The 230686-nt window shown below is 49.8% G+C and carries 213 protein-coding genes, 3 tRNA genes, 3 other RNA genes, 6 pseudogenes and 1 other annotated feature (2 of these 226 only partly in view); of the genes and pseudogenes, 120 read left to right on the top strand and 105 right to left on the bottom strand.

Annotation, left to right across the window (positions count from 1 at the left end; genetic code table 11):
- Both HA49_RS05790 and HA49_RS05785 read right to left on the bottom strand, forming a co-directional pair.
- Positions 1-480 carry the 5' portion of a sugar kinase gene (locus tag HA49_RS05790; protein WP_038021102.1) on the bottom strand. It extends 474 nt beyond the left edge of the window, so only the first 480 of its 954 coding nucleotides appear in the window; it begins with the start codon at positions 478-480; the stop codon falls past the left edge of the window.
- A 21-nt stretch (positions 481-501) separates the two neighbouring features.
- Positions 502-1329: a DeoR/GlpR family DNA-binding transcription regulator gene (locus tag HA49_RS05785; RefSeq protein WP_038021100.1), complete on the bottom strand. Its 828-nt coding sequence runs from the start codon at positions 1327-1329 to the stop codon at positions 502-504.
- 515 nt (positions 1330-1844) lie between these two features.
- Here HA49_RS05785 and pfkB point away from each other — a divergent pair.
- The 9 genes and pseudogenes from pfkB (at position 1845) to katG (ending at position 17012) form a co-directional block, all read left to right on the top strand.
- Complete coding sequence (gene pfkB, locus HA49_RS05780; protein WP_038021098.1) at positions 1845-2759, top strand: 1-phosphofructokinase; 915 nt, start codon at positions 1845-1847, stop codon at positions 2757-2759.
- A gap of 12 nt (positions 2760-2771) precedes the next feature.
- Positions 2772-4151: pseudogene (locus HA49_RS21760) on the top strand (PTS fructose transporter subunit IIC); the annotation flags it as partial.
- Positions 4128-4985 (top strand): HPr family phosphocarrier protein, encoded by an 858-nt coding sequence (locus tag HA49_RS21755; RefSeq protein ID WP_425427723.1) that lies wholly within the window; start codon positions 4128-4130, stop codon positions 4983-4985. The pseudogene HA49_RS21760 and the gene HA49_RS21755, both read left to right, overlap by 24 nt.
- A 245-nt stretch (positions 4986-5230) precedes the next feature.
- Positions 5231-6217, top strand: a complete 987-nt coding sequence (lacD, locus tag HA49_RS05770) for a tagatose-bisphosphate aldolase (protein ID WP_038021096.1) — start codon at positions 5231-5233, stop codon at positions 6215-6217.
- Between the two features lie 444 nt (positions 6218-6661).
- The gene (locus HA49_RS05765) at positions 6662-7762 is read left to right on the top strand and encodes an NADH:flavin oxidoreductase/NADH oxidase (RefSeq protein ID WP_038022534.1); all 1101 of its coding nucleotides are present in this window, start codon (positions 6662-6664) and stop codon (positions 7760-7762) included.
- A gap of 685 nt (positions 7763-8447) precedes the next feature.
- A complete protein-coding gene (gene cphA / locus HA49_RS05760; protein WP_038021094.1) occupies positions 8448-11150 on the top strand; it encodes a cyanophycin synthetase in 2703 nt (900 codons plus the stop codon).
- A 19-nt stretch (positions 11151-11169) separates the two neighbouring features.
- Positions 11170-13353, top strand: a complete 2184-nt coding sequence (locus HA49_RS05755) for a cyanophycinase (protein ID WP_211259045.1) — start codon at positions 11170-11172, stop codon at positions 13351-13353.
- A 108-nt stretch (positions 13354-13461) separates the two neighbouring features.
- On the top strand, positions 13462-14634 hold the full coding sequence (locus HA49_RS05750) for a M14 family metallopeptidase (protein WP_072055915.1): 1173 nt from the start codon (positions 13462-13464) through the stop codon (positions 14632-14634).
- A 176-nt stretch (positions 14635-14810) separates the two neighbouring features.
- A complete protein-coding gene (katG, locus tag HA49_RS05745) occupies positions 14811-17012 on the top strand; it encodes a catalase/peroxidase HPI (RefSeq protein WP_038021090.1) in 2202 nt (733 codons plus the stop codon).
- A 230-nt stretch (positions 17013-17242) separates the two neighbouring features.
- Here katG and HA49_RS05740 read toward each other — a convergent pair whose 3' ends face one another.
- Entirely contained in the window at positions 17243-18028 is a 786-nt protein-coding gene (locus HA49_RS05740; protein ID WP_046791689.1) for a GntR family transcriptional regulator, read from the bottom strand.
- Positions 18029-18158: 130 nt separating this feature from the next.
- Between HA49_RS05740 and HA49_RS05735 the strand changes: the two genes are divergently transcribed.
- Together HA49_RS05735 and HA49_RS05730 are read left to right on the top strand one after the other, a co-directional pair.
- Positions 18159-19547, top strand: coding sequence for an MFS transporter (locus HA49_RS05735; RefSeq protein ID WP_169748765.1), 1389 nt, complete (start codon positions 18159-18161; stop codon positions 19545-19547).
- A gap of 52 nt (positions 19548-19599) precedes the next feature.
- Positions 19600-20556, top strand: coding sequence for a nucleoside hydrolase (locus HA49_RS05730; RefSeq protein WP_038021088.1), 957 nt, complete (start codon positions 19600-19602; stop codon positions 20554-20556).
- Between the two features lie 57 nt (positions 20557-20613).
- On the opposite strand, the gene HA49_RS05725 is transcribed toward HA49_RS05730, so the two are convergent.
- Positions 20614-22428: a toxin-antitoxin system YwqK family antitoxin gene (locus tag HA49_RS05725; RefSeq protein ID WP_038021086.1), complete on the bottom strand. Its 1815-nt coding sequence runs from the start codon at positions 22426-22428 to the stop codon at positions 20614-20616.
- A gap of 446 nt (positions 22429-22874) precedes the next feature.
- Between HA49_RS05725 and HA49_RS05720 the strand changes: the two genes are divergently transcribed.
- From HA49_RS05720 to HA49_RS05700, 5 genes are all read left to right on the top strand, one after another.
- Positions 22875-23798, top strand: a complete 924-nt coding sequence (locus HA49_RS05720; protein ID WP_038021084.1) for a LysR family transcriptional regulator — start codon at positions 22875-22877, stop codon at positions 23796-23798.
- A gap of 111 nt (positions 23799-23909) precedes the next feature.
- A complete protein-coding gene (locus HA49_RS05715) occupies positions 23910-25058 on the top strand; it encodes an MFS transporter (protein WP_038021082.1) in 1149 nt (382 codons plus the stop codon).
- A gap of 93 nt (positions 25059-25151) precedes the next feature.
- The gene (locus HA49_RS05710) at positions 25152-25475 is read left to right on the top strand and encodes an antibiotic biosynthesis monooxygenase family protein (RefSeq protein WP_038021080.1); all 324 of its coding nucleotides are present in this window, start codon (positions 25152-25154) and stop codon (positions 25473-25475) included.
- Positions 25468-25851 carry an amino acid-binding protein gene (locus HA49_RS05705; protein ID WP_038021078.1) on the top strand — a complete coding sequence of 128 codons (384 nt, stop codon included), beginning with the start codon at positions 25468-25470 and terminating at the stop codon, positions 25849-25851. Before HA49_RS05710 ends, HA49_RS05705 begins: the two co-directional genes overlap by 8 nt.
- Positions 25851-26564 (top strand): ArsR/SmtB family transcription factor, encoded by a 714-nt coding sequence (locus HA49_RS05700; RefSeq protein WP_046791687.1) that lies wholly within the window; start codon positions 25851-25853, stop codon positions 26562-26564. Before HA49_RS05705 ends, HA49_RS05700 begins: the two co-directional genes overlap by 1 nt.
- Before the next feature lie 86 nt (positions 26565-26650).
- Here the strand turns inward: HA49_RS05700 and HA49_RS05695 are convergent, their stop codons facing one another.
- The 5 genes from HA49_RS05695 to HA49_RS05675 all read right to left on the bottom strand — a co-directional run bounded on the left by HA49_RS05695 (position 26651) and on the right by HA49_RS05675 (position 32130).
- Positions 26651-27559: a LysR family transcriptional regulator gene (locus HA49_RS05695; protein ID WP_046791686.1), complete on the bottom strand. Its 909-nt coding sequence runs from the start codon at positions 27557-27559 to the stop codon at positions 26651-26653.
- Positions 27560-27858: 299 nt separating this feature from the next.
- Positions 27859-29295 carry a CoA transferase gene (locus HA49_RS05690; protein ID WP_038021076.1) on the bottom strand — a complete coding sequence of 479 codons (1437 nt, stop codon included), beginning with the start codon at positions 29293-29295 and terminating at the stop codon, positions 27859-27861.
- A gap of 45 nt (positions 29296-29340) precedes the next feature.
- Positions 29341-30912, bottom strand: a complete 1572-nt coding sequence (locus tag HA49_RS05685) for a sodium:solute symporter family transporter (protein WP_046791685.1) — start codon at positions 30910-30912, stop codon at positions 29341-29343.
- 1 nt (position 30913) lies between these two features.
- On the bottom strand, positions 30914-31165 hold the full coding sequence (locus HA49_RS05680; protein ID WP_038021074.1) for a DUF485 domain-containing protein: 252 nt from the start codon (positions 31163-31165) through the stop codon (positions 30914-30916).
- 590 nt (positions 31166-31755) lie between these two features.
- Positions 31756-32130, bottom strand: coding sequence for a hypothetical protein (locus tag HA49_RS05675; RefSeq protein ID WP_038021072.1), 375 nt, complete (start codon positions 32128-32130; stop codon positions 31756-31758).
- A 115-nt stretch (positions 32131-32245) separates the two neighbouring features.
- Here HA49_RS05675 and HA49_RS05670 point away from each other — a divergent pair, with 115 nt between their 5' ends.
- The 4 genes from HA49_RS05670 to HA49_RS05655 all read left to right on the top strand — a co-directional run bounded on the left by HA49_RS05670 (position 32246) and on the right by HA49_RS05655 (position 35073).
- Complete coding sequence (locus HA49_RS05670; RefSeq protein ID WP_038021070.1) at positions 32246-32650, top strand: Rrf2 family transcriptional regulator; 405 nt, start codon at positions 32246-32248, stop codon at positions 32648-32650.
- A 179-nt stretch (positions 32651-32829) separates the two neighbouring features.
- Entirely contained in the window at positions 32830-33984 is a 1155-nt protein-coding gene (locus HA49_RS05665) for an MFS transporter (RefSeq protein ID WP_038021068.1), read from the top strand.
- 498 nt (positions 33985-34482) lie between these two features.
- A complete protein-coding gene (locus HA49_RS05660; RefSeq protein ID WP_038022512.1) occupies positions 34483-34740 on the top strand; it encodes an AbrB/MazE/SpoVT family DNA-binding domain-containing protein in 258 nt (85 codons plus the stop codon).
- Positions 34741-35073 (top strand): type II toxin-antitoxin system PemK/MazF family toxin, encoded by a 333-nt coding sequence (locus HA49_RS05655; RefSeq protein WP_038021066.1) that lies wholly within the window; start codon positions 34741-34743, stop codon positions 35071-35073.
- A 144-nt stretch (positions 35074-35217) separates the two neighbouring features.
- Here the strand turns inward: HA49_RS05655 and HA49_RS05650 are convergent, their stop codons facing one another.
- The gene (locus HA49_RS05650) at positions 35218-35880 is read right to left on the bottom strand and encodes a glutathione S-transferase (RefSeq protein ID WP_038021064.1); all 663 of its coding nucleotides are present in this window, start codon (positions 35878-35880) and stop codon (positions 35218-35220) included.
- A 195-nt stretch (positions 35881-36075) separates the two neighbouring features.
- Here HA49_RS05650 and HA49_RS05645 point away from each other — a divergent pair, with 195 nt between their 5' ends.
- On the top strand, positions 36076-36654 hold the full coding sequence (locus HA49_RS05645; protein ID WP_038021062.1) for a TetR/AcrR family transcriptional regulator: 579 nt from the start codon (positions 36076-36078) through the stop codon (positions 36652-36654).
- 265 nt (positions 36655-36919) lie between these two features.
- Here the strand turns inward: HA49_RS05645 and HA49_RS05640 are convergent, their stop codons facing one another.
- Complete coding sequence (locus HA49_RS05640; RefSeq protein ID WP_038021061.1) at positions 36920-37849, bottom strand: aromatic alcohol reductase; 930 nt, start codon at positions 37847-37849, stop codon at positions 36920-36922.
- A gap of 141 nt (positions 37850-37990) precedes the next feature.
- Here HA49_RS05640 and HA49_RS05635 point away from each other — a divergent pair, with 141 nt between their 5' ends.
- Positions 37991-38896, top strand: a complete 906-nt coding sequence (locus HA49_RS05635) for a LysR family transcriptional regulator (protein WP_020078422.1) — start codon at positions 37991-37993, stop codon at positions 38894-38896.
- 166 nt (positions 38897-39062) lie between these two features.
- Here HA49_RS05635 and HA49_RS05630 read toward each other — a convergent pair whose 3' ends face one another.
- A complete protein-coding gene (locus HA49_RS05630; RefSeq protein WP_020078423.1) occupies positions 39063-39620 on the bottom strand; it encodes a flavin reductase family protein in 558 nt (185 codons plus the stop codon).
- A 106-nt stretch (positions 39621-39726) separates the two neighbouring features.
- Positions 39727-40542 (bottom strand): SDR family oxidoreductase, encoded by an 816-nt coding sequence (locus HA49_RS05625; RefSeq protein WP_245610157.1) that lies wholly within the window; start codon positions 40540-40542, stop codon positions 39727-39729.
- 354 nt (positions 40543-40896) lie between these two features.
- On the opposite strand from HA49_RS05625, the gene HA49_RS05620 reads away from it, so the two are divergent.
- Positions 40897-41778 carry an AraC family transcriptional regulator gene (locus HA49_RS05620; RefSeq protein WP_038022510.1) on the top strand — a complete coding sequence of 294 codons (882 nt, stop codon included), beginning with the start codon at positions 40897-40899 and terminating at the stop codon, positions 41776-41778.
- Positions 41779-42179: 401 nt separating this feature from the next.
- Here the strand turns inward: HA49_RS05620 and HA49_RS05610 are convergent.
- The 8 genes from HA49_RS05610 to shiA all read right to left on the bottom strand — a co-directional run bounded on the left by HA49_RS05610 (position 42180) and on the right by shiA (position 49097).
- A tRNA-Asn gene (locus HA49_RS05610) sits at positions 42180-42255 on the bottom strand.
- A gap of 327 nt (positions 42256-42582) precedes the next feature.
- A complete protein-coding gene (locus tag HA49_RS05605; RefSeq protein WP_038022507.1) occupies positions 42583-43683 on the bottom strand; it encodes a porin in 1101 nt (366 codons plus the stop codon).
- Positions 43684-43936: 253 nt separating this feature from the next.
- Positions 43937-44731: a metal ABC transporter permease gene (locus tag HA49_RS05600; RefSeq protein WP_038021056.1), complete on the bottom strand. Its 795-nt coding sequence runs from the start codon at positions 44729-44731 to the stop codon at positions 43937-43939.
- The gene (locus HA49_RS05595) at positions 44724-45623 is read right to left on the bottom strand and encodes a metal ABC transporter permease (RefSeq protein WP_038021055.1); all 900 of its coding nucleotides are present in this window, start codon (positions 45621-45623) and stop codon (positions 44724-44726) included. Before HA49_RS05595 ends, HA49_RS05600 begins: the two co-directional genes overlap by 8 nt.
- A 10-nt stretch (positions 45624-45633) precedes the next feature.
- Positions 45634-46464, bottom strand: coding sequence for a metal ABC transporter ATP-binding protein (locus tag HA49_RS05590; protein ID WP_038021054.1), 831 nt, complete (start codon positions 46462-46464; stop codon positions 45634-45636).
- 6 nt (positions 46465-46470) lie between these two features.
- Entirely contained in the window at positions 46471-46839 is a 369-nt protein-coding gene (locus HA49_RS21650) for a metal ABC transporter solute-binding protein, Zn/Mn family (protein ID WP_211259044.1), read from the bottom strand.
- 7 nt (positions 46840-46846) lie between these two features.
- Positions 46847-47458, bottom strand: a complete 612-nt coding sequence (locus HA49_RS21645; protein ID WP_211259043.1) for a metal ABC transporter substrate-binding protein — start codon at positions 47456-47458, stop codon at positions 46847-46849.
- A gap of 328 nt (positions 47459-47786) precedes the next feature.
- Positions 47787-49097: a shikimate transporter gene (gene shiA, locus HA49_RS05580; protein ID WP_038021053.1), complete on the bottom strand. Its 1311-nt coding sequence runs from the start codon at positions 49095-49097 to the stop codon at positions 47787-47789.
- Between the two features lie 393 nt (positions 49098-49490).
- On the opposite strand from shiA, the gene HA49_RS05575 reads away from it, so the two are divergent.
- The 5 genes from HA49_RS05575 (at position 49491) to dsrB (ending at position 52270) form a co-directional block, all read left to right on the top strand.
- On the top strand, positions 49491-50198 hold the full coding sequence (locus tag HA49_RS05575) for a phosphohydrolase (RefSeq protein ID WP_038021051.1): 708 nt from the start codon (positions 49491-49493) through the stop codon (positions 50196-50198).
- A 344-nt stretch (positions 50199-50542) separates the two neighbouring features.
- The gene (locus tag HA49_RS05570) at positions 50543-50821 is read left to right on the top strand and encodes a hypothetical protein (RefSeq protein ID WP_038021050.1); all 279 of its coding nucleotides are present in this window, start codon (positions 50543-50545) and stop codon (positions 50819-50821) included.
- Between the two features lie 59 nt (positions 50822-50880).
- Entirely contained in the window at positions 50881-51795 is a 915-nt protein-coding gene (locus HA49_RS05565) for a DUF808 family protein (RefSeq protein WP_038021048.1), read from the top strand.
- Positions 51796-51827: 32 nt separating this feature from the next.
- Positions 51828-51959, top strand: coding sequence for a hypothetical protein (locus HA49_RS21930; RefSeq protein ID WP_281177686.1), 132 nt, complete (start codon positions 51828-51830; stop codon positions 51957-51959).
- A gap of 98 nt (positions 51960-52057) precedes the next feature.
- Positions 52058-52270, top strand: a complete 213-nt coding sequence (gene dsrB / locus HA49_RS05560; RefSeq protein ID WP_038021047.1) for a protein DsrB — start codon at positions 52058-52060, stop codon at positions 52268-52270.
- 23 nt (positions 52271-52293) lie between these two features.
- Here the strand turns inward: dsrB and rcsA are convergent, their stop codons facing one another.
- The 14 genes from rcsA to fliF all read right to left on the bottom strand — a co-directional run bounded on the left by rcsA (position 52294) and on the right by fliF (position 63912).
- Positions 52294-52926, bottom strand: a complete 633-nt coding sequence (rcsA, locus tag HA49_RS05555) for a transcriptional regulator RcsA (RefSeq protein WP_038021046.1) — start codon at positions 52924-52926, stop codon at positions 52294-52296.
- Positions 52927-53205: 279 nt separating this feature from the next.
- Positions 53206-53979: a flagellar biosynthetic protein FliR gene (fliR, locus tag HA49_RS05550; RefSeq protein WP_038021045.1), complete on the bottom strand. Its 774-nt coding sequence runs from the start codon at positions 53977-53979 to the stop codon at positions 53206-53208.
- Between the two features lie 6 nt (positions 53980-53985).
- Positions 53986-54255: a flagellar biosynthesis protein FliQ gene (gene fliQ / locus HA49_RS05545; RefSeq protein ID WP_038021043.1), complete on the bottom strand. Its 270-nt coding sequence runs from the start codon at positions 54253-54255 to the stop codon at positions 53986-53988.
- Between the two features lie 36 nt (positions 54256-54291).
- Positions 54292-55020, bottom strand: coding sequence for a flagellar type III secretion system pore protein FliP (fliP, locus tag HA49_RS05540; protein ID WP_038021042.1), 729 nt, complete (start codon positions 55018-55020; stop codon positions 54292-54294).
- A 2-nt stretch (positions 55021-55022) separates the two neighbouring features.
- Complete coding sequence (gene fliO / locus HA49_RS05535) at positions 55023-55406, bottom strand: flagellar biosynthetic protein FliO (protein WP_052752440.1); 384 nt, start codon at positions 55404-55406, stop codon at positions 55023-55025.
- 2 nt (positions 55407-55408) lie between these two features.
- Positions 55409-55810, bottom strand: coding sequence for a flagellar motor switch protein FliN (fliN, locus tag HA49_RS05530; RefSeq protein WP_038021041.1), 402 nt, complete (start codon positions 55808-55810; stop codon positions 55409-55411).
- Positions 55803-56810, bottom strand: coding sequence for a flagellar motor switch protein FliM (gene fliM / locus HA49_RS05525; RefSeq protein ID WP_038021039.1), 1008 nt, complete (start codon positions 56808-56810; stop codon positions 55803-55805). The genes fliN and fliM overlap by 8 nt, the downstream gene beginning before the upstream one ends.
- Before the next feature lie 4 nt (positions 56811-56814).
- Positions 56815-57309, bottom strand: coding sequence for a flagellar basal body-associated protein FliL (gene fliL, locus HA49_RS05520; RefSeq protein ID WP_038021038.1), 495 nt, complete (start codon positions 57307-57309; stop codon positions 56815-56817).
- Positions 57310-57501: 192 nt separating this feature from the next.
- Positions 57502-58689, bottom strand: a complete 1188-nt coding sequence (locus HA49_RS20565; RefSeq protein ID WP_052752439.1) for a flagellar hook-length control protein FliK — start codon at positions 58687-58689, stop codon at positions 57502-57504.
- Positions 58677-59129 carry a flagellar export protein FliJ gene (fliJ, locus tag HA49_RS05510; RefSeq protein WP_038021037.1) on the bottom strand — a complete coding sequence of 151 codons (453 nt, stop codon included), beginning with the start codon at positions 59127-59129 and terminating at the stop codon, positions 58677-58679. Before fliJ ends, HA49_RS20565 begins: the two co-directional genes overlap by 13 nt.
- The gene (gene fliI / locus HA49_RS05505) at positions 59126-60496 is read right to left on the bottom strand and encodes a flagellar protein export ATPase FliI (RefSeq protein ID WP_038021036.1); all 1371 of its coding nucleotides are present in this window, start codon (positions 60494-60496) and stop codon (positions 59126-59128) included. The genes fliJ and fliI overlap by 4 nt, the downstream gene beginning before the upstream one ends.
- Positions 60496-61230, bottom strand: coding sequence for a flagellar assembly protein FliH (locus HA49_RS05500; RefSeq protein WP_046791681.1), 735 nt, complete (start codon positions 61228-61230; stop codon positions 60496-60498). The genes fliI and HA49_RS05500 overlap by 1 nt, the downstream gene beginning before the upstream one ends.
- Positions 61214-62206, bottom strand: coding sequence for a flagellar motor switch protein FliG (gene fliG / locus HA49_RS05495; RefSeq protein ID WP_038021035.1), 993 nt, complete (start codon positions 62204-62206; stop codon positions 61214-61216). The genes HA49_RS05500 and fliG overlap by 17 nt, the downstream gene beginning before the upstream one ends.
- Entirely contained in the window at positions 62203-63912 is a 1710-nt protein-coding gene (gene fliF / locus HA49_RS05490) for a flagellar basal-body MS-ring/collar protein FliF (RefSeq protein ID WP_072055914.1), read from the bottom strand. Before fliF ends, fliG begins: the two co-directional genes overlap by 4 nt.
- A 218-nt stretch (positions 63913-64130) precedes the next feature.
- On the opposite strand from fliF, the gene fliE reads away from it, so the two are divergent.
- The gene (gene fliE, locus HA49_RS05485; RefSeq protein WP_038021034.1) at positions 64131-64439 is read left to right on the top strand and encodes a flagellar hook-basal body complex protein FliE; all 309 of its coding nucleotides are present in this window, start codon (positions 64131-64133) and stop codon (positions 64437-64439) included.
- 441 nt (positions 64440-64880) lie between these two features.
- The gene (locus HA49_RS05480) at positions 64881-65393 is read left to right on the top strand and encodes a hypothetical protein (RefSeq protein WP_038021032.1); all 513 of its coding nucleotides are present in this window, start codon (positions 64881-64883) and stop codon (positions 65391-65393) included.
- A 177-nt stretch (positions 65394-65570) separates the two neighbouring features.
- Here the strand turns inward: HA49_RS05480 and proX are convergent, their stop codons facing one another.
- The gene (gene proX / locus HA49_RS05475; RefSeq protein WP_038021031.1) at positions 65571-66566 is read right to left on the bottom strand and encodes a glycine betaine/L-proline ABC transporter substrate-binding protein ProX; all 996 of its coding nucleotides are present in this window, start codon (positions 66564-66566) and stop codon (positions 65571-65573) included.
- 585 nt (positions 66567-67151) lie between these two features.
- On the opposite strand from proX, the gene HA49_RS05470 reads away from it, so the two are divergent.
- Positions 67152-67532 (top strand): helix-turn-helix domain-containing protein, encoded by a 381-nt coding sequence (locus HA49_RS05470; protein WP_046791680.1) that lies wholly within the window; start codon positions 67152-67154, stop codon positions 67530-67532.
- On the opposite strand, the gene yniD is transcribed toward HA49_RS05470, so the two are convergent.
- Positions 67529-67633, bottom strand: coding sequence for a small membrane protein YniD (gene yniD, locus HA49_RS21750; protein ID WP_232461527.1), 105 nt, complete (start codon positions 67631-67633; stop codon positions 67529-67531). The two genes, HA49_RS05470 and yniD, sit on opposite strands and share 4 nt — an antisense overlap.
- A gap of 117 nt (positions 67634-67750) precedes the next feature.
- Positions 67751-68074 (bottom strand): DUF6388 family protein, encoded by a 324-nt coding sequence (locus HA49_RS05465; RefSeq protein WP_038021029.1) that lies wholly within the window; start codon positions 68072-68074, stop codon positions 67751-67753.
- A 197-nt stretch (positions 68075-68271) separates the two neighbouring features.
- Here HA49_RS05465 and yedD point away from each other — a divergent pair, with 197 nt between their 5' ends.
- Positions 68272-68751, top strand: a complete 480-nt coding sequence (gene yedD / locus HA49_RS05460; protein ID WP_038021028.1) for a lipoprotein YedD — start codon at positions 68272-68274, stop codon at positions 68749-68751.
- A 16-nt stretch (positions 68752-68767) separates the two neighbouring features.
- On the opposite strand, the gene fliT is transcribed toward yedD, so the two are convergent.
- From fliT to fliD, 3 genes are read right to left on the bottom strand one after another with little or no spacing between them, the layout of a single operon-like run.
- Positions 68768-69070: a flagellar protein FliT gene (gene fliT, locus HA49_RS05455; protein ID WP_038021027.1), complete on the bottom strand. Its 303-nt coding sequence runs from the start codon at positions 69068-69070 to the stop codon at positions 68768-68770.
- Positions 69067-69465 carry a flagellar export chaperone FliS gene (gene fliS, locus HA49_RS05450; RefSeq protein ID WP_156994602.1) on the bottom strand — a complete coding sequence of 133 codons (399 nt, stop codon included), beginning with the start codon at positions 69463-69465 and terminating at the stop codon, positions 69067-69069. The genes fliT and fliS overlap by 4 nt, the downstream gene beginning before the upstream one ends.
- A 20-nt stretch (positions 69466-69485) precedes the next feature.
- Positions 69486-70916 carry a flagellar filament capping protein FliD gene (gene fliD / locus HA49_RS05445; RefSeq protein ID WP_038021025.1) on the bottom strand — a complete coding sequence of 477 codons (1431 nt, stop codon included), beginning with the start codon at positions 70914-70916 and terminating at the stop codon, positions 69486-69488.
- A gap of 235 nt (positions 70917-71151) precedes the next feature.
- Between fliD and HA49_RS05440 the strand changes: the two genes are divergently transcribed.
- The 5 genes from HA49_RS05440 to HA49_RS05420 all read left to right on the top strand — a co-directional run bounded on the left by HA49_RS05440 (position 71152) and on the right by HA49_RS05420 (position 77998).
- A complete protein-coding gene (locus HA49_RS05440) occupies positions 71152-71970 on the top strand; it encodes a flagellin N-terminal helical domain-containing protein (RefSeq protein ID WP_038021024.1) in 819 nt (272 codons plus the stop codon).
- Positions 71971-72040: 70 nt separating this feature from the next.
- On the top strand, positions 72041-75739 hold the full coding sequence (locus tag HA49_RS05435; protein ID WP_038021023.1) for a glycosyltransferase family 2 protein: 3699 nt from the start codon (positions 72041-72043) through the stop codon (positions 75737-75739).
- A gap of 31 nt (positions 75740-75770) precedes the next feature.
- On the top strand, positions 75771-76577 hold the full coding sequence (locus tag HA49_RS05430) for a glycosyltransferase family 2 protein (protein WP_038021022.1): 807 nt from the start codon (positions 75771-75773) through the stop codon (positions 76575-76577).
- A 143-nt stretch (positions 76578-76720) separates the two neighbouring features.
- The gene (locus HA49_RS05425) at positions 76721-77440 is read left to right on the top strand and encodes an RNA polymerase sigma factor FliA (RefSeq protein WP_038021020.1); all 720 of its coding nucleotides are present in this window, start codon (positions 76721-76723) and stop codon (positions 77438-77440) included.
- A 36-nt stretch (positions 77441-77476) separates the two neighbouring features.
- Positions 77477-77998 carry a flagella biosynthesis regulatory protein FliZ gene (locus HA49_RS05420; protein WP_046791679.1) on the top strand — a complete coding sequence of 174 codons (522 nt, stop codon included), beginning with the start codon at positions 77477-77479 and terminating at the stop codon, positions 77996-77998.
- On the opposite strand, the gene HA49_RS05415 is transcribed toward HA49_RS05420, so the two are convergent.
- Complete coding sequence (locus HA49_RS05415) at positions 77978-78886, bottom strand: LysR family transcriptional regulator (RefSeq protein ID WP_038021019.1); 909 nt, start codon at positions 78884-78886, stop codon at positions 77978-77980. The genes HA49_RS05420 and HA49_RS05415 overlap by 21 nt on opposite strands.
- Before the next feature lie 102 nt (positions 78887-78988).
- On the opposite strand from HA49_RS05415, the gene HA49_RS05410 reads away from it, so the two are divergent.
- The gene (locus tag HA49_RS05410) at positions 78989-79402 is read left to right on the top strand and encodes a carboxymuconolactone decarboxylase family protein (protein ID WP_038021018.1); all 414 of its coding nucleotides are present in this window, start codon (positions 78989-78991) and stop codon (positions 79400-79402) included.
- Positions 79403-79570: 168 nt separating this feature from the next.
- Entirely contained in the window at positions 79571-80560 is a 990-nt protein-coding gene (locus tag HA49_RS05405) for a helix-turn-helix transcriptional regulator (protein WP_046791678.1), read from the top strand.
- Between the two features lie 61 nt (positions 80561-80621).
- On the opposite strand, the gene HA49_RS21425 is transcribed toward HA49_RS05405, so the two are convergent.
- Together HA49_RS21425 and putA are read right to left on the bottom strand one after the other, a co-directional pair.
- Complete coding sequence (locus HA49_RS21425) at positions 80622-80744, bottom strand: small membrane protein (RefSeq protein ID WP_156994561.1); 123 nt, start codon at positions 80742-80744, stop codon at positions 80622-80624.
- A gap of 278 nt (positions 80745-81022) precedes the next feature.
- Complete coding sequence (gene putA / locus HA49_RS05400) at positions 81023-84976, bottom strand: trifunctional transcriptional regulator/proline dehydrogenase/L-glutamate gamma-semialdehyde dehydrogenase (protein WP_038021016.1); 3954 nt, start codon at positions 84974-84976, stop codon at positions 81023-81025.
- 412 nt (positions 84977-85388) lie between these two features.
- On the opposite strand from putA, the gene putP reads away from it, so the two are divergent.
- On the top strand, positions 85389-86873 hold the full coding sequence (gene putP, locus HA49_RS05395) for a sodium/proline symporter PutP (protein WP_038021014.1): 1485 nt from the start codon (positions 85389-85391) through the stop codon (positions 86871-86873).
- A 784-nt stretch (positions 86874-87657) separates the two neighbouring features.
- A complete protein-coding gene (gene phoH / locus HA49_RS05385; RefSeq protein ID WP_038021011.1) occupies positions 87658-88446 on the top strand; it encodes a phosphate starvation-inducible protein PhoH in 789 nt (262 codons plus the stop codon).
- Positions 88447-88583: 137 nt separating this feature from the next.
- On the opposite strand, the gene HA49_RS05380 is transcribed toward phoH, so the two are convergent.
- Positions 88584-89141, bottom strand: a complete 558-nt coding sequence (locus HA49_RS05380) for a TetR/AcrR family transcriptional regulator (RefSeq protein WP_038021009.1) — start codon at positions 89139-89141, stop codon at positions 88584-88586.
- Positions 89142-89250: 109 nt separating this feature from the next.
- Between HA49_RS05380 and HA49_RS05375 the strand changes: the two genes are divergently transcribed.
- Positions 89251-89718 carry a nuclear transport factor 2 family protein gene (locus tag HA49_RS05375; RefSeq protein ID WP_038021008.1) on the top strand — a complete coding sequence of 156 codons (468 nt, stop codon included), beginning with the start codon at positions 89251-89253 and terminating at the stop codon, positions 89716-89718.
- A gap of 203 nt (positions 89719-89921) precedes the next feature.
- On the opposite strand, the gene HA49_RS22055 is transcribed toward HA49_RS05375, so the two are convergent.
- Entirely contained in the window at positions 89922-90041 is a 120-nt protein-coding gene (locus tag HA49_RS22055) for a small membrane protein (protein WP_425427722.1), read from the bottom strand.
- Positions 90042-90471: 430 nt separating this feature from the next.
- Here HA49_RS22055 and HA49_RS05370 point away from each other — a divergent pair, with 430 nt between their 5' ends.
- Together HA49_RS05370 and HA49_RS05365 are read left to right on the top strand one after the other, a co-directional pair.
- On the top strand, positions 90472-91395 hold the full coding sequence (locus HA49_RS05370; protein WP_038021007.1) for an alpha/beta hydrolase: 924 nt from the start codon (positions 90472-90474) through the stop codon (positions 91393-91395).
- Positions 91396-91607: 212 nt separating this feature from the next.
- Entirely contained in the window at positions 91608-92975 is a 1368-nt protein-coding gene (locus tag HA49_RS05365) for a class-II fumarase/aspartase family protein (RefSeq protein ID WP_038022488.1), read from the top strand.
- A 3-nt stretch (positions 92976-92978) separates the two neighbouring features.
- On the opposite strand, the gene HA49_RS05360 is transcribed toward HA49_RS05365, so the two are convergent.
- Entirely contained in the window at positions 92979-93863 is an 885-nt protein-coding gene (locus HA49_RS05360; RefSeq protein WP_038021006.1) for a MurR/RpiR family transcriptional regulator, read from the bottom strand.
- Positions 93864-94078: 215 nt separating this feature from the next.
- Between HA49_RS05360 and dcuC the strand changes: the two genes are divergently transcribed.
- Together dcuC and HA49_RS05350 are read left to right on the top strand one after the other, a co-directional pair.
- Positions 94079-95455, top strand: coding sequence for a C4-dicarboxylate transporter DcuC (gene dcuC / locus HA49_RS05355; protein ID WP_038022485.1), 1377 nt, complete (start codon positions 94079-94081; stop codon positions 95453-95455).
- Between the two features lie 436 nt (positions 95456-95891).
- Complete coding sequence (locus HA49_RS05350) at positions 95892-96689, top strand: (S)-acetoin forming diacetyl reductase (RefSeq protein ID WP_038021004.1); 798 nt, start codon at positions 95892-95894, stop codon at positions 96687-96689.
- Between the two features lie 92 nt (positions 96690-96781).
- On the opposite strand, the gene HA49_RS05345 is transcribed toward HA49_RS05350, so the two are convergent.
- The 4 genes from HA49_RS05345 to msrA form a co-directional block, all read right to left on the bottom strand.
- On the bottom strand, positions 96782-98023 hold the full coding sequence (locus tag HA49_RS05345; RefSeq protein WP_038021003.1) for an NAD(P)/FAD-dependent oxidoreductase: 1242 nt from the start codon (positions 98021-98023) through the stop codon (positions 96782-96784).
- A gap of 235 nt (positions 98024-98258) precedes the next feature.
- A non-coding RNA gene (locus HA49_RS20800) (RtT sRNA) lies at positions 98259-98380 on the bottom strand.
- A gap of 51 nt (positions 98381-98431) precedes the next feature.
- A tRNA-Ser gene (locus HA49_RS05340) sits at positions 98432-98519 on the bottom strand.
- 170 nt (positions 98520-98689) lie between these two features.
- Entirely contained in the window at positions 98690-99223 is a 534-nt protein-coding gene (gene msrA, locus HA49_RS05335; RefSeq protein ID WP_038021002.1) for a peptide-methionine (S)-S-oxide reductase MsrA, read from the bottom strand.
- A 529-nt stretch (positions 99224-99752) separates the two neighbouring features.
- Between msrA and otsB the strand changes: the two genes are divergently transcribed.
- From otsB to HA49_RS20560, 16 genes and pseudogenes are all read left to right on the top strand, one after another.
- Positions 99753-100553, top strand: coding sequence for a trehalose-phosphatase (gene otsB, locus HA49_RS05330; RefSeq protein ID WP_046791677.1), 801 nt, complete (start codon positions 99753-99755; stop codon positions 100551-100553).
- Positions 100541-101929, top strand: a complete 1389-nt coding sequence (gene otsA / locus HA49_RS05325) for an alpha,alpha-trehalose-phosphate synthase (RefSeq protein WP_038021001.1) — start codon at positions 100541-100543, stop codon at positions 101927-101929. Before otsB ends, otsA begins: the two co-directional genes overlap by 13 nt.
- A gap of 822 nt (positions 101930-102751) precedes the next feature.
- Positions 102752-103069, top strand: coding sequence for a flagellar transcriptional regulator FlhD (gene flhD, locus HA49_RS05320; RefSeq protein ID WP_038021000.1), 318 nt, complete (start codon positions 102752-102754; stop codon positions 103067-103069).
- 31 nt (positions 103070-103100) lie between these two features.
- Positions 103101-103673 (top strand): flagellar transcriptional regulator FlhC, encoded by a 573-nt coding sequence (flhC, locus tag HA49_RS05315; RefSeq protein WP_038020999.1) that lies wholly within the window; start codon positions 103101-103103, stop codon positions 103671-103673.
- A gap of 117 nt (positions 103674-103790) precedes the next feature.
- Positions 103791-104679: pseudogene (gene motA, locus HA49_RS05310) on the top strand (flagellar motor stator protein MotA).
- Entirely contained in the window at positions 104676-105761 is a 1086-nt protein-coding gene (gene motB, locus HA49_RS05305) for a flagellar motor protein MotB (RefSeq protein WP_072055913.1), read from the top strand. The pseudogene motA and the gene motB overlap by 4 nt, the downstream one beginning before the upstream one ends.
- A gap of 17 nt (positions 105762-105778) precedes the next feature.
- Complete coding sequence (gene cheA / locus HA49_RS05300) at positions 105779-107761, top strand: chemotaxis protein CheA (protein WP_046791676.1); 1983 nt, start codon at positions 105779-105781, stop codon at positions 107759-107761.
- 19 nt (positions 107762-107780) lie between these two features.
- Positions 107781-108254, top strand: a complete 474-nt coding sequence (gene cheW, locus HA49_RS05295) for a chemotaxis protein CheW (protein WP_245610156.1) — start codon at positions 107781-107783, stop codon at positions 108252-108254.
- A gap of 132 nt (positions 108255-108386) precedes the next feature.
- Positions 108387-110054 carry a methyl-accepting chemotaxis protein gene (locus HA49_RS05290; RefSeq protein ID WP_038022478.1) on the top strand — a complete coding sequence of 556 codons (1668 nt, stop codon included), beginning with the start codon at positions 108387-108389 and terminating at the stop codon, positions 110052-110054.
- A gap of 124 nt (positions 110055-110178) precedes the next feature.
- A complete protein-coding gene (gene cheR / locus HA49_RS05285; RefSeq protein WP_038020996.1) occupies positions 110179-111051 on the top strand; it encodes a protein-glutamate O-methyltransferase CheR in 873 nt (290 codons plus the stop codon).
- Positions 111048-112097, top strand: a complete 1050-nt coding sequence (locus HA49_RS05280) for a protein-glutamate methylesterase/protein-glutamine glutaminase (RefSeq protein WP_038020994.1) — start codon at positions 111048-111050, stop codon at positions 112095-112097. The genes cheR and HA49_RS05280 overlap by 4 nt, the downstream gene beginning before the upstream one ends.
- Before the next feature lie 29 nt (positions 112098-112126).
- Positions 112127-112516 (top strand): chemotaxis response regulator CheY, encoded by a 390-nt coding sequence (gene cheY, locus HA49_RS05275; protein WP_038020993.1) that lies wholly within the window; start codon positions 112127-112129, stop codon positions 112514-112516.
- A 9-nt stretch (positions 112517-112525) separates the two neighbouring features.
- Positions 112526-113167, top strand: a complete 642-nt coding sequence (cheZ, locus tag HA49_RS05270; RefSeq protein ID WP_038020992.1) for a protein phosphatase CheZ — start codon at positions 112526-112528, stop codon at positions 113165-113167.
- Between the two features lie 136 nt (positions 113168-113303).
- Positions 113304-114452, top strand: a complete 1149-nt coding sequence (gene flhB, locus HA49_RS05265) for a flagellar biosynthesis protein FlhB (RefSeq protein ID WP_038020991.1) — start codon at positions 113304-113306, stop codon at positions 114450-114452.
- Positions 114445-116529 carry a flagellar biosynthesis protein FlhA gene (gene flhA / locus HA49_RS05260; RefSeq protein WP_038020989.1) on the top strand — a complete coding sequence of 695 codons (2085 nt, stop codon included), beginning with the start codon at positions 114445-114447 and terminating at the stop codon, positions 116527-116529. Before flhB ends, flhA begins: the two co-directional genes overlap by 8 nt.
- Positions 116526-117008: a flagellar protein FlhE gene (locus HA49_RS20560; protein WP_156994557.1), complete on the top strand. Its 483-nt coding sequence runs from the start codon at positions 116526-116528 to the stop codon at positions 117006-117008. The genes flhA and HA49_RS20560 overlap by 4 nt, the downstream gene beginning before the upstream one ends.
- Here the strand turns inward: HA49_RS20560 and argS are convergent.
- Positions 116986-118716 (bottom strand): arginine--tRNA ligase, encoded by a 1731-nt coding sequence (gene argS / locus HA49_RS05250; RefSeq protein WP_038020987.1) that lies wholly within the window; start codon positions 118714-118716, stop codon positions 116986-116988. The genes HA49_RS20560 and argS overlap by 23 nt on opposite strands.
- Before the next feature lie 238 nt (positions 118717-118954).
- On the opposite strand from argS, the gene HA49_RS05245 reads away from it, so the two are divergent.
- The gene (locus HA49_RS05245) at positions 118955-119524 is read left to right on the top strand and encodes a VOC family protein (protein ID WP_156994555.1); all 570 of its coding nucleotides are present in this window, start codon (positions 118955-118957) and stop codon (positions 119522-119524) included.
- Between the two features lie 290 nt (positions 119525-119814).
- Positions 119815-120546, top strand: coding sequence for a copper homeostasis protein CutC (gene cutC / locus HA49_RS05240; protein ID WP_038020986.1), 732 nt, complete (start codon positions 119815-119817; stop codon positions 120544-120546).
- A 24-nt stretch (positions 120547-120570) separates the two neighbouring features.
- Here the strand turns inward: cutC and cmoB are convergent, their stop codons facing one another.
- The 3 genes from cmoB to HA49_RS05225 form a co-directional block, all read right to left on the bottom strand.
- The gene (gene cmoB / locus HA49_RS05235; protein ID WP_038020985.1) at positions 120571-121539 is read right to left on the bottom strand and encodes a tRNA 5-methoxyuridine(34)/uridine 5-oxyacetic acid(34) synthase CmoB; all 969 of its coding nucleotides are present in this window, start codon (positions 121537-121539) and stop codon (positions 120571-120573) included.
- Positions 121536-122264, bottom strand: coding sequence for a carboxy-S-adenosyl-L-methionine synthase CmoA (gene cmoA / locus HA49_RS05230; protein WP_038020984.1), 729 nt, complete (start codon positions 122262-122264; stop codon positions 121536-121538). Before cmoA ends, cmoB begins: the two co-directional genes overlap by 4 nt.
- A 129-nt stretch (positions 122265-122393) precedes the next feature.
- Positions 122394-123215 carry a DUF72 domain-containing protein gene (locus HA49_RS05225; RefSeq protein WP_038020983.1) on the bottom strand — a complete coding sequence of 274 codons (822 nt, stop codon included), beginning with the start codon at positions 123213-123215 and terminating at the stop codon, positions 122394-122396.
- 237 nt (positions 123216-123452) lie between these two features.
- Here HA49_RS05225 and aspS point away from each other — a divergent pair, with 237 nt between their 5' ends.
- From aspS to ruvB, 6 genes and pseudogenes are all read left to right on the top strand, one after another.
- Complete coding sequence (aspS, locus tag HA49_RS05220; RefSeq protein WP_038020982.1) at positions 123453-125237, top strand: aspartate--tRNA ligase; 1785 nt, start codon at positions 123453-123455, stop codon at positions 125235-125237.
- Positions 125237-125674, top strand: a complete 438-nt coding sequence (gene nudB / locus HA49_RS05215) for a dihydroneopterin triphosphate diphosphatase (protein WP_038020981.1) — start codon at positions 125237-125239, stop codon at positions 125672-125674. Before aspS ends, nudB begins: the two co-directional genes overlap by 1 nt.
- Before the next feature lie 94 nt (positions 125675-125768).
- Entirely contained in the window at positions 125769-126512 is a 744-nt protein-coding gene (locus HA49_RS05210; protein WP_038020980.1) for a YebC/PmpR family DNA-binding transcriptional regulator, read from the top strand.
- A gap of 38 nt (positions 126513-126550) precedes the next feature.
- Positions 126551-127072 carry a crossover junction endodeoxyribonuclease RuvC gene (gene ruvC, locus HA49_RS05205; protein WP_038020979.1) on the top strand — a complete coding sequence of 174 codons (522 nt, stop codon included), beginning with the start codon at positions 126551-126553 and terminating at the stop codon, positions 127070-127072.
- Positions 127073-127163: 91 nt separating this feature from the next.
- The gene (ruvA, locus tag HA49_RS05200) at positions 127164-127781 is read left to right on the top strand and encodes a Holliday junction branch migration protein RuvA (protein WP_038020977.1); all 618 of its coding nucleotides are present in this window, start codon (positions 127164-127166) and stop codon (positions 127779-127781) included.
- 8 nt (positions 127782-127789) lie between these two features.
- Positions 127790-128793 (top strand): annotated as a pseudogene (gene ruvB, locus HA49_RS05195) (Holliday junction branch migration DNA helicase RuvB).
- A gap of 45 nt (positions 128794-128838) precedes the next feature.
- Here the strand turns inward: ruvB and znuB are convergent.
- Both znuB and znuC read right to left on the bottom strand, forming a co-directional pair.
- Positions 128839-129624 carry a zinc ABC transporter permease subunit ZnuB gene (gene znuB / locus HA49_RS05190; RefSeq protein WP_038020975.1) on the bottom strand — a complete coding sequence of 262 codons (786 nt, stop codon included), beginning with the start codon at positions 129622-129624 and terminating at the stop codon, positions 128839-128841.
- The gene (znuC, locus tag HA49_RS05185; RefSeq protein ID WP_038020974.1) at positions 129621-130376 is read right to left on the bottom strand and encodes a zinc ABC transporter ATP-binding protein ZnuC; all 756 of its coding nucleotides are present in this window, start codon (positions 130374-130376) and stop codon (positions 129621-129623) included. Before znuC ends, znuB begins: the two co-directional genes overlap by 4 nt.
- A gap of 77 nt (positions 130377-130453) precedes the next feature.
- Here znuC and znuA point away from each other — a divergent pair, with 77 nt between their 5' ends.
- The 3 genes from znuA to lpxM all read left to right on the top strand — a co-directional run bounded on the left by znuA (position 130454) and on the right by lpxM (position 133843).
- On the top strand, positions 130454-131413 hold the full coding sequence (znuA, locus tag HA49_RS05180; protein ID WP_038020973.1) for a zinc ABC transporter substrate-binding protein ZnuA: 960 nt from the start codon (positions 130454-130456) through the stop codon (positions 131411-131413).
- Between the two features lie 15 nt (positions 131414-131428).
- Positions 131429-132754 (top strand): murein DD-endopeptidase MepM, encoded by a 1326-nt coding sequence (mepM, locus tag HA49_RS05175; RefSeq protein ID WP_038020971.1) that lies wholly within the window; start codon positions 131429-131431, stop codon positions 132752-132754.
- A gap of 126 nt (positions 132755-132880) precedes the next feature.
- Complete coding sequence (lpxM, locus tag HA49_RS05170) at positions 132881-133843, top strand: lauroyl-Kdo(2)-lipid IV(A) myristoyltransferase (protein ID WP_038020970.1); 963 nt, start codon at positions 132881-132883, stop codon at positions 133841-133843.
- 52 nt (positions 133844-133895) lie between these two features.
- Here lpxM and pyk read toward each other — a convergent pair whose 3' ends face one another.
- Positions 133896-135338 carry a pyruvate kinase gene (gene pyk, locus HA49_RS05165; protein ID WP_038020968.1) on the bottom strand — a complete coding sequence of 481 codons (1443 nt, stop codon included), beginning with the start codon at positions 135336-135338 and terminating at the stop codon, positions 133896-133898.
- Between the two features lie 562 nt (positions 135339-135900).
- On the opposite strand from pyk, the gene zwf reads away from it, so the two are divergent.
- Both zwf and HA49_RS20555 read left to right on the top strand, forming a co-directional pair.
- On the top strand, positions 135901-137376 hold the full coding sequence (gene zwf, locus HA49_RS05160) for a glucose-6-phosphate dehydrogenase (RefSeq protein ID WP_038020967.1): 1476 nt from the start codon (positions 135901-135903) through the stop codon (positions 137374-137376).
- A gap of 335 nt (positions 137377-137711) precedes the next feature.
- Complete coding sequence (locus HA49_RS20555; RefSeq protein WP_052752437.1) at positions 137712-138287, top strand: Ail/Lom family outer membrane beta-barrel protein; 576 nt, start codon at positions 137712-137714, stop codon at positions 138285-138287.
- A gap of 395 nt (positions 138288-138682) precedes the next feature.
- Here HA49_RS20555 and HA49_RS05150 read toward each other — a convergent pair whose 3' ends face one another.
- A complete protein-coding gene (locus tag HA49_RS05150; RefSeq protein WP_038020966.1) occupies positions 138683-139597 on the bottom strand; it encodes a LysR family transcriptional regulator in 915 nt (304 codons plus the stop codon).
- A gap of 102 nt (positions 139598-139699) precedes the next feature.
- Between HA49_RS05150 and HA49_RS05145 the strand changes: the two genes are divergently transcribed.
- Positions 139700-141043: a nucleobase:cation symporter-2 family protein gene (locus tag HA49_RS05145; protein ID WP_038020964.1), complete on the top strand. Its 1344-nt coding sequence runs from the start codon at positions 139700-139702 to the stop codon at positions 141041-141043.
- A complete protein-coding gene (locus HA49_RS05140) occupies positions 141040-141522 on the top strand; it encodes a nucleoside deaminase (protein ID WP_038020963.1) in 483 nt (160 codons plus the stop codon). Before HA49_RS05145 ends, HA49_RS05140 begins: the two co-directional genes overlap by 4 nt.
- Positions 141523-141594: 72 nt before the next feature.
- Here the strand turns inward: HA49_RS05140 and purT are convergent, their stop codons facing one another.
- Entirely contained in the window at positions 141595-142776 is a 1182-nt protein-coding gene (purT, locus tag HA49_RS05135; RefSeq protein WP_038020961.1) for a formate-dependent phosphoribosylglycinamide formyltransferase, read from the bottom strand.
- A gap of 203 nt (positions 142777-142979) precedes the next feature.
- Between purT and HA49_RS05130 the strand changes: the two genes are divergently transcribed.
- Positions 142980-145052 (top strand): S9 family peptidase, encoded by a 2073-nt coding sequence (locus HA49_RS05130; RefSeq protein ID WP_038020960.1) that lies wholly within the window; start codon positions 142980-142982, stop codon positions 145050-145052.
- Here the strand turns inward: HA49_RS05130 and exoX are convergent.
- Entirely contained in the window at positions 145043-145711 is a 669-nt protein-coding gene (gene exoX, locus HA49_RS05125) for an exodeoxyribonuclease X (protein WP_038020958.1), read from the bottom strand. The two genes, HA49_RS05130 and exoX, sit on opposite strands and share 10 nt — an antisense overlap.
- A complete protein-coding gene (locus HA49_RS05120; RefSeq protein ID WP_038020956.1) occupies positions 145711-145944 on the bottom strand; it encodes a DNA polymerase III subunit theta in 234 nt (77 codons plus the stop codon). Before HA49_RS05120 ends, exoX begins: the two co-directional genes overlap by 1 nt.
- Before the next feature lie 222 nt (positions 145945-146166).
- On the opposite strand from HA49_RS05120, the gene copD reads away from it, so the two are divergent.
- Complete coding sequence (gene copD / locus HA49_RS05115; RefSeq protein WP_245610155.1) at positions 146167-147039, top strand: copper homeostasis membrane protein CopD; 873 nt, start codon at positions 146167-146169, stop codon at positions 147037-147039.
- A 40-nt stretch (positions 147040-147079) separates the two neighbouring features.
- Positions 147080-147424, top strand: coding sequence for a DUF2511 domain-containing protein (locus HA49_RS05110; protein ID WP_038020954.1), 345 nt, complete (start codon positions 147080-147082; stop codon positions 147422-147424).
- Positions 147425-147598: 174 nt separating this feature from the next.
- Here HA49_RS05110 and rsmF read toward each other — a convergent pair whose 3' ends face one another.
- The 3 genes from rsmF to yebS all read right to left on the bottom strand — a co-directional run bounded on the left by rsmF (position 147599) and on the right by yebS (position 152944).
- On the bottom strand, positions 147599-149023 hold the full coding sequence (gene rsmF, locus HA49_RS05105) for a 16S rRNA (cytosine(1407)-C(5))-methyltransferase RsmF (protein WP_038020953.1): 1425 nt from the start codon (positions 149021-149023) through the stop codon (positions 147599-147601).
- Between the two features lie 80 nt (positions 149024-149103).
- Positions 149104-151731, bottom strand: coding sequence for a PqiB family protein (locus tag HA49_RS05100; protein ID WP_038022444.1), 2628 nt, complete (start codon positions 151729-151731; stop codon positions 149104-149106).
- Complete coding sequence (gene yebS / locus HA49_RS05095) at positions 151700-152944, bottom strand: membrane integrity lipid transport subunit YebS (protein WP_038020952.1); 1245 nt, start codon at positions 152942-152944, stop codon at positions 151700-151702. The genes HA49_RS05100 and yebS overlap by 32 nt, the downstream gene beginning before the upstream one ends.
- 219 nt (positions 152945-153163) lie before the next feature.
- Here yebS and HA49_RS05090 point away from each other — a divergent pair, with 219 nt between their 5' ends.
- The 4 genes from HA49_RS05090 to htpX all read left to right on the top strand — a co-directional run bounded on the left by HA49_RS05090 (position 153164) and on the right by htpX (position 157617).
- The gene (locus HA49_RS05090) at positions 153164-153664 is read left to right on the top strand and encodes a GAF domain-containing protein (RefSeq protein WP_038020950.1); all 501 of its coding nucleotides are present in this window, start codon (positions 153164-153166) and stop codon (positions 153662-153664) included.
- 95 nt (positions 153665-153759) lie between these two features.
- Positions 153760-154437 (top strand): RNA chaperone ProQ, encoded by a 678-nt coding sequence (gene proQ / locus HA49_RS05085; RefSeq protein ID WP_038020949.1) that lies wholly within the window; start codon positions 153760-153762, stop codon positions 154435-154437.
- A 19-nt stretch (positions 154438-154456) separates the two neighbouring features.
- The gene (gene prc, locus HA49_RS05080) at positions 154457-156496 is read left to right on the top strand and encodes a carboxy terminal-processing peptidase (protein ID WP_038020947.1); all 2040 of its coding nucleotides are present in this window, start codon (positions 154457-154459) and stop codon (positions 156494-156496) included.
- Between the two features lie 239 nt (positions 156497-156735).
- Positions 156736-157617 carry a protease HtpX gene (htpX, locus tag HA49_RS05075; RefSeq protein ID WP_038020860.1) on the top strand — a complete coding sequence of 294 codons (882 nt, stop codon included), beginning with the start codon at positions 156736-156738 and terminating at the stop codon, positions 157615-157617.
- A gap of 34 nt (positions 157618-157651) precedes the next feature.
- Here htpX and HA49_RS05070 read toward each other — a convergent pair whose 3' ends face one another.
- Positions 157652-157906 (bottom strand): YobH family protein, encoded by a 255-nt coding sequence (locus HA49_RS05070; protein ID WP_038020859.1) that lies wholly within the window; start codon positions 157904-157906, stop codon positions 157652-157654.
- 208 nt (positions 157907-158114) lie between these two features.
- Here HA49_RS05070 and HA49_RS05065 point away from each other — a divergent pair, with 208 nt between their 5' ends.
- The 6 genes from HA49_RS05065 to HA49_RS05045 all read left to right on the top strand — a co-directional run bounded on the left by HA49_RS05065 (position 158115) and on the right by HA49_RS05045 (position 163026).
- Positions 158115-158405, top strand: coding sequence for a YebO family protein (locus HA49_RS05065; protein ID WP_038020857.1), 291 nt, complete (start codon positions 158115-158117; stop codon positions 158403-158405).
- Positions 158406-158427: 22 nt separating this feature from the next.
- Positions 158428-159420 carry an MBL fold metallo-hydrolase gene (locus HA49_RS05060; protein ID WP_038020856.1) on the top strand — a complete coding sequence of 331 codons (993 nt, stop codon included), beginning with the start codon at positions 158428-158430 and terminating at the stop codon, positions 159418-159420.
- Between the two features lie 448 nt (positions 159421-159868).
- Positions 159869-160012, top strand: coding sequence for a DUF2627 domain-containing protein (locus HA49_RS21415; protein WP_169748764.1), 144 nt, complete (start codon positions 159869-159871; stop codon positions 160010-160012).
- 13 nt (positions 160013-160025) lie between these two features.
- The gene (gene cspE, locus HA49_RS05055; protein WP_001062678.1) at positions 160026-160235 is read left to right on the top strand and encodes a transcription antiterminator/RNA stability regulator CspE; all 210 of its coding nucleotides are present in this window, start codon (positions 160026-160028) and stop codon (positions 160233-160235) included.
- A gap of 137 nt (positions 160236-160372) precedes the next feature.
- Positions 160373-161197: a 23S rRNA (guanine(745)-N(1))-methyltransferase gene (gene rlmA, locus HA49_RS05050; RefSeq protein WP_038020855.1), complete on the top strand. Its 825-nt coding sequence runs from the start codon at positions 160373-160375 to the stop codon at positions 161195-161197.
- 266 nt (positions 161198-161463) lie between these two features.
- Positions 161464-163026: a TerC family protein gene (locus HA49_RS05045; protein ID WP_038020854.1), complete on the top strand. Its 1563-nt coding sequence runs from the start codon at positions 161464-161466 to the stop codon at positions 163024-163026.
- Positions 163027-163245: 219 nt separating this feature from the next.
- On the opposite strand, the gene HA49_RS05040 is transcribed toward HA49_RS05045, so the two are convergent.
- Together HA49_RS05040 and pabB are read right to left on the bottom strand one after the other, a co-directional pair.
- Positions 163246-163809 carry a CoA pyrophosphatase gene (locus HA49_RS05040; protein ID WP_038020853.1) on the bottom strand — a complete coding sequence of 188 codons (564 nt, stop codon included), beginning with the start codon at positions 163807-163809 and terminating at the stop codon, positions 163246-163248.
- Positions 163799-165178 (bottom strand): aminodeoxychorismate synthase component 1, encoded by a 1380-nt coding sequence (pabB, locus tag HA49_RS05035; RefSeq protein ID WP_038020852.1) that lies wholly within the window; start codon positions 165176-165178, stop codon positions 163799-163801. Before pabB ends, HA49_RS05040 begins: the two co-directional genes overlap by 11 nt.
- A gap of 112 nt (positions 165179-165290) precedes the next feature.
- Here pabB and HA49_RS05030 point away from each other — a divergent pair, with 112 nt between their 5' ends.
- Positions 165291-165509, top strand: a complete 219-nt coding sequence (locus tag HA49_RS05030; protein WP_038020850.1) for a YoaH family protein — start codon at positions 165291-165293, stop codon at positions 165507-165509.
- A gap of 14 nt (positions 165510-165523) precedes the next feature.
- On the opposite strand, the gene HA49_RS05025 is transcribed toward HA49_RS05030, so the two are convergent.
- The gene (locus HA49_RS05025; RefSeq protein ID WP_038020849.1) at positions 165524-165868 is read right to left on the bottom strand and encodes a RidA family protein; all 345 of its coding nucleotides are present in this window, start codon (positions 165866-165868) and stop codon (positions 165524-165526) included.
- A gap of 123 nt (positions 165869-165991) precedes the next feature.
- Between HA49_RS05025 and yoaA the strand changes: the two genes are divergently transcribed.
- From yoaA to rnd, 5 genes are all read left to right on the top strand, one after another.
- Positions 165992-167923 carry a DNA repair helicase YoaA gene (gene yoaA / locus HA49_RS05020; protein ID WP_038020848.1) on the top strand — a complete coding sequence of 644 codons (1932 nt, stop codon included), beginning with the start codon at positions 165992-165994 and terminating at the stop codon, positions 167921-167923.
- A gap of 167 nt (positions 167924-168090) precedes the next feature.
- The gene (tsaB, locus tag HA49_RS05015) at positions 168091-168801 is read left to right on the top strand and encodes a tRNA (adenosine(37)-N6)-threonylcarbamoyltransferase complex dimerization subunit type 1 TsaB (protein WP_038020846.1); all 711 of its coding nucleotides are present in this window, start codon (positions 168091-168093) and stop codon (positions 168799-168801) included.
- 61 nt (positions 168802-168862) lie between these two features.
- Entirely contained in the window at positions 168863-169459 is a 597-nt protein-coding gene (locus HA49_RS05010) for a Slp family lipoprotein (RefSeq protein ID WP_038020845.1), read from the top strand.
- 214 nt (positions 169460-169673) lie between these two features.
- Positions 169674-171386 carry a long-chain-fatty-acid--CoA ligase FadD gene (fadD, locus tag HA49_RS05005; RefSeq protein WP_038020844.1) on the top strand — a complete coding sequence of 571 codons (1713 nt, stop codon included), beginning with the start codon at positions 169674-169676 and terminating at the stop codon, positions 171384-171386.
- A gap of 96 nt (positions 171387-171482) precedes the next feature.
- Positions 171483-172604: a ribonuclease D gene (gene rnd / locus HA49_RS05000; protein WP_038020940.1), complete on the top strand. Its 1122-nt coding sequence runs from the start codon at positions 171483-171485 to the stop codon at positions 172602-172604.
- 51 nt (positions 172605-172655) lie between these two features.
- Here rnd and minE read toward each other — a convergent pair whose 3' ends face one another.
- Genes minE through minC form a run of 3 tightly spaced genes read right to left on the bottom strand, consistent with a single transcriptional unit; the run spans position 172656 to position 174497 of the window.
- Positions 172656-172925, bottom strand: a complete 270-nt coding sequence (minE, locus tag HA49_RS04995) for a cell division topological specificity factor MinE (RefSeq protein WP_038020843.1) — start codon at positions 172923-172925, stop codon at positions 172656-172658.
- A gap of 3 nt (positions 172926-172928) precedes the next feature.
- A complete protein-coding gene (gene minD, locus HA49_RS04990; protein WP_038020842.1) occupies positions 172929-173741 on the bottom strand; it encodes a septum site-determining protein MinD in 813 nt (270 codons plus the stop codon).
- A gap of 33 nt (positions 173742-173774) precedes the next feature.
- A complete protein-coding gene (minC, locus tag HA49_RS04985) occupies positions 173775-174497 on the bottom strand; it encodes a septum site-determining protein MinC (RefSeq protein WP_038020939.1) in 723 nt (240 codons plus the stop codon).
- 157 nt (positions 174498-174654) lie between these two features.
- On the opposite strand from minC, the gene HA49_RS04980 reads away from it, so the two are divergent.
- The 3 genes from HA49_RS04980 (at position 174655) to HA49_RS04970 (ending at position 176381) form a co-directional block, all read left to right on the top strand.
- The gene (locus tag HA49_RS04980) at positions 174655-174927 is read left to right on the top strand and encodes a YcgL domain-containing protein (protein ID WP_038020840.1); all 273 of its coding nucleotides are present in this window, start codon (positions 174655-174657) and stop codon (positions 174925-174927) included.
- A gap of 278 nt (positions 174928-175205) precedes the next feature.
- Complete coding sequence (locus tag HA49_RS04975; RefSeq protein WP_038020839.1) at positions 175206-175865, top strand: fumarylacetoacetate hydrolase family protein; 660 nt, start codon at positions 175206-175208, stop codon at positions 175863-175865.
- Between the two features lie 66 nt (positions 175866-175931).
- On the top strand, positions 175932-176381 hold the full coding sequence (locus tag HA49_RS04970) for a YcgN family cysteine cluster protein (RefSeq protein WP_038020938.1): 450 nt from the start codon (positions 175932-175934) through the stop codon (positions 176379-176381).
- A gap of 32 nt (positions 176382-176413) precedes the next feature.
- Here the strand turns inward: HA49_RS04970 and dsbB are convergent, their stop codons facing one another.
- Positions 176414-176932: a disulfide bond formation protein DsbB gene (gene dsbB, locus HA49_RS04965; RefSeq protein ID WP_038020838.1), complete on the bottom strand. Its 519-nt coding sequence runs from the start codon at positions 176930-176932 to the stop codon at positions 176414-176416.
- 262 nt (positions 176933-177194) lie between these two features.
- On the opposite strand from dsbB, the gene fadR reads away from it, so the two are divergent.
- The gene (gene fadR / locus HA49_RS04960) at positions 177195-177893 is read left to right on the top strand and encodes a fatty acid metabolism transcriptional regulator FadR (protein ID WP_038020837.1); all 699 of its coding nucleotides are present in this window, start codon (positions 177195-177197) and stop codon (positions 177891-177893) included.
- Between the two features lie 36 nt (positions 177894-177929).
- On the opposite strand, the gene HA49_RS04955 is transcribed toward fadR, so the two are convergent.
- A complete protein-coding gene (locus tag HA49_RS04955; RefSeq protein WP_038020835.1) occupies positions 177930-179462 on the bottom strand; it encodes a SpoVR family protein in 1533 nt (510 codons plus the stop codon).
- Positions 179463-179945: 483 nt separating this feature from the next.
- Between HA49_RS04955 and HA49_RS04950 the strand changes: the two genes are divergently transcribed.
- Entirely contained in the window at positions 179946-181244 is a 1299-nt protein-coding gene (locus tag HA49_RS04950; RefSeq protein WP_038020833.1) for a D-amino acid dehydrogenase, read from the top strand.
- Positions 181245-181262: 18 nt separating this feature from the next.
- Complete coding sequence (dadX, locus tag HA49_RS04945) at positions 181263-182342, top strand: catabolic alanine racemase DadX (protein ID WP_038020832.1); 1080 nt, start codon at positions 181263-181265, stop codon at positions 182340-182342.
- Between the two features lie 48 nt (positions 182343-182390).
- Here the strand turns inward: dadX and HA49_RS04940 are convergent, their stop codons facing one another.
- The 5 genes from HA49_RS04940 to HA49_RS04925 form a co-directional block, all read right to left on the bottom strand.
- Positions 182391-183581 (bottom strand): multidrug effflux MFS transporter, encoded by a 1191-nt coding sequence (locus HA49_RS04940; RefSeq protein ID WP_038020831.1) that lies wholly within the window; start codon positions 183579-183581, stop codon positions 182391-182393.
- A 114-nt stretch (positions 183582-183695) separates the two neighbouring features.
- The gene (locus HA49_RS04935; RefSeq protein WP_038020830.1) at positions 183696-185411 is read right to left on the bottom strand and encodes a potassium/proton antiporter; all 1716 of its coding nucleotides are present in this window, start codon (positions 185409-185411) and stop codon (positions 183696-183698) included.
- Positions 185412-185640: 229 nt separating this feature from the next.
- Positions 185641-185739, bottom strand: a complete 99-nt coding sequence (locus HA49_RS21410) for a YoaK family small membrane protein (protein ID WP_156994551.1) — start codon at positions 185737-185739, stop codon at positions 185641-185643.
- Positions 185740-186189: 450 nt separating this feature from the next.
- Positions 186190-187464 carry a YeaH/YhbH family protein gene (locus HA49_RS04930; RefSeq protein WP_038020829.1) on the bottom strand — a complete coding sequence of 425 codons (1275 nt, stop codon included), beginning with the start codon at positions 187462-187464 and terminating at the stop codon, positions 186190-186192.
- A gap of 88 nt (positions 187465-187552) precedes the next feature.
- The gene (locus tag HA49_RS04925; RefSeq protein ID WP_038020827.1) at positions 187553-189487 is read right to left on the bottom strand and encodes a PrkA family serine protein kinase; all 1935 of its coding nucleotides are present in this window, start codon (positions 189485-189487) and stop codon (positions 187553-187555) included.
- Positions 189488-189890: 403 nt separating this feature from the next.
- Here HA49_RS04925 and HA49_RS04920 point away from each other — a divergent pair, with 403 nt between their 5' ends.
- Positions 189891-190640 (top strand): MipA/OmpV family protein, encoded by a 750-nt coding sequence (locus tag HA49_RS04920; protein ID WP_052752436.1) that lies wholly within the window; start codon positions 189891-189893, stop codon positions 190638-190640.
- 78 nt (positions 190641-190718) lie between these two features.
- Here HA49_RS04920 and HA49_RS04915 read toward each other — a convergent pair whose 3' ends face one another.
- A complete protein-coding gene (locus HA49_RS04915) occupies positions 190719-191594 on the bottom strand; it encodes a D-hexose-6-phosphate mutarotase (RefSeq protein ID WP_038020826.1) in 876 nt (291 codons plus the stop codon).
- An 87-nt stretch (positions 191595-191681) separates the two neighbouring features.
- On the bottom strand, positions 191682-192680 hold the full coding sequence (gene gapA / locus HA49_RS04910; RefSeq protein WP_038020825.1) for a glyceraldehyde-3-phosphate dehydrogenase: 999 nt from the start codon (positions 192678-192680) through the stop codon (positions 191682-191684).
- A gap of 319 nt (positions 192681-192999) precedes the next feature.
- Between gapA and msrB the strand changes: the two genes are divergently transcribed.
- Together msrB and HA49_RS04900 are read left to right on the top strand one after the other, a co-directional pair.
- Positions 193000-193413 carry a peptide-methionine (R)-S-oxide reductase MsrB gene (gene msrB, locus HA49_RS04905; protein WP_038020824.1) on the top strand — a complete coding sequence of 138 codons (414 nt, stop codon included), beginning with the start codon at positions 193000-193002 and terminating at the stop codon, positions 193411-193413.
- 3 nt (positions 193414-193416) lie between these two features.
- Positions 193417-193698, top strand: a complete 282-nt coding sequence (locus HA49_RS04900) for a YeaC family protein (RefSeq protein ID WP_038020823.1) — start codon at positions 193417-193419, stop codon at positions 193696-193698.
- Positions 193699-193747: 49 nt separating this feature from the next.
- Here HA49_RS04900 and ansA read toward each other — a convergent pair whose 3' ends face one another.
- Both ansA and sppA read right to left on the bottom strand, forming a co-directional pair.
- Entirely contained in the window at positions 193748-194761 is a 1014-nt protein-coding gene (ansA, locus tag HA49_RS04895; protein ID WP_038020822.1) for an asparaginase, read from the bottom strand.
- Positions 194762-194861: 100 nt separating this feature from the next.
- Positions 194862-196727, bottom strand: a complete 1866-nt coding sequence (sppA, locus tag HA49_RS04890; protein ID WP_038020821.1) for a signal peptide peptidase SppA — start codon at positions 196725-196727, stop codon at positions 194862-194864.
- Positions 196728-196898: 171 nt separating this feature from the next.
- Between sppA and HA49_RS04885 the strand changes: the two genes are divergently transcribed.
- The 3 genes from HA49_RS04885 (at position 196899) to HA49_RS04875 (ending at position 199801) form a co-directional block, all read left to right on the top strand.
- Entirely contained in the window at positions 196899-197447 is a 549-nt protein-coding gene (locus tag HA49_RS04885; RefSeq protein WP_038020820.1) for an NAD(P)H nitroreductase, read from the top strand.
- A gap of 147 nt (positions 197448-197594) precedes the next feature.
- Positions 197595-199508: a DNA topoisomerase III gene (locus HA49_RS04880; RefSeq protein ID WP_038020819.1), complete on the top strand. Its 1914-nt coding sequence runs from the start codon at positions 197595-197597 to the stop codon at positions 199506-199508.
- Between the two features lie 2 nt (positions 199509-199510).
- Positions 199511-199801, top strand: coding sequence for a DUF1496 domain-containing protein (locus HA49_RS04875; RefSeq protein ID WP_038020817.1), 291 nt, complete (start codon positions 199511-199513; stop codon positions 199799-199801).
- Positions 199802-199827: 26 nt separating this feature from the next.
- On the opposite strand, the gene xthA is transcribed toward HA49_RS04875, so the two are convergent.
- From xthA to HA49_RS04855, 6 genes are all read right to left on the bottom strand, one after another.
- Positions 199828-200634 carry an exodeoxyribonuclease III gene (xthA, locus tag HA49_RS04870; RefSeq protein ID WP_038020936.1) on the bottom strand — a complete coding sequence of 269 codons (807 nt, stop codon included), beginning with the start codon at positions 200632-200634 and terminating at the stop codon, positions 199828-199830.
- Between the two features lie 202 nt (positions 200635-200836).
- A non-coding RNA gene (locus tag HA49_RS20795) (RtT sRNA) lies at positions 200837-200962 on the bottom strand.
- Positions 200963-201002: 40 nt separating this feature from the next.
- A non-coding RNA gene (locus tag HA49_RS20790) (RtT sRNA) lies at positions 201003-201128 on the bottom strand.
- A gap of 40 nt (positions 201129-201168) precedes the next feature.
- Positions 201169-201253: transfer RNA gene (locus HA49_RS04865), tRNA-Tyr, on the bottom strand.
- Between the two features lie 144 nt (positions 201254-201397).
- Positions 201398-202246: a formyltetrahydrofolate deformylase gene (purU, locus tag HA49_RS04860; protein WP_038020815.1), complete on the bottom strand. Its 849-nt coding sequence runs from the start codon at positions 202244-202246 to the stop codon at positions 201398-201400.
- A gap of 54 nt (positions 202247-202300) precedes the next feature.
- Positions 202301-202762, bottom strand: coding sequence for a YchJ family metal-binding protein (locus tag HA49_RS04855; protein ID WP_038020814.1), 462 nt, complete (start codon positions 202760-202762; stop codon positions 202301-202303).
- 224 nt (positions 202763-202986) lie between these two features.
- On the opposite strand from HA49_RS04855, the gene rssB reads away from it, so the two are divergent.
- The 3 genes from rssB (at position 202987) to HA49_RS04840 (ending at position 206327) form a co-directional block, all read left to right on the top strand.
- The gene (gene rssB / locus HA49_RS04850) at positions 202987-204000 is read left to right on the top strand and encodes a two-component system response regulator RssB (RefSeq protein WP_038020813.1); all 1014 of its coding nucleotides are present in this window, start codon (positions 202987-202989) and stop codon (positions 203998-204000) included.
- Between the two features lie 185 nt (positions 204001-204185).
- Positions 204186-205085 (top strand): UTP--glucose-1-phosphate uridylyltransferase GalU, encoded by a 900-nt coding sequence (gene galU, locus HA49_RS04845; RefSeq protein WP_038020812.1) that lies wholly within the window; start codon positions 204186-204188, stop codon positions 205083-205085.
- A gap of 234 nt (positions 205086-205319) precedes the next feature.
- Positions 205320-206327: an NAD-dependent epimerase gene (locus tag HA49_RS04840; protein WP_038020809.1), complete on the top strand. Its 1008-nt coding sequence runs from the start codon at positions 205320-205322 to the stop codon at positions 206325-206327.
- 89 nt (positions 206328-206416) lie between these two features.
- On the opposite strand, the gene hns is transcribed toward HA49_RS04840, so the two are convergent.
- Positions 206417-206824 carry a histone-like nucleoid-structuring protein H-NS gene (gene hns / locus HA49_RS04835; RefSeq protein ID WP_038020808.1) on the bottom strand — a complete coding sequence of 136 codons (408 nt, stop codon included), beginning with the start codon at positions 206822-206824 and terminating at the stop codon, positions 206417-206419.
- A 275-nt stretch (positions 206825-207099) separates the two neighbouring features.
- Here hns and HA49_RS04830 point away from each other — a divergent pair, with 275 nt between their 5' ends.
- A complete protein-coding gene (locus HA49_RS04830; RefSeq protein WP_038020807.1) occupies positions 207100-207732 on the top strand; it encodes a thymidine kinase in 633 nt (210 codons plus the stop codon).
- Between the two features lie 36 nt (positions 207733-207768).
- Here the strand turns inward: HA49_RS04830 and adhE are convergent, their stop codons facing one another.
- The 3 genes and pseudogenes from adhE to cls form a co-directional block, all read right to left on the bottom strand.
- Positions 207769-210444, bottom strand: a complete 2676-nt coding sequence (gene adhE / locus HA49_RS04825; protein ID WP_038020806.1) for a bifunctional acetaldehyde-CoA/alcohol dehydrogenase — start codon at positions 210442-210444, stop codon at positions 207769-207771.
- A gap of 466 nt (positions 210445-210910) precedes the next feature.
- Complete coding sequence (locus tag HA49_RS04820; RefSeq protein WP_038020805.1) at positions 210911-211234, bottom strand: HI1450 family dsDNA-mimic protein; 324 nt, start codon at positions 211232-211234, stop codon at positions 210911-210913.
- A 39-nt stretch (positions 211235-211273) separates the two neighbouring features.
- Positions 211274-212735, bottom strand: a pseudogene (cls, locus tag HA49_RS04815) (cardiolipin synthase).
- Between the two features lie 137 nt (positions 212736-212872).
- On the opposite strand from cls, the gene HA49_RS20785 reads away from it, so the two are divergent.
- Positions 212873-213070, top strand: coding sequence for a YciY family protein (locus HA49_RS20785; protein WP_072055912.1), 198 nt, complete (start codon positions 212873-212875; stop codon positions 213068-213070).
- 713 nt (positions 213071-213783) lie between these two features.
- On the opposite strand, the gene HA49_RS04805 is transcribed toward HA49_RS20785, so the two are convergent.
- Complete coding sequence (locus HA49_RS04805) at positions 213784-214080, bottom strand: YciI family protein (RefSeq protein WP_038020801.1); 297 nt, start codon at positions 214078-214080, stop codon at positions 213784-213786.
- Positions 214081-214235: 155 nt separating this feature from the next.
- Between HA49_RS04805 and HA49_RS04800 the strand changes: the two genes are divergently transcribed.
- Positions 214236-215030, top strand: coding sequence for an energy transducer TonB (locus tag HA49_RS04800; protein ID WP_038020800.1), 795 nt, complete (start codon positions 214236-214238; stop codon positions 215028-215030).
- Between the two features lie 60 nt (positions 215031-215090).
- On the opposite strand, the gene yciA is transcribed toward HA49_RS04800, so the two are convergent.
- The 3 genes from yciA to HA49_RS04785 are packed head-to-tail and all read right to left on the bottom strand — an operon-like array spanning position 215091 to position 216885.
- A complete protein-coding gene (yciA, locus tag HA49_RS04795) occupies positions 215091-215510 on the bottom strand; it encodes an acyl-CoA thioester hydrolase YciA (protein WP_038020799.1) in 420 nt (139 codons plus the stop codon).
- Positions 215511-215560: 50 nt separating this feature from the next.
- A complete protein-coding gene (locus HA49_RS04790) occupies positions 215561-216097 on the bottom strand; it encodes a septation protein A (RefSeq protein ID WP_038020798.1) in 537 nt (178 codons plus the stop codon).
- 53 nt (positions 216098-216150) lie between these two features.
- Entirely contained in the window at positions 216151-216885 is a 735-nt protein-coding gene (locus tag HA49_RS04785) for a YciC family protein (protein WP_038020796.1), read from the bottom strand.
- A gap of 380 nt (positions 216886-217265) precedes the next feature.
- Here HA49_RS04785 and ompW point away from each other — a divergent pair, with 380 nt between their 5' ends.
- Positions 217266-217898 (top strand): outer membrane protein OmpW, encoded by a 633-nt coding sequence (gene ompW / locus HA49_RS04780; RefSeq protein WP_038020795.1) that lies wholly within the window; start codon positions 217266-217268, stop codon positions 217896-217898.
- Between the two features lie 61 nt (positions 217899-217959).
- On the opposite strand, the gene HA49_RS04775 is transcribed toward ompW, so the two are convergent.
- From HA49_RS04775 to HA49_RS04745, 6 genes and pseudogenes are all read right to left on the bottom strand, one after another.
- Positions 217960-218274 (bottom strand): BON domain-containing protein, encoded by a 315-nt coding sequence (locus tag HA49_RS04775; RefSeq protein ID WP_038020793.1) that lies wholly within the window; start codon positions 218272-218274, stop codon positions 217960-217962.
- 131 nt (positions 218275-218405) lie between these two features.
- Positions 218406-219209: a tryptophan synthase subunit alpha gene (gene trpA / locus HA49_RS04770; protein ID WP_038020792.1), complete on the bottom strand. Its 804-nt coding sequence runs from the start codon at positions 219207-219209 to the stop codon at positions 218406-218408.
- Entirely contained in the window at positions 219209-220399 is a 1191-nt protein-coding gene (trpB, locus tag HA49_RS04765; RefSeq protein ID WP_038020791.1) for a tryptophan synthase subunit beta, read from the bottom strand. The genes trpA and trpB overlap by 1 nt, the downstream gene beginning before the upstream one ends.
- A gap of 38 nt (positions 220400-220437) precedes the next feature.
- Positions 220438-221799, bottom strand: a complete 1362-nt coding sequence (trpCF, locus tag HA49_RS04760; protein WP_038020790.1) for a bifunctional indole-3-glycerol-phosphate synthase TrpC/phosphoribosylanthranilate isomerase TrpF — start codon at positions 221797-221799, stop codon at positions 220438-220440.
- 2 nt (positions 221800-221801) lie between these two features.
- A pseudogene (trpD, locus tag HA49_RS21745) lies at positions 221802-223392 on the bottom strand (bifunctional anthranilate synthase glutamate amidotransferase component TrpG/anthranilate phosphoribosyltransferase TrpD).
- Positions 223392-224954 carry an anthranilate synthase component 1 gene (locus HA49_RS04745; RefSeq protein WP_038020784.1) on the bottom strand — a complete coding sequence of 521 codons (1563 nt, stop codon included), beginning with the start codon at positions 224952-224954 and terminating at the stop codon, positions 223392-223394. Before HA49_RS04745 ends, trpD begins: the two are co-directional and overlap by 1 nt.
- A gap of 23 nt (positions 224955-224977) precedes the next feature.
- Positions 224978-225082 (bottom strand) — a sequence feature (Trp leader region).
- A gap of 146 nt (positions 225083-225228) precedes the next feature.
- Here HA49_RS04745 and rnm point away from each other — a divergent pair.
- The 3 genes from rnm to rluB all read left to right on the top strand — a co-directional run bounded on the left by rnm (position 225229) and on the right by rluB (position 227834).
- The gene (gene rnm, locus HA49_RS04740; protein WP_425427710.1) at positions 225229-226128 is read left to right on the top strand and encodes an RNase RNM; all 900 of its coding nucleotides are present in this window, start codon (positions 225229-225231) and stop codon (positions 226126-226128) included.
- Positions 226125-226745, top strand: a complete 621-nt coding sequence (locus tag HA49_RS04735) for an L-threonylcarbamoyladenylate synthase (RefSeq protein WP_038020780.1) — start codon at positions 226125-226127, stop codon at positions 226743-226745. Before rnm ends, HA49_RS04735 begins: the two co-directional genes overlap by 4 nt.
- Positions 226746-226910: 165 nt before the next feature.
- The gene (rluB, locus tag HA49_RS04730) at positions 226911-227834 is read left to right on the top strand and encodes a 23S rRNA pseudouridine(2605) synthase RluB (protein WP_038020779.1); all 924 of its coding nucleotides are present in this window, start codon (positions 226911-226913) and stop codon (positions 227832-227834) included.
- 55 nt (positions 227835-227889) lie between these two features.
- On the opposite strand, the gene HA49_RS04725 is transcribed toward rluB, so the two are convergent.
- Positions 227890-228651 (bottom strand): YciK family oxidoreductase, encoded by a 762-nt coding sequence (locus HA49_RS04725; protein WP_038020778.1) that lies wholly within the window; start codon positions 228649-228651, stop codon positions 227890-227892.
- A 171-nt stretch (positions 228652-228822) separates the two neighbouring features.
- Here HA49_RS04725 and sohB point away from each other — a divergent pair.
- Positions 228823-229870 (top strand): annotated as a pseudogene (gene sohB / locus HA49_RS04720) (protease SohB).
- Positions 229871-229921: 51 nt separating this feature from the next.
- On the opposite strand, the gene HA49_RS04715 reads toward sohB, so the two are convergent.
- A complete protein-coding gene (locus HA49_RS04715) occupies positions 229922-230173 on the bottom strand; it encodes a DUF2498 family protein (RefSeq protein WP_038020776.1) in 252 nt (83 codons plus the stop codon).
- A gap of 359 nt (positions 230174-230532) precedes the next feature.
- On the opposite strand from HA49_RS04715, the gene topA reads away from it, so the two are divergent.
- Positions 230533-230686 carry the 5' portion of a type I DNA topoisomerase gene (gene topA / locus HA49_RS04705; protein ID WP_038020773.1) on the top strand. It continues 2444 nt past the right edge of the window, so the window shows 154 of its 2598 coding nt (coding positions 1-154); the start codon lies at positions 230533-230535; its stop codon lies off the right edge, out of view.

Below are 230686 nucleotides of genomic sequence, written 5' to 3'. Positions count from 1 at the left end.
GTTGTTTTGCTTAACGATTTCGATGACCTTGTGCATCGCCTCAATCATGCGAAATGAAAACAGCGACGAGCCCATGATATGAAAATGGTTGCACTGGCTGAGCAGTGTGACATCAATCAGCCGTGCATTAAAACACCCACAGGCACTGTCAGGAATATTGAAAATAAAGTCGCGTTCAGTTTGCGTCCGGTAACTGACGAAGGCTGTGCCGGTCGGTGCCTGTCTGGCCACAGAAATGCCCGCGGTATTCACCCCTTCACGTTGCAGCCTTGCAATATTCATCCGGCCAAAATCATCATTACCCACACAGCCAAACAACGTCGAACCGAACCCGAGCCTGGCGACCTGCGCCGCGAAAATGGCTGGTGCGCCGCTGGGATAAGGGCCCAGAAATTCTCCTGCTTCGCTGAACCCCTGATTAGGGTTTTTCGACAGGAACTCAACCAGCAGTTCACCCATGGTGCAAATATTCACTGACATTATGGCTCCTTGTTATCCCGCTTAAGGGGTGGCTGACCAGCTAAAGCATTCGTTATTACTGTACTGGATGCTGAATCCGGCCTCTGATAACTGCGGCTGATAGTGCTGCTGTATAAATCGACTGGTCACCAGACGGCTGGCCTGGGCTAAATAACCTGCCGTGGAGGGGGTGTCTGACCGTGCCGGTTGACCGGTAATAATCACTGTACTTTGCTGTGCAGAATTAAGACCTGCCTGGTAAAACCCGGATAATAAAGGCTGACTCACCATTAGCCCTCCGTCAGATTCGCGAATACCGGCCTCAAAAATAAAGTGATCCACGGAGTATCTGCTCAGACACTCCTCCAGTGAGTTGCCCGCCAGTAACGACAGCGGTGCCATTAACTCATCGCCGGCCACAATGATTTCACCCTCAATATATTGTTCGGCCAGCAATGCGTGGTGCAGATCATTCACTATCAGTCTCAGCCCGTTGAATTCACTCAGAAAGGGAATCACCCGCCGGATAACATTCCCTTCTCCCAGGAAAACGGTCTGAAACGGGCTGATCGTCCTGGCGCAATGACGGGCAATTTCCAGCTGCTGCGCGAGTGTCAGCGTTTTCCCGGTCACCGGCAAAGGACTCTCATCGGGGTCGGACAGGGAGTGGTAAGCCGGAGTCGCGATCGCTCCGCCAAATGATCGCTTCAGATAACCTTGTTGCTCCAGATAGCTGAGGTCACCCCGGATAGTGACTCCGGATACGCCAAGCAGAGCAGAGAGATCTTCCACTTTAATCTCACCTTGTTCGCCAACCAGTTCGGCAATTTTTAGCCTGCGTTTCAACAGATTCGATGATTTCCTGGGCACAGCTCCCCCGTTCCTATGCTTATCGAGAGAGTCACTATAACGTTGACTTTTTCCAAATGAAAGAAAGTCGAAAAGATATCCGTAAACCTGAAAGTTATCCGTCACAGTTGTTGTCAGTTTTACAAAATATGTATGCCAGAACCTCTGAACGCTATCGACTATATCACTATGATTGTTAGATTTATTTGCGAATTATCACGTTATCAGAGGGTGATGACTATTCTGCAAGCCGCCCTGTGAAAATGAAAGTATCCACTATTTAACTTTCAGTTTGAAAGTTAATGCGCAAAATCGTGTCACCGGTCACGTTTTAGTCGGGTAACTGCTGATACATTTCTTACAAAATGAAGATTAAATGATTTTTGCTTTCATTTTTAAATTTATAACCGGGAAAGTCAGGAGGTGACTCTCCGGCTGGCGAAGGCAATGGGAACGTGGGTGGTCAGGAGAACCGGGCAGCAGCCTGCTCAGTTTATCCGGCCTCTACGAGACAGGAGACAACAAGGCAGGACATCGTGATTTATACACTGACGTTAAATACTGCAATCGATATGAATATTACCTGTGCTGAGATTCACCCGGGAGTAGTCAACCGCACTCACCGCACTGATTACTGCCCGAATGGCAAAGGGGTGAATGTTGCACTGGTACTTCATCACTTCAATAAACCGGTCCATATCCTGGGGATATTTGGCGGATTTACCGGGCAATATATTGTGGAAGAACTTACTGCCCGCCAGCTCAGTGTCTCCCCGGTCTGGGTGAATAACCCCACGCGTATCAATGTGTTTATCAATGATGGTTGCCAGGAATACAAACTGGTTAATCCGGGTAATAAAGTCGACCAGCAATGTTGCCAACAGGTGCTTCACCGGCTGGAAGCGCTGACTGCCGGAGACGCTCTGGTGGTCAGTGGCAGTCTTCCGCCCGGCATTGACAGTGATTTTTACCGGCAAATTATTGAACTCTGTCACGCAAAGCAGTGCGAGGTGATTCTGGATATCAGCCATCGGTCACTTAAGCAGTTGCTCAGCCAGCGTCCGTTACTGATTAAACCCAATGACGAGGAACTGGAGGAAATCTTTGGCTTACCGGCCGGTAATGAAGCGCAGATTCGTCGGGCGATGTCCGTACTGCATGATGCCGGCGCGCGTAATGTGTTACTCACCCTCGGGAGTCGGGGAATGTATTTTTCAAACGGCGGGGCGCTGTGGTTCTGTACGGCACCTTCTGTTGAGCTTATCAGTTCTGCCTGTGCAGGAGACGCAGCGCTCGGGGCATTCCTGAGTGTCTGGACGGAAGGCAGGGAAGTCACAGAAGCTCTGCGGTTGGCCAGCGCGACCGGAGCCGATGTTGCCGGTTCTGCAGGATTAGGAACGTTATCGGGCATTCACCAGTTACTCGGGCAGACAGAGACCCGCAGATTATAACAGAGGCCAAAAATGAAAAAAGTCATTGCGGTGACGGGCTGCCCAACAGGGGTTGCCCATACCTTCATGGCGGAAGAAGCGCTGAGAATGGCAGCCGAAAAGGCAGGTGTACCGATTAAGATAGAAACCAACGGTGCATCCGGAGTAGAGAATGCAATCACGGTGGAGGATTTAAGCGACATTTACGGGGTAATTATTGCCGCAGACAAAGATGTGAATCCTGGCCGGTTTGATGGCCTGCCGGTGATTGAAGTACCAGTGAAACAGGGGATACACCAGGCGGCTGAGTTAATTCAACGGGTGATCAAGGGTGAAGGGATTATCCGCCAACCGGCGGCTGGCAGAGGAGAACAGCCTGCTGCTGGCAAAGATACTCAGGAGTCCGTGGGCCGACAGATCTATAAACACCTGATGAGTGGTGTCTCTAATATGCTGCCTTTTGTGGTATCCGGCGGCATATTGATAGCTCTGTCATTTTTGTGGGGGATATATTCCGCCGACCCGACAGCGGCTGATTATAACCCGATAGCCGCCACACTGATGAAGGTTGGACAGCAGGCATTTGCCATTATGGTGCCGGTATTTACCGCCTTTATTGCTTTTTCGGTGGCCGGACGCCCTGGAATGGTGGCGGGTTTTGTCGGTGGGTTACTGGCCAATGCCACCGGGGCAGGCTTCCTTGGCGGGATTATCGCGGGTTTCTTTGCCGGGTATTTTATGTTGTGGATGAAACACTTGTTGCGGAGGCTGCCACGGCAATATGAAGGCCTGAAATCGATTTTTCTGCTGCCGTTGTCCGGGGTACTGGTGACAGGCGTACTGATGGTCTTGCTGGGGCAACCGGTGGCGGCCATCAATAACGGCATGATGCTGTGGCTAAGTTCTCTGCAGCAGGCCAGTCCGGTGCTGTTAGGCATTGTCGTGGGGGCGATGTGTTCATTTGACTTTGGCGGGCCGGTGAATAAAGCGGCTTATGTCACCGGAACGTTATTGCTGGCCCAGGGGAATGATTACTTTATGGCGGGTGTTTCCGCAGCCTGTATTACACCGCCACTGGTCATTGCCTTTTCCACCACGCTGTTTCCTAAAGGATTCACCGCGGAAGAGCGGGCGGCGGGACTGGTGAATTATATTTTAGGCTGTACTCATATTACCGAAGGCGCGATTCCTTTTGCGGCAAAAGATCCGGTAAGAGTGATTCCGCTGATGATGATTGCCTCATCGATATCTGCCGTGCTCAGTTACAGCATGCATATCCAGGTGCCGGCACCGCATGGGGGCTTTCTTATTCTGCCACTGGTCAGTAAACCCCTGGTCTGGGTGGCCTGTATTCTGGCCGGGTCGTTAGTCGGCGCGGTGATGCTGGGAATGCTTAAAATCTGGCAGTCACGCCGCAGTCTGCCCGAAACCTCCGGGATGCCAACCGACTCATCATCACACTCCGGATCGGCTATCACACTGACCCGCGAGATGATTCGCCTTGACCGCCGGGCCCTGAGTAAAGATCAGGTACTGACCGAACTGGCCGCTACCCTGCAACAGAGTGGGCTGACCGGCAACGGCTATCTGCAGGGTATTCGGGCGCGTGAAGCGATAACCAGTACCTACCTGGGGAACGGTATTGCGGTACCCCATGGGACACCGGAAAGCCGGGATCAGGTGATAAATACTGGGATGCGTATTCTGGCCTGCCCACAAGGCGTGGACTGGGGCGAAGGCAATACTGCCCGTCTGATTATTGCCATTGCTGCAAAAAATAACGAACACCTGGAAATATTGCGCAATCTTGCCCGTTTACTGGGGGACGACAGTGTCGGCCAGGCCTTAACGACAGTCAGCGACGAGCAGCAGGTGTTGAATATTCTGCAGAGGCAATCGTCTGCTGAACCTGCTCCGGTATTTATGGAGACCCGGGGAGAAGAAAGCGCCATTTTTGTTCTGGCAAACAGTCACGGACTGCATGCTCGCCCGGCGGCAGAACTGGTCAGGCTGATCCGCCAGTGGCCCGAAGATATTCTGATTGAAAATCTTGACCGGCCGACAGCCCCGGTGAGCGGTCGCAGTATGATGAAGGTGATTGCCCTCGGCGCAAAACAGGGGCACCGGCTGAAATTTACTACCAGTGGCCCGAAAGCCGGTGAAGCGTTAGCCGCCATCAGTACTGCATTTGAGCAGCAGTTCGGAGAGCAGGATTCGGTTGCACAAAATCAGCTCCCTACGGTATGAAGAAAATCTGCCTCCACCAGGGGTGGAAATAAAGAAAAACTGAAAATTTAATTATCTGACTGACAGTTCGCGACTTTTATATTTATTTTATCTCTTTGGATGTTTTTTATATCCGGTGGGTTTGTGAGTGCCATAAATCTGCGGGTTAAAATAAATAAAAATTAATTAATAAAGGGTTTCGTCCGGTTACGGATGGGTAATCTGCCGCGCGCTGTCATTTATTATTATTTCTTAATAGGTGAAATATGATTAAGCTGACTGAAAATAAAAAACAGGCGATATTAAGACTGTCAGATAATGACGGGATTATAGCAGCTCTGGCCATTGATCAACGAGGTGCATTAAAGAAAATGATTAAATCCTATAAACCTCAGGGGGCGGACGCACAGGATATTATTACCTTTAAAACACTGGTGTCGAAAAATCTGACGCCTTTCGCGACCTCTATCCTGCTTGACCCTGAGTATGGTTTGCCGGCCGCTCAGGCCCGCGCGCAGAATGCCGGGTTGCTGCTGGCCTATGAGAAAACAGGATACGATGCCAGCCAGCCTGGGCGGTTACCCGATTTACTGAATGTCTGGTCAGCAAAAAGACTCAAAGAAGCGGGAGCCGATGCGGTTAAATTCCTGCTTTACTATGATATTGATGAGTCGGCTGAAATTAACGATCAAAAGCATGCTTTTATTGAGCGTCTGGGCGCTGAATGTGTGGCGGAAGATTTACCTTTTTTCCTGGAGCTGGTTTCTTATGAGGCCAATATATCCGACTCCGGAAGTGTGGAATATGCACGAATAAAACCACACAAGGTTAATGATATGATGCGCGAATTTTCCAACCCCCGTTATGCCGTGGATGTCCTTAAAGTCGAAGTGCCGGTAAATATGCAATATGTTGAGGGGTTTAATGGCGCGGGTGAGGCAGTTTATAGCCGTGAACAGGCGGCTGAATATTTCAGACAGCAATCCGAAGCCACAGACTTACCCTTTATTTTTCTGAGTGCCGGAGTCAGTGCCGATCTGTTTCGCCAGACGCTGCATTTTGCGCGGGCAGCGGGATCCACCTTTAACGGAGTGCTATGTGGCCGCGCCACCTGGGCTAAAGGGGTCGAGCCGTTTATTTCCCGGGGGGAGGAGGCAGCGACTGAATGGTTACTTGAGCATGGTAAAGTGAATATCCGGGAGTTGAATGAAACCCTGAAACAAACTGCCAGCTCCTGGCTTGATAAACTCTGAAAAGGGTTCATGTTTCTCTTTGACGGCCTGCGGGCCGTTTTTTTGTTTTTGAAAGACATCATTAAGCGGGTAAACAGCATGTACAGAGAGGCTGTTATCCGGTGTCTGACTTACAATGGTCGCGGGTAACAGGGTGCCGCAGCCCCCACGGGGGCAAAACCCGGCCATCTGAACCGTAACTTAGCAGCATAATATCCGGTATTTGTAGCCACTCAGCCCCGTTGAAAGATCAGTTTGAGGATGGGTGAGTGAATAAGTGCTTATCATCCAGCACGTAAAAACCTTTACACAGAGAGGAAAGATTCTCTGTGCGGGCGTAAGATTAAATGCGGCTACTGAAGCCAGCGCTTCATCGTGGTTGACGGAAGGCCGCCAGTAACCGTTTGTTGTATCAGACATTGTCTGTTCAGGACGATGTTTAACAGTAAACCGATTGAGGTAATTATGAGTCAACTATTCAGTCCTGTGAAACTGGGGCAACTGGCCCTCGATAACCGTATTGTGATTGCGCCAATGTGTCAGTACTCCGCAAAGGAAGGATGCGCCGGCCACTGGCACACTATTCATCTCGGACATCTTGCTTTATCTGGTGCCGGATTGCTGATTATTGAAGCGACAGCGGTTGAGGATATTGGCCGGATTTCACCTCAGGACTTAGGATTATGGGATGATAAAACGCAGTCTGCACTGGAGGTGGTAATCCGTCAGATTCGTGAAGTTTCGCCAATTCGTATCGGTATTCAACTGGGACATGCCGGCAGAAAAGCCAGTGTCAGTGCGCCCTGGCAGGGCGGTCATCCGCTGTCTGTACAGCAAGGTGGCTGGGAAACCGTTGCACCCTCAGCCGTGGGCTTTCATGATGACGGATTACCTCCGGTGTCACTGAGTGCTGCTGAGTTACAGGCAGTGAAACAGAAATTTGCTGACAGCGCACGTCGGGCTGTCGCTTTAGGCTTAGATCTGATTGAAGTGCATGCGGCGCATGGCTATTTGTTGCATCAGTTTCTGTCGCCGTTGAGTAATCAGCGTAGTGACGAGTATGGTGGAACGCTTGAAAATCGCATGCGTTTTCCGCTGGAAGTCTTTAGTGCAATTAAACAAGCCGTCGCAGATTCTGTGCCTGTCGGGGTCCGAATTTCTGCCACCGACTGGGTGGATGGTGGCTGGGATGTTGAACAGTCGCAAGTCTTCAGTCAGGCTCTGGAAGCTTTGGGATGTGATTTTGTACATGTCTCCAGTGGTGGATTGTCCGCACAGCAAAAGATTACCGTCGGTCCGGGTTATCAGGTGCCATTTGCCCGGGCAATCCGCAGCAAAGTGAAAATTCCTGTGATTGCCGTAGGACTGATTACCGAACCGCAACAGGCAGAAGATATTCTGCAACAAGGCGATGCTGACCTGGTGGCTCTGGCCCGTGGCATACTTTATGACCCACGCTGGCCATGGCATGCGGCAGCAGCACTTCATGAACAGGTCACCGTACCCAATCAGTATCTGAGATCGGAACCGCACGATGCCCGGGGTTCCCTGAAAGGGCGTTCATAGTTCCGCTACGTATCAGCCACTGCCGCTTCCGGTGAGGGATCGACAGTGGCTTTTAACTCTCAGCCGTCTGGCTGGCTGATTGCTCTGTTGCCGCATCTTGTCGGGCTTATTTCTTCCCCTGCCATTGCAGTGCAATAACCTACGAAATCTATCCTATAGCGTCGCCGGTTTGTTTTCATCGGGGGCACTGGCAGAGTCATTATTCTGCACTATTCTGTTCCTGATACTTTGCCTGTTCCTGAGACGTAATCTGTCCCTGACACCTTGTCCCACCAGTGCTATTCGCGATTTTGGGTGTTTTCTGACCGCTCAGTCAGCGCGGCATGGTCATTTGCGCTAAACGGTCAGAATATTGGCCCGATCTGTGCATAGGTTTATAGCGTAATGACGAGGTAACTCCTTTATCAGGAGTCAATGACGGAGATGTGGGACGGTATTCACTTTTGCAAAGGGTAGCGAGAGACCAGCCGTCAACCTCCGTTGTGGGCTTTAGCCGTGTCAGTCAGTGGTGTGCTGCGTCCGTTAGCGACGAGCCACGGTTCGTCCCGGTATGTTAAGGCAGTCAGATAAATTCTGATGATTTGCATGTATGCAGCGCCTATCAATGTTCATCTCACACAGTGACGTGAACCAGATACGCAGCAGTGTTATTTCTGGTTTTTAGAGCATGAAGAAGGCGATTACTATGAATATTATTTCTACGTCAGTATTTGTTGGACCCAATACTTTTGCGAGGACTCCTTTAATTCGCCTGACGGTGGATATCGACCCGCACTATGCCGAAAAACTGAATACCCTTGGCTCTGAGGTTTATCAGGCGCTGGATCAGGTAGTTCCCGGGATGAGCAGCGATCCGGTTGAGCAGGCACCTGGCATGTTAATTGCGCGGCTGGCGCTTAAATTACAACATCTGGCGGGGATGGAAGGTGGCATTGCCTTCACCTCAACATCGCAGGCGGACGATGAAGCCGAAGTTCTGTACAGTTATGAAACCGAAGACATCGGGCTGGAAGCCGGTGAAGTGGCCTGCGATATGCTGGTGGCACTGGCCCGGGCAGAAGCAGATGTCCGGGCGGTGGATTTGAGTCACCACATCGCTCGCTATCTGCGATACGCGGACAAACGGACACTCGGTCCGTCAGCCATGGAGTTAGTCAAAGCGGCTCAGGAGCGGGATATTCCCTGGTACCGGATGAATGATGCCAGCCTGATACAGGTCGGTCAGGGGAAATATCAGAAACGCATTGAAGCTGCGCTGACCAGTAAAACCTCGCATATCGCTGTCGAAATTGCCGCAGACAAAAATATGTGCAACCAGTTGCTGGGGGATTTGGGGCTTCCGGTGCCAAAGCAGCGGGTGGTCTACGATGAAGATGAAGCGGTTTCGGCCGCTAACCGAATCGGTTATCCGGTGGTAGTGAAACCGCTGGATGGCAATCACGGCCGCGGCGTCTCGGTGAGTCTGACGGATGAACAGGCAGTTAAAAAAGCCTACGGGCTGGCTGAACCGGAAGGCAGTGCGGTGATTGTCGAGAGTATGATCCGTGGTGATGATCACCGTCTGCTGGTCGTTAACGGTGAACTGGTGGCGGCAGCCCGGCGAGTTCCCGGCCATGTGGCAGGTGACGGGATTCATACAATTCGTGAACTGATTGCTCTGGTTAACCAGGACCCGCGACGCGGTGTCGGGCATGAGAATGTCCTGACCCGACTGGAACTGGATGAACAGGCCATCAGACTGCTGCAAAGCTACGGCTATACCGCCGACAGCATTCCCCCTTCAGGTGAGGAAGTCTACCTGCGGAAAACCGCCAATATCTCCACCGGCGGAACGGCGGTCGATGTCACGGACGTGATTCACCCGGACAATAAACTGATGGCTGAACGGGCGATTCTCGCGGTGGGACTGGACGTAGGTGCCGTCGATTTTCTGACCACCGATATCACCAAAAGCTACCGTGAGACCCTGGGGGCGATTTGTGAGATCAATGCCGGACCGGGGCTGCGGATGCATATCTCCCCCTCCGAAGGTAAGCCCCGTGATGTGGGTGGCAAGATTATGGATATGCTGTTTCCGGCCGGCAGCCAGTGCCGGGTGCCCATTGCAGCATTAACCGGGACCAACGGTAAGACGACCTGTGCGCGCATGCTGAGCCATATCCTGAAAATGGCCGGTCATGTGGTCGGTCAGACGTCGACAGATGCGGTGCTGATTGACGGAAATGTCACGGTCAAAGGAGACATGACCGGCCCGGTATCGGCCAAAATGGTGTTGCGTGACCCGTCGGTCGATATTGCCGTGCTGGAAACCGCCCGTGGCGGGATTGTCCGTTCCGGTCTGGGATATATGTTCTGTGATGTAGGAGCAGTATTGAATGTGACCTCTGACCATCTGGGGCTGGGAGGTGTGGATACGCTGGATGAGCTGGCCAAAGTGAAACGGGTTATCGCCGAAGTCACCCGTGATACCGTGGTGCTTAACGCGGATAATGAATATACCCTGAAGATGGCCGCTCATTCTCCGGCAAAACACATTATGTACGTGACGCGCAATCCTGAGCATACGCTGGTTCGTGAGCACATCCGGCTGGGTAAACGGGCGGTGGTACTGGAGCAGGGGCTAAACGGCGAGCAGATCGTTATTTATGATAACGGAATGCAGATACCCTTAACCTGGACTCATCTGATCCCTGCCACTCTGGAAGGAAAAGCATTGCATAACGTTGAAAACGCGATGTTTGCCGCCGGAATGGCTTATGCGCTGGGGAAAACCCTCGATCAGATTCGCAGTGGCTTACGGACCTTCGATAATACCTTTTTCCAGTCTCCTGGTCGGATGAATGTGTTTGACGGCCACGGCTTCCGGGTGATCCTCGATTATGGTCATAATGAAGCGGCTATCGGCGCGATGGTGGAACTGGTGGGACGTCTGAATCCGCAGGGGCGGCGGCTGGTGGCGGTGACCTGCCCGGGGGATCGTCGGGATGAAGATGTTGCGGCCATTGCCGCGAAAGTGGCAGGGCACTTCGACAGCTATATTTGCCACAGAGATGATGACCTGCGGGACCGCGGGCCGGACGAAATGCCACGCCTGATGAAACAAGCACTGATGGACAGGGGAGTGAAAGAAGAGGCGATTCAGATTGTTGAACAGGAAGTAGATGCGCTGAGCACCCTACTGAAAATGGCTAACCGTAATGATCTGGTATTGTTCTTCTGCGAAAATATCACCCGTTGCTGGAAACAGATTATCAATTTTAAACCAGCCTTTGGTGAGGCACTTCCTGCTGCCGCTCCGGAGGTTTTACCGGTTCAGACCACCGATATCCCGGCGGGTTATCAGATAACTCAGGGTGAACGTGGCGTACTAATAATACCGAATGACTGACCGGTCTGATGAGATATTTATGACTAATTGCGTGACTTCAGAAAATAATCAGAAACCAAAACTGGCGGTCATCGGCGGCCGGCTGGAAGATGATAACACTGCCGTTTATCAGCAGATGCATCGCTTTTGTGGTGGACGGATTGTGGTTTTTCCCACGGCCTCTTCCGAGCCTGAAGCGGTCGGCGAAGAAACGCTGGCTGTTTTCAGAGCTCATGGCTTTGATGTGGTACTGGCACCGGTGTATGGGGAACATGCGGCAGAGGCGGCACATTCACCGGAGATTGTGGCGTTGATCCGTGAATATGGCAGCGTATTTTTCACCGGGGGTAACCAGGTCTTTATTACCGAAGCCCTGGCACCGGACGGTAACGAGAGTCCGGTACTGGCGGCTATCCGTGAAGTTTTTGCCGCAGGAGGGCTGGTGGCAGGTTCCAGTGCCGGAGCGGCGATGATGTCTGACACCATGATTGTCGGCGGCACCTCACTGGAAGCGGTGACCTACGGGATTATTCCGCACGAAGACCAGCCGGGTATGTTACTGGGCAAAGGGCTGGGTTTTTTCAGTCAGGGTATTATTGATCAGCATTTTATTAAACGCGGGCGCTTTGGCCGGCTGGTGATTGCGCTGATGAACAGCGGTGTAACCACCGGCTTTGGCGTTGACGAAAATACCGCATTGTTTATTCAGGGCAATGAAGCCAGTGTGGTGGGGGAGTACGGCGTTTTTGTGATTGATATGCAGCACGCCAGTTATGACACCACAGCCGGTACAGCAGAGAATATCCGCTTCAGCTATCTGGATAACGGTGACCGGTTGCTGCTCGACACACTGCAGGCACTGCCTCATCCTTCCAAATTCGCGGTTTCGCACGCGGATGTAGCTTACCGTGCGCCGGCCCGCTCACTGCGCAATGTGTTTGGTGCCTATATCCTGTACGACCTGCTGGCACGTCTGGTGCTGGGTGATCCGACAAGTTACCAGAGTGACAGTGCCAGCGCTGTCGATCCCAACCGTGGGGAAGCCACCAGTGTCGGGTTTGAGCGTGTCGGGGACAGTTCTCAGTCGCTGATCTCGATAAAAAATAATGAGTTACGGATGACAGCCATCGGTTACCGTGCCAGCCTGAATCATTTCCGGTTAGATGCCTCACAACTCACTGCCAGCCATTATCGTGCACTGGCGCGTGATTATGGGATTGAACCGCAGGTCGATTCCCGGCTGATACTGCTCGGATCTACGCCGTTGGCCTATGAATCACCTTTGCTCGATGAAGTACTAAATGCCTGTGCTGGTGCAGGCCCGGTAGGTATTATTGCGGCGGCGTCGTCTGAGCCACGCAGCGAGGCGTCACGCTATGTCAGACGGCTGGAAGAACAGGGTATCGACAGCCTGGATTTGCGGGTCACTATCGACAATATCGAGCGGATCGGTCTTGACCCTGAACTGGTTGAGCAGATTGCTTCGCTGAAGACCATTCTGCTGACAGGCGGAAATCAGATCCGTCTGGCAGAAGCCTTATTACACCGTGGTGAAGTGACGCCTGTTCTGCAGGCGCTGGTGGAGGCTTATGCGGCCGGAGCTACTATTATTGCGGTCAGTGGTGCGGCGGCAGCCTTGTCAGGATTTATGATTGCCGGCGGCAGTTCCTATGAAGCGATGCGCTTTGGTATAGCCTCAGATATGGGACGCCGTGGTCTTGTCATTCAGGAGGGACTTGGCTTATTCGGCGTGGGAGTGGTTGACCAGAATCTGATTTCTGCCGGGCGTCTGGGTCGTCTGGTGGTGGCCTGTGCTGAAGAAGGGGTACATTACGGGCTGGGTATCTGTGATGACAGTGGTTTTATCACCAGCCATGATAATTCGTTACTGACGGTGATTGGGGCCAAAGGCGTGGTGCTGGTAGAAACTAACCGCTCGCAGATTACCCTGCAGGCGGATGAGTTTATTGCCAGTGGCAATAAACTGACCTTTGCGCTGCCGGGAGATGTTATTAATCTGAATACCGGAACCGTGTTGCGTCAGCAGCCGGTTGAGAAAGCTGATGAGATGCTCAGTCGGCTAACCGCAGACCTTATCGAGGATTGTGGGGACGATGGCAGAAGCAGTTATACAAAACGAGGTCCGATACAACTCAGTTATCAACCTACTGGCAGTGGTCAGGGAATACTCGATATCGAAAGTCTGCGCGAGAAACATGGCTAATCGCTGGCAGTTTATCGCCAGAGATGGCTGCAGATTTGCAGATTTTTACTCAGTTTTCGTTGCATGACAGCGAAATCAGGCCGCAGTACGACAATGCAGGAAATAATGATGACCAATGACTTTCAAACCGGCGAAGTGGTAGCCACCGATGAAATTTCAGCTACCGCCAGCCAGTATCCGCTGATTGCTCTTGAATCGGGTACTAACCATAGTGTCACTGCCTATCACTTTGGTGAACCGGGGGCCAGACCGAAAGCCTACCTGCAGGCTGGATTACATGCCGATGAGTTTCCGGGCATGCTGGTGTTACATTATCTGCGTCCGATGCTGGAGCAGGCTCAGCAACGGGGTAAACTGACAGGGGAAATAGTCCTGTTACCGCAGGCGAATCCGCTGGGGCTGACTCAGCACCATCAGGGATTTCTGAATGGCCGCTATGAAGCCGAAACCGGAAGTAACTTCAACCGGGATTTCCCGGAACTTGCGGCGACAGTGGGTAAAAAAGTGGCGAAAAAACTGGGGCAGGATGCACAGGAAAATATCGCGTTGATTCGGGCTGAGATGGCCACCGTGCTGGCGGCAAAACGCCCGAAGAGTGCTATCGACAGCCTGCGGAATACGCTGCTGACACTGGCCCATGATGCTGACCTGGTATTTGATTTACACGCCGACAATGAGGCGCTGGTGCATATGTATACCGGGCCTGCGCTCTGGCCCGATGCCAGCGATATTGCTGCCGAGCTGGATGCGAGAGCGATACTGCTGGCTGATCTTTCCGGTGGAAATCCGTTTGATGAGGCCTGTAGCGCACCTTGGTGGCAACTGGCGGAGCGCTTCCCGGATAACCCCATCCCGCCGGCCTGTCTGGCGACCACCCTGGAACTTGGCAGCAATGATGATGTGGATATCCGTCAGGCTCAGGATCAGGCTGCGGCACTCTACCGGTTGCTGGAAAGACGTGGAGTGATCAGTGGTCCCGAGGCATCGGCGCTTCCGGCATTGCGTTGTGAAGCGACCCCTCTGGCGGCGATGTCACAGGTAAAAGCGCCTCAGGCAGGGCTGGTAGCTTATCATCTGCGGCTGGGAGACACGGTGAAGAAAGGGGATCTGATTGCCACGATTATCGACCCGCTGAAGGGGAGTGCAGAAGTCCTGGCGGAGACCGATGGTATTTTGTTTGCCCGCCACAGTCAGACCTATGCCTGGCCCGGGAAAATTATCGGCAAAGTCGCCGGCAGTGAACCTCTGGACGGGCGTGAAGGATTACTGTTAAGCGATTAATCCGACCATGCGTGTCTCCGGACGATCGGGGGCACGTACTTTTAATCTCCCGGCACCTCTGATTTATCTCAGGCTGCGCGGAAGGTTATAGCTATCAAAAGGATAGAAGCAGGCAGGTAGGCGTTCGGCCAACTCCGCGTTAAGGTAACTCCGCTAAATACTATAAGGGGTTGCGCATGAGTCGTTCCGATGAACAGAATAACAATACTTTTTCTACAGCAGAGCCTGAGTCCGGGGCTGCTAAATGTCCTTTTCCACACAGCAAAACCAATAAAGTCGCCGGTGGTGGTACCCGCAACAGTGACTGGTGGCCCACACAACTGCGGGTAGATTTACTGAATCAACACTCCTCACGTTCCAACCCGCTGGGTGACGACTTTGATTACCGTCGTGAATTTGCCAGCCTGGATTATTACGCTCTGAAAGCCGATCTCCGTAAGCTGTTGACAGATTCACAGTCATGGTGGCCGGCTGACTGGGGCAGTTATATCGGGCTGTTTATCCGTATGGCATGGCACAGTGCCGGAACTTATCGTTCTGTCGATGGCCGCGGTGGCTCAGGGCGGGGACAACAACGTTTTGCGCCGCTGAATTCCTGGCCGGATAACGTCAGTCTGGATAAAGCCCGCCGTCTGCTTTGGCCGGTAAAACAACAGTACGGGCAGAAAATCTCCTGGGCCGATTTGTATATTCTGGCGGGTAACGTCGCCCTGGAAAACTCCGGCTTTCGTACCTTTGGTTTTGCCGCAGGTCGTGAGGATGTCTGGGAAGCCGATCTCGATGTGAACTGGGGTGAGGAGAAAACCTGGCTGCAGCACCGCCATCCGGAAACCCTGGCCGGTTCGCCGTTAGGGGCGACCGAAATGGGCCTTATCTATGTCAACCCGGAAGGACCGGAGCATAGTGGTGACCCTGCGTCGGCGGCTCCGGCCATCCGTGCCACCTTTGGTAATATGGGGATGAATGATGAAGAGATAGTCGCGTTGATTGCCGGGGGGCATACCCTGGGTAAAACCCACGGCGCAGCGCCTGCCAGCCATGTGGGTGCGGACCCGCAGGCAGCGCCGATTGAAGCGCAGGGATTGGGATGGGCTTCGGATTACCAGAGCGGTGTCGGGACTGATGCCATCACTTCAGGTCTGGAGGTGGTCTGGACCCAAACCCCGACTCAGTGGAGTCACTATTTCTTTGAAAACCTGTTTAACTATCAATGGGTACAGACGCGCAGTCCGGCAGGCGCTATCCAGTTTGAAGCAGCGGATGCCCCGGCATCGATTCCGGATCCTTTCCATCCGGAGATAAAGCGTAAGCCGACGATGCTGGTGACCGATTTAACACTGCGTTTTGACCCGGAATTTGAAAAAATTTCACGGCGTTTCCTGAATGATCCGCAATTATTCAATGAAGCCTTTGCCAGAGCCTGGTTTAAACTGACTCACCGCGATATGGGGCCAAAATCCCGATATATCGGCCCTGAGGTCCCGTCAGAAGATCTGATCTGGCAGGATCCGCTGCCGGTGGCGACGTATCATCCCTCACTGGAGGATATCCGTGACCTGAAGCAGCAGATTAAATCGTCCGGACTCTCGGTGGCTGAGCTGGTGAATGTGGCCTGGGCTTCAGCTTCTACCTTCCGTGGCGGTGATAAACGCGGCGGAGCCAATGGGGCAAGACTGGCGTTGTTACCGCAACGCCAGTGGCCGGTCAATGCACTGGCAGCCAGTGTTCTGCCTGTACTGGAAAAAATTCAGCGCGAATCCTCGGTAGCTTCACTGGCGGATATTATTGTGCTGGCCGGTGTGGTGGGTCTGGAAACAGCGATTGCCGGCAGTGGATTCGACGTTGAAGTGCCGTTTACCGCAGGACGGGTGGATGCCAGTCAGCAGCAGACAGATATTGAATCTTTCGGGTTTCTGCGTCCTGAAGCGGATGGTTTCCGCAATTACCGTGATAGTCATGCCACCTCACGCACCGAAGATTTGCTGATTGATAAAGCGCAGCAACTGACCCTGACAGTTCCGGAGCTTACGGTATTGATCGGTGGAATGCGCGCTCTGGGAGCTAATTTCGACGGTAGTTTAGTCGGAGTGTTTAGTCATGTTCCGGGTCAACTAGATAACAGCTTCTTTGTGACATTGCTGGATATGCGGACCGAATGGCAGGCAACCGATGCAAACGCTGAACTGTTTAATGGTCGTGACAGGGTCAGCGGTGAGGTTAAATACCAGGCCAGTCGTGCCGACCTGATCTTTGGTTCTCATCCGGTCTTACGGGCCAACGCGGAGGTTTATGCCAGCGCAGATGCCAGCGAAAAATTCGTCCGTGATTTCGTGGCAGCCTGGACCAAAGTGATGAATCTGGATCGGTTCGATCTCTGAGAGTCGCACAATTGATTTTTAAATAATGTCCTCCCCGTCTGTCACTGAGTATGACGGGCGGGGAAGGCCATAGGTGAGTTTCATCCCCGATGTCTGCTATCCGGCGCGGATAGCACCATTATCTGACACCTTCGGGTGAATCCGCTGATTCATAGTGACACAGATTCTTCATCACAGAGATCCCTTTCCACTTCCCGGTCTTAAAGACTACACCACCAGTTTGTTGGCGATTACAGGCCTGGCGCTGGCTGATTGATGCGCAGCGGGTTGCCCGGAGTAATAATGATTTTTGCCAGATAAAAAGGGTTACCCTGTAACATAAAGGACTGGGTTTGCACCATCACAGGCGCGTTGGGGTCTATCCCCAGTTTATGTCCCCGGTCATCCCCGGGAATGGCTGCCTGAACGGTACATAAACCAGGGCCTAATGTTGTACCTGGCAATGCCATCAACAAGGCATGGACCGACAAATGCTGTTGTTGCGGGTCGAGCAGGGCCTGTGCAATCCCTGGGGCTGCCGAGTTAAGAACCTCTCCGGTAGGCAGGTGTTCCTGAACCAGTGCTATCACGCATTCGTCGCGGAAGACCAGACTTTCACAAAACCAGCTGTCGTCATTTTTGCCGATGCGAAGTAATTCGTGAGTCAGGTCTGAAGGCTTTTGTAGCCGGTTATCAATGCGTTTCAGGCTGATCTGGCTGTGACTGTTGCTAAGTAGTTTCTCCGGAGGTAGCAGATTTTCAAGGCCCGGAGTGGGTAGTACACTGCTGACAAACCGGCCGATGCCACGTCGGGTCAGCAGTAGTCCATCTTCTTCCAGTAACATCAGGGCTTCACGTACCACGGTACGGCTGACCCCCAGCATCGTACCCAACTCACTTTCTTTAGGCAGCATGGATCCAGGTGGCAGTAAACCACCGCGAATCGCTTCCGATAGCCTTGAATAAATAGTCACCCGCAAGGGCTGACCGGCGCTGACAGGCAACGGGGAACTGAGAAAATCTGTGATATCAGACATATTGCGTAGTTTTCCGGGCAAGACAATAGGCGAAATAGTAGGACATCACACGGATAAGTAAAACCCATTTGTCAGATATTATACCAGCAGGTATAACATGTGATTTATTACAACTATGACGGGAATTTTTATGAACTCTGTGGCGGTATCACCAGGCTCGGGTGGTCTGGAAGGGAGAAGTGCTGCAATGCTGGTGGCGGCACTGATGCTGGCAATACTGGCTTTTCAACTTAACTGCTCGATGATTTCTCCGGCATTGCCAGAGATGGCGATGCAACTTCATGTCAGCCTGACAGATATTTCTCAGGTGTCGTCGCTGTTTTTTCTCTCCGGGTCAATTTGCGGTGTGGTACTGAGTCGGTTCAGTGATTTCTTCGGACGTCGCAGGATGCTGATAGTGGTGATGCTGCTGTGTAGCGCAGGGACGCTGCTCAGTGCTGTCACTCATGACTACTACACCATGCTGCTGGGAAGGGTGTTACAGGGGGCCAGCAGTGCGACCTTCCAGCTCTCATATCTGTTGCTGCATCAGAAAATCAGCCGCCGGTTATTTGGTACGGCGATTGGTGTGATTACGGCCGTTAACGGGGGAGTCGGCGGTGTCGATGGCTATATCGGTGGGCTGCTAAGTGACAACTATGGTTATCAGTCGATTTTTCTTATCACTCTGGCGGTGTGTGGGCTGGCCTTACTGGCCGTATCTACGCTGCTGCCGAAGGATACCCCGGGAGTGGCACAAGGCAGTATGGACTGGTGGGGGGCGGCAGTGCTTTCAGTCAGCATTGTTTTTATCAATGTTTACCTGAATAAAGGCTCGTCCGTTGGCTGGTTCAGTGCTCAGGCTCTGTTGTATCTGGTATTGTTTGTGCTGGCAATACTGGCTTTCGGTGCTATCGAAAAGCGCAGGAAAACGCCGCTGGTTCCTGTCGACCACTTCTTCACCCGTCATTTCTGGCCGGTGATTACCACCACAATACTGATACTCGCCGGAGTCTTTTCGGTCATAGGTTTTGCCATCATTATCATCTCTCAGGATACCCATGCAGGGCTGGGAATGAGCGCCGCTCTGTCATCGTTACTGTTCCTTACGCCGCCGGCTCTGATGGGATTTGTGTCTGCACCGCCTGCCGGATGGCTGGCCGGTAAAATCGGCTGGATTAAAACCTTACGTACCGGGCTTATGTTATGCCTGCTCCTGATGGTGATTATCACCCTGAATCCGGTGAATAAGCCGGTGCTGCTTATTGGTTTAGCCCTGCTGGGCATCACCTATTATGGTGTGGTGCTAAGTTGTATCAGTGGGTTGAGTGTACTCCTGTCGCCAAAAGAAGCACCGTCTTCTCTGACTGCGGTGAATGGTGCCTCATTTGGCTTAGGAGCAGGACTGGGAATAGGCCTGATTGCCGCCCACATAGGCAGTGGTACTCTGCAGGGGTTCACGCATGGGTTGATGATTAGTACGGGTCTGACCGCTCTGGCGGTAATCAGCGGCTTTATGTTGAAGATGCGTGATGCCTGAGCAGGATTAACAGGCACGGTCATGGTGAACTTCTGAAATTAAAAGGTAAAAAATGCAACCGATAAAGCTCTATTTTGACTGCGATACCGGCATTGACGATGCCATGGCGCTGGGTTATCTGTTGGCCGAAAAACAGCGGGTGGATATCGTGGGGATTGGTACGGTCTGCGGTAATACCGATGTGGTCTCCGGCGCGCGTAATACTCTGAATCTGCTGAATCTGGCGGGCGCTACTGATATTCCGGTGGCGATGGGACAGCCTGATCCGTTATACGGCACCTTTGTCAGCTGTTGTCAGCATATTCACGGCAACAATGGTATTGGAGATGTTGAGCTGGCTACTTCGAACCGTTCACCCGAAAAACAAAGTGCGGCGGAATTACTGGTATCACTGGCACGGCAATATCCTGGTCAACTGCACATTCTGGCCACCGGTCCACTGACTAATCTGGCCCTGGGGTTACAGCTGGAACCAAAGCTACCCGGGCTTCTGGCCCGGGTAACGATTATGGGCGGTGCGGCGAATGCGCCAGGTAACCGCTCGCCGGTGGCGGAGGCGAATATTGCGGAGGATCCGGAAGCTGCGGCACTGGTCTTTCAGGCCTTTGACAATCTTGTGATGGTCCCGCTGGATCTCACGATGCGCCAGGTGCTGGAACAATCACATCATCAGCAACTTTTAAATTCCGACCGGCCGTTCGCCAGGGTGATTGGCGAAATGCTGACCCTGTATATTGGGTTTTATGAAGATAAACTGGGACGTAAAGCCTGTGCGATACATGACCCTGCGGCTGCTTATTTTGCTGTGCAAGGGCTGACAGGTTGCCTCGCGCCGAAAGTCCGGGTGGTGATAGATGATACTCACGGCCCCGCACGCGGCCAGACAATCTGCGATTTACGGGGCAAATACAACGGATTCCCCCCACAAACTGAGGCTAACTGTACGGTAGTGCTGGACTTTGATCAGCAACTGGGACCGTTGCTGACGGAAAAATTGCTGTCGGTGTAACGCAGAGAGACACGCGGTGAACTCAACAGGTTAACCGCGTGTCGCAGGGCAGGGTGCTTACTCGATGACCGGATGATGAATCATCGCAAACTCGGCGGTATTGTTCATCATCAACGGAAAACCCTGGATAAATGCGCTGGCGGGTAGTTGATGGGCGTATTTACTGCCGGTGGCGGGTTCTCCCGGGGCTGCCTGTTTTCCAAACCAGGTCAGTTCAGAGATGAGTGCATTCGGGTTTTGTAATATCGACTGATCGTCATTGGCCCAGACATCCGACATTCCATTAATAGCCACCGCCTTCATCACCGCACGACCCACGGACGGGGCATACCACAGAGTCTCGAAGGTAAAGCCGGACACACTACACTGCTTACTTTGACAATGGATCTCTTGTGCCTGAGGCCCGGAAAACTGCGGGTCAGTTTTACTCCAGCGAATATGCCGAGTGATGATGACAGTATCAAAGCTACCGGCGGCCACGGTTATTTTAGCGACACCGGTAATCCTGGAGTCAGCACTGGCGTGATAAATGTATTGCCATGACTGGCCGTCACCACGGTCGACGTGGACCGGAAACTGATATTGGGTATGCCAGGTTTTCCCTAAGGTGAGTGGAAAATTCAGCAACTGCCTGTCGGTTGCGGGTTGTTCGGGTAATATCTGGCTGTAACTGTTCAGGTGCTCTTTAAACCCGCTGTCGCCGACCCGCCAGGTCGCCGTCTGTTTATCACTGCTAATCAGTGTCAGCACGCTGCTCTGCTTTCCGTTGGAGCTGTATTCCCACACGCTTCCCGCTGGCGGCAGTTCACGTTTATCTGCATGAAACGGCAGAGTGACTTTCGGCATTCCCTGACTGTCGAAGCTGAGGTAGTCCAGCCCGACACTATAGATTTTATCGCTGATTTCTCCGGCCTGATAACTGACGAATACCGCCTGGTGTTTATCATCATCGATACTGAACCCGGGGCCATTCTCTTTGCCATCGCGATAGATTTGGTAGCGGATCACTTTGCCGTCACGCACCACTTTCTCCTCTCCCTGCTGCCGGCCATTGTTCCAGGAAGAGTAAGTGGTCTGGCCATCGTAAGTCTGAATTTGCCGGCCGTCTTTAGCATAGTCCCCCCCGGTGCGATACTGTTGCAGGTCGGTGAGTTGGCCATGGGGGTCAAATGACTCTTTGATGTTGCGGTGGGCAGCAATTTCAAGGGTGTCTCGTTCCTGTAACTGGCCGTCAGGGCCGTAAGTCAGGGTAAGTTGTGGATCTTCGCCATAAGATTCTACGCGTGCAGTGAGTTTACCTTGTTGATCATAACTGTCTTCGAATTGCGTGACCCCCTGACTCAGGCTTTTCTCATACACTCTGCGCTTCAGTTGACCGTCGGGATAATAGTATTTTGACTGCTGATATTTATTTCCGTCAAAATCGAGACCTTCATAGCTGAGCTGACCATTCTGATACCAGGTTTTTTCGAGCACCGACGCGCCGGGTTCAGGATAACGCCTGACCTCTTCGGGCTTGCCGCTTTCGCGCCAGCGGATTTCCATTCCGACAGAATCCCCCTCCTGATTCCATTCCCCCTGTTTTTTAAGCTTGCCGTCAGGGTAAAATATCTGATAATTCCCCGTCATATTATCGCTGGCCAGCAGGTCCGTAGCATGGGGGTTTTTAAAGGTTGCCTGAATATAGGGCTGATTATTGAGGTAGCGCAGGGTGAATTTACCGTTGGCGGGAACCGGCCAGTCCAGTAACCAGGCGGTTGCTTGGCCGTTTATAGCCGGTTGAAATTCACTGTTAATCTTTCGGGTTTCCGCCATGACTGCCGGCGACAGCAGGGCGGCAGACAACAGGTATATTGCAGGCTTGAAGATCATAGGGTTCCGTAATTATTTTGAAATTCTGTTTAGCGTTTTACATTTGGTTTCATCCTGTCTTATCAGGAAAAATATATCAACCTGATGAATTACCGATAAATTCTGATTTTAATCCCGTCACTCACCTGGCATAACTATTGGATATGCAGGTCATGTATTAACTTCCATCGCAAATAAACCTGACCGCTACTGAATTCTCCTGTCGAATATGAAGAAAACCGCGAAAATATAGCAGTCGTCCCGATGCCTTTATTGAAAAATATTTTCTGTGACTCTCATTGTGAGGAGATGTCACTGCCAGTGAATGATTCAGTCTGACGGCATCATATTGATTGTGCCTGTGGCATGAGGGTATTGTACTTCAGCGATGACACTGCCAGTGAAGAACCTGGGGTTTTCAGGTGGAACCCACAATTTTTAACTGACTTATTGCCGGAGACGAAGCAATGAGAAACCTGGATGATATTGAAGCATTTGTACGGGTGGTGGAATGCGGAGACTTTACCGGCGCGGCACGGATCATGAATGTTACGGCCGGGGCTGTCAGTAAACAGATAAAAAGGCTGGAACAGTCGCTGGGTATTACCTTATTTGAACGTAGTACCCGAAAAATTCGGATGACAGGGGCTGGCCTGGAGATTTACGAACATTTCAAAACTGGATTAGAAAGTTTTTATCAGGCGAAGCTGATAGCGGAGCATGGACTGAACAGCCTGTCGGGCTCGATTGCTATCAGCAGCCCGTCAACCTTTAACCATTATTTCCTGATACCGGCCATCGATGCGTTTCGAAAACTGCATCCTGACGTCAGTTTTTCTCTGGAGAGCAGCGACAGAATTGTGGATCTGTATGCCTCAGGGATTGATATCGCAGTCCGTTCCGCAGAACTAGCCGATTCACGTTTAATTGCCAGAAAGCTTTTCGATCAACGCAGGGTGGTGGTATGCGCGCCTGAATTATTGTCAGGCGTTGACGTTCCGATGAATATAGCTGATTTAGCCCGGCTGCCGGCAGTGGTATTTGGTTACCCCGGCTATACTCCTGACTCCTGGATACTGGAACACGATGAAGGCAATAAAGTTCAGTCAGTCAGGCCGAAAAAAATGTTGATGACTGACGACGGTATGGCATTACTAACCTGGACTCTGCAGGGACAGGGTATAGCGTTGCGAGAAAGCTGGAGCATTAATGACTACCAGCAGCACGGTGAACTGATTCGTCTGATGCCTGAATGGCAGGAATCCGTAAGTAGCCTGTGGCTTATCCGAACCAGCCATCGAGGTTCGCCAGTACGGCTCAATGTTTTTTCCGAATTTCTCATCAATTTTTGTCGTCAGAAACTGCCACTCATGCACGGCGGGAGTCTTTAAATGACAGGACATTGTGACATTCTGTCACAAGTCATATTCCTGAACATCGTTCGCTAAGTTACTGACGCACACGCATTATTGGTCCTTCCCTTAAATTTACAGGATCTGATAATGCCTCTTTCGTTGTTCGTACTCGCTGTCAGTGCTTTTGCTATTGGTAGCGCAGAATTTGTCACTACCGGATTATTACAAACTATTGCGGCGGATTTGCAGATTTCGATTACCCATGCCGGAATGATGACATCGGGTTATGCGCTGGGCGTGGTGGTTAGTGCTCCACTACTCACTTGGTTGTCAGCCCGGGCTAACAGGAAACATACTTTATTGCTGCTGTTAGTGCTGTTTATTGCGGGCAATATTATTTCATCTCTGGCAGACAACCTGGAAATACTGATGGTTGGCAGAATACTGGCAGCATGCTGTCATGGCGCATTTTTTGGTATCGGTGCTGTGGTGGCAACCCGTATGGTGGAAGCAGATAAACAAGCCAGTGCCATTGCACTGATGTTTACCGGGCTGACTTTGGCCAATGTGCTGGGGGTGCCGGCGGGCACCTGGCTCGGTCAGCACTATGGCTGGCGCTCTGCTTTTCAGTTGATTGCCCTGTTGGGCGGCGTGGGGTTGGTAGGACTATGCTGGTTATTACCTAATCAGCAAACGGAGCAGCAAAGGCAGACAGGTGAACTGGCCGTCTTCAGGCGCCCTGAGGTTTGGTTGGCATTGCTGATTACTGCTAGCGGATTTGGCGGGTTACTGGCTTCTTTCGCCTACATTTCGCCGATGATGACTGAAATTAGCGGGTTTAGCATCACAGATTTGAGTCTGATTCTGGTGGTATATGGTCTTGGATTAGTGTCCGGAAATCTTGTTGCTGCAAGGTTCGCCAATCATCGTCCGGAGCCAGTCATACTGGTACTGCTAACATTACTGGTAGCGTTACTGCTGCTGTTTTATTTTACCCTGCACATCCGCTGGCTGGCGGTGATTAACGTCTTTATGCTGGGTGCCGTTGGTTTTGGCACTGTTCCTCCTTTGCAGATGTATGTTTTGCAGAAAGCCTATGGCGCACCAGCACTGGCTTCAGCGGCCAATATTTCTGCATTTAATCTTGGTGCAGCGGGTGGGGTTATGCTTGGCGGGCAAGCCATTGATGCGGGATTTGGGCTGGCTTCACCTAATCTGGCAGGGGCACTACTTTCAGGGACAGGGCTGATCATTGCCCTCTGCGTGATGGTCAGCCCGGTCAGAAGGCGGCGGTAATCCAGCCAGGGTTTAAATCCATATTTCGTTGCAAAACGAAGCATCAGAAGTCAGTGCGTGCAGAATAGTGGCTTCAGAAAACAGGAGACAACTATGATTGCTGTATTATTCGAAGCCGATGCACGACCGGAACATCAGCAACGTTATTTCCAGCTGGCGGCCGGGCTCAGATCGGAGCTGGATAATGTTCAGGGCTTTATTGCGATCGAGCGCTTTCAGAGCCTGACGAATCCCGGCAAAATTCTTTCCCTGTCATGGTGGGAGAATGAACAGGCGGTTCGGGAATGGAAGTGCAATTTGCGGCATCAGGCTGCACAGAGCGAAGGAAGAGAAACTATATTCTCCCGTTACCACATTAAAGTGGCTACTGTGATTCGTGAGTATTCCTCTGACGCGAGTGAGATTGACCATGTATGACATCTGGGTGGTACTGGCGAATCAGCCCGCTGAACTGGCACAACTGGGGCAACTGTTGGGCCAGGAGAATATCGGTCTCGAAGGTGGCGGGGTGTTTACGGTGGGTGAGGAATGTCACGCTCATTTTCTGGTGGAAGAGGGTGAGCGGGCCGCACAGGTGCTCCGCAATGCAGGTTTACAGGTGAAACAGGTAAAGGCTCCACTTATCAGAAAGCTTAGCCAGACAAGGTGTGGAGAATTAGGTGAAATCGCTGCGGTTCTGGCGGGTTATCATATTAATATCGTGACTCAGTACAGTGATCACAGCAATCACCTGATTCTGATAACGGACAATGATAAACTCGCGGCGCAAGTGACTACCCGTTGGAGTCTGTAATGAGCACAAAAAATTCACAGGCCTCTGCGTTGGCAGAGGATGAAAATCCGCTGCTGCGGCCTGTGTCGGAAATTGCTGCCGCCATGGCTGACCCTTCACGGATCAGCATGTTATGTGCACTGATGGATGGCAGGGCGTGGACCGCCACCGAACTCAGTGTGGTGGCCGGTATTGCCCCTTCAACTGCCAGTGCGCACCTGGCCAGACTGCAGCAAAACAGACTGATCAGTTGTCTGTCTCAGGGCCGTCATCGTTACTACCGCTTATCGGGGGAAGATGTAGCGGCTGTGCTGGAGTCCCTGATGGGGCTGTCTGTGGACCCGCAAAAAACAGCATCTGTCCGGACTCCGGCACACTTACGCCATGCACGTACCTGTTACGATCATCTGGCCGGCGAAGTGGCTGTTGCCATTTACGATGTTATGCTGTCTGAACAATGGATCATCCCTGAAAGTGAATGTTTATCTCCGCCAGGTAAAGAGAAATTTCTGCTAATGGGGATAAGCGACATCCCAAAGCTCAGACGTAAAGCAGCTTGTGCTTGTCTGGACTGGAGTGAACGACGCTTTCACCTGGGGGGAAATGCCGGAGCTCAGTTGCTGACGATTATGTTGCAAAATCAGTGGATAACCCGGCAGCCTGGTTACCGGGAAGTCACTTTTACTCAACAGGGAAAAAGGGCAGTGAAACGTTTTTTTGGTGTGACAATGTAGTGGTCCGGGGTATCTGTACCTGTGCATAGTCAGACCACACGGCAGACGGTCTCTGGTTCTTCTGAAGAACCATCGGCTGAATGATATCAGGTGGCAACCGTAATGCTTTTCCCGGGCTGTCCGGCCAGGCTGTGGTCTTTAACACATCGAACAAATCGTTTGAGTGCGGTGGTTGGTTGCACATCATTCCGGGTTATAAACAGGGTGGGAACCCGGGAGATGGCGGGGATCACTTCATGAACCTGTAATCTTTCCGCCAGTCCGGATTTCTCAACCACCGATCGGGGCAACAGAGTGATGCCCACTCCGGCACTGATGCACCCCAGCATGCCATCCAGCGAGCCGAACTCCATGCGCTGGAATGACGGGCGGCCCAGCCAGGTCAGATACTGTTCCAGCCGTTGTCGGTAGGCGCAGCCTTGTTTAAACATCAGTGCGGTAATACCCCGCGGGTTATCTTTCAGTTGTTGCGGATCACGTATTCCGCGGGTAGTTACCAGTACCAGTTCCTCGCTGAACACCGGTGTCGCTGCCAGTAACGGATGATCCACCGGTCCGGCCACAAACGCTCCGTCAGCCTCACAGTTGAGAACTTTATCGATCAGAAAAGCGGTGGCATCAATGGTCATTGCTAGTTGAACATCTTGATAACAATCATGAAAGCTGGCCAGAATATCCGGCAGACGGACTGCCAGCGTGGTTTCCATCGAGCCAATAGTGATAGTCCCGCTCGCTTCCCCTTCATCTCTGGTCACCCGCGAGGCTTCTTCCAGCATAGCCAGCGTGCGTTGTGCATAGGGTAACAGACGGTTGCCGGCACGGGTCAGTGTTACCCCCCGACTATGGCGTTCCAGCAAAGGTAGACCGATAAATTCTTCCAGTGACCGGATTCTGCTGGTGACATTGGACTGAACCGTATTAAGTTCTTTGGCGGCGGCAGTAATGCTGGCGCAGCGGGCAACGGTAGAGAACGTCAGTAAATCACAGGTTTTCATCAGAAACTCCCATCTCGTTTCTACCTCGTTAAGGTGCGTTGTCATTGTCATTTAAGATGTCAGAAAACTAAGCAAAATTCAGGCCAGTCGAACAGTTGAAGGTAATGTACTCAATATTAAGAGAATTAAATCCGACTCATCGCCAGGGCTGTCCCAGGGGCTTGTGCTGTGAGCGCTATTGCACCATCAGGAGAGTACTGCCGCTATCTGAGGAATACGGGTTAACCTCGGGGCGGCTGGGAATACTGACCCCGGCAGGCCGAACAACAGTGGCTTGCCGGCCGGGTTATTCATCCGGTTTACCAGACCGGTGGATGGCTGCCTAATGCCGGCGTGGTTCCCCGCCACTGGCAAGGTGTTTCAGACATTTGTAGCACGGGCCCCAGTGTTTTAAGGTCGCCATAACAGGTGCCTTCATCACACACTGCCCATTGTTCAAATTCCGCGGCAGACAGACGTCCCGGGGAATGCCGGAAATTTTCCAGTAACCCCTGACGTTGCAACAACATGGCAGACTGGCAGAGAGAGACCTGCACCCGATAACTGCCCCCCTCGCGGGCACGACGTGCCAGCGCCACCAGACCGCCAAAGGTCGCCAGGAAGCCGGTCAGAAAATCACAGGTAAATACCGGCATCAGTCGGGGTGAACCGTTACCGTGATGGAGTCCCTCGGTATGGCAAATTCCCGTGACCGCCTGGGCTATCTGATCCCAGCCGGCCCGGGATGCAAACGGTCCCCCTGAGCCAAAGCAGTTAATCGCGATATGAATCAATCCGGGGCGTAATTTCATCAGTTCATCTACGCCAAAACCATGCGCTTCGAGTCGTCCGGGACGGTAGCCATCAATAAAAATATCTGCATCTCTGACCAGTTGTTTTAGTTGCCCTGCTTGCTGTGGATTATCCATATCCAGGAAACAGCTGCGTTTGCCATGGCTGGTATCACGGACAAAGGCGGGGACCTGCGGCAGATGAGGGGCAGTAACCATTAATACGTCCGCACCATGTTCAGCAAACCCGATACCTGCGGTCGGTCCGGCCAAAATCCGCGTCAGATCTAACACTTTAACCCCGGAGGCCGGTAGTTCTCCGGCAGGAAGCGGCTGTGGTTCACCTTCCGCTATTTTGGTGATTTCCACCACCGGACGAGCTGCGAGATACTGGCCATGCGGGTGCTTCAGCCACTCTTCGGGACTGCGAACTTTGCCGCCGCAGGCCATGGCATCGGCAATCGTCTGTTCAAGCTGATCTGACTGCCAGCGGCGGACCCCCTGACTGACGGAGGACGGCGTGCTACTGCATTGCAAAATATCGAGAATTCTTTTTTCGAGATGGGGGAGATTGGTGTGTGGCAACAGCCAGCGATCATCGGCGGTTTTCCAGGGCTGGGTAAGCGATACCATGTGTTTCATTGCCTCAGAAACGGCAATCGGCCTGAATATGCCGTCATCGCCACGTCGCTGTGTCATGTCTCCGCCCGCCAGTGAGGTCGCCGCCGCCGCACGCATATCGATACTAATTTTTTGCCGTCTGCCGGTTTTCAGTTGCCACAGATCATTGGCTGCCACACCCCGGGCTGCGAGTAATGCTGCTGCAGTTTCGCCGACCTTAAACGGAGTGTTAAATAAGTTATCCTGACCGGTGACCTGAACTTCGCCTTTTGTAAGCGAGGTTCCCTCCCTGATGGCCATTAGTTCGGCAAAAGCCCCGGACTGTTCAGTAAAATTTTCCAGCATGGTGAGTGACTCCATAATAGCATGATAAATAAGCCGGTGAATAAATCAGGCAGTGTTGTCGGCAGTGAAACTGGCAAGGCTTTTCCTGCCTGCCAGTGAAACGGCGATACATACCATAAACGCCAGCGGGACGGTAACAATGGCAGGAGGGTCGATAGCAAACAGTGGCGTGCTGTGGCCAAGAACCTTTACCCAGACGGAGGGGCCGGCAATGGTCAATACCAGTGATGACACTAATCCGCATCCACCTCCCCACAACGCACCACGGGCAGTGAGTGAACGCCAATAAATAGCCAGAAGGAGTACCGGGAAGGTGGAGGAACAGGAGAGTGAAAAGGCCAGACTTATCATGTAGGCGATATTTTGCCCCTTAAACAGGATGGCAAGCAGTACAGCCAGTACCCCCAGGACGATGACCGATCCCCGCATGATTTTTACTTCGCTGGCATCACTGACGCTGCCTGTCTGGCTGAGAGTGCCGTAAATATCATGGCTAACCGCCGATGCCCCTGACAGTGTTAACCCCGCGACCACCGCCAGAATGGTGGCAAAAGCGACCGCAGCCAGAAAACCAAACAGGGGTTGTCCGCCAAGCAATGCTGCAAGTTGTAATACCGCGGTATTCCCCCCTACGCTGGCAGAAGGCAGACTATGAGCACGAAGCAGATACAGCGCACCAAAACCGATGATAAATATCATCAGATAAAATCCGTTCATAAACAGGGTGGCCCATAACACTGAGCTCCGTGCAGATTTGGCGTCTGGCACCGTGAAGAATCGCATCAGTACATGAGGCAGGCCAGCAGTGCCGAGCATTAATGCAATACCCAGTGAAAATGCTGACCACGGGTCTTTCGCGGGAGAAACAGGGATAAGGACCTGCTGGCCAGCCGGGTGAACACTGACCGCACCTTTCAGTAGTTCACTAAAACTGTATCCGGTCATTCTTAGTACCAGAAAGCAGAGCAGCAGGCAGCTGAAAATCATTAATACGGCTTTGATCATCTGAACCCAGGTGGTCGCCATCATGCCGCCAAACATAACGTACAGCACCATTAATACCCCCACCAGGGCGACGGCCCGGGTATAGTGGATGCCGAACATGACTTCAATGAGTTGTCCTGCACCTACCATCTGGGCAATCAGGTACAACAGCACAATGGTCAGAGAGGCAAAGGCTGAGAAAATACGGATGCCTTTTCCCGGTAACCGGGCACAGACCACATCGGTAAAGGTATATTGACCCAGCTTGCGCATTTTGGCGGCCATCAGAAAGACCACGATCGGCAGTCCGGTGGTGTAACCAATGGCATAAAACAGGCCATCAAAGCCACGGGAGAATACCAGAGCCGTCAGCCCCAGTAAGGCCCCGGCGGACATTGCATCTCCGGCAATGGCTAAACCGTTCTGAAAACCGGTAATTTTTCCGCCGGCACTGTAAAAATCACTCGCGGTTTTGGTTCGGCGGGCTGCCCGCCAGGTGATAAACAGTGTCATCAGAATGACGGCGATAAAGAAGAAAATGGCTAACCCGCCGGAGGCTGGTGAGGTTCCGGTCGATGCCAGTACCGGTGTACAAACAGCACTTAGCAGAGCGATGAGTAACAGCCTGATCATCTTAGTATTCCTCATGCTGGTTGGCTATCACCACATACAGCGTGGTGAGGATGATCCCACTGAGAATAACCACCGCTCCCAGCACAAAAGACACGGGAATCTGCGTCTGCATAAAGTTCTTCTGCAATGCCTCTGTGTTAAAAACGCACAGCTTAATAAAGGTAAAAAAAATAATAATTTGTACAGCGCTGAACAGGATGCCTGGCGTTGTATCATTCCGGGGTTTATGACTGACTTTCACTGAACGGCTCATACCATCTGTATCCTCATTAGCAGAGTAAAAGCGGGTCTTTCCTGAGGGTGACGGCAACTCACGGGGAGTCACCAGAGGGAAATCATTGCTTATGAGGGAACTGTAAAAGTCTCCCGGTATCACGGGTAGCGATTTGTTCTGATGCCAGTCATCTGAATTTATGATAGCTGGCGGGTATTGCACCGCGGACAGTGCATGACGCACCTGTATGGGATCACTGAAGATTCATTCTGGTGCATTTTGTGATTCAGAACGGAATAAATGATGAGACAATGCCCCTAGGCCATTTTAAGTAACTCAATGATTTAAAGTGTATTTAATGAGAGAAGGTGGGGTTGTCCGCCTCGCCGGACCGGGCCCACAGAGGGTTCTCCCGATATCCCAATATCTAAATGATTCTGGCTTTTATATGTCAATTTAGAATAAAAACTAATAAGGATGTAGAACCCCGGCCTCCGGAGAAACTCACCGACAATGTCTGATCAAGAGCGTTGACGGATGACTATTCAGTGAAAGCATTGTTCACCCTAAGCCCCCGGGCCAGAGGCCTGTAACATATCTCCTGCCGGTGTGTCCGGCAGGCATAGAGGTTAATTCGCAGATTTATTTTTCAGGTCTATTTCTTCACTGGCTTTAGCTATCGCAATGCGTACTACCTGAAGGATGATACCGCTACACACAACAGCAAGCACAACGGTAAAGAAGGCCGTGACCACTAAATCCACCAGAGTATTACCGGAGATCACCACCACCGGCCGATAGATAGCGATACCCGCGAATACCACCCAGTGACTAAAACAATAAAAACAACTGAACAGATGTCCTGCCATAGGATGTTTTGTCGCGGCCCACTGACGCAACGGACGAAACATTTCCTGTTGGGTGACCGAAACAGCCATACAGGCGGATACCATGGCAATGACCAGACATAACCAGAGATTTTGTAGCAGATTTTCAGACAGCATAACCGATACCTTCGTTGAGTATTTCATGTAATAATATAAGGTACATGAAAGTAACTAACTCATGCAACTAATAAAGTTACAATATTAACCCGCATTAACTGATCCGGAGTGAAGAATGCGTAAAGATCACCGGCTTTCCAGAGCCTTACATATCCTGATTCATATGGAAAAAATCACTGAAGCCGTGACATCAGAGCAAATTGCACTGATGATAAAAACCAATCCGGTCGTAGTGAGAAGGCTGTTTCAGGGATTACGCGAGGCCGGACTGATTCGATCTGAAAAAGGCCACGGCGGCGGATGGACTCTGGAAAAACCCTTACAGGAAATCACCCTGTTACAGGTGTTTTTAGCGATTGGCAGTAACGAGATGTTTACGGTGGGATGGGCTAACGAACATCAGGATTGCCGGATAGAACAGGCGGTTAATCAGCAACTTGAGCAAACTCTGGAGGCGGCACAGATGCTGATTGTTGAGCGTTTTGCCGAACTCACTCTTGACCGGTTGGTTCCGCAATAATAGCAAGCGTTGCACAGGGGAGGAGCCCTTCATCCCGCCCGGTCAAACTTCAGCGGAAAAGTCTCTTTGATTACCGGCAGGAAAGTTAAGGTTATCATACTGAATAACCAGGCTATTATTTTAGTTTCTGGCTGGAAATTTATACTTATTCAGCCGTTAAGGCAGTTAGCGGAGGGTTAATGCAGGACGCAGGTCTATCTCAGGAAGTGAATACTGTTGCACGTAGAGTATCGACACGGGCAGTGTTTTTTATTGCAGGCTTTGCAATGGGGGTCTGGGCGCCGTTAGTCCCTTATGCTCAACAGCGGTTACAACTTGATGCTGGTTCACTGGGGTTACTGTTACTTTGCCTGGGCACTGGTTCACTGATCACAATGTTGTTTTCGGGTAAGCTCACCAGCCGCTTTGGCTGTCGGGCTATGGTTATCGCGGGCGCTCTGATGGCCTGTCTGGCTTTGCCGCTGCTGGCTACCACAGAGTCTCTGTCCTTAATGGTTGCCAGCTTGTTACTGTTCGGCGCCGGAGTGGGACTGACCGATGTGACAGTGAATATTCAGGGGACTCTGGTTGAGCAACAGAGCGAAGTTCCTCTGATGTCTGGATTCCATGGTTTATTTAGTGTGGGTGGAATAGCCGGAGCTGCGGGAGGAAGTCTGGTACTGGGGGCGGGCATGTCGCCTCTGTTGATGGTATTCTCCGCGGTGACGTTAATGCTACTGACCATGATACTGAGCCTCCCACATTTATTACCTTTTGCCTCTCACCAGCAACAACAGCATTCTGTTTTTCGCCTGAATCTTCGGCTTATCCTGATGGCTGGAATGTGTATGCTATGTTTTCTGGCAGAGGGTGCCATGCTGGACTGGAGTGGGATTTGGCTCACCGAACAACGCGGGCTGGCGATTGTACACGCAGGCTGGGGCTATGCGGTGTTTGGTGGCGCCATGGCGTTGATGCGACTCACAGGGGATCGGCTGGTCAGCCGGCTGGGGCGAAAAAAAATTCTGATTCTCAGTGGTGTTTTTGCGGCGGCAGGTTATGCACTGGCGGTATTGTTGCCAGGCATTGCATCCTCGCTGGGGGGATTTATTCTGGTGGGGATAGGGGCGGCTAATGTCGCTCCGGTGATTACTACCCTGGCGGGAAAAGAGCAGGTGATGCCATCAAATTTGTCGGTGGCTTTTGTCGCCACGGTCGGTTATCTCGGTATTCTGATGGGCCCGGCGGTGTTGGGTTTTATCGCGCACGGTTATGGGCTGGCGATGGCGTTTACCTGTATGTCATTATCGTTGCTGCTGGTGGCAGCAGGGGCACTAAAACTCGATTACCGGTAATGATGGGCAGGGCTGGCTGCCAGAACGGACTATCGCCGGGAGCCAGGTCTGTCTGCCGGAAGTTTTTTTCGCCGGACAGCAGGCTTATCTTGTCAGTCACTGCCGTCCAAAGCATGACCCTCCAGGCGTTTAGTGCCTGCCATATCACTTATTTTCTATCAGTGAATCACAAATTCCAGCTTCTCTCTTAAGCCACGCCGCAATTCACATTTCTTGGTTAAATTAGTGCTGTTCATCCGCAGAGGATTGTATTGCAATATCGTTGTTTTCCCATGACGCCAGTCCTGGCGGACATAAATAATTGATAGTCAGGCCGACGGGAAGATGGAGCATTAACCAGGCGCAGTAGCCTTTATGCTGACTGCTATCCGGAGAATTACGCCGGAATTTACCATTAATCAATTTCGTAATATTACGGAGGATCTTATGCAGTTGGTTAAGAATTGCACTTCGGGTGGCCCGGATGTTATATTAAAATATAATATCCGGAGATCTTTTATGCACACCACACGTCTCAAAAAAGTCGGCGGTTCAGTCATGCTGTCAGTTCCGCCAGCTTTGCTGAAAGCCCTGGGGCTGTCAGCAGACAGCAACGTCGGGATTACCATTGAAAATGGTTGCCTGGTTATTGCACCACAGAAAAAGCCACATTATACCCTCGAAGAGTTGTTGGCACAGTGTGACCCTCACGCTGAAGGCGTTATGCCCGACAGCCAATGGATTGACGGGGCTCCTGCTGGCAAGGAGATTTTGTAGATGGGGAGAGGTGAAATATGGCTGGTATGCCTTGACCCCACAGAGGGGCATGAGCAGCGCGGCCAGCGGCCGGTATTGGTTGTTTCCTCCACGGCATTTAACCACTTTACACGTCTTCCGGTTGTTCTGCCCGTGACCCGGGGTGGGAACTATGCCAGGGGGGCCGGTTTTACTGTGTCTCTTGAGGGTGCTGGTACGCTTACGACCGGGGTGATTCGTTGTGACCAACCCCGAACTATTGATATCAATGCCCGTCACGGTAAGCTGCTGGAAAAAGCCCCTGAGTCCATCGTCAACGAAGTACTGGCCCGGCTGGAAACCATTATGAGCTGATAAGGCCTGTCCGTGAAACTGCATTAGCACGACAGACCGCAGCTTTATCATTCAGATTCCGGGCGGAAAGAAAAATTTTAAACAGTCATCATATTTCCGCTACTGGGAGCATTACCAGAGCCACACAGATTAAGCCACCAGCCATCACAGCGTTCTGCGTATACGTTCATTCTCTACCATCGCCTGCCATTGTTTAACTGAAGGCCTTTCCTTCATTCGGTGATACCACTCATGCAACGCGCTACAATCCGGGGGCACGGCAAGCTTTACTAACGTAGAGAATATCATCCCTCCAATAACCGCGATATCCGCCATTGAGAAAGCATCACCCGCGACATAAGGTCGCGTTTGCAAAACCTGATCAAAATAGTACATTCCCCGGACTGCTTTATCGCGCATTCGGTTGCCCCATTCCGGATTTTGATAGTGTTCAACCTCAGGTCCCAACCCCGGGGTGGCGTGATGGAAATAGGTGCTAACTGCATCCAGGAACTCAATTTCAGCACGCCTGGTCATCATGTGAATAATGCCTTTATCTGCCGGAGTGGTACCGGTCAGGCTGTAGGGTGGTTCAAGTGAATCCAGATACTGCGTAATCGCCGTGCACTCTGCGATCAATGTACCATCGTCGAGCTGTAAAACAGGCAGCGTTCCTGAATAGTTGATGGAGAGAAACTGTTTTGTTTTATGTTCGCCAGTCCATAAGTTGACGGGGATAAATTCTGTTGCTGAAAGCATCCCTTTTTCGGCCAGTGCAATACGCACACGTGCAGGATAAGGGCCGTCATACCAGTCATAGATTTTCATTGTCAGGAATCCTTTAATTCTGTGATTTAAGGTTATTTGTCACACACAATATCAACCCGCCTGCCTACCTACCAGTAGGTAGGCTTGCATTGAGATTGAACCTGCTTATGGCAAATGTCAATATCTGCCTGTCAGTTGGCAGGTTACTCTGGTCAGTGTATATTGAGGTCCTGGTTGCGAAGGAAAGAGGCGGATATGAGTGTAAATGCCCGGGAAGCAATACTGGCAGAGGCCCGAAATGCGGCTCAAAAACATGGATATAACGGGATAAACTTCCGGAGTATTGCCACCAGGGTGGGGATCAAAAATGCCAGTATCTTTTATCACTTTGCCAGTAAGGCGAAGCTTGGTGCTGTGGTTGCTCATCAATATTGTCAGGATACAGTCCAGTGCCTGGAGAGCATACGCAATAGAAGTACCAGCGCCCACCAGGCCTTAAGTCATTATCCCGCGATTTTCCGTAAATCTCTTGAGAATGAAAACAGGTTATGTTTGTCCAGCTTTATGGCGGCTGAATATGAAGATCTGCCTGAGGAGGTCAGGACAGAGGTCGAAGCCTTTGTTGATGCTAACGTTGGGTGGCTTAGCCGTGTGCTGAGTGAGAAAGACGGAGGCGATGCAGAGGCATACAAAACTCAGGCTTTGGCTATTTATACGGCGGTCGCAGGTGCACAACTGATTGCACGCATCCGCCAGAGCATAGAATTATTTGATGAACTCATTGTGGCTTATCAAAAGGCTGGACTGATCCCTACCGATCAGTCGCATAGCTGAAGTGTGCACCTCCTCTTGTAGTGATGCCTGTTTTGGTTTGTACGCTCAATTCGGGGATGGGGTTTCCCCTTTTTTATGCCCGGGCAGACTTCGGTGATTGTATTGCCTCCGTCACCCGGTTTATCAGCTTGCAGGCAAATCTTTTTTTCCGTTTGCCGGATGTATCACCTGCCGCCGTCAGGGGGGTTATGACTGACCAAGGCTGGTCGATAATAATGAATCAGAACGTCCTGGTAGTTTTCATGGAGAATCCCTTGATTAATAATCAAATGGATGACTTAAGCCAGGCTGCGATATTCTGCGTGGGAATATTATTCTGCACGTTCCAGGTGTCGTTCATCGGCCACCACATACCGTCTCCCCGGGCGAAGGCCGCACGATAGCGAAGCATCTGGTCATCCGGGCTGGCCTGCAATTCCTCCAGCAGGGTCGGCAGGGTCAGAACCTTTTTTACAAAGGTTTGTTGTGTCACTCGCTCGACCGTTTCTGCCAGTTCACCATAGGAAGTCGTTTCTCCTGCAACAAACACCACTTCGTTGGCAATACGCGGCTGATGGAGATAAATGTCGGTGGTGAGTCGGCCGATATCTTCCGGAGAAGTTACTGTAACCTGTGTGTCCCATCCCCCCAGCGCATTGATAGTCCGTGCGGATAAATTCACCACATCGAATGCAGGCTCGAAGAGAAAGCTGGTAAACATACCGGTGGAGATAATGATCCATTCGGTGTTGTGTTGTTCTCGCAGTAAGGTTCTTACATCATACTGTTCGTCCCAGACCGGCTGGCCGCTGCCTTTGCCGACGACATCGTAGTTAACACCAAACTGCCATGGAAAGTAGCGGTTAACTCCGGCTTCCAGTACTGCGCGGGTGATTTTTATCTGGGTGCCTGCGCCTGCAACAAACCCCATACAATTGATAACGGTATCAAACTCTTTAAACTGATCCTTCAGGGCGTCCATCGTGCTGTCGGCGATGTCCAGAGGGATTAATTTTGCTCCGGCATCCACATATTTTTGATGCGTGGAAGCGCACAGTTGACCTTGTTTATCCCAGGCTCGAGGCGAAACGATAACGCACACAGTGCCTTCTCGCTGAGAGACTGCGGGGAGCAGATGCTGCAGTACAGCCGCCCCGAGTTGTCCTGCGCCCAGCACCAGTATTTTTTCACCTGAGTGTAATTTATGCTCTGCCATGTTAGTTCCTTATACTATTTTAGCCGTGTTCAGTGTCCGGGAGAAAGTGTAGGGCGATGATGTACGTTCGATAAGATCCCTAAACCGGGTTAGACTGTTCGCTCTGACGGGATAATCAATATCTACAGGCAAGAGGGTAGGATGGATAAACTGGCAGCAATGCAGGTCTATGTCAGCGTGGTGGAAACTCATGGCTTTGCAAGAGCGGCAGAAGTGCTGGGTCTGCCACGCTCTACGGTTTCCAGGGTTATCCGGGAGCTGGAATCCTGGCTTGGTATCCAGCTTTTGCAGCGTACTACCCGCAAACTCAGCATCACGACGGAGGGCCAGCGCTACTACGACGAATGCAAAAGGATCCTGACGGATATTGCCGCCATGGAGTCGTCTTTTCCCGCCCGATCTGAGCAGCCAGGAGGCCGTTTCAAAGTGGGGATGCCCCAGTCCCTCGCCCGACATTGCATTATCCCCGGACTCCCGTCGTTTCTCCGCCAGTACCCCGGGCTGGAAGTGATGCTGTGCTCAAGCGATAATGTTGAGGATATCATCAGGGAAGGATATGACTGCGTGATCCGTACTGGCAGGATCGAAGATTCAACAACCCTGGTTGCCCGCCCACTGCCTGGTTTTACCTGGGTCGTTCTGGCCGCGCCGTCTTATATTGATGCTTTCGGCAAGCCGCAAAAACTGGATGAACTGGAAAAGCATCACGCGGTTGGCTATCTGAATCACCGCACCGGACGCACAACTGAATGGTTTTTTACCCTTGATGGTGGGGATCGGGCGATCCGTATGAGAGAGGTACTCATCGTTGACGATACCGATGCCTATATTCAGGCCGGGATACAGGGGGTTGGGTTAATCCGTGTCGCCAGTTATCTGGCTATGCCGTACCTGCAAAGCGGGGAACTGGTCTCCTGTCTGGAGAACAGCACCTCTGAATTACCGCTATCCCTGGTATACCCCTATAGCCGGTATATACCACCGTCAGTTCGCGCTTTTTATGACTGGAGCAGAACGATGTTAAGTCACCCGGATAATCGTCAGTAAAGTAAAAAGAGAGTTAACTTTTTAGCGTACATTTTCATTCTGTTGGCCGTAAGATCCTGCTACGGGATGGATCACAAGACCTGCGTCCTTTTTAATGGCAATACATTACCGGCTTTTACCGGTAATGTATTGCCAGCAAGCGCTTTTAGTCAGAATGGAACAACATTCAGTTCATCAGATCGCGCCATTTTACCATCCTGTCACTAAGGTCAAGCATCTCTCCGTCGACACTGAAATGGCCATCGCCCTGATGGTGGAGCAGGCGCAGTTCCTGCCATGCGCTGTCAAGCCAAATCCGCCGAACTTCCAGCACCCACAGGTTATAGCGCCGCACCTGGCGGTCATCCACCACTCTGCACTCCAGGTTAGCCAGGCATTCATCTACCAGAGGCGCACTGATTGATTGCGCGGCGATGGGCGTCAGGCCGAAACGAGCAAATTTGTCGTCTGTTTCCCCCGAGCAATTACCGATGTCCACAACGGTCTTTGCCATCCCGGCTGGCGGTACAGCCAGAACACATTCTCCTGTATCTGACAGCGCCTGATAGCTGTAATCCCAGGGGCCGATAATCACACCGACCAGCGGTGGGGCATGCTGCATCATCATGTGAAAACCTGCGGTCATCAGATTCGTTCGGCCATCTGTCCCCCTCGTGGATACCAGAATAACGGGACCAGCTTCAAGAATACGGTACGCTTTCTCCGCAGGCAGGCTGTCATGCATGAGATATCCTCCAGAAAGCAAATCAGGGACAGTGTGGTTCACATGTCCCCGGTGAATGGGTTATTACTCTTCAAAATCCGTGGCATCTGACGCACTTCGCCAGACATCAAGGTCCTGACTCACTGCATGCATTTTTTTGTTCAGCAAGAGTGTTGGCAATCTTACCTGCAAAAAGATGCACGGGTGGGGCGTCAGCACTGGCCGCCTGCAGTATCAGAGAAGCTACTTTATCAGGATTGCCAGCCTGTTTGCCGTCCAGACCGTTCAGATGGAGGTCCAGCGAGGCCTGAGCTTCGGTATAGTCAGCGATTGTGCGCTGGGCCACGACCAGTGTCTCCTTTGACAGGAACCCGGTGCGCACCGGTCCAGGATAGACCACTGTGGCTCTGATATTCAGTTCGGCCAGTTCGGCCGCCAGGGTTTCGGTCAGACCGGCCAGTGCGAATTTGCTGGCGACATAGCTTCCCCAGCCCGCGTAACCGCCCTGAAAGCCTACGATCGACGCCACGTTGAAGATATGGCCGCTGCGCCGCGTACGCATATGCGGCAGGGCATGGCGCAGTACATGCAGGGGAGCAAATACGTTAACATCGAAATTGCGGCGTAATTCGCTGTCGGTTAATGCTTCAATGGTACCCTGCTGGCCGTAGCCTGCGTTGTTGACCACACAGTCAATGTGCCCGAAGGCGGCAATGGTGCTGTTGATGGCTTGTTGAACGCTGACTTCGTTCACCAGGTCCACCTCCAGCGCCAGCAGCCGCGCGTTATCGTCGCCGAATACCTGACGCAGACTGGTCAGGGTGCGGGAGGTCGCGGCTACGGTATCGCCTCGCGCCAGTAACTGGCGTGCCAGCGAAAGACCAATACCACGAGCAGCTCCGGTGATAAACCAGACTTTTGCAGGGGAGGTTTGTTGTTGCATTGATGAAGACTCCTGTTCTTGAAAAAAGAATTGCATCACTGAATGGCGACACTCATGCCACCGTCGGCCATAACCACTGCGCCGACAATGTAACTGGCCCTGTCTGACGCCAGAAAGGCTGTTTCTCCTTGCCTGTCACCGGGCTGGAGAGGCTATATCATGGGAATATTTAACTGACAGGAATCATAAAGAGAGAGCACATACGGTGACAGGCCTGACACTCTTGCATCATTGCCTAATCCTATTTCCCTTATTGATTTTTATGTATGCAGGAGGTGAAAATATAAGCATTAGGTCAATTAACAGGTCGGATGTATGCCACAAAGTTTACCTTCAGGGTCTCAACAGTCCGAAATGGCGGCGATGATTTGCCAGCTCGCCCCCCAAGAAGGTCATACCCTTACGTTGCTTGATGGCGTGCGTCTGATGCGAGCTGACGGAGCGCTGGGGCGAACCCCGGTATTGTACGAACCGGGCATTGTGATTGTCTGTCAGGGACATAAAAGAGGTTACCTCGCCGATAAGATTTATCACTACGACCCATTACACTACCTGGTGCTTTCAGTACCTCTGCCATTTTCAACCGAGACAGATGCCAGTCCGGAAGAACCTTTGCTTGCCGTGTCCATTCGTCTGGATATGACGGCGGTGGCAGACCTGGTGATGACTATCGATCACCATGACAATGCTCTTTCGAATTCACCTGTTGGTATCGTCTCCACCCCCCTCGATGACACGCTGGCAGATACGACAGTTCGTCTATTGAAGGTATTATTTTCACCAATCGAAGCCAGAGTTCTGGGACCCGGGATTGTTCGGGAGCTGATTTTTCGTGTCTTGTTGGGTGACCGGGGTGGAGCTATTCGCGCAGCGTTGGCCTGCCATGGTAACTTTGGTCGTATTGCGCGAACGTTACGGCGTATCCATCTCGAGTATACCCAGCCACTGGATGTGGCCTCGCTTGCACAGGAAGCTGGTCTGAGTGTTCCTGCTTTTCATGTGCATTTTAAAGCTGTGGCAGCGACTTCTCCCATCCAGTACATCAAGTCTGTGCGTCTACATCAGGCGCGACTGATGATGATTCGGGACAACGTTACTGCAGCCGGCGCAGCTGCGCGGGTCGGCTACGAAAGTGCGTCGCAGTTCAATCGGGAGTTCAAAAGACTGTTTGGTCGAAGTCCAGGAGAGGAGGCGCGTACAATGCGCACAGCATTCGCACTAATGGAACCTGTGTAACCCGAAGCGGCAGCACAGGCACATTAATCTGCAACTGTCGGTATCCTGTGCAAATGTTCAATGTAAACCGGACTGCGGTGCCAGGAGGCTGGTGGCTCATGACTCATGACGATAATGGGGTAATCTGAATAAACCGATGGATTTTCGTTGGTGACAAAAATTTTAGCAACAGCTGCCATCACATCGACATCCACTATCAGAGTCAATATGGGGCACTCCATTATTGAGCTCATCTGAGTACTGCCAAACCACCGGACTTTCCTGAGGACGGGGAAAAATAAAATGCCCTGGAAACAATCGCTGGTTAGTGTGTTGTCGCAGGGTCAGAGCCAGATACAGATCGTCAGGCGATATAAATGCAAAAAGCCCGCTTAAGTTTCCTTAAGCAGGCTTCTTTAATATGGCTCCTCTGACTGGACTCGAACCAGTGACATACGGATTAACAGTCCGCCGTTCTACCGACTGAACTACAGAGGAATTGTCGTGAAGACGAGGCGCATATTAGCGGCGCCTGCCTGGGTTGTCAAAGGTCTTTCGCGCGGGTTTTGACTGAATGTTGAATATTTCAGCGCTCCTGGTGAATCTGGCGCAAAAACCACCATACCCGCATGTTTCTGCGTCGATCCCCGGTCACTTTGTCGTCTCGTTGGTTGCGGTCCGGTAGATCTGATCAATCACGTTCTGCTCGATATCTTTTTATTCGATGAAAATAACGGTAGCGATGGGTAAAAATTGAGCGTTGCAGGTGGGAAAACCAGGGGATTTTACCGGCCCTGACACTGGATGGGCCGGTGGAGGGGCGAATCAAAATTTGTAGGTCATGCCCACTGCCAGAATATTATCGGTATCCAGTTGCAGTTTATTATCAGAGGACAGGCGGTTAATTTCGTAGTCAGTAAACAGCGACATATTTTTGTTAAAGTACCAGGTAAAAGCGACATCGATATAATTAACTAAATCGGCATCACCCACCCCTTCAATATTTTCGGCACGGGTATAAACATAGCCAAGAGAAGGTGCGAATCCTGACTCAAACTGGTACTGAGCCGCCAGTTCCATCGTCTGGGTTTTGCGGGCATAACCGGTGATTTTCTTTTTAGACAGGCTGGAAACTCCTTTGGGTACCGTTAACGGGATGGTATTACGGGTTTGAGCAAAGGTGGCTGCCAGATAAATCTGGTTGGCGTCGTACTGAATACCGACAGTTCTGGTGGTGGCTCTGTCCCCGGAACCGAGGGCTTCCTCTTTCTGAGCCAGGGTCCGGTCAGAGGATGCATAGGCCGCACCCACACTGACACCACCGCCGATCAGGTAGCGGGCAGATGCCGCATAGCCGTCACCATTGGTGGTTTTTTCTTTTCTGTCGTCATTTTCGTTTTTGCCCTGATATTGCAATGCCACATCCAGACCATCGATCAGGTCAAAGAAATCATTGTTGCGCCAGGTCAGCAGACCATTGGCACGCTTGGTCATAAACTGGTCTTTTTTCACGTAGCCATCACCGCCGAACTCAGGGAAGACATCGGTCCAGGCCTCGATATCGTATGTGGCACCATAGTTACGGCCATAGTCGATGGAGCCCCATTTTTTAGCTTTCAGACCGGCAAAACCCAGCCTGGTCTTGTCATTATCGGTTCCCTCAGACTCTGAGACGCTACTATCGGCTTCATATTCCCATTGACCATAACCTTGCAGCCAGTCATTAATTTTGGTCCGACCTTTAAATCCGAACCGGACATAACTCTGATCACCATCATTATCTGCAGATTTGGAGATATAGTGCTCGGCCCGGACTTTACCGTACAAACTTAATTTGTTGCCATCATTGTTGTAAATCAGCGCAGCATGAGAAGCCACAGGAATGAGTAATGAAGAAATAAGAATCGCGAGAGAATTGCCTTTAATCATTATTATCGCCACTGTTTCAGTAAGAAAAAGTCACCCTTCCGTGCAGAAGTCGGACAGGTGATTTAAAAAAGGTAACAATGATTTACAGGACACAGATGATAGAAATATGACATGAGTGGCAGTTCAGGTAATTCATAAGATTATCTGAATAAAAATTAAACATTTATGTCAGTGGTGGGGAGCGGGTTACAATAAATTCCGGCCCGGCTCAGCAGAAATAACCTGAGTCCGGGCCAATAAGTACCCAAGGTTATGCCGGTGTCTGGCGGACAGCGCTAATCCCACGGCTGATAAGATAAAACAGTGCACCCAGGGTTCCGACAAAAAATCCGGGAGGCCAGTCGCTGAACCATGACAGGGCAATGGCACTCCATGCCACGACCAGTGCCATCACCACAGACAGTAATAATGCGCTGCCCGGTCTGCGGCACAGGGTACGGGCAATGGCAGCCGGGGCGACCATCAGGCTAAATACCAACAATGAACCGACCACAGGTACTGCCAGACTGGTGGTGAGTGCCAGTATAGTCAGGAATCCGGCCTGGGTGGCGCGCAGAGAAATTCCCCGTACCACTGCCAGTTCCGCTGAGAGTGAACTGAGCAACAGTCGGCGGAAAAGAAGGGCGGTCAGCGAAATACTGATTACGGCGGTGACGGCCAGGGGGATTAACTGTCCACGGCTAATCCCGAGCAGGTCACCAAACAGCAATGAATACACGGATTGTGCATAGCGTCCGCTGAGACTCAGCAACAGGGTTCCGGTGGCCAATAGCATGACCAGACAGAGCGCCGTCGCAGTTTCATGCCGGTGATGACGGCTGAAGTGACTGATTCCTGCGGCTCCCAACCCGGCAAACAGCAGGACCCCATAAAACGGATTGATACCCAGTAACACCGCCGCCGCCGCACCGGGAAATGCCCCCATCGGTAAGGCATGCGCGGTAAAAGATTCACCGCGTAAGATAACAAAAAATCCGACGATACCGCACAGGACTGCTACCAGAGTGGCGGCAATCCATCCGGTTAACATAAACCCGCTAAACATGCTGATTCTTCCTGAACAAACGTCCTGACAGCCGCTTTTCACGGCTGAAAAGTCCGGACACGACCCCACTGGCTGCCCAGACAATAAAAATGATCCCGACAATAAAGAAGCTAACCGGCCAGCCCTGACCGTTGGTCCAGTAGAAGCTTTCCCATGCCAGCCAGACCCCGATCCACACGGAGAGTAAACCGGTCAGGGCCGCAATAATCAGTGCCGTGGCTGCTGAACGGGCAAACTTCAGCGCTATGGCTGCAGGACCGGTCAGCAGTGCTGTCGACAAAATAGCGCCGACAGTCATTGACGACAAGGCCACGGCCAGTGCCAGTGCGGCCAGTTGCATAATACCCACCCGGCGGACAGCAACTCCACGAATCACTGCCAGTTCAGGATCGATGGCACATAACAACACAGGTCGCCAGATAATCGCTAACAGTACCAGTACTGCCGCTCCGGTGGCGAGAATCCAGGGAATAATTGATGCCGGCAATGTCCAGATGGATCCAAACATCACAGATAATGTGGCACCAGACGAATTATGATGTTTTACAGCGAAATAGAGAAACAGGGCGGAAAACCCCAGCCCGGCACTGAGTACGATCCCCGTCGCCAGGCTGCGTTCCCGACTACGTCGTGTCGCACTGAGTTCAATACCTGCGGCTCCGGCCAGCGCCATAATAATAAAACCGGCCAACGCATTGATGCCGAGCAGAAAGGAAGCGGCACCTCCTGCACTACTGATATCGGATAAGGCATGGCCGGCAAATGCATGGCCACGAATCAACGCGAATACACCGGTAATTCCACAGACCAGGGCAGCACCACCGCCAACGATCAGGGCGGTATGCACGGTTTCACTGCTAAAAAAGCCGTGGCTGAATAACGCGGAAAACATAAATGAATACCTAAGGAACGGTGGTTACATGAGGGGCCTGGCAGTCTACCGGGTCAGAGAGGGCGCTGTCACGATCAGTGGCAACTACCAGTATCCGGCCGTGAACCCGGATCACATCAATATGGTAGCCATATAACTGACTGAGTACGCTGGTACGGATTACCTGGTCTGTCGGGCCGCTGGCGGCCTGGCCATTAGCCAGATAGACCACCCTGTCCATCACCGGCAACAACGGATTAATATCATGGGCTGACAACAGCACTGAAACCTGCTGTTCACGTACCAGTCTTTTCAGCACACTGATGATATCTGCGGCTGCGGCCATATCCAGGTTAGCCAGAGGTTCATCCAGCAATAAAATCCGCGGGCGCCGCACCAGTGCATGAGCAATCAGCACCCGTTGTTGTTGCCCGCCAGACAAGCGGCCGATCCGCTGGTCAGCAAAAGCGAGAGCATCGACCGACGCCAGAGTGTCATTGATTAACTGACGATGACGGTTTGGCCAGAGTCTGAAACCCGGCCGATGGCCATCAAGTCCAAGGGCAACCACATCTCTGGCAGTCAGAGGAATATCCGGGTCGAGGAAATTTTTCTGCGGGACATAGCCCGCAGCAGAGAGTCCCTGTTGTACCGGATGACCGTTCAGTAATATCCGGCCACTGGATAACGGTTGCAGGCCAAGCAGCGAACGAAACAGAGTGGTTTTCCCTGAACCGTTGGCACCGATCAACCCACAAAATTCGCCGTGGTTGATATCGAAACTGACGTCATGAAGTACCTGCCGCCCGGGGTAACTGACCCCGAGCTGACTGACACTCAGTACCTGAGACTGGTGAGACATATTTTTTTATTTACCGGCAATCAATGATTCTGTGGAGGCTTTTTCTGTCAGGGCTTTACGTAACGCTTTGACTTCCGCCAGCATCCAGGACTGATAGTGATATCCTGGTTCAGGCATTGTTTCATATACACCGACCACCGGTATATTATTTTTTCTCGCCAGGCTGAGGAAATGTTCGGTAATCGGGTCGGTGACCTGCTGATTATACAGGAATGCCCGGACTTTTTTACCGTTCAGTAACTCATTTTGCGCACTCACCAACTGAGGTGCCGGGTCAACATCATTCATGATGCCGTATTCAAGGGCCTTCGGGGTGAGAATCTTCGCACCAGCGGCCTGCAGCAGGTAGTCACCTACCGGCTCGGTTACTGCCACCGGAGTATCAGGGAAATCTTTTTTGTAATTCCTGGATAGCGGCATTGAGCGGTTGCATAGACTGACGGAAAGAGGCTGCATTTTTCCTGAATTCTGCAGCGTGGTCAGGCAACGCTTTCGCTAACTGGTCGGCGATAGCATCAGCGACCGCCGGCATAGTGTTCGGGTCATACCACAGGTGCGGGTTTTCGGTATTTTCAGGCAGCTTCAGTAAGTTATGAACGTTAATGACTTTACGGTCAGAATTAGGTGATGCAGCGATCAGTTTATCCGCCCAGTCATCATAACCGGCACCATTTTCAACAATCAGGGTGGCGCTGGCAATCTGGCGGGCAATACCGGGGCTGGCTTCAAAAGTGTGCGGATCAGTATTAGGGTCTGAGACAATCGAAGTGACCTCAACGTATTTGCCACCGATCTGGCTGATGACATCGGCATACTGATTTTCGATACCAATCGCGTGAACCGGGGCGTCTGCCGCATGGCTGGTCTGGCTAAATGCCAGCAGTGAAGTCATCATAGCCGCGACTGGCAGCAGGGATCCGGTGAGTTTACCGGCAGAGATTCCGTGTTTTTTATTATTAACTTTGGTCAAAGTGGACTGAGTCATGTTTTGCATTTACATCCCCGTAGTATCAAGAGCAGGTTCTTGTGATGTTATAATATAACAATAAATGTCGGCGCTCATCCTATACTTTCTGTCAGTTCTGTCAATAGCCGCTACCCGTCACCATGGTAAAATGACAGTGGGTGGACTGCAGGTTTTCATCCTGCGGAGTGCTCTGTGGGGAAAGGGTATTTCCGGGGATGATAAGTCGGAGGCCATGATCTGGTGGCCTGGCTGTTCAGTTGAGAGGCTATTTGCCCGGGAAGAGGCATCAGCAAGTAAAGGGGAGCGATGTACCCCGCGAACGGGCCTCCCGGTGACGGCCCGGGAAGCCCTCAGATTATCCGTGAGTGCGTGTTTTCATTAATGCGGCGACCAATACCGATATCAGACAACCCACGCTCAGATAAACCGCTACGCTGTGCCAGCTGCCACCAGACCCCGTGACTAATGCCGCAGCGATAAACGGGGTGAACCCGCCACCGACCACACTGGCTACCTGATAGCCCACCCCGGCACCACTGTAACGGAAACCGGCACCGAACATTTCTGTGAACATGGGTTGCTGAACACAGACCACCATGTCGTGAGCAATATTCGCCAACATCAGTGAGAAGAAGATAATCCACACGACCGACTGTGATTCCAGTGCCATAAAAAAGGGTACCGCGCTGAAGGTACCGATCAATGCCCCGGTAATATAAATTCGGCGTCTGCCATAGTTATCCGCAAGCCAGGCGAAGCAGGGAATGGTTACGCAGCTAATTGCCCCGACCAGCAGACCAATATTCAGAAATAAGTCCCGGGAAAGACCCAGGTTCTGGGTCGAATAATTGAGCGCGAAGGTAGTGACAATGTACATCGTTAACAGCTCACATAAACGCAATGCGATGATCTGTAAAAATGCCCCCGGGTGCTTAATCAGCGCATGGAGAACCGGTAAGCCACTGTGTCGCTCCGGGATTGCCTGTTGTTCAAATTCGGCCGATTCCTGCATACCGTGACGAATCCACAGGGCGCCCGCCACCAGCAGTACACTAAAAATAAACGGGATTCGCCATCCCCAGCTAATGAACTGCTGGTCAGTGGTGAAATGACTGATCAGCGACACCAACCCGGTAGAAAGCAATAAACCAACGCCATAACCTACCTGGACGCCGCTGCTGTAAAAAGCTTTTTTCTTTTCCGGCGCACTTTCGACCGATAATAACGCTGCGCCACCCCATTCGCCGCCTACCGCAAACCCCTGAATCGCGCGGAGTGTCACCAGCAACACCGGAGCCAGCCAGCCGATTTGGTTAAAAGAGGGTAACAAACCGATAGCTGCCGTTGCACAACCCATAATCCAGACGGTCAGCATCAGCATGCGTTTGCGGCCAAGACGATCCCCAAAATGACCGAAAATAATGCCGCCTAACGGACGGAATAAAAAGCCAACGCCAAAGGTAGCGAATGCTGCCAGTGTACCCATCGCAGGGCTGATTTGTGGGAAAAATTCACGGTTAAACACCAGCGCCGCAGTAATGCCGTATAACAAAAAGTCATACCAGTCGACCACTGCACCGGCAAAACTCCCCCAGGCAGCACGTCTTGCCCGTGAAAGAGAATGGCCATGTGATTCACGGCTGTCTGATGTGAGTGTTGAGTCCATAGTTGTCCTGCCAGTCATTAGTTTTTTTTATCACTTCTGCACCCATCGTCGTCTGCCATTGTCATCGGGAGCTCAGGAGGTTTATGCAGGGGTAAGAGACTACCCCGACAGAAGGCTGCTGAAAACTGTTTTACTGCAGTTTTAAACAGAAAAGATAAAAACAGGTTATCACGCAGGTAAATCATGCACTTTGTGCGCCGCAGGAGGCTGACTTCCGCGCAGCAGATTAATGACTATCAGTGACATTGTCACGGACTACAATGTCGTTTAACATCAGTAACAATGCCATCTTTGTTACATTTAATTTTACCGTATTGTTAGCAGTGTAAGAATGCTGGCTTATGATTAACACAGGACAGCAAGTCCTGCAGGTCGAACAGGGGGAGCGTAATAATGGCATTATTAACTGACTGGCAGTCCCGATTTGACCAATGGTTCAGGGAGAACTGGGACCATGAAGACAAAGCGCATGATCTGGCACACCTGCAACGCGTCTGGGCCAGTGCGCAAAAGATTATGCAGGATAGTGAGGCCAATCCACTGGTTGTGCTGACTGCCTGCTATTTTCACGACATTGTGAATCTGCCAAAGAATCATCCTGAGCGACACTTAGCATCCCGTTATGCTGCCCGGGAAACGGTTAGGGTGCTACAGGCAGATTTCGCCGATTTTCCCTCCGAACTTTACCCGGCCGTGAGTCATGCGGTCGAGGCGCACAGCTTCAGCGCCGGAATACCCGCAGAAACCGTGGAAGCCAAAATTGTGCAGGATGCTGATCGGCTGGAGTCATTAGGGGCTATTGGTCTGGCACGGGTGTTTTATACCTCCGGAGCCCTGGGCAGGGCGTTGTTCGACAGTGAAGACCCGTTTGCCCGTCAACGTCCGCTGGATGATATCCATTGGGCTCTGGACCATTTTCAGACCAAATTACTCGGCTTACCGGCAACGATGCATACTGAGACCGGCAGAGCGATTGCCAGGTATCATGCCGCGTTTCTGGTGGAGTATATGGCAAGGCTGAGTAGTGAGCTGGCCGGAGGAGTACAGCATCCGGATGAAGCCATCCGCGAAGAGTTTATGGCGCGGGTAGATAAATGTTAACTGCAGCCGGCCCGGGCGGTCGGCTTTACTCTTCTGTCAGTGATTCCGGTTCAAATCTTTCGCACACACTTCGCAATAGTCGGCCTATACTTCCGTAAGGGTGAATGTATTTCCTGTAATCTGTCAGGCGTTAGCATCGCCACTACGGTGAGTACCCTGCGCAGAATTAAAAATCTGGTTGTGCGTTTTCTCCGTCGATGCTGAAACGGGTTTACTCTGAATCACAGGCCTGTTACAAAGTGTGACTGAACAATCGGCGGGATGGCTACTGAGCGTGAAGTCTCTGAAGGACGGGCGCAGTCACTGGTGGCCTCCGTCCTGTAACTTTCATCCGGAACAAAACCATGGCCAGTATCAAACTGACGGTAAAACGGCTGTATGCCCTGCAGAATGAGCGGATGGTGAATACCCGCGCTACCGCGACTATTTTCGTCGGAGAACAGTTGATCGCCACAGAAGAGATCAGTGGCCTGACCGAAACGCCGGTGAGCAAGTATATTCATCATGATCTGCCCGCCGGCCTGCCGGTGCGGGTGGAATGGCAAACTGCGGGTATTGCCGATATGACCGTAAGTGAAATGGACGTTTGTCCGTGTTGCCGGCACAGTGAGCCGGAGGACTGAGTCGCCGTGCTCATCGTCATGATGAGTAGTTTTTTTATTCAACAGGAAGGGAAATTTCTTTGGCAGGAACCAGTTTACTCACACTACTCGACGATATTGCTACCCTGCTGGATGATATTTCAGTCATGGGGAAAGTCGCCGCTAAGAAAACCGCCGGAGTATTAGGCGATGATTTATCACTCAATGCGCAACAGGTGACGGGTGTAAAAGCCAACCGTGAGTTGCCTGTGGTATGGGGCGTAGCTAAGGGGTCGTTGCTCAATAAAGTTATTCTTGTTCCGCTGGCCTTACTGATATCGGCATTTGCCCCCTGGCTGATTACTCCGCTACTGATGCTGGGTGGCGCTTATCTGAGTTATGAGGGAGTGGAGAAAATCGTCCACTGGCTGACGGCCGATAAACAGCGTAAATCTCCTGAGGCCCGGCAACAGCGGTTGCAGAAGCTCAGTGAGCAGGAAGCTGCCCGCTATGAAAAAGATAAAATCAAAGGTGCGGTTCGCACCGATTTCATTTTGTCGGCGGAGATCGTGGCCCTGACCCTGGGGATTGTCTCGTCGGCACCGTTGCTGAATCAAATCCTGATCCTTGCGGGAATTGCTGTGTTGGTGACTGTGGGGGTATATGGCATTGTTGCACTGATCGTTAAAATTGATGACCTGGGATTCTGGCTGCAAAAGAAACAGTTATTTCTGGCCCGTAAAACCGGTGACGGTTTATTGGTCCTGGCGCCGTTACTGATGAAAGTATTGTCAGTCGTCGGGACACTGGCGATGTTTTTAGTTGGCGGCGGGATTGTTATCCACGGAGTCCCCTGGTTACATCACAAGGTGGAACAACTCAGTGAACAGAGCAGTGACCTTTTCGCATCACTGATCGGCAGTATTGCAGCACCTCTGGTCATTGGTGCGGTGATTGGGTCGATTGTGCTGTGCCTGGTAAAACTGTTTGGAAAATTATCCGGTAAAAAGGTATAACTGCCAGCAGGTATAAAGTAGCGGAGTAGATGATGAGCGACGATATTTTCGAATTTGATATTGATGCCCAGTTGGCAGATGCAGAAGCCAAAGCACAGGAAAAGGCGAATGAAATCCCGACTGATCTTAATGATGAAGCCGATTGTGAAGGCTGTAAAATCTGATTTGTAGTCGATGTCTGTGGCGTATAATCTGAGCAGGACAACCAAAAGGTTGTCCTGTTTTACTTTAATGGCATGCTGAAAAACAACAGGAGCAGAAGATGCAGGTAAATGAATGGGTCAGTGTCAAAACCGACGGCGGACCCCGCAGAACCGGTCTGGTCCTGGCGGTGGAATCATTCAGTGAAGGCGTCATGTTTCTGGTGGCTCTGGAGGATTATCCGCGTGGCATCTGGTTCTTTAACGAAGATAACTCCCCGGAGGGAATCTTTGTGGAACCGGTCACCCCACCGGAAGCGTCACGGCCCGACTAAGCGATGGCAGTTACGCATTGCGATCACTGGCTGCAATTGAGCCCGCTGGTCAGGGTGTGGGTCAGCCTGAGCAGATGATGGATAACCTGTTTGTTCTGAGTCTTGATTTTTTTCTTTATATTCCCTTTGTGTGCCGAGATGGTTTTGGTTTTTATCTGCATCATCCCCGCAATTCTCACGGTATCATACCCGGACATCCACATTCTCAGCATTTCATGTTCGGTCCGGCTGAGTGCTACCGGACCTGCCAGTGATGTGGCATTGCGTCGGCACTTGATCTTGCCTTTTTTTATCAGATAGCCGTTGATCAGCTCTTCCAGAGTGGTCCTGTCCAGCTGTTTGGTAGTGACAATAATATTGTCCCGCAGACAGAGATACTCACTGAAATGTCCGTTAGACAATGCCATAAATATAATAAAGGTACTGTCCGGATAGCGGGAGATGATTTTTTTTAATACCACATCCTCAGCGCGGTTGTTGCTGAGGCAGTGTTCCGAGATAAACACCAGCGCAGGGCTCACGCGCGCTAATAGTTCGTCGAGTTGCCCGGGAGCGACCGGTTGGTCGAAATTATAGCAGGTGATACCTTTCGACCCCAGATAATCATTCAGAGCGGTTTGGGTATAAACACATGGATCCATAATAACGCTTGTCATGCTGGCTGTTCCTGACCAAATTAAAACCTTACAAAATTGCAGAAATACCCATCAGCTTTATAAAAACAGGGGTAACGCTACAAAATTGAACAAATAGCATCCAGTGTTTGCAAAAGTATGGCAATGTAATGATTAATATTTTGCCTGAAAACGAAAATTATTAATAAATTATGTATAAGTATATTTAATATATCCGCTCAAAGGAACCGGTATCATGAGAAAATTCTCATTATTCCGCCTGTGAAAGGATTATCCGGCGACACGGGGAAATAACAGAAGTCAGCGGAGCAACAGAGTAGCCAGCTGTTCCAACAGGCCGTTAAATAGCTGGCTGCTATAGGGAACAAACCAGGGGAGCAGTAAACGGCAACTGAGTATACCTACAGACAGGGTTAGCGGGAAACCGACAACAAAAACCGAAAGCTGGGGTGACATGCGGTTAAGTATCCCAAGAGTCATATTCAGCGCCAGCAACAGCATAATCAGCGGCAGAGCCAGTCGTAATGCACTACTAAAGATCATTGCAGCAAGGTTGCACACACCACTAAAGAAGTCCGGCTGCCATCCACCATGACTGACCGGCAGTGCAGTGAACGTGTCAGCCAGAATACTGAGTAGCCAGAGATGTCCGTCGGCACTCAAAAAAAGCAATAACGCCAGGGTATAAAAGATTCGTGCCAGTATTGACAGTGAACTGTGCGATGACGGGTCATAAAATGAGGCGAATGATAATCCCATTTGCATCCCGGCGACTTCCCCTGCCAGGCGCACAGCGGCAAATGCCAGCGACATACCCCAACCAAGACTGATACCGATGAGTAGTTGTCTGCACAGAGTCAGTAAACCTTGCGGGCTGAACAGTGGAATACCGCTGGTGGGAAGCAACGGGGCGAGCAGTGCTGACAGTGCCAGCGCCAGCCCGATTTTCACCCGGCTGTTGACCTGCTTGTCCCCAAGTAATGGTGCGGTACTGATAAGCGCCAGGATACGGCAAAAGGGCCAGAAATAATCACTGAACACTGAGGATAACTGATTCAGGCTGCCAGGGAGCATGGCCAGTCAGCCTGCGGCAAAGGCGACAGAGGTAAACAGAGTACGCATATATTCCAGCAGGCTGTTTAGCATCCAGGGTCCGGCAATCATCAGTGCCGTAATCACCGCCAGAATTTTAGGAATGAACGACAGGGTCTGTTCGTTTATCTGGGTGGCAGCCTGTAGCAGACTGATCAGCAGTCCGCTGATCAGTGCGGCCAGTAATGGAGGCGAAGCCAGAGACAGTGCAATTTTCATAGCACCCTGACCCAGTGTCATTACAGATTCGGGAGACATGGTGAATTCCTCACAATATTGAGCGTCAGAGAAAAGTTACCGGACAAAACTCTGTGCCAGTGAACCGATCAGCACCTGCCAACCGTTAGCCAGCACAAACAGCATCAGCTTAAATGGCAACGAAATGGTGGCGGGGGGAACCATCATCATCCCGAGAGCCATCAGTACGCTGGCAACCACTAAATCCACAATCATGAAAGGAATAAATATCGTAAATCCAATGCGGAACGCCGTTTTCAGTTCACTGGTGATATAAGCAGGGATCAGGATTCGCATCGGGACATCTTCAGGGCTTTGCAGAGCCGGATGATTGGCCAGCCTGACAAACAGCGCAAGGTCTGACTGTCGGGTTTGCTTTAGCATAAATTTTGCCAGTGGGCGACTGCCGGCCGCCAGGGCTTCTCCTGCCGGCATCTGGTTTTCGCTAAATGGCAGCCACGCCTGCTGATACACCTGGTCGAGTGTCGGAGACATCACAAACAGTGTCAGAAACAATGCCAGCCCGAGCATAACCTGATTCGGTGGTGCGGAAGGCGTTCCTAACGCGCTGCGAAGCAGACCGAAAACAATGATGATACGGGTGAAGCTTGTCATCATCAGCAACGCTGCCGGAAGCAGTGTCAGAGCACCGATAAAGATAAGTGTCTGAACCGGTAGAGGCCAGTCCGGGCTGTTGGCCGTCAGCGACTGTAAGGGGACAGCCGCCGCATTCCCCGCCGAAGTGAGTAAACATATCAGTAACAGGCACCGCATCGATAATTTCATGATTATTTTCCTCTCCCGGCCAGCAGCGATCGCCACTGACTGAGAAATGCCTGACTGACCGGTGGCCGGGAGAGCGAAGTATCAGCCGGTTCGCCCGCGGGAAGGGTGTAGAGGTGGTTAATGTGCTGAGTAGTCACACCTACCACCAGTCGACAGTCCGGAAGATCCAGGATGACAATCCGCTGATTCTGTCCGACCGCCAGACTGGCAATCACCTGCATGCGTGGAGATCCAGGGTGGCGGGGCAGACTGACTCGATTGCTCAGCCAGCGCAGAACTATCAGTAGTACCGCGACCAGCAGCACAGCGATGGCCGCCTGCCACAAACCGCTGAAAGGCAGATTGCTGTCAGGGGCTGGCAGCGCGTCAGAGAGTAATATTGACATGGCTAGCGGCTCAGACGGCGCATACGTTCTGATGGGGTGATGATATCGGTGATCCTGACACCGTATTTATCATTGACCACCACGACCTCACCTTGCGCAATCAGATAGTTATTGATCAGGATATCCAGAGGTTCACCAGCCAGCCCCTCCAGCGGGACAATCGAACCGCGGGTCAGACGCAACAGTTCCTTGATAGTCATTCTGGTACGGCCCAGTTCGACGGTAAGCCGTACCGGAATATCCATGATCAGGCTGACATCCTGTTCATCTGTCGTCGGCACAGTGTCCGACAGTTCAGAATTCAGCGTCGTGTCAGGTGAAACCGTGGTGGCTTGCTGTTCCAGTGCATCCGCCCATACATCATCTGAACCACTGTTTTCTGCAGGTTGTTGTATATCACTCATCAGGCTGCTCCTCGTGCAAAGAGTGTAAAATCGGACTGATCAGGCTGGTTACGCGTAATGCATACTGATCATTTAAAATGCCGTGTTCGCCGGTGAATACCGGCACGTTATCCACATGAACCGTGACCAGTTCGGGTTTATCCAGAGTCAGGATATCGCCGGTTTTAAGCGCCAGAATGCGCGACAGAGGTAGCGGGATATCCGCAAAATGGGCGGTAAGTTCCAGTGCGGAAAGCTGTACTTCTTTGACCAAAGTTTCACGCCACTGGTTATCTTCCTGCTGAGAGTTTTCCAGCGGGGGATTAACCAACAGTTCCCTTAATGGCTCAATCATGGCAAAGGGAATACAGATGCTGAACTCACCGACCAGATTACCAATTTCTACCTGAAAGGCGGTATTCACCACGATGTCATTGGGGGAGGTGGTGATATTGGTGAATTTCACCTGCATCTCTGAACGAACAAACTCGATAGACAGCGGATAAATCGCTTGCCAGGCCTCCCGGTAACTCTCCAGCGCCAGTTTCATCATCCGGTGGATTACCCGTTGTTCGGTATAGGTGAATTCGCGGCCTTCTACTTTGGTCGGAAACCGTCCATCGCCCCCAAACAGGTTATCCACGGCAATAAAGACGAGGCTGGGAGAAAACACCAACAATGCCGTCCCGCGCAGGGGTTTAAGATGAATCAGGTTCAGATTAGTCGGTACCGGAAGATTCCGTGCAAATTCCTGATAAGGCTGAATATTGATTTGCCCGGCACTGATGTCCGGGCTGCGGCGCAGCAGGTTAAATAATCCCATTCGGAACTGTCTGGCGAAACGCTCATTAATAATCTCCAGCGCCTGCAAACGTTCGCGTACAATGCGGCGCTGGGTCGCCGGGTCATAGGCTTTTACAGTCTCTTCACCGGCTAACGGCCGTTCAGGATTATCACTACTGGCGTTATCACCATTCAATAACTGGTCGATCTCCGCCTGAGAAAGAATGTTGTCAGCCATGGGGTTATCTCAGAATAAAGGAGGTAAACAACACATCGTCAATCTGCTGAGGCGGCTGGTTAATCACGAAAGGCGGCGTCAATGCAGTCTTAATTCTGTCTGCCAACTGGTGTTTACCTTGTTCAGTTTCCAGTTGGCGTTGATTCTGGTTGGTCAGCAATAAAATCAAACGGCTACGTACTTCCGGTAAATACTGGTTTAATTTTTCACGGGTAGCTTCATCGGGTAAACGCAATGTAAAGCCGGCATAAAGTACCCGTTCATCATCATTATCACTGCGAGCGGGAAGGTTAACGGTAAATGCTTCCAGTGGCATAAATACCGGACTGGCGGGTGGGGTTGCAGCCTGGGCTGTTGTTCCGGCAGCCGGAGTATCTTCCAGCCGCTGTAGTTGAAGATAGCTGAAAGCAGCGGCGCCGCAGGCCGCCAGGGTGATCACACAAAGAGTGACCGGAAGCAACAGCTTTTTCCCTGTTTTCTTTTTTGGCAGAGTTGTCATTGGCTAAATCAGTTCCTGTGATAAAAACAGCATTTCCTGCTGCCTGAAATTATCCTGTGTAAATGACTGAACAATGGTCGGAAAAGAGCGCATTTACGGGGGGACATCGCCGTTAAGCACGGGGTATAGCCTGTAGCTAAAATTGTCAGCATGCCCCGGTACACTCTTGTGCAGTTACGCAGGGAAGAGGCGTCAGACAAACAGATCCACCCGACCGGTCTGCGATGTCACAGAAGGCCTGCGCTCTATGGAGAGTCGCGTCGGGGAGTCCGGGGCTTGCCCGCTAAAACTCTGTCCGGACCCTGGGGTGTCCTGCGATTGTTCGCCAAACCCCCCTGAGGGATTGAACATAGCGAAAGAGGAATCATCACTGCCGACATGACTTTCCCCGAGACTGATGCCGTTTTCTGCCAGCGCCGTTCTCAGGTGCGGCAGGGCTGCTTCAATAGCGGTACGTACCTGGCTATGGCCCGAAATAAGGCTTATCTCAGCCTGGTCGCTTTTGATCACCAGAGATATTTTGAGATTGCCGAGTTCCTGAGGATGCAGACGCAGTTCAGCGCTCTGGATCCCCTTATGATGCATAATCAACACCTGCTGACTGAGCTGCTGTTGCCACTGCGGACTGTCCGGAGTCGCAATCCCCGTGGCCGGTACCAGTCTGATTGCATCACGTGGTAACGTATCGGAACCCGGTGACAGCAGCGGTGGGGCTGGCGGAGAGTCTGATTTGAATTCCGATGTGGATGAACGCACAGGACTGTGCGGTACCGCTAAGGATGCCGCTACCCCGGAGAGCTGTTGGGCTAACGGGGTTCGTTCTTCCGCCCGGGGAAACGGATTCTTCCGGGGTTGCCCGTCAACCGTATCCGGCAACGGGCTACGTGGAGAGTGGTCTGAATATGAAGACGGTGCCTTTGCTGGCTGCTGCTGTGACCGGGGAGTGTTCGACCAGGCATCCTTATGTTGTGATAAGAGATCGGTATTTTGCGAAACTAAATCACGGATCGTGTGCGGGTGATTATTCAACGACAACGATTCCGTGATGTCTCCGGTGCTGACGGAGGTACGTAGTAGCGGACTACCCTGAGCCGCGACAGCCACCCCGTCAACTGATGGGAGTTGCGGCCTGACTGTAGGTATCGGGGAAAACAGCGCCAGCAGTTGGGTGACGTTGTCACTTTTATCCGGTTCACCCTCTTTAGGTTTGGTGGCTGGCAGACGCTGATTCTTATGACCAGACAGAGTTTCCTGCTGGCGGGTCTGCCCGTTAAACAGCGCAGAAAACAGTTGCTGTGCACTGGTCTTACTGGAATTTAACCCGACCTGATGCCCGCTCCCTTGACCCGGTATCGCAGGTAACAGAATTAGTCCTGACATAAAACGTCCCCTCTGAAATGACGGGCTGAAAATTCATCCGTTTGCTTCTGCTCACGCCGGGCCGCTTCCACTCTGAGCCGCTGTTGCTGGCGTTCGAATAATGTCTGTAATGCATTCTGGCGTTGCTTTTTCTGCTGCCAGTGTCGTTGAGCCTGTGAAAGTTGCTGCTCACCCTGCAGCAAGACCTGTTGTTGCAGTTGTATCGCCCGTTGCAGTGCAGGAATAAATTGTTGAAAGTCTTCCCAGCGGTTCAGTGACATCCCGGGCATTATTTTCTGTTGCAGGAAGTGTTGATAATCCTGGTGATAACCGGTCAGCAGTTGTTGCTGTTGCAGGGCCTGCTGCCTTGCACTCTGCAGTTGTCCGAGTTGTTTCGCTGCCCGGCCAGTCTCATTGCGCGCAAGTTCGCACAGAGTGGCAAGGACAGATGGCTGGTTCATGACACTTCCTCCGGATGACTAAACAATTGATGTAACTGCTCACAGGCAGTTTCGTAGTTGCAACGCTGATGAATACCTTGTTGCAGATAGGCAGTGATCGCCGGATACAGTGTTATCGCCTGATCAAGCAGGGGATCACTGCCTGAGACATAAGCGCCGACACTGATCAGGTCGTGGTTACGCTGCCAGGCAGAAAGCAGTTGTTTACAGTAGCGTGACTGCTTAAGTTGTGATTCACCGACTAACTCGAACATTACGCGGCTGATCGAAGCTTCGATATCAATGGCCGGATAATGTCCGGCTTCTGCCAACTGACGGGACAGTACAATGTGCCCGTCGAGTATGGCCCGGGCCGCATCGGCAATCGGGTCCTGTTGGTCATCACCTTCCGCCAGCACGGTATAAAAAGCTGTCACAGAGCCTTCACCACTGTCACCGTTTCCTGCCCGTTCAACCAGTGCGGGCAGACGGGCAAATACTGAGGGGGGATAGCCACGGGTGGCGGGAGGTTCACCGATAGCCAGAGCAATTTCCCGTTGAGCCATGGCATAGCGGGTCAGGGAGTCCATAATCAGCAATACATGCTGCCCCCGGTCACGAAAATCCTCGGCAATCCGGGTGGCGTAGGCGGCGCCCTGCAGGCGCAACAGTGGTGAAAGATCTGCCGGCGCAGCAATGACCACCGAACGAGCCAGTCCTTCGCTGCCCAGAATGTTTTCGATAAAGTCTTTCACTTCGCGGCCTCGTTCGCCAATCAGTCCAACCACAATCACATCTGCGTGGGTGTAGCGTGCCATCATGCCAAGCAGGACACTCTTACCCACGCCGGAACCGGCAAATAGTCCCATCCGCTGGCCACGGCCGACAGTAAGTAATCCATTAATGGCGCGGATCCCGGTATCCAGAACCTGTTTTATCGGAGATCGTTGCAATGGATTGACCGGGCGGCTGGTCAGTGAACCGTAATCACAGCCGCGTGGCGCAGGCAGGTTATCCAGTGGTCTGCCACTACTGTCCAGTACTCGTCCCAATAATGCCGGTCCAAGTGGTAACAGTTTTCCGCCGTGAGTTACCGGGTCAGCCGCGGTGGTAAACACTCTGGCCCCGGGCAGCAAACCGTCGGTATTCTCCAACGGCATCAGGAACAGTTTCTTGTCACTGAAACCTACCACCTCGGTTTCGGCAGGGGATGCTCCCTGGCGTTCAACCAGACACACGGCACCCAGCGGTAACGCCAGTCCGGTGGCTTCCAGTACCAGTCCCGTGGCACGGGTCAGACGACCATAGCGGCGGACAGTTGGCAGAGATGCTAACGAAGATTCGAACCGGTCAAGCTGTTGCATCCAGCGACTAAACGGCATATCCATCAGTAGACTCCCGTTTGCGCACGCTGGCATAACTCCAGCCAACGCCCCGACATGCCACAATCCAGTTCACCTTCCTCTCCCTGTAACAAACAGTCGCCGGGATGCAGATGCGGATCGGCCTCGACATTCCAGCCCTGGTTGTTGACCTGTGCGGCAAATAGCTGTTCAGCCAGCGGCAGATCCTGAGGATGGACCCGTATCCGTGGGTTACCGGTAAATAACGGGTCGTCCGCCAGCAGGCAACGAATCTGTTCGGCCAACTGGTGGTTATCACATTTGATCGCCTCTCCGCAAAGCTGCAGGGCTATCTGCAGGGCCAGCTGCAAAATTCTTCCGGTGATTACACCATCGAGAATCTGCAATGACCGGTCGAAATTTTCCGCCAACTGACCGACAAGTTGCTGCTGTGCTCGTTGTTGTTCTGCTGACTGATGAACAGCCGCCTGCTGACCTTCCTGAAAACCGGCGGCCCGTCCGTGCTGTTCGCCCTGACTGAGCCCCTGTTGGTAGCCTTCCTGCCAGCATTGCTGGCGCTCCTGTTGTTGCAGGGTTTCGTTGTGCAGGTTCTGACTCAATAGCTCCGGTTCTGCCACCGGTCGGGTTTCAGAAGGCGGGCAAGGTTCCGGGGGTGTCGGTAGTATTTCAACGGGCTGCTGGCTGTACGCCGGGCTGAACTGTTGTGGTTGCCATTTCTGCCAGTGTTCCGTTTGCTGTAACTCAGACGTAGGTTTCATCCGCTCCTCCTATTACAATATCGCCTGCCTCGGCCAGCCTTCTGACAATCAACAGAATCGCTTTCTGTTCTGTTTCCACGGCGGACATACGTACCGGCCCGCGGCTGCTTAAATCATCACGTAAAATATCCGCTGCCCTTGATGACATGTTTTTCAGGAACTTATCGCGCAATGGCTGCCCGGCACCTTTCAGAGCCACCAGTAACTGTTCGGAATCCACTTCCTGCAACAGGCGCTGGATACTGCGGTCATCCACATCCACCAGATTTTCGAACAGGAACATTTCATCAATGATTTTTTGTGCCAGCTCATTATCGAATTCCCGCACTGCTTCGATCACCGATTCTTCCTGTTGTGATTTCATCAGGTTAAGGATCTCGGCTGCGGTGCGAACCCCACCCATTTTGGCCCGTTTCAGATTCTGGCCATCAAGCAGGTTATTCAGAACTTCGGTCAGCTCTGCAAGGGCCGCTGGCTGAACACCGCCAAAGGTCGCGATCCTTAACATCACATCGTGGCGTAACCGGTCATCAAACTGCGCCAGAATATCGGCGGCCTGTGACCGTTTTAGGTGAACCAAAATGGTCGCGATAATCTGTGGATGTTCCTCGCGGATTAGGTCGGCAGCGGAAGGGGGGTCCATCAGATTCAGGGCATCCATACCAGAGGTGGTATCCCGCGTATCAAGGATATCTTCCAGCAGGCTGCTGGCGCGTTCTTCACCCAGGGCTTTCACCAGAACACTGCGCAGATAATCGTTATTGTTCATACTCAGCGCAGAATACTGACCGGCGTCTTTTTCGAATTGCTGCAATACGCTGGTGAGTTGCTGATGGGAAACCTGTTTCATGGTGGCCATGGCCGCACTCAGATGCTGTACTTCCCGTTGATTAAGATGCCGGAAAACTTCAGCAGCTCGTTCTTCTCCCAGCGTCATCATCAGAATGGCGCTTTTGTCTGTTCCGTTAAGAGTCATAGTTCACTGCCCATCCAGTCGCGGATTACCAGCGCAACTACCTGCGGATCGTTATCCGACATTTCGCGGATACGCTGGCTTAAAATTTCACTATTTATTCGTTGCTGTGCCTTACGGGCGGTTTCCTGTAATGCACTGTCGTGGCGGGTATCTTCCGCGACTTGTAGCGGTACCGGTTGTAATTCGGCCGCTTCTCTGGCCTGTTCTGCCCTGACCCTACGCTGTTCAAGCATGGGCCGTATCGCTTTACGGTAGAGGATAAAGGCCACGATGAGGACGACCAGCCAGCGGCCCGCGGAGAGCAGCAACGCTAAGAATTGCGGCGTTTTCCAGAAAACCGGGCTGTTATCATTATCGGCAGCAGTGAACGGGGTATTGACCAGATTGACTGAATCCCCCCGTTTTTCTGAAAAACCCATCGCTTCTTTGGTCAGCGCGGTGATCTGTTGCATTTGTTGCTCAGTCAGTGCCTGAGGTTTACCGTCCTCGCGGCTCCGATAGTTCACCACCACAGCGACAGACAGTCGTTTAATATCACCGCTGTTTAACTGGGTACGTCGGATAGTCCGGTCCAGTTCATAGTTAGTCGTGGAATCCTGACGCAACTGTTGATTCTGAGGTGGCTGAGGGCTGTTGCCGCCTGACTTCACTGGCGTAGTGGCAGTGCGGGCAGGGGGAGTGCTCTCAGTCGTGGCCGGAGTTGCCGGGGGATTAACCGGCGCGGTGGCCACCGGCGTCGGCTGATTACTCAATGCGCCCGGCACACCTCCCGGCCATATCCCGCCATACTGACGACTGTCGCTTGATTGTTGTGAACGTATCGCTTTACTGGCCGGATCATTGTTCGGGGTGTAATGTTCATCCGTCTGCTCCTGCTTATCGAAATTAATTTCTGCCGTGACCTGAGCACGCACATTCCCGCGTCCGACCACCGGGCCGAGGATATCTTCAATCCGTTGTCGCATATTACGTTCAATTTGCGAGGTATATTTGAGCTGTGTGCCGTCAAGTCCCTGAACACCGGCGGAAGTTCTGGTCAGCAACGACCCGTCCTGGTCAACTATGGTCACATTCCCCGGGGGCAGACGGCTGACACTGCTGGAGACCACATGCACGATGGCGTTAACCTGACCATCATCCAAAGCACGTCCGGGCTGTAGCTTTAAGGTAACGGACGCGGTGGGTAGCTGATTATCGCGGATAAATACCGACGGTTTAGGAATGGCCAGATGCACCCGGGCCGTTTTAACGGCGCCAAGGCTTTCGATGGTTCTGGACAGTTCGCCTTCCAGCGCCCGCTGGTAGTTAATTTGTTCACTGAACTGGCTAATGCCAAACTTTTCGCGGTCCAGCAGTTCGAATCCGGTGGAACCCCCTCTGGGCAGGCCCTGTTCTGCCAGCTTCAGACGAAGCTCTCCTGCCTGACTGGCAGGGACCAGAATATCTCCACTAGTTTCTTCCAGCCGGTAGGGAATATTCATCTGACTCAGGCGATTGATGATACTGCCGCCATCCTGTGCAGAGATATTGCTGTAGAGGACGCTATAGTCCGGAGTACTGGCCCACAGGACCAGACCAACGATCACGGCTGCCGATACCGCGGCAGCAAAAATCAGTGGAATTCCGGCGGAAGTCCGTAATCTGTTGAGCAACTGCTGTGCTTTGCCGGAAAACGTGGCTGAAATATCGGTAGGGCTAACGGTCATAGCGATACCCTGGTGGTCCGGAGCGGACTCATTGTAAATAACAACACATGCTTCTCCTGAATAACGGGTAAGGTGGCGGTAGAATAAACAGCATTATTTACCTGCCATCGGGGAATGATGGGAGAAACAGCCGGTTTTTTAAGGGTTATATTTGCGCTTTATTATTTTCTGACTGAGGTAGATTTCATTTAATGTCTTTCAGTCACAGAGAAACTACTATGTTTTCATTAATTCCGCAGGTTACAGAACAAATGACGGCAGTTGCCCGTATGGCTGAGGGGCGCGAAGTCCGGTCCGGTCAGTCGGATGCCTTTTCGGGAGTGTTCCATTCGGCACTCAACCAGCTTAACCAGCATGTGCAACAGTCTGTCGTGACTTACGAAAAGTTTGAGGCTGGAGACAGTGATATTTCACTGAATGATGTGATGCTGAATATGCAAAAGGCAAGCCTGTCATTACAACTCGGGACCCAGGTTCGAAATAAACTGGTCAATGCTTATACCGACATTATGAATATGTCAGTGTAAAAGCTTCAGATGATGACGGGAGAATGCTTTTGTCAGTGAGGGAATGATAACCCGTGATGAATAAATGCGATGGTTATCATTTCCCGGGCAGAAAACCGGCTTTATTAGCGAACCGTATTTAATTGGCCCGAATTATCCGGTCGATCAGTTACCCTGTCATCGCAGGGGGGGATTATCTGATTCGGAGGCAGAGTAAACCCGCCTTATCAAGATTTCTGTTTCATAGAATGACGTGGCTTTGGTTACTTGTCCGTTGTCTCAGAGCTGATTGCGGCAATTAAACCGCGCCTGCTACCGGCTATACCGGTTTGGACTATGCATATACCGGCAACGAAACCGCACAACGGGGTAACAGGAATACACAGTTTAGACACTGTTTGTGGGTTCCATTGGCACGTATTTTCTTCCAGGATAGATTTAGGGTTATCTGAGGAGAAAAAGATGAAAAAGTTACTTGTCTGCACCGGAATATCTGCGGTGTTTCTGTCGGGATGTTCCGCTATTGACCACAACAAAAACTCAACAGCAGCGGTTAACGGATTACAACTGGATAACAGCGGGCATTACCAGTACGTAAAAAACTATCCGGCTTCAGGACAAATGGTACCGGATGCGTTAAAAGTACAACGGTGTTCGGTTACGGCCGTGTCCGGCGCTGAGACCAGAGCAAGCGGAACAATGACCGGAAGCCTGTACACTACCCGTGGAACGACCTCGTACAGCATTACCTCATTAGGCAGTCCGGTGACCTTTGTTGTTGGTTATACTCTGAGTCTGGGTATCCACAATAGCGGGATTCGTTATGTATTTACCCATATAAGTCAGGCTCAGAGCCATGATGGAACGTTAACGAATACAGGCCCGGCGAGTTTATGGGTCGGCTCAAACCCTCAACAAACGGTTGCGGCCTTCACACAGATTTCAGATCAGATCAATCACTGCCTGTCGTCCTGATTTAGCCGGTCGCTGTACTTCTCATTGCACCTGGACGGGTTTGCACCAGGGATAGCCAGCAGAATATCATTTACGGCGACAGAGGGATTCTGGCTGTGACAAACGGGGGGTTGGTTTAAAAAATTACCGCCCGTGGGCGGTAATCTGGTGCAGAGCTGAGACCGGCGAGGCAACGAATTAGTGTGCAGCAGCCTGCTTAGCCGCATTGATCCAGCCATCAAACTCTGCCTGATGTGCTTTAATCCAGCCATCCACCTGTGCCGAGACATCGGCAGCAGTATTTTCGCCGTTATGCATACTCAGATTCTGACGGCTGATATCCTGAAGCGGAATTTTCATCAGTGTAAAGAGTTTACGAGCCGCAGGATTTTTTTCTGCCCAGGCTTTGTTAGCAATAATATTTTCGGTATTTACGCTGAAACCATAATTTTTACCATTAGGTAACCGGGTATCTTCCTTAGGCTGACCGGCGGGGGAGGCAGAAAAAGGAACCGTCAGCCAGACGACATCTTTGCCAGGTTTTAATACAAAACTGACCCAGTAAGGTGTCCAGGTATAATACAATACCGGTTTGCCGGCTTTATATCGTGAAATGACATCCGCGATCATTGCTGAATAACTTCCCTGGTTTTGCTCGACAGTATTTGTCAGACCGTAAGCTTTAAGTTGGGCGTCTATCACTTTACCGCAGGCCCAGCCAGGTTCACATCCAGTGAGTCCGGCCTTACCATCTCCGGTATTATCAAACAGTTTGGCGATTTTGGGATCTTTCAGTTGTGATATATCGGTAATATGATATTTGTCTGCCGTTTTCTTATCGATTAAATAACCCTGAGCAGCACCGGTAATATAGGGGCCTGCACGGAAGAAACTTTTGTCCCCCCCCGCAGACTGATACATTGCGGATTGCAACGGTTCCCAGTCTACAGCCGAGAAGGTCGCGTCACCCCTGGCGATCGACGCGTAGGCGACACTGTAATCCACCTCCTGAGTGGGTTTTACATCATATCCCAGTTTTTCCAGTGCACGGTTCACTAATTCGGTCTGGAAAGATTCCTCAGCCAGCGGACTTTTCACTGCCTGAACAGAAATTCCTTTGCCCGGCAGGTCCTGTGCAGCAACACTACCGCAAAATGAAAATAGCAATGCAGGGAGAATTATTTTTTTATTCACATGTAGCTCCTGTTGTTCAGTTATTTTTAAAACTAACAACAGCTGGATCAGAAATCAAATTTAATTCCCGGTGACGGATGGGCAGAATAATGTTCTGAATTCACTCATGGTTTCATGATTTGTTGAATCTGAAATATTCAGGTGATGGCAGGCTGCCAGCAGAGTAATATTTTTAGAAAAAGCCTGTATCACTCAGTGGATATTTTTTCCTGTTATTATCTTAATTAATTTAACATGACAGACCGGTTTTGTCTGATTTATAGTGCCGGATAATCAGTCATGAACCTGTAGCGGAAATTCTGTCTAACCCAGTGCAGGCCGGCCTCTTTGCTCACCCTCAGGAGGTGACTATCGACACACCGCACGAAGGATAAAATAACCGCTCCGGTAGCCTCGTTTATGAATACCATTCATAGCGCCAATGATTTTTTAGTGCATTATTTTTGCTGCAGTTTCAGATTATGATTATCTCTTCCTGTCGCTGATATTTCAGGTCGAATAATGTCCCGGTCAGGAAGAATCCCCCGGAACAAAATTCGGCATGACAATCTTTTCATAATAATCACATCTGCTGATGAGGAAACTATGGACAGAAAACAACAACTGATTCTGACATTAACTCACTGGATCGATGACAACATCCATCTGCCACTCAAAATCGAACACGTCGCCGAGCGTTCAGGCTATTCCCGCTGGCATCTTCAGCGCATGTTTTATCAGGTAATGAAACAAAGTCTGGGCAAATATATCCGTGAAAAGAAACTGATGAGGGCGGCCGATGATTTGCTAAACAGTAATGAAAGCGTTATGGAAATTTCTCTGAGATATGGCTTTGAATCTCAACAATCGTTTACGCGTTCGTTTACAGGAAAATATCATATACCACCGGCAACTTTCAGACGGGGCTTTACCGGAGAGTCAAAAACCGTCTGCCGGGGTCACAGTAATCAATCTGCTGCAGGTTAACCCCAGATCATTGCTGCCCAGCGCAGCAGTAACAGGCCCAGACAGATAAGGACCAAAACAAGGATCATCTTTCCGTATTTTTTACCAATAACCTTAGCCATTTAGCTTTTCCTGGATTGTCATGCCCCGCCTAAAGCCACATTATCAGACCTGCTAACAACTGGCAATCTGCCGCCGGTTGCGGTCTGTGTGGCGTACGGGGAATGAAGGCTGTTGGTTCAGAGTTCGTTTTTAATGCAAAACTCTTCCCATGTCATACCGAGTGCGGCCGCATGGGATTTCAGGTAATTTTCAATCGCGACTGCGGCCACCTGCTTATCGGGTTCTGCCAACTGAATAGAGAAAATCACACCATCCAGTTTTTTCTGTCGCAGAAATGCGGCATAGATCCGTTCAGCCTGCATTTCTCTGCATTGTTGCAATGTCATCCCAGCCTGCTTAGCGTCAGTTTCACTGATTTCGTCCAGTGCAGTACTAAAAGAGGGATGAGCAGAAAAAAACATGTCACGGGCGATGGCATAATACTGTTCAGGAGTTTTCATCATGTTTCTGGGTTCAGTGAAATTATCGCTGGATTGTAACTTTTCTGCGGGCAGATGTCAGGAGTTGGCTGTCATTATGGTAGTGCCCGGGTAAAAACCGCGTCTTTGAAGCGACAAGGGGGCTGCAATAGCTCCAGGACACGATATACTATGCCGCAAAATTACCGAATTCAGTCCCGGGCTTGTCGAGAAAATATATGAAAAAATGGATGTTGTTACCTATGCTGGCCCTGGCCGGTTGTGTGCAAATCACCAATTATCAGCAGGCAGTCAAGCTGCCCGCACCTGCCGGAATCGCAGGTGTCTGGCAAACCGACGGCCCACAGAAGGGGTTGGTCAGCCCGCAGGCGATGGCTTCATTATTAATTACCCCGCAGGGAGATACCCTGGATTGTCGTCAGTGGCAACGGGTGATTGCTAAACCAGGCAAACTGGCCCGCGTGGATGACAAAGTGGTCAATATCAACCGGCAGTTACGGGCAATGCACCTGAAACTGGTGGGTGATACCCTGCATTACGACGGGCTGACATTGAAAAAAGTCAGCCAGCCTACCGTGGAATGCCAGAAAGCGTTGGCAGAGTCCGAAAGCCACCCGGAACAACCGGTTATCCAGGATATTCAGCCGACATTACTGCTCAACCACTTTGCCAGCGGCGAAACTTCCCCGGCCGGCTAATCGTCCGGGGCTGTTTTCAGACTGAAAAGTAGGCCTGCAACAGCTGTTGCTGCTGTCGGCCATGAGAAAGATTTTCGCCAGCCTGTTGCAGAGCATGATGAATCTGTAAGGTCAGATACTGGTGTGCGTCCAGTAGCCGTTGGAATCCGGATTGACACTGTTGCCGTTCGTCGGCTGTGCAGTCAGGCGGGGTGGCAGCCAGATGCAGGTAATCTGTAACCGTTTCCTCCAGTTGCTGCCACTCTTCCTGCTGCGCCAGGCTTTGTAGCTGTTGGTTAAATGTGGTCAGTTCTGCCAGCCAGTTCGAATAACTGTTCATGGTTCACTCCCTCCGCTGACGATCCTCAGACTGTCTTTCCAGCCACTGGCGATATCTCCCAGCAGAGTTTCAGCCTCGCTGATAGCGGCAATATCCTGATGCAGGTTAGCCTGTAGCAATCGGAAAATTATGTAGTCATAAAGTGCTGTAAGTTGCTGTGCCAACGGGTCTTCAGGCCAGTCCAGTAACGGCCTTTTCAGGCCATTGTCGATGATATCCATGGCTTTTGAGAGGTGGCGGCCGCGCGCTGCAATGTCGCCATTCCCGATACACAGCTTCGCGCAAGCGAGGGCGCTCAGCGCACCGTCAAACAACAAGGTGGTCAGTTGCGCCTGACCGGCGCTGAGAACGGCACTCTCAACGCTGACCCTGGCATAAGCGTTGGCCCCAGTCATTGTGTTCACCCGTTGACTCCCTATTTATCCGACGAGTTATCAAACTGCGATGCCAGATATTGTTTGGTCTGATCCATTTGCGACATCAGTTTATTTAACTGCGTAAACTGCGTCTTATAGCGGGCCATAGTACTGTCTATAGCCGACTGCATATTGTCGTAGCGTTTGCTGAGATCGTCATAGTTGTTGTTCAGTGAATCAATCGCATTTGCCAGCATCCCTTTATTTCCGACGCTGTCACTTAACATATCATTCAGGGTATTGTTCATACCGGTGGCAAAGCCGCTGGTTTTACCATCACCGGTGAAGAAACCGATCACTGCCTGTGGATTACTTTTCAGGGCGTCGTTCAACTTATTTTCATCTATCGTCAGAATGCCGGTGGAACCATCGGCCTGCACGCCCGGGTCCATGCTGATCCCCAGTTGTGCCAGAATGGAGTAGGCGCCTTGCTGAGGTTGGGTCAACATCGATTGTAACCGGACCTGGATATTACGCACGGTACCATCGCCGATTAACGGGCCGTTAGAGGTCGTGTCGGTAACCGCCGTGGCCGTTCCTGAGAAACTGGTCAGGCTGGCGATAGTGGATTGCAGCTTATTATAGGCAGTGACCCAGTCTTTAACCGCTTTCACGGTATCATCAGTGTTGTTACCAATCTCCAGAGTCTCTTCGCTTTGCGAAACCGATTTCAGATTTAGGGTGACTCCGGAAGGTGCATTGGTGACGGTATTACTTTTACTGTCGATAGCAATTCCATTTACCGTCAGTTTGGCATTCTGACCGGCGATGGTCTGATGCATGGCTGAACTGCTGTCGGTGGAGGTGTATCCTATGACGCTTTGCAACTGGTCATCCCCACTGACGGTCACTGAGATATTATTCCCTTCGCCGGTATCTTTGGCGGTCAGGCTAAGATAGTACTCACCGTCAGCGGCGCGGATACTGGTGGCGTTAATTCCTGCGCCGCTCTGGTTAATGGCATCAACGATGCCATCCAGTGACGTTTGTTTATCTGTCAGAGTGATGGTCACCGGGCTGCCCTGGCCCGTCTGCAGGGTCAGTGTCCGGCTGCCACTGTCTGAACTTCCCAGAGCGGTGTCACTGCTGCTGATTTTTCCGGACAGTAACGACTGCGCAGTGGCCAGTTGTGTCACTTTCACCTGATACTGGCCGGGAATTGCACTGCTGTCGGTGGATGCAGAAAATGACTGATTATTGCTGGTCACTGCCGTGGCATTAAAGGTGGTGGTTTTCGTCAGCGCATCAATCGCGGACTGCAGATTTTGCAGGCTGCTCTTCAGTTGCCCGAAGGCAGAGATTTTGTTTTTACAGGCAGTAGCTTCATTGGTAATAGGGGTCAGTTTAGCCTGTTCTGCTGCCTGTAAATTATTGTACAAATCAGTCAGATTAAGATTACTGCTGATATCCAGATTACTGATTGCGGTCATCACCATATCCTGTTGTTACTGAGTGTGTATTGGTAATATCGGCCCGAAAACATAAAGGTTTAAGCCGTACACATCGCACAGAGCCGGTATCAGCCTGTAAACAAAATCCGCTTTATTGGTTTTTTTCAGGTCGCTGGCTAAAGTTAACCTGTTGATCACCGATATCAGTCATGAACGCAAAGGGAATGCCTTTTTGCTTATTCAATGAACATTCATTTATTGAAGGATAAAAATCATGGCTGTTATCAATACCAACATCATGTCATTAACCACTCAGACTAACCTGAACAAAGCACAGTCTTCTCTGGGTACCGCTATCGAGCGCCTGTCTTCGGGTCTGCGTATTAACAGTGCAAAAGATGATGCAGCTGGTGAAGCTATTGCTAACCGTATGTCATCTAATATCCGTGGTCTGACTCAGGCCTCGCGTAATGCGAATGACGGTATTTCACTGTCACAAACCGCGGAAGGTGCGCTGAATGAAATGAACACCAACTTACAGCGTATCCGTGAACTGACAGTGCAGGCGAAAAACGGGACTAACAGTGCTGCAGATATCGACTCTATTCAGGCTGAGGTCGATGCACGTCTGGCTGAAATTAAACGTATCGGGAGTGCAACAACGTTTAACAACATTCAGCTGTTTGACAGCACCAGTACCAGTATCAATATCCAGGTAGGTTCTAACGATAGTGCCGATGCGAACGTTATCTCTATCTCTTTGTCAGATAACGGCTTTAAATCTCAGACCCTGGGCAGTGATTACAGTGTGACCGGCGAGACTGCTCTGGCCGATATCGATGCCCGTATCTCTGATGTAGATACAGCCCGTAGCGGACTGGGTGCGATTCAGAACCGTTTTGAATCAACCATCAACAACCTGAATGCTACTGTGAATAACCTGTCTGCTTCTCAGTCTCGTATCCAGGATGCGGATTATGCGACCGAAGTATCCAGCATGTCACGTGCGCAAATCCTGCAACAAGCGGGTACCTCTGTATTGTCGAAAGCTAACCAGGTTCCACAGACCGTCCTGTCATTGCTGCAAGGCTAATCAGAAACATTGGTTAAAACCTAACCCCGCTCTGCGGGGTTTTGTTGTGTCGCACGGACAGGGGATAGGAATGAAGAGAATACTTTTTTCGCTGGACAGACTTAGGCAGTTCACGGCGGCTGAGTCTTTACTGTTGCGTCTGGCCAGATGGTTTCTTCATCAGGGTTGGTCGGTGGATATTACCGCGCGACTGACAGACGGGGAATACCGGCAGCAACTGACGCAATTATCGCTGGCAGGGCCACTTCGTCTGTTTATCGATAATGACTCACCTTCACCCGGGCAATCCTCCAACGACCTTTACCGCCACTATCAACTCATCTGGGTGTGTAACGGTTACCTTTCTGCCAGGCTGATTGAACTTATGCATCGGGGTGAGTTGCATGGGTGCTGCCTGTTTCAGCATTTCTCAGCTTCTGTGCCGGGTATGGGTGAAGAGATTAGTGCCCTGGCAAACCGACTCGCCTGGCGCGTTATGACGGACTCGCCGCGCAGCTATGCTGCACAGCGCTTACGTGGTGCATCGGGTCCAGCCATGCGACTGCTACCCCTGGCGTTTGACGATGACCACAGTGACCCAGGCAGCCCGGCGGGGGGGACGCTAAAACACATCCTGTGGGTCACTCAGAGCCTGAGTCCGGCACTGAGTGAGCTGACAACGATGTGCCGTTTACGGGGAGTTCGTCTGGATGTGATGTTGTTAGCGCAACAAACCTCAGCACTGACCAATCAACAACTTAGTCAGTATCAACTGGTGGTGGGAGAACACCAGTGGGTGGCGCGGGCACTTTGTCTGGGTATTCCGGTGTGTATTGCCGGGCAGGGCGGCTGGCATGGTTATCTGACAGAACAGTCACTGACGATGGACAGCGATAATTTTTTCATCGCCACGGGAGGGAATCAGCCTGATATTCAGCAATACTGCGATGCATTAATCAACGGGTACGCAAAGGCACAGCAATGGGCAACCGGCTTTAAATCCAGCGCGTTGCAGAACTGGTCTTTGTCTGCGCTGTTACCACCGCTGCTTGATTCTCTGCCGGCAGCCGGCAGACTGACGCTGAATGATGCAGATGCGAAAGAATGGATGATGGTAAGGAATATTCTGGCACAGCAGGCCGATGACTCCCGGCCATTACTACAATGGCTGAAACAGCGGGAGATCAGTGAGACACGGCGGGCTGTGCTTTCTGCCATTATTGCCGGGCAAGGAGAGGTTGCCCGTATCGGAGTGATAATACTCGACCGCAGTAATGATCGGACGCAGTGTGAAAACAGCCTGCTGTCAGTTCGTCAGCAATCGCTGGCGGCTGAACATTGCATACTGATTAGCACCATGCATTACTCGTCGTTGCTTCAGGAAAATGAGAAGCAATTGACTCTGCCGGTTGACGGGCAGGCACTGCTTCAGACAACTATCCGCTATAAAGCGACCAGCTGGCTGGTCATTGAAGCCGGCACCCGTTGCCTGAATGACAGCCTGTTATTATTTGCGGAACATCAGTTACAGCAGCCCGGCATTCAGGTCTGTTATAGCGATATTTTACAGGGAGACAGCCTCGAAGATGCGCAGTTACTCCTGAAACCAGACTGCAATATCGACCTGCTACGCAGTCAGCATTATCCGGGAGAGGAGTTACTGGTCACCGCTGCATGTATCAAACAGTATCTGGTGGAGGACGCCTATAGTAATGAACTCATATTCAGTGAGCTTATCTGGCGGGTGATTGAACACAGCGGACCGGGCGCAGTCGGGCATCTGCCGGAAGCCGTGTTGCTGGTCCCTGATCGCCAGGGGGTGGAATCAGTCACGGCACAACGCCGGGAAATTACCCTTCAACATCTGCAACGTTGTGGCAGTGAGGGGTGGATAGAACCGGGAACAGCAGGTCGCCCCGACCAGCTACATTACCCTTTGCCACTCACAGCTCGTGTTTCCATTGTGATTGTCACCCGTGATAACCAGCCATTGCTACGTCGTTGTCTTGACAGCTTAACCGAACAGACTCGCTGGCCGGATTATGAACTACTGATTGTCGACAACGGTTCCTGTCAGGCAGACGCCTGTGATTATCTGAATCAGTTACAGGCGCTGAAACTACGGAATCTGAAAATACTGCACTGGACGGATGGCTTCAATTTTGCGGCTATCAATAATTTTGCTGCTGCCAGGGCGACAGGTGATTATCTGTTGTTTCTCAATAATGACTGCAGCTTCAGTGATTGTGGCTGGTTAAATAATCTGCTGGAAATCGCTCATCGCCCGGAAGTCGCGGTGACAGGGGCAAGGCAGTTGTTCGCCGACCAACGTATCCAGCATGCGGGGTTTATTACCGGATTTGGCAGCGGAGTCGCTGAAGCCTTCCGTGATTCACCGTCCACTGTGAGCGGATATTCTCATTACCTGCAGACAGCCCAGCAGGTATCGGCGCTGAGCGCATCCTGCCTGTTGGTCCGGCGCAATGTATTTGACACCGTCGGCGGTTTCGATGCACAGCATTTCGCCGGGGGAGCCGCCGATATCGATTTTTGTCTCAGGGTCCGCCAACAAGGTTATCTGGTCGTCTGGACGCCACAAGCGACACTGCAACATATGGGCGGTGCCACACGACTTTCTGCTGCCTGTTATCCGGCCGAATCTGTGGCAGAACAGCAGGGCAATGACGCATTGCGTGAACGCTGGCAGGGGGCCTTATGTCAGGATATTCGTTACCACCGTCACTTTACCCGCACGGGTCAGCCTTTCTGTCTGTCACACCGGACAGCCAGAGTGCAGTTCCCGTTACCAGGCAGGCCGTTGCCGGTAATGATGGCAGGCCATGTTAATTTTACCGGTTGTGGTCATTACCGTGTGATACAACCCTACCAGCTAATGGAACAACAATTGCAACTCGAAGGCGGGTTGATCCATGGTTTGCCTGCGGCTATGGAAGTCGCGGCAATACAGCCGGATATTTTGTTATTACAGATGCCGTTTGATCCGCAGATTGAAGAAACTCTCCGTCAATACCGACAGTTATCCGGTACCAAAATTATTATGGAGTATGACGATTACTTCCTCCGCCTGCCGCGACACAATCAAAACCGCCATAAATTACCGAAAGACATTGCCGGCCAACTGAGGCGGACCATGGAGAGTGCCGATCATCTGGTGGTATCCACAGCTGCGCTGGCCTCGGCCTATGCCGGATTGCACAGTGATATCAGGGTCGCACAAAACCGACTTAACCCGTTGCAATGGGGCGCATTAACCAGTGCCCGGAATCAGGGAAGGAAGCCGAGGCTGGGTTGGGCTGGAGGCAACAGTCATACCGGCGATCTGGCTATCCTTCAGCCACTGATTGAGGCATTAGCTGATGAGGTGGAGTGGGTATTTATGGGCATGAAACCGGCACAGTTCACGGGTGAGTTTCATAGTGGTGTGCCGTTCGACTGGTATCCGCAGAAACTGGCGAGCCTGAGTCTGGATCTGGCTCTGGTGCCGCTGGAAATTAATCTGTTCAATGAATGTAAAAGCAACCTGCGCCTGCTGGAACTGGGAGCCTGTGGTATACCGGTGATCTGTAGTGATATTGAGCCTTACCGCGGCTCACTCCCGGTGACCCGGGTCAAAAATCACTTCAGGCACTGGATGAAGGCCATCCGGGAACACCTGAGCTCACCGCAGGCACTGGCCATCAGAGGAGAGACATTACAACAGGCAGTACGCCGTGACTGGCTGCTGACTCCCCAATCACTGGCAGAATGGCAGCAAGCCTGGCTTGAATAAACCAGCCTTTGCAAAGTTACAGGAGTAAGTCATGAACAGACCATCGGGACGCATCGGCGTCGGTATTGTAACCTTTAACCGCAAGCCAGGGTTCCTCCGGCTCTGGAATACTTTACCCAAAGACCAGATTGATGCGTTGATTATTGTTAATGACGGTCGGCCGGACGCTGAATATCGTTCGTTACAGGCGATGCTGGTGGAAAATCCGCAAAATCAGGGCGTCGGATGCAGTAAAAATACCGCACTCAGATATTTGCTGGCACAGGATGTCGACCACATTTTTCTGATTGAAGATGATATTTATCTGAAAGATCCACAGGTATTTGAACGCTATATTTCAGCCTCTGCAGAGACCGGAATACAGCATTTTAATTTCGCATTACACGGTCCGTATAACGTTGATGCACAAGGGCAGCCACGGCCAAGATTGCAAGTGGACTATGCTTCATTTCGTCTGCCTCTTTATCCCAGTTGTGTTGGCGCCTTTTCCTACTACAGCCGCCGCTGTCTGCAACAGGCGGGGCTGATGGATGAGATGTTCTATAATGCTCTGGAACATGTGGAACATAGCTGGCGTATCATCCGGGCGGGAATGCACCCGCCGTTTTCCTATTTTGCTGATATCGAAAACTCCGGAGCTTATCTGGGGGACGAAGGCTGGAGCACACGCCAGTCCACTATCTGCAGCCAACTGACATTCCGGGCTATCTGCCTGACCGCCGCCATGCAATTTGAAGATAAGTATGGTTTTGCACTGTCGACATTGCCGGTGGCCGACCGTCAGGCGGCGATTCGTTCTCTGCGGAGTATCAGGGCGCACTTTTCTTCCCGCCAGTAGTTTCTGCGCTGGTCATCTCATCACCTGACCGGCGCATTTTTCAGTCGCATAACACGTTTAATTTTAACTCTTTTTTCCTTCGATAGTTCTTATCCCTGACGGTTGATAATTTCTCCACGGCCCTGGCAAATCAGGATGGAATTGTGGAGAGCTTATATACCGCCGAAGGTGTCACTGATAAACAGGATATCTGGCAGCAATATGTACAGCTGGTAAGGCATGAAGCCTTAAGGCTGCAGGTGCGACTACCCGCCAGCGTTGACCTCGATGACCTGATTCAGGCCGGAGGAATAGGTCTGCTGAATGCGATAGACCGTTACGATGCAACCCAGGGGACGGCATTTACGACCTACGCTGTACAAAGAATCAGAGGGGCAATGCTGGACGAATTACGCAGCCGTGACTGGGTTCCCCGGCGCGTCCGGCGCGAAGCCCGTGAAGTAGCTGCAGCGATCGCTCAACTGGAACAGACAACGGGTAAGCCGGCAAGTGAGCAGGAGATTGCCTCCTTCCTGCGAATAAGTCTGGCGGAATACCGGCAGATTCTGATGGAAACCAATACCAGTCAGTTATTTTCGTTGGAAACGTTATGTGAAGACAACGGCGACGGTATGGAATTGATGATGGAACATCGTGAAGAAAGCAATCCGTTACATCAGCTACTCGACCATAGTCTGCGAAATCAGGTGCTGGAAGCGATTGAGGGGCTGCCTGAACGCGAAAAACAAGTCCTCAGCTTTTACTACCAGGACGAACTCAATCTTAAAGAGATAGGGGCTGTTCTGAATGTCGGTGAATCAAGAGTCAGCCAGTTACACAGTCAGGCAATTAAGCGGCTGCGCGCTCGTCTGAAAGATGATTAACGGAAAAAAACTCAGCGCCGGAGCGCGTAAAAAATCATGAAAACTCACTATCAGCGTTTAAGTCGCTACATTCGCGATTATAAGTATGCCCTGCATCACTGTAGTAGTTGTGGCAATGAACTCAGCCGCGTGCGGCTGTTACTGTCCGGTAAACTGATTACTCATAAAGATATTATGTATATGGATCGCCCGGTCACTGCACAGGAGTGGCAGGCCTTTTTGACCCGGCTGGAACCAGTGTGCCGGTTTTGTTCTACCGTCAGTAATGGTCGTCAACCGACATTGTTTGATATTCAGGCATTTAAGCAGGCACTGCTGGCTGATGGATGCCTGTGTCTGGCGACTATCAGGGAATATGTCATGCGCTTACGGCGACTGGATCAGGCGTTAACGGAGCAAGGCTACACCCGGGAGAAATTGCCGGACTATCATTCTTTCGAATTATGGGATCAACTGTTACCGGAAAAAAGCCGGATAAATTACCGCATAGCCCTGGCAAAATATGCCTGCTATTTCCCGGGAGACACACCGAACGAATCAGTTACGGAGTGCCGATAACTGTTTGCCAAACCGGGACATCAATAGTTCGATAAAACGACGATGTCCCGGCAACGGCTGCCGGTCAGCAAAGCTAACCACCTGTACCGGCTTGGCTGGCGGAAGAAAATCATTCAGCAACGGAATCAGCCGATGTTGCACAATGTCTTCTGCCAGCAGAATTTCCGGCTGCATAATAATTCCCAGCCCTTTAAGTGCTGCTGCACGCAATGCTTCACCATTATTTACCGACATGCACAGACTGACAGGGATGCGCAAAGGATGTCCTCCCGATTGAAGAGTCCAGTGCTTACTGGCCTGTGGATGTGCGAATCCCAGGCAGCGATGGTTGCTCAAGTCTTCCGGCCGCTGTGGCATCCCGTAACGGCTCAGATAATCCGTGGTAGCACAAATCACGGAACGGTAGGGGGCCAGTGAGCGAGCGACGAATGCGTTAATATTGTCTGTTTCACCAATACGAATCGCGATATCTATGGCCTGTTCGGCCATATCGGGTATTACATCACTCAGTACCAGCTCCAGATTAACCTGTGGGTAGAGGGTCAGAAATTCAGCGCATAACGGGGATAGGGCATGAACACCAAAAGTAACCGGCGACGCTACCCGCAGCCGGCCGCGGGGTGAAGATTGCAGCTCCCCGGCCAGTGATTCTGCTTCATCCACGCGGGCCAGAATTTCACAACAGCGCTGATAGTAACTGAGGCCAAATTCAGTCAGGCTTTGCCGTCGGGTTGTACGGTGCAGTAGTCTGACACCGAGCATTTTTTCCAGGGCTTTAATATGCAGGCCGACCATGGTGCCACTGATTCCCACTTCTTCTGCGACCGCGGCAAAACTGCCTTTTTCTGCAACCCGGGTAAAAATCGCCATACTTTCAAGTTTGTTCATGATTGCCAGGTAATACTTGTGAAAGATAAAAGTATATCGATGTTTATCAAGTGGGGTTAATCAATTTTAATAACGTTAATCCCACTATCAAGGAATCAGAACATGCTAAGTCATCCCGAATTACGCCAGCGAGGTACGCAACTGTTTGAAAGTTTGTACGGTAACGGGGCCGGAGAGGCCCTGCAACAGGATATGGCCGGCCTTTGTCCGGACTTTACCGATATTTCCATCGAATGGGCGATGGGCGGTATTTTGAGCCGGCCGGGATTAGATCCTAAAATTCGGGAACTGGTGGTGATTGCGTCGTGCGTTACCCTGGGCCATCCGGTTCCTCAGTTACGGGCACACACGCTGGCAGCATTGAATGCCGGAGCCAGCAGGGTAGAGATCATCGAGAGTATATTACAGTTGTTGTTTTACGCCGGAGGTGCGGCAGTGCGTAATGCCCTGGTGAATATACGCGATATTCTGCCTCCTGAAGAGGCGACGACAGTAGCCAGTGAAACTGGAAGGTAATCAGAGTCTGATCACCTGAAAAGGCACCGTATTCTGTTTTTGGTTAGCCATTCCGGTGACATATTTTCACAAGAAAAATTTATGATTCATTAATGGTGTTTGGCCGGGAAATTTTGTAAGGTTGTTGTATAGTCTCATCTCCGCCTGCGGGCAGATTCGAAAATTATTATGACCCGGCCATCATCATTATATACCCAGCATATCCTGGAAGCCTCGGATATTGATCCGGAAAAGCGCTTTCATGATATTGAAGAAAATCTAAGCTGTTATGGTATTCGTGTAGTTAATAACCGACGACCAGAAGATATTATTGCCAAACATAAAACGATTTCCGCAACCGGTGGAGATTACTGCAGTGCAATGGGCTCTGACAATCAGACTATATTTGATCCACATGCCGTCGCCGAAACTTCGGTATTTATTTCCATGTTGATGGAAGGAGAGCAATTAGTCAGTGGTCGAGACCGTTCGGTAGCGGCACGTGTTCGCCCGGGAAGTTTGTTTATTCATCAGCGTGCGGATTTTTATCACTATCATGCGAAAGGGGTAAAGCAGTTGTATGTTATTCCCTCGAACACGCTTAGCTCCCCATTATTCATTGGTAAAATTAATACCCCTGTGGTGGTGGTTGATAAACATCCACTGTCGGGGTTTATAAAATCCCATATGCAGTTACTGGATAGTCACTCTCACTCTTTATCACAGCGGGAAACCGAAACCGTAGTTGACGGTTTAATGAATATGGGATTGCTGCTGTTATCTGATATCGCTCAGGAAAAAGGACTGCAGGCCACCGGGAAACGTGCATGGTTATTTAACAGTGCCAGCTCATTGATTCAACAGAACTATTTGTTACATGATCTTAATCCGGATTTACTGTCGGTGATGATGAAATGCTCCAGAGCCAGCCTGGATCGGGCATTTCAGGAACAAAATACGTCGGTGATGGCCGTGATACGTGAGTGCCGTTTAAATGCTGCCCGTGAATTACTTGAAACGCATCCGGAGATGCGTATCGAAATGATTTCCTGGAAATGTGGTTTTGTCAGTCATTCACGGTTTGGTAAATTATTTCGTGAAAGATACCAGGTAACACCCAAATTATGGCGTGATTATCATTGTGCGCATTCTGGTATATCTTCGTTAAGTGCTGAGTGACAGTTTATTACATCTGTAATCATTATGTTTTCATTTATTTTTAAAGTTTAATTTTCCAGTATTAACGCCGAAACGTTGGAAACTTTTTGTATCTTCTTTCTTTCAGGTATGAATATAAACTATAGATGGCGGTCGCGACCAAAATAACAGCAATGATTAATAAAGCAGCGGTAGTTAAGTTCATCAGTACTTTATCCTTGGCATTAAATAACACAGAGAAAAGATTTGCACCGACGTAGTTTATATCTGTCTAAACGGACGGAACTACAAACGGAGAAAGTGCTGACTACTATGATTTCAAATAATCACGCGGTAAACAGCGTTTAGCCTCAAGACTGGTCAATGGGCATCAGCAGGCAGAGAAAACAAGGGAATGGGGCAGGTGAGTGTGCCAGGAAAAGGGCCTAAGAGGAATAAATTCAGGAGGTCCCGTGGCGCAGGAAGCACCACGGGACAGAGCGGTTAGCCGATAGTCATCAGACTGGCATTACCTCCGGCAGCGGCAGTGTTGATACTGACCGCACGTTCAAGGAGTAACCTTTCGGTGAGGATAGCTGATTCTCCCCGGGAAAATCCCTGTACCGAAACAATCGGGCCATTGCGTCCGGCAACCTCTTTGCATAACAGAATTAACTGATCAGCATCGCCGTGAAAAATTACCGCGTCATAGGGCTGACTGGCTGGAGTATCACTCAAATCAATCTGCTGTCGAACCTCTGCAGGAAGCTGTTCCAGCCAGCTGCGGGTCAGCTCATTATCATTCCATAATACGCGACAACCGGTGCAGGTAACGGCCGCAAGCTGGCAAAAGGCATCCTGCTGATTATCTGCTACGCACCATATCCTTTCCCGTGGCAGTAGTGTGTAACTGTTACGTTCCCCGGTGGGACCGTTAAGCAGTCGCAGGGTGTGACTCTGATTATTTTCAGCGAACTGTCGGCATTGTGCCGTCAGCAACTGATTATCCTGTGCTGAAGCAAAGTCACTGAGGGCTGAAAACGCAGCAGAGACAACCTGACCGTCCAGCGGTGAAGCCAGTCGTGATAATGTCTGTTTAGGGCCGTTATCCGGACGAGAGGAGAGTAACCGGTAAAGATAGAGAGGCCCTCCGGCTTTTGGTCCTGTTCCAGACAGTCCCTCGCCACCGAAGGGTTGCACTCCGACCACCGCGCCGACGATATTCCGGTTCACATAGAGATTTCCGGCGCAAATATCACGGGTGACGTGATTAATGGTCTCATCAATACGGGTATGAACCCCGAATGTCAGGCCATAGCCGGTGGCATTAATCTCATCAATCAGAGAAGATAGCTGATTGCGGGCATAACGTACCACATGCAGCACCGGACCGAACACCTCTCGCTGTAAATCTGTCGGACGATTTATCTCAATCAGTGCCGGGACTACAAAGCGTCCGTTATTCAGCGCTGTCAGTTTATCGCTATCTTTATGAGTAATCCGGCTCACTTTAAAGCCTTGTTCTGCCATTGAGGCAATATGTTGCTCAATCATCTGTTGAGCCTCTTCATCAATAACCGGCCCAATATCGGTCGTCAGAAGTTCCGGGTTACCTGTACGATATTCGGCCATTGCTCCCCGCAACATTTCCAGCGTATGGTCGGCAATATCTTCCTGCAGGCACAATAACCGCAGGGCAGAACAACGCTGACCCGCGCTGTCAAAAGCAGAAACTATCACATCAGCCACGACCTGCTCAGTCAGTGCAGAGGAGTCGACTATCATGGCGTTAACACCACCAGTCTCAGCAACTAATGGCACAGGTTGTCCACGGGGATCCAGCCGGCCAGACAGGTTACGTTGTAACAAAGAGGCTACTGCCGTCGAGCCGGTGAAGATGACTCCGCGAATGGAAGAATCGGCGACCAGCTGTGCCCCCGTCGTTTCTCCCTTACCAGGCAGTAACTGTAGTACGCCCTTCGGAACCCCGGCCTCATGCATGATTTGTACTGCCCGCATGGCAATCAGTGGTGTCTGTTCAGCAGGTTTGGCCAGTACGGCGTTACCGGCGGCAAGCGCTGCAGCTATCTGACCCGTGAATATAGCCAACGGGAAGTTCCAGGGACTGATACAGACCACCGGACCCAGCGGGCGGTGAGTCTCATTATCAAAATCAGCGGCGACTGCAGCGGCATAATAACGCAGGAAATCTACGGCTTCCCGCACTTCTGCGATAGCGTTCTGAAACGTTTTTCCGGCTTCACGGACCAGGATACCAATCAGTGTCTGTATCTGATCTTCCATCATCATGGCCGCGTTTTCGAGGATAGTTGCCCGTTCCCCCGGAGGGGTAGCAAACCAGATAGTACAGGCGGCGTTGCTGGCTTTCAGGGCGGCGGTGACTTCCTGTTCGGTAGATTCCCGGACGTAACCGACAATGTCCCGGATTGCTGACGGATTGAATACCGGCAGAGCGTCCGGCCGCTGCTGCTCCGCCAGTGGTTCAGCATCAATCAGTGGTTCAGCCAGCCAGGGACTGGTGGCACTGTTCAACAGGGCGCTGGATAAAGAGGCCAAACGATGTTCATTGGCCAGATCAAGTCCGGAAGAGTTTTGGCGATCGCTGTGATACAACTCACGCGGCAACGGGATTTTCGGATGTGGCAAACCGGTGACCCCTTCCTCCCGGGCCAGTTGTTCGGTCGCCAGCACAGGGTCAGTAATCAGGTCATCGAGAGATAAGGTCTTATCGGCTATCCGGTTAACAAACGAAGTGTTGGCACCATTTTCCAGCAGACGTCTGACCAGGTAAGCCAGCAGTGTTTCATGAGTACCCACCGGGGCATAGATGCGGCATGGACGGTTAAGTTTTCCTTCAGACAGCGGCCCCACAACCTGTTCATACAACGGCTCCCCCATACCATGGAGACACTGAAATTCGTACTGGCCAGGATAGTAGTTGTTGCCTGCCAACTGATAAATCGCTGCCAGACTCTGTGCATTGTGGGTAGCAAATTGCGGATAAATCAGGTTGGGTACTGACAGCAATTTACGGGCACAGGCCAGATAAGAGACATCGGTATAGATTTTACGCGTATAGACCGGATAGCCTTCCAGCCCCTCTGTCTGGGCACGTTTAATTTCGCTGTCCCAGTACGCACCTTTGACCAGACGAATCATCAAACGGCGGTGACTACGCTGTGCCAGATCAATCAGAGAATCTATCACGAACGGACACCGTTTCTGGTAGGCCTGGATCACAAAGCCTATACCGTTCCAGCCTTCGAGTTCCGGTTCAAAACAGAGTTTTTCCAGCAGATCGAGTGACAGTTCCAGCCTGTCAGCCTCCTCCGCATCTATATTGATACCGATGTCATATTCACGGGCCAGCAAGGTCAGGGATTTCAGCACCGGATAAAGTTCCGCCATGACCCTGTCATACTGTGCCCGTTGATAGCGAGGGTGCAGAGCTGACAGTTTGATCGAGATTCCCGGTCCTTCATAAATGCCCCGGCCGTTGGATGCTTTACCGATGGCATGAATCGCTTGCTGGTAGGAGAGCAGGTAAGCTTCGGCGTCTTTGTGCGTCAGGGCGGCTTCACCCAGCATATCGTAGGAGTAGCGGAAACCTTTATCCTCCAGTTTCCGGGCGTTAGCCAGGGCTTCAGCGATAGTCTCGCCGGTGACAAACTGCTCCCCCATCAGACGCATGGCCATATCTACCCCTTTACGCACCACCGGCTCACCACTTTTACCGATAATTCGGTTAAGGGAACGTGACAGGTTGGCTTCATTATGGGTAGCAACCAGTTTGCCGGTCACCAGTAATCCCCAGGTCGCGGCATTAACAAACAGAGAGGAACTGCGGCCGAGGTGAGACTGCCAGTTACCGTGGCTGATCTTATCGCGGATTAAGGCATCACGCGTGGGTTTATCCGGAATACGCAACAGCGCTTCTGCCAGACACATCAGTGCCACACCTTCCTGTGATGACAGAGAAAACTCCTGTAACAGGCTCTGCACCATCCCGGCACGACCACTGCTGACTTTTTGCTGACGTAACTTTTCGGCCAGTTGCAAAGCCAGCTGCTGAGTCTTCTCTGACAGAGCCGGGGTCAGGCGTGCCTGCTCAAGGATCATCGGAACGGCATCAGTTTCCGGGCGACGCCATGCCGCAGTAATGGTTGAACGGATCACCGACTGTGGCAGGACCTGCTCAGCGAAATCCAGAAAGGGCTGCACGTTCTCTTCTTTGACGGGGAAGGCGTCGGGTTCATGGCCGCCAGCAAGCTGCTCAGAAGCCCAAGGGCTGTTACCGGATTCAATTGCCTCCAGCAAATTAAACACCGCCTGGCGAATCAACCAATGAGGCGTCCGGTCTATCTTTTGTGCGGCGAGTTTTAGCCGCTCCCTGGTATCTTCGTCCAGCTTTACACCCATTGTGGTGGTGGTTGCCATGTCTGTCTCCGTTTGCTGTGAATTCTTATAGGTTGCACCTCAATATCCTTGAAGTTGCAACCTGTTGCAACTATGAAAAACTTATGAACCGGAATGGTAGTACTTGGGCTGAAAAGTTAAGAGTTTTACCGTCGGTTGTTATTTTTTAGAGGGTGCGGCTGATGGGGTTATTTATGCCGTTAAATACGGGTTGCATAAAGTTGCAATGTTGAAAAATTTGATCCGACGCTGGTTGTGAATAAAAAATAAGTGCGTTCCATGTAACAACATGTTACTTCATTGTTGCAACTGGCAGGGAGGGTGGAAACTACACGATATGCGTATTATCTGTGCGTAAAGCACGGGGGATAGTGATTTTTTCGTGCTATTTGCTCAGACTGTGCCTGATAATAAGCAAAAAATGGAGACAAACATGACAGCCAGTACCCCGTTACTTGTAACATTTATTATTTATATCTTCGGTATGTTGCTTATTGGCTTTTTTGCCTGGCGATCGACCAAAAATTTCGATGATTACATCCTGGGTGGTCGTAAACTCGGCAGTCTGGTCACGGCACTTTCTGCCGGTGCCTCAGACATGAGTGGCTGGCTCCTGATGGGATTACCGGGTGCAATTTTTCTGTCGGGGATTTCTGAAAGCTGGATAGCGATTGGTTTAGTCATCGGTGCCTGGCTGAACTGGAAAATTGTGGCCGGGAGGTTACGTGTTCAGACTGAGCATCATAATAATGCCCTGACTTTACCGGACTATTTTTCCAGTCGCTTTGAAGACCGGAGTAAAGTATTACGGGTGATTTCGGCACTGATTATTCTGGTCTTTTTTACCATCTACTGTGCCTCGGGGATTGTGGCGGGCGCCAGGCTATTTGAAAGCACTTTCGGTATGAGTTATGAAACGGCTCTTTGGGCGGGGGCGGCAGCGACGATTGTTTATACTTTCCTGGGCGGCTTTCTGGCTGTCAGCTGGACCGATACGGTTCAGGCCAGCCTGATGATTTTTGCTCTGATCCTCACTCCTGTCATTGTTATAATTGCGGTGGGTGGCATCCCGGATGCTATGAAGGTTATCGAAGCCCATGGTCCGGGGTTTACCGATATATTCAACCGTACCAGCTTTATTGGCATTATTTCTCTGCTCGGTTGGGGACTGGGCTATTTTGGACAGCCGCATATTCTGGCACGTTTTATGGCCGCTGATTCACATCGTTCGATGCGCGCTGCGAGGCGGATTGGTATGAGCTGGATGATTCTTTGTCTGGCAGGGGCGGTAGGTGTTGGATTCTTCGGAATAGCGTATTTTGATACCCATCCGGCGATGGCCGGAGCCGTTAATCAGAACGCCGAACGGGTATTTATCGAACTGGCAAAGATTCTGTTTAACCCGTGGATAGCCGGCATACTTCTCTCGGCTATCCTGGCGGCAGTGATGTCCACACTGAGTTGTCAGTTGCTGGTCTGTTCCAGTGCACTGACTGAAGATTTTTATAAGGCTTTTCTACGCAAAAATGCGGGCCAGCGTGAGCGTGTCTGGGTAGGGCGGTTGATGGTATTGCTGGTGGCACTGGTGGCTATTCTTCTGGCTCGTAACCCGGAAAACAAGGTCCTGGGCCTGGTGAGTTATGCGTGGGCAGGATTCGGTGCTGCCTTTGGCCCGGTGGTACTGCTGAGTGTTTGCTGGAAAAATATGACCCGTAACGGCGCACTGGCAGGGATGATAGCGGGCGCAGTCACTGTGGTTATCTGGAAGCAATTTGCGTTGTTTGGTTTGTATGAAATCATCCCCGGGTTCATTGTCGGGTTACTGGCAATTGTGATTTTTAGTAAGACTGGCTCACGCCCTTCTCAGGAAGCTTTGCAACGTTTTGAAACTGCACGTCAGGAATTTCAAAACGATTAATTCGGTACACATCTGACAATAACGTCTGGTTAAAAACCCGTGATATTACTCTGTCGCGGGTTTTTTTATGGGTAAGCATCATGGCGGAATAAAGTTTGCCAGGACAATCCTGTTGTCCTGTCTGAAAACGCTAAAACAAAATGAAAGTATTCACCGTTTCGTTGATGGAAGAATATATTTCAGTGAGTGGTTATTTTTTCAGGGACAGCCACTCATTCGGAGTCAGATGGGTTATTTTTTGCTCAAAAAATAACCCGCATCAGGTCGCCAGAATAAATTGTCAGCATTACCTGACGGAGCCAGCAAAGAAAACGAGGCTGGCGGCCACTATTTATTGTTAACGCCAGTTTTGACGGAAATATAGTAACGTTATGTTTTAAAAGGTTTATCTAATTCTGTGTTTTAAGCTGCTAACTATTTTTTCGCGAAAGAGTAAAAATATTGTTGCATTTCACTGCCTGTCAGGTGCAAGTTATTCAGTGAGAGTATCTGTTTTACGCGGGACTTCGGAGAGTGTGCATGAATTGTGGCTGTATGCATCACATCAGAAACATTTCGCTTATGTCGCCAGGCATAGGTACAGGCTTCACTCTAAAATCATCGTCTTTTTATCATTTATATTCATTACTGCATGTCTCTTTAACCGGTACACGTTTATCAGAACGATGTACTGCTCTCTACGGCTGTTCATGGCTTAAAAGGAAGCCGGTAAACCTCTAAAGCGTTCACGTATACGTGCCTGATGTTCAGGCCCGGAAAATGAAACCAACTGTAAGGTGCCAACATGGGAAGACAGAAAGCAGTGATTAAAGCGCGTCGTGAAGCGCGCCGGGTAATCCGTAATGATTCGCGCAGTCATCGTCAGCGTGAGGAAGAATCGGTCACTTCGCTGGTGCAGATGGGGGGAATGGACTCTATCGGCATGGCCCGCGACACCCGGGATCGTTCTGTAATTGCTGCCCGAAATGAGGCTCAGGCCCGTTATCTGGCTGCCATCGAAACCAAACAACTCATATTCGCTACCGGGGAAGCCGGATGTGGTAAAACCTGGATCAGTGCTGCGAAAGCAGCAGAAGCGCTGTCTAATAAAGATGTCGAACGTATTATTGTGACACGTCCGGTATTGCAGGCTGATGAAGATCTTGGTTTTCTGCCTGGTGATATTTCTGAGAAATTCGCCCCTTATTTTCGTCCGGTGTATGACGTTCTGGTAAAACGTCTCGGTGCTTCTTTTATGCAATATTGCCTGCGTCCTGAAATCGGTAAGGTTGAGATTGCTCCGTTCGCCTATATGCGTGGCCGGACCTTCGAAAATGCTTTCGTGATTCTGGATGAAGCGCAAAACGTGACTGCGGCACAAATGAAAATGTTCCTGACACGCTTAGGGGAGAATGTGACGGTTATCGTTAACGGAGACATTACTCAGTGTGATTTGCCGGCAGGCGTGACTTCAGGACTGGGGGATGCATTAGCACGTTTTGCTGATGATGACCTGGTGGGGCTGGTACGTTTTGATAAACAGGACTGTGTCCGTTCCGAATTGTGCCAACGGACGTTACTGGCTTACGGTTAATTTTCCACCCCGGGCTACAGCTGGCGGCCAATTGCCGGTTGATAGAGGGAAACGTTAGTCTCAGGCCGCAACCGACAGGTTGCGGCCTGTTTATTGGGCACCTGCCACCCCTGTCGGTTACCAACAAAGGAGAGGTATTACGGGCTGATGACCCGCCGGGTGAGATCACTGAGCAAGGCTATGCACTGAGCAACAGGTTCACCGCGTTGGGCGGTGACTATTGCCCCGTCAACTGCCATGGCAATCATGGCAGCCTGTGTTTGCCCCCCGGCATACGCGGCCAGCAAACCGGCAATAGTCACTGTCATATCCCGTTTATGTTCACGAACCCGTTCTAGTGCCTCAGGTAGCATGTCACCTAATTCTGCTGCTGTATTGGTAAAGGCACAGCCCCGGAAATCTTCGCTGTTAAACCATTGAGCCATCGTCTGACCAATCGCCTGATCTAACGGTAATCCTTCAACCCTACAATACTGTAATGACTCTCTGAACCATCGCATCCAGCGCTGGTGACGGTAATCCAGAAACTCAAGAATCAATTGATTTTTCGACGGGAAATGACGGTAAAACGTCACCTTGGTGACGGCAGCTTCCCGAATAATCAGGTCAACACCGGAGGCCCGGATACCGGCTCGGTAAAACAGGTCATGAGCGGTTTCAAGTATACGCTCACGGGCAGCAGAGGGTTTGGTCATCAGAAGTCTCCTTTAAAATTAAATTATAACTCATGTAGACAGACTTGTCTGCATGAGCTACTCTGCATGTAGACAAAGTTGTCTACATAACGTTAAATCTGGAGTCACCATGGAAATCAGACAGCCCGTACCTCCGTTTACTGCCGAAACTGCGGCCAAAAAAGTCAGACTGGCAGAAGATGCCTGGAATAGTCAGGATCCACAACGAGTGAGCATGGTCTATAGCCCGGATACTTTCTGGCGCAACCGGAATGAAGAAGTGAGAGGCAGGGAGCAGGTAGTTCAGTTTCTGCAACGTAAGTGGAACAGAGAACTTGATTACCGACTGATTAAGCAGCTATGGGCGTTTGACGGGAACAGGATTGCAGTGAGGTTCGCTTATGAATGGCACGACGATGCAGGACAATGGTATCGCAGTTATGGCAACGAAAACTGGGAGTTCAATGCCGCAGGGTTGATGATAAATCGATATGCCTGTATTAATGATAAGCCGATTACTGATGAGCAACGTCGCTTCTTCTGGGAAGGAAAAGTTCGCCCTGACGATTATCCGGAACTCGACAGCTTTGGCTTTTGATGAGCAAGGTTTTGACTCTGTCCCGGCGTAATACTGGTTGGGATAGATTCCCTGTTATGTCACCGGACTATAATGTGCAGACTAGTCTGCGAGGGTATTTTAACAATATTAAACAGTTTTATGTTGCCGGATAAAATCACCGGGGCGGTCAGTAAAAAACGGCCCCGGTGATTTCTCCCCAACAGGTAATGCGCAGCACCAGGTTAACGGCGTTTATTTCTTCCTGAAATAGTGTGTTTTCTTTTATCCCTCAGATAGGAGACTAACGAAAACCCGGCAATGATTAACAAAATTATAGCAATAGCCAGCAACAGGTAATTCATCATACTGATTAACCCTTAAAAAAAGTAAAAAACAGGATCTCAGCTTGTTAAATCAAAGACCTGGAGTGAAACAGCCTTGTCTAAAATAACGCCTTTTGCCCGCATTTGTATCCGGGTTATATTCTTAAATTAGCCAGTTCAGTCATTTTTAGGACAATTTATCCGTTTGGTTAACTTATTGTTTAATCACCGACAACACTTTATCACTCCGTACATAAATCAGCAGGAATACACAGCCATCAGCCACTAACACAGCAACAGCTGACGAAAAGTACCAGACTGCCACAGACAAATATGCATGATAATGATTAAGAGTTTCTGATTAATCCCAATGATTTTGTCTCTGATGAAACATCAGGTGATAATTTTTCCATATTATCTGCGCATTGTTATGCTGTGATGAAAGCATGACTTTTTTACTGGGGCCACTATGGATCGTCGTCAATTTATGGGAACTCTGGGTGCAGGTTTGCTGATTAGCCGCAGTGTTAACAGCTTTGCGGCTCTGAACGATGTAAGCACCGGAACACCACAGACATTTCTACTTTGGCCTGTTCAGCCACCGGGCGGTGGCGGTCCCTCCGGGCCGGTTCACTGGACAGCTAAAGGGGCTCAAAGTAATATCTCCCAGCCATCGCTGACCCTGTACATGCCGGTCAAAACCAACGGTTATGCGGTACTGATTGCTGCCGGAGGTGGTTATAAACGTATTGAAATGGCCAGTGAAGCACTGCCAGCTGCACGCTGGCTGACTAAACAAGGTTTTACTGCCTACGTGCTCAGCTACCGGTTACCGGGGGAAGGCTGGAAAGACGGTAACCTGGTTGCCTTACAGGATGCCCAACGGGCCATAAGACTTATCAGGCAGCGGGAAAAGCATGTCGGACTACTTGGTTTTTCAGCCGGTGGTCATTTGCTGGGTATGGCAGCGACCCGACCTGATTTTACCAGCTATCCGGCGGTTGACAGCCTCGACAGCAAGCCAGCAACGGCCGACAGAGCCGCATTAATCTATCCGATCATTACGCTGGAATCTCCCTATACTCATACCTCGACCCATAAAATTATGGTGGGAAATCATGCCACGGCACAGCAGGATGAGGCATGGTCAGTACAGAATTTTGTGAAGCCAGATTCCCCTCCTTTTTTTCTTGTCCAGGCAAAGGATGATCCGATTTCAAACCCGGAAAATACACTCATCATGAAAGCGGCCTGTGAGAGGTCCCATGTGCCGGTAGAGTTGTATCGCTACGCAACCGGTGGTCATGGTTTCGGGATGGGAAAACCGGGCACTCCCACGATGGAATGGCCGTCTCATTATCAGTACTGGCTGCACAACTGGCAGACCACCTGATACTGTTGACGTTCAGAAGTGAGGTCCGGGCTGGCTTTTGTACTATGACTCACAAAAGCAGCGCTGCTTTCGACACTGATACATGGGAATCTCAGATTCCCGTTTTTTTTTGCACGTGATTTTCGCACACTTTCCGCACTTCTCCTGTCTGCTTCTCTGCCACCCCGGCAACAGTCAGAGCGCAGGCAGGCTTAATGATGCAGGAGTTGATTATGCGTGGTGACCAAAGTTCAGTATTTGACTCGGAACTCTATTCGTCCCTGTTTACACAACCGGAGATGAAAACTGTCTGGTCAGACAGCCATCTTATTGACTGCTGGCTGACATTCGAAACGGCTCTGGCAGCGGTACAGGCCGAACTTGAGATTATACCTGAGCAAGCCGCACTGGATATTGCCATTGCCTGCCGGACACTGGTACCGGACTGGGATCTCCTGTCCGCCGGGACCCGTCTGGTGGGGATGCCGGTTAAACCACTGATTGATCAGATAGCCAGTACCGGTAGTGATCTGGTTAAAAAATATCTGCACTGGGGATCAACCACCCAGGATTTGCTGGATAGCGGACTGGCTATGCGCCTCAAGCAATCATTGGAAATATTGCGTCGCCAGTTGGTACAGCTTGGAGAGTTACTAAAACAGATGGCCGACCAGCACCGAAAAACAGTTATGGTAGCCCGTACCAATGCTGTTGATGCTTCGGCGACCAGTTGGGGATTGCAGGTCAGCAGTTATCTTGCTGAACTGACGAGGCATATCTACCGGCTGGATAGCCTCTATCCGGCGGCAATTACCGGGATGTATGGCGGTGCGGTCGGAAATCTCTCCTCCTGTGGTGCCCTGGGCATTGAGGTGCGTAACCGACTCATGGCGAGGTTGGGGCTGACATGTCCTTCCGGAATGCTGAATGCCAGCCAGGACCATGTGGCAGAAGTTATTCAGTTTTATGGATTAGTTCACGGTACTCTGTGCAGAATCGCCAATGATGTTGAAACCCAGGGCAGAGCCTCGACTAGCGAGCTGCGGGAAGGAGAAGAAGGCGGAGGCTCCAGTGCTATGCCCCACAAAACCAATCCACGAGCCAGTAACATGATCCAGACATTATCCAGAATGGGCTGGATGTATGCCGCGGGTGCGCCCAATTTACTTGATCAGCAGGATGTCCGGTCAGCCTCGATGCGCATGCTTAACTGGAGTCTGGTTCCTGAGGCTTCATTATGTGTGGCTACCAGCCTGCAACGGGCAGTCGGGCTTATCAGCCATCTGGTCGTGGATAAGCAGCAGATGAGGCGTAATTTTTCTTCATCGCATAACTTTGTTTTGTCCGAGTCGGTCTCCATGAAACTGGCAGAAAAAATCGGTCGTCAGGCGGCTTATGATTTGGTAAAAAATCTGCTCAAACAAGAAGACGGCTCGCGGGATTTACTAAATGTGGTACTGGATTGTCAGCCAATTCGTGAAGCTCTCAGTGAATCCGAAATACGTGAGGCCTGCCAGCCGGAATCATGGCTGGGGAGCAATGATTTGCTGATTGATGAAGCTATTGCCGGTTTTGACCGCCAAAAGCAGGTTATAAATTAAGTTTCAGACGCCGGATGAAAAGGTTTCGAAGTAACTGAATAACTCTTCAAGTTCAGCAAAGTTTCCCAGACCTTTATCGCTGGCAAATGTCATATGCAAGACCAGTTCAGTAAAAGCGAATCCAGTTAACCGGCTTTTAAACACCGAGCCGGTTTCACTCGGTAAAATAAATTGCAGGTTACAGTACTTGCCGTAAGGATTGGATTCTGAATTAGTCACCAGCACCACCGTAGCCTGGTGGTTGCGAAACCAGCCGGCAACCCGCAACGCCATGTTGTTGAAACGGTAATAAGAAAATACCACCAGTACATCCTGCGGTGAGACAGACAGTAATGATTTAGGTAATTCTCCGCTATCCAGGCTCAGTAATGTCACCTGATGACGAAAATACTGTATCAGGGTGACAAAATGCGTAGCCATCGCCAGTGAGGAAGAGGGGCCGACCACGTACAGGTGTCGCTTCTCGTCCAGCAACAGCGCGGTAAACTCTTCCAGATTATTGATATTCAGTGACTGCTGAAATTCTGCCAATAAACTGCCAATTGAGTTACTAAAATTAGCCACCCTCTGCGGGGTGGTTAGCTCCGGCACCGGTGAGGTACGGGTGGCGACATCATAAGGAGAATCCATTTTTTGAGACAACAGCGCAGCTTCGACATTACGGCGGAACTCAGCGTAACCGGTATATCCAAGTCGTGCCAGAAATCGTCCGATGGTGGCCTTGCTGACCCCGGCGTTCTGTGCAATATCCACAATCCCGTGGAACGGTATCTCATTGAAATGATGTTGCAGATAGTCATCCAGACGGAATTCAGATTCGGTCAACGTCCGAAGCTGTGCAATCCCGGATTGATACTGACTTAGCGTCAGTGGAGGGTATTCCTTCATCGTGACTCTCCGCAGGAAAATTTATCAGTGACTGGTGGTTTAACACTACCGCGACACAGGGCCGTCCGGCAATGAGATCATCTGCACAGTTTCATGCGGGAAACGCGCTTTCTCATATTATTACCGGTAGCGGCTATTTATTCTGCCAGGAATTGTTAATCCGATGTAAACATCCGCAGCAGGTTCATACTTTGCTGAACAACAAGGAACAACCCATGACCGCATTTCTCATTGCAATAGTGATTACCATTATTGCCGCATGGTTAATTATTAAAAATGTTCAGCCCCAGACTGTGTTATTGCTGGCAGGACTGATTTTGCTGGCCCTGACGGTACTTTTATATCCGGAGCGGTCTATCCTTTACGGCAAATCTGTTACAACGGGATCGGTGTGGCTGGACATCTTTGCCTTTGCCCGGGACTCTCTGTCAACACAGATAGCAGGAATTGGGCTTATTATCATGGCCGCAGGCGGTTTTGCCCGCTACATGGATGAGATTCATGCCTCGGATGCTATGGTGAATGCCTGTATCCGGCCATTGAAACTGATTAAAGCGCCGTATCTGATTCTGGCGCTGGGCTATATCTGTGCTCAGTTATTACATATCGCCATCTCCAGTGCTGCCGGTCTGGCCATGCTGCTGCTGGTGACGTTCTTTCCGGTGCTGGTCCGGCTCGGGGTAAGTAAAGCCGCCGCCGCAGCCATGATAGGGATGTCTGCTTTTATGGATTTAGGCCCTGCGGTGGGAACAGCAAATCTGGCCGCCAGCCACGCCGGTATGGAAGCGGCGGTCTATTTCGCCCGTTATCAGATGCCGGTGGCTGTGGCTGTGATGCTGGTGGTGGCGGTAATAATTTATTTTTCGGCCCGTTATTATGATAAAAAAGCCGGCCATCAGGTGGATGCTGTGGTGGCATCCACAGATGATGGCAGCGAAATATCAGAGCATCGTGCGCCGGCATTATATGCCTTTTTGCCGGTATTTCCGGTGATTCTGGTATTGGCGTTCAGCCCGTTGCTGATTAAAACTATCAAAATAGATGTAGTCACCGCGATGATAGTCGGCACCTTGTTTGCCTTTATCTGCGAACTGATCGTTACCCGAAATCTGGCCAGCAGTTGCCAGGGGGTACAGGCCTTCTTTAAAGGAATGGGCAGTATGTTTACCAGCATTGTTTCGTTGCTGGTGTGTGCTGATATTTATGCCCAGGGAATGCAAAAAATTGGTGCTGTGGATTATCTGTTAAGTACGGTCCAGGGCGCCGGTTTTGGTTTTAACAGTATGACACTGGTCATGACCTTACTGGTCGGAGTGATTGCGGTCCTGACAGGTTCTGGTGTGGCTGCTTTTTTCTCATTCTCGGGAATGGCTCCGGCCATCGCTGCTAAATTCGGTGAAAGTGCGGTGAAAGTCCTGTTGCCCATGCAAATGATGGCCGGAATGGGCAGGGCAGTATCTCCTGTCGCCGGTGTGATTATTGCCGTCAGTAAAGCCGGTGAATGTTCACCCTTTGAAATTGTTCGCCGGACTCTGCTCCCCGCGATTGGCGGGGTGCTGGCCATGCTGCTGGCGAATTACCTGCTGTTCTGAAGAATCATCGTTTCTCCTGCAAGGTCAAACTGATATTTCCCTGTAAAACCTGGACGTTTGTTCAGGTTTTTTTATTAAAATCCGTGCGTGAAAAAACTAACGGTTTACTATTCCAGTTAGCTATCCTGGTATTGTCGATATCAACGATATGTATTTATAAGAATTTTTCAGAGCCGTGTCATGTTTCGATGTGGCAATAAATAGTCAGGAAAAAAATGATAACCCCATGTGATTACTATGGTTTTAAAATTACGCTGATTTAATATTTAATGCGCTTAGACCTGCCTGGACATCTCAAATGCCGTAAAACTTGATCTGAATCATCTTAATCTGCACACAGAGGATTACCTTAGAGGCATAACAAATTTTTCATGCTTTGGTAATAAATCTTAGCGATATACAAGATAACTTTATGTAATTTCAGAAGGAAATAACCATGAGTTCAGAGAAAAAAGTGGCAGTGGTCACAGGTGCAGGTCAGGGTATTGGCAGATCTGTCGCGTTACGACTGGCTAAAGATGGTTTCAGAATTGGCAGCCTGGATTTTAACGCCGATTCAGCTCAGGAGACCGTTAATCTGATCGCTAAAGCAGGTGGTGAAGCCGTTGCAGTCGTTGTCGATGTCGCTAACCGTGACCAGGTATTCGCGGCCGTAGACAAAGTGGTTGAGAAATTTGGCCGGCTGGATGTCATCGTCAATAATGCCGGCCTGGGCCCGACCACTCCTATCGAAGATATTACGCCGGAAATCTACCACAAAGTGTTCGATGTTAACGTCGGCGGCGTTTACTGGGGAACTCAGGCTGCGCTTAAACACTTTAAGAAAAGAACTCCGGCGAAAACCGGCGATGTCATTGGTAAAATCATCAATGCTTCATCACAGGCGGGTCAGGTGGGTAATCCGGATCTGGCAGTATACGGTGCCACTAAATTTGCGGTACGCGGTATCACTCAGACAGCGGCTAAAGATCTGGCTAAATTTGGTGTTACTGTTAACGCTTACTGCCCGGGGATTGTGCGTACTCCAATGATGGAAGGTATCGCGCAGAAAGTGGCGGATGAAAATGGTCAGTCGCTGGAGTGGGGCCTGCAACAATGGGCGAAAAATGTGACCCTCGGCCGTATCTCTGAACCGGAAGATGTTGCGGCATGTGTGTCTTATCTGGCTGGCAGCGATTCAGATTATATGACCGGTCAGGCATTAATCATCGATGGTGGTATGACGTTCAACTAAGTCAGCATGATTTCTGAAATTTTCCAGCAACGGCCCCCTCAGGGGGCCGTTGCTGTTTCTCTGATAGTTCAGCTGCGATATTTCGCCGGGATTTACTGTTTTTCCGGCTTGCTGCGGGCAAACCATTCAACGCCTTTCAACATGCCACGCCAGTAGAAATAAGGCAAAAAGCGGGCAGTCAGGAACCAGGCAAAACGGCTGGCACGAGCGGGTTCACCAGGAAAGGTCGGCAGTAGTTTGTTTTGATAACCATATTCAGCCAGTACCACACGGCCTCTGGCGACAGTTAAAGGGCATGAACCGTATCCGTCGTAATGGGTGAGAGGGGGGCTACCCTGAATGACGTTACTTAAATTTTCCGCCACTACCACTATCTGTTTGCGGGCCGCGGCAGCCGTTTTAGAGGCCGGGGCCGAGCAACAGTCACCCAGCGCAAAGATCTCCGGATATTTTAGGTGTTGCAGTGTTTTCTGGTCCACATCACACCAGCCATCAGGATTAGCGAGACCACTGTCGGTAATAAACGTCGGGGGTGTCTGCGGCGGGACGGCATGCAGCATATCGAACGGGTAAGTTTCTTCCCGGTCTGCCTGACCTTCTTTACTGATACGGAAGGTTGCCAGTTGATTGTTGCCGTCAACTTTAATCAGTTCGGACGAGTAACTGACACTGGCGGTATAGCGATCAAGGTAGGATTTAAGGATCGGAATAAAATAAGGAACGCTGAAAATGGCTTTGCCTGCTACGTTAAATCTGACATTGATATTGCTGAGTACCCCTTTTTTCTGCCAGTGCTCGCAGGAGAGATACAGGGCTTTCTGCGGCGCACCGGCACATTTAAACGGAGTCATTGGCTGACAAAAGATGGCGTTGCCACGGGAAAGGGTGCTTGCCAGTTGCCAGGTGTAGGGCGCCAGACCCGGACGGTAATTTGAAGTGACACCATTGCGTCCCAGAGTTTCTTCCAGCCCCTCGATTTTATCCCAGCGTAAGACAACCCCACAGGCGACCACCAGAAAGTCATAACTTAACTGTTTACCCGACAGGGTAGTGACATGTTGGCTGACAGGATCAACCGCGGAGACATTTTCCTGAATCCAGGTGACTCCATCAGGCAAAACTTCGCGCATTGGTCTGATGGTTTTCTGATTAGCATAAAGTCCACCTCCGACCAGGGTCCAGCCCGGCTGATAATAGTGATTTTCAGAAGGATCAATGACGGTAATCTGCAGATTTTTGATACGTTTTTTCAGACTCGCTATTACACCAATTCCGGCCGTTCCCCCGCCAATCACCAGCAGACGGGGTACCGGATGGGATTTCTGGAGTGCCATTAACTTGCTCCCTTCGCTGTTTTTAACTGAAAAATGAGAGTGTTACTGTATTGCAGAGAGTCGTTTTTTGCATGATGCCGGGGTAGAGATTTTCCGGCTGTATATTGATTTACTATCCTGACCATCCTACCTGAAGTTACTGGTGATATCTCGTTAAGATTTACTGTGTTATCGGACCTTAGCTTACAACCAATAAAAAAGCCTGAACTTGCGTTCAGGCTCTCTTAATAAATAATGGCGGTGAGGGAGGGATAGACGCGCAGCGTTGCTGCACGCCCTGCGGGTGGCCTGCGGCCATCCAAAACTTTGTTTTGTCGAACCCTGCGAGGGTTCTCACCCTCCCGGGTGCATCATGGCTTCAGAAAATAAAAAAGCCTGAACTTGCGTTCAGGCTCTCTTAATAAATAATGGCGGTGAGGGAGGGATTCGAACCCTCGATACGTTGCCGTATACACACTTTCCAGGCGTGCTCCTTCAGCCACTCGGACACCTCACCACATTTTTCCTGTCAGCGGCCGTAGCGGCTAACGGGGCGGTACTATAGGGAGTCAGCTGCTAACGGTCAAGAATTATTTTCTTCTTTTGTTTCGCCCGCTTAACTCATGAGCTAATTGGTTTATTTGACCGCAAACTGCTGCCATTTTGGCCGGTTTGCGGTCTGGCAGTTTACTCTTTTACCTGAGTGGCAAAACGCTTACGTAACTTTTGTAACTTTGGAGGTATCACCGCCAGGCAGTATCCGTTACGCTGACCTTCACCATCCCAGTAGTTCTGGTGGTAATCTTCTGCAGGATACCAGGTTTTCAGAGGCTCGATCGTGGTCACAATCGGCGCTGTATGGTCTTCTGCTGCACGCTGGATAGCTGCTTTTGCTTCCTGCTCTTGTTCAGGGGTGGCCGGGAAAATGGCAGAGCGGTACTGTGTACCAATATCGTTGCCCTGGCGGTTAAGCTGGGTTGGATCATGAGTCGCGAAACTGATGTCCAGCAGATCACCATAACCTACCACAGCAGGATCAAAGCCAATGCGGATTGCTTCGGCATGGCCGGTAGTTCCTTCACAAACTTGTGGATAGGTCGGATTTTCGACACTCCCTCCGGTATAGCCACTTTCGACCGATTCAACGCCATTGATGCTTTTAAATACTGCCTCAGTACACCAGAAACAGCCACCGGCAATCACTGCATACTCAATTGTCATACTCAATTCCTCTGATTAGCGCTGAACAATAACTCTCAGTATATCAGATGTGTCCAATAAGCCATTTTTCAATAGGATTATTATGAGGCTTATTTTCACTCGGTCTGTCGGTTGTCTGTCATTACATTACGGGGAATCCGGACAGGCTGAGAGGGGGATAATTTTACTCATGCTATAAAGCCCCACGAAGCTCATTATTCCTGTGACCGATTCTGATGATACTGGCATAGGAAATGCATTAGCTTTTTTCAGACAAGGTATAAGACGGTGAGTCTGAAAAAACAGCTATACTTAAATCTGTTTTGATAATTACTTAGCGAATAATTGTGATTCTGTATCATCAGAGCACCCGCAGGAGGCAGCCAGTAAAACATGGCTGATACTCACTGGTCATACTACCAGGCCTGCCTGATACCTGATTAAACTTTCATACGGGTATCTCCCGGCACGACGAGGGTTTTTTATTTTACTGCCACACGGTAACTAATCTCTGTTCGTCTCCGGATAGCAAAACAGACAGGAGTTAAATGTGCTACAACACCAACAACCAATTCCGGTCACTCCCTCCGGAAAACATGCCTTCTTCTTCGATGTCGACGGAACCCTGGCACCGTTACAGCCTACACCTGAGTTAGTCACCGTATCCGCTGAAGTCTGTAATAACTTACAACTGCTGTTTCAGAAGTCGGGAGGGGCGGTTGCTATCATCTCAGGGCGGCCATTAATCCAGATAGACCAGTTGCTGTCCCCAGTATTACTGCCTGCCGCAGGCGTTCATGGCGCTGAGCGCAGAGATAATAATGGCATGATTAACCGGATGATGCCCGGAGCTGAGTTACTGACAGAAGCAGAACAGCAGTTGAAACAAGGCATCTCAGGTTTACCAGGTGTCAGGCTGGAAAAAAAAGGCATAGCATTTGCTCTGCATTATCGTCAGGCAAAACAATTTGCAGAGCAAACTGAAGCGCTGGCCCGGACTGTGGTCAGCCAGATACCTGAGCTGACATTGGTCTCAGGGAAGTGTGTGGTTGAACTCAAGCCTTCCAATATCGATAAAGGAAAAGCGATTGCTCAATTTATGCACTCTGCACCATTCCATGGGCGGATACCGGTATTTCTTGGCGATGACCTGACCGACGAGCGTGGTTTCAGTGTCGTTAATAACATGGGGGGAATATCCGTCAAAATCGGAAAGGGTAAATCACAGGCAAAATTCCGGCTGGAGAATACTGCTGAGGTTCATCAATGGATCGCCAGCATACTCAATTCAGAATCCCGCCAGTCTCAACCTACAAAACACGATAAGGAGTCACCCGGATGGACAGACTAGTTGTAGTATCAAACCGAATTGTATTGCCTGTGGGGGGGAAAGCCAGCGCCGGTGGACTGGCGGTCGGAATTCTGGATGCTCTTAAGCACAGTGGTGGTTTGTGGTTTGGCTGGAACGGAGAGATTGCAGAGATATCCGGTGAAGAGGAACCGGTAGAGGTGATAGTCAATGACGGGATTACTTATGCGTCCTTTAGTCTGGACCAAAATGACTATGACCTCTACTATAATCAGTATTCCAATACCGTTATCTGGCCAGCGTTCCACTACCGCCTTGATCTGGTTGACTATCAGCGGAGTGCGTGGGAAGGATATTGCCGTGTCAACAAACTGCTGGCACAGCGATTGCAGCCTTTGCTTCAGCCACAGGATATTCTCTGGGTACATGATTACCACCTGATGCCGCTGGCTGCCGAATTACGCCGCCAGGGAAATCAGCAACCTGCCGGATTCTTTTTACATATCCCTTTCCCTGCGCCTGAAGTTTTCACCGCACTGCCTGACCATCAGGAAATTATGCAGATGTTATGTGCCTATGATCTGCTGGGATTCCAGACAGATAATGATAAGCAGGCTTTCTTAAGTACCCTGGCTCAGCTGACGCCATTAAATCCTACTCCTGACGGAAGGTGGCAGGCTTATGGCAAGACATTCAGTGTTGGTCACTATCCCATTGGTATTGAACCCGGGACTATCCGCCAGCTGGCCAGCGGCCCGCTGCCTCCTAAGATGGCTGCGATTCGTGATTCTCTGGGTGAGGCTAAAAATATTATTGCCTGTGAACGGCTGGATTATTCGAAAGGGTTACCAGAGCGCTTTCAGGCCTATGAAGAGTTTTTGGAAAAGTATCCGCAACATCGTGGCAGGATTCGCTTTACTCAGATAGCGCCTACTTCACGCGGAGAAGTCCAGGCATACCAAAAAATTCGTCAGCAACTGGAATCGGAAACTGGCAGGATCAATGGTAAGTATGGCACATTAAGCTGGACACCTCTCTACTATTTAAATCAGCATTTTGACCGCCGGTTACTGATGAAAATCTTCCGTCTGACGGATATCGCTTTGGTGACACCGCTACGTGACGGGATGAATCTGGTGGCGAAGGAATATGTTGCGGCACAGGATGCTGATGATCCGGGAGTATTAATCTTGTCTCGTTTTGCCGGGGCTGCCGATGAACTTAACGGTGCATTAATCGTAAATCCCTATGATCGCGGAGAAGTCGCTGCAGCGATTGACAGGGCGACTACAATGTCGTTAGAGGAGCGCAGAGAACGTTATCAACAGATGATGTCAGTATTAACAACACAAACCATCGATCGCTGGCGCGATAGTTTTCTGCATGATCTGAAACAAATAGCGGGTCTCAAAAGCTAAGATACCCGTTAGGTTACACCGTATTATTCAGCAGACTCCACTATTACCGCCGACATAACGCTGGTTGTCGGTGGTCTGTTCTCTCTCTTAGTCCGGCTATATCGGCAATATTGCCGGTATATTTATAGTCTTGATTATTTTTCCGGGAATTTTATTTTAATCTCACCAATTTATCGATTTCATTTAATAAAAAATGGGCTATTGAAGTGTTATTTATTTTTGTTATTGTTGATTTTAAATAGTCATGCAATATCCAGTGAGTTGTTTATTATGAGATGCTTTGTTTGATTCCGGGTGGTGCAACACTATTGTGACTAATGGAAATAATTCCATTGAATACTTATGCAATAAAATAAAATACTCAGATCTGTTGGTGTTTTATGCAAATCAGTAATTTATTTAATTGATTTGCCGCAAATCATGAGTATGGCTGATTTATTATCAGGTGTATTTTTTGATTGACAGCAATTTTTGATAAAAATTTAAAGGTGGTTATATTACCCTTTGAAACCTGTGGTAATTTTTGTAAAATGATCTAAGTCAATTCCCCTGCTAAATAAATAGAAAAAACCATTGTGCGCGCGTCAGTGAACAGTTAAATTCAAATAAGATAAATCCCATAAAACAGGAAAAAATGAAGTTGTGTGTTTTTATACAAAAGAATATTTTTCCTGTTGATTACCGTTTTGGGATGTGTCTAATTATTTAATCTTGTGTGTCAGTTTTGAAGAGATAAATTTTATGGAAGGATGTTGCCGGGAAACTGTGCAATGTGGGGATTCTGTGTGTGTGAGTTAGTAATTTAATCAAGAGGAAACTAAAATGAATTCAGTAAACCTGGTGAAACATATTTACGACATTAATCTTTCGTATTTACTTCTGGCTCAGCAGCTAATTAGCCAGGATAAATCTTCAGCTATGTTTCGCCTTGGAATTGATGAAGCCATGGCAAATAAACTGGCAGAACTGACTCTGCCAGGTCTGGTGAAACTGGCTGAAACTAACCAGTTAATATGCAAACTGCGGTTTATGGATTATACCACTATACAGCGCCTGACCCGCGAATCCCGGGTAGACGATATGCAGCAAATTCATACCGGAATTATTTTAGCCAGTGAGCTTTTACAGTCAGTTTCTTAGAAAACCTGCCGGTAAACTTCAGGAGAAAGAGATGAAAGCACACAGTGTTATACAGGAAGGGCACGACATTCAACTGGCCACAGAACTTATCAGGCTTGGCGCGCGGTTACAATTACTGGAAAGCGAAACTGTCCTCAGTCGTGGGCGCCTAATCAGGCTATACAAAGAAATTAAAGGATGCCCGCCACCGAAAGGTATGTTGCCATTTTCCACTGACTGGTTTATGACCTGGGAGCATAATATACATGCCACGGTATTTTATCACGCCTGGTTATTTATGCAGAAAACCCAATTAACAGAAGGGGTCGGTGCGCTGATCGCGGCTTACCGGTTGTATCTGGAACAATGCCCACCTGGTGATGAAGGACCGTTACTGGCACTGACCCGTGCCTGGACATTAATACGCTTCGTAGAAAGTGGAATGCTGGAACTCTCCTCCTGTCGATGCTGTCATGGACAGTTTGTTAATCATGCCCACCAGCCCAGAGGCAGTTTTATCTGTAGTTTATGTCAGCCACCCTCCCGGGCAGTTAAAAAACGTAAACTTCCACAAGCGGATGCCGATAACAGCTTGTATATGCTGGATGAGAAAATTAAAAGCTAAGTAGTGTTAAATTTATCAAATGTCCGGTAGTAGTGTATTTCTTTGCTTTATTATTGACTTTAAATAATTTCAGCATAAATAAATTTCGTAAGATATCGGCGACGTAAGGGGCTCTCCGTGTTAATTATTCTGGGGTATATTGTGGTTATCGGTTCAGTGCTGGGAGGATATGCACTGGTCGGCGGGGAAATGGGCGCACTGTATCAACCGACGGAATTATTGATCATCGGTGGTGCCGGGATTGGGGCGTTTTTTTGTCGGGAATAGCAGTAAGTCACTAAAAAAAACACTCAAAGCGCTGCCTTTATTATTCAGAGGCTCAAAATATACTAAAACGCACTACCTTGATCTGATGACATTATTATTTCAGTTGATGTCAAAGGCCCGACAGCAGGGTATGCTGGCCCTGGAGAAAGATATTGAGGAGCCTGCCAATAGCGAACTATTTACTCACTATCCCAAACTGTTGGCTGATAAAATGATTATCGATTTTATGACTGATTATTTGCGGCTAATTATCAGTGGTAATATGAGTGCATTTGAAATCGAATCATTAATGGATGAAGAAATAGAAACATACGAGCATGAAAGTGATGCGCCAGCACAGAGTATCGCTGCGGCAGGTGACGGGTTGCCGGCGTTTGGGATTGTAGCGGCGGTGATGGGGGTAGTGCATGCTCTGGCCTCTGCGGACCGTCCGGCGGCGGAACTGGGCGCGTTAATTGCTCATGCAATGGTCGGGACTTTCCTGGGTATTCTGCTGTCATACGGTTTTATCTCACCACTGGCCTCTGTACTCCGACAGAAATATGCCGAAAATACCAAGATGATGCAGTGCATAAAAATAACACTGTTATCGAATATGCATGGCTATCCACCGCAGATTGCAGTCGAGTTTGGACGTAAGGTTCTGTATTCGAGTGAACGCCCTTCATTTACTGAACTGGAGGATCATGTCCGTGAGAATAAAACAGTTAATAAATCCACAGTGGAAGCCGACGTATGAAACCGGTTGAACGTCAGAGAGTGGTGGTAAAGAAAATAAAATCGTCCAAACACCATGACAGTCACGGTTCCTGGAAAATAGCCTATGCCGATTTTATGACTGCCATGATGGCTTTCTTTATGGTGATGTGGCTGGTGTCGGTATCCACTCCGAAAGAACTTCAACAGATAGCCGAATATTTTAAGACGCCATTGAAGGTTGCATTGTCCGGCGGTTATCGCAGTAGTGACAGTGTCAGTGTGGTACCCGGTGGTGGGGAAGATGTGACCCGTCAACAAGGAGAAGTCAAACGTGTGCTCCCTAAAGCAGATAGCAAAAATCAACAGGACAGTCGGCGACTCAAACAGCTGCAAAAGAAGCTGGAAAAACTGCTACTGAATGACCCGCGACTGAAAGCACTTCGCCCCCATCTGTTAATTACAATGGTTAGCAACGGATTACGGATTCAGATCATCGACAGTAAACAAAGGCCGATGTTTCTTCGTGGCAGCTCAGAAGTGGAACCTTATATGCGCACGATTCTGCAGGCAATAGCGCCAATTCTTAATGATGTCCCCAATGCCATCAGCATTGCCGGACATACCGATGATTATCCCTACCAGGACGGCGAAAAAAGTTTTAGTAACTGGGAGCTTTCGGCTAACCGGGCCAATGCCTCTCGTCGGGAACTGGTCGCGGGTGGTCTGAATCAGGGGAAAGTTCTGCGGGTACTAGGGATGGCGGATACGATGAAACTCAAAAATCTGCAGGGTGATGACGCCGAAAACCGGAGGATCAGTTTGCTGATACTGACCGAAGATGCACAGAAGGCTATTGAAAAAGAAAACAGTGAAGCACAGGCAATCACAATTTCTGAACCGGGTCAGTTGCAACTCCCGTCTCCGGTAAGCTCAGCAGTACCTTCTTCGTCAGCAGCATCTGCTCAACATGGTTCAGAGACCACGTCTGATACGAAGGATAACCATACAGTTGAAGATTCGGCTCTGCCGGCTGTGTCCGGGGCGACACTTCAGCAACCACCGACAGTACCGCCGGACGCTACATCTTCATTAGCGGCAGGAACGCCCTCTACAGACCAATAAAGGCAGCTTACGTGACAATGGATATCAGTGATTTTTATCAGACCTTTTTTGATGAAGCCGATGAGTTACTGGCCGATATGGAGCAGCATCTGCTGGCTCTGGACCCTGAGACACCTGATGCGGAGCAGTTGAATGCCATTTTCAGGGCAGCTCATTCCATCAAGGGCGGAGCGGCAACATTCGGTTTCACGGTATTACAGGAAACGACGCATATCCTGGAGAACATACTTGACAGTGCCAGGCGCGACGAGCTGTCACTGAACAGCGCAATTATTAATATTTTTCTGGAAACCAAAGATATTATGCAAGAGCAGCTGAATGCCTATAAGTTGTCGCAACAACCGGACGAAGAAAGCTTTCGCTATATCTGCGAAATGCTACGGCAGATTGCCCTCGAAAAGGATTCCGGAGATGACGGCGCAGACATCACGACCGGAGAAACCGGGCCGCAGCATCCTGTTGAGCTTCCGGTCACTGAGATCAAAGGCAGTACCGATAAAACAGTCCGGTTACGGCTGGAATCACTGAAAAATAATGAAGCCGAACTTCTGCTTACGGAGTTACAAAATATCGGTAAGGTTTCCGGGGTGGTTAAGCATTCTGACAGCCTTGAGGCTAACATTGCCGGGGTGAGTGAAGAGGATCTGCTTGCTGTACTCTGTTTCGTGGTGAATGAACAGCAGGTGCATTTCATTTCGCCCGAATCAGATGCCGGGGTAGCGAAGGAAAGTCCGGATAAATCCGTGGACGAGTCGTCGATAAAAACCGCAAGGCAGCCCCCTCCGGTGATGAAAGCCAGTGAATCTGGCAGTATCCGCGTGGCGGTTGAAAAGGTCGACCAGTTGATTAACCTGGTGGGTGAACTGGTGATTACGCAATCAATGTTACAACAACATGCGAATACCCTGGAACCCGGAATTCATGGTGATTTACTGAACAGCATGAGTCAGTTGGAGCGAAATGCACGCGATCTTCAGGAATCGGTGATGTCTATCAGGATGATGCCGATGGAATATGTATTCAGCCGTTTCCCTCGGCTGGTCAGAGATCTGGCGGCGAAACTCGGTAAGAAAGTCGAGCTGACGTTGCAGGGTAGCTCTACCGAGCTGGATAAAAGCCTGATAGAGCGCATTATTGACCCTCTGACTCATCTGGTACGTAATAGTCTGGATCATGGTGTAGAGCCCACAAAGCAGCGTATTGAGGTCGGTAAATCTGAGACCGGTCATCTGATACTGTCGGCAGAGCATCGTGGAGGCAATATTTGTATTGAGGTCACTGATGATGGTGCCGGACTGAACCACGAAAAAATACTGGCTAAAGCACGCTCTTCCGGTATCCCATTGCATGAAAATATGAGCGATGACGATATTGGTCTGTTAATTTTTGCGCCGGGTTTCTCGACAGCAGAGCAGGTCACGGATGTCTCAGGGCGTGGTGTGGGTATGGATGTGGTCAAGCGGAATATCCAGCAAATGGGCGGTCATGTGGAAATCAGCTCAAAACAGGGACAGGGGACAACCATTCGTATTCTGTTACCGCTGACGCTGGCAATTCTCGATGGTATGTCGGTACGTGTGGGTAATGAGGTGTTTATCCTGCCACTCAACGCGGTGATGGAATCACTACAACCAGAGCGTAAAGATCTGAAAGCGCTGGCCGGTGGCGAACGGGTGCTGGAAGTTCGGGGTGAATATCTGCCACTGGTGGCGTTATCTGCGGTTTTTGAGGTTGAAAATGCTCATCAGGACCCGACCCGTGGTATTGCGATAATCTTACAAACTGCCGGTAAGCGATATGCATTGCTGGTTGATCAGCTTATTGGTCAGCATCAGGTGGTGGTAAAAAATCTTGAAAGTAATTACCGGAAAGTTGAAGGCATCTCTGCAGCAACCATTATGGGTGACGGCAGCGTCGCATTTATCGTCGATATTGCGGTATTGCAGTCATTTCACCGGGATAAATGTTTATCCGCAAAGACGGGTAATACCTACGAATAAATAAATATGTGGGGTTTATGTGGAAAAGATAGCTGAAGAAATAGCCTCTCAGGAATTTCTGATCTTTACGCTAGGTGATGAAGAATATGGGATCGATATACTGAAGGTCCAGGAGATTAGAGGCTATGATCATGTCACCCGAATTGCAAATACACCTTCTTTTATTAAAGGGGTAACTAATCTGCGTGGTGTTATTGTCCCTATTTTAGATATGCGGATTAAATTTTTGCAAAATGATGTTGCCTATAATGAAAATACTGTGGTCATCGTGCTTAATCTAAAAAACAGGGTAGTGGGAATTGTCGTCGACGGAGTGTCCGATGTGCTGGCGCTCAGTAAGGATGATATCCGCGCTGCCCCTGAGTTCACGGTGACTCTGGCCACTGAATATCTGACAGGATTGGGGGCCCGGGGAGACAGGATGCTGATTCTGGTTGATATTGAGAAATTACTCAGTAGTGATGAAATGGCGCTGGTAGATACGCTCAGATAAAAATATCCGGACACAATGCTAAAAGGCGACATGAGTCGTCTTTTTTATTTCTGTAAATAATAGTTGTCAGGAAATAAAGATTTATTTTTGTTGGCCGATATAAGCAGAGTCATGCTTATTACAGAGGTCATTATGTTCAGTCGAATGAAAATCGTCACCAGTCTGTTATGTGTGCTTTGCCTGATGGCGATATTACAGATAGTGAGTGGGGGTATCTTTTTTCAGATGCTCAAGCACAGCAAAGAAAATTTCTCGTTTAGTCAGGTGCTGCGAGATCAACAGCAATATATTACCGGAATGAGTAACGCCTTACTGGAAGCCAGAAATAATATTAGTCTGGCGGCTATTACTGCGCAGCAAGTTGAGGATCAACAGAAACGCAGCAAGCTGGTCACAGGCTTGCTAAAGAATGCCAGTGATCAGATGAAACTGGCTGATGAAGAGTATCAGAATTATAACGGTGCTCTGACGGAGAGTGGGTTGAAGGATCCCCGGCAGCAGGAGCTGCAGAAAAGTTATAAGAGTTATCGTGAAGGATTATTCAGTTTACTGGCGGTGGTGGATGAAGGAAGGATTGGTGATTTCGTGAATATGCCAGTGTTGGATAAGCAAAAAATTTTTGAAAACAACTACAACGTTTGGATCAAACGTAATGATGAGCTGACTGACAAGGGAATTGACCAAAGCAACAATGACTTTCAGCAAGCAGAATGGATGCTGGTTGCCGTACTGATTGTCACGATACTGGTCGTCGGTCTGGTATGGATGGGGATGCACCGTATTTTGTTAAAACCGTTACGTCAGGGTATCGAGCATATCCGTCATGTGGCTAACGGCGATCTTACCCATGCAATAGAAGTGAAAAGTAGTAATGAAATGGGTGAACTGCTTAATACAGTCCGTTTTATGCAGCAGGAACTGAGAAATACCGTAGGTATGGTACGTGATAGTTCAGAGTCAATTTATTCCGGAGCCAGTGAGATCGCTAACGGCAGTACCGATCTTTCAGCCCGCACCGAACAACAGGCGGCCTCTCTGGAAGAAACGGCTTCCAGCATGGAGCAGTTAACGGCGACGGTAAAACAAAATGCCGAAAACGCACGTCAGGCTTCGCAACTGGCACTGAATGCCTCTGATACGGCACGACATGGCGGATCGGTCGTCGAGAACGTTGTCACCACAATGAAAGACATTGCCGGCAGTTCGAAAAAGATTGCCGATATTACCAGCGTGATTGATGGCATCGCCTTCCAGACCAATATCCTGGCGCTGAATGCTGCCGTGGAGGCAGCTCGTGCCGGAGAGCAGGGGCGGGGTTTTGCTGTCGTCGCCGGAGAGGTCCGTAATCTGGCTCAGCGCAGTGCTCAGGCGGCTAAAGAAATTAAAATACTGATTGAAGACTCAGTTAACCGCATCGACTCCGGTTCACAGTTAGTGGAGAACGCAGGCACGACGATGGGCGAAATCGTCAATGCAGTCACCCGGGTCACCGATATTATGGGGGAAATTGCTTCGGCATCCGAAGAACAGAGTCGGGGTATTGACCTGGTGAGCACCGCGGTGACCGAGATGGATCAGGTCACGCAGCAAAACGCCACTCTGGTCGAAGAGTCAGCGACTGCTGCTGCCACCCTGGAAGAACAGGCAGGCTTACTGAAACAGGCGGTAGCTGTTTTCCATATCGGACAGATGTTGCCGGAAAATGAGGTCAAACTGCTTCCGGGCAACAGTGGCCTCAGGGCGCCAGTAATACGAGGTCAGGATTCCGGCAACGCGGCTGATAACTGGGAAACTTTTTGAAAAACACGGGGAGTGCCTGGCAGTGCCAGGTATCCGTCCCGGACCGCTTATTGCTCAGTGTCAGAGTCATCATAAACGGGGCCTCAACCCCGTGGTATGACATAAAGGATGGTGTCAGAAACTCATGGAAAAACCAGCGAATAGCACAGTACAACAGACAAAATCTGTTACCGCCCAGCCACAAAAATTACTGTTGTCTGAAGCCAATTTTCAGCGGCTTTGCCAGCTTATCTATCAACGGGCGGGGATTGTCCTGGCCTCACATAAACGGGAAATGGTCTACAACCGGTTAATGCGGCGGTTACGGTTGTTGCAGATGAAGGATTTTGGTCAGTACCTGGCTCTGCTTGAAAGTCAGCCGAACAGCAGTGAATGGCAGGAATTTATCAATGCCCTGACCACCAACCTGACTTCATTCTTTCGTGAGGCTCACCACTTTCCTTTGCTGGCGGAACATGCCCGTGAGCGGCAGGGTTGCTATCAGGTATGGAGCTGTGCGGCTTCCACCGGCGAAGAACCCTATTCCATCGCCATAACCCTGGCTGAGACTCTTGGGACAGCGCCCGGAAAGTTTCAGGTCTGTGCCAGTGATATTGACACCCGGGTGCTGGAGAAAGCACAGCGTGGGATTTACAGCAAAGAATCTCTTGATGTGTTATCGCAGGAGCAATTACAACGATTTTTTCTTAAGGGAAAAGGCACACAACAAGGGCAGGTCCGGGTCCGGCCCGAGCTGGGTAATATGGTGCATTTTTTCCAGCTCAATCTGCTCAGCCCTGACTGGAAACTCCCGGAGAAGTTTGATGCGATATTTTGCCGTAATATAATGATTTATTTCGATAAATCGACGCAGGAAATCATTCTCCGACAGATGGTCCGTTACCTGAAACCGGGCGGCCTGCTGTTTGCCGGCCATTCTGAAAACTTTAGTCAGATCAGTAAGGATTTTTGGTTACGAGGTAAGACGGTTTACAGTCTTGCTAAGGAAAGGCAATGAGTAAAATTACTGTGCTGAGTGTCGATGATTCGGCATTAATGCGCCAGCTGATGACCGAAATCGTCAACAGCCAGCCCGATATGGAAATGGTTGCCACAGCACCTGATCCGTTGGTCGCTCGTGAGCTGATTAAACAGTTTAACCCTGCCGTGCTTACTCTGGATGTTGAAATGCCTCGTATGGACGGGCTGGAGTTTCTGGAAAAACTGATGCGGTTGCGTCCAATGCCAGTGATCATGGTTTCTTCCCTGACGGGGAAAGGATCAGAGGTGACTCTGCGCGCCCTGGAACTAGGCGCGGTGGATTTTGTGACCAAACCCCAGTTGGGATTACGGGAGGGCATGCTGGCTTACTGTCAGGTGATTGCCGAAAAAATCCGTGTTGCTGCCCGTGCACGGCTGTATCGTCCAGTAGCCGGCGCCGTTCCAAAGGTCCTGAGCACGACTCCTATCCTGAGCAGTGAAAAACTTATCGCCATCGGTTCGTCGACCGGTGGTACAGAAGCGCTAAGGTTAGTCCTTGAAACTTTACCGGCAGCCTCTCCGGCCGTGCTGATTACCCAACATATGCCCCCGGGTTTTACTCATTCATTTGCTGAACGTCTGAACCGTATCTGCCAGATCACGGTGAAAGAAGCCGAAGAGGGTGAGAGGGTCTTGCCCGGCTATGCCTACATTGCCCCGGGATCGATGCATATGCAGCTGGGACGCAGTGGGGCAAATTATCAGATAAGGCTGAATGAAGGGGAACCGGTTAATCGCCATCGACCGTCGGTCGATGTGTTGTTTGACTCGGTGGCACGTCATGCAGGACGTAATGCCGTTGGGGTGATCCTGACCGGAATGGGCAACGATGGTGCTGCCGGGTTACTGAAGATGCGCCAGGCGAATGCCTGGACCATCGCCCAGAGTGAGTCTACCTGCGTAGTCTTTGGCATGCCCCGGGAGGCAATATTGCTGGAAGCCGCCTGTGATGTGGTCGATCTCGAAAAAATTAGCCAGCAGATGCTGCTGCACATCAGTCACGGACAATCGCTCCGTATTTAGTTAACTGGAAAAACTCAAAGGAAAGTGCCATGGCGGACAGTAATTTACATTTTCTGGTGGTTGATGATTTTAATACGATGCGACGTATCGTGCGTAATTTACTAAAGGAACTTGGATACACCAATGTTGAAGAAGCAGAAGACGGTGCAGATGCTCTGCATAAACTGCAGGCAGGTGCATTTGATTTTGTCATCACCGACTGGAATATGCCCAATATGGACGGTCTTGAATTGCTACACCGCATTCGTGCCGACGAAAAATTGTCTGACATGCCGGTACTGATGGTGACCGCCGAGGCCAAGAAAGAGAATATTATCGCCGCTGCACAGGCGGGTGCCAGCGGCTATGTGGTTAAGCCATTTACGGCCGCCATTCTGGAAGAGAAGCTAAATAAAATTTTCGAAAAACTGGGTATTTAGGGGGCACTCATGAGCCATATTCCACTGCCAGATAATGACAAATCGGTGCGTGACATTGTCACTAAAGTGGGGGCGCTGACACGGATGTTACGGGATAATCTGCGCGAGATGGGCCTCGAACAGGCTATTGCCGATGCTGCGGAAGCCATTCCTGATGCCAGAGACAGGCTCGATTATGTGGTACAGATGACAGCCCAGGCTGCTGATCGGGCATTAAGCTGTGTGGAAGCGGCACAACCCCATCAGGAACAGTTACAGCAGCAGGCGACGGCATTATCGGGCCGGTGGGATCAATGGTTTGCTGATCCAATTGAACTCACCGAAGCCCGACAACTGGTGACAGATACCCGTCAGTTCCTGGGGGAGGTTCCGGACCACACTGCCTTTACTAATCAACAATTACTGTCAATTATGATGGCCCAGGATTTTCAGGATCTTACCGGTCAGGTTATAAAACGCATGATGGAAGTCATTCAGGAAATCGAACGCCAGTTATTGGTGGTGTTGTTGGAGAACATTCCCGATTCAGTCATTCCATCAACCACCGGTAAAGACAGCTTACTTAATGGTCCGCAGATTGACAGTAATGCCAGCGGGGTTATCGCCAATCAGGACCAGGTGGACGACCTGCTGGACAGTCTGGGATTCTGACTTTTGGCGCTAACAGCGGGCGGTATTACGTGGCCCGCTGATCGGCAGAATAGCCAGAAATTTCGCAGGATATACACACAATAGTCATTCCTGAACTCTGTCATGCTCTGATTTTCGTCATTCAGGAGTACTACCCGTGGCAGATCAGGATAAGGACGATAAAACAGAAGACCCCAGTGCACGGCGAATAGAAAAAGCCCGTGAAGAGGGGGATATTCCCCGTTCACGCGAACTGACCTCATTGCTGATGTTACTGGCAGGTTTGCTGTTGTTACGTATCAGTGCCGAACCGTTGGCCCGGACGATGAAAACCCTGATGCGTAGTGGGTTGTATTTTGGCCAGCCTGGGATCCGTGATGGCGATTTGTTACTGATAAGCACTCGTTTGCTCTGGCAGAGTTGCCTGACAATACTGCCGGTGCTGTGCGGCGTCATGCTGGTAGCCGCTTCCGCGCCAATGCTGTTAGGCGGCATCACCCTCAGCAGTAAATCCCTGAAATTTAATCCGGGCAGGATGAATCCCTTAAGCGGTTTCGGGCGCTTATTCAGTGGACAGATGGTAGCAGAACTCACCAAGGCATTACTTAAAGTTATCATCAGTGGCTTTGTGGCCGGTAGTTATTTGTACCGTCACTGGGATGAGTTCATGGGATTGCTGGCATTACCGCTCAGTGAAGCCATTCCTCGGGGACTGGTACTGGTGCTGCTCTGTGGCATAGGGGTGGTGCTCAGTATGATTCCAATGGTCGGGTTTGATGTGTTCTGGCAGCTATACAGCTATCACAAAAAATTACGGATGTCGCGCCAGGACCTGCGGGATGAATATAAACAGCAGGAGGGTGACCCGCACGTGAAAAGCCGCATTCGTCAGCAAATGCATGCGGTTGCCAGACGCAGGATGATGGCTGCAGTTCCGACAGCGGATGTGATTGTCACTAACCCGACCCACTTTGCTGTTGCACTGCAATATCAGGAAGGGAAGATGCATGCACCTAAGGTGGTTGCTAAAGGGCGCGACAAGCTGGCCGCCCGGATCCGTCAACTGGCCGGACAGCACCATATTCCACTGCTTGAGGCACCGACACTGGCCCGGGCGTTATATCGCCATACTGAGCCCGGGGATTTTATTCCCGGGGCATTGTATGGCGCGGTTGCGGAAGTGCTGGCCTGGGTCTGGCAAATTCGCCGCTGGAGAAGCGTTGGCGGAAACCGGCCGGCGGCCCCCCGAAATTTACAGGTACCACAACAAATGGATATGACAGGAGAGTTTACACGGCATGGATAATCTGGCAAAGAAACTACGGCTGCCTGCACGCTGGAGTGAAGTAGAGTGGCAGGTCCTGGCAGGACCCGTGCTGATTCTGATGATTCTGGCAATGATGGTTCTGCCGTTACCTCCGTTTGTGCTCGACCTGTTGTTTACATTTAATATAGCCCTGTCAGTAATGGTGTTGCTGGTGGCGATGTTTACCCGAAAAACCCTGGAATTTGCCGCATTTCCTACTGTCTTGTTGTTCGCCACCTTACTTCGACTGGCCCTGAATATTGCCTCGACACGAATCATTTTATTACAGGGACATACCGGTGCGGCGGCGGCAGGTAAAGTCGTGGAAGCTTTTGGTCATTTTCTGGTCGGCGGTAATTTTGCTATCGGAATCGTGGTGTTTGTCATACTGGTAGTGATCAATTTTATGGTGATTACCAAAGGTGCAGGACGCATTGCCGAGGTCGGGGCGCGTTTTGTACTGGACGGTATGCCAGGCAAACAAATGGCCATCGACGCCGATCTGAATGCCGGTCTGATTGGAGAAGATGAAGCCAAGGCCCGGCGCAATGAGGTGACCCAGGAAGCCGATTTCTACGGGTCGATGGACGGTGCCAGTAAATTTGTTCGTGGTGATGCGATTGCCGGAATTTTGATTATGGTAATTAATATCATCGGGGGATTATTAGTAGGTGTTGTACAGCACGGTCTGGATGTGGGGCAGGCGGCGACCAGCTACACCCTGTTGACGATTGGTGATGGTCTGGTTGCACAAATTCCGGCCTTGGTTATTTCTACAGCCGCAGGGGTGATTGTCACCCGGGTGAGTACCGACAGTAATGTCGGGGAACAGATGGTGAGCCAGTTATTCAGTCATCCCCGGGTGATGTTGTTAAGTGCGGCCGTACTTGGTCTATTAGGTATTGTTCCCGGAATGCCAAATCTGGTGTTTTTGTTGTTTACCGCCGGATTACTGTTGCTTGCCTGGTGGCTGAGAGGGCGGGAAGAGCAACAAACCGCCAGCCGTCAGCAGCAACGCACGCAACCCCGGGATCTGCCGGTGACTGATGTCAGCTGGGATGATGTGGCACTGGAAGACCCGCTGGCGATGGAAGTGGGGTACCGGCTGATTCCGCTGGTGGATGAACTGCAACAGGGCGACTTGCCTGGCCGGATTCGGGGGATTCGCAAAAAGTTTGCCCGGGAAATGGGCTTTTTACCTCCTGCAGTGCATATCAGTGACAATCTGAGTCTGTCGGCTTCCGGTTATCGTATCATTATGAAAGGCGTAGAAATCGGTCGTGGGGATGTCTGGCCAGGCCGCTGGCTGGCGATTAATCCAGGCGGGGCCAGTGGAGAACTTCCGGGTGAGTTGACCCATGACCCGGCGTTTGGACTGCAGGCTAAATGGATTGATACTGCACTGCGTGACCAGGCTCAGACGCTCGGGTACACCGTGGTAGAGGCCAGTACCGTGGTGGCTACTCATCTGAATCATCTGATTAGTCAGTACGCCAGTGAACTGTTTGGCCGGGAAGAGGCCCGGCTGCTGCTTGAGCGGGTTGGCCGTGAAATGCCTAAACTGACGGAAGGGTTAATTCCGGACTTGATTACCCTGACCACACTGCATAAGGTGCTGCAAAATTTGCTCAGTGAACAGGTTTCTGTACGGGATATGCGTACCATCGTTGAAACACTGGCAGAACACTGTCCGGTAACGACCGACAGTGATCAGCTCACCAGCGCGGTACGTATCGGTCTTGGCAGGGCTATCACCCAACAGTGGTTTCCGGGTAATGACGAAATGTTGGTGATAGGCTTGCAGCCAGCTACCGAAACCCTGCTGCTACAGGTGATTCAGAGTGGCAGTGGTCTGGAACCAGGGCTGGCTGAACAACTGACCACACAAACGGCAGCTGCTATTGCCAGTCAGGAAGCCCAGGGCGTCACTCCGGTACTGGTGGTTCAGTCTGGCTTACGTCAGTTGCTTTCCCGCTATTTACGCCGCAGTTTTCCGCAACTGGTGGTGATGTCGGCGGCCGAAGTCAATGCACATCGCCAGATCCGCCAGACTGCGACTATTGGCAATACACTGTGAATACGTTGCGGGTGATGGTACTGCTGGCAGCTCTGCTACCCGGGATGACGTTGGCTGCCGATATCAGCGTGGGTGATCGTCTGGCGGGGCCGGCCGTGACCGCCAGGGGGCGTTGGGTGGCCACATTACCGTTCAGAATCAGCCTGCCGCCAGATATCCGCATTATCAGTATCCGTTGGCGTTATCAGTTAACGGCGGCCGCACCGGCAGGTTTTCAGGCGCAGTTATGCCGTGGCAGGGAGTGTATGCTGACCGATGCGGCACGGGGAATCAGTCGCGGGTTCAACGGCAGACATTCCAGCGGGGCGTTTTACTTTCGATTTCGTCACGAAGGCAGGGCGGTAATCCCGGCGGGGATGCGGGTCAGTAGTGCGGAGATTCAGGTGACTTACCGGCAATCCCATAAGGGGACTGCCGGACAATCCGGGACCCTGCACAACAGCACAGGGCCGGCAGTTACATCCGTTCGACGGTATTAATACCCAAAGTATCCAGCCCGGTTTTCAACGTTCTGGCCGTCAGACTGGCCAGTTTCAGGCGGCTCTGGCGGGTCGCTTCATCTTCTGCGGCAAGAATCGGACAGTGTTCATAGAAACCTGAGAACAATACCGCCAGTTCATAAAGGTAAGAACACATCACATGCGGAGTACCTTCACGGGCTACCTGTAATACCGTTTCTTCAAACTGCAACAGTCGGGTAGCCAACGCAGTTTCACGGGGTTCACCGAGAATAATCTTACCTTCGGTCGCCAGTGCACTGATGCCCGCTTTACGGAAAACTGACAGCACACGGGTATAGGCATACAGCAGGTAAGGGGCAGTGTTACCCTCAAATGCCAGCATATTGTCCCAGTCGAACACATAGTCAGTGGTACGACTTTTCGACAGATCGGCATATTTCACCGCACCAATCCCGATAACTTCCGCCAGCTGTTGCAACTCTGCTGGTGGCATTTCCGGATTTTTATCACTAACCAGTTTCAGGGCACGTTCATGTGCTTCATCCAGCAGATCGGCCAGTTTGATGGTGCCCCCTGCGCGGGTTTTGAACGGACGACCATCTTTGCCCAACATCATGCCGAACATATGGTGTTCGAGTGGCACACTTTCCGGCACATAACCCGCCTTGCGGACAATGGTCCAGGCCTGCATCAGATGTTGATGCTGACGAGAATCAATGTAATAGAGTACACGATCCGCTTTCAGGGTTTCATAACGGTATTTGGCGCAGGCAATGTCTGTGGTGGTATACAGGTAGCCGCCATCCTTTTTACGGATGATAACCCCCATAGGTTCACCTTCTTTGGTTTTATACTCATCCAGATAAACCACGACGGCACCTTCACTTTCAACCGCCAGACCTTTTTGCTCAAGATCTGCGACAATCCCTGGTAGCATCGGGTTATACAGGCTTTCGCCCATCACATCGTCGCGGGTCAGACTGACATTCAGACGGTCATAATTGTGCTGATTTTGCGCCATGGTGATATCCACCAGTTTTTTCCACATCTTCGCACAATATTCATCCCCACCCTGCAGTTTGACGACATATCCCCGGGCACGTTCAGCAAAAACTTCATCCTGATCATACAGTTGTTTAGCTTCGCGATAAAAAGCCTCAAGGTCGGACAGGGCAATCTCTGTTTGTTGTTCCTGCTGTTTCTTTTCCAGGAAAGCTATCAGCATACCGAACTGGGTTCCCCAGTCACCGATATGGTTAGCGCGGATGACATTGTGCCCAAGAAATTCCAGGGTACGGACCGAAGCATCACCAATAATCGTTGAGCGTAAGTGGCCAACATGCATCTCTTTCGCCACGTTAGGTGCAGAATAGTCAATCACGATGGTCTGTGGTTTGACCGGGGCGACATTCAGATTATCAGAAGCCAGCGCTTGCTCAGCCTGAGCGGCCAGCCACTGCGGATCCAGGAAAATATTAATAAATCCCGGACCGGCGATTTCGGTTTTCGCGGCAATTCCATTCAAATCAAGATGACTCAGCACCTGTTCTGCCAGTTGTCGCGGAGCCTGACCCAGTTTCTTGGCAACAGCCATAATTCCATTGGCCTGATAGTCACCAAACTGTGCTTTTGCGGACTGACGAACCTGTGCTTCACAGTCGGCAGGTGCGCCGGCTGCAATCATTGCCTGACTGATTTTTTCTGAGAGAATAGCCTGAATATTCACCGAATTACCTTCATAAGCTGTGACCACCTCTTAGCGAGTCTGCAACAGGCTGTTGCAGATAACATTAGAGGCAGTCATCGAAATTGAGTCGGGCAGTATACGTGAAAGCCCGGCAGACGTCAGCAGTCTGATAGAATCCACGGACAGAAGCTGTCGCCAGGGTTTCACGGCCAGGCTTTACATGTGACAGAGGAACCGTAAAAATAGCGGCGCGGTTTTTTATTATTGATGGAATACTATGAGCGATATAGCTTCTTTTGCCCGGTTGCTGCCGGACCTTGCGGATGATCTGCAACGTTTTGCCGGTGACCTCAGTCATCTTGGTCATCGTCTGGGTCTGTCGCTGGCGAACTTACAGCCTGACCACATCTCGGTCCGTTGTCACCAGATAGCCACGGCTGAACGCTGGGCAGCCGGTTTTTCGCAACTGGGTGAAATGTTTTCCCGCGCTGAAATCAATCAACGCCCGGTTTGCCTGTTCAGGCTGCATCAACCATTGCGTTTACTGAGCTGGCAAATTCATATTATCGAGCTGCCCTGGCCCGGTAATAAACACTATCCGCACGAAGGCTGGGAACATATTGAAGTGGTGCTGGCCGGAGATCCAGAGTCTCTTGGCCAGCGGGCTATGGAGTTGATTGCCGACCAGGGGCTGACTCACCCCGAAATATCATTTAAAACCAGCAGTCCCGCCGCGCGTCACGATTGTTTGCCGAATCCCACTCTGGCGGTCACAGATGGGAAGACCACCATTAAGTTTCACCCCTACAGCCTGGAACAGATTGTCGCCAGCGAGCAGCCGCATTGAGTCATTGTCTCCGGAGCAGGGAAGGAGTCCTGTCTCCGATAGTATTTTGTCAGCGTCTGGCCGTGACACGTCCCGCGAAATATGACGATAATCCACTCGGAGTTTTACAGCAGCTCTCTATTTTTTCTATGAATTTTCACCTTTTATCGCTATCACTGTGATACTGGTCGCCCCTTTCCTCGTGATCCGGTGTCATTATTAGCCGTCATGTTAAACGGTTAGCTTACAGGTGAGTGGGCGCCGTTACTTATAATGCTACAGACGCAACGACATTTGATAAGGAGAGGGTCATGGCTACGTTGGAAATCTGTTGTTACGGTCCGGATTGTGCAATACAGGCCGCTGAGGCCGGAGCAGACCGTATCGAGCTTTGCGCTGCGCCTCATGAAGGTGGACTGACCCCGTCACTGGGCGTACTACAGGAAGTGATAACACAGGTTTCAGTACCGGTACATCCGATTATCCGCCCCCGTGGCGGTGACTTTTGTTACAGTGAGTCTGAATTTCGTGCCATAAAATCGGATATCGCCAGGGTAAAAGAATTCGGTTTCGCCGGGCTGGTCGTTGGTATTCTCGACCAGCACGCCCACATTGACATACCGCGGATGCAGCAGATTATGGCGTTGTGTGGCGGCATTCCGGTGACTTTCCATCGCGCATTTGACCTATGCCAGAATCCCTACCGGGCTTTGGAAGAACTGACCGATCTTGGGGTAACACGGATACTGACATCCGGCCAACAGGAGCGCGCAGAAAATGGCCTGGCTTTGCTGGCTGAGCTTAACACCCGTAGCCGGGGCCCGGTGATTATGGCGGGCTCAGGCGTCAGACTGAGTAATCTGCATCGCTTTACCGGTGCGGGTCTGACCGAGATTCACAGTTCAGCCAGCAAACCGGTCACCTCGCCAATGCATTATCGTAAAGCCGGGGTCAGCATGAGTTCTGTTTCAGCGGAAGACGAGTTTACCCGCTATGTGGTGGATGGTGAAATGGTTGCCGCAATGAAGAGTATGATGCAGTAACCGGCACTCGCCGGTTACCTGTATTCACGGCTTACTGGCGATCAGCACAGCACGCAACGGAGCAGGGTAGCCTTCTGCGGTCAGTTGCTGATCGTCGGGATCAAGAAATTCCGCTAACGACTCACTGGTCATCCATTCGGTGCGACGCTGTTCTTCGGTCGAAGTCACCGCATGATCAACGATGCGTACATTGACAAAACCACTTTTCTGAAGCCAGTTTTTCAGTGCTGCCGCAGAAGGCAGGAAATAGACATTACGCATCTGAGCATAGCGTTCGCCAGGCACCAGGACGGTATGTTCATCGCCTTCGACAACCAGGGTTTCCAGAACCAGTTCACCGCCGCTGACCAGTTGATTTTTTAACTGCATCAGATGATCGAGCGGCGAACGGCGATGATACAGCACGCCCATTGAAAAAACAGTATCAAAGGCATTCAGTTCCGGCAGTTGTTCGATCCCGACAGGTAACAGATGTGCGCGGTTATCATCGCCGAGTAACTTGCGTACCGCTTCGAACTGGCACAAAAACAGTTGCATTGGGTCAATACCCACCACTTGCGCTGCACCTTCACCCAGCATTCGCCACATGTGATAACCACTGCCGCAACCCACATCAAGTACAGTGCGGCCGGCTAGCGGGGAGATATGGGGTAACACACGTTGCCACTTCCAGTCAGAGCGCCATTCGGTATCGATATGGGTGCCATACAACGAATAAGGGCCCTTACGCCAGGGCATTAACTGGCGCAGCAGAGTTTCGATTCCCTGGCGCTGGCGGGGAGTCAGATTGTCACTGTCGGCTGTGACGCTGTTTTGCAGATCGCAGCGTTCAGGTGTCAACTGAGGCAGATGATCGATGGCCTTTTTCCACTGGCGAAAGTGCCCGTGAAGATTCTCACGCTGCCATTGGCTCAGCTGTGCCGGTAATACTTCGAGCCACGGAGCTAACGGGCCGGTCGCGATTTGCTGATAAAAACGTCCAAAATCAATCATTTTATTGCCACAAGAGAGCCAAAATTAAAACACTGAAACCATTGTTCTGCATGCCCGAATCCGGCCTTTGCCAGCCGTGACTTATGGGTTGCGACACTGTCCGTCAACATCACGTTTTCCAGCATGCTGCGTTTCTGACTGATTTCCAGCTCACTGTAACCGTTAGCGCGTTTGAAATCGTGATGCATATTGAACAGCAACTCACCCATCGTCTGGTCGTCGAAACTGAATTTTTCAGACAAAACCAGTGCTCCCCCCGGCAGCAGTCCCTGATAAATTTTATTCAGTAACAGCTGGCGTTCAGCGGGGTCGAGAAACTGCAGGGTGAAATTCAGGACGACCAGAGAAGCATTGCTGATTTCCACCTGACGAATATCGGCTTCGATGACCTGAACCGGGGTCTGTGCCCGGAAGGCATCAATATGCCGTCGACAACGCTCCACCATGGCCGGGGAGTTATCGACAGCAATAATTTCACAGCCGGAATGATGAATATTACGCCGTACCGACAATGTAGCTGCGCCTAAAGAGCAGCCAAGGTCATAAACACGGCTATCTGGCCGGACAAAACGTTCTGCCAGCATACCTATCATTGAAATGATATTAGAGTATCCGGGGACTGAACGCTGAATCATATCAGGGAAAACTTCAGCCACCCGTTCATCGAAAGTCCAGTCGCCTAATTTATCAATTGGCGCTGAAAAGAGTGTATCACGGTCAGACATCACACTATCCGCAAGGTCCTAAAAGCGGCTATTGTCGCAGAAACTGGCGCGGGCTGCATCCGTCGGAGTTATTTTTAGCATCCATCACTACAAATTCACCGGTAACCGGGAAAATCACTGCCTGCCAGATCAGAACAGTGCCGGCTGATCCGGCCATGCTGGCAACGGCGGCAGACCTGCCGTCAGCGGCTGTAACTCAGGCCATAGCAGGTGGAGCAACGGGAAGACTTCCCCCATTTCCGGGGTGTGAATAAACAGCAGCGGGGAGGATACTGACTGCCATTCTCTGATGCGCGTCGACCAGTCATGAAACAGCTTAACTGAGGCTTCAGTTTCGTCACTGCCGATAAAACGAATCATCGGTTGTCGGGCAGTGCGTACCGCATGGACCGGCACTTTAGGTTTTTTGGCTTTGGCGTCGAGAGCTGCTGCACTGCGCGAAGGTGATGCATGTACAGCCCGGCTATCGAGAATGACTCGATTTACACCGCGATCGGCCAGCCCACGGTTTAACGCCCGCTCTGCTTCGCCACGGGCAAAGAACTCCGGATGTCGGACTTCCACGCCATAACTGAATGCGGCCGGCAGTTGCTTCAGAAAGGACCATAACTGTGGTAACTGAAGTGGGGAAAACCGTGCCGGTAACTGCAACCAGTATTGTCCGATCCGGTCAGATAACGGATCCATCCGGCGGAAGAATTCGTTCAGTAACTCTACGCTGTCACGCAGTTCCGTGCCGTGGCTTATCGTCGCCGGAAATTTAAAGCAAAAGCGAAACCGGTCACTGGTCATGGATCGCCAGCGCAGAACGGTATCGACCTCCGGCAGTGCGTAGAGTGTGGTATTACCTTCTACACAATCAAAATGCCGGGCGTAATCTTCCAGAGTATGCAGCCCGGCACGTTTCCACCAGGGGTGTTGCCACTGAGGCAGGCCAATTCGCAGAGTCACCGGGTCTCCTTGTCAGACAGCATGTTATCGTAAAGGTGACTCAGAGTAGCCTGAAACTGAGGTAAAACGAAAACTTTAGTCTCTTGACTGCTGAGTAATCAACCGCTTTGATGCTGGCATACTTATCCTGTGGCAGTTTTTCCAGTATAATACGCCCCATTTTGCAGCCGGTGATTTTCGGTAAAGATTCCCGACACAGTTCAGGCCGCTGCGGCAAGGTCAAAAAAGGATAGCGTTATGCGTACAGAATATTGCGGAAAGCTCAACCTGTCCCACGTGGGTCAGAAGGTTACTCTTTCAGGATGGGTTAACCGCCGCCGTGATCTCGGCAGCCTGGTGTTTATTGATATGCGTGATCGTGAAGGCATTGTTCAGGTGTTCTTCGACCCGGATTACCAGCAGGCTTTTACGCTGGCGTCTGAATTACGCAATGAATTCTGTATTACTATCGAGGGTACAGTACGGGCCCGCGACGAGCGTAACAGAAATAAAGAGATGGCCACCGGTGATGTCGAAGTGCTGGCGACCAGCCTGACCATCATTAATCGTTCTGAACCACTGCCACTGGATTCAAACCACGTGAATACAGAGGAAGCGCGTCTGAAATTCCGTTATCTGGATTTACGTCGTCCGGAAATGGCTCAGCGCTTCAAAACCCGAGCCCGCATCAGCAGCTTTGTGCGCCGCTTTATGGATGCCAATGAGTTTCTGGATATTGAAACTCCAATGCTGACTAAAGCGACACCGGAAGGGGCCCGTGATTATCTGGTGCCAAGCCGGGTTCACAAAGGGGAGTTTTACGCTCTGCCGCAGTCACCTCAGTTGTTTAAACAGTTACTGATGATTTCAGGGTTCGATCGTTACTACCAGATAGTGAAATGTTTCCGTGATGAAGATTTGCGGGCTGATCGTCAGCCGGAATTCACCCAGATCGACGTAGAAACCTCGTTTATGACCGCGCCACAGGTGCGTGAAATCATGGAGAGAATGATCCGTGAATTATGGCAGGAAATCCGTCAGGTCGATCTGGGGGAGTTTCCGCAGATGACCTTCGCCGAAGCGATGCGCCGGTTTGGATCCGATAAACCGGATCTGCGTAACCCGATGGAGCTGGTGGATGTCGCTGATCTGCTGAAAGACGTGGAATTTGCTGTTTTCTCCGGACCGGCAAATGATCCTAAAGGACGGGTTGCCGCACTGCGGGTACCTGGAGGGGCACAATTGACCCGTAAACAGATTGATGAGTACACCAAATTCGTCGGTAATTACGGTGCCAAAGGCCTGGCATGGATGAAGGTGAATCAGCGTAATTCGGTTCCTGAAGGTATTCAGAGTCCGGTCGCGAAGTTTCTGAGTAATGAAATTATTGAGGAAATTTTGCAACGTACTGCGGCAGTGGACGGCGATCTGATTTTCTTCGGAGCAGATAAAGCCAGTGTGGTAGCAGATGCTATCGGTGCGCTGCGGCTGAAAACCGGGCGTGATCTGCAACTGACAGACGAAAACAGTTGGGCTCCGCTGTGGGTGGTTGATTTCCCGATGTTTGAAGAAGATGCAGAGGGACGCATGTCAGCCATGCACCATCCGTTTACTGCACCGCGGGATTTGACGCCTGAGGAACTGACTGCTTCCCCGACCGATGCCATTGCCAATGCCTACGATATGGTGATCAATGGTTATGAAGTGGGCGGTGGATCTGTACGTATCCATAACGGTAAGATGCAGCAGGCGGTTTTCGCCCTGTTGGGTATTGATGAACAACAACAACAGGAAAAATTTGGCTTCCTGCTGGATGCACTGAAATATGGTGCGCCACCGCATGCCGGCCTGGCTTTCGGTCTGGACCGTCTGACCATGCTGCTGACCGGTACCGATAATATTCGTGATGTGATTGCGTTCCCGAAAACTACCGCAGCCGCTTGTCTGCTGACGGATGCCCCTGGCCCGGCGAATCCGGATGCCCTGGAGGAGCTGGCTCTGCAGGTGGTGAAAAAAGAAAAGCCATCTTCTGAGAACGCATAATGAAATATAAACATCCGGTGTCGGTACTGGTCGTAATTTACGCCCGGGATACCGGCAGGGTGTTGATGTTACAGCGCCGGGATGATCCCGGGTTCTGGCAGTCGGTGACGGGTAGCCTGGAATCGGGTGAACAGCCCGACGAGGCCGCGATACGGGAAGTAAAGGAAGAGCTGGGGATAGATATCCCGGCACAGGGACTGGAGCTGACTGACTGCAGGCAGCAGATTAGCTTTGAAATCTTCCCGCATTACCGGCATCGCTATGCTCCGGGGGTGACACATAATCAGGAACACTGGTTTTTGCTGCCACTGCCGGAAGAACAGGCGGTAATACTGACCGAACATTTAGCCAGCCAGTGGTTGCCCGCAAATGAGGCTGCTGTGCTGACTAAGTCGTGGAGTAACCGCGAAGCAATTGAAAAATTTATCGCCCGCTGATGCGTCAGGGCGATGTCATTGGATGAAAAGCGTAATGATTTTCACGCGCTTTGTCCCCGATTATCTGATAACGAGATAGTGAGAGACCAAATATATGGCCGGACACAGTAAATGGGCTAATACCAAACACCGCAAAGCGGCACAGGATGCTAAACGCGGGAAAATTTTCACCAAGATTATCCGTGAGTTGGTGACCGCCGCCAAACTGGGTGGTGGCGATGCTGGTTCCAACCCGCGCCTGCGCGCTGCGATGGATAAAGCGCTGTCAAATAACATGACCCGTGACACCATGAACCGTGCCATTGCACGCGGGGTAGGCGGTGAAGATGACAGCAACATGGAAACCATCATTTATGAAGGCTATGGCCCGGGTGGCAGTGCCGTGATGGTAGAATGCCTGAGTGATAACCGTAACCGTACCGTTTCAGAAGTGCGTCATGCCTTCACCAAAACCGGGGGTAACCTGGGGACCGATGGTTCTGTTGCCTACCTGTTTAGCCGCAAAGGCGTCATTTCCTTCGCGCCGGGCCAGGACGAAGATACCATTATGGAAGCGGCGCTTGAAGCCGGTGCAGAAGATGTCATGAGCTATGATGACGGTGCTATCGATGTGTTCACTGCCTGGGAAGATCTGGGTAAAGTGCGTGATGCTCTGGAAGCGGGTGGACTGAAAGCTGATAACGCCGAAGTGACTATGATTCCGTCGACCAAAGCAGAAATGGATGCCGATACTGCGCCAAAACTGTTACGTCTGATAGACATGCTGGAAGACTGTGACGATGTGCAGGAAGTTTACCATAATGGTGAAATTTCTGATGAGATTGCAGAAACCCTGTAATCTGCCATGCACGATAACCGCGACACAGGGCTTTTGCTATGGCAATCATTCTGGGGATAGATCCTGGGTCACGTATTACCGGATATGGTGTTATCCGCCAGGTAGGCAGGCAACTGACCTATCTGGGAAGTGGTTGTATTCGCACTAATACTGCGGCGTTACCTGAACGCCTGCGGCTGATTTATGCCGGTGTCAGTGAAATTATCACTCAGTTCTCGCCGGACTATTTTGCTGTTGAACAGGTGTTTATGGCGAAAAATGCGGATTCAGCGTTGAAACTGGGGCAGGCCAGGGGAGCGGCAATTGTTGCAGCGGTGAATCATGAAGTACCGGTGTTCGAATATGCCGCACGCCAGGTCAAGCAGACGGTGACCGGTACCGGGGCCGCCGAAAAAGCGCAGGTTCAGCATATGGTACGTAATTTGCTGAAGCTCCCCGCCAACCCTCAGGCCGATGCGGCTGATGCGTTGGCGATTGCCATCACTCATTGCCATATTAGCCAGAACGCGTTACGGGTCAGTGATAATGCGTTATTATTGGCACGCGGCAGATTGCGCTGAAAAAACAGATAACATCACCAGGGCTGGATATTCATCCAGCCTTTTTTATGCTATAAACCACAGCAGTGCTTAAAACATAAGGATACGCAGAGTGATTGGTCGGCTTCGGGGTCTTATACTGGAAAAACAACCGCCGCTGGTATTAATTGAAGCGAACGGGGTAGGTTATGAAGTTCATATGCCAATGACCTGCTTTTATGAATTGCCGGAACTGCAACAGGAAGCGTCGGTATTCACACATTTTGTGGTCAGGGAGGATGCCCAGTTACTGTTTGGTTTTAACAACCGGCAGGAAAGAACCCTGTTCCGCGAGCTGATTAAGGTTAACGGTGTTGGACCAAAACTGGCGTTGGCCATTTTGTCCGGCATGTCGGCACAGCAGTTTGTTCATGCTGTGGAACAACAGGAAATTGGTGCGTTAATTAAGCTGCCTGGTGTCGGTAAAAAAACGGCTGAGAGACTGGTCGTGGAAATGAAAGACCGCTTTAAAGGGATGCATGGAGATCTGTTTACCGGTGATACTCCGTTTGAGTTGTCCGCCCCTTCATCAGCACCGGCTGAAGCGAATGACGCCGAGGCCGAAGCGGTGTCTGCACTGGTGGCTCTGGGCTACAAGCCTCAGGAAGCCAGCCGTATGGTCAGTAAAGTGGGGCAGCCCGGGGCTGATTGTGAAACATTAATCCGTGAAGCATTACGTGCTGCAATATAAGGACCGTTATGATAGAAGCTGACCGTCTGATCTCCGCTGTGCCGCAAAGCGAAGAAGAAAGTCTGGACCGTGCTATCCGCCCGAAGCTACTTGGCGAATATGTCGGGCAACCCCGGGTGCGGGAGCAGATGGAAATCTTTATCAAAGCCGCCAAAATGCGCAATGATGCTCTGGACCATTTACTGATTTTTGGTCCTCCGGGTTTGGGTAAGACCACGTTGGCCAATATTGTCGCTAACGAAATGGGCGTGAACCTGCGTACAACGTCCGGTCCGGTACTGGAGAAAGCAGGGGATCTGGCAGCCATGCTGACTAACCTGGAACCTCATGATGTGCTGTTTATCGATGAAATCCACCGCTTATCGCCTGTCGTTGAAGAGGTGCTCTATCCGGCGATGGAAGATTATCAGCTGGATATTATGATCGGTGAAGGGCCTGCAGCCAGGTCAATAAAAATTGATTTACCCCGTTTACCCTGATTGGTGCCACTACCCGCGCCGGATCACTCACTTCACCACTGCGTGATCGTTTTGGCATTGTGCAGCGGCTGGAGTTTTATCAGGTCGCTGATTTACAACAAATTGTGGCGCGGAGTGCAGCTTGCCTCGGGTTGCCGCTGTCGCCGGAAGGTGCGTTGGAGATTGCGCGCCGTGCACGTGGTACGCCACGTATTGCTAACCGGTTATTACGCCGTGCCCGCGACTATGCCGAAGTTCGGGCCGATGGGGAGATGAACGGGAGTATTACCGCCAGCGCACTGGATATGCTGAATGTTGATAGTGAAGGTTTCGATTATATGGATCGAAAATTGCTGTTGGCAATTATCGACAAATTCACCGGCGGGCCGGTGGGATTGGATAATCTGGCTGCGGCGATTGGCGAAGAGCGGGAAACGATTGAAGATGTTATCGAACCTTATCTCATCCAGCAGGGGTTTATTCAGCGCACCCCCAGGGGGCGGATGGCCACTCAGCATGCCTACCGGCATTTTAATATCGTTCGGGACGAATAACGGCGATAAATTTAGAAGGTGCAGATGCACCTTCTGAAGAGTGTTTCAGATTGCACTTTTTTTCAGCAGGCTGAGCACAAACAGTAACGTTGCACTCAGCACTACTGAAGGGCCTGCCGGGGTATCGTAAAGTGCCGAAAAGGCCATACCACCTGTGACTGCCAGCATTCCACAGATGACCGCTAAACCCGCCATTTGCTCAGGGGAGCGTGAGAAACGCCGTGCAGTAGCAGCCGGAATAATCAGCAGGGAAGTGATAATCAGGGCTCCGACAAATTTCATGGCGACCCCTATCGTCAGAGCGGTGGTAAGCATCAGCAATATCCGGCAACGCTGCAGATTAACTCCTTCAATCTGTGCAAGTTCAGGGCTAATGGTCATCGACAGTAGTGAACGCCACTGACAGAGTAGCAACACAACTACTGCCAGTACGCCCCCCCCGATAATCCACAGGTCACCGGGAGCTACTGAGAGTAAGTCCCCGAACAGATAGGCCATCAGGTCGACTCTGATGTTCGACATCAAACTGACCACCACCAGGCCGAGTGATAATGCACTGTGGGCCAGGATGCCTAGCAAGGTATCGATAGCCAGTTGCTGACGATGCTCCAGCAACACCAGCAACAACGCCAGCAACAGTGTTATGGCAATCACGGCATAATAGGGGTTAATGTTCAGTAACAAACCGAACGCCACCCCGAGTAACGAGGCATGTGCCAGTGTATCGCCAAAGTATGACATGCGCCGCCAGACCACAAATGAACCGAGCGGACCTGCAGCCAGCGTCAGTAGCATTCCACCCAGCCAGCCGGGCAACAGTAATTCAATCATCGGTGTTCATTCCCCTTACGTAACACAATCCGGCCTTGCAGGTCATGGCGATGATTATGGTGGTGACGATAGATAGCCAGTTCTTCTGCACCACGTGGTCCAAACAAGGCAATAAATTCCGGATGCTGAGTGACAATTTCGGGGGTTCCTGAACAACAAATGTGATGATTCAGGCACAACACCTCATCGGTCCTGGCCATTACCAGATGCAGGTCATGTGAGACCATTAGCACTCCACAGTTCAACTCAAGACGCAACTGATTAATCAGATCGTAAAGAGCAACCTGACCGTTGACATCGACCCCTTGGGTCGGTTCATCCAGTACCAGCAGTTGCGGACGACCGGGTAGTGCGCGAGCCAGCAGTACCCGTTGTAGTTCTCCACCGGAAAGCGTTTGCAAAGCTGAGTGTTGCAGGTGCGCTGCCTGTACCCGAATCAGTGCCGGTAATACATCGGCTGCTTTGACGCGCGGAGAAAGGCGCATAAACCGGTCCACGGTGAGAGGAAGCGTGGGATCAATATGCAATTTTTGCGGTACATACCCGGTCGTCAGTCCATGGATACGGCGGACAGTGCCCTGTTGAGGTTTAAGTAAACCCAGTATCAGGCGCACTAACGTCGATTTACCTGCGCCATTGGGTCCCATCAGGGTCAGAATTCTTCCGGCTTTTAGTGACAGGGTGATATTGCTTAATACATTGCGATGACCAAAGTCTACCGAAATGTTGTCTAGCGCGACCAGTTCAGTCATGATTTTTACAGTTTGCAACAATATTATAATGTTATAATATCACAATTATAGATGGTATTCTTAAGGTTTGAATTAAAATGTTACATTTAAAATCATTTTATTTTCCGCTATTATCTGCGCTCTCTGTTAGCAGTTTATTTCCGGTCACTGCCCATAGTGAAGTGGTCACTTCGATCAAACCTCTGGCGTTTATTGCGTCAGCCATTGCAGACGGAGTGACCCCGGTGAGTGTGGTACTGCCTGACGGTGCCTCAGAGCATGAATATGCACTGCGACCTTCTGATATAAAACGTATAAAAAACGCAGGGTTAGTTATCTGGATTGGGCCAGAGATGGAGGCCTACATGACCAGTGCGGTGGCGACTATACCGGCAGATAAAACAGTGCAACTTGCAGCTCTGCCTGCGGTGACGCCATTACTACTCAAGGGGGATGATGATGATCACGATCACGAACTTCATCAGGATGATCACGTATCCTCAGCTACGGAGAACTCCGATGTTCATCATTCCCATGGTGAATATAATATGCATATCTGGATGTCGCCAAAGATAGCCGAAGCATCGGCAATTGCAATTCATGATAAATTGTTGGAACTTATACCAAATCGTAAAGACCAACTGGATGCTAACCTGGAATTTTTTAAAGCCAGGCTGGTTGAAACCGATAAACAAATACGTGCCCGGCTGGCGCCGGTAAGTCAGAAAGGCTACTTCGTTTTTCATGATGCCTACGGCTATTTTGAGAACTATTTTGGTCTGTCGCCGCTGGGGCATTTTACTGTGAATCCTGAAATCCAACCCGGAGCTCAGAGATTACACCAAATAAGAACACAGTTGGTTGAGCAGAAGGCCGTATGTGTCTTTGCTGAGCCACAATTCAGGCCAGCCGTTATCGATGCGGTTGCCCGTGGTACGTCGGTGCGTAAAGGTACTCTTGACCCATTGGGTATGAATATCGGAGTCACCCGTGAGAGTTATGTGCAATTTTTGTCACAGCTGTCTGTTCAGTACACGAGCTGCCTGAAAGGAGCATAAAAGGAAAACAATTTAGTGCAACAGATTGCCCGTTCTGTCGCCCTGGCATTTAACAATCTGCCGCGACCTCATCGTATTATTCTGGGGTCGCTAAGCGTAATTACGCTGGCTGTCGCAGTATGGCAGCCTCCGTTTTATCCGCATGGCGATCTATCCGAATCGATAGTCAGAAATATTGAAACCGACAGTCAGCAATTGAGTCAGATCCTGCCTGAAGCCAGTGAGCCGCTGGATCAGAGTAGTTCAACTGCAGATGAAGAAGATGTTCCACCAGATGGTGCGGGAGACACCGATACACCGACTGGCCGTGATTACACGGTATCTGCGGGCGATACGCTGAGTAGTATCCTTAATCAGTATGGTATTGACCTTTCGGATGTCAATTCGCTGGTCAGCAGTGATAAAGCACTACGTAATCTTAATGTCGGGCAGAGTCTGAGCTGGACACTTAATGCAGATGGTCAGTTACAAACCCTGAGCTGGGAAATCTCACGTCGTGAAACCCGTGATTACCAGCGTAATGCTCAGGATAGTTTTACCATGACGCCGACTATCCAGAAAGGTATCTGGAAAGATACCGTTTTACGTGGCGCGGTGCAGGGGAGCTTCTCTCAGAGCGCCCAGCGTGCAGGGCTATCGGCAGCAGAAGCCAGTGCGGTGATTAAGGCGCTGCAATGGCAAATGGATTTTCGTAAATTACGGGCAGGGGATAAATTTAGTGTCCTGATGTCGCGAGAAAATCTCGACGGTAAAACCATGCAGAGCCAGTTACTGGGCGTTCGGTTACGCTCTTCCGGTAAAGATTATTACGCTTTTCGGGCCGATGACGGAAAATTTTATGACCGCAATGGTTCAGGGTTGTCACGAGGGTTCCTGCGTTTTCCGACAGTGAAACAGTTCCGTGTTTCCTCTAATTTCAACCCGCGTCGCCTTAACCCTGTCACTGGCCGGATAGCTCCTCACCGCGGTGTGGATTTTGCCCTGCCGATTGGTACGCCGGTGCTGGCTGTGGGAGATGGTGAGGTAATTACCGCTAAAAATGGCGGAGCCAGCGGAATTTATGTCGCTTTGCGTCACGGTCGTCAGTATATGACTCGTTATATGCACCTGAGCCGTTTACTGGTTAAACCCGGGCAGAAAGTGAAACGCGGTGATCGTATCGCATTATCCGGTAACACCGGACGCTCAACCGGACCGCACCTGCATTACGAAATCTGGATTAATAACCAGGCGGTGAATCCACTCACCGCGCAGATGCCAAGAATGGAAGGTTTGAATGGCAGTGCCCGCAAACAGTACCTGGCCGATGTAAAAGGCTGGCAAAAGCAACTAACGTTTTAAACCTGAGGAAGAAACTCAGTTAGAAAGCCGGGGGATTGTTACCCGGCTTTTTTCATTTATGCAGATGATTATTGCAAAATATCCCTTCAGCACTATCATAATCCCGGTATCTACAGAGGCCAGTGCATGAAGAATGAAAAAAAGAACAATGTTGAATTTATTCCGCAGTTTAAGACGGAATTTCTGAAGCCTCGCTACTGGGGCAACTGGGTAGCCATTGCTGCTCTGGGGGGAATGGCTTTGTTACCGGTCTCTGTCCGTGATCCGGTGCTGGGAACACTGGGCAAGTGGGTGGGCCGGTTGGCCAAAAGTGCCCGCAGACGCGCCCAAATTAATCTGTTGTATTGCCTGCCGGAGTTGCCGGAAGAACAGCGTGAACAGATCATCGATAAAATGTTTGCTACCGCACCTCAGGCGATGGTGATGATGGCTGAACTGGCGTTAAAAAAACCGCAGCCAGTGCGTAAAAGGGTGGTCTGGCATGGTCGCGAGATCATCAGTCAGTTACAGGAACAACAACAGAACGTTATCTTTCTGGTACCGCATGGCTGGGGGGTGGATATTCCTGCGATGCTGCTGGCTTCTGAAGGCCAGAAGATGGCCGCGATGTTTCATAATCAGAAAAATCAGCTGATGGATTATCTCTGGAATCGCTTACGCCGCCGGTATGGTGGCCGTATGCATGCGCGCAATGACGGGATAAAACCCTTTATTAGTTCGGTACGGCAGGGGTACTGGGGTTACTATCTCCCTGATCAGGACCACGGCGCGGAACATAGTGAATTTGTTGATTTTTTTGCGACCTATAAAGCGACACTGCCGGCCATTGGAAGACTCATGAAGGTCTGTCGTGCACAGGTTGTGCCGTTATTTCCGGTTTACAACGGGAAAACGCATCAGCTGGATATTTTTATCCGTCCGCCAATGGAAGATCTGGAGCAGGCTGATGATAGAACATTGGCGCGTCGTATGAATCAGGAGGTAGAAGTATTCGTCCGGCCGAATCCGGAACAATACACATGGATTCTTAAGCTGCTGAAAACCCGTAAGGAAGGGGATATTGAACCCTATAGACGCAAAGACCTGTAATCACTGAACACCTATACTGCGGGCAATCCTTTTGCCCGCAGTAGGGTGAGAATTACTCTACTCTGAGCACACGGCTGGTATTGGTCGTTCCGCTGGCACCCATCACATCCCCCTGGGTCACAATCACCAGATCCCCGGTCATCAGATAACCTTTATCACGTAACAGGGTGACAGCATCGTAGGCTGCGGCCACACCATCTGTGTAACTTTTGAACGCAACCGGAGTGACACCGCGATACAAGGCGGTCAGGCTAAGTGTTTTAGGATGGCGGGACATCGCAAAAATCGGTAATCCTGAGGTGATGCGTGAAGTCATCAGTGCTGTTCTGCCCGACTCAGTCATAGTAATAATGGCACTCACCCCCCGCAGATGATTCGCGGCATACATGGCAGACATGGCTATCGCTTCTTCGATATTATCAAACTGCACATCGAGACGATGTTTTGAGACGTTCACACTGGGGATCTTTTCCGCACCAAGACAAACTTTAGCCATGGCACTGACCGTTTCTGCCGGATACTGACCCGCGGCAGTTTCCGCTGACAACATAACAGCATCTGTTCCATCCAGAACGGCGTTCGCTACATCCATAACTTCCGCACGGGTAGGCATCGGGTTAGTGATCATGGATTCCATCATCTGGGTTGCGGTAATCACGGTACGGTTGAGCTGACGAGCACGACGGATCAGGGTCTTCTGAATCCCTACCAGTTCAGGATCTCCAATTTCTACACCGAGATCGCCACGGGCGACCATAACAACATCACAGGCAAGGATTATATCATCCATGGCAGCCTGGGTTGCTACGGCTTCTGCACGTTCCACCTTAGCGACAATCTGAGCATCACAACCCGCTTCCTGAGCCAGTTTGCGCGCATAATGCAGATCGGCACCGGAGCGTGGGAAAGAGACAGCCAGATAATCGACACCAATTTTGGCTGCGGTATGGATGTCCGCCTTGTCTTTTTCGGTAAGTGCTGCGGCAGATAAGCCGCCGCCCAATTTATTGATCCCTTTATTATTTGACAGTGGACCTCCGACGGTCACTTCGGTAAACACCTGAGAGTCATTGACCCGTAATACTTTTAACTGAACGCGGCCGTCGTCCAGTAATAAAATATCACCGGGTACGACATCCTGGGGTAAACCTTTGTAATCAATTCCGACTTTATCTTTATCACCTTCGCCTTTACCCAGGCCGGCATCAAGTAAGAAGGCATCACCGACATTCAGAAATACTTTTCCGTCTTTGAACGTGGACACACGGATTTTTGGACCCTGCAGATCTCCGAGAATAGCGACATGACGTCCGAGTTTTGCTGCAATTTCACGTGTTTTATCTGCCCGGGCCTGATGATCTTCAGGACTCCCATGCGAGAAGTTGAGACGAACTACGTTAGCCCCTGCTGCAATGATCTTTTCAAGGTTATTATCGCGATCAGTGGCGGGGCCAAGGGTAGTAACGATTTTGGTTCTTCTGAGACGTCGTGACATTGAAGGACTCCATTGACAAAAAAATGCGGGATGGCTGCCGCATCGGAATTTATGCCGGTATTCTAGCTGAAAGGTGTTACCCATTTCGAGCTAAAATGTTGTCATAATGTTAAGTATGGCGGTACCTGTACTGTTATTATCTCAGCGCTATTTGACCGGCAGATCTTTGATACGGTGCAACTAAAAATGAAATAATTTTTTCTGCCTGAGACAGTGTAAAAATAAGGACCCTAACACCCTAAACTGTGACAGAAAAAAAGTCACCGGCTATTATTGTCGGAGGTAATTTCAATCTTAGTCACACAGTAAAAATGGCGCAGAAATGATAAAATCGCCCTAATGGATAAGCTATCACTAATAGTTTCACGTAGATATGAAGACTGTGATTCTGTCTGCCGGGAGTTCTTTGCAGGCGCGTCTACAGAACCCATTGAAACATCAGGGGATTAACCTTGTATTTACCTGGTGTTATGAAAGCAGTACAGTGTAACGCAATTGAATAATGAAAGAGTCCGACAATGTCAGCAGACAGTGACGGTAATTCTGCAACGAGGAGAATAGAATGTCGGTAACCCATCAGGCCCAGGCATGTGATCTGGTCATTTTCGGTGCCAAAGGCGATCTCGCACGCCGCAAGCTGTTGCCATCCCTGTATCAGCTGGAAAAAGCCGGACAGATCCATGAAGATTCACGCATCATTGGTGTAGGCAGGGCAGAATGGGATAAAGCTGCCTACATTAAAGTGGTTCGTGAAGCACTGGAAACCTTTATGAAGGAAAAGATCGATGAAGCGCTGTGGGATAAACTCAGCAACCGTCTCGATTTTTGTAACCTGGATGTCAACGACAGCGCCCATTTCGCTCGTTTAGGCAAGATGCTGGACCAGAAAAAACGTACCACCATCAACTACTTTGCAATGCCGCCCAATACTTTTGGGGCTATTTGTAAAGGTCTTGGCCAGGCGAAACTGAATGCCAAACCTGCACGTGTTGTGATGGAAAAGCCGCTGGGCACCTCTCTGGAAACTTCCCGCGAAATCAACGACGGAGTTGGTGAATATTTTGAAGAAAGCCAGGTATTCCGTATCGACCACTACCTGGGTAAAGAAACCGTACTGAATCTTCTGGCTCTACGTTTCGCTAACTCACTGTTCGTGAATAACTGGGATAACCGCACTATCGATAGTGTGCAAATCACTGTTGCTGAAGAGGTAGGTATCGAAGGTCGTTGGGGTTATTTCGATAAAGCCGGTCAGATGCGCGATATGATACAGAATCACCTATTGCAGATTCTGACTATAATCGCGATGTCTCCTCCTTCGGATCTGGGTGCTGACAGTATCCGTGATGAAAAAGTGAAAGTGCTGCGTTCACTGCGTCGAATTGATCAGTCTAACGTCCGTGATAAGACGGTTCGTGGCCAGTACACTGCTGGTTTTGTGCAGGGTAAAAAAGTGCCGGGCTATCTGGAAGAAGAGGGTGCAAATAAAACCAGTGCCACCGAAACTTTTGTCTCTATCCGGGTGGATATTGATAACTGGCGCTGGGCCGGCGTACCCTTCTATCTGAGAACCGGTAAACGTCTGCCGTCCAAATGTTCTGAGGTGGTCGTTTACTTCAAAAATCCGGAACTGAATCTGTTCAAAGATTCCTACACCGAGTTACCACAGAATAAACTGACCATTCGACTGCAGCCGGATGAAGGCGTTGCAATCGAAATTCTGAATAAAGTGCCTGGTCTGGATCACAAGCACAAACTTCAGACGACTAAACTGGATCTGAGTTTTTCAGAGACCTTCAATCAGTCACACCTGGCGGATGCTTATGAGCGCCTGCTGTTGGAAACCATGCGCGGTATTCAGGCGTTGTTTGTGCGTCGTGACGAAGTTGAAGCTGCCTGGACGTGGGTTGACTCTATCATTGAAGCATGGGCAGCCGATGGGGAAGGTGCTAAACCTTATCAGGCAGGTACCTGGGGACCGGTCGCTTCTGTCGCGATGATCACCCGTGACGGGCGTTCGTGGAATGAATTCGAATAATACATTCTGTTAAATTTTCTTATGGCCTGCTTTGCAGGCCTTTTTTTGACACAAACCAGTAAGCAAACTGCCACAGCCTTCTCTGCTATTTTGTCTGAATTGCTCTTATCCCGGTCGGGACTCCGCGTAGTAACCATTCTAATGCATTGTCTTTAAATAAAAAAAATACTATGCAATCAGGTATTCATCTTTCTGATTACACCACATCTCTCTGTGGCTCACAGTTTTATTGCTGTGTCAGCGACATAAAATGCGAATTCGTTACACTATAACAGCCTGTGCAGCACCGGCACGGGTAGCACACTCATGGAAAATTATGTTAAGGATGATTAGGGATGAAACATGCGGTTTCACTGACAGCACTGTTAGCTGCGCTTCTGACGGGCAATACCATGGTAAACGCGGCTGAACACAGCCTGAGTCTGGGGTATACCCGGGCAAAGCTGGACTCAGTTAAAGTAGATGGGGCAGATATTAAGTATCGCTTTGAATGGGGATCTCCATGGAGTGTAATTGGCTCTTTCAGCTTCCAGACCAAAAATACCGGGCTTATCAGCGACAATTCGCAAGGAATAAAAAGTGGGGAAAACAAGATCAAAATTGGATCTCTGATGGCGGGGCCCGCCTGGCGATTCAATGAATTTTTCAGTTTGTATGGCATGGCCGGGTTGAATAAGCTGAAGCTGCATCAGCAATGGAAAATGAATCAGGCAAACAGTAATGGTACTCAGTCATCAGAACAGTTTTCCGATTCATTTCATCATTTATCTCTGGGTATTAGTGTAGGTACACAGATTAATCCGCTTAATTCTGTCGTTGTTGATTTGTCCTACTCGGTTTCGAGGCCAAAAGTTTATGATGCACATTATGACCTCAGTGCTGTTAGTCTGGGCATTGGGGTTAAGTTTTGAAAAATCATAAGCTTTTGATTACAGGGACTAAAGCCTGTATCTGATATTCTGTACTGAGATCCGGTATCTCAATTTTATTCTGCTGAGCCACAATGCATTGTCCGTACGAACCGGCAAGCCGTTAATATTGCCGGTTTGTATCCGCCAGTCCTTGTCTACCTCAATCAAGTGGAGGTTGCATTTGAACGTGATTCACGCCGTCCCGGTCCGGATAACATGTTAAGTAAAAAATAGATTACTGCACCCAACCCTCGTGACTATCGCTATACTCCGTGGACCTCACAGATTTGGATGTTGACCGCGAATGACCATTTTTGTCAGCGAATACACAATCCCGGGGGGAGCAGGGGAATTACAGAATCGGTATCCGTGAGTTCCAAAAGCTGTGGATGTGCTTAGCGTGTTGTCCTGTTACCCGCAGTATCCTGCTCTGAAATCTTATGATGCATCAGCCGTGTTCTTAACCAACTGGCGGCTTTACCCTGAGCCTGACGTTTTCCCCAAAGCATATCGATTCCGACCAGCCAGTCGGTATGAGGATATTCCTGTTGACGTAACTCCAGAAGATCACCGTGATTCAGTTCCTGCCGGATGAATTCTGCAGGAATTGAAGCCCAGCCAATCCCGGCCCGGACTGCGTCGAGCATGGCATAGTAACTTTCGACCCGCCACTGTGACGGGCCGGTGAGATATTCAGTCGTTGCAATGGATTTGGCCGCTCCACCAAAGGTTATTTGTCGGTGTGTTTGCAGGTCGCGGGTGGTCACGGGAATTTTATGAGTCAAAGGATGGTCGGCGCTGACAACATGCATCATGACTATTTTTCCCAGCTGAGCAAACTGGACTTTATCGGTATCAATAGGTCTTGATATCGCAATCCCTATATCTGCATCACCGCTGGCGACCATTGCTTCAACGTCACCATGAAAAGGTTCTCTGATATGAATATCGGTTTGCGGGAATGTCATAGAAAATTCATATAACACCGGAGCAATTAACGACCAGGGAATTTCGATAGCCAGACTGATTTCATTTTCAATCTGTTGACTGAAGGACAGAGACCGTTGTTCAAGCGCCTGACAGCTTTCCAGCACCACTTTGGTATAACTCAGCAGTGACTGACCCTCAACGGTCAGTTCAACCTGTCGTGGTGTGCGTACAAACAGCACCACATTCAGTTCAATTTCAAGATTTGCCATTGCCATGCTGACTGCTGACGGAGCCCGTTTCAATTCTCTGGCGGCTGCAGAGAATGACCGGGTACGGGCGACTCTTTCAAAGGTCATAAGCTGATCGAATGTATAGCGCATTAATTCTCCGGTCTGTCAGGAAAACTGACAGCTGATAACTCTGATGACGTATTTTTCTGACATAAATTGGCAAGCGTCAACCATTATCTTCGGAGTTTATCCATGAGTAACCCTCAGGTTTCGTCCGGTGAACAGCAGCCGTTGCCGGTTCGCCGCTTAGTATCACTGGGATTGCAACATGTGATGATCATGTATGCAGGAACAGTTACCGTGCCATTAATTATTGCATCTGTGATGAATCTCAACAGCCAGCAAACCATACTGCTGGTTAATGCCAGTCTCTTAACATCGGGCCTGGCGACTTTACTTCAGTCTGTCGGAGTAGGTCGGTTTGGTGCACGATTGCCCCTGATACAAGGATGCTCATTTGTGGTACTGGCACCGATGGCATTGATTGGACAGCAATACGGGCTGCCAACAGTTTTTGGTTCCTCGATAGCGGCGGGGCTGTTCACCCTCGTTTTTGCCCCCTTATTCAGCCGGCTGGTCCGCTTTTTCCCTCCTCTGGTGATTGGTTGTGTCATTACCATTATCGGCATCTCGCTGATCCCCGCTGCGGCTATCTGGCTTGGGGGAGGGAATCCGGGGGCTACTGATTTTGCAGCCCCTAAATATCTTTTGGTTGGTGGGATAACCTTGATACTTACCCTGTGTCTGTATTGTAAATCCCGTGGACTGATACGAAATCTGAGTACCTTGCTGGGTATGATAGCGGGGACTCTGGTTGCAGTCCCGCTGGGGATGACTCATTTCGGCGCTGTGGCAGATGCATCATGGATTGGAATCAGCACGCCTTTCAGTTTTGGACTCCCCAAATTCTCGCTGACACCAGTGCTGGTCGCCTGCCTGTCGATGGTGATTGTTATGACTGAAACCACCGGCAATGTGTTACTGATTGACCGCCTGATGGGGCAAAAAACTACGCCAGCCCGTCTGGCAGATACTTTACGGGCGGACGGATTATCCACCATCGTTGGGGGATGCCTGAACAGTTTCCCCTATAACGCATTTTCGCAGAATGCCGGACTTCTGATGTTGACCCGGGTCTATAACCGAAATGTCCTGACGATAGCGGGTATCATTCTAATTTTACTGGGGGTGTTCCCTAAAATCGGCGCTCTGGTGGCAACCATTCCCCGGCCGGTACTGGGAGGCGTCGGGATTCTGATGTTTGGTATGACACTGGTTGCAGGGATACAGGAACTGTGCCGCGCAGGCTGTGACAAAGAAAAAAATGCATTGATTATCGCGACCTCAGTCAGCGTCGGTACACTACCTATGGCATTCCCGGGGCTGTTTAACGGTTTACCGTCATCTCTTAAGTTACTGCTGGACAGTGGCATTTTTATCGGCGGTTTCACTGCAGTACTACTTAATGCCGTGATTAATGGTCGCGATAAGCTGGATGAGATGGGTACGGAAAAATCAGGGAGTCACAGAGTATGAAACCAACACGTCATCAAATGATTCAGTTTCTCCGCCTGTCAAACGAAGTCGGCAGGCGTGCTATGGTAATGGGAAATCATCCATTTGGCGCGGTGCTGGTGGCCCCGGATAATCAGACAGTCCTCATGACACAATGTAACATTGATACAGTAAACCACGCGGAATCTACGCTGGCGCGTATTGCGGCAGCAAACTATCCGGCCAGTTATCTGTGGAATTGCACATTATATACCGCAGTAGAACCCTGTTGCATGTGTGCAGGAACCCTCTACTGGGCCAACATTGGGCATGTGGTGTTTGGTATGTCAGAGCAGAGATTACTGGAATGTACCGGTAGCCATCCTCAAAATCCGACAATGAGTCTGGCGGCTGAAGAGGTGTTCAGACAGGGCCAGAAGGCTATAACTTTGACCGGTCCGTTTAGTGAACTGGAAGAAGAAACACATTTACTGCAGAGTGAGTTCTGGCAGAACAGATAATGGTGCAAGAGAGAAACCGGATAACGCCATTAGTATGGCGTTATCCGTTAAGGAAATTTGGGGAAAAGGCAGTTATTTATCTGTGACGCTTACTGAGCTGGCTGCTGAGATAGCGCGGCTGACAGCTTCGTCGGTACTTTCACCGGTGGCTAAGGCGACACCGAGTCGACGGCGACCTTCAATTTCCGGTTTACCAAAAAGACGTAACTGCAACCCGGCACCAACGGCCTGTTCTACGGCTGAAAAACGTACATCCTGACTGGTTAACTCTGGCAGGATCACCGCAGATGCGGATGGACCATACTGACGGACACCTCCAACCGGTAAACCAAGGAAAGCGCGAACATGCAGGGCAAATTCTGACAGATCCTGAGAAATCAGGGTCACCATTCCTGTATCATGCGGGCGAGGCGAGACTTCGCTGAAGATAACTTCGTCACCACAGACAAACAGTTCAACCCCAAACAGACCGTAACCTCCCAGAGCTTTGACCACCGACTCTGCAATCTGTTGAGCCCGTTGCAATGCTAAATCACTCATGGCCTGCGGCTGCCATGATTCGCGGTAATCCCCGTCCTCCTGGCGATGTCCGATGGGTGCACAGAAGTGAATTCCGTCGGCAGCATGGACGGTGAGCAGGGTGATTTCAAAGTCAAACTTCACTACAGCTTCGACGATAACTCGTCCCGCACCAGCACGACCGCCTTGCTGTGCATACTGCCAGGCTTTTTCCAGTCCTGATTCATCACGAATAAAGCTCTGACCTTTACCCGAGGAACTCATAACGGGTTTGACGATACACGGAAAGCCGATTTCGCGAGCAGCAGCCACAAACGCCTGCTGGCTGTCAGCGAACCGATAGCCGGAGGTGGGAAGGGCCAGTTCTTCGGCTGCCAGACGGCGGATACCTTCCCGGTTCATGGTCAGCTTTGCGGCACGAGCCGTTGGAACAACATGCACACCTTGTTGTTCAAGCTCCAGCAACTTATCTGTTGCAATGGCTTCAATTTCCGGAACCACATAATCAGGTTTTTCTTTGGCAATAATCGCCGCCAGAGCTTCGCCATCCAGCATATTGATGACATAACTACGATGAGCCACATGCATTGCCGGTGCTTCAGCATAGCGGTCAACGGCGATGACTTCGACACCCAACCGCTGACACTCCAGGGCGACTTCTTTCCCCAGTTCACCGGAGCCTAATAACATGACACGTGTTGCTGACGGACGCAGTGCAGTTCCGAGAGTTACCATTATTTCCACCCGTTAATTCTGTTCAAAAACTGCCGCACAGTATAAAGGAAAACGATTGCGCAGGCATTAGCAGGCGATTTCTTTTTTATAATGGTAAAGTCTTGCACTGAGACAGACAGTTACCATCGTGACACTGTCACCTTTAACCACAGTAGTCGGTGTTTTTTCGGCGGAATACGACCCAATTTTTCAGGACAGATACGATGAAAATTCCTAATGCGGCAAGACATCCTCATACGATGGTGATGCACGGTGATACCCGGATTGATGACTACTACTGGCTACGGGATGATGAAAGGTCCAGCCCGGAAGTATTGGATTATCTGCGACAGGAAAATAATTATTGTCAGCAACAACTGGCTCCGTTGAAAACTCTGGAAGAGACGCTCTACCAGGAGATGGTAGCTCGTATTCCACCAAAAGATCACTCCGTTCCTTATCTTAAAAATGGTTTTTTGTATCAGCAACGTTTTGAAGCAGGGGGCGAATATCCGTTATGGTGTCGTGCCCCGCAAACGACCCAGGGAGAACCCCGCTGGCAGTGTCTGATTGACTGTAATAAAAGAGCAGAAACTCATCCGTTCTACAGTCTGGGTGCTCTGGATATTACCACGGACAATACTCTGATGGCGGTTGCAGAGGATTTCCTCTCCCGGCGTCAGTATGAAATCCGGTTGTATGATTTATATGAAGACCGCTGGTTTCCGGAAGTGCTGACGGGTGTTTCTCCCTCGCTGATGTGGGCCAATGATGGCCGCACGTTATTCTATGTTCGTCAGGATCCTGAAACACTATTACCCTGGCAGGTGTGGCGTCATGAAGTGGGTACACCGGTCAGCCAGGATCAACTGGTCTATCAGGAGGATGATGACAGTTTTTATGTCAGCCTCGGGAAAACGACCTCTGAAGATTACATTGAAATTATTATCGACAGTACGACAACCAGCGAAATCTGGCTGCTAGATGCCAGTCAACCCCAATCCGAACCTGAGTGCTTCTTACCCCGCCGGGAGGGACATGAGTATGGGCTCGATCATTATCAGCAGCAGTTTTATATACGCTCGAATACCGCCGGTATTAACTTTGCCCTGTACAGCGCCGACCAGTGCCAAAGGGATGAAATGCACTGGAAGACGCTGATACCAGTCAGAGAGCACCGGGTGCTGGAAGATTTTCAGGTGTTCCGCGACTGGCTGGTGACAGAAGAGCGGGAAAACGGGCTAAGTTGCCTGTCCCAATATCATCGTTTCCGTGATGAACAGCGGTTGATCAGTTTCGATGACCCGACTTATGTAACCTGGCTGGGTTACAACCCGTCGCCGGAAACTTCGCAACTACGATACGGTTATTCTTCAATGACCACTCCGGCCACTACCTACCAGCTCGATCTTGACAGTGGTGAACGCAAAACCCTGAAACAGAGCGCGGTGAAAGGATTTTCAGCCGTTAAGTATCACAGCGAATATCTCTGGCTGACAATGGAGGATGACTGTCAGGTTCCGGTATCGCTGGTTTACCGGAAAGACCTGTTCAAACGTGGGGAAAACCCCTTGCTGGTTTACGGGTATGGTGCCTACGGTAGCAGCATGGACGCAGATTTTAGCAGCAGCCGTCTCAGCCTGCTCGATCGGGGATTCGTTTATGCCTTAATCCATATTCGTGGCGGAGGTGAGCTGGGCCAGGCCTGGTATGATGCCGGACGGCTGAAAAATAAGCAGCATAGTTTCAGTGATTTTATCCAGTCGACCCGGCAACTTCTTAAGCAGGGTTACGGCCACCCACAGCGATGCTATGCCATGGGCGGAAGTGCTGGCGGCTTGCTGATGGGGGCGGTGGTGAATCAGGCCCCGGAGTTGTATCACGGGGTGGTGGCCCAGGTGCCATTCGTGGATGTGGTCACCACCATGCTGGATGAAAGCATACCGCTGACCACCGGCGAATATGATGAATGGGGGAATCCGCAACAGGCTGACAGCTATGCCATTATCCGTGCTTACAGCCCTTATGATAACGTAGCGGCTCAGGACTACCCGCATATGCTGGTGACAACAGGATTACACGATTCTCAGGTGCAATACTGGGAACCTGCAAAATGGGTGGCAAAGTTACGCGTTAAAAAAACCGACAATAATCTGCTGTTGCTCTGGACAGATTTGGATGCCGGGCACGGGGGGAAATCAGGGCGTTTCAAGGCTTATGAAGACACCGCGATGGAAAGCGCATTTCTGATTGCACTGGCGGAAGGCAAGCTGCCGCCGGCAGAATATCAGGGTTGATCTCTCAGATAACGCTGTAACGTTTGACGGAACGCGGGGCGTAAGTCCGTCAGATTGTCCAGCATCCAGCGCAGGTAGCCCGGGTTTTTGCGGGCGACCAGTGCGACGGGTTGACCACGGTATTTACCGAATGGAAACACATCGTCAGCGACGGCGGTGGGCTGGCAAATTTCCAGCATTTGCGACGCGTCCCAGCCGGACTCGTCGATAATTCTTAGTAATAACGCCGCCGTGATGTAACAGTCATACAAAGCGCGGTGAGCATGCAAATCGGGCGGAGGAGTGACTTCAAGGTTCAGGCTGTGGCGTAAAGCCTGATTACCGTACTTTCTTCCCGGCCACAATTTGCGGGCCATTTTTAAAGTGCACAACCATTGTCCACCCATTTCAGGCAAAACCCGCCGGTCAAAACTGGCATTATGCGCAACATAGCAATCACTGCCTTGATAGCGGGTAATAATCTGCTCCAGCGTGGGTTTATCTGCCACCATCTGTGGTGTAATCCGGTGAATTGCCATAGCCTGATGGCTGATTGGTCGGTCGGGGCAGACCAAATCACTCATTGGGTTGACAATCTGACCGTTGATCACATCTACGGAGGCAATTTCGACAATCCCGCCCTGCAGATCACAGGTTTCCGTATCAATCACCCGTAACATCAGTTTTTCTGTTTCGGTTCATAAGGTAAACGTGACAGTGTCAGAGAGGTTTGTCGGAATACCCCCAGTCGCTGACGGAACCACTCCTGCATTTCAGCAGGCTGCTCTCTTTCGACAATTTCAGCCACTACCGGCATATTATACCGCTCTTTAAAGGCCACACCTGACGCAGCCAGATCGGTATTGATTCGGTCTTTTTCTTCTGCACCAAGCAGTGCTAAATTAAAACTCATTGGCGACTCCTGATTATTTAGTCACAAAGTAAAACTTTATCCCTCTGCAATCAACCCTTAGGCATAACGACCGGACTCGACAGCAGCATATTAGCGGCGTATCCTTGCGTCAGCTTACCAATAGTTTCAGGAGATCAGCGTGTTGCGTAACGACATGCCGGACAGAGCGACTGTATTTCCCCTTCCTAAGATATTAATATTTTTCTCTGTGCGGAGTCACTCGTGATTGCCGCCAGCTATATTCTGCTGAGATTTATCCATTTTACCAGTCTGATATTGCTGACGGGCTGTGCCAGTTACCGGGCCATCCTTGCTCCGGAGGAATATGCGGGACTTCTCTGGTCACACTTAAAAATCGGTACAGTATGTGCTGCCGTTATCGCATTAGTGTCAGCTGTAGCAATGTTTGCAGTACAGACGATACTCATGAGTGGCACGACGGACGGAATCTGGCAGGCTTCAGTGTGGAACGCTGTGTCCGGCACCCGGTTCGGTCAGGCGTGGTTGCCGGAAATGTTACTGGCGCTGCTGTGTTTACTGTTGCTCAGTTTCAACAGCCGGCGGGGCGGATTTCTGTTGCTGGCGGGGTGTATTGTCGGGCTGATGTTTATGGCGATGACAGGTCACGCTGCAATGCATGACGGAGTTCGGGGGCTGGCAGGTCAGGTCAGCCAGACGGTCCATCTGACTGCGGCGACCTTCTGGTGCGGGGGCCTGTTTCCGTTGTTATGGCTGATGAAACAGGCCAGCAGCCGTCCTGATGATAGCAACGCTATCCGGACGATGATGAGGTTTTCCCGCTATGGCCACTGGGCAGTGGCCCTGACGATTATCAGCGGTGTGTTGAATACTTTGCTGATTGCCGGTTTCCCGCTGCATTATTCTGCCTGGCTACTTTGGCTGTTGTTCAAAGTCAGCCTGGTATTACTGATGGTAGCCATTGCACTGTATAACCGGTACTGGCTGGTTCCACGTTTTTCCCGATGCCCGGAGCCGAGCCGTCGTTGGTTTATCCGTCTGACTCAACTTGAATTATTCGTTTCACTGGTGGTAATTGCGGTGGTGAGTTTGTTTGCCACCCTGTCACCGGTGTAAAGTCATTCCGTTATCACTGTGTATTGAAGGTTTATATTTAATGAAAAAATTACTTCCCTCGCTGTTACTGCTATTGGTCTGCGGCCAGGCGTTTGCGACTCAGGTCATCACTGTCAACCGTCTGGATACTGGCAAAGACATCTGGCCGTTTCGTGACCGCGATGAGATTATGCTGACCTGTGAACCGGATGGTTCATTATTTGCGATTAATCCCTCAACATTAATGAACTATCCTCTGAATGAAAAAGCACAGATCAGGGTGAAACAGGGGCTGTCGCAGGGAGGGGATATTACTCCGCTGCTCTCTGATGACAAAAGTCACCCGGGGCAGAAAATGAGCCTTCAGCCATTGATTAATAAAGCACAATCTTTGTGCGGAAAATAATTCTTAGCAAGGGATAATCGCGGTGAAATGACTGCGCTGGAAATAAGGCAAAACTCAACTATGATTACTTTATGAGGCCAACTACCTCGTGATGCCAATTTTTAGCGCACGGCTCTCTGAGCCATTTCCCTGGACCGGTCACAGGATTTGTGCCCGGTCTTTTTTTGCTCCGGTCTAACGAAACAGCCGGCCATCTCTGACAAGTTCACGTGGATAACTGTTTTTAATCCGGTTTCCGACCTTTTTCGCCAGCCCCAGTGGTTGTCCGCGGTGTAGCACCAGCATTTCGTCTGTCGGCAGTGGCTGTGGCGGATAAATGTCTCTGCCACGAAACCACTCTTCGGCCTCGTCATCCGTCAGTTCAATAGCGGAAGCATGGGCTGAATCGGCCAGTGCAATAACCGCTTCGTTTTGCCAGCGGTAACCTTTAGCAAAGGTTTCAGCCAGTTTTAAGCCAATCCGTGAAAAACGGATCCGGCCGAAAAGGGGGGTAGCGGCCCGCGGGAATAACCAGACTTCCTTATCCCGTGACCAGAGTTCAAGACCGTCATCCCAGTGTAACCCGGAAGCTGCCGCATGCCTGCGGACCTCTGTAGTCTGTTTTGAGGTGAGCGGGCTGAAGGGAAACTTACCCACTTTGTAGGTCGGGGCCGGAAGCGGGGCAACGCTGGCAGTTTTACGTAAACAGGCGACAAAGAATCCTTCACTATCAAAACAGTGGGGAAAAACGTGAAGATATCCTTCCGGCGTGGCGACGCGTTCTGCACCGCTGAACAATTCAGTCAGGGCAACCACTTCTGCAGCGTCCGCGAATTGTGTCAGCAGGGTGTTAACCACCTGCTGATTCTCCAGGGTATTCAGTGTACAGGTAGAGTATACCAGGGTTCCGCCGGGTTTCAGGGCATGAAAGGCACTCTGCAGCAGTTGTTGCTGTGTCGCCGCTATCTGTCTGCAGCTTTCCATACTCCAGTTTTTGAGTGCCTGAGGATCTTTACGAATCACTCCTTCGCCGGAGCAGGGAGCATCCAGCAGTATGGCATCGAACTGCTCCGGCAATGCCGGACCGAAGACTGCAGCATCGAAGTGGGTTAGCGCACTATGGGTCACCCCACAACGGTTGATATTGGCATGCAGCACTTTCACCCGGCTGGCAGAGTATTCATTGGCCAGGATCATCCCCTGATTCTTCATTCTGGCGGCGATCTGTGTGGTCTTTGAACCCGGGGCGGCGGCCATATCCATCACATATACCGGCGATTCACTGTGGGCAAACAGAGCGGTCACCGGCAGCATAGAGCTGGCTTCCTGGATATAAAATAATCCGCTTAAATGTTCGGCCACGCTGCCCAGCGGCAGGGATTCATCGGCTCTGCTGACCCAAAACCCTTCTTCGCACCAGGGGACAGGCGTGAGTTGCCAGTCATAGACGGAGACCTGTTCCAGAAAATCATCCACAGATATTTTCAGCGTATTTACGCGGATACTGCGACGCAATGGCTGATGACAGAGGGCTTTAAACCGGGAAAACTGCTGATCATCGGCCAGCAGTTGTTGCATCTGTAACAAAAAGTCTTCGGGGAAAAACAGGGAGTCGGACACAGCAGGTTACCGTCAGAAAATAATCCGCTATTGTAACATGATAACGGGCAGCTTTGCTGCCCGTTATCCGTTTACATCAGTTACTGTGAAATTGCAGTGCCCCATTGCTGCCAGTTTTTGGGGGCTTCATTAAGCAGCAGGAAATGTTTCTCTGCCGTGGCTTCCGGAGCCAATGGAACGGTAGGTGGGGTAGCAAACTGAATCCCGCCACGAATAAATTGCTGGAAGGTTCCCGTTTTAACTACGCCGCCCACCAGACCAAAGTTCAGACTGTATCCGGAGGCCAGCCAGAAGACAGAGTTGTTTCTGACCAGATACTGATAACGCTGGCTGATACGTATCGCTACCTGTACACGATCGGCAAGAGCACCCAAAGAGGTTCCGGTGACGGTACCGACTTCAACGCCACGGAATAATATCGGAGTGCCAATGGTCAGAGATCCGGCTTCAGGTGCATCCACATAGAATGTTCTGCCGTTCAGATACCGGGAATCGGTAATGGTCGCCTGTTGCAGCTCAAAACTGCGCGTGACTGCACCTTTGCCCGGGTCAACATTCACATAAGGCTGTAAGATAGATTCGAGGTGATTCACCCCGGTTGGAGAAATTTCAGGGGAAATGACCGAGAAACGACTCCCGGCGCGGGCAAAGTCATTCACATATTCCGGGTACAGCACCGCTTTAGCCAGGACCTGATTGTTGGCAGCATTTAGTGATAACGACTCGATCTGACCGATAGTGATCCCCAGATAACGGATAGGCATGCCGGTAGAGAGTTTACTGCCGTCATAAGTGCGTAATGTAATCTGGCTGCCGATGGCTCTGGCGGCAGTCTCGGTCGGGTAGAGCACCCGTGTTTGTCCTGACTGATGATTAGCGCCGTCAAGATTATCAAAACTGATCGCGCCTTTCAGGGCCCGGTTAAGTGGGGTTGCCTGAACAGTAATGCCACTGGTGTTTAACTGAACCCGTGCACCACCTTCTGCCCAAAATACCGTATCTTTAGTGATCAGATTCCTGTATGCAGGATTGATATGTACCGCCACCAGGAATTTATCTCTGAGAGGGGTTACCGCCACTATTTCACCGACCTGGAAACGACGATATAGCACTACCGACCCTGCCTGAATATCTGGCAGACTGGCGGCGGTCAGTGTCAGTGTGGTGGAAGGTTTGTCACCAGTAATACCTTCTGCTGCTTTACCTGCATCGGCAAATAAAGGATAACTGCTGACGGGCTGTCCTTTATCACCTGGCAACAGTCGGATACCGCCCTGTAACCATTCTCCGGGGCTGGCACCTACCATCTGAACACCGTCCAGGCTGACATTAACCCGAATCTGGCTATCGGCAATAAATTTACTGTTAGCATGAACAAATTGCCGATAAGCGCCAGAGACCGAAACGACAAAACGGACTCCGTTATCGGTCAGTTGACGTTCTGAAACTGTACCAATCGGCACGCCATTAAGGATCAGCGGCTGACCTGCAGAAATGCCGTAGCTGTCATCGGCTGTCAGCTGTACATTGAGTGTCCCCGGAGTCCGCATCAGAGTTTGTGTCGACGGGTATACCGTGAAATGTGATTGTGGGTCGCCAGCCCCCGGCACCAGTACTAATGAATCACCGGTCAACAGACTGCTTACAGAGGTGTCAGCCAGGCTGAGTTTCGGAGAGTGTAATTCAATCCTGGTCTGACTGCGCATCAGATCAGTCACTGACGGGTCGATGGTCAGTTCACCACTGACATGCTGCGGGTCGGCCAGGTTCAGTTTAGTCAGGGTTCCGACCTGCAGTCCCTGATACATCAGCGGGGTAGATCCTGCAGTCAGGTTGTTACCGTCAGGCAGATCGAGGGATATTTTTACGCCGCGGTGGCTTTCTGCCAGGTTAGGATACAGTGTATAGGTTTCGTCCGCAGTGGCTGCCGGGCTGGTAGTCGGCGAATCGAATGCAATGGCACCGTTGATCAGCGCCGGCAAGCTATCCATCCGCACATTGACACCATTTAACCCAATACTGGCATCTACTCCTGAAACGTTCCAGAAACGACTGTCTTTTTTCACCAGATTACCGTAACGGCGCTCAATCAGGACATCAATGACTACCCCCTGGTTGTCACCATTAACACTGTAGTTATACACCTTACCTACAGGAATTTTCCGGTAGTAGACCAGTGAACCGGTAGACAGAGAACCTAAATCTGTGGCGTTAAGATGTAACATCAACCCGGAGATATTGGTGTTAAACTTCGGTTGCGAATCAAGCGCTGTAAAATTTTCCTGAGGTTTACCTGAACCCGGCATCATTGAGATGTAGTTACCCCCTACCAGCGCATCGAGTCCGGAGACCCCGGCCAGTGATGCCTGTGGCGTCACCAGCCAGAACTGCGTTTTCTCGCGCAGCGCATCTTTCATATCACTTTTAATACTGGCCTTAATGCGGATTGTCCGGTAATCATCGCTGAGTACAATGCCTTCAACGGTCCCGACCTGTACGCCCTGATAACGAATAGGTGTACGTCCGGGGACAATACCATCGGCAGTCTGAAAATTGATGGTAATAGAGGTTCCACGCTCCTGATAGTTCTGCCACAGTAGCCAACCGGTGATCAGTAAAGCCACCAATGGCAACAGCCAGAACGGGGAAATTTTGCGCTTTTTTGTTACCGCTGAACTAATCGGCATATTCGGCGTTTCCTGTTGTATATGCATCCCAGATTAAACGACTGTCCAGCCATTCGGCGGCAAGTATCGTCAGGACTACGGCAGAACCGAAGTAAAAAGCAGCCGGTCCCATGGTGAAAGCTAACAACTGATCACGGTTTACCAGTGACATTGTCAGCGAAATGACAAATAAATCCAGCATTGACCAGCGACCAATCCACTTGATGGCACGCAGCAGACGGATTCTGGTTTTCAGGCCCTGAACACAGCGAAAATGGATACTCAGCAGTAACGACAGCATGATGAGAACTTTACTGAAAGGTACCAGAATACTGGCGATAAAGACTACCATCGCGACGGGGATATTGCCGGAACCCAGGGATAAAATACCTGAAAAAATAGTATCCTGCTGACGGGCACCATTCAGATAAATCACCGAGATGGGCAACATATTTGCCGGGAACAGGAAAACGATGGAAGAGATGAGTGCCGCCCAGGTCTTTTGCAGGCTATAAGGCATCCGCCTGGATAACTGGGTATGGCAGCGTGGGCAGCGTCCTTTGCTGTCAGCACCGCCACTGAAATGGCAGTTCAGGCAGACGATTATCTTATCTTTCGCCAGCGCTCCCGGAGGCTGAGGGTAATAATGTTGCCATAAAGATTCAGTGTTCATGTTTATCAGCATAAGCAGGCTCAGTAGTGTCAGTGAAATAAACGCAACCAGCCCGTAACCCGCTTCTAATGAGGCATAATCCTGAACTTTGATGGCGGCGACAGCAATACCCACCAGGTAGATGTCCAGCATGACCCATTCTTTGAGTTTTTCCAGCATCAGCAAAACGGGTCTCAGATTCATTCCCAGGGCGTGTCCAACGACCAGATAAATCATCGAAAGTGCCAAAGTGAGCGGGGCGCCTATTGCACCGAACATTACCATGGCTGCTGTCAGAACATCGCCCTGAGCCATAATCTGGTAAACCCCCTCCGTGAGGCTGGCATTGATAGTCATCCCCAGTAAAGAAATCCGGATTAATGGCAGGCTGTAAGCCATAGGCATCAGACACAACATTATAATGGCTAACACCACCAGTCGCATGACCGACCATTCCCGACCACTGCGGATTTTCGCCATACAACGAGGGCAATACGCTGTTTCGTGCGGGTTCATCTCTGGCAAACGGAAAACGATATCGCATTGAGGACATCGGTGAGTGTCACTTTGTAGTAATGGATGTCTGATTTTGAGTATTTTCATAAAAGAATTTGATGGTTACCCGGTGTGGCAGCATAAAATCCTGAATTATCTCAGCGCATGTCTGCTATATTTCTGCCGACGATAATGAAGAGATTTCCCGGACAACAGATTGCTAAGAGTATAGTAACTCTGTTATTGATTCATTATGTCTGTGTATGTTTTCGTGCTATCGGATGGCACAGAGGTCGATAATATTTTGTTAATGTATATGGTTGGTGTATGAGCAAACAAGCATTTTATGATGAGCTTAACCGTGATTTCGGCGCGTTGATTTCTGGCGAAACCTCATTTCTCGCACTGTTGGGCAATTGTAGTGCGTTATTGTTCGAACGGTTATCAGAAGTAAACTGGGCGGGGTTTTATTTGCTAAGTGAGCCTGAAACATTGGTGCTGGGGCCGTTCCAGGGCAAAATCGCCTGCGTGCGTATTCCTGTCGGACGAGGTGTTTGCGGGACCGCCGTTGCAGAAAATACCGTACAACGGGTTGCCGATGTTCATGCTTTTGCCGGACACATTGCCTGTGATGCCGCCAGTAATTCTGAAATTGTGTTACCTGTAGCAGTTAACGGGAAGACCATTGGGGTGCTGGATATTGACAGCACTGCCTATGGACGTTTTGATGCTGAAGATGAAAAAGGCTTGCGTACCCTGACTGAAACGCTCTCTGCCGCACTGTCTGCCACAGAAATTGAAAGATTTTTGCAACAGAACGGCAGCTAATTGACAGGATGCATAGCATTTAGCAACGTTGTCATTATAATGACGCCTGTTCATGCCTTCTTTGGTCGGCAAAACCGTTGTAATCAGGAAATTTCATGGAAAATCAACCTAAGTTGAATAGCAGTAAAGAAGTTATCGCCTTTCTGGCACAGCAATTCCCGCAATGTTTTTGCATTGAAGGTGAAGCTAAGCCACTGAAAATTGGTATTTTTCAGGATATCGTCGAGCGTGTTCCGGGGGATTCTGCTATCAGCAAAACCCAGTTACGTTCAGCCTTACGACTGTATACCTCAAGCTGGCGTTACCTGCACGGGATTAAAGCCGGTGCTTCCCGGGTGGATCTTGATGGTAATGCTTGTGGTGAACTGGATGAGCAACATGTGGAACATGCCCGCAAACAACTGGAAGAAGCCAAAGCCAGAGTGCAAGCCCACAGAGCACAGCAGCGTGCCCGTAAGGCAGAAACCGGCGAAGAGCCTGCCGAAGCACGCAAGCCTCGTAAACCCGCCCCCCGGAAAGCAGCTTCAGATGAAGCTCCACGCAAACCCCGTGAGAATGCCAAAAAGTCTGCAACTCCACGGGCACCCCGGGCCGTCGAATCCCGTAAACCAGTGACTGATACTTCTGTACTGCAGGCAGGCCAGGCGATTAAAGTTAAAGCCGGGCAAAATGCAATGGATGCAACGGTCCTGGAAGTATCGAAAGAAGGTGTGCGGGTTCAGCTTTCATCCGGCATGGCTATGATTGTACGCGCAGAACACTTGCAGTTCTGAAACGGAGAGTGACCAGGGCATGAACACCTTTTTTAAGTTGAATATTATCGCTGGCCTGCTGATGGCAGGTCAGGTTTTTGCGGCGGATAGCATTACCCGTGAAGATCAGATTCCTGTTTTGCATGAAGAACCGCAACATGTGACAGTGAGTGAGCGGGTTACCACCCGTTTTACGCAATCGCATTACCGGCAGATTGATCTGAACAGCGATTTTTCGAAGAAGATTTTTGATCGCTATCTGAATATGCTGGATTACAACCATAATGTATTACTGGCATCCGATATCGCTCAGTATTCAGGGCAGGCCGCGACGGTTGGCGACGAACTGAAAACCGGAAAACTCGATATTTTTTATGACCTGTTCAATCTCTCCCAACGGCGCCGATTCGAACGCTACCAGTATGCGCTGGAAGTTCTGAAACGTCCGATGGATTTTTCGACTAACGAAACCATTAACCTGGACCGTTCAAAAGCACCATGGCCGACGACGACTGATGAACTGAACAGCCTATGGGATGCTAAGGTTAAATATGACGAGCTCAGTCTGAAACTGGCCGGCAAGACCGATGCTGAAATCAGAGATACGCTAACCAAACGCTATAACTTTGCTATTCGTCGTCTGGCTCAGACCAACAGCGAAGATGTGTTCCAACTGGCAATGAACTCTTTTGCGCACCAGATAGATCCTCACACTAACTATCTGTCGCCCCGTAATACTGAACAATTTAACACCGAAATGAGCCTGTCTCTGGAAGGAATTGGGGCCGTATTACAGTCAGACGATGATTACGTTGTGATTAACTCTATGGTCGCCGGTGGTCCGGCAGCACGCAGTAAACTACTGTCGGTAGGAGACCGAATTGTCGGTGTCGGACAGCCAGGTAAACCGATTGAAGATATCATCGGGTGGCGTCTGGATGATGTGGTTGAGAAAATTAAAGGGCCGAAAGGTAGCCGTGTTCGGCTGGAAATATTGCCGGCAGGTAAGGGCAGTAAAACCCGCATTATTACCCTGACGCGTGAGAAAATCCGTCTTGAAGATCGGGCAGTACAGATGTCCGTGCATAAGGTCGGCAACGAAAAAGTGGGCGTACTGGATATTCCCGGCTTTTACGTGGGTCTGACTGATGATGTCAAAGTCCAGCTTCAGAAACTGGAAAAACAGCACGTCGACAGTATTGTGATTGATTTAAGAACCAATGGCGGTGGTGCTCTCACTGAAGCCGTGTCACTCTCCGGATTGTTCATTCCTTCCGGCCCTGTGGTCCAGGTACGTGACAATACCGGCAAAATCCGCCAGGACAGCGATAATGATGGCATAGTCTATTACAAGGGACCGCTGGTGGTTCTTGTCGATCGCTTCAGTGCTTCTGCTTCTGAAATTTTTGCGGCAGCGATGCAGGATTATGGCCGTGCTCTGATTGTGGGTGAACCGACCTTTGGTAAAGGAACCGTCCAGCAGTACCGTTCGCTTAACCGGATTTATGACCAAATGTTGCGTCCGGAATGGCCTGCATTAGGTTCTGTTCAGTATACCATTCAGAAGTTTTATCGTATCAATGGTGGCAGTACTCAGCTGAAGGGAGTAACCCCTGATCTGCTTATGCCTACCGGAGTGGAAGCGGTTAAAACCGGCGAGAAATTTGAAGATAATGCTTTACCGTGGGATAGTATTCCTGCAGCGACTTATCAGAAAACGGGTGATATCAAGCCTTATCTTCCGGAACTACTTGCTGAACATAATGCCCGGATCGCCAAAGATCGTGAGTTCCAGTATATCCTTAAGGACATCAAACGGTTTGATGCGATGAAAGACAAGATAGATATTGTTTCCCTGAATTACGCCGAGCGTGAAAAAGAGAACAAAGAAGACGATACCGAGCGTCTTGACCGGATTAACGCACGTTACCAGGCCGAAGGTAAAAAGCCATTAACTAATCTTGATCAGTTGCCGAAAGATTATAAAGAGCCTGATCCGTATCTGGATGAGACGGTTGACATTGCTAATGACCTTGCTCAGCTTGAAGCGGCGACGCCGGCAAAATCAGCCAGCAAATAAGCTGCTGCGCGACCAAAAAAACCACCGGATGTCCGGTGTTTTTTTGTAGGTTGGCAGGTGAAGGAAAATAGTTTCCCGGTTATGTCAGGAACTGCCAGAGGAGTGCGGTAAACTGTCTTTAATAGTGTAAAGTTATGTCTTTTCAGGTATCTGGAACGATTACTCTCTTGAAAACCGGTGTAATGCACATAGGATAGGTGACAGAAAACCTGCGTTAATAATGAGGATAACAAACGTCTATGATGCGTATAGCTCTTTTCTTGCTGACTAACCTTGCAGTGATGCTGGTGTTTGGTCTGATCCTGAGTCTGACCGGCATTCGATCGGGGAGTGTCCAGGGACTGATGGTGATGGCCGGGCTGTTTGGTTTCGGTGGCGCATTTGTTTCGTTACTGATGTCGAAATGGATGGCATTGCGTTCCGTTGGCGGAGAGGTGATTGAGCAGCCACGTAACGAAACTGAAAACTGGTTGATGTCTACAGTCGCGCAACAGGCACGTCAGGCAGGTATCGCCATGCCGCAAGTCGCTATCTACCATGCACCAGATATCAATGCTTTTGCTACCGGGGCTCGTCGTGATGCTTCGCTGGTCGCGGTTTCGACCGGTTTATTGCAAAATATGAATCGTGATGAGGCTGAAGCCGTTCTGGCCCACGAAATAAGTCACATTGCCAATGGTGATATGGTGACCATGACGCTAATTCAGGGAATAGTGAACACTTTTGTAATCTTTATTTCACGGATTATTGCCCAGATAGCCGCCGGGTTCCTCTCCTCTGATCGTGACGGAGAAGAGAATAGTAACGGTAATCCGCTGGTCTATTTTGCGGTAGCGACGGTTCTGGAACTAGTGTTTGGTATTTTGGCCAGCATTATTACTATGTGGTTTTCTCGTCATCGTGAATTCCATGCCGATGCTGGCTCTGCGAAGCTGGTCGGACGCGAAAAGATGATTGCCGCTCTGCAGCGTCTTAAAACCAGCTATGAGCCGCAGGAGCCCGGGAATATGATGGCGTTTTGCATTAATGGTAAAGGGAAGTCATTAAGCGAGCTTTTTATGTCTCACCCGCCCTTAGATAAACGTATTGAAGCGTTACGCCGTGGTGATTACCTGAAATAATATGCGTTGACCCGCCAGCCTTTTGGCTGGCGGATTATCTGAAGGCCAGTGGATTGGTCTGGATTTCATTCCTCTCATCACTTTTATTTAACCACGGGCAACTGGATTTACCTATCACACCACTGTCAGTTCTCAGGAAGTGTGAAACTGTCAACCCTTTTGCAGTCAGGTACTGGCAACTTAATCCCAGTCCGGCAGCAATCTTATGACTTCCGGTCAGCACACCATAGCCGGTCAGCAGCATTGCCAGCCATAAGATCGCTAACACTATGACAACCCGTACTATCATCTCTTTTCGCTCCTGAAATTCAGATAATCAACGTTTGGTGTGATTAACGCAGGATGCGATAAATCATCACAGAAGACGATCAGAGATAACTGAATTATTTTTGCCAAATTGTTTCCGCTAAACTGACAGCAGATGATCATTTTTTTTTCCCGGAGTAGAATCGCACTTTAGAGCTTATTTCAGTGATTCAGGGTGTTGAGGCAAGTGTATGAATGATATTTCGTTAGGAATGGGGCCGTTCGTGTTACCTGCATTAATTGCTGTGGCGGTGATTTTTGCCCTGATCATCTGGTTTTATATTAACCGGGCCAGTGTTCGTGCGAACGACCGTGTGCACCTGCTGGAGGCGTTATTGCGTGAACAGAAAAAACAGAATGCATTGCTGAAACGTCTGCTGGAGTTGAATCTTCCACCGGAACCGGCGGAAGAGGAAGTCCCGGAACCGGTAGTGACTGAACCGGAAGACAATGGCTACCTTAAATTTGTCCCGGAACGATGAGCAGTCGCGAGGTGCATGATTGATGGCATGGCGTAATCCCTGGTATGACTCCGCAAAATCTCATCATACTCTGCAGGGATTCCGGAATACGGAACCTGACAGCAGAGCACAGGGTGACCTGAAAAAATGGAGAAAGATGCGAAAACAGCAGGGGATTCCGCACCCACCGGCCGGGGGCTATACCGCCTTCAGCCAGCGATGGATGGCATCATTGTCTCTGGAGGGCAACGATGACCGTCTGTGGTGGCTTGGCCATGCATCTCTGATGTTGAGGGTTGATCGACGCTACCTGTTGATCGATCCGGTTTTTTCACGTCGTGTATCACCCGTAGCTTTTATCGGCCCGCAAAGGAAGACCCCTGCGCCATTAAAGGTCGGGGACCTGCCTCATCTGGACGCAGTGCTCATCTCCCATAATCATTATGATCACTTGGACAAACCGACAATCCGCCAGATTATCGCCGCTTTTCCGACGGTAACTTTTTTTGTTCCTGTGGGGTTGGAGCGCTGGTTCTTTCGCCAGGGAGCACACAACGTTGTGAGTCTGGACTGGTGGCAGCAACGCCCCTTTTCCGGAGTAGAAATTCATGCGGTGCCCGCCCGTCACTGGAGCCGGCGTAGTCTGTTCGATAAGAATCGATCTCTGTGGTGTGGTTGGGTCATCAGACACTCCGGATTTAGTTTCTGGTTCTCGGGGGACAGTGGGTTTACCCGTAGTTTGCTGGAAATTCCACAGTACCTGGGACCATTTACGCATGCGGCGTTACCGGTAGGGGCCTTTGCCCCGGAATGGTTTATGAAAAATCACCATATGTCTCCTGCTGATGCGGTGGTATTATTTGAAGCGGCGGGGCAGCCTCAGACAGTCCCCATTCACTGGGGCGTTTTTGAACTGGGTGATGAGGGACTTGATATTCCTCCGCAGGCACTGTCAGAAGCTATGAACCATTACCCGCAGCCTATTGCAGACAGATTTTCTGCCTGGAAAATAGGAGAGAGCCGACCACTATCCTGAGGACTGTTCTGTCCGAACCAGAGGAAGCACTGGTCGCCGGATAACCTGGCGGTCATAATAAAAAAATATAACCAGATTGACAGTTTTGTGACGGTATTATTTCTGTCGGGCAAACCCGATAATATTCTCAGTCACTTTATTTGCCATAATGCAAAACCTGGTTTATGTTTATTTTCTTACTGTTTGATTTCAGGTATTGAATTTAAAATACTGTACAATATTTGGCAGGGTCTGATAGCACATTTTGGTATTTTCTTAGCTGAAATGGCCATATGCATTTCGTGGTATCGTTGTTAACAACCCAGCCCGCGGGGCTTGCGCGATGTTTAAACTGTGTTTTACGTCAATAAATATGCGTTAAGTCCAGCAGGGGTATTAAAAATGGCTTGCCATTAATTAAGGGATATGTAATAACAATTCATAGATTAATCGAGGTGCGATTCTGTATATGTATGGCATTTTCAGTAAAGAAGATATGAGTAAAGACGTTATCGTTAGAACTGCTTCCTTTGCCGAACCAAATATTAGTGCCTCATTCAGTAATGTCCCACGTTTTTCTGTAACACTGCCTCCGGGCAAAATAAACATTTAAAGGAATTTGCAAAATGGCAAAGATTAAAGGTCAGGTTAAGTGGTTCAACGAGTCTAAAGGTTTTGGTTTCATTACTCCTGCAGACGGCAGCAAAGATGTATTCGTACATTTCTCTGCAATCCAGGGTAATGGCTTCAAAACTCTGGCTGAAGGCCAGAACGTAGAGTTCGAAATTCAGGACGGTCAGAAAGGACCAGCAGCGGTTAACGTAACTGCTATCTGATTAAACGAATCTCTTTCCGGAATCACTTCCTGAAATGATGAATTGTGAAACCCCGCTCAGTGAGCGGGGTTTTTTGCTTTTTCCTTCGGCGACGAACAGGTACACTTGCGGCTGTTTTTATCAGTGGGGTACGAGCAGTGTATATATGTCCGTTATGTCATCAGCCATTGTTACAGCAACAGGGCGGGTGGCGGTGTACTGGCAATCACCATTTTGATCGGGCCAGAGAAGGTTACGTTAACCTCATGCCGGTGCAGCACAAAGGGTCGAAAATTCCGGGAGACAGTCCGGAGATGATGCAGGCCAGGCGAAGCTTCCTGGATCAAGGTTATTACCAGCCCATGCGAAGTGCCGTCACTGAAATGCTGGCAGAACATCTTCCGCAGACTGACGTACAAATTCTGGATATCGGTTGTGGTGAAGGGTATTACACCGCAGAGATTGCCCGTTGTTTTGCAAAACGGCAGGGGGCCGCTGTCTATGGTCTTGATGTCGCCAAAGTGGCTGTCAAATATGCGGCCAAACGCTATAAAGCGATACGTTTCTGTGTGGCTTCCAGTTACCGTTTGCCATTTGCTGATCAAAGCCTGAATGCTGTTTTGAGAATCTATGCGCCCTGTAAAGATGAGGAGCTGGCGAGAACCCTGAAACCGGAGGGCTATTTACTCACCGTTACTCCGGGACCGGATCATTTGCGTCAGCTAAAAGCTCTTATCTATTCGGAAGTTCAGCAGCATGAAGACAATGAACATCCGTTGTCTGATTTTGTTCAGGTACAAGAGAAACGCCTTACCTATTCAATGGATTTAACGTCGGAAGCCTCAACAGCCTTGTTACAGATGACTCCTTTTGCCTGGCGGGCATCAGAGCAGGTCTGGCAACAGCTGGCATCCACCGTTAGTTTCCATTGTGACGCTGATTTCAGGCTACGTCTGTGGCAGCGAAAGCCACTCGCAACGTAATTAAATGTCATTTAGTGTGTAAGTGTAAAAATTTTTTTGACGGCGTGACAGATGCTGATACAGTAATTCTCTGTTTATTATTCAGGAGTATCGGGCTTAGCCCTGTTTATGGACCCTCACCGACGCCGTTCAGTCTTTCCGCAGCTGCATTGTAGTGCCTGCAACTTTTCGATCGACCATTCCCGCATTTATCCGCAACCGGTTATCGGCACGACCTTCGGCCGGGCTTTCGTTGCTATGTTATTTTTGTCCTCAAGGAGCCATTAATGGAAATATTTCTGGACCCCTCTATCTGGGCAGGCTTGCTGACACTGATTGTTCTTGAGATTGTTCTGGGTATTGATAACCTGGTGTTTATTGCGATTATCGCGGATAAATTACCTCCGCGGCAGCGGGATAAAGCGAGGATTATTGGGCTCAGTCTTGCCCTGGTGATGCGACTGGGGCTACTGTCACTGATTTCATGGATGGTGACTCTCACCCGGCCATTATTTCACATTGGAGATTTTGGTTTTGCCGGACGTGATCTGATCATGCTGGCGGGGGGGATCTTCCTGCTATTCAAGGCGACGACCGAACTGCATGAGCGACTGGAAAACCAGCCGGAATCTCATCAGACAAATAAAAGTTATGCCAGTTTCTGGTCCGTCGTTGCGCAGATTGTTGTGCTGGATGCCGTATTCTCACTCGACGCAGTAGTCACAGCCGTGGGTATGGTCAGCCATCTATGGGTCATGATGACGGCAGTGGTGATTGCCATGGGAATTATGTTGTTAGCATCGAAGCCGTTGACACGCTTTGTTAATGCCCATCCGACAGTGGTGGTGTTGTGTCTCAGTTTCCTGTTGATGATTGGTCTGAGCCTGGTGGCTGAAGGATTCGGTTTTCATATTCCGAAAGGTTATCTGTACGCCGCGATCGGCTTCTCAATAGTCATTGAGATGTTTAACCAGATAGCCAGACGAAATTTTCTGCGTCACCAGTCCCGCCGACCATTACGTGAACGGACAGCTGAGGTGATTGTGCGACTGATGGGTGGCAAACAATCTCAATCGTCAACCGACAGTTCTCATCCTGAGAGTGAGGTGCCGGCGACCGAAAGCTTTAAGGATGAAGAACGCTATATGATTACCGGAGTATTGACCCTGGCGTCACGTTCGGTGCGTAGCCTGATGACGCCGAGAGGGGATATTTCCTGGGTAAATGCTGAAAGTTCGACTGAAGAGATTCGTCGGCAGTTGCTGGATACTCCGCATAGTCTCTTCCCTGTATGCCGTGGAGAACTGGATGAGATTATCGGGGTTGTCAGAGCCAAGGAGTTACTGGTGGCCCTTGATAAACAGCTGGATATCAGCCAGTTTGCTGCGGAAAACCCGGCAATTATTGTCCCTGAGACATTAGATCCGATCAATCTGCTGGGTGTTTTACGCAGGGCTAAAGGCAGTATCGTGATTGTGAGCAATGAGTTTGGCGTTGTTCAGGGATTAGTGACACCACTGGATGTGCTGGAAGCCATTGCCGGAGAATTTCCTGATGAAGACGAAACACCGGATATTGTCCCGGATGGAGAGGGCTGGCTGGTCAAAGGGGGAACAGACCTGCATTCTCTCGAGCAGTTACTGGATGTGCATTGTCTGGTCGATCCTGCCGAAGATTATGCCTCAATCGCCGGGCGGTTAATCTCTCACAGGGACCAGATTCCCCGGGCTGGAGAAGTGATTGATATCGAAAATCTGCACTTCACCGTTCTGGAGGCTACGGAGTATCGCATTGACCTGGTACGGGTTACCCGTGACCCGTCAGATACGGACGAGGACGAGCCAGAATAAGTATCAGGCCCTGTGGTTAACCTCACGGGGCCTGTTTACTACCGCGGCTGTGAGCCTCACCGTACTTTTATCGTCAGCCCAATCCGGCATGTTTCACGTTATTTTAGTTTCATAGCTTTCATTGTAGCGAATGCATTTCTCTCAATATGGCGGGCTTGCCACAGGGGCACAGGTGAGACCAGGGTTGTGCTCCATCCCCATTATCGGCTGAGGGAATGATTAGATGTCGAGTAATTGCTTGCCAAGGTCGCGGAGGATACCAGCAGTCATCCCCCAGATAAACTGATGTGGATAGTTGGATATCCAGACATGGCGAGACTGGCCGTTACGGGTCACCTTCAGTGGTGAAAAATGCTTACTCTCAAGCAGAGGTAATAACGGGACTTCAAAGACCATAGCCACTTCGGCGGCTTCAATCCTGAGAGGTAAACCAGCCGGTAGTATCGCGACAAAGGGGGTTACCCTGAAGCCTGTCTGGCTGCTGACCGTGGGCAGTTGGCCAATGACTTCTATCTTATCCTGTGTCAGTCCCAACTCTTCTTGTGTTTCCCTTAATGCAGTCTCTTTAAGTGAGCTATCGCTGAAATCCTGTTTGCCACCAGGAAATGACACCTGTCCGGGGTGATTACGCAGATGTGCCGAGCGAAGAGTGAGCAGCAGTGTAGGTTCCGGGTGGGCGATCACCGGCAGCAGCACCGCTGCCTGACGATCGCTCTCTTTCCCCAGCGGTTGAGCCTGTGGAAGTTGCAACAGGAAACGTTGCCGGAATTGCTCAATATTCATCAGAGTTTATCGAGGATAAGTGGGTCAATGCAGGCAGTATACGTTGTAGCTTGTGTAACGTTTCCTGATATTCGTCCTCCGCTATACTGTCGGCTACAATTCCACCACCGGCAGTACAATAGAGTTTTTGCTGCTCCGCAATCAGGGTGCGGATAGTAATATTAGTATCCATATTCCCGCAACGGCTCAGGTAACCGATGCTGCCACACCAGGCATTGCGTCGATGTGGCTCCAGTTCATCAATAATTTCCATAGCGCGAATTTTTGGTGCTCCGGTAATCGATCCGCCCGGGAAACAGGCGCGTAACAGGTCACTATTTTCGGTGCCGGTGGGAAGTCTGCCACGTACAGTACTGACCAGATGGTACACTGCAGGGAAGGGTTCAACCACAAACAATTCCGGAACAGTGACACTGCCGGGTTCAGCTACCCGTCCGATATCATTACGTAATAAATCCACTATCATCAGATTTTCTGCCCGATCTTTTTCTGCGGATGCCAGCTGACGGGCCTGGTGTGCGTCAGCTTGTGGATCATCAAGACGGGGGCGTGTGCCTTTAATGGGCCGGGTCTCTACCTGGCGGTTCTTCACCTGCAGAAAGCGCTCAGGAGACAGGCTCAGCAGGCAGCTCTCTGGCAGACGCACAAACGCACTGAATGGTGCACGGTTCTGCCGGCTCAAATACTGAAAAGCCTGCCATTCGCTGCCCTGGTATTCCGCGCTAAACCGCTGAGCCAAATTTATCTGATAACAGTCTCCGGCATTAATGTAATTTTTGACGCGGTTAAAGCACTGTTGATACTGTTCACGTGAAAGGTTACTTTGCCATTCGGAAATGAGCCGGAAAGCAGGAAGTTGCAGAGTCTGCTGCGAATTCAGCCACTCTAACCGTTGACTGCTGTCACTGAGGCTTACCAGAGTAAGGCGTTGTTTATGATGATCTGCTATCATGGCCCAATCGTAGATCCCTACTGCCATATCGGCAGTGTGTAATTCACTGACAGCTGTCTCCGGAAGCTGTTCGAATCGTCGCCCTAAATCATAACCAAACAGACCCAGAGCACCGCCGGTAAACGGCAGGTCCGAAAGTGACGAGGTCACTTCCGGCAGAGTCTGTAGGGCTTCCTGCAACAAAGCCAGTGGGTCACGGTGGGAGTGGTGAAGCTTATCTCCTTCGCTTATCCAGGTTGTCTTGCCAGTGGTGGACAGGGTCATCAACGGGTCAGCACTGAAAATATCGAACCGGTTATCATGATGTTCGGCCGCTGATGAGCTGAGTAATATGGCCCATGGTTGCTGTTCCACACGGGAAAACCAGTGGTTAAGTGCATCCGGTGAGTATTCAAGAGAAACGGTATTCAGAGTCATAAACGTCGGGCATTAGCAATAAACTGGTCATAAGCCTGACATATTTTTTAATTACTGACATCAGTTATCTCGTCAACAGTGACGGGAAACTGGCTATGTAGCAGAGGTTTGTATGTTTAATGGATTACCGGCACTTTCTCATCAACAGCAGCAACAGGCCGTTGAACGTATTCATCAGCTTATTGCGGAAGGTATGTCCAGTGGTGAAGCTATTGCCCTGGTGGCAGCAGAGATACGCGAAACGCACCAGGGAGGACAAAGTCTGGCACGTTTCGAGGATGATGAAGACGCTGATGAAGATGCTGATGAAGACGCTGATGAAGATGCTTAACAGCTTACTGAATTTTAGCGGGCTGCGATGATTTTGATTTCTACTTTGTACTTAGGATGCATCAGCCCTGCCTGGACAGTACAGCGGACTGGTGCGTTATCAGGGGAAACCCACGCATCCCAGGCCTTATTCATGGCGGCAAAGTCGTCTGTGTCGGTGAGAAAAATGGTCGCATCGAGTATTTTGCTTTTATCAGAACCCACACGGGCCAGTAACCGGTCAATCACCGCCAGGGCGTCGGCCGTCTGGGCGAAGGCATCGCCTTCAAGGTCTTCTGGTACACTGGTGTAATAGATGGTTTCGTTGTGAATAACAGCTTCAGACATCCGGTGTTCCGGGTCAATCCGGGTAATAGTCATTGTGTGCTCCTTTAGTTTCCGGCAGTCAGCCTGCCATATCGCAATGAATATGTCATCCCTGGTAGTCCGTATCATTGAAAACTGACATAATTGCGCGGTTTTTTAGCTGCATCGGGAGGCGATGTGACAGATGATTTTTCCCCTGAAGGGGCGCTGACAGCCGCAATCCCGGGGTTCCGTCCACGCGAAGCCCAGCGGCAGATGGCCGGGGCTGTGGCCGAGGCAATTAATAACGGAAGTGAGCTGGTAGTAGAAGCGGGGACAGGGACCGGGAAAACCTATGCTTATCTGGTACCAGCCCTGCGCTCAGGTAAAAAAGTGATCGTGTCGACCGGTTCCCGGGCATTGCAGGATCAACTCTACAGTCGGGATTTACCCACCATTGTCCGGGCTCTGAAATTCAAAGGTAAAACAGCGATCCTGAAAGGGCGTTCAAATTATCTTTGCCTGGAACGGATGGACCAGCAGAATCTGACCGGGGGTGACCTGCCGGTACAGTCGCTCACCGATCTGGTCAGTGTCCGGGGCTGGTCTTCGGTAACAGTTGATGGTGACATCAGCCAGTGTGCCAGCGTAGCTGAAGACAGCGGGCTTTGGCCACTGGTCACCAGCACAAATGACAACTGTCTTGGGAGTGATTGTCCGCGTTACAACGATTGTTTTGTAGTTAAAGCCCGAAAAAGGGCGATGGATTCAGATGTCGTCGTTGTCAATCATCACTTGTTTCTGGCGGATCTGGTGGTTAAAGAGAGTGGATTTGCTGAATTAATTCCTGATGCTCAGGTGATGATATTTGACGAAGCTCATCAGCTTCCGGATATTGCCAGCCAGTATTTTGGACAGCAGATCTCCGGCCGACAGCTACAGGATTTAGCCAAAGACATTATTATCGCTTATCGTACTGAAGTTCGGGACATGCAGCAGTTGCAGAAAGCGGCAGACCGGTTATCCCAGGCAAGTCAGGATTTCAGGATGATTCTTGGCGAACCCGGATTCCGGGGCAATCTGCGCGAATTATTACAGCAAGCCAATGTAGCACGCATGTTGGTACTGCTCGATGATGCGCTGGAACTCTGTTACGACGTGATAAAACTGTCTCTCGGGCGTTCTGCATTACTGGATGCGGCATTTGAAAGGGCAGCACAATACCGCACGCGACTGAAGCGAATCAGTCACACCGAGCAGCCGGGCTTCAGTTACTGGTATGAATGTACGTCACGGCATTTTACCCTGGCACTGACCCCGTTATCTGTAGCTGAACGCTTTCGTGAAGTTGTTGATGCGCGTAATGCATCCTGGGTGTTTACCTCAGCAACGTTGTCAGTCAATGGTCAGATGCAACACTTCGCGGGACGTTTGGGAGTTACAACCGCCAGGCAGATGATCCTTAATAGTCCGTTTGATTATGCGCGTCAGGCGTTACTGTGTGTCCCCAGAAACTTACCGGAAACACACAGACCCGGCGCTGCGAAGCAGCTGGTTAAAACACTGACACCCTTAATTGAAGCCAACCGGGGCAGATGTTTCTTTTTATGTACCTCTTATCAAATGATGAGGGAACTTGCAGCAGAGTTCAGGGCGGTATTGAGTCTGCCGGTACTGCTGCAAGGTGAAACCAGTAAGGGGCAAATACTGCAGCAGTTTATTGAGGCAGGAAATGCATTACTGGTGGCGACCAGTAGCTTCTGGGAAGGGGTGGATGTCCGTGGAGACGCTTTATCATTAGTGATTATTGATAAACTCCCTTTTACGTCGCCGGAAGACCCGTTACTCAAAGCAAGAATGGAAGATGCCAGACATCGTGGGTTGGATCCGTTTGATGAAGTGCAGCTTCCTGACGCAGTAATCACCCTGAAGCAGGGGGCGGGTCGGCTGATACGTGACGAAACAGACCGTGGCGTGCTGGTGATCTGTGATTCACGTTTAGTTTCCAGACCCTATGGTGCATTGTTCGTCAACAGTCTGCCGGATTGTCCACGCACGCGCGATTTAGTCAGGGCTGAACAGTTTATTACTGAGGGTCGGCCTGCGGGTAGCCTCATTCAGGATGACTGATGATTGTAGTATTTTGTTGCGAATGAGTTTCATTTCATCTGCGTGCGACAAGTTATACTATCCCCTGTGAGGTGTTGTGTCGCTGATAGCTAACGACTGATTCACGGGTTGTGGGAAGCTCATTTCCCTACAGCCTGAATGTTAACTTTTATCAATTACAAATAACTATGCAAGACATCTCAGCTTTAAAACTATTGGCTCTTGATACGGCAACGGAAGCCTGTTCGGCCGCAATTCTTAACCACCAACAACTGGATGCACGATTTGAGGTTGCTCCGCGCGATCATACCCGCAAAATATTACCGCTGGTGGCAGAATTGCTTGAGGGTCAGCAACTGGCTCTGACTGATCTGGATGCATTGGTTTTTTGCCGGGGACCTGGCAGTTTTACCGGCGTCAGAATTGGTATCGGTATCGCTCAGGGACTGGCTCTGGGGGCAGAATTGCCAATGATTGGTGTTTCTACCCTGGCGGCTCTGGCCGAAGGTGCCTGGCGGTTACAGCAGGCAGACAAAGTGCTTACTGCAATAGATGCCCGAATGGGCGAGGTTTATTGGGCAGAATATCAGCGCACGGCCGAAGGAGAGTGGCAGGGTGTCGACACTGAGCGGGTCATAAATCCTGCTCAGGCTGTCGAACGGATGCAGCAACTCTCCGGGCGTTGGGCGCTGGCGGGTACTGGTTGGAAGGCTTATCCTGAAATGCAGCAAGGCCATACGCTGGAGCTTGAGCTGAGCGGTTCTGAGCTACCGACGGCACAGGATATGTTACCGCTGGCGGTCAGCCAGTGGCAGCGCGGGGAAGTTTTCGCCGTGGCAGAAATTGAACCCGTTTATTTGCGTAATGAAGTTACATGGAAAAAATTACCCGGCAGATGATGGTTTGCTGCAACCCGCGGTGATTTAAGCGGTCTAAGCGGATAATACTCAGGAGATTATTATGCTCAGTTTAAGAAAGGGTTGTTCTGCATTGATGCTGACGTCCGTGTTATTACTTGCCGGATGTGCAACTGTACCTCAAAGTATTCGCGGAATTTCTCCGGAGCCACAACAGGACCTGGTTCGGGTGATGAATGCCCCTCAGCTTTATGTAGGACAGGAATCCCGGTTTGGCGGTCAGGTGGTAAAAGTTACCAACAGTAATGGTATGACCCGCATTGAACTGGCGGTTCAACCGCTGGATGATAGTGCCCGGCCAATACTGGGTTCGGCATCGACCGGACGGATTTATGCTGACGTGCATGGATTTGTGGACCCGGTCAATCTGAATAATCAGTACCTGACAGTATTAGGTAATATCCGCGGTACAGAGAAAGGTCAGATTGGTCAGGCAACTTATGACTTTTTGGTCATCGATGTGACAGGCTATCAGCGTTGGCATCTGGCCAGTCAGGTAGTGAGCCCGCCAATGCCGATGGATCCGTGGATTTGGTATGGCCCTGGCCCCGGCCGGTACCGCCATGGCTACTGGGGGAATCCCTGGTGGGGTTTTTATAGCCCCGGTCCCGCCACGGTTGAGACATACCTTACCGAATAAAGCCCAGGGCATGCCAGTGAGAAGGCCTCCCCCGGCCCGTAATAAAGGTAAATGATATATCCGGCCCGGAGCCAGTATGGCTCCGGGTTTTTTTATATGCCTGGCCGTTAAGATATGTAGTAATTAGTGACAGATATCGCAACACGGAAATCATGTTATTAGCAAACTGGTACAATGAGTTAAAATAATGTTAAACAGGCAGGAGGGATTAAACATGGTGTTACAATATGATTTTTCAACGCCAGCAAGGACGAAGGCCTGGTTAGCACATTATCCTGACGGGGTACCGCCAGAGATCGATGCCGATCACTACAACTCACTGATTGATCTTTTCGAGCATGCGGTACTACGCTATAACGATAAACCTGCCTATATCAGCATGGGGCAAGAGCTGACGTTCCGCCAGTTGGAAGAGCAGAGCTGTGCCTTCGCCGCTTATCTGCAGCAGGAACTCAAACTGGAGAAAGGCACCAGGGTTGCGCTGATGATGCCTAATACTTTGCAGTTTCCAATAGCTCTGTTCGGTATTCTGCGGGCGGGGATGGTGGTTGTAAATGTTAATCCGTTGTATAAGCCCAGAGAGTTACGCCATCAATTGTCTGACAGTGGCGCTGAAGCGATCGTTATCGTCAGTAATTTTGTTCATACCCTCCAGCAGGTGATTGGTGACACCCGGGTAAAACACGTGATTGTTTCTCAGTTAGGTGACGGCCTGCGTTGGCCTAAACGTACCCTGGTGAATCTGGCGGTGAAGTATGTTAAACGGTTGGTACCAGCCTGGTCTCTGGAAGGCGTACACTCCTATCGCGAATGCCTCAGGCGGGGGCACCAACTGACTTACGTCCGACCAGAATTAAATAACAGTGATCTGGCGTTTCTGCAATATACCGGAGGTACAACCGGACTGGCAAAAGGGGCGATGCTGACTCACCGGAACCTGCAGGCTAACCTCGAGCAGTGTAAAGCGATGTATGGCGGATTGCTGACCCCTGGCGAAGAGATGGTGGTGACGGCATTGCCTTTGTATCACATCTTCGCCCTGACAGTGAATTGTTTGCTTTTTCTGGAGGTAGGTGGGAGTAATCTACTGATTACTAATCCTTTTGATACTAAATCCATGATTAAAACACTCGCCCGTTACCGGTTTACGACGCTGAGCGGGGTGAATACTTTATTCAATAGTTTGCTGAGTAACCCTGAGTTCAGAAAACTAGATTTTTCAGCACTCAAACTCACTGTCGGTGGGGGAATGGCCGTCAATAAAATCGTCGCTGAACGGTGGGAGGCACTGACGGGTAATTATCTTCTGGAGGGCTATGGCCTGACGGAGTGTTCTCCACTGGTTTCCGTCAATCCCTGTAATATTACCAGTTATACTGGCAGTATCGGAGTACCGGTACCCTCTACAGAAATAAAAGTGGTGGATGATAACGGTCAGGAACTGTTGGACGGCGAGCAGGGGGAATTACTGATTCGTGGGCCACAGGTGATGGCAGGTTACTGGCAACAACCCGAAGCTACACGTGAGGTAATGACAGACGGCTGGCTGCACAGTGGGGATATTGTTACAGTAGACCGTGAAGGTTTTATCCGGATTGTTGATCGTAAAAAAGATATGATTCTGGTATCGGGTTTTAATGTTTATCCCAGTGAAATCGAAGAAGTAATCATGTCTCATGCCAAGGTTTCTGAAGTGGCCGCGGTGAGTGTACCGAGCGATGCCACGGGAGAGGCAATCAAAGTGTTTGTGGTAGCCAGAGATAAGTCGCTGACCCGGGAAGAGTTACTTGACCATTGTCGTCAAAATCTGACAGGCTATAAAATCCCTAAATATATTGAATTTCGTGATGCTTTGCCGAAAAGTAATGTTGGAAAAATTTTGCGCCGTGAGTTGCGCGCAGAAGCGATGGCACAAGGCCAGGGCTGACAGGGTGAAGCATTTTTATGTCAACGCCGGGTAAACCGGCGTTTTGTTTTTATGTCATCGCTGCGGAGAATTTTCGCAGTAAGAGAGAATTTTGCTTTGAATTATCAAATTATCGACACTGATCAGCAACTGGCTGAAGTCTGCCAGTCCGCCCTGAAACACTCAGCCGTTGCTCTGGATACCGAATTTGTACGTACCCGTACCTACTACCCACAATTAGGGTTAATTCAGTTATTTGACGGTGAGGCGGTGACCCTGATTGACCCGCTCACTATTACTGACTGGTCGCCGTTTATTACATTGTTAAGTGATCAGCGGGTGATTAAATATCTTCATGCCGGTGGAGAAGATCTTGAGGTCTTTCTGCACCGTTTTTCAGTGTTGCCGTCACCGATGCTGGATACACAAATTCTGGCGGCATTCCTCGGTTACCCTATGTCACTGGGATTTGCTGCGATGGTGGCAGAGTTTACCGGGGTTGAGTTGGATAAGAGCGAATCCAGAACTGACTGGCTCGCACGGCCGTTAACCGAACGTCAGTGCCTTTATGCTGCGGCCGATGTGGAATATTTGCTGCCGATTGCCCGGAAATTGCATCAGCAAGCCACTGAACGACAGGTACTGGATAAAGCATTGAGTGAATGTGAGATGTTATGTGAACGGCGTCAGGATATTCTGCCAGCAGAACATGCGTGGGCAGAAATAGGTCAGGCCTGGCAACTACGTCCGCGTCAGCTGGCGGCCCTACAAAAACTGGCGGCCTGGCGACTGAGCTATGCGCGACGTAAAGATATGGCCGTCAATTTTGTGGTGAAAGAAGAGAATCTGTGGAAAGTCGCTCGTTACCTGCCAGGATCGTTAGGGGAGTTACAGCAGCTGGGGCTGACCGGGCCCGAGATTCGGTTTCATGGGCAGTCGATGCTACAGTTGGTGGCAGAAGCTCAGGCCGAACCTGAACAGCAACTACCGGCGGCGATAAAAAATCTTATTGACTGTCCAGGTTACAAGACACTGTTTAAGGATTTAAAAGCCTTTATTAAGCAGACAAGTGAACAGACGGGTTTCAGTCAGGAACTTCTGGCCTCACGCAGGCAAATAAATCAGGTATTGTCAGCGCACTGGCAGATAAAGCCCCGTGAAAATAGACCAGAATTATTAAAAGGATGGCGGGGAGAGTTAATGGCAGAAAAGATCACCGCCATTATCGCCGCTAAATAATTCAGAGAGATGCCGCGGTTTAACGCGGCATCTGCTATCTGTCACACAGAATCATTTCGGTGCTTCTTCCGTTTCCGGCAAGGTCACGTTTAGTTCAAGGATCGAAATGTCTTCGCCTTTTTGATCCAACTGGACAGTCACCATATCCGGATCAATCTTCACGTATTTACAAATCACTTCCAAAATATCGCGCTTTAACTGCGGCAGGTAGTGGGGTTCGCTGTCTCCACGACGACGTTCCGCAACAATAATCTGCAATCTTTCTTTGGCGATATTAGCAGTATTTTTTTTACGGGATAAAAAGAAATCAAGTAATGCCATGGCTTATCCCCCGAACAGGCGTTTTAGGAAACCCTTCTTCTCTTCTTCAATAAAGCGGAAGGGACGTTCTTCGCCGAGTAAGCGATCGACGGTATCAGCGTAGGCTTTACCTGCATCTGAAATGGTATCCAGGATAACAGGCTCCCCCTGGTTAGAGGCGCGCAACACCGACTGGTCTTCAGGAATCACACCTACCAGAGGAATGCGCAGAATTTCCAGCACATCTTCCATGCTTAGCATATCACCCCGGCTGACACGACCCGGGTTATAACGGGTTAGCAGCAGGTGTTCTTTCACCGGATCCTGCCCTTTTTCGGCACGACGTGATTTGGAGGCAATAATGCCGAGAATACGGTCGGAGTCACGGACCGAAGAAACTTCAGGGTTGGTGGTGATAACCGCTTCATCAGCGAAGTAGAGTGCCATCAACGCACCGGTTTCTATACCGGCCGGTGAGTCACAGACAATAAAATCGAAGTCCATGGTCGCCAGTTCATCCAGCACTTTACCGACACCATCATAATTCAGGGCATCTTTATCACGGGTTTGTGATGCAGGAAGGATGAACAGGTTTTCGGTACGCTTATCTTTAATCAGAGCCTGATTCAGTGTGGCATCACCCTGAATCACGTTAACGAAGTCATAAACAACGCGCCGTTCACAGCCCATGATTAAATCCAGGTTACGCAAACCGATATCGAAATCGATAACGACGGTTTTTTTTCCCTTTTGCGCTAAACCGGTTGCGATGGCCGCGCTTGACGTTGTCTTGCCAACGCCCCCTTTACCAGATGTAACTACAATAATGCGTGCCATATATAATGATTTCCTTAACAATAGAAAAGGGGTCTAATTTAGTGTCTTTATCGACAATACACCGTCGGTTAATGTCAGTCGTGCGGCCTTGCCAAAAAACTCCGCAGGAATTTGATCCATAATCCAGTATTCTCCGGCAATGGATACCAACTCGGCCGCTAAATTTGTGCAAAATATTCCGGCATTTTGGTCCCCTCCGGCTCCGGCGAGAGCCCGGCCGCGCATCATTCCGTAAATATGAATATTACCATCAGCAACAAGTTCTGCGCCTGCGCTGACACTACTGGTGACGATTAAGTCAGCATTTTTAGCATAAATCTGTTGCCCGGACCGTACCGGGGTATTAATTATGCGGGTTCTGGCAAATTTTTCACTGTCAACAACCGGATCCTGAATGACAGGTTCTGCAGCGACGGGAGTAGTTTCACCTTTCGCGGGCTTACGGGTTTCTTTACCTTCAGTTAATACAGGCAAACCCGCCGCCTGGATCAGTGACTTTAGTTGCTCGTCTTTACAGCCACTTACCCCCATAATCCGCAAACCGGTAGAGGTAACGGCCTGTTGCATCTGTGTCCAGTTAACCGCTGATGATAGCGATGAAATATTCAGGACTACCGGGGCATTTTTGAGAAACGCCGGGGCCTGATCAATTTTTTCCTGAAGCGCCTGACGAATCACCTCGGGTTGTGAATGGTGAAGATGGACAACAGATAAAGTAAAACTGCTGCCTTTTAGTTCGATTGGCGTTTGCGACATCTGTCCCGACTCAGTCCTGTTTGACAGTTTCATTTCTGAACAAGCGATAAAATATCTACACCTGGCCCAGAAGGTTCAATATTCGAATGACTCCTGTCATGTTATAGTTACACTATTATAGAGGCAAGTCACCATACAGATTAATTCGGAGAAAAATATGTTTTGCGCCATTTACAGAAGTCCGCTACGTGATCAGACTTATCTGTATATCGAAAAAAAAGATGACTTTTCCCGCGTGCCCGCTGAACTACTCAAGGGATTTGGCAAACCAGTGCTGGCTATGGTGATTTCACTCTCTGGCCGCGAGAAACTGGGCAGTGCGGACATTGTGAAAGTCAGACAGGAATTACAGGATAAAGGTTATTATTTACAGGTACCTCCTCCGGTCGAAAACTTACTTAAAATGCACCTGTCTGCTAACGAGAATTAATTATTAGGATTCCTCTGTAAATATAACCAGTGTTATTTGCAGAGCATTATTTCTGTTTTGTTCCTCCTTTCCCGGATGTCTTTGCGCTAAACAGTTAACCCACATTTTATTTGTCAGGGAATCCACCGTCACACAAGGATAGACTACAGGTAAGACTTTGTTACTTATTGTCTGTGGCTGTGGTTAACAACTACGCAGTTACGCTATTTTCTTTTACTGGTTTTCTTGCTAAGTATAACGGAGGTTAATGCTTTCTTATACCAAACTAAGGGGACATCATGTATCAACATCGTAACTGGCAGGGTGAGTTACTCAATTTACCCGCCGGGAAAGTAGTCTGTGTAGGAAGCAACTACGCGAAACATATCAGTGAAATGGGGAGTATCACTCCGGAAGAACCGGTAGTATTCATTAAGCCGGAAACGGCGCTCTGTGATCTTCGTCAGCCACTCTCTCTGCTGTCGGGCTTGGGTGAGATTCATCATGAAGTGGAACTGGCCGTGTTGATTGGCAGCACCTTACAGCAGGCCAGTGAAGAACAGGTTTTGCCGGCGATTGCGGGTTACGGTGTCGCACTGGATTTGACTCTACGTACTGTTCAGGCAGGTCTGAAGAAAAAAGGGCAACCGTGGGAAAAATCGAAAGGCTTTGATAATTCCTGTCCGGTTTCCGGATTTATTCCGGCAGCCGAATTTAACGGTGATCCTCAGAACACGCCACTGAAACTGGAAATCAACGGAGAAGTGCGCCAGTCGGGAAATACCAGCGATATGATGTACAAAATTGTGCCCCTGATTGCTTATATGTCACGCTTCTTTACTCTGCGTCCCGGGGACATTATTCTGACCGGCACCCCGGAAGGAGTGGGTCCGTTAGCGAGCGGTGATTCGTTAAAAGTGTCATTTGCTGACCACGGTGTGAGTACAAGGGTGTCGTAATACTTGCATATCCGGTGATGACTCTTTATAACGGGCGGCTGATTTTTATAAAGAGACCAAATTATGATAACCGATCCTCCTTTCTGGAAAACCAAAAGTCTTGAACAAATGACAGATGAGGAGTGGGAATCTGTCTGTGATGGTTGCGGGCAGTGTTGTCTGAACAAATTGCAGGATGCGGATACGGATGAAATTTACTTCACCAATGTGGCCTGCAATTTACTTAATATAAAAAGTTGTCGTTGTAAGCATTATGAAACGCGCTTTGAGTACGAGCCGGATTGTATCAAACTCACACGAGAGAACCTGCCGACCTTCTCCTGGTTACCAAAGACCTGTGGTTACCGGTTACTGGCCGAAGGAAAGTCACTTCCGGACTGGCATCCGTTACTTACGGGGTCAGCCAAAGAAATGCACGCTAAACGCATTTCTGTCAGATACATTGCGGTGCGTGAAAGTGAAGTTCGAAACTGGGAAGATCATATTATCGAAAGACCGGATCAGAATGGCTGCTAAAAGCAGCCATGGTTCTGGTTATGACTGGCGGTTTATTTTCTGCGGCTGAATACACTCAACTGGGCAATCAGCACTAACACGGCAACCAGCAGATAGACAACAAATATCCCTAACAGCCATTCCGGCATACTCAGGTTGAATAGTGTCCAGCTACGGTCAAGACAATTACCGCTGGCAACGAACATTCCCGGTACCCATTTGTCGAGGGGCAACCAGGACGGGAATCTTGCCATAAAGTCACAGGTGGCAAATAGTGGGGGATGAACCTGTAACATGGTATGTTCCCAGGATAGACGAACACCTTCACCTGCACCAATCAACCAGACAATAATCCCGATAAAGCGGAATGGCGTCGCGGGAGCCAGAGCGCCTACCAGACCGGCCAGCAACACACCTAACAGGGCGCAACGCTCATAAATACACATTACACAAGGCTTCAGTCCCATAACATGCTGGAACCAAAGAGCGGTAAGTTCTAACGCTAAGGCCGTTAGCGCAAGGAGTAACCATGCTGTGCGGCCTTTAGAACAACGGTTTAACATTCGTAACATGCTGTTTTCCTTGTCCAAATCAGATATCCTGCAGTGTAAACCAAAACGGCAGATAATCCACCAATATCCCATACCCACCAGTGTGGAAAATGTCACCCTTTGTTGCGCTGGTGGAAGTTTGAGAATTGTACGGTAAAACGGCATCGGATATAGAAATTTATTGATGTTGATCGTGTTTTAATACTCAGTGATGCTATATGGCTGATAATGGTTTTGTTATGATGAATCAATAAACGGACAGTTGGTAAAGAGATAATTTGCTATGGTCATTAAGGCGCAAAGCCCGGCAGGGTTCGCTGAAGAATTTATTATTGAAAGTATCTGGAATAGCCGTTTTCCGCCAGGATCTATTCTGCCTGCCGAGCGTGAGCTGTCTGAGCTGATCGGTGTCACTCGCACCACACTGCGCGAAATTCTGCAACGGTTAGCCCGCGACGGCTGGCTAACGATTCAACACGGTAAACCCACCCGGGTGAATGACTTCTGGGAAACTTCAGGTCTGAATATTCTCGAAACACTCGCCAGACTCGATCACGAAAGCGTCCCGCAGCTGATTGATAATCTGCTGTCAGTGCGTACTAATATTGCGACTATTTTTATCAGCCGTGCATTGCGTCACTATCCTGAACAGTCGCGGGTGGTTCTGACTGACGCTCTTGAAGCTGAACTCCGCGGCGATGACTACTCGGATATCGACTACCGGGTATTCCGTGGCCTGGCGTTTGCTTCCGGTAACCCGATCTACGGTCTTATTATCAACGGCCTCAAAGGTCTCTATACCCGGGTAGGTAAGCAGTACTTTGCCAATCCTCAGGCTAAGGAAAGGGCGCACGAATTTTACACCACGCTGTCTAAGCTGTGTGACCCACAAACCGCCAACGATAAGATTACTGAGCTGGTGCGGGATTACGGTCGTGACAGTGGTAAAATCTGGCACAGCATGCAAAAGCCTGCCGCTTAACCCGGGAAAGTCCGGCCGTCTCCGGCCGGACAGAGACTAGATTTGTTGGCGGGGAGGACAGCGTTCCAGCATATCGACACTACCGTCATCATTCAGTTGTTCAAGTTTTACATCAAATCCCCATAACCGGTGCACATGCTTCAGAACTTCGGTGCGGCTATCACCCAGCGAAGCGCGGTTCTGAGGTATATAACGTAGTGTCAGAGAACGATCGCCTCGTAAATCCACATCCCACACCTGAATGTTTGGTTCAATGTTACTCAGATTGTACTGAGCAGAGAGCTGCTGTCGTATTGTCCGGTATCCTTCATCATCATGGATGGCCGATATTTCCAGGAAATTTTTCCGATCATCGTCAGCCACTGAGAAAAGATGGAAATCACGGATCACTTTAGGTGACAGGAACTGGCTGATAAAACTTTCATCTTTAAATTCACGCATCGCAAAATGTAAAGTTTCCAGCCAGTCGCTGCCAGCGATATCCGGGAACCAGGCTCTGTCTTCCTCTGTCGGGAACTGGCAGATTCGTTTAATGTCCTGAAACATCGCAAATCCCAGGGCATAAGGGTTAATTCCACTATACCACTGGCTGTTGTACGGTGGCTGGGCAACGACATTGGTGTGACTGTGCAGAAATTCCATCATAAACCGCTCAGTCACTTTTCCCTCATCATATAAATGATTGAGGATAGTGTAATGCCAGAAGGTAGCCCATCCCTCATTCATCACCTGAGTCTGTTTCTGGGGATAGAAATACTGGCTGATTTTACGCACGATGCGGAGAATCTCGCGTTGCCACGGTTCCAGTAATGGTGCGTTTTTCTCCATAAAATACAACAGGTTTTCCTGGGGTTCCGTGGGATAACGGGGGCGTTCGACCGCAGTTTCTTCTTTTTCTCTGCGTGGCAAAGTTCTCCACAGGGTATTTACCTGACTTTGCAGATAAGCCTCACGGCTCTCTTGTCGGGCTTTTTCTTCCTGCAAAGATATTTTTTGAGGTCTTTTATAACGGTCTACACCATAGTTCATCAGCGCATGACAGGAGTCCAGCAACCGTTCTACTGCTTCAATACCGTATTTTTCCTCGCAATCAGAAATATAATTGCGGGCAAAAAGCAGATAATCAACGATAGAGCCAGCATCGGTCCAACTCCGGAACAGGTAGTTATTTTTAAAGAAGGAGTTATGACCATAGCAGGCATGGGCCATGACCAGCGCCTGCATGGTCATGGTGTTTTCTTCCATCAGATAAGCTATACATGGATTAGAATTAATAACAATTTCATACGCCAGCCCTTGTTGACCTTGCTTATAGAGTTGTTCGGTTTCAATAAATTTTTTACCAAATGACCAGTGGGCATAGTTGATAGGCATGCCAATGCTGGAATATGCATCCATCATTTGTTCTGACGTAATTACTTCTATCTGATGCGGGTAGGTATCCAGCCGGTATGACTTTGCAACACGGTCAATCTCGGCCAGGTAAGTTTCAAGCAGTCCAAAGGTCCAGTCCGGGCCATCGCTCAGACGTTCTGGCCGGAGTGTAGGGGCATCAAAAACAGTTGTCATAGCGCACCTCGTCTATCTACAGTGGTCTGTCTACAGTAAGTCATCGCCTGGTATCAGACTCATCATCCTGATGAGGAAAATTATTTCGGGTGACTGTTTAAGGATAGCTGATTCTTTTAGGTTGCAATGACAGGCTAGCGCGAAAATGCATACAAAAGAAGGCTCAGATTACTGCTGTGCGATTTTTTCTGCCAAATACCAATAACCGACCAAAAAAACAGAATAATATCCTGTATATAAGTAGATTATATGGCAACATTTAAAAATCCTGACATCCATTAATAAAATCGCTTTCCACATAATTAACTGCCGATTTTTAATTTAAAACCAATTTAACTACTGAATATTCACTTTAGCGCTAATTTTTGTTATCAAAACAGAAAAAACAAGGTGAAATAGACTTAATAGCAGGTTTGCGGTCAGGATAGTTTATATCACTGCATCGTTAATCATAATTCGGGGTTTTATGCTGCAGGGGTTGTGATGAAAGTACTTATTCTTGGAAGTGGAGTTGTCGGCGTTGCCAGTGCCTGGTATCTGGCACAGGCGGGTCACGAGGTGACTGTCGTTGATCGTACCAGTGGTCCTGCGGAGGAGACCAGTGCAGGTAACGCCGGGCAGATTTCTCCCGGTTATGCTTCGCCATGGGCTGCTCCGGGCATTCCATTGAAAGCTGTAAAATGGATGTTCCAGCGCCACTCGCCGCTTTCAATTCGTCCTGATGGCTCTGCTTTCCAGTTGCAGTGGATGTGGGAAATGCTAAAGAACTGTACTCTGCCGCATTATCACGAAAATAAGAGCCGCATGGTACGTATTGCAGAGTACAGCCGTGACTGCCTCAAGGAGTTACGTGCGACGACGGGAATAGAATATGAAGGGCGGCAGGGTGGAACTTTACAGTTGTTTCGTACCGAACAGCAGTACGCGAATGCGGCAAAAGATATTGAAGTGCTCAGAGAGGCAGGTGTCCCTTACCGCTTAGTCGAATCTGCGGAATTACCGTCTATTGAACCTGCTTTATCGGTGACCCGACATAAACTTACCGGTGGTCTGCAACTGCCTAATGATGAGACAGGGGACTGTAAATTATTTACTCAGCGGCTGGCTGCAATGGCAGAGCAGGCAGGGGTGACTTTTCGCTATAACGTGAACATTGACAGGTTGTTACGTGAAGGGAACAGCATCACTGGCGTTAGTTGCGGCAGCGAAACACTTACCGCAGACCGTTATATCGTTGCCTGTGGTTCATACTCTACGGCATTGTTAAAAGATATTGTGTCTGTTCCTGTCTATCCGTTGAAAGGCTATTCACTGACGGTACCCATTAAAAATTATGATGCTGCCCCTGTCTCTACCGTCCTGGACGAAACTTATAAAATCGCCGTGACCCGGTTTGATGACCGTATCCGGGTCGGGGGAATGGCGGAAATTGTCGGATTTAACACCAAACTATTGCCTGCCCGCAGGGAAACGCTGGAGATGGTGGTCAGTGATCTTTATCCTGAAGGTGGCCAGATTGAACAGGCAACATTCTGGACCGGTTTACGACCGATGACACCGGATGGTACACCGATCGTCGGACGCACTCCGTTAGCTAATCTGTATCTGAATACAGGCCATGGCACACTAGGGTGGACTATGGCCTGTGGGTCCGGAAAATTAATCGCTGATATTATTTCCGGGAAAACACCGGATATCGCAGTCGATGACTTATCGGTCATGCGCTACCTGCCGGGTTTTGATGTCAGTTCATCACAGCCCAAAGTCAGTATTGCCCGTTAAGGATCTCAGGAGAATTGTATGTCACGACCGATTATCGCAACTGTCAGTCATCAGGCCCTGAAGCATAACCTCTCTGTCGTCAAAGAGGCGGCATCAGGGGCGAAGGTCTGGTCCGTTGTGAAATCTAATGCTTACGGGCATGGTATCGCCCGCTGTTTACCCGCATTATCTGCCACGGATGGTTTCGCATTACTGAATTATGAAGAAGCCATTTTGCTACGTGAACATGGCTGGGAGAAGCCGGTTTTACTACTGGAAGGCTTTTTCAAACCAGCCGACCTTGCTTTACTGGACAGTTACCGGCTGAGCACCAGTATTCACAGTGAATGGCAGATTGAAGCATTGGCCAGTGCGCATCTGTCTGCACCGCTAAATATTTTTGTCAAAGTAAACACTGGGATGAACCGGCTGGGTTTCCGACCCGAACAGGTCACTGCTGTCTGGAGACGACTGGCCGCATTGCCGAATGTGGGTGAAATGACATTAATGACCCATTTCGCCCGCGCAGAAGACAGCGATGGTGTCGATGAACCATTGGCAAAAATTAATCAAATTGTTGCCGACTTCTCTGAGGTTCCGCCACAATGCCTGGCGAATTCCGCTGCGACGCTTTGGCACCCGCAAACTCATCATCAATGGGTCCGGCCGGGGATAATTCTGTACGGTGCATCACCTTCAGGACGCTCGCAGGATATCGCAAACACCGGTCTGAAACCGGCCATGCGCCTGAACAGCGAAATTATAGGGATTCAGCAGATACAGCCCGGAGAAGGAGTGGGTTATGGATACCGGTACCACTCAACCACCTCGCAGCGTATTGGGGTGGTGGCCTGTGGCTATGCTGATGGGTATCCCCGGCATGCGCCTACCGGAACACCAGTGGCAGTTGATGGTGTGGTAACGCAGACTCTGGGGGCTGTCTCAATGGATATGATTATGGTTGATCTGACACCCTGTCCGCAGGCAACCATCGGTTCGTCTGTGGAATTATGGGGGGAACAAGTACCGATCGATGATGTGGCACGGTCTTCCGGTACTGTCGGATATGAACTCATGTGTGCGGTAGCACCACGCGTCCCTTTCCGTATTGAGCCTTAAGCACGTCGATTATAGTCACCCCACTATCATTTCGGGGTGACTATTGAATTACAGGGCTTTCAGAGTACCTTTGACCCGGTGGCTGCACCGACACGCTATCATTGCCAGTACGGCGCCAGTAAGCATCATCAGAGTTAACGCACTTCGAGGATCCACAGGTAATGTCAGTATCGCCAGGCTTCCTCCGGCTCCCCCGGCCATCTGAATAAATCCCTGCAACGCAGAGGCCATACCAGCTTGCTGCTGATAAGGTTCCAGTGCATAGCTGGTTGCCGGGCCGATGATAAAAGCCAGTCCGGAAACTGCGACGGCAACCGGCAACATATAACATAGCCAGAAATGTTGCAGGTCTGTGCTGAACCAAAGGATTTCGCCCGTCATCATGGCGGCCGCAACCAGCATCAGCAGGGCACCGGACAGCAGGCAGAAGGGTCTGCCGGCTTTACGTATGACATAACTCACCAGATGACTGACCAGCATAATCCACAACCCGTTAGCCCCAAACACCAGCGCGAAAATAAAAGGGGACAAGCCACCTTGTTCCATCAGTACCCCGGGAGCCAGCGAAACATAAGTGAGCACCATGCCTAAAGCCCCGGCATTTGCGAGGGAGAAACAGACAAAGCGCGGGTTGGTCAGTATGGCTGCGTACTGTTTTAACGGAAAATAAGGGACCTTCAGGGTGTTCTCAGGACGGGTTTCAGGTAACCGAAAACTGATCAGCAATCCGATAATCAGACCGTATAACGCCAGAAATCCAAAGGGGGCCCGCCAGCCAAACAGTCCGGCTAAAGTACCGCCGAGTAACGGAGCCAGTGCCGGTACGATATTTAATGCGCCGTTAAGAAAGCCGAAAGTTTTAGCCGCCTCATCACCGCTCAGGCGATCACGAACTCCGCTGAAAGCCACTACCGCCGTGCAACACACCGCACAACCTTGCACAATTCTTGCTGTCAAAAACCAGGGCCAGCTGACAGCGAAAACGGCTGCCAGGCTGCCGGCTACATATAAAACCAGCCCCGCGATAGCCACGGGCTTACGGCCGAGATTATCGACCAGAGGCCCGGTTACCAGTTGTCCCAACCCCATGACCAGCAGGAACAGTGGGATGGTTGACTGAATATTCTCCGCCGGGGTGGACAGTCCGACAGCAATCTGTGGCAGTGTCGGCAGATACAGGTCAATTCCCAGAGGTGCCAGCAGAACCAGCGAGAGTAATAACAGAGTGTATTTATTCATGAAATAAGCAGAGGTTCCGCAAAAAAGCGTACAAGACTACCGGTTTTTCATCTTAACCGGTAGCGTAATGATGTCGCAGCGCCAGAATGATGAAGGGAGGCTGCTACAGCAGGTTCAGGACTGGTCATCTGTCATCCTGACACCCACTTTAACGATGTTATTATCTTCTTTTTCTGCAATGGTCCAGATAACATTAAGCCATTCCAGTTGGTCACCTACGACCGGGGTTCCCCCCAGTTGTTGAATGATCATTTTTGCCAGTGGCTGATGTGCCTGAATATCCTGGTCGAGCTCCAGGCCATAGACCTGAGCGATATCATACAAATCAGTGCTGGCATCCAGTATAAAATCACCAAAAAACCGTTGTTCAAGCGCGACAGGGGGACTATCACTGAATATTTTCCCCAGTGCCGGTAAGTCTTTCTCCCGGCCAATGACGCACAAAATATCACCCTCTTTGAGCCTGGTAGAACCTGACGGGTGCATCAACTCATTATCGCGGAACAGGGCGGCAATCCGGGTTTCAGCCGGCATCTCCAGCTCCCTTAACGCGGCACCAATACACCATTTATCGTCACTTAACTGATAGACAAACTCTTCCCATGGACTGCGCGGATGAATATCCAGACCGATACGCTGAATAGGCTCAGCCGCCGGAGGGACGATCACTCTGGCCAGTTTCGCCGCCCGGGTAAGCGAGGTACCCTGCAGCATTAAAGAAACCAGCACTACAAAAAAGGCAATGTTGAAGTAGAGTTTAGCGTTATCCAGCCCGGCCATCATCGGGAAAACAGCCAGGATAATAGGGACTGCACCGCGCAGTCCGACCCAACTGATAAAAAAACGCTCACGGAGGGTGAAATTTTTAAACGGAAGCAATCCGGTAAATACTGATAAAGGTCTGGCGACAAAGATTAGCCACAACGAGAGCAGCATGGCCGGTACTGCGATTTGCCACAGATCACTGGGTACAACCAGCAGACCCAGCACGATAAACATGCCTATCTGACTTAACCAGGCCATCCCGTCAAAGGTTTGCAGAATGCCATGCCGGTTACGCACCGGAGAATTCCCCAGCCAGCAACCACAGAGATAGACGGCCAGAATACCGCTGCCTTCCATCAGTGTAGTGAACGAAAATACCAGAATCCCGCCACTGACGGCTAACAGTGGATATAATCCTGAAGACAGCGTAATACGGTTAATCAGTTGCTGGATAGCAAAACCGCCGCCAATACCGAACACAATTCCCAGCCCAAATTCCTGAACCAGATGGACCACAAACATCATATCCAGTCCGGTTTTTCCTTTACTGATCATATCGATCAGTGTGATGGTCAGGAAAACGGCCATGGGATCATTACTGCCCGATTCTATTTCAAGTGTTGAGCTGACCCTTTCATTTAAACCTTTACCTCCCAGTAGTGAAAATACTGCCGCCGCATCGGTGGATCCGATAATGGCCCCAATCAGAAATCCCTGCATCAGGTCGAGGTCAAATAGCCAGGCCGCTATCATGCCCGTGAGGCCTGCGGTAATTAGCACGCCGACGGTTGCCAGAGATAATGATGGCCAGAGAGCCACTTTCAGCGATCCGGCTTTGGTTCGCATTCCACCATCCAGCAGGATAACCGCCAGGGCCAGATTGGAGATTAAAAAAGCGGCAGGGTAATTATCGAAGGCTATGCCACCGATACCATCTTCGCCCGCGAGCATGCCGAGCGCGAGGAAGATCACCAGGATAGGAATACCCAGCCGGGACGAAAAGGCACTAAGGATAATACTTGATGCTACCAGCACTGAGCCAATAACAAAAAGACTATAAATCATGCTGGATTCCAAATGACAGCTCCCTGAAGATAGATGATTTACTGAAGAGGGGCGGGAATGATGAGTGATTTTGCAGAACTCAGCCGCAAAATATACTGCCACCCTGAAATTTAAACTGAACTACACGTCTGATGAATAGCAAATTTATGCAATAAACCAGAGATGAGTCTATTGCATTGAGCGATAGTAAACAGAAGAAGGGGGTGTGGCTATGCTGTCAGAGACGGGATTACTGACCTGGCATCCAGGCTCCGCTGGCGATAAACCAGCCTAATAACACCACCCCTGCGACAATAATGGCGACAGGAAACAGATAACCAATCTTCATTTTAAGACCTTCTCAGTGATGTCAGGCCTCACCTGCGGGTCAGGTATTCCAGGGTAACCAGTGATGTGTCAGCAGAAACATCGTCAGTTCAAGAATAATGACCAGACTCAGAATAACGCCCAGCTTATGATTACAAATCCATGCAGTCATCGTTGTTAACTCCACAGTGACCCGGATGCTGATTATTATACCTTTTGTCGCGATTAAGTTGAATCTCAGACGACAGTTTTTTTACATGCATTTGAGGGCTGGTGACTGGAGGCAAGGCTATCCTGGTCAGAAAGGTGTTCAGGGAGAAGGATCATCACACAGGCAGATTTTCTGTGTCGTTTTGAAATTCGATGTTACATCCGGGTCGGCATTACGAAATGAACGAAGAGTCACTATGAAGTCGTCTGAACAGACAGACTAAAATAACAGCCGGTTGTCTGCCGGCTGTTGCGGACAAGGTTAATTATCTGCGGTCTGTCGCTGAAACAGCTCACGGAAGACCGGATAGATATCTTCGGGTTCGCGGATATGTTGTATTGCAAAATTATCAAACTGATTCTGCAATTGTTCATATTCACGCCATAAGGTTTGATGGGCGCGTCGGGTAATTTCAATATAACTGTAGTAACGGACCACAGGCAGTATCTGGCTGGCCAGAATCTGATGACACAACGGTGAGTCATCAGCCCAGTTATCACCATCGGATGCCTGCGCAGCATAAATATTCCACTGTAAAGGGTCATAACGCTCTTTGATAACCTCATCCATTAGCTTCAGCGCACTCGATACAATGGTTCCGCCGGTTTCCTGTGAGTAAAAGAATTCCTGTTCATCCACTTCTTTGGCCTGGGTATGGTGGCGAATATAGACCACATCCACGTTTTTATAGCTACGGCTAAGGAACAGGTACAACAGGATATAAAAACGTTTAGCCATATCCTTGGTTGGCTGATCCATAGAACCAGAGACATCCATCAGACAGAACATAACAGCCTGGCTGGAGGGCTCCGGACGTTTTTCAAAGTTTTTATACCTCAGGTCGAAGGTATCGATAAAGGGAACTCTGGCAATGCTTGCCTTCAGTTCTGCAATTTCTGTTGATAAGCGTTCTTCCTCAAGTAGCTGGATAGGCTCCCGGGATTGAATCGATTCCAGAGCCTGCTCAAGTTCCCGCAACTGACGACGTTTCCCTGCCGTCATGGCGGTACGCCGTGCCAGTGAATTTTGCAGCGACCGTACCACACTAATGTTGGAAGGTACGCCGTTAGCAGTATAACCAGCACGGTGAACTTTGAATTCTGTCACCTGGTTATGGTTATTTTTCTGCAAATTGGGTAAAGCCAGATCTTCGAATAACAGGTCCAGATATTCATCTTTCGAGATATTAAAGCTGAACTCGTCCTGGCCTTCTCCCTGCTGGCTGGCTTCTCCCTGACCACTGCCGCCACCGCCACCCCCCGGGTTACGTTCAATGCGGTCACGGGTGACGAAGTGATCGTTACCCGGATGAACCCTGACTCGCTCGCCGCCGCTGCCCTGATGGAACATCGGTTCACGTATGTCATCGACAGGGATGGATACCGACTCTCCGCTGCCGGTATCTGTCACTGATCGTTTGTTGATTGCTTCAGAGATCGACTTCTTAATCTGTGATTTGTAACGGCGCAGAAAGCGCTGCCGGTTAACAGCACTCTTATTTTTACCGTTCAGACGCCGATCGATAAAATAGGACATAGCACACTCCCGGACATCACTGTGATACGAACCGGTTCTTTCCGGTCCGGCGCCGGAAAGCGGGACGCTCTCCGGCGCAACTGACGGCTTATGAAGATTTGCGTACGCGTAAGTACCATTCACAAAGCAGTCTTACCTGTTTACGGGTATATCCTTTCTCCATCATCCGGTCGACAAAATCATCGTGTTTTTTCTGTTCATCGGTTGAGGTTTTGGTATTGAAAGAGATTACCGGTAGCAACTCTTCAGTGTTAGAGAACATTTTTTTCTCAATCACCGTCCGCAGTTTCTCGTAACTGGTCCAGTTCGGATTCCGGCCGCCATTCTGTGCACGTGCGCGTAACACGAAATTGACGATTTCATTACGGAAATCTTTAGGATTACTGATGCCGGCAGGTTTCTCAATTTTCTCCAGTTCAGCATTCAGTGACTCCCGATCGAATAACTGGCCGGTATCTGGATCACGATATTCCTGATCCTGAATCCAGAAGTCTGCATAAGTCACATAACGGTCGAAAATGTTCTGACCATACTCAGAGTAGGATTCCAGATAGGCGGTCTGAATTTCCTTACCAATAAATTCGGCATACTTAGGAATCAGATAACCTTTCAGAAACTCCAGATATTTATCCGCCTGTTCCTGAGGGAACTGTTCTCGTTCAATTTGTTGTTCCAGCACATAGAATAGATGCACCGGGTTCGCAGCAACTTCGGTATGATCAAAGTTAAACACCCGGGACAAAATTTTGAACGCAAAACGGGTAGACAAACCATTCATGCCTTCATCAACCCCGGCATAATCATGATATTCCTGCCATGATTTCGCTTTCGGATCAGTATCCTTAAGGCTCTCACCGTCATAGACCCGCATTTTGGAATAAATGCTGGAATTTTCCGGCGATTTCAGGCGTGACAGAATGATAAAGCGAGCCAGTGTTTCAAGTGTTCCGGGAGCACAGGGTACGCTGGTCAGCTCACTGTTATTTAACAGTTTCTCATAAATGCGGATCTCCTCAGATACCCGCAGGCAGTAAGGCACCTTGACGATATACACTCGGTCGAGAAATGCTTCATTATTTTTGTTGTTACGGAACTGCACCCATTCCGATTCGTTAGAGTGTGCCAGAATCATGCCGTTAAATGGCAGGGCGGAGATACCTTCAGTGCCGTTATAGTTACCTTCCTGTGTCGCGGTCAGCAACGGGTGAAGAACTTTGATGGGTGCCTTAAACATCTCGACAAATTCCATCACCCCCTGATTTGCACGGCACAAGGCACCCGAATAGCTGTAAGCATCAGGATCGTTCTGGGCAAAGTGTTCCAGTTTGCGGATATCTACTTTACCGACCAGGGCGGATATATCCTGGTTATTTTCATCGCCAGGTTCAGTCTTGGCGATAGCCAGTTGTTCCAGAATCGATGGCCAGACTTTCACTACTTTAAAACGAGTGATATCGCCTCCGAATTCATGCAGCCGTTTGGCTGCCCATGGCGACATAATGGTACCGAGGTAGCGGCGGGGGATGGCATACTCTTTTTCAAGAATCGCGGCGTCTTCCTGAGGATTGAACAGACATAACGGGTGGTCGTTGACCGGACTACGTTCACCATTAGCCGTCAGGACATAAATAGGAACCCGCTGAATCAGGGCTTTAAGCCGTTCGGCCAGCGAAGATTTACCCCCACCCACCGGACCCAGCAGATAAAGGATCTGTTTCTTCTCTTCCAGTCCCTGGGCGGCATGTTTCAGATAAGAGACAATTTGTTCGATAGCGTCTTCCATGCCGTAGAACTCTTCAAACGCAGGGTACCGGGAGACCACACGGTTCGAAAAAATACGTGAGAGTCGGGGGTCCTGGGCTGTGTCTACCATTACCGGCTTGCCGATGGCGGTCAGCAGCCGTTCAGCAGCATTGGCATAGGCACTACGGTCCTGTTTACAGATTGAAAGAAATTCCTGCAATGTGAACTCTTCGTCTTTGGCCGCTTCATAGCGCTGGCGATAGTGATCGAATATATTCATAACGATGCCCGTCCTTTCAGTTTTAGCACAGGTAAAGGAGCATGCCTCTGCAGGATCTGCTCCTGGAAATACGGCTCTGCTATCAGTACAGCAACCCTTATGCCAGGATATGATTTTATAAAAAGATAATGCCCGGAAAGGGGTGAAAAATGGTTTTTAAATGAGCCGTATAATTTAACTGTAGTAACTATCTGGCAGTTTTGCTGATGTTATTTGAATTATTTCGCGATATATCAATGACAAACTGTGCTATCAGGCTGGCACACTGAGCTCAGAGAGGTAAAAAAGGACAATGTGGGTGTTATCACCGGATATTTATGATCAATCTGTGCGCAGATCATTTTCGTCAGGGCATTGTAAGGATAGACTGCGACAGTCAGAATAATTACAGGATTGTTACATTTTGAAAAAATCACTTTATTGCCTCAGCGCCCTGATATCAGCGTGCTTCTCAGGTCAGGCTCTGGCTGAAAACACCCCACTCACTGTCGGAGCTTCTGTTTTGTATATGCAGTCTCCTTATCATGGAGGACAGAACCGGTATTACCCCTTTCCTCTGGTGAACTATGAAGGAGACCACTTTTTTATCTCTGGTTGGCAGGCCGGCTACTATCTGTGGAAAGATAACAGCGATCAGTTGTCTCTGATTATCACGAGTTCAGGCCAGGAATATCGCCCTAAAAAGAATGATTTCAGTGATATGCGGCGACTGGATAAACGCCATCTTACCTTGATGGCAGGGGGAATGTGGCGGCATACGGCAGACTGGGGGGTAGTTAAAACCTCGCTGGTGGGGGATGTGCTTGGTGAAAGTAATGGCATGATCTGGACTACCGACTGGCACTATCCACTCACTTTGGGCGGCTTTACTGTAAATCCGGGAGTCGGACTGAGCTGGAATAGTGCACGTGAAACTGGCTATTACTACGGAGTTTCACAGGATGAATCCTCACGCTCGGGTATTGCAGCCTATCATTCCGGTGATAGCTGGAATCCGTACGCCGAAGTGAGTGCGGTTTATCCATTGTCCAGTCGTTGGCAACTGGGAGTAGGAGGCCGTTACCAGTGGTTTGACAGCGCAGTGAAAGACAGCCCGATGGTCTCGAAATCAGGACAGGTGATGGTCTGGAGTGGGGTCAGTTATACATTCTGACAAGTTGCACTAAAAGGGGGCTTAATTGCCCCCTTTTAGTGACAGGTATTCAATTTTGGTGCAACCCAAAGGCGCGATTCAGAGATGTTTCGAGACCCGTAGAGTCACACCTAACCGACCCGGGAGATCAGCTTTGCTGACCAGAGGTGTGGTAATACGAGCCGTTTCGACACAGACCATCGTTTTATAGCCGTCATTAGCCATATCCGACATGCTGCAGGAGAGTTCAGGACCCGGGTTCCAGGTGACAACGTCACTTTTATGGTGGTGATAAACTTCAAGCTGCCGCTTACCGCGGCGGTCAGTAATGACATTACAGTCATCTGCCGCAGTAAAAATTCGATCGACCCGGTCAGGATAAGTCTGTTCCGTGGTCTGCTGACCGGCGGCATTATCAGTCACTTTATCAATAAAGGGTTGTCCCAGCCCACTGACAGAAACCCCGGTAATATCTTCAACCTGGAAGTAGCTGTGCAGGGCGGCGGTAGACTCAAATTCCCCGTGAGCTTCCAGTTCTATTTCACAATGGCTACTCAGCCTGAAGCGGGCAATTAATGAAAATTCATGCGGCCACAATTTCAGGGTCTGAGGGGTATGCTTTAGTCCAAAGGTTAAAATGACACCTTGCTCGTTTTCATCATGTGCCAGTAGTGTCCATGGAAGAGTGCGGGCAAACCCATGCGCAGGCTGTCCGGCAGGACCAAACCAGGGCCAGCATACAGGAATGCCGCCGCGCAGCGCTTTTCCTTCCTGGAAAGCGGTTTCACTGCTCAGCCAGATGACTGGTTTCTCATCAGCGGGTTGCCAGGAGATAAGATGTGCCCCCTGCAGGGCAATCACGGCATGAACTTTAGGATGGTTAATCACTATCAGCGGTAGCTGATCTTTCTGACGCTGAGAAATATAAGGGGTAATCTGACGGATTACCGGCAGTTTGTATAATGAGTCCTGCATCTTCTCACCTCAAAAAATGGTTACCCTGACATTGAAAAGGGCGACCGAAGTCGCCCGTGGCTGTATCTGTAATCACAAATATCAAAATTATTTAGCGGCAACCAGCGCAATCAGATCCAGAACTTTATGTGAGTAGCCAGTTTCGTTGTCATACCAGGAAACCAGTTTCACAAATTTGTCGTTCAGAGCGATACCTGCTTTCGCATCAAAGACAGAAGTCAGTGATTCACCGTTAAAATCGGTTGAAACAACGTCGTCTTCGGTATAGCCCAGAACGCCTTTCATTGGACCCTGAGCAGCGGCTTTAATTGCATCTTTAATCTGCTCATAAGTGGCAGATTTTTCCAGACGAACAGTCAGGTCAACCACAGAAACGTTAGGAGTAGGTACACGCAGTGACATACCCGTCAGTTTACCGTTCAGTTCTGGCAGAACCTTGCCGACGGCTTTAGCGGCACCGGTAGATGATGGGATGATATTCTGAGAAGCACCACGACCACCACGCCAGTCTTTATGAGACGGACCATCGACGGTTTTCTGGGTGGCGGTGGTTGCGTGAACTGTAGTCATCAGACCTTCAACGATACCGAAGTTATCATTGATGACTTTAGCCAGTGGTGCCAGGCAGTTGGTGGTACAGGAAGCGTTAGAAACGATATCCTGGCCGGCATATTTGTCGAAGTTAGCACCACGAACAAACATTGGGGTGTCATCTTTAGAAGGACCAGTCAGGACCACTTTTTTGGCACCAGCAGCGATGTGCTTACGTGCAGTTTCGTCAGTCAGGAAGATCCCGGTCGCTTCTGCAACGACATCCACACCTACTTCGTCCCACTTCAGATTCGCCGGGTCTCTTTCGCTGGTAACACGGATTTTTTTACCGTTAACAATCAGTGCACCGTCTTTTACTTCAACAGTACCGTCAAACCGGCCATGAGTGGAGTCATATTTCAGCATGTAAGCCATGTAATCCGCGTCGAGCAGGTCGTTGATTGCAACGATCTCGATATCTGAACGCTGTTGCGCAGCGCGAAAAACAACACGACCGATACGGCCAAAACCGTTAATACCTACTTTGATAGTCATATATTCCACCAGCTATTGGTTATTGAATAAAAGGTTGGCTGTAAAATTACAAAAACCGCTTTCGGCGTCAAGCTTAATCGTGTCAATTGTTGTGGCAGATCAATCCCCGAACCTGCTTTCACCTGTCGGCGAATGATAAATATGCTTAATCAAATGCGTGGCAGTTGCAGCCACCCAAACTGGAAAAAGTAGATTGCAGTCACAGTTTCAAATAACACTTATCGTATTCCTGCTGTCAGCACGAAATGCCAGCCCCGTTTTGTTGCCTGTTTGTTATAATACGCCTTATTTAGCTTTGTTAACAGTCAATGGATACAGCATGTCGTCAGAGAATAAAAACGGAAATCCTGCAGGATTTACCCTTACTGAAATGCAACAGTATGTGACTCAACAACGTGGAACTGAACCGCCATTTAGCGGGGCTCTGCTGCATAATAAACAGGCAGGGGTTTACCATTGTTTGGTATGTAATGCTCCGCTGTTTTATTCTGACAGTAAATATGACTCAGGATGTGGCTGGCCAAGTTTCTATGAGCCGGTTTCGGACAGTGCGATTCACTATATTGAAGATAATTCTCATGGCATGCACCGCACGGAGATTCGTTGTGGCAACTGTGATTCTCACCTTGGGCATGTCTTCCCTGATGGTCCGCAACCGACCGGAGAGCGTTACTGTGTGAATTCTGCATCACTGAATTTTACCGATCCTCAGGGCAAAGTGATTCCGGGATAACCGATGAATAATACTCTTCAAACTTTGCTGGCCGGTATGACTCCGGAAGTTTATCGGCGTCTTGCTACTGCAAGCGAAACGGGAAAATGGCCGGATGGTGTGGCGTTAACGCCAGAACAGCGGGAGCATGTCTTACAGTTGGTGATGCTTTGGCAGGCACAGCATAATGATAATCCGGAGCATATGACCATCAGTAAAGACGGTGATATGGTGATTAAAACCAAACAACAGCTCAGGCAGGAGTTTGGTATTGATGACGACACAGTCCGGCTGAATCTTAACTGAGTGCACCACAAAAATGGCCGGCACGGTGGCCGGCTGACTTAGTCACCTCTTAATCCGGAGTTAATTCACCGCGTAAATTCTGCTGCATCAATGCCCGAATCTCTTGTGCGTTATAACCGGCAGTCAGCAGGAAGTGTAGTTTGGTCAGCGTCGCTTCTACGGTCAGGTCATAGCCACTGATCACCCCGGCATTCTCCAGCGCGTTTCCTGTAGCATAGCCTCCCATATTCACCTTGCCCGAAATGCATTGTGTCAGATTAACTACCACGATGCCGCGTTGTGAAGCCTGTTGGAGTTCATTCAGAAACTCAGGATTTTGCGGTGCGTTACCGACACCATATGAACGGAGAATCAGAGCTTTAACCGGCTGGCGCAAGAAATTACGTACCACTTCGGCCGAAATCCCCGGATAGAGCGTCACTACACCGACAGGCTGTGGTTCAATTTTATGCACTTTCAGCGGACCCATCGCGGCGGGGGCCGGCGGAGTGTTTAGGCGACGTATATGGATGCCGGCTTCCAGTAACGGAGTGAGGTTAGGTGAGGCAAAGGCATTAAAGCCATCAGCATGAGCTTTCGTGGTCCTGTTACCCCGGTACAAAGTGTTATTAAAGAATAACGTCACTTCATTGACAGGGTAGTTAGCCGCTACAAATAGTGCATTCAACAAGTTCTGCTGACCATCAGATCGTAGTTCAGCCAGAGGTATCTGTGACCCTGTCACAATGACTGGCTTGCCCAGGTTTTCCAGCATGAACGACAAGGCTGAAGCGGTAAATGCCATGGTATCGGTACCGTGCAGAATCACGAAGCCATCGTAACGCTCATAATTTTGCCGGATATCATCAGCAATGACCTGCCAGTCGCCGGGCGTCATATCTGAAGAGTCCATTAATGGCTGATATTCATGGATAGTGAAATCCGGCATTTCAGAACGGTGGAATTCGGGCATGTTCAACACCTGCTGCTGTAGGTGCCCTGACACCGGCACATAGCCATGAGCTGAGCGTTGCATACCAATGGTTCCACCTGTATAGGCGACATAAATATTTTTTTTCTGCATGGGCGTCTGGTTCGGTAGTGATAATCAGGAGACTGAAAGGCGGCAGTATAAAAGCAATTGCAGGGAAAAGCAGCCTGAACGAGGTTCAGGCTGCATATTTTTAATTTAATACACCACAGTTCATGCAGTATGCATAACGGTTCTGAGGATCGGCAGTGTTGCCGGTCAGCCCCGGTTGCTTCTGAATATCGCTCATCACTTCGACCAGTGGGGCCGGCAGTAAGGCTTTAACGCTTACCGGTAATACCGCACTGACAGAAGCGCTCATCTGGTCCAGCACCTGGTCAAAGAAAGATGGCTGTTCCTGATACCAGTCGAGAACTGGCGTGGTAACATGTGCCAGCTCTGCGGCTTTATTGACTGCGTCGTCAAAGTCACCCAGCTCATCTACCAGACCATTAGCTTTCGCATCAGTTCCGGTCCAGACATGTCCCTGTGCAATCTGGTCTATCTGCTGCGGGGTTTTATGTCGGGATTCGGCGACCAGGTTCAGGAAGTTGCGGTAACCATTTTCGATGCTGATTTGCATCATTTGTTGTACCTGATCTGGTAAGGCTTTGGTTGTCGAGACATCAGCCAGCGGTGATGTCGAAACACCGTCGGTATGCACACCAATGGTGCTCAGTGAGTTTTCGATAGTGTTAATCACCCCGAAAATCCCGATAGAGCCGGTCAGTGTGGTTGGGCTGGCGATAATGTAACTGCCAGGCGTGGAAATCCAGTAGCCGCCAGAGGCCGCAAGGCCGCCCATCGATATTACGACTGGCTTGCCGGCAGTTTTGGCTGCCATGAGTTCCTCACGAATAGCCTCTGAAGCCGTAACACTTCCCCCGGGGCTATTTACCCGCAGGATAATCGCTTTAATATCTTTGTTCAGGCGGGCAGCACGAATCTGCGATACCGTGGTGTCACTGCCGACATTACCAGCGCTGGCCTCTCCATCAGTGATTGCTCCGTTAGCGACAATCACTGCGATATTACCTTGCTGGCCCGCATGGGGGTCTTTAACCGGGTAATTGTAGATACTAACATTCCGGTAATCTTTGGCCTGAGGGTCCCAGCCAAATTTCTTAATCAGGATCTGGTCAACTGCAGCACGAGTTTGTAAACCATCAACCAGTTTGGTGTTCAGCGCATAGGTAGCAGTATTGCCGTCATCAGCCTTCAGGGCGGCAATCAGGTTATCAGCCCCCGGGAAAACCTGCTGCGGAGTAATATTACGATTCGCGGCCACAGTAGAGAGGTAATTATCCCACAGCTGGTTAATCCAACGATTGTCAGCATCTTTCGCCGCAGGCGACATATCATCACGCAGGAAAGGCTCAACTGCGGATTTATAAGTTCCGACACGGAACACATGTGAAGAAACTTTCAGCGTATCGAGCAGGGTTTTAAAATACAGGCTATTAGTCGCCATCCCGTGAATATCTACCGCGCCTTGTGGCGATAAATAGATGGTATTGGCAAAACTGGCCAGATAGTACTGAGCCTGGCTAAAATTATCTCCATAGGCATAGACAGGTTTACCTTTATCCCGAAACTCCTGCAATGCCTTGCCGATGTAACGTAATGAAGGTTGGTCTCCCCCGGCAAAATTGCTCAGATCAAGCACGATACCGGTAATTTTGTTGTCATCTTTCGCCTGGCGAATAGCATCAACAATATCGAATACAGAATTTTGTTGCAGAGTTTCACTCCGGCTGCCAATGATTTCACGACCAATTTTACTGAGACGGTTATTGGCGGAAGGCTGATCAACAATGGTTCCGTCCAGATCGATTTTTAACGCGCCGCCTGTCAGGGTCTTCGCTGAACCGGAGGAACCACCGCTGACCTGCAACCAGATACCTACACCGACCACAATCAGTAATAAAAGGAACAGGTTGAGAATGAATTCCCTGATAAAATTCAATACCCGCCAGACGACTGAGAACAGCCTGACGATGAATCGCCCCAATGTGCGCATAATTTCTCCATTAATTTATCTGCAGGCTAATCTTTTGCCTGAGTTCTGATCATTCAGGCATCATCCTAAAGAGCACTGCTCTAAATGTCAGCAGGAAATCTCCGGCAGACTGTTACAAATGTCGTTGTTATGCCAGACTGAGCACTATTCATCGCGTTATCAGGGGGATTTATGGACGCACTGGAATTGTTACTGCAACGCCGCTCTGCGGGAAGACTCACTGAACCTGCTCCACAGGGTGATGTATTGCACCATATTCTGCAGGCGGGGTTACGGGCTCCGGATCATGGTGCACTTAAGCCATGGCATTTTGTTATTGTTGAACAGGAAGGCCGCGAGCGTTTTAGTCAGTTGCTGTCATCGGCAGCAATAAAAGAGGGTCAGGATGACAAAGCCATTGAAAAAGCCAGAAGTGCGCCTTTCAGGGCTCCGTTAATTATTACTGTAATTGCCCGCTGTGAAGAACATCCGAAGGTGCCGGAGTGGGAGCAGGTGGTGTCTGCCGGTTGTGCGGTGATGGCTATGCAGATGGCAGCGCAGTCTCAGGGTTTTAATGGTATCTGGCGTAGTGGAGCCTGGACTGAAAGCGAGAGTGTGCGTGAAGCATTTGGTTGCAGGAGGCAGGACAAAATTGTTGGTTTTCTTTACCTGGGAACGCCACAATTAAAAGCAGCGCCCGTTGCAGCAGAGGATACTGCTGCTTTTGTCAGTTATTTCTGACAGATAAACCTCGCTGAATCTGGCACTATTCCGGCAGTTTCGCTGCTGTGTCACCGGTACCTGGCCACCCCCGGTCCGGTGCACACTCAACTCCGGACCTGACACAGATGATGTACAGCCACCCGACTGAAAGGAATATCGCGGTTAATGCGTTTGTTTATTGCCGAAAAGCCCAGTCTCGCCCGGGCTATTGCTGATGTGTTACCTAAACCGCACCGACGCGGTCAGGGATTTATTGCCTGCGGAAATGATCAGGTGGTGACCTGGTGTGTTGGCCATCTGCTGGAGCAGGCTCAGCCTGAAAATTATGATCCGCGCTATGCCCGATGGTCACTTGCCGATTTACCGATAGTTCCGGAGAAATGGCTACTTAAGCCACGTCCGGAAGTGGCTAAACAATTACGGGTGATAGAAGAACTACTTCAGCAAGCGACGCAGGTGGTTCATGCGGGTGACCCGGATCGCGAAGGTCAGTTGCTTGTTGATGAAGTGCTGGATTACCTGAAGCTGAGTGGTGATAAAAAAGCAACGGTGCAACGTTGTCTGATCAATGATCTTAATCCTCAGGCAGTAGAACGGGCCATAGAAAAATTACGCGAAAATCGTGATTTTATCCCGTTATGTGTTTCAGCTCTGGCCAGAGCCCGGGCTGACTGGCTTTATGGTATTAATATGACCCGGGCTTATACCCTTTTTGGCCGCAATGCCGGGTACAACGGGGTATTGTCTGTTGGCAGAGTGCAGACACCGGTGCTTGGGCTGGTGGTGCGGCGTGATGAAGAGATTGCTAATTTCGTCGCCAAAGATTTTTTCGAAGTCAGGGCTCATATTCTGGCTGATAATGAGCAGCGCTTTACCGCATTATGGGTACCCAGTGATGCCTGTGAATCCTGGCAGGATGAAGAGGGCCGGTTACTTAACCGCTCGCTGGCAGACCACGTCTGTAAACGTATCGAGTGTCAACCAGCACTGGTCACCGGTTACCAGGATAAGCGCGAATCAGAGATTGCTCCGTTACCATTCTCTCTTTCCAGTCTGCAGATTGAAGCGGCACGACGCTTTGGACTGAGCGCGCAGAATGTACTGGATGTCTGCCAGAAACTCTATGAAACGCATAAACTTATCACTTATCCGCGTTCTGACTGTCGTTATTTACCTGAGGAACACTTTGCCGGTCGTCATGCGGTTATGGAGGCAATTGGCACTCATTTACCTGAGCAGAGGTTACCTGAAGAACTTAATCCGGATTTACGTAACCGCTGTTGGGATAATAAAAAAGTGGATGCCCATCACGCGATTATTCCAACTGCACGTCGCAGTAATATCCGACTGACGGAAAATGAACAAAATATTTATGGGCTGATTGCCCGCCAGTATCTGATGCAATTTTGTCCTGAAGCTATATACCGAAAATGTGTCATTGAACTGGAAATCGCCGGCGGAAAATTTGTCGCTAAAGCCCGTTTCCTGGCCATTGCAGGTTGGCGGGTGCTGTTGGGCGCTAAAGAACGTGATGAAGAAAACGACGGGACACCCTTACCTGAAGTTAAAAAAGGCCAGCAATTACTGTGTGAAAAGGGAGAAGTGGTGGAAAAGAAAACTCAGCCACCTCGCTACTTTACTGATGCTACGTTATTGTCAGCCATGACTGGTATTGCACGTTTTGTTCAGGATAAAGCGCTAAAGAAAGTGCTGAGAGAGACCGATGGTTTAGGGACAGAGGCGACCCGGGCAGGAATCATCGAGCTGCTGTTTAAACGTGGCTTTCTGGAAAAGAAAGGACGTTATATTCATTCGACGGCTGTCGGAAAAGCGTTGATTCATGCGCTTCCTCAGCCTGCAGCGAGTCCGGATATGACGGCGCACTGGGAATCGATGCTTACCAGCATCAGTGAGAAAAATTTTCGTTACCAGGATTTTATGCAGCCGCTGGTGGAGACATTACATAGCCTGATAGGTGAGGCAAGACGAGCACCACCAGTGCAGATTTTAAGACAGCTGCCTGCAGCTCCACGCAAAGGGGGGGCTAAAAGGAAGAAAAAAACTGTCAAGGAGGAATAACTATGCGTTTTCTACTGCTGATTACCGCCGGTTTCTGTTCTTTTTCAGCATATTGTTCGTTGCATACCGAAAGTGGAGGTGCGGTCCGACTGGATGTTGAAACCGGGCAGGTTTTGTCGGCCAGGAATTATGGTCGTACAGGTTGGCAGGATAGTGATCGCCTGTGTTGGTATAATAATCAGCGTTACTCTGAAGGAGCAGTGATTAACGCGGGGCCAGTATTAATGCAGTGTGGCCGCGACCGGAATGTTACCGGAACGATGCCTTTGATCTGGAAACCGCTGAACCGTTAAGGCTCAGCGATATTACGGCAAATTGTTCAGAGTTTGAACTCAGCCCAGACAGGAGCATGGTCAGAAGGTTTTTCCATGCTCCGGATATCATAGTCAATTCCGGTAGCGATACATCTGGAGGCCAGAGGCTGGCTGGCCAGCAATAAGTCGATTCGTAATCCACGGTTATCGTCGAAACCTTTTGAACGGTAGTCGAACCAGGAGAAGCGGTCTTCCACCAGTGGATTGGCCGCACGCCATGTATCCGTCAGGCCCCAGCCTAACAACTTATCCATCCATTCACGTTCTTCCGGAAGGAATGAGCATTTTCCGGTTCTTAACCAACGTTTACGATTGTCTTCACCAATTCCAATGTCGCTGTCAGTACAACTGATATTCATATCACCCATAATCAACACCGGGTTATCAGAGTTGAGTTGAGTTTCCAGATGATTTTGTAAATCCTGATAAAATTTATCTTTAGCCGGGAATTTCACCGGATGGTCACGGCTTTCACCTTGTGGGAAATATCCGTTAATTACTGTGATGTTACCGATGGGAGAAGGAATATCAGCCATAATAATCCGTCGTTGGGCATCTTCATCATCAGTCAGGAAACCCCGTTGTACGTTAACCGGCTCAGCTTTCGTCAGTAACGCGACACCGTAATGACCTTTCTGGCCATGGAAGAAAACGTGGTAACCGAGCTTCTGAACTTCTTCCAGAGGAAACATATCATCGTGGACTTTAGTTTCCTGGAGTCCGATGACATCCGGCTGAAGGTTTTCGACCAGTGCGGCTAGCTGGTGTGGGCGTGCTCTGAGTCCGTTAATATTGAAAGAAACAAATTTCATGTTTTTACCAGTGTCATAGAATTTAACCGCGATGGTAGCGATTTTTTTTATGAATGTCACCGCAGGCAAGGGCTGGGATAGTAATTGTGCACTTCAGGGAAAAGAGTATTCCCGGCCGGGGAGCATCTGAAAAGCTATAACAGATGAGGGTAGGTGATCTGCAAGCTTATCTGGAATGTCTGTCTGAAGTGCCATATTGAGATGGTGGTGGGAGAAGGATGACTCGCCGTAAACGGCTCGCCCTGCGGGCCGTGCTGAAGCACGTTGCTTCACGTTGTTCGGCTCGAACCTTGTCGAAGGTTCTCGTCCTTCTCCACGGAGAATCTGTGAGTGTATCTGGAATGTCTGGCTGAAGTGCCATATTGAGATGGTGGTGGGAGAAGGATGACTCGCCGTAACCGGCTCGCCCTGCGGGCCGTGCTGAAGCACGTTGCCTCACGTTGTTCGGCTCGAACCTTGTCGAAGGTTCTCGTCCTTCTCCACGGAGAATCTGTGAGTGTATCCGGAATGTCTGGCTGAAGTGCCATATTGAGATGGTGGTGGGAGAAGGATTCGAACCTTCGAAGTCTGTGACGGCAGATTTACAGTCTGCTCCCTTTGGCCGCTCGGGAATCCCACCTTATTGTGATGCTCTGTAACCTGTCAGAGCGGGGTGCATATTAACAGAACTTCTGAGTCTGTAAACAGGCAAAACGGATATTTCTCATCGTTTGCCTGTTTTTTACACGGTAAATGAATGACATGCGTATTTAGCAGTCAGTTTTTACAGAATAATGGTCCGGTTACCATACACAAAAACCCGTTGCGCCAGCACTTTATCCAGAGCACGGCTAAGGGCATTCTTCTCGACATCTCGTCCTGCACGCATCATATCGTCAGCAGTGAAACTGTGATCAACATGAATCACGTCCTGCATAATGATTGGACCTTCATCCAGATTGTCGTTCACATAATGTGCAGTGGCACCGATGATCTTCACTCCGCGCTCGTAAGCCTGATGGTAAGGGCGGGCGCCGATAAACGCAGGCAGAAACGAGTGATGAATATTGATAATCTGGTTAGGAAACCGTTTGACGAATTCAGGGGTAAGCACGCGCATGTATTTTGCAAGGACTACATAGTCTGGCTGATAGCGTTCAATCTCATCTGCCATACGCATATCGTGGTCTTCCCGGGTCAGTCCTTCATGGCTGACCAGTACAAAGGGGATATCAAACCTCTCTACCAGTGACCGCAGGGTTTCATGGTTACCTATCACTGCCGCAATTTCCATATCCAGGCCGCCAAAGGTACTTTTCATCAGTAAATCACCAAGACAGTGAGCTTCTTTAGTGACCATTATGACGACACGACGCCGTCCCGCAGGTTGCAGCTCGCGCACCGATCCGCCAGGTAAAGCACTGTCTAAATCTGCCAGTAACGTCGTGTCGTTAAAAATTCCTTCCAGTTCGGTACGCATAAAAAAGCGGCCGGTGCGATGGTCGACAAATTCATTATTCTGGACAATGTTCAGCTCGTGCTTATAACAAATATTGGTGATTTTAGCGATAAGTCCTTTAGCATCAGGACAAATGGTTCGTAAAACTTTTCTCTGTAACGTCTGGGCTTGCATTGTACGCATTATCCTGTCGAATCTAATTTCAGTCATGTAAATTTGGCTAAATTGCTACTGACCACAACATTTTTTATATTTTCTGCCAGAACCACAAGGGCAGGTATCGTTTCTGCCCGCCTGCAGATGAACGCCATCAATATAATACCAGTGATTTTCTTCTCTGATAAAGCGGGAGCGTTCGTAAATCGCGGATGTTTGATTATTTTCGCAATATCGGGCAAAAAAAGTAACAAATGCCTCATTACTATCATTATTATAGTCATGTGAGATAACGTTCAGTCCCAGCCACTCTGTCCCGGACAGATTTGTGGAAATAAGCGCTTCATGTGCTGGACTTCGCTGTGATTTATGCCAGCTCTCGACCAGCCACGAAACATCTCCGCACTGATAAGCAGTGTACCGTGAACGCATGAGTGATTCAGCGTTCGGCGCAATACGAGTTCCGCTGATATACTGGCCACAACAGTCGTTATAGCTAAGCTGGTTTCCGCAAGGACAAGGTTCGCTGGACAATGTATCTCCGTTTAATTTTAAAATATGTAATGCTTTTTTGTGGCCTGAGTCAGTTCAATCAGGCTGACATGTGAAAGGCCGAGGATGAACTATACTATACAAAAGCCGCAGATTCTCTTACTGACAAAAGTTCATAAGGACAGGATTCTGTGTTCAAGACTGTTGGGTATCTATTCCTGCAGAGGTGAACTTGATAACTCTGAGAACAAGAACAGGTATTTTTAATGAGTAACCCATTGTCCGGTAAAAATATTTTAGTCGTTGAAGATGAAGTCGTCTTCTCTTCGTTGATCTGTGGTTTTGTTGAGAGTTTGGGCGGTAACACTTTGCCAGCCAGCGACGGTAAATCTGCGCTTAACCTGATCGACCATTACCCGGTGGATCTGGTTATTTGCGATCTCAACATGCCAGTGATGCGAGGCGATGAATTTGTTCAGCAACTACGTATCCGTGGCAATACCCTCCCTGTCGTCATTATTACCGCCAGTGAAGATGTATCAGAAATTGCTGGCATGTTACGGCTGGGGGTACAGGATGTTTTACTGAAACCACTCGACGACATGGAGCGGGTTAGGGATGTTATTCTGGAATGCCTCTATCCCTCTATGTTTGCCTCAAAGATTAAAGAAGACGAACAACTCTTCGATAGTTGGGATGATCTTATCCAGCAACCTGATAAAGCTATCAGGCTGATTAAACAGCTGCAGCCACCCATTCGCCAGTCTTTGGCAAACACTCAGGTGAATTATCGTCAACTGACCTGCACAGGGGAACCCGGGTTAGTCTTTGACATAGCTGCACTTTCGGATTCTCAACTTGGTTTCTATATACTCGATGTCACCCGTGCGGGTGATAATGGTATCATGGCGGCGCTATTGTTGCGGGTCATGTTTAATGAATTATTGCAGAAACAAATCGCTGATAAGCACCAGCAGTTACCTGAGCTCAATACCGTGCTTCATGATATCAACAGACTACTTCAGGATGCCGGAATGACCGGGCAGTTTCCTCTGCTGGTCGGCTTTTATAACCAGGCCCGGCACCAGCTGTCACTGGTCCCTGCCGGATTACACACTGTCATCTCAATTGATGGTATCAGGAATGAACTGGATACGGGTATCCCGCCGGGAACTTTTGAACAAATACATGCGACACAGCACAGTTTTTCTTTGAAAGCGTGCGAATGTAATATCAGCGGAGCCGGAGGTAAGCTGAAACTGATGCTCAGTGCAAATTAACAGCTTTCATAAACAATAATTATGTAAGTTTCTTATCTGTCAGGGTAAATTACTGATTAGTATAATTCCTAAATTGCCCGTAATTGCGCCTTCAGACGTAATCCGGGCGGGATCAACTGATATACTGGGGCTGTTCAAAACATAAAATCCTATGGGCAATGCTTGCCCACGAATGAGGTAATTTGATGTCTGCTTATAAATCAAAAGTAAAAAAAGCGGTAATTCCGGTGGCGGGATTAGGAACCCGTATGTTGCCGGCAACTAAGGCGATTCCAAAAGAGATGCTGCCTCTGGTTGATAAGCCGTTGATCCAGTATGTGGTGAACGAATGTATTGCTGCCGGCATTCATGAAATTATTCTGGTAACGCATTCCTCTAAAAATTCTATTGAAAACCACTTTGACACAAGTTTCGAGTTAGAAGCTATGCTGGAAAAACGTGTTAAACGTCAGTTACTTGATGAAATTCAAAGCATCTGCCCTCCACACGTTACCATTATGCAGGTGCGTCAGGGCGTTGCAAAAGGTCTGGGACATGCAGTGATGTGCGCACATCCTCTGGTCGGTGATGAACCTTTTGCGGTTATCCTACCGGATGTGATTATCGATGAATATGAATCAAATCTGCAGCAGGAGAATCTGGCAGAGATGATGCACCGTTTTGATGACACCGGTCGTAGCCAGATTATGGTTGAACCGGTAGTTGATGTGACTGCCTACGGTGTGGTTGACTGCCAGGGCGCTGACCTGCAGCCAGGCCAGAGTGCACCGATGGTCGGTGTGGTTGAAAAACCAAAAGCCACTGAAGCACCATCTAACCTTGCGGTTGTAGGGCGCTACGTACTTTCTGAGCATATTTGGCCTCTGCTGGCTAAAACGCCTCCGGGAGCCGGTGGCGAAGTACAGTTAACTGATTCCATTGCTATGTTAATGGAAAAAGAGACCGTAGAAGCGTATCACCTGAAAGGACTTAGCCACGACTGTGGCAACAAGCTGGGATATATGCAGGCGTTCGTCGAATACGGTGTACGCCACCCGGTGTTGGGCGAAGATTTTAAAAACTGGTTAAATAAAACGGTAAGCTGATATGCCGTCAGGTGCTCAGATCGAAGAGCCCCTGCAGTTGAGTTACATTTGTTAAACGTCATCAGGGTCATGCCATTGTGTATGACCTTTTTTTTACCGGCAAAGATCAGGGTGGTGTCAATGACAGGTAGCTAAAACAATCCGTGATTTTTGCACCCTGAAACCTGTATCATTCTGACAGACGTAATGGTGGGTTTGATAACAGCCATCTGTATAAGCTGAAAAGAGGGAAATATGAATTATCTGGTGACAGGTGCCGCAGGGTTTATTGGTTTTACTGTCTGCCGGCGTTTGCTGGAAGCCGGGTTCCGTGTTGTTGGCATCGATAATCTGAATGATTATTATGATGTCCGGCTAAAACAGGACCGGGTAGAATTACTCAAGGCTTTCCCTGACTTTACTTTTGAGCAGGTTAATATAGCCGACAGAGCCGGTATGGAGTCATTATTTAGCCGCTATTCTTTTCAGCGAGTCATTCATCTGGCTGCGCAGGCAGGTGTTCGTTATTCACTCGAAAATCCACATGCTTATGTAGATTCAAATGTTGTCGGGCATCTGAATGTACTGGAAGGTTGTCGACATTATAAAATTGAGCATCTGCTCTACGCCAGCTCAAGTTCAGTCTATGGTTTAAACCGTAAATTGCCATTCTCCACTGAAGACAGTGTAGATCATCCGGTCTCTTTATATGCAGCAACCAAAAAATCTAATGAACTGATGAGCCATAGTTATTCTCATTTATACCAGCTCCCCGTGACCGGCTTACGCTTTTTTACGGTGTATGGCCCCTGGGGGCGTCCTGACATGGCGTTGTTTAAATTTACCCGCGCCATGCTGGCAGGTGAAGCTATTGATGTTTATAACTACGGGAAGATGCAACGTGATTTCACATATATTGATGATATCGTTGAGGCAATTTTTCTTCTACAAGATAAAATTCCACAATCAGACCCACACTGGACGGTAGAAAACGGTTCTGCAGCGAAAAGTTCTGCACCCTACAATATCTATAATATAGGTAACAGTCAGCCGGTTGCTCTGATGGATTACATCACAGCACTGGAAGAGGCATTAGGAATTACGGCCAAAAAGAATATGCTACCACTGCAGGCTGGGGATGTTTTGGATACCAGTGCAGACACTGCCGGGTTATATAACCTGATCAATTTTAAGCCTCATACTTCAGTACGAGAGGGGGTCAGGAAGTTTGTTAGCTGGTACAGAGATTATTATAAGGTATGAAAAAAAGGAGGGTATTCACCCTCCTGTAATGTTACCGGCTAACCGGTAGCAGTAAGAGTTTACCGGAAAATGAAAACTAACCTGTCAGTTTAAAGAGCAAAGTCTTCCAGGGTTTTGCCGTCTGATTCAATGGCTTTTCTGATGACTGCCGGAGTACGACCCTGACCAGTCCAGGTACGGATTTCTCCGGCTTCATCTGTATACTGATATTTGGCTGGGCGCGCGGCGCGGCGTGCCTTAACTGCAGGTTTAGCAGTAGCAACGGCCTGTAGAAGTTCATTAGGGTCAATACCGTCAGCAATCAGCATTTCACGATATTGTTCCAGTTTCCGTAAACGTTCTGAATTTTGCGCAGCGACCTGAGATTCTTCTTCACGACGTTCGTTAACTATAACTTCAAATTTCTCAAGCATCTCTTCCAGAGTTTCAATAGTATATTCTCTGGCTTGCGCACGAAGTGTACGAATATTATTCAACGATTTAATCGCATCGCTCATTGTCCGGATCTCACAATTAATTGGTTATTATGCAGAAGATTATAATCATAGTCTCAGGCAAAATTTACTGCAACTAATAACTATGGCATTATTGATAAATTAATTTAGCTGTTACTTTAGAAACAAACAGATAACTGCTGTCAAAATAACGGGCAAGTGTTAAATATTCGCAAAGAAAATGCGTAAAATGCAGATATATCTGACAATGCACATTTTGTATGCATCGGATATGTCGGGATGACACTTATTACTTTGTACTTCAGAGAACAATTGACATGGCACAGCTTTACTTTTATTACTCTGCAATGAATGCAGGGAAATCCACTTCATTACTGCAATCATCGTATAACTATCATGAGCGCGGAATGAAAACGGTCATTTATACTGCCGAAATCGATAACCGGTTTGGAAAAGGTAAAGTCAGTTCCCGGATAGGATTATCTTCTGACGCCAGACTTTACAACCCACAAACGGATATTGGGGATGATATTCGCAGGATACATGAAGAAACCCGCTTGCACTGTGTTTTGGTTGATGAGAGTCAGTTTCTTACCCGCCAACAGGTGAAAGCGCTCACATGGGTGACCGATTTTCTTGATATTCCTGTCCTGTGTTATGGATTACGTACGGATTTTCGTGGCGAATTATTCGAAGGCAGCCAGTATCTTCTTTCCTGGGCAGACAAACTGGTGGAACTGAAAACCATTTGTCACTGTGGCAGAAAGGCCAGTATGGTACTGCGTCTTGATGCACAGGGAGTCCCGTTCAGACAGGGAGAACAGGTCGTTATTGGCGGAAATGAAAGTTATATCTCGGTGTGCCGAAAACACTACTGGCAAGCGATTGAAGAAAATGATCTCAGTGCGATACATGGCGCCGGGTTTAATACTGAAGGCATTCAGTCTTAGGTAAACCCGCCAGCGATATGGCGGGTTTTGTCAGGATTATTTCACTTTCTTTTTAGTACGGGGTGCGGCCGCAGGTTTTTCAGTTTCTGAAGGTTGTGAATCTCCTTCGGTAAATTCACGGCCATAGAAGCTGTCGAGCATGATCTGTTTTAATTCCGCGATTAGAGGGTAACGGGGGTTAGCTCCGGTACACTGGTCATCGAAGGCATCTTCAGCCAGCTTGTCAATTTTAGCCAGAAAATCACTTTCCTGAACGCCGGCTTCCCGGATAGATTTTGGAATCCCCAGGTCAGTTTTAATTTCATCCAGCCAGCTCAACAGGGCTGTAATTTTAGCTGCAGTGCGGTCGCCTGGCAGTCCTAAGCCTAGATGGTCCGCAATTTCAGCATACCTGCGCCGTGCCTGCGGACGATCATACTGACTAAAGGCGGTCTGTTTGGTGGGGTTATCATTAGCGTTATAGCGAATAACATTCGAAATCAGCAGGGCATTGGCCAGACCATGCGGGATATGGAATTCAGAACCTAGCTTATGTGCCATTGAATGACAAACCCCAAGGAATGCATTGGCAAAAGCGATACCAGCAATAGTGGCGGCATTATGCACCCGCTCACGAGCGATTGGGTTTTTCGCGCCTTCATGGTAACTGGCAGGCAGGTTTTCTTTCAGTAATTTCAGCGCCTGCAGAGCCTGTCCATCAGAATACTCATTAGCCAGTACAGAAACATAGGCTTCAAGCGCATGAGTGACTGCGTCGAGACCCCCAAAGGCACACAGTGATTTTGGCATATCCATTACGAGGTTTGCATCGACAATTGCCATGTCCGGGGTCAGAGCATAATCTGCCAGTGGGTATTTTAGTCCGGTGGTATCATCGGTAACCACCGCAAAAGGTGTCACCTCAGATCCGGTACCGGATGTGGTAGTAATGGCTACGAGGCTGGCTTTGACGCCCATTTTAGGGAACTTATAAATACGTTTGCGGATATCCATGAATCGCAGTGCCAGTTCTTCGAAGTGTGTCTCCGGATGTTCATACATCACCCACATAATTTTTGCTGCATCCATCGGAGAGCCACCACCTAAGGCGATAATGACATCCGGTTTAAAACTATGCATCTGAGCCGCACCCTTGCGAACGATACTCAGAGTCGGATCGGCTTCGACTTCAAAAAATATTTCGGTCTCTACGCCATGGGCTTTTAATACCCGGGTCACCTGGTCTGCGTAGCCATTGTTAAACAGGAAACGGTCGGTGACAATAAATGCCCGTTTAGCGCCATCACCGGCAATCTCTTCCAGTGCAATCGGCAGTGAACCACGACGAAAATAGATGGATTTAGGGAGTTTATGCCACAACATATTTTCAGCCCGTTTAGCGACGGTTTTTTTGTTGATCAGGTGTTTAGGCCCGACGTTTTCAGAAATAGAGTTCCCTCCCCACGAGCCACAGCCTAACGTCAGTGAAGGGGCCAGTTTGAAGTTATATAAATCGCCGATGCCCCCCTGTGACGCGGGTGTATTAATCAGTATCCTGGCGGTTTTCATTTTTTCGCCAAACAATTTAACCCGTTCAGGTTGATTATCCTGGTCGGTATACAGGCAAGAGGTATGGCCGATACCGCCCATTTCCACCAATTTTTCGGCTTTCAGAAGTGCATCATTAAAGTCTTTTGCATGATACATGGCGAGAGTGGGCGACAATTTTTCATGAGCAAAGGGTTCTGACTCATCAATAACACTGACTTCACCGATCAATATTTTGGTCTCTGCAGGCACGTTGATACCTGCCATTTCGGCAATTTTCGTGGCAGGCTGACCAACAATTGCCGCATTGAGTCCACCATTTTTCAGAATGATGTTCTGTACAGCCTTGAGTTCACTGCCTTGAAGCAGGTAGCCACCGTGGCTGGAAAAACGATCACGAACGGCGTCGTAAACAGAATCATCGACAATCACTGATTGTTCAGATGCGCAAATGACCCCATTATCGAAGGTTTTAGACATCAGGATAGAGGCGACCGCGCGTTTAATATCAGCGGTATCGTCGATAACTACCGGAGTGTTACCTGCACCTACTCCGATAGCCGGTTTTCCTGAACTGTAAGCCGCTTTCACCATTCCCGGGCCACCCGTAGCAAGTATCAGATTAATATCCGGGTGATGCATGAGCTGGTTAGATAACTCGACAGAAGGCTCATCTATCCATCCAATCAGGTCTTTAGGAGCACCGGCAGCAATGGCCGCTTGCAGAACGATATCTGCGGCTTTGTTGGTCGCATTTTTTGCCCGCGGGTGAGGGGAGAAGATAATACCGTTACGGGTTTTCAGACTAATCAGCGCTTTGAAGATAGCAGTAGAAGTCGGGTTAGTGGTTGGGACAATACCACAGATCAGACCGATAGGTTCAGCAATGGTGATGGTACCAAAAGTGTCATCCGTTTCCAGGATACCACAGGTTTTTTCGTCTTTGTAAGCGTTGTAGATGTATTCGGAGGCAAAATGATTTTTGATGACTTTATCTTCAATAATCCCCATACCCGATTCCGTAACCGCCATTTTAGCCAGCGGTATTCGGGCATCTGCTGCAGCCAGTGCGGCGGCCCGGAAGATTTTATCTACCTGCTCCTGAGTAAAATCTGCATACTGTTGTTGCGCATGTTTCACCCGGGCTACCAGCGCATTCAGTTCAGCAACGTTTGTTACAGTCATGCTTATCTCCTGAAGGAAAATTAAACTTTTTTAGTAAACATACGTGTCAGATTTCTGCTACTGCCCGCCATTGCACGGTGCTTACTAAAAGAATCTCATATCAGCATGAAGTTATGAAGTCTGGTTGAGAATAGATTACCGGGATGTTGCAAAGCGGGCACTGATGCAGATCAAATTATGCTCAAGCTGATACCATTCAGCTAGTGGAATAGTGTGATATTGTGTCGTTATTGTTAAATAATATTTATATTTAAGTTGGCTTCAAGGTGCGATACAGATGCAGAACAAGCGGAATGTTAAATCTGATTTATCGGGTTAAGCAATATGAGGAAAGGCAACAGTAACTTATCGGAAGAGAAAATTGAAATTAAGGTCTCAGACTTTGGTATTGCTGAGTCGGATCGCGGTGAGGCGTAGCGGAACAGAGCATGCAAAGAACAGGGATGCCCTGGCGGGCACCTCCGGGCTATTCACGCCATAGGATATGACAAAGTTTGTGGTCCTTTTCACGACACAGCAGAACCCGGGCAAAGACATCGGTAATAGGTTCACCATCGGCTTCCCCTAAACCAATAACGACTTCGGCAAAGAAGTCCGGATTTAAATCAAAGTCGACATGTTCACTCCAGTCTTCTGACGGATCGAATAACTCCGCACCACCACGCTCTTCGAACTGTAAGTTAAACAGAATAATATCTGCCGGGTCGAGATTATCTCCTGCCAGTTCGAGAAAAATATCGTACGCCTGCTCCAGCGTTTCATCTTCGGTAAGACGATTGTTAAGATCCATGATGAGCCTGTACTTTTAATAGTGTGTATGCGGCCTTTTTTACAGCAAAGGACTGAAGAAGTAAAACAGTCGTTCGACTATCCGACGCCAATACGGCCGTTTTGCCCATTCTTTAGCATCGAGTAATTCTGAGCGCTGAATATAGTCCTGTTGAACCAGTGAGACATCATTTCCAAAATCGATATCATCAATGACCAGTGTGACCTCAAAATTGAGCCACAGGCTTCTCATATCAAGGTTTACGGTGCCCACCAGACTGAGCTCACCGTCGACCAGCACGCTTTTGGTGTGCAGTAAACCGTCGGAAAACTGATAAATCTTAACCCCTGCATCCAGAAGCTCGTTAAAGAAAGCTCGACTTGCCCAGCCTACCAGTAGTGAATCATTTTTCTTTGGCACTATCAGGCTGACATCAACACCACGAAGTGCCGCAGTACAAATGGCGTGTAACAGGTCATCGCTGGGAACAAAGTAAGGCGTGGTCATCACCAGCTCTTCACGCGCTGAATAAATAGCTGTCAGCAGCGCCTGATGGATCATATCGTCGGGGAAGCCCGGACCCGAAGCAATCACCTGAATAATATGTCCGCTGGCTTCTTCAAATGGCATCACGGCCTGGTCAGGCTGTGGTGGCAGAATGCGCTTACCGGTTTCAATCTCCCAGTCACAGCAAAAGACAATTCCCAGAGTGATAGCGACTGGACCTTCCATTCGGGCCATCAGGTCAACCCACTGTCCCACACCGGCATCTTGTTTAAAGAACCGCGGGTCAACCAGGTTCATACTTCCGGTGTAAGCGATCCGGTTATCAATCAGCACGATTTTACGGTGCTGACGGAGATCCATCCGGCGCAGGAATACCCTGAACAGATTAACCTGTAGAGATTCAACCACCTCAATTCCTGCATCACGGAATTTCTTTGGCCACCCACTGCGGAAAAATGTCCTGCTACCGGCGGAGTCCAGCATTAACCGGCAGAAAACTCCGCGCCCGGCGGCTTCAATAAAGGCTTGTGCCACTTCATCAGCCAGACCGCCAGGCTGCCAGATATAAAAAACCCATCTCAATATTATGCTGAGCCTTATTGATATCCCGAATCAGGGCATGCATGACGTCATCGGAACTGGTCAGTAATTCCAGTTGGTTTCCTTTTACTCCGGGAATGCCGTGGCGGTGCTCACATAACCGGAAGATAGCGCTGGCAACATTACTGGTACTGGTCGCGAAAATGTGTGAAGAGTTTTTTAATTCCACCATCCAGCGAGCGGTGGCAGGCCACATCGTTCTGGCGCGCTCCGCACGCCGTTTACCCAGATATAATTCACCAAAACTCAGGTAAGCAATAATTCCCACTAAGGGCAATATGTAGATGATAAGCAACCAAACCATAGAAGAAGAAACAGTCCGGCGTTTCATCAGGATTCTGAGAGTGACACTGGCAATTAATAGCCAGTAGCCAAACAATATCAACCCGTTAACCAGTGAATAAAAAATCGTCATTAAGTGGAAGTCCGGTTCACGCTTTCGTTATCTGAGTGTACGTTGAGTTGTGATATTGTAAAACCTTTTCTGAAACCGGCGTTGGATCCCGGCATGAAGCGCGTATACTGGTTTGGTAATACTCAGGGGAGAGAGTGATGAGAAGAAGCAGAAATGAAGTTGGACGCTGGAGAATGGCTCGTCAGACCAACCGGCGAAAAATCCGCTGGCTTGAAGCGCAATCCAGACGTTATACCCATATCAGGCTGATTAGGCATCAGTTGGCAAAGCAACAGCGCAGATCATTATTATTTAAATTGTCTGAAAGTAGTTGCCAGGCAAAACATTATTTCTGAAATCTTATCTCCGCTGCTGATGCCTCAGTAGCGGAAATCTCAATGGTTTTAAAAACTGCTCAGTACATGGCCATAGTATCCGGCAATCCACACGACATACGCCAGCCAGATCAAGACACCAGCACCCGGGAAGAATTCTGCATTCATAATTCGGTCTCCGGAAGGGTTTTTAATGTTAAACAGATTACGTGATTCAGTATAAAAATCCCGGAGACAGTGATATTCACCTGGATCAAACGTAGTGGTGAGTCTCGAAAACTGATTGACCTGCCAACCAAAAGTTACTGAGTATTCCCGGGCTAAACTGACAGCTACCAGCAACAGATCCAGGGAATGTTTTCAGTCTGTTGCCCGCAGGGGTAAAACAACCGAGCGATGTACAGGCATGCCCACAGCCTGTGAAGTATGGAATAAGTGAGGTTTACGGAAATGGGAAGTGCCGGTATTTTCATGAGAGTATCGGGCAGGGGACAAAAAAGGCTGACAGGGTAAAATACCAGAATATTTACTTTGGCAAAAAGTACATTGTCTCCTGAACTGCCGATGATTCATCACGGAACTCATGGCTGATATTTCCGCGTGAGGTTGTATCCCCGTTAACGCAATATTAAAGCCCGAACAAAAAATATTTTGTACCAGATTGCATACCTTTCGTATTCATTGTCCGGGGAGTATTCATTTAACCAGTTGTGTCTGAATAAATCTGTTAAATCTCAGAACACCCGTTTGAAGGGTTTTACACTGACGTTCTGATAAACACCTGCCGCCACGTAAGGGTCATCGTTGGCCCATGATTGTGCGACTTCAAGGGAAGGAAACTCTGCTATCACACTAGAACCAGTAAATCCGGCGACGCCGGGATCATTACTGTCGACTGCTGGCATGGGGCCTGCGACGATCAGTCGACCTTCATCCTGCAACAGTTGCAGGCGGGCCAGATGAGCAGGGCGAACAGACAGACGTTTTTCGAGTGATTCCGGAAAATCTTCAGCGTAAATGACATATAACACGGTGATTCTCTCTTACGACAAAAAGTTGAGAGCTCAAACTTAAGCTATGCGTGACATCAGTGCAAATAAAATGGCACAACTGAGTCAGGAATACGTATTGAAACTGATTGCTATTTGCATTTACAATGAGCCATCACTGAACCAACCAGACAGCTATGAGCACTTTGACTGAAGAATTTCCTAAACGTTTATCATTATCCATGCTGGTATCAGTCGCTTTACATGGCGCGGTAGTTGCCGGATTGTTGTATGCGTCATTTAATCAGGTCCTGAATGTGCCTACGCCTCAGGCAGCTATTGATGTTTCTATGGTAGCGCCGGAAGTTCAGACTCAGGCTGCAATAAGTCAGCCACAGCCAGTGACACAACCTGTCACACCGCCACCGCAGGAGGTTCAGCCTCAGCCCGCTCCTGAGCCGGATCCTGCACCGACCCCTCAGTTGGATAAACCGGTACCGATCGAAAAGCCTGAGCCTAAACCAAAACCTAAGCCTGAGGTTAAGAAACACCGCGAGGTGAAGAAAAAAGCGGTTAAGCCAAAACCAGTGGTGAAGCATGAAGAAAAACCTACTGAGAACAGAGAAACGCTGACGGCTCAGCAGAAGGTCAATCCGGCAGACCAGACGAAAGCCCAGACGGCACCAGAAAAGTCTAAAACAGATCAGCAGAGCATTTCCCAGGGTAAACCACAGGCTGTCAGTATTACCAGTCCAAGCTATCCGGCACGAGCACTGGCCTTTCACCTTGAAGGACGGGTAAAAGTTCAGTTTGATGTGGATGCCAACGGTAATGTGGAGAATGCCCGGATCATCGAAGCCCAGCCCAAAAATATGTTCGATCGTGAGGTTAAGCAGGCAATGCGGCGCTGGCGTTATCAAAGCGGTAAGCCAGGCAAAGGTCTGACGATGAATATCGTGTTTAAAATTGATGGCAGCTCAACCGTTGAGTAACCCGATGATAAGTAAAAAAAGCGCAGTGATGCGCTTTTTTTACAGCGACAATTCATCGAATCAGGGGTAAGTCTTGTTAGCTACAGGCTCACTCAGCGCTCTTGATTTGCCGTGCTCATCGACCGCAACATAAATAAAGACCGCTTCGGTAGTACAGTAACTCTGACCTATAGGCTCAGAGGATACTTTCTTTATCCAGACTTCAACATTGATGGTGATCGAACTATTACCGGTACGGATACAACGCGCATGACAACTGACCACATCGCCAATCGCGACTGGTTTCAGAAATGTCATGCCATCGACCCGAACAGTGACGACACGACCATTAGCGATTTCTTTTGCCAGAATTGCTCCACCCATGTCCATCTGGGACATTAACCAGCCACCAAAAATATCACCATTGGCGTTGGTATCTGCCGGCATAGCCAGTGTACGCAACACCATTTCACCTTGCGGTTGTCTCAGACTTTGAGTCATTTTTATTCTCTGTATTTTTCCCGGGGGCCTGCGGGCAGGCCATGATGGGATTACTTTTCTTCACGTGGCAGATGACGCCAGATATATAAACCACTGGCAGCGGTAAACAGCAGGGTCAATGCTGTCAGACCGAACACTTTAAAGTTAACCCATAATGATTCAGGCAACCAAAAAGCGACATAAATATTTACTAATCCGCAAATAAAGAAGAAAACTGCCCAGGCACTGTTTAGTTTACGCCATACCGGGGCGGGTAATTCGAGTTCTTTACCCAGCATTGACTGAATCAGTGGTTGTTCCATCCACCACTGACTAAACAGTAACGCTGCAGCAAACAAAGTATAGATAACGGTTACTTTCCACTTAATAAATTCATCATTGTGGAAAATAAGTGTCAGTGAGCCAAAGATAGTGACCAGCAGGAAGGTAATGATGGTCATTTTTTCCAGCTTACGATACAGCACCCAACTGACAACTAATGCGATGGCCGTAGCAGCAATAAGCGCACCGGAGGCGACAAAGATGTCATATAACTTATAAAACACGAAGAAGACGACAAGCGGCAGAAAGTCCAGTAATTGTTTCATAACAGGTCCGAATAATACGGCTTACCGAAATAAGCCGAAAAAAATACCGATGATTAACGAATCAGCATATACAGGCGGAACAGGTAGATGACCAGTACCGCTGACAGCAAATTACCCAGAGTAGTAGCGATCACTGCTGCTGTAGTCGCAGGCAGCAGTGTCTGTGAAGCAAAAATGAACATCAGCAACACTTTTCCTGCCAGCCAGCACACCACTGCAGGGGCCAGTGATTTAATATTTTTCCAGGCCATAGGGACACTGAGTTTCATCGTCCCGATAATTCCGCCACGTTTCTGGCTGAGTAACACGGGTGCCAGTGCAAACAGGATGGTCAGTAAAATACCCGGAACCATCAGGACCATAAAACCGATCTGAACAATTAACGTCACCAGAAAGGTCTGGATCAGTAAGGCAGGCAAAAATCCCACTGAGGCACCAATGGCACCGAGAGCACTCATTTTCTTACCCGCAGAGACCGATGGAATTAAGACCAACATTCCCCCAAGCAGTAAGGTATTACCAATCAATGCAGACAGCGTTCCAACAGCAGAGGTATGCAACAAAACCTTCTGTTGATCCGGGGTCATATTTTGCAGAACGGTAATCAGTGACCCGGCATTGTCATCCCCTTGCATCAGCGCCGCAACCTGATCTGCGTCCGGAGAAAAAACGGTTCCCAGTATCACGCTAACCAGGGCGCTGGCCAGTGCAATCAGGGTAATCGCTGGCAGTTGGTGACGCAAAAAATTTGCAGTATCACGGTATAACGAGCTGGCCGTGAGAGACATGTACACTCCTTTGGGAAACAAATGAATTAACCCGAAGATTGTACATGTTAACCCTGCTGACGGGCACCCTGACTTACATAACTTTCTGTTTTTATCGCCGGTCGCTGTTTCCTTAATCACTTCTGACGTGTTATTGCAAAATTCCATAAGGGCTCACGCCTGGACATAACGCCCTAAGACAATTTTTTTAGTCAAAAAGCGGGATTGTGTTGTGCTGAAAATTGATCTAAATCAAGGCTTTGTTTTTTAACTATTTTTTATCCAGGGAAAGACATGATTTTCTGTCTGATTCGCGTTAAACATAGCAACAACCAATGACAATTTAACGATTGTTCACATTGATAACTATAAAGTGAAGACGTTTCAGGAGAAGAGTGGCTATGAAAATCGGAAAAATTGGGTTACTGATTGCAGCCCTGCTGCCTGCAGTAGCTTCTGCGCATCAGGCTGGTGATTTCTTTATCAGGGCTGGAAGCGCAACGGTACGTCCGACCGGTGGGTCAGATAATGTGCTGGGCCTGGGTGAGTTTAATGTCAGCAACAATACTCAACTGGGATTAACTTTCACTTATATGGCCACTGACCATATTGGTGTGGAATTACTGGCAGCGACTCCGTTCCGTCATAAAGTAGGGCTTGGTCCAACGGGAACTCTGGCGACCGTGCATCAGTTGCCACCTACATTAATGGCGCAGTATTACTTCCTGGACAATACCTCGAAATTCCAGCCTTATGCCGGTATCGGGCTTAATTACACCACTTTCTTTAATAATAAATTCAATGATACTGGTCGTGCAGCAGGTCTGAGCGATCTGCATGTGAAGGATTCGGTAGGTGTGGCCGGACAGCTGGGTATGGATTATCAGATTAATCAGCACTGGATGCTGAATGCTTCAGTCTGGTATATGGATATTAATACTAAAGTTAAATTTAAAGCAGGCGATGACCAGCAAAGTATTAAAACGAATATTAACCCTTGGGTATTCTTCTTTGGCGTCGGCTATAACTTCTGATTCACACCATTGCTGTCATAAAAAAGGCCGGTTACCCGGCCTTTTTTGTAAAACAGAATAACTACTTGATCTGTATGTTATTTACAACAGAAGTGACACCCTGAACTTTGCGGGTAACTTCTACTGCGCGACTGGCATCCTGTGGCGTTGCCACAAAACCGCTCAACTGTACGCGTCCTTTAAATGTTTCAACATTAATTTCGGTCGATTTTAGTTCTTTAGTACCCAACAATTGTGCTTTTACTTTGGTAGTAATCACTGTGTCATCAATGTAACCGCCAGTGCCTTCTTTTTTCGGGCCCGGAGCACAACCAGCTAATGACAGTGCCACCACAGATGCCAGCACAGCACTGGCTAAAACTTTAATAAACTTCATTTAATGTCTCCCTGTTTTTTAAACATCATACCCCGGTGAGTTCCGGTACATTTGTAGTTTAACCATAAATCAGGATTCTACCAGTGTCATGATTAAATGGCCTTCATGGTAAAAAACAAAGGCCTGAGTAATCAGCGGGTAGCCGCTTTTAGTGAGGCAGCAAAATCAGTGAGTTTCTGCAGCATTACCGCAGGTTGTTGCAAATTCTGTTCAATAATTTTAACTACTGCAGAACCTGAAATTGCTCCTGCTGCGCCGGCTCCGATAGAGTCCCTGACCTGTGACGGCTCAGAAATACCAAATCCCTGAACCGGGGGAGCCGCGTGATACTCATGCAGTTTACTGATGATATGATGCAGTGGCCGTGCAGCTTTATTCTCGGTTCCGGTAACACCAGCACGGGAGAGCAGATAAGTGTATCCGCGTCCATGGGAGGCGATTTCACGTAACAAATCATCGCTGGCATTGGGGGGGCAGACAAAAATAGGCGCAATATTATGCCGGATTGCTGACTGCCGGAATGGCTTGGACTCTTCCATCGGGACATCCGCGACCAGCACCGAGTCTACTCCGGCCTTCTGACAGCGGGAATAGAAGCTGTCAATACCCGGACTGAACACCAAATTGGCATAAATCAGTAGCCCGATAGGGAGATCAGGGTATTTGCCACGAACCTGAGCGATGATTTCAAAGCTCTTTTCGGTATTCATGCCGGCACTGAAAGCCCGCAGGTTTGCCGCCTGTATGGTCGGACCGTCAGCCAGTGGATCGGAGAACGGGAAACCGAGCTCAAGAGCATCGGCTCCGCCTTCGACCAGCGCATCGATAATCTGCAGAGATAATTCAAAAGAAGGATCACCGAGCGTGACGAACGGGACAAACGCGCCTTCTTTACGTTCTGCCAGGCGGTTAAATAGTAATGAGTAACGTTCCATCAGATTTCTCCACGCTGCTTCAAAATATCGTGCACAGTAAAAATATCTTTGTCTCCGCGTCCTGAGAGACTGACAACTAACAGCTGCTCTTTATCAGGATTCTGACGAGCTATTTTAAGGGCATGAGCCAGTGCATGTGAGGATTCGAGTGCCGGAATAATCCCTTCATGACGAGACAGATCCTTAAATGCTTCCAGCGCTTCATCGTCAGTCACCGACACGTATTCGGCGCGTCCGGTACTGTTGAGGTGAGCGTGTTGTGGTCCCACTGATGGGAAATCCAGTCCGGCAGAAATAGAATAAGATTCTTCGATCTGTCCGTCTTCTGTCTGCATCATCGGTGACTTCATTCCAAAATAGATGCCCACTTTGCCGTGTTTGAGTGGCGCTCCATGTTCTCCAGTTTCAATTCCATGACCGGCAGGTTCAACACCGATTAACCCGACAGAGGTTTCATCAATAAAATCAGCAAACATACCAATGGCGTTAGAACCGCCCCCCACACAGGCAATGACTGCATCTGGTAAACGGCCTTCATGTTCCAGAATCTGGGCACGGGTTTCTTCACCAATCATCCGCTGGAATTCACGAACAATTGTCGGGAAAGGGTGAGGACCTGCAGCGGTACCCAGCATATAGTGTGCCGTTTCGTAGCTGCCAGACCAGTCACGAAGCGCTTCGTTACAGGCATCTTTCAGCGTTGCTGAACCACTGTGCACAGGGATAACCTCTGCCCCCATCAAACGCATACGGAAAACGTTGGGAGACTGACGTTCGACGTCTTTAGCACCCATATAAATCCGGCATTTCATGCCAAGCAGGGCGCAGGCAATCGCTGAAGCAACACCGTGTTGTCCGGCACCGGTTTCTGCGATAATTTCATTTTTGCCCATCCGTTTAGCTAGCAGTGCCTGGCCCAGGACCTGATTGGTCTTATGAGCACCACCGTGTAACAGATCTTCACGTTTCAGGTACAGGCGGGTACGGGTTCCTGTGGTCAGATTACGGCATAATGTCAGTGCGGTAGGCCGGCCGGCATAATCTTTCAACAGCTGAGTAAATTCGGCCTGAAATTCCGGATCACGCTGGGCGCTGACAAAAGCTTCTTCCAGTTGAGTAAGGGCAGGCATCAGAATTTGCGGCACATACATGCCGCCAAATTCGCCAAAATAGGGGTTCAGTAAAGTCATAACTCAGTTTCCTGTATCGTCAGATTGACGCGTCCTGATTAATACGCTCGTAATTGTTGGAACACATCTGCCAGTTTAAGTGGATCTTTAATCCCCGGGGCGATTTCAACTCCAGAGTTGAAGTCCAACCCAATACAGCCGACCAGCGCGGCTTCGGCACAATTTTCAGGTGAGAGACCGCCAGCCAGCATGACATTATGCAGATCCTGGCCTTTAAGTAGTGACCAGTCGAATCGCTGCCCACTGCCACCCTGACCGTTGTCGAAAAGATATCGGTCAACGTGGGGAATATCGCGCGCTGGCAGATGGTCACTGATACTTAACGCTTTCCAGATAGCGATGCTATCAGGTAATTGCTGGCGTAGTGTGGCGATCCACTCTACGGTTTCATCGCCATGTAACTGTACAGCACTCAGGGAGAGGCGATCAGCGATACGAACCACCTCGTCCTGAGAGGTATTACGGAATACCCCGACAAATTTAAGCGGGGCCGCGGTGATCAATTTCTCCGCTTGTTCAATGCTTACCCGACGTGGAGAGTCTTTGACAAAAATCAGCCCGCCATAGACTGCACCAGCCTGCCAGGCAGCACTAACATCTTCGCTACGGGTCAGGCCACATACCTTATTGTCACCAATCAGTACCCGACGAACTGCAGCGGCGAGATTGTCTTCAGACATCAGCGAAGAACCTATCAGAAATCCATCCGCATAACTCCGGAGCTCACAGATCTGACTGTAATCATAAATGCCCGATTCACTGATAATAATGGTATCTTCGGGCAGTTGCGGGGCCAACTGACGTGTCTTATCCAGGTGAACTGACAGATCGCGCAAATCACGGTTGTTGATCCCGGCAACACGTGGTTTCAGTACCAGCGCACGCTCCAGTTCCTCCTGATTACTGATTTCGGTCAGTATGCCCATGTTTAGTGAGTGAGCCACTTCGGCCAGCGCCAGATATTGCTGATCATCCAGTACCGACAACATCAGTAAAATGGCATCTGCCTGATAATAACGGGCAAGATAGATCTGGTACGGATCAATAATGAAATCTTTGCACAATACCGGCTGGGTGATAACGGCACTGACCAGTGGCAGAAACTCAAAATTACCCTGAAAATACTTTTCATCCGTCAGAACGGAGACCGCTGATGCATAGTCACGATACACCGCAACTATGGCTGCCGGGTTGAAATCTTCGCGGATTAAACCTTTAGAAGGAGACGCCTTTTTGCATTCAAGAATAAACGCACTTTTGTTACGTTGTAACGCCTGGTAGAAATCACGTGTGGATGGCACAACCTGAGACTGAAAATCGGCCAAAGGTTGTTGCGTTTTACGAGCTTCAAGCCAAACGGCTTTGTCTGCGACGATCTTCTCTAAAACTGTACCCTTCATGATTATCCTCTTGCTGCCAGAGCAGTCACTAATTCGTAAGCCCGGCCACTGCGAATGACAGCGATTGCCTGTTTTGCGTTTTCACGCAAATCTTCATTGCCGAACAATTTCATCAGCATGGCGACATTAGCCGCAATTGCCTGCTCATGGGCTGGCTGACCATTCCCCTGTAGCAACTGACGTAAAATATCACGATTTTCCTCAGGCGTACCGCCTGCCAGTGACTCTTTGTCATGAAAATCAAGTCCGAAGTCTGGAGGGCTAATTTCGTAGCGGGTGATTTCACCATCCCGCAATTCGGCCACCATTGTCGGCGCGTGAATGGCGATTTCATCCATTCCACCGCCATGAACAACCGCTGCGCGTTGGTATCCAAGCACTTTAAGTGTTTCCGCGACCGGCTGGATTAACCCGGGGCTGTATACACCAATTAATGCTAATGGCGGGCGTGCCGGGTTAATCAACGGACCAAGAACGTTGAATAATGTTCTGGTCTGTAACTGTTTTCGCACCGGCATCGCATAACGAAATCCACTGTGGTATTGCGGGGCGAACAGGAAACAGACATTCTGGTCATCCAGTGCCTGGCGGGCAGATTCCGGTGTCATATCCAGATTAATGCCAAAGGCTGCCAACAGGTCAGATGACCCCGACTTGCTGGAAACACTACGGTTGCCGTGTTTCGCCACTTTAAGTCCACAGGCGGCTGCGACAAAGGCACTGGCGGTGGAGATATTAATACTGTTGCTACCGTCCCCTCCGGTTCCAACAATATCCGCAAACCTGTAGTCAGGGCGGGGGAATGCACGGGCATTGGCCAACAATGCTGTGGCAGCACCCGCTATTTCCGCAGGCGTTTCACCGCGAACTTTCATGGCAATTAATGCGGCTCCAAGTGACACCGGGTCCATTTCACCGGTCACAATAGCCGAGAAAAGTTGTTCGCTTTCTGTCTGGCTGATAACTTTGCCCTGGTATAACTGCTCCAGTATCTGCTGCATTTTTTCGTCCTTATTTATCAAGTGCCCAGGCCAGAGTTTGTTCAAGCAATTTTGCTCCCTGGGTGGTCAGAATTGACTCCGGATGAAACTGGAAGCCACACACTTTATCCTCATCATTACGGATGGCCATCACCATGCCGTTAAAGGTGGCGTTCACCGTGATATCTGCGGGGATATTGCTGCCGACCAGGGAGTGGTAGCGGGCAACTGGCAGCGGATTAGGTAAACCACTGAACATTGCCTGACCATCATGGCTGATGGCGGACGCTTTACCGTGTAAAATTTCTCCCGCCTGGCCAACAATACCACCGTAGCTTTCTACAATGGCCTGGTGGCCCAGACAGATACCGATAATCGGGATCTTGCCTCGCATTGCTTTAAGTAATCCGGGCATAGAGCCGGCGTCTGCCGGTGCGCCAGGGCCAGGAGAGAGCATTAAAACCGGATTCTCCATACTACTCAGGCGTTCAGTCAACGTTTCAACCGGCAGATTGTTACGGTAAACCACTACATGATGTCCAAAAGAACGTAACTGATCGACCAGGTTGTAGGTAAAAGAATCAAAGTTATCCAGCAGTAGAATATCGGCCATCAGAAAATCTCCTTGCAATGATGGGCTGTAGCGATGGCCCGTAACACGGCACGTGCCTTATTGCGGCTTTCATCGGCTTCTGCCTGAGGTATGGAATCGAGAACCACGCCACCGCCAGCTTGTACAGTGGCAATTCCGTCTTCAACATAGGCCGAACGGATAACAATACAGGTATCGAAGTCTCCTGTGCCGGTAAAATATCCTACCGCTCCACCATAAGATCCGCGTCGGGTACCCTCAGATTCCGCAATGAGTTGCATCGCCCTGACTTTCGGGGCTCCGCTCAGCGTTCCCATATTCATTACCGCCCGGTAGGCGTGAAGTACGTCAAGGTCTTCGCGCAATGTTCCAATAACCCGCGAAACCAGATGCATTACAAAGGTATAGCGGTCAACTTTTGTCAGGTCAGCGACATGACGGGTACCAGGCACGCAAATACGGGCCAGATCATTACGAGCTAAATCAACCAGCATCAGGTGCTCAGCCAGCTCTTTATGGTCAGTGCGCATTTCCAGCTCAATACGGCTGTCAAGATCACGGTCAAGCTCTCCGGCAGCATTACGGCCACGCGGACGGGTCCCTGCAATCGGGTAAATTTCTATCTGACGTGAAGTGGCGGAGTATTTCAATGAACTTTCAGGCGATGCGCCGAACAGCGTAAAATCGTTGTCCTGCATATAAAACATATAAGGACTCGGGTTGCTGTTTTTTAGCGTGTCATAAGCTGCCAGTGGTGAAGGACAGGGTAACGAGAATCGCCGGGAGGGAACGACCTGAAAAATTTCACCAATACGAATGGCGTGTTGTAAACGGCTGACGACCTCACAATAGACTTCATCACTCTGATTACAACTCAGCTCCATTTGCCCGACTTTCTGAGCGACCAGTGCCGGTGCCGACTGCTTCATTTGTTGATGCAGTTGATGAATACGCTGTTGCAGTCGTTGGAATTCACTGGCAGACGGAGTAAATACGCTTGCCTGTAATCGGGCTGTCTGTGACTGGTGGTCGATAACCAACAATGTTTCAGCCAGATAAAAACAGTAATCAGGGCAACGTTGGTGATTATCGAGTTCCGGTAACGTTTCGAATCCTGCCACCAGGTCGTAAGCAAACAAGCCACCCAGCATCACGGCTTCACGGTGATTACCACTGTGGTTAATCAATGTCGGGATTAATCGCAGGGCATCAAGCACCGAAACGGACTTCAGGCGTGAATCCTCATCCTGTAGGGGATCAATGACGGGAAAAAATAACTCACGTCCGTCCGGTTTGGCCTGAATTTCCACACTGTCTGGTAATGCAGCATCCAGCAATGGCAACAGGCTGGCGCCGTTTTCCGATAAAGCCTGAACTGAAACCTGACGTCCCATGGCGCTGATACGCAACGCGCTGTCGGTAATCAGCAGACTCTGAAGATTGTTTTTACTGTCGACATCTGCAGATTCCAGCAGCAGAGTGGCAGGACGAGCCCCGCAAAGCTGGTTGAAAACCGCTGCCGGGTCATGCCGATATGGGGCATCACCGGTAATAAGTTTTAATTCTGGTTTTGCTGTAGCCATGGTTATTTCTCTGAATTTTTTTCAAAAAAAAGCCCGCGATTCGCGGGCCCTGAAATCTGCACTGTGGTTATACTTACGGTGCACGACAACATCGCCCTTCAAGGGAGAGTCATGCGCCACCAACGGAAAGAATGAGTATAAACCAACATGAGAAGTATCCTTATCTGAACTTGTGTACTAGTTAACTGGTTCAAGGGCGGATTGTCAATACATCTTTTTCACTTATTGCTAAAATGCCACAATACGTCAGAGCACACTAGCTATTGGAGTTAAATTGACCGAACGAACGGCATTTCAGCTTTACGATTTACACAGCCACACCCGGGCATCTGACGGGGTATTAAGTCCTGAAGAGCTGGTCATACGTGCACATGAACGCGGTGTTAATGTGCTGGCGATTACCGATCATGACACCACTTCCGCGATTATTCCTGCACAACAGGCTATTACCAGACACCAGTTACCCCTGACACTGATAACGGGCGTAGAGGTATCTACGTTGTGGGAGAATCATGAAATTCACATTGTCGGGCTCGGTATGGATATTAGTCATCCTGCCATCTGCGATCTGCTGCAAAACCAGCACCAGAAACGCCGGGAACGTGCAGCCGAAATCGCCCGCCGTCTGGAAAAAGCCGGAGTCCCGGGGGCGCTGGAAGGGGCTACAGTTCTGGCGGGTGAAGGGCAGATTACCCGTGGTCATTTTGCGCGCTATCTGGTGGAATGCGGTAAGGCGGCAACAATGGCCCAGGTGTTTAAACAATATCTGGCTCGGGGCAAAACCGGATATGTTCCGGCACAATGGTGTACAATAGAACAAGCCATTGAAGCCATACACCAGTCAGGGGGCAGAGCTGTAGTTGCTCACCCCGGTCGTTACGACTTGTCAGCAAAATGGTTGAAAAGATTACTTAAGTTTTTTGCAGAATCTGGTGGTGATGCGATGGAGGTGGCGCAATGCCAACAGCCTCCCGATGAACGCCAGCAACTGGCAAAATATTCTCAGGAATATGGACTGGCGGCTTCTCAGGGCTCGGACTTTCACCAGCCCTGTGCCTGGATAGAACTGGGCCGTAAACTCTGGTTACCTGCAGATGCCGAAGCTGTCTGGTTACGTTTTCCTGAAATTCAAAGTGTTGCACCGGTAATTACTGGTGCGGGGAGTAAAGTATGAGTCAGTTTTTTTATATCCATCCGGAAAATCCGCAACCCAGGCTGATCAGTCAGGCAGTCGATTATCTGAATAAAGGCGCAGTGATTGTATACCCGACGGATTCAGGATATGCCCTTGGCTGCCGGCTGGAAGACAAATCTGCGCTGGAAAGAATTTGTCGCCTGCGTCAGCTGGATGATCATCATAATTTTACCCTGATGTGCCGTGATTTATCAGAGCTGTCGACCTATGCACAAGTAGATAACAGTGCTTTCCGGCTGATTAAAAATAACACCCCGGGCAGCTACACTTTTTTACTTAAAGCGACCAAAGAGGTGCCACGCCGCTTAATGAACGAAAAGCGCAAAACTATTGGTTTGCGTGTAACGTCTCATCCGGTGGCTCAGGCATTGCTTGAAGCTCTGAATGAACCGCTGATGTCAACCACTCTGATGTTGCCTGGCAATGATTTTGCAGAATCAGACCCGGAAGAAATCCAGATGACTATAGGTAAGCAAGTCGATCTTATCCTTAATGGGGGGACCATCGGTCAGCAACCGACAACCGTTGTCGACTTAACCGGGGATGCCCCTGAAGTCCTGCGTGAAGGTGCCGGCGACCCGGGTCCTTTCCTGTAAAACCTGACTCTGGTGTCAGAGTAGCCGCGGTTGCTGGTAAAATAAAACCGTTACATTATGACTGCCATCCTGTATAATGGCAGTTATAATTCACCTAAGTGTTTGATTTTTATATTAAATGCACATTAAACCTGAGGCCTGGGAAGGCGACAGTGAGGTTGCTCCATGAGCGAAAAGTTACAAAAAGTTTTAGCACGGGCTGGACATGGTTCCCGTCGTGAAATCGAAGCCATTATCTCTGCCGGACGGGTCAGCGTGGACGGGAAAATCGCCACTCTGGGTGACCGCGTAGAAACCGGAAGTTCTCTGAAAATACGAATTGATGGTCATCTGGTGCGTGTCGCCGAGACGGCCAGTGAAGTCTGCCGTGTTCTGGCCTACTATAAACCTGAAGGTGAGTTATGTACCCGTAATGATCCTGAAGGTCGTCCAACAGTTTTTGATCGCTTACCCCGCCTTAATGGTGCTCGCTGGATTGCGGTAGGGCGGCTTGATGTCAATACCTGTGGCTTAATGTTATTTACCACAGATGGTGAGCTGGCTAACCGCCTGATGCATCCAAGCCGGGAAGTAGAGCGCGAATATGCGGTTAGAGTGTTCGGGCAGATTGATGATGAAAAAATTCGTCAGCTCAGTCTGGGTGTTCAACTGGAGGATGGCCCGGCAGCTTTTAAAACGTTGAAGTTTGGCGGCGGTGAGGGTCTTAATCAGTGGTATAATGTTACCCTTACCGAAGGACGGAACCGTGAAGTCCGTCGTTTATGGGAAGCTGTCGGAGTACAGGTCAGCAGGCTGATTCGTGTTCGTTACGGTGATATTGTACTGCCCAAAGGATTGCCCCGTGGTGGCTATATGGAGATGGACCTGACATCGGTTAACTACCTGCGTCAGCTGGTTGAAATGCCGGAAGAGACTGTAACTAAACTGGCAGTAGAGAAGGATCGTCGTCGTACCAAGGCTAATCAGATTCGTCGTGCGGTGAAAAAACACAGTCAGCTTAGCAGTAAAACGTCGGCTAACCGTCGTCCGGCATCAGGCCGAAATACTGCGGCCCGACCGGCGTCTAAACGAAATAACGGTAACGGCTGAATCATAATTTCTGGTGTTATCAAAAACCCCGGAAGTCCGGGGTTTTTTAATCAAATTAACTGGCTGGACCGGCTTTACGTCCTGGCTGCGCATCAAAACTAATCCCTGTCTGACCGATACTGGCATCACTCATTACATGCAGGTAGACCGGCATAATATCGGCAGGTGTTTTCAGGAGACTGGCGTTTTCTTTTGGAAAAGCGCTGGCGCGCATGGTAGTGCGGGTGCCTCCCGGATTAATGCAGTTCACCCGAAGTCCACTGTCTTTATATTCGTTGGCGAGCACCTGCATCATGCCTTCAGTAGCAAATTTAGATACTGAGTAGGTACCCCAGCCAGCACGCCCCTGACGACCGACACTGGAGCTGGTGAATACCAGCGATGCGTGGCTGGCATTAAGCAATAGTGGCAGCAGAGCCCGGGTGAGAAAGAAACTGGCATCAAGGTTTATTTTAAGCACCTGATACCATTCCTCAATGCTGATTTCTGCCATCGGTTGGAGGGTGCCGAGTATCCCGGCATTGTGCAGTAATCCTTCGAGTGTGGGTGTGATAGTGGCAACCTCACGGGCAAATTGCTGGTAATCTTCTGCAGTAGCTGTGGCAAGGTCCAGAACCAGTACACTGGCAGGTTGTTGTTGCAGGGAATCGATAGTCTGGCGTACCAGCTGCAGTTTTTGTGGATTACGGCCAGTGAGTATGACTCTGGCACCCTGTCTTGCATAGGTGATGGCAGCTTCACGGCCAATACCATCTGAAGCTCCGGTGACTAAAATTGTGCGATTTTTCAGCAAGCTGCTGCCCGGGATATTGTTCACAGACGGTCCTTTGTTTTATTAGATTTCATGTAGTTATGTCGTAAATTATCATATGATAGAATGTGATGACAGGCTGTTAATATTCCGGTTTAGCAGGATGTGGTTGAGCGTTATCTCTTACTTTGGCCGGGAGTTCAGGCATTTCAACGGATTATGACTAAGGTGGACTGAGTGAGTTTTATTGCAGAATACGGGCTGTTTTTAGCCAAAATTGTCACGGTCGTTGTGGCGATTATTGCGTTGGTACTGGTGATTGTCGGTGTATCTTCTCGTAAAAAAGGTCGCCAGGGGCAGTTAAATCTGGGACATCCCGGGGAAGACTATGAGGCACTTAAGCAGACGTTGTCTGTGGAGAAGTTACCTGAATACGCACGAAAATCCTGGTTGAAAGAGCAGAAAAAGCAGCAAAAGGCCAAAGCTAAGGCCGAAAAAACTCAGGCCAGGCAGGGAAATATCAGTCAGCCTGCTAAGACGCGTTTTTTTGCTGGATTTTAAAGGTAGCATGGATGCGGGTGAGGTTGCCTCGTTACGCAAAGAGATTTCAGCCGTGCTGTCTGTGGCTGTGCCGGGTGATGAGGTCCTGCTGAAACTGGAGAGTCCGGGGGGAGTAGTACACGGTTATGGTCTGGCGGCGTCACAGTTACAGCGGCTTCGTGACCACGGAATTCCCTTAACAGCAGCAGTAGATAAAGTGGCCGCCAGCGGTGGTTATATGATGGCCTGTGTGGCTTCACATATCGTTGCAGCACCTTTTGCGATTATTGGTTCGATTGGCGTGGTTGCTCAGGTTCCCAACTTCAACCGATTACTGAAACGCAACGACATTGATATCGAGCTCCATACGGCGGGTCAGTATAAACGCACACTAACTCTGCTGGGTGAGAATACCGATGCAGGCAGGGAAAAGTTCCGTGAAGATTTGAACGAAACACATCAATTATTTAAATCTTTTGTGCATCAGATGCGACCATCACTGGATATTGATGCCGTCGCTACCGGTGAACACTGGTTTGGGCGTCAGGCTCTGGAAAACGGGCTTATCGATGAAATAGCGACCAGTGATGATGTTATTATTAAGAAAATGGATGAATTTAATCTGCTGTCAGTCAGTTACAGTAAAAAGAAAAGCATTATTGAACGTTTCACCCAAAGTGGTGCCAGTGTTGCCGAACGCCTGCTACTCAAATGGTGGCAAAAGGGTGAGAAGCCGCTGTTATAAATCACGGTTAATTGCTATTCAGACAATTATCAGCCCCGGCATCTGCCGGGGTTATTCTTTGAGACAGTATTGTGAAGACAGTTCAACGGTCAGGAATTTGAACATATTGAAGGCGAGCGTGCTCTGTCGGGTAGGCATTCCGTGACTGTCAGCAAACCACGGGCCACTAAAAATCAGCAAGGATCCTTGCTGGCGCACTGCTGAGATCTGCATGCCGGAAAAATAATCCTGGTGCTGTTGTAGTTTCTGATTCGCCAGAGTTATCAGCGAGGTAGCATCAAGTGCTTCAGGAGAGGTCGTCATTTTCTGCTCCGGTGGATGAATGCCATTACAAATAGCATGGTTATTGTAAAAGAGTATCACAACCGACACAAAATTATTGGTGCGATTAGTGGCGTGAAATCCACAAGGATGCTAATAAAGTTGCGTAACAGATTTTATCAGGTACAGTGTGGACGATTTCAATATCAGGGAGTTCAGACCGAAAACAGGTCAGATGCCTGAGTAAAATATTATTTTAATCATGCTGTTATTATTCGGGCAATGTTCAGTGAACGACTTTCGGCGTGATAAGCAGGAGTTGGCAGCAGCTACGGTTGTTGCAAATCAGGGGAGTGAACCTCTCCCGTTCTTCAGGACGTTTTTATTAGGTAAAGTTATCTATGGGTAAAGCACTCGTTATTGTTGAGTCACCTGCAAAGGCTAAAACTATTAATAAATACCTTGGCAGTGGCTACGTTGTTAAATCAAGTGTGGGTCATATCCGTGATCTGCCGACCAGTGGTTCGCTGGCGAAAAAAACAGCTGAGACCGGTA

Source organism: Tatumella morbirosei, from assembly GCF_000757425.2.
GTDB lineage: Bacteria > Pseudomonadota > Gammaproteobacteria > Enterobacterales > Enterobacteriaceae > Tatumella > Tatumella morbirosei.
Note: the sequence above shows the minus strand (reverse complement) of the source record. Positions and strands in the feature narration are given on the sequence as shown.

Bases quoted from the DNA above. Each gene is read 5' to 3' on its own strand.
- putP (WP_038021014.1), top strand. From the start codon at position 85,389: ATGACAGCCAGTACCCCGTTACTTGTAACATTTATTATTTATATCTTC.
- minC (WP_038020939.1), bottom strand. From the start codon at position 174,497: ATGTCGCAAACGCCAATCGAACTAAAAGGCAGCAGTTTTACTTTATCT.
- rssB (WP_038020813.1), top strand. From the start codon at position 202,987: ATGAGTAACCCATTGTCCGGTAAAAATATTTTAGTCGTTGAAGATGAA.
- znuC (WP_038020974.1), bottom strand. From the start codon at position 130,376: ATGACTGAACTGGTCGCGCTAGACAACATTTCGGTAGACTTTGGTCAT.
- HA49_RS04915 (WP_038020826.1), bottom strand. From the start codon at position 191,594: ATGCAGGACTCATTATACAAACTGCCGGTAATCCGTCAGATTACCCCT.
- proQ (WP_038020949.1), top strand. From the start codon at position 153,760: ATGGAAAATCAACCTAAGTTGAATAGCAGTAAAGAAGTTATCGCCTTT.
- HA49_RS05680 (WP_038021074.1), bottom strand. From the start codon at position 31,165: ATGAGCCGTTCAGTGAAAGTCAGTCATAAACCCCGGAATGATACAACG.
- fliJ (WP_038021037.1), bottom strand. From the start codon at position 59,129: ATGAACCAGCCATCTGTCCTTGCCACTCTGTGCGAACTTGCGCGCAAT.
- fliF (WP_072055914.1), bottom strand. From the start codon at position 63,912: ATGACCGTTAGCCCTACCGATATTTCAGCCACGTTTTCCGGCAAAGCA.
- HA49_RS05655 (WP_038021066.1), top strand. From the start codon at position 34,741: ATGGGGAGAGGTGAAATATGGCTGGTATGCCTTGACCCCACAGAGGGG.
- HA49_RS04820 (WP_038020805.1), bottom strand. From the start codon at position 211,234: ATGGATCTTAACAATCGTCTTACCGAAGATGAAACGCTGGAGCAGGCG.
- HA49_RS05365 (WP_038022488.1), top strand. From the start codon at position 91,608: ATGCGTGGTGACCAAAGTTCAGTATTTGACTCGGAACTCTATTCGTCC.
- HA49_RS05500 (WP_046791681.1), bottom strand. From the start codon at position 61,230: ATGAAACCTACGTCTGAGTTACAGCAAACGGAACACTGGCAGAAATGG.
- HA49_RS05350 (WP_038021004.1), top strand. From the start codon at position 95,892: ATGAGTTCAGAGAAAAAAGTGGCAGTGGTCACAGGTGCAGGTCAGGGT.
- fliG (WP_038021035.1), bottom strand. From the start codon at position 62,206: ATGACTCTTAACGGAACAGACAAAAGCGCCATTCTGATGATGACGCTG.
- HA49_RS04745 (WP_038020784.1), bottom strand. From the start codon at position 224,954: ATGGCTACAGCAAAACCAGAATTAAAACTTATTACCGGTGATGCCCCA.
- HA49_RS04875 (WP_038020817.1), top strand. From the start codon at position 199,511: ATGCGTTTTCTACTGCTGATTACCGCCGGTTTCTGTTCTTTTTCAGCA.
- HA49_RS05650 (WP_038021064.1), bottom strand. From the start codon at position 35,880: ATGAAAATCTATGACTGGTATGACGGCCCTTATCCTGCACGTGTGCGT.
- HA49_RS05420 (WP_046791679.1), top strand. From the start codon at position 77,477: ATGAAAACTCACTATCAGCGTTTAAGTCGCTACATTCGCGATTATAAG.
- HA49_RS04955 (WP_038020835.1), bottom strand. From the start codon at position 179,462: ATGACAACTGTTTTTGATGCCCCTACACTCCGGCCAGAACGTCTGAGC.
- HA49_RS05695 (WP_046791686.1), bottom strand. From the start codon at position 27,559: ATGAAAACCTGTGATTTACTGACGTTCTCTACCGTTGCCCGCTGCGCC.
- HA49_RS04885 (WP_038020820.1), top strand. From the start codon at position 196,899: ATGGACGCACTGGAATTGTTACTGCAACGCCGCTCTGCGGGAAGACTC.
- HA49_RS05430 (WP_038021022.1), top strand. From the start codon at position 75,771: ATGAACAGACCATCGGGACGCATCGGCGTCGGTATTGTAACCTTTAAC.
- HA49_RS05070 (WP_038020859.1), bottom strand. From the start codon at position 157,906: ATGATAGTACGGGTTGTCATAGTGTTAGCGATCTTATGGCTGGCAATG.
- cheY (WP_038020993.1), top strand. From the start codon at position 112,127: ATGGCGGACAGTAATTTACATTTTCTGGTGGTTGATGATTTTAATACG.
- HA49_RS21755 (WP_425427723.1), top strand. From the start codon at position 4,128: ATGCTTAAAATCTGGCAGTCACGCCGCAGTCTGCCCGAAACCTCCGGG.
- HA49_RS05040 (WP_038020853.1), bottom strand. From the start codon at position 163,809: ATGAATATTGAGCAATTCCGGCAACGTTTCCTGTTGCAACTTCCACAG.
- HA49_RS05645 (WP_038021062.1), top strand. From the start codon at position 36,076: ATGAGTGTAAATGCCCGGGAAGCAATACTGGCAGAGGCCCGAAATGCG.
- fliD (WP_038021025.1), bottom strand. From the start codon at position 70,916: ATGACCGCAATCAGTAATCTGGATATCAGCAGTAATCTTAATCTGACT.
- HA49_RS04925 (WP_038020827.1), bottom strand. From the start codon at position 189,487: ATGAATATATTCGATCACTATCGCCAGCGCTATGAAGCGGCCAAAGAC.
- HA49_RS04975 (WP_038020839.1), top strand. From the start codon at position 175,206: ATGTATCAACATCGTAACTGGCAGGGTGAGTTACTCAATTTACCCGCC.
- fliS (WP_156994602.1), bottom strand. From the start codon at position 69,465: ATGACTGGGGCCAACGCTTATGCCAGGGTCAGCGTTGAGAGTGCCGTT.
- prc (WP_038020947.1), top strand. From the start codon at position 154,457: ATGAACACCTTTTTTAAGTTGAATATTATCGCTGGCCTGCTGATGGCA.
- HA49_RS05750 (WP_072055915.1), top strand. From the start codon at position 13,462: ATGACCAATGACTTTCAAACCGGCGAAGTGGTAGCCACCGATGAAATT.
- msrB (WP_038020824.1), top strand. From the start codon at position 193,000: ATGTCGTCAGAGAATAAAAACGGAAATCCTGCAGGATTTACCCTTACT.
- rluB (WP_038020779.1), top strand. From the start codon at position 226,911: ATGAGCGAAAAGTTACAAAAAGTTTTAGCACGGGCTGGACATGGTTCC.
- yniD (WP_232461527.1), bottom strand. From the start codon at position 67,633: ATGGCTAAGGTTATTGGTAAAAAATACGGAAAGATGATCCTTGTTTTG.
- HA49_RS05620 (WP_038022510.1), top strand. From the start codon at position 40,897: ATGGCGGCGATGATTTGCCAGCTCGCCCCCCAAGAAGGTCATACCCTT.
- msrA (WP_038021002.1), bottom strand. From the start codon at position 99,223: ATGACAATTGAGTATGCAGTGATTGCCGGTGGCTGTTTCTGGTGTACT.
- HA49_RS04880 (WP_038020819.1), top strand. From the start codon at position 197,595: ATGCGTTTGTTTATTGCCGAAAAGCCCAGTCTCGCCCGGGCTATTGCT.
- HA49_RS05570 (WP_038021050.1), top strand. From the start codon at position 50,543: ATGGCCAGTATCAAACTGACGGTAAAACGGCTGTATGCCCTGCAGAAT.
- HA49_RS05595 (WP_038021055.1), bottom strand. From the start codon at position 45,623: ATGTTTTCCGCGTTATTCAGCCACGGCTTTTTTAGCAGTGAAACCGTG.
- HA49_RS05740 (WP_046791689.1), bottom strand. From the start codon at position 18,028: ATGTCTGATATCACAGATTTTCTCAGTTCCCCGTTGCCTGTCAGCGCC.
- HA49_RS04980 (WP_038020840.1), top strand. From the start codon at position 174,655: ATGTTTTGCGCCATTTACAGAAGTCCGCTACGTGATCAGACTTATCTG.
- zwf (WP_038020967.1), top strand. From the start codon at position 135,901: ATGTCGGTAACCCATCAGGCCCAGGCATGTGATCTGGTCATTTTCGGT.
- fliT (WP_038021027.1), bottom strand. From the start codon at position 69,070: ATGAACAGTTATTCGAACTGGCTGGCAGAACTGACCACATTTAACCAA.
- motB (WP_072055913.1), top strand. From the start codon at position 104,676: ATGAAACCGGTTGAACGTCAGAGAGTGGTGGTAAAGAAAATAAAATCG.
- ompW (WP_038020795.1), top strand. From the start codon at position 217,266: ATGAAAATCGGAAAAATTGGGTTACTGATTGCAGCCCTGCTGCCTGCA.
- HA49_RS05665 (WP_038021068.1), top strand. From the start codon at position 32,830: ATGCAGGACGCAGGTCTATCTCAGGAAGTGAATACTGTTGCACGTAGA.
- dcuC (WP_038022485.1), top strand. From the start codon at position 94,079: ATGACCGCATTTCTCATTGCAATAGTGATTACCATTATTGCCGCATGG.
- HA49_RS05685 (WP_046791685.1), bottom strand. From the start codon at position 30,912: ATGATCAGGCTGTTACTCATCGCTCTGCTAAGTGCTGTTTGTACACCG.
- minE (WP_038020843.1), bottom strand. From the start codon at position 172,925: ATGGCATTACTTGATTTCTTTTTATCCCGTAAAAAAAATACTGCTAAT.
- HA49_RS05435 (WP_038021023.1), top strand. From the start codon at position 72,041: ATGAAGAGAATACTTTTTTCGCTGGACAGACTTAGGCAGTTCACGGCG.
- HA49_RS05120 (WP_038020956.1), bottom strand. From the start codon at position 145,944: ATGAGTTTTAATTTAGCACTGCTTGGTGCAGAAGAAAAAGACCGAATC.
- yebS (WP_038020952.1), bottom strand. From the start codon at position 152,944: ATGAAAATACTCAAAATCAGACATCCATTACTACAAAGTGACACTCAC.
- exoX (WP_038020958.1), bottom strand. From the start codon at position 145,711: ATGTTACGGGTGATTGATACGGAAACCTGTGATCTGCAGGGCGGGATT.
- fadD (WP_038020844.1), top strand. From the start codon at position 169,674: ATGGTGTTACAATATGATTTTTCAACGCCAGCAAGGACGAAGGCCTGG.
- HA49_RS05675 (WP_038021072.1), bottom strand. From the start codon at position 32,130: ATGCTGTCTGAAAATCTGCTACAAAATCTCTGGTTATGTCTGGTCATT.
- lpxM (WP_038020970.1), top strand. From the start codon at position 132,881: ATGAAGAATGAAAAAAAGAACAATGTTGAATTTATTCCGCAGTTTAAG.
- otsA (WP_038021001.1), top strand. From the start codon at position 100,541: ATGGACAGACTAGTTGTAGTATCAAACCGAATTGTATTGCCTGTGGGG.
- HA49_RS04785 (WP_038020796.1), bottom strand. From the start codon at position 216,885: ATGTCTCTCACGGCCAGCTCGTTATACCGTGATACTGCAAATTTTTTG.
- HA49_RS21425 (WP_156994561.1), bottom strand. From the start codon at position 80,744: ATGAACTTAACTACCGCTGCTTTATTAATCATTGCTGTTATTTTGGTC.
- HA49_RS05380 (WP_038021009.1), bottom strand. From the start codon at position 89,141: ATGACCAAACCCTCTGCTGCCCGTGAGCGTATACTTGAAACCGCTCAT.
- HA49_RS05705 (WP_038021078.1), top strand. From the start codon at position 25,468: ATGTATGACATCTGGGTGGTACTGGCGAATCAGCCCGCTGAACTGGCA.
- fliP (WP_038021042.1), bottom strand. From the start codon at position 55,020: ATGAAATTATCGATGCGGTGCCTGTTACTGATATGTTTACTCACTTCG.
- HA49_RS04950 (WP_038020833.1), top strand. From the start codon at position 179,946: ATGAAAGTACTTATTCTTGGAAGTGGAGTTGTCGGCGTTGCCAGTGCC.
- HA49_RS05625 (WP_245610157.1), bottom strand. From the start codon at position 40,542: ATGCAACAACAAACCTCCCCTGCAAAAGTCTGGTTTATCACCGGAGCT.
- galU (WP_038020812.1), top strand. From the start codon at position 204,186: ATGTCTGCTTATAAATCAAAAGTAAAAAAAGCGGTAATTCCGGTGGCG.
- HA49_RS05590 (WP_038021054.1), bottom strand. From the start codon at position 46,464: ATGTCTCACCAGTCTCAGGTACTGAGTGTCAGTCAGCTCGGGGTCAGT.
- HA49_RS21410 (WP_156994551.1), bottom strand. From the start codon at position 185,739: ATGAAGATTGGTTATCTGTTTCCTGTCGCCATTATTGTCGCAGGGGTG.
- cutC (WP_038020986.1), top strand. From the start codon at position 119,815: ATGGCTACGTTGGAAATCTGTTGTTACGGTCCGGATTGTGCAATACAG.
- HA49_RS05630 (WP_020078423.1), bottom strand. From the start codon at position 39,620: ATGCATGACAGCCTGCCTGCGGAGAAAGCGTACCGTATTCTTGAAGCT.
- HA49_RS05415 (WP_038021019.1), bottom strand. From the start codon at position 78,886: ATGAACAAACTTGAAAGTATGGCGATTTTTACCCGGGTTGCAGAAAAA.
- fliQ (WP_038021043.1), bottom strand. From the start codon at position 54,255: ATGTCTCCCGAATCTGTAATGACACTGGGTCAGGGTGCTATGAAAATT.
- cheZ (WP_038020992.1), top strand. From the start codon at position 112,526: ATGAGCCATATTCCACTGCCAGATAATGACAAATCGGTGCGTGACATT.
- HA49_RS05045 (WP_038020854.1), top strand. From the start codon at position 161,464: ATGGAAATATTTCTGGACCCCTCTATCTGGGCAGGCTTGCTGACACTG.
- flhC (WP_038020999.1), top strand. From the start codon at position 103,101: ATGAAAGCACACAGTGTTATACAGGAAGGGCACGACATTCAACTGGCC.
- HA49_RS05245 (WP_156994555.1), top strand. From the start codon at position 118,955: ATGAGCGATATAGCTTCTTTTGCCCGGTTGCTGCCGGACCTTGCGGAT.
- fliM (WP_038021039.1), bottom strand. From the start codon at position 56,810: ATGGCTGACAACATTCTTTCTCAGGCGGAGATCGACCAGTTATTGAAT.
- ruvC (WP_038020979.1), top strand. From the start codon at position 126,551: ATGGCAATCATTCTGGGGATAGATCCTGGGTCACGTATTACCGGATAT.
- HA49_RS20785 (WP_072055912.1), top strand. From the start codon at position 212,873: ATGAGAAGAAGCAGAAATGAAGTTGGACGCTGGAGAATGGCTCGTCAG.
- HA49_RS05410 (WP_038021018.1), top strand. From the start codon at position 78,989: ATGCTAAGTCATCCCGAATTACGCCAGCGAGGTACGCAACTGTTTGAA.
- gapA (WP_038020825.1), bottom strand. From the start codon at position 192,680: ATGACTATCAAAGTAGGTATTAACGGTTTTGGCCGTATCGGTCGTGTT.
- HA49_RS05370 (WP_038021007.1), top strand. From the start codon at position 90,472: ATGGATCGTCGTCAATTTATGGGAACTCTGGGTGCAGGTTTGCTGATT.
- HA49_RS05110 (WP_038020954.1), top strand. From the start codon at position 147,080: ATGAAAAAATTACTTCCCTCGCTGTTACTGCTATTGGTCTGCGGCCAG.
- cheA (WP_046791676.1), top strand. From the start codon at position 105,779: ATGGATATCAGTGATTTTTATCAGACCTTTTTTGATGAAGCCGATGAG.
- trpB (WP_038020791.1), bottom strand. From the start codon at position 220,399: ATGACTTTACTGAACCCCTATTTTGGCGAATTTGGCGGCATGTATGTG.
- xthA (WP_038020936.1), bottom strand. From the start codon at position 200,634: ATGAAATTTGTTTCTTTCAATATTAACGGACTCAGAGCACGCCCACAC.
- HA49_RS21930 (WP_281177686.1), top strand. From the start codon at position 51,828: ATGAGCGACGATATTTTCGAATTTGATATTGATGCCCAGTTGGCAGAT.
- fliN (WP_038021041.1), bottom strand. From the start codon at position 55,810: ATGAGTGATATACAACAACCTGCAGAAAACAGTGGTTCAGATGATGTA.
- HA49_RS05090 (WP_038020950.1), top strand. From the start codon at position 153,164: ATGAGCAAACAAGCATTTTATGATGAGCTTAACCGTGATTTCGGCGCG.
- HA49_RS04930 (WP_038020829.1), bottom strand. From the start codon at position 187,464: ATGTCCTATTTTATCGATCGGCGTCTGAACGGTAAAAATAAGAGTGCT.
- HA49_RS05030 (WP_038020850.1), top strand. From the start codon at position 165,291: ATGTTTAATGGATTACCGGCACTTTCTCATCAACAGCAGCAACAGGCC.
- phoH (WP_038021011.1), top strand. From the start codon at position 87,658: ATGGGAAGACAGAAAGCAGTGATTAAAGCGCGTCGTGAAGCGCGCCGG.
- flhA (WP_038020989.1), top strand. From the start codon at position 114,445: ATGGATAATCTGGCAAAGAAACTACGGCTGCCTGCACGCTGGAGTGAA.
- HA49_RS05405 (WP_046791678.1), top strand. From the start codon at position 79,571: ATGACCCGGCCATCATCATTATATACCCAGCATATCCTGGAAGCCTCG.
- HA49_RS05145 (WP_038020964.1), top strand. From the start codon at position 139,700: ATGAGTAACCCTCAGGTTTCGTCCGGTGAACAGCAGCCGTTGCCGGTT.
- rcsA (WP_038021046.1), bottom strand. From the start codon at position 52,926: ATGACAAGCGTTATTATGGATCCATGTGTTTATACCCAAACCGCTCTG.
- minD (WP_038020842.1), bottom strand. From the start codon at position 173,741: ATGGCACGCATTATTGTAGTTACATCTGGTAAAGGGGGCGTTGGCAAG.
- cphA (WP_038021094.1), top strand. From the start codon at position 8,448: ATGAATATTATTTCTACGTCAGTATTTGTTGGACCCAATACTTTTGCG.
- trpA (WP_038020792.1), bottom strand. From the start codon at position 219,209: ATGGAACGTTACTCATTACTATTTAACCGCCTGGCAGAACGTAAAGAA.
- HA49_RS20565 (WP_052752439.1), bottom strand. From the start codon at position 58,689: ATGTCAGGACTAATTCTGTTACCTGCGATACCGGGTCAAGGGAGCGGG.
- HA49_RS05730 (WP_038021088.1), top strand. From the start codon at position 19,600: ATGCAACCGATAAAGCTCTATTTTGACTGCGATACCGGCATTGACGAT.
- HA49_RS05345 (WP_038021003.1), bottom strand. From the start codon at position 98,023: ATGGCACTCCAGAAATCCCATCCGGTACCCCGTCTGCTGGTGATTGGC.
- katG (WP_038021090.1), top strand. From the start codon at position 14,811: ATGAGTCGTTCCGATGAACAGAATAACAATACTTTTTCTACAGCAGAG.
- HA49_RS05010 (WP_038020845.1), top strand. From the start codon at position 168,863: ATGCTCAGTTTAAGAAAGGGTTGTTCTGCATTGATGCTGACGTCCGTG.
- HA49_RS05470 (WP_046791680.1), top strand. From the start codon at position 67,152: ATGGACAGAAAACAACAACTGATTCTGACATTAACTCACTGGATCGAT.
- cmoA (WP_038020984.1), bottom strand. From the start codon at position 122,264: ATGTCTGACCGTGATACACTCTTTTCAGCGCCAATTGATAAATTAGGC.
- HA49_RS04840 (WP_038020809.1), top strand. From the start codon at position 205,320: ATGAATTATCTGGTGACAGGTGCCGCAGGGTTTATTGGTTTTACTGTC.
- HA49_RS04940 (WP_038020831.1), bottom strand. From the start codon at position 183,581: ATGAATAAATACACTCTGTTATTACTCTCGCTGGTTCTGCTGGCACCT.
- HA49_RS05575 (WP_038021051.1), top strand. From the start codon at position 49,491: ATGGCATTATTAACTGACTGGCAGTCCCGATTTGACCAATGGTTCAGG.
- HA49_RS05755 (WP_211259045.1), top strand. From the start codon at position 11,170: ATGACTAATTGCGTGACTTCAGAAAATAATCAGAAACCAAAACTGGCG.
- hns (WP_038020808.1), bottom strand. From the start codon at position 206,824: ATGAGCGATGCGATTAAATCGTTGAATAATATTCGTACACTTCGTGCG.
- HA49_RS05290 (WP_038022478.1), top strand. From the start codon at position 108,387: ATGTTCAGTCGAATGAAAATCGTCACCAGTCTGTTATGTGTGCTTTGC.
- HA49_RS04935 (WP_038020830.1), bottom strand. From the start codon at position 185,411: ATGATTTATAGTCTTTTTGTTATTGGCTCAGTGCTGGTAGCATCAAGT.
- fliO (WP_052752440.1), bottom strand. From the start codon at position 55,406: ATGTCAATATTACTCTCTGACGCGCTGCCAGCCCCTGACAGCAATCTG.
- HA49_RS05210 (WP_038020980.1), top strand. From the start codon at position 125,769: ATGGCCGGACACAGTAAATGGGCTAATACCAAACACCGCAAAGCGGCA.
- HA49_RS22055 (WP_425427722.1), bottom strand. From the start codon at position 90,041: ATGAATTACCTGTTGCTGGCTATTGCTATAATTTTGTTAATCATTGCC.
- znuA (WP_038020973.1), top strand. From the start codon at position 130,454: ATGTTACATTTAAAATCATTTTATTTTCCGCTATTATCTGCGCTCTCT.
- HA49_RS05660 (WP_038022512.1), top strand. From the start codon at position 34,483: ATGCACACCACACGTCTCAAAAAAGTCGGCGGTTCAGTCATGCTGTCA.
- HA49_RS04900 (WP_038020823.1), top strand. From the start codon at position 193,417: ATGAATAATACTCTTCAAACTTTGCTGGCCGGTATGACTCCGGAAGTT.
- HA49_RS05700 (WP_046791687.1), top strand. From the start codon at position 25,851: ATGAGCACAAAAAATTCACAGGCCTCTGCGTTGGCAGAGGATGAAAAT.
- HA49_RS05765 (WP_038022534.1), top strand. From the start codon at position 6,662: ATGAGTCAACTATTCAGTCCTGTGAAACTGGGGCAACTGGCCCTCGAT.
- aspS (WP_038020982.1), top strand. From the start codon at position 123,453: ATGCGTACAGAATATTGCGGAAAGCTCAACCTGTCCCACGTGGGTCAG.
- htpX (WP_038020860.1), top strand. From the start codon at position 156,736: ATGATGCGTATAGCTCTTTTCTTGCTGACTAACCTTGCAGTGATGCTG.
- HA49_RS05130 (WP_038020960.1), top strand. From the start codon at position 142,980: ATGAAAATTCCTAATGCGGCAAGACATCCTCATACGATGGTGATGCAC.
- HA49_RS05735 (WP_169748765.1), top strand. From the start codon at position 18,159: ATGAACTCTGTGGCGGTATCACCAGGCTCGGGTGGTCTGGAAGGGAGA.
- fadR (WP_038020837.1), top strand. From the start codon at position 177,195: ATGGTCATTAAGGCGCAAAGCCCGGCAGGGTTCGCTGAAGAATTTATT.
- yciA (WP_038020799.1), bottom strand. From the start codon at position 215,510: ATGACTCAAAGTCTGAGACAACCGCAAGGTGAAATGGTGTTGCGTACA.
- pabB (WP_038020852.1), bottom strand. From the start codon at position 165,178: ATGACTCTGAATACCGTTTCTCTTGAATACTCACCGGATGCACTTAAC.
- HA49_RS05710 (WP_038021080.1), top strand. From the start codon at position 25,152: ATGATTGCTGTATTATTCGAAGCCGATGCACGACCGGAACATCAGCAA.
- znuB (WP_038020975.1), bottom strand. From the start codon at position 129,624: ATGATTGAATTACTGTTGCCCGGCTGGCTGGGTGGAATGCTACTGACG.
- HA49_RS05025 (WP_038020849.1), bottom strand. From the start codon at position 165,868: ATGACTATTACCCGGATTGACCCGGAACACCGGATGTCTGAAGCTGTT.
- HA49_RS04775 (WP_038020793.1), bottom strand. From the start codon at position 218,274: ATGAAGTTTATTAAAGTTTTAGCCAGTGCTGTGCTGGCATCTGTGGTG.
- lacD (WP_038021096.1), top strand. From the start codon at position 5,231: ATGATTAAGCTGACTGAAAATAAAAAACAGGCGATATTAAGACTGTCA.
- shiA (WP_038021053.1), bottom strand. From the start codon at position 49,097: ATGGACTCAACACTCACATCAGACAGCCGTGAATCACATGGCCATTCT.
- purU (WP_038020815.1), bottom strand. From the start codon at position 202,246: ATGCAAGCCCAGACGTTACAGAGAAAAGTTTTACGAACCATTTGTCCT.
- adhE (WP_038020806.1), bottom strand. From the start codon at position 210,444: ATGACTGTAACAAACGTTGCTGAACTGAATGCGCTGGTAGCCCGGGTG.
- HA49_RS05375 (WP_038021008.1), top strand. From the start codon at position 89,251: ATGGAAATCAGACAGCCCGTACCTCCGTTTACTGCCGAAACTGCGGCC.
- HA49_RS04735 (WP_038020780.1), top strand. From the start codon at position 226,125: ATGAGTCAGTTTTTTTATATCCATCCGGAAAATCCGCAACCCAGGCTG.
- HA49_RS05280 (WP_038020994.1), top strand. From the start codon at position 111,048: ATGAGTAAAATTACTGTGCTGAGTGTCGATGATTCGGCATTAATGCGC.
- fliL (WP_038021038.1), bottom strand. From the start codon at position 57,309: ATGACAACTCTGCCAAAAAAGAAAACAGGGAAAAAGCTGTTGCTTCCG.
- HA49_RS05690 (WP_038021076.1), bottom strand. From the start codon at position 29,295: ATGCTGGAAAATTTTACTGAACAGTCCGGGGCTTTTGCCGAACTAATG.
- HA49_RS04800 (WP_038020800.1), top strand. From the start codon at position 214,236: ATGAGCACTTTGACTGAAGAATTTCCTAAACGTTTATCATTATCCATG.
- fliI (WP_038021036.1), bottom strand. From the start codon at position 60,496: ATGGATATGCCGTTTAGTCGCTGGATGCAACAGCTTGACCGGTTCGAA.
- fliR (WP_038021045.1), bottom strand. From the start codon at position 53,979: ATGCTCCCTGGCAGCCTGAATCAGTTATCCTCAGTGTTCAGTGATTAT.
- HA49_RS04830 (WP_038020807.1), top strand. From the start codon at position 207,100: ATGGCACAGCTTTACTTTTATTACTCTGCAATGAATGCAGGGAAATCC.
- purT (WP_038020961.1), bottom strand. From the start codon at position 142,776: ATGGTAACTCTCGGAACTGCACTGCGTCCGTCAGCAACACGTGTCATG.
- tsaB (WP_038020846.1), top strand. From the start codon at position 168,091: ATGCAAGACATCTCAGCTTTAAAACTATTGGCTCTTGATACGGCAACG.
- HA49_RS05635 (WP_020078422.1), top strand. From the start codon at position 37,991: ATGGATAAACTGGCAGCAATGCAGGTCTATGTCAGCGTGGTGGAAACT.
- pyk (WP_038020968.1), bottom strand. From the start codon at position 135,338: ATGTCACGACGTCTCAGAAGAACCAAAATCGTTACTACCCTTGGCCCC.
- dadX (WP_038020832.1), top strand. From the start codon at position 181,263: ATGTCACGACCGATTATCGCAACTGTCAGTCATCAGGCCCTGAAGCAT.
- ansA (WP_038020822.1), bottom strand. From the start codon at position 194,761: ATGCAGAAAAAAAATATTTATGTCGCCTATACAGGTGGAACCATTGGT.
- HA49_RS05670 (WP_038021070.1), top strand. From the start codon at position 32,246: ATGCGTAAAGATCACCGGCTTTCCAGAGCCTTACATATCCTGATTCAT.
- cheR (WP_038020996.1), top strand. From the start codon at position 110,179: ATGGAAAAACCAGCGAATAGCACAGTACAACAGACAAAATCTGTTACC.
- cspE (WP_001062678.1), top strand. From the start codon at position 160,026: ATGGCAAAGATTAAAGGTCAGGTTAAGTGGTTCAACGAGTCTAAAGGT.
- HA49_RS05440 (WP_038021024.1), top strand. From the start codon at position 71,152: ATGGCTGTTATCAATACCAACATCATGTCATTAACCACTCAGACTAAC.
- HA49_RS21415 (WP_169748764.1), top strand. From the start codon at position 159,869: ATGTATGGCATTTTCAGTAAAGAAGATATGAGTAAAGACGTTATCGTT.
- HA49_RS05060 (WP_038020856.1), top strand. From the start codon at position 158,428: ATGGCATGGCGTAATCCCTGGTATGACTCCGCAAAATCTCATCATACT.
- cmoB (WP_038020985.1), bottom strand. From the start codon at position 121,539: ATGATTGATTTTGGACGTTTTTATCAGCAAATCGCGACCGGCCCGTTA.
- HA49_RS05725 (WP_038021086.1), bottom strand. From the start codon at position 22,428: ATGATCTTCAAGCCTGCAATATACCTGTTGTCTGCCGCCCTGCTGTCG.
- putA (WP_038021016.1), bottom strand. From the start codon at position 84,976: ATGGCAACCACCACCACAATGGGTGTAAAGCTGGACGAAGATACCAGG.
- HA49_RS05150 (WP_038020966.1), bottom strand. From the start codon at position 139,597: ATGCGCTATACATTCGATCAGCTTATGACCTTTGAAAGAGTCGCCCGT.
- HA49_RS04790 (WP_038020798.1), bottom strand. From the start codon at position 216,097: ATGAAACAATTACTGGACTTTCTGCCGCTTGTCGTCTTCTTCGTGTTT.
- HA49_RS05360 (WP_038021006.1), bottom strand. From the start codon at position 93,863: ATGAAGGAATACCCTCCACTGACGCTAAGTCAGTATCAATCCGGGATT.
- dsrB (WP_038021047.1), top strand. From the start codon at position 52,058: ATGCAGGTAAATGAATGGGTCAGTGTCAAAACCGACGGCGGACCCCGC.
- HA49_RS05600 (WP_038021056.1), bottom strand. From the start codon at position 44,731: ATGTTTAGCGGGTTTATGTTAACCGGATGGATTGCCGCCACTCTGGTA.
- sppA (WP_038020821.1), bottom strand. From the start codon at position 196,727: ATGCGCACATTGGGGCGATTCATCGTCAGGCTGTTCTCAGTCGTCTGG.
- dsbB (WP_038020838.1), bottom strand. From the start codon at position 176,932: ATGTTACGAATGTTAAACCGTTGTTCTAAAGGCCGCACAGCATGGTTA.
- HA49_RS20555 (WP_052752437.1), top strand. From the start codon at position 137,712: ATGAAACATGCGGTTTCACTGACAGCACTGTTAGCTGCGCTTCTGACG.
- HA49_RS05140 (WP_038020963.1), top strand. From the start codon at position 141,040: ATGAAACCAACACGTCATCAAATGATTCAGTTTCTCCGCCTGTCAAAC.
- HA49_RS05480 (WP_038021032.1), top strand. From the start codon at position 64,881: ATGAAAAAGTTACTTGTCTGCACCGGAATATCTGCGGTGTTTCTGTCG.
- flhD (WP_038021000.1), top strand. From the start codon at position 102,752: ATGAATTCAGTAAACCTGGTGAAACATATTTACGACATTAATCTTTCG.
- HA49_RS04715 (WP_038020776.1), bottom strand. From the start codon at position 230,173: ATGACGACCTCTCCTGAAGCACTTGATGCTACCTCGCTGATAACTCTG.
- HA49_RS05720 (WP_038021084.1), top strand. From the start codon at position 22,875: ATGAGAAACCTGGATGATATTGAAGCATTTGTACGGGTGGTGGAATGC.
- HA49_RS05465 (WP_038021029.1), bottom strand. From the start codon at position 68,074: ATGAAAACTCCTGAACAGTATTATGCCATCGCCCGTGACATGTTTTTT.
- nudB (WP_038020981.1), top strand. From the start codon at position 125,237: ATGAAATATAAACATCCGGTGTCGGTACTGGTCGTAATTTACGCCCGG.
- HA49_RS21645 (WP_211259043.1), bottom strand. From the start codon at position 47,458: ATGCAAAACATGACTCAGTCCACTTTGACCAAAGTTAATAATAAAAAA.
- HA49_RS05640 (WP_038021061.1), bottom strand. From the start codon at position 37,849: ATGGCAGAGCATAAATTACACTCAGGTGAAAAAATACTGGTGCTGGGC.
- HA49_RS05715 (WP_038021082.1), top strand. From the start codon at position 23,910: ATGCCTCTTTCGTTGTTCGTACTCGCTGTCAGTGCTTTTGCTATTGGT.
- yedD (WP_038021028.1), top strand. From the start codon at position 68,272: ATGAAAAAATGGATGTTGTTACCTATGCTGGCCCTGGCCGGTTGTGTG.
- fliE (WP_038021034.1), top strand. From the start codon at position 64,131: ATGTTTTCATTAATTCCGCAGGTTACAGAACAAATGACGGCAGTTGCC.
- HA49_RS05065 (WP_038020857.1), top strand. From the start codon at position 158,115: ATGAATGATATTTCGTTAGGAATGGGGCCGTTCGTGTTACCTGCATTA.
- trpCF (WP_038020790.1), bottom strand. From the start codon at position 221,799: ATGAAGGGTACAGTTTTAGAGAAGATCGTCGCAGACAAAGCCGTTTGG.